Here is a 230,686-nt window from a genome sequence, read left to right as displayed (position 1 = left end):
AATTGTGAAAAGGTAGAAGCTAAGAAACTGGACCTTCCTTCATTATCAAATCATGAAAGTTTTTACCATATAAGCTACTCAGATAACGGTATTGGTTTTGAACCAGAATACAACGAAAAGATATTTGAAGTGTTCCAACGCCTGCACAGTAAAGACGACTATTCAGGAACTGGAATTGGGCTCGCCATTGTTAAAAAAATCATTGAAAATCATGAAGGAGCAATTATAGCGAGTGGGAATTTGAACCAAGGTGCCAGTTTTGATATGTATATCCCAGCTAAATAAATGGAGTTTAAAAACGGGTTTTAGAATAACATTCATGGCTTTTGAGATAAAAAAAATAGTGGTAAAACCTAAATAATAGTTAAATTGAACCGCCAGTATAACCTCCAAATATCGGTGCTTTTTAGTAGGATAGATGAGAGTTTACAATTTAAAAATAATGTTTACATTCGTAATCTATTTCGCACGTTATGAAAATCTTTATCAAGTTTGATTTTACCCGTATTTGTACCAAAGTCATTGATGAAAAGCTAGTGGCGCTTAATATCAAATACAGGATGTTGAATTTTGGAGAGATCGAATTTTTGGAGGACGTCCCCGCTGATAAAATGGAAGCCTTTGACACTATTTTGGAAGATTATGGGATTGAGAAAATAGAGAATCAAAAAGTGATTTTGGTACAGAAAATAAAAGACACCATCATTGATATGGTAATGAATGCCGACGATACAATGAATGTTAAGAGCTCAGTTTACCTGTCCGAAAAATTGGGGCACAGCTATGGATATTTAGCGAATGTATTTTCGGAAGTCACCTACACTTCCATTGAAAACTTCATTATTCTTCAACGCATTGAACACGCCAAGTCATTGATGATAAACACCGAGTTGTCCTTAACTGAAATTGCGTTTAGACTACAGTATTCAAGTGTAGCACACTTAAGCACCCAATTTAAGAATACGACAGGTATTACGCCAACCACATTTCAAAGAATTATTGCCAAAAGAAGAGAATTGAACACCAATAAAAGCTAATAAAATATGCGAGAAAATTATACTTACGTAGTATTGGCAGACGATGATGAAGATGATCGCTTATTTTTCACAGAAGCCTTTGAAGAGTTGAAAATGCAGACCAAAGTGGATCTTTATAAAGATGGTGTTGATCTGATGAACGCTTTAAACCAATCTGATTCCAAGCTACCGAATATCCTCTTTTTAGATTTGAATATGCCCATGAAATCAGGTATAGAATGTTTGAAGGAAATTAAAAGCAATCCGAGGTTTAAGGATATTGCCATCGCCATATATTCTACTTCTGCCTCAGAAGAAGATATAGAAGACACCTTTGTAAGTGGAGCCAATGTTTACATTAAAAAGCCCAATGACTTCAATATTCTCAAGAAAATCCTGTCAGATGTGGTCACTATGAACTGGCAATATCAAACTAGTGGATTGAACAGAGACAACTTTTTATTGCGCCTATAATTATGAAGTTCAAATCCATTTATAATTCTGAGCGCATCCTAAAGATCATTTTTGGTTTAAGTCTTTTCGTTGTTTTGGTTATGGGTGGCATGTCTTATCAACTCATAAAAAAACTTTCTAAATCCTTTGAAGATGTTCAGCACACCTACCAAATACATATTGAATTAGAGAAATTACTTTCCGCTCTCAAAGATGCCGAAAGCGGGAAAAGAGCGTTTATTATTTCTCAGGACTCGACGTTTTTGGAACCCTTATTATCAAGTCAATCTGAATTGGAAAGCAGTTTGGAACGGCTCAAGCTTTTAACTAAAAACAATCCGGCACAACAAAAGAATATTGCCGAATTAAAAATTAAAATCGATAAAAACTTAGAGATTTTTGAAAAAACACTGGGTCTTGCCCTAGCAAATAAAACAGACTCACCTGAATTTATTTCAAGTTTTAAGGAAGGAAGGCAAACCATGAACAGTGTTCGTTTCAAAATTATGGACATGACTACCCATGAAAGTGAAGAGCTTGGGATCAGAAAAGCAAAAAGTTCAAAAACGCTTTCAAATGCACCAATGCTCATTTACTATGCGCTCATTTTTTCACTGTTAATTCTTTTATTGACCTATTTGCAAATCAGTAAGAACCTAAGGATTCTCAAGGAAAAAAATGAACTGTTGGAAACCTTTAAAGAGTCAACCACCCAATCTGAAATCATAAGCAAACATGGGAATTGGATATGGTATATTGAGGATAACACTTTTGAGTATTCAGACAACCTCTATCGATTGCTAGGTGAAGAACCTCAATCTTTCCCCGCAACGCTTGAAAACTTTATGGGTTTTGTTCATCCAGACGATTTGGATAAACTGACGGAACAAGTCAATAAAATGATGGAGAATGAAGACCTGCCCTTTATCCATTACAGAATTATCCAGAAGAATGGCAGTATAAAGCATTTTAAGGCCTATGGTAAAGTTCTTATAGACTCAGATGGCCATAAAAAACTGTTGGGAACTACTGCGGACATCACAGATGAAATTGAGAATTACCGTTTAATTGAGGAAAGAAATCTTGAATTGGAACGAAACAATAAAGAGTTGGCTTCATTTAACTATGTTGCCAGCCACGATTTGCAGGAACCACTCCGAAAGATTCAAACCTTTATTTCAAGGTTGGAAGATAAAGAAAAAGCCAACCTTTCCGATAATGGGAAACTGTACATAACGCGTATAAAATCTTCATCAGCAAGGATGCGTTCTTTAATTGACGACCTACTTCAGTTTTCAAGGACCAATAAATCGGAGGAGGCCTTCGAAGATTCAAACATCAATATCTTGTTGGAGACCGCCAAACACGATCTAGCCGAAATTATATCGGATAAGAGAGCTCGAATCTCATCTGATTCCATTCCGTCAATGAAAGTCATCCCATTTCAGATCAAACAACTATTCCTTAATCTGATCAGCAATTCATTAAAATACAGTCGTGAAAACGTTGCGCCAGTGATCACTATTAGTTATTCTCAGACTCAGGCTAGCGATTTACCAAAAATAAAGTTCTCAAAGCATGATCTCTACCATACTATTAGCATAAAAGATAATGGCATTGGGTTTGATCAAGAGTATGCCGAAAAGATTTTTATTCTTTTTAATCGGCTGCACAATAAAAACGAATACTCAGGTACCGGCATCGGACTTTCCATTTGCAAGAAAATCGTCGAAAACCATAATGGCTATATTACTGCTGAAGGCAAATTAGACCAAGGTTCTGTTTTTACTATTTATCTTCCTATTACCACCTAACATCTCCCAATATTCATCTTTACACCCTCTATATGGCCCATATAGAGTGATTTTTCATGTCTTTATGGGAATTCTATAATCAATTCTGAAAATGCTGTAAGGAAGGAAGCCCTATGTTGGGTCATCTTTGTAAAGCAACCATTAAGAAGATTAAAAACGAAAATGAATTGACTATGAAGACGATTTTTTACACGGTATCTGTTCTCATGGTAGTTGCCTGGGCCGTAAGCTACTTTGTATATGCTTTAAATACTACGATTCATTTTTTGCTATTGACCGCTGCTCTTTTAGGCTTAGCAGGATTGATGGAAAAAAGATAAAATAATCAAACAAGAAGAAACCAAATAAAAAACAATCAAAACCCTATGAAAACCAATCCATCACAACCAGAAAAACAATACGCCAGGGTGGCGAGAGTTTTTCCAAAAACTGATCTCTCTTCTACCAATGCCCGAATTAAGGTATTAGGTATAAACAAGAATCAGAAGTAATAATTAACCACTTAATAAACCATAAAAATAACACGCCATGATAACAATTGAATCTAAAGTAAACGATCTATATTCCTTTTTCGATACACTTCAAAGCAAAGTTGGTGGTACGTTAGAAAAAGGTACAACTGAGTGTCAACTCAAAATAAAAAACAGCTTGGCAAATGGCAGTATTCGTTCAATTATATTGGAAGATGGTATAACCGTTCTCGAATTTGACATTATTGCCAATGAAAATATCGAGATCACCATTGATGCACTCCTCGCTGCTCATGTCAATTTCATGTATTGCTCCAAAGGAAAAATATCACATAATTTCGATAAAAACGGCACGACAAACAGTATTGATGCATTTCAGACCAGTATCGTCGCAAATATTAAATCAGATCAAAATATTATCCAAATAGAAAAGGATGTTGAAACGGTGGCCACATTAATTTCTGTCAACACACAAATTAGCCAAAATTCGCAATGGAGCTCGAGTTTAAAAGAAGCTTTTATTGCAGATAAAACTGACGACTACCTATATATTGGCTCTTACAACCTTAAAATAGCTGAAAGTATCAAACAGCTACAAAGTATCCATCAAGAAGGCTTGGTAAGAGAATTGTTGACCAAAGGCATTGTAAATGTCATCCTGGCACTTGAAATAGACCATCATAATAAGGATATCAAAAATTTGGAGATGGAGCCTACGTCCTTGACCAAAATGGAAATAAATTCAATTGCGACCCTGACCGAGTATATCAACGAGTTTCCAGATTTAGACCATAAGGTCGAAAATCTGAGTGACAGAGTTGGTCTGTCCGCAGCCAAATTGCAGGAAGGCTTTAAGTTTCAGCATGGATTGACGGTTTGCGAATACATCAGATCAGTGAGATTGACCAAGTCAGAAGATCTGATCGTCAATACCGACTTGAATATATCAGAAATTGTATACAGTGTTGGTTTTACCAGCCGAAGCTATTTCTCGAAAATATTCAAAGAACGTTATGATTGTACGCCAAGCGATTACAAGAAAAATAAGTTAGCTGTTTCAGCATAATATATATTTATTACGTACTTCAAGGGATTTTAGTACTTAATTCAAGAGAGCTCTGATTTCCATCAGGGCTTTCTTATTTATCGGACCTCCACTTTAATCTGTAAACAAAACTGATTCGGAAATCTTCATTTTTCAGTTTGACCACGGTGTATTGTTGTATCAACACCTTTGTTATTGACCCTTTTACAGACGGGACATCCTGCCTATAAAACGGGATGCAACGATGTATCCTTTATGCTGAATCTACCGTTAGTTATTCAAAAAAGTCCAATTCTGCTATGGCTGCCTGCTTTTTACCTCCAGCAATGGTTTTGGATTCTATACGCACAAATCGTGTATGCACAGCTTCTTTAAAATAGTGGGTCCTTGGGGTCGGGTCGTTTATTAGGTTGCCAAATTCAAAGCTTTCAACCTCCTTCCATGATTTTCCATCTTGACTTATCTTAACAACACCTTGCTCTATCATGCCTTCTGAAGTAACTGTTGGAGGCGTATAACCAAAAGCTTTGAATGTTTGGGCATCCCCAAGATCTATGTCGATAAAGTGGGGGGAAGTTTTAGCGTCAGATATCCAGAACGTCCTTGGGTCTTCATCTATTGCCAATTCTGCCTTATGGGATGGTGTCCAGCTATCTTCGTTTATTACCTTCCAATTAGTTTTAAGAATTCCCAAGGTTCTCGAAACCACACTGCCCTTTTGGTCATTTGTAAACGCAGCCGCTTTAATTTCTCCAGATGTTGCTATAAAAGGAGAATCATAGACTTCAGAATCTATTGTTGGCTCGCTACCATCTGTTGTAAACCGTATTTCTATTCCAGAATTGATATTGCCTGAACTATCTTCGCCATGGGGTTTCCAACCAAATTCGTGTTTTTTGGGCTGTATAGTCACCATACCATCTAAAGTTCTGGTTATCTCCAATTGTGGCGGACGTGTTTGGTAATAATGTGCACTTATATTTGAAATGGCAGGACTTAATCGCGACTCTAAAATACGTACTCTAAATTTATTGGAAGTTGTTTCAGGAAAACGCAGGATACGCTTATATCCAATATTGGTAGCAGAAACAATTTCTTTCCAGGCACCGTTGATCCAAACATCAAGCGCATGCTTCTCCACACGCTCACTATGGGTCGCAATTGCTTCCTGAATGACCAATCGGTTGATGGTGACCGGTTTTTCCGTTTCTATGAGGATTTCCTTTATGTCATCAGCCAACATTTCATAAGTATCAGGATTTGCGTCCAAAACCGCCTTATGCCCTGAAGCATCGGCAAATAAATTAGCGCCATAAGTGTCCCTGATCCGTTGCCCTACATCTTCTAAAACACGTACATCTTCCGGTGAAAATTCGCCCTCTTTATTTGGTGGAATATTCAATAAAAAGATTGTATTGCCACCAACTGAGCGCTCATAGATATCAAAGACATCATCGGCACTACGCACCTTTTGCTTGTCCTCATCCCTGTAAAACCAGCCCTCGCGGATTGACGTATTGATTTCTGCCGGCTGATAGTGCAAATATTTGGCGTCATAGAGTTTTTCCCTGCTCCCAATATCATCTCCGGTGATATCGGCAAAACTATTCATGTTGAGTGGGTTCCCTGAATATGGAATAACATTCCATTCCGTATCCCTTGTGGCGCCAGCTTCATTACCGCCCCAACGAATGTCCTGTTTTCCAAAAACAACAGCCTCTGGAGCCAATGTAGAGATCAGCTCTTTCCAAGCCAAGTAATTATACTCTTGTCCGCCCTTTCGTTTTGGGTGGGCACCATCAAACCACACTTCGTGGATGGGACCGTATTCCGTCAACAATTCAAACAATTGATTTAAAAAATAGGCATTATAATCATCAACATTAAAGGTGAATGTCGTTTTATTCTTAAAAGGACGTCCCTCAACCGGGCTTGGGATCACACGGTCTGAATACGTGCTTAAATTACCATATAATCCGTCTTTATGTTCAATTTGATACAAATCTGCCGGCGATAGATACACTCCTAATTTCAACCCGTATTTTTTACAGGATGCTGACAAATCCCGTAAAATATCGCCTTTGCCATCCTGAAACGGTGTCGACATAATACCGTGGTCGGTGTACCGGCTCTGCCAAAGTACAAATCCATCGTGATGTTTCACGGTAAGAATGACCATTTTCATTTGGGCATCCTTCATAGCCTTGCACCATTGGTCCGTATCCAAATGTTGAAGGTCAAAAATTTCAGGATCTTCCATGCCATTTCCCCATTCCATTCCCGTAAACGTATTGGGTCCGAAATGGATAAACGCGATAAACTCATTCTTTAGAGCGTCGTATTGATTTTGGGTTGGAACAACATGGGCTGCTTTAAATATAATTGAATCCTTAGTGTCATCGGAGTCTATTTCAATTGTTGAACTGGGCTTCAGTTTCTGTCCATTGACAGGAGAACACGATGCTATTGTTAAAGCAACAACAGTATAAAAAAATAGGTTTTTCATTGTGATCATAATTGTTTGTTCACTACTTACAGATAAATCGTTTGAACGTAGAAGGCCCACTTTTAAAGTTAGCCCATTATATACCTTGATGGTTTCAAAACCAAAAGTAATGAACGGTAAAGATATTGAAAAAATTGGGCCTTTGGCTAATGGTTTCAAAAGAACTGTAGGCCCAGCAAACCAAAAAACACAACCAGTTTTTACGATCTGTACATTTTTGTGAGATTAAAATAAAACCTATTGAAAAGAAGGCGATTACAATTGGATGCCTCAAAAATAATACCTCATGGAAATAAACACGACATTGAAAAGTTAAATTGGCATCAGTACTAAAACGAGACCCTTTGTAACTTCAGTACAGGACTTTCCGATGGAACCCAAACAGATGTTCTAGGTGAATTAATTTGAAAAAATCACAACCTCTAATTAATGTCCGATAAAGAACCAAGACCGCGTCGCTATAGGACTTAGAACATTAGAAGACTCTTTATTCTTTATTCTATCCACACAACACTCTAGCCTCTATATTCTATCCTCTACCTCCTCTCAGACCCGTCTTTTCGCAGTTGGGATAATCTGGTCAAACGCCAAGCCACTATGACCTTCTCCCCTACCAGTTTGTTTACGGGCCCCGAACCAATTCACCACCTTACCATCATACCAACGGGTTCTTTGGAAGGTTTGATAGGCTCGAATGCCTGCTCTCGGGATTTCTTCTTCATGAATGAAATAGGCTTCTACGGGATCTTTTTCAAGGCCTTCACGCACCAACTGTGTTCTTGGTTTTATTTTCTGGGCATTGCTTGGCGCGTCATTCTCAAGGATTCTTGGCATTGATGCTCTTTGCAGTTGTACTTCTCGTGAACTACCATCGACATGAACCGGAATAAACGGAATCCAATTTTCCGGAACCGTATTCATAATTTGATAACGGATATTTGCTTTAAATTCTATATCATCTGGAATGACGATACCGTCGCCAATTTCTTTGTTCAATATTTTTTGATAGAATTTATGTAGTTCAAAGGCCGCTTCGCCTCCGTGCTTGCCACTTCCGGTTGGCAATGGGATTTTCTTTTCGATGGCCCAGACCATATTGGCAACCTCATCGCGTATAAAAAGAACTTCTTCCAAAGGTTTTCCTTCGAGAATTTTTTCTACAGTCGGGAGAATCAATAGACTGTTGTCTGCAGGTTCTCGTTGATTGCCTTTGGTATTGAGTGCGTACATATTCCATCGTTTCCAGGCATCGTCCAATCCTTTCCCTGCAGGTTCTACCCAAGTCTTTTCACCAAACACATTAGTAACAGACAGACCTTTTACATTGGCTATACTTCCTGCAGGTAGCGTGAATGGCACCAAAAACCAATCGTTGGCATAAATAAGACCGAATTCTATAAAAAGTAGTTTGTTCAAATCGGTGGTGTCTGGATTGATGTCTCCAAAGTTGGTATTGGAATCCTCAAAACGCCACCATCGGGTATGGGGCATGCCGTCAAAAGAAATATTAACTGGAAAAAACGAGTTGGTTTTCCTGTTTTGTGGATCTGGAGGCAGCACAATATCAGGTTCAGTTTCCAAGGCTGTTGCTTGCGGATCGATGTCCAGATTATACCAATCTAAATGGCCGTGATAGTACTCATCGGCTACCATCACTTTTTCTCCACCTTCATCAGGTGCAGAAACTGCAAATTGATATTCCATCCTTGACGGCAACCATGCATTGTTATCATCGTCAATAGGTTGAAGAAAAAACTTCTCAAACCACTTTATAAACTTTTCTCCCAATGCATCCAAATCCACATCTCCAAGTTGCGACGTTCCTTCAGAAGCTGAATTTCCCTTTTTGAGATGTGCATAAAACATGTAGCCATCCATAGACCTTTCTGCCACGGCAGCAACTTGTTGCCAGGCTTCCCTATGTGCCACTATACTGGCAAAATTTTTGTCATCGGGATCAGGCAATAAAATTTTATAAAGTAAAATATATTCATCTCGTAACTCCGCAGGGAAATCGGTTTTAATCAACTTTAACCAATGCCGGCCCATCATCAAGCGGATGTCCAAAGACATATCCTGTGCACCCGATTTAAATGGGATCTTTTTCTGTTCAACCTTGGCTTCCAAAGGTACGTCTTCATCATAGGTTTGCACCTGCTTACTATCTGCCTGATATTTGGTCAACCGTGTTGTTGCCATCTGTATTTTTGCAAATGCGGGTGAACCAGCATCATCTCCCCGAAACTCGCCCAACTGCCATTGTTTGGTCAACATCCAAAGAGGATCGCGCACCTCAGCTTTCAAGGCCCGATCAAAATCATCTGTACGAGGTCGTGCCTCCAGTCGGTTCCATAGGGTGATGGAAGGCAATAGTTTTTGCTGAAGGACCTCAGTCATATTATTTATGGCTACATAGTTATTCATCATCAATTGGGTCTAAAAAATTATATACAACATTATTGAAAGCATAATTGAGCGATGCGGTGATAGGATGCACCGTTACCGCCGAAATGGTTGCCGGTAGAAATCGTGCATAAGCGGTCTTGTCTATCTGCTCTGGTTCCAAAGCTCTTTTTTTGGCAAGATCCAAGGTTTCGTTCACAATATCCATTAAATCATTCCATTGCCATTCTCCTGTAAACTTGGGAGTCATGGCCAATAACATCACTTGTGGTGGATCAGAGTTTGGTCGGTCATAATGAAAGGTTACCCCCACGTCTTCGGTTTTTGAAGGAATGACTTCGGTCCATTCATCCAATAAAAGTCCACACTGATTTTGAGTTTTATCATAAGGCACCGCATAATGGGCCGTGTACAGGATCTTGTCATTTAATATCTGATGGTCCTTAGGATAATTCAAGGCAAGCCAATGGTCATTCGCTTCATAGGGTAGCTGTACCGGATGAATTTCTAAGGTATCCACTGTAAATGCCTCCTTCAAAGCCACCATATTTTCCCAATGGTGCATTTTTTCCCGAACCCGAGCCACACCATATCGCCATTCATCCAAAGGAAAATCTACATGTTCAACAGTCTTTAGGTGATCCAATAACTGTCCGGTATCATTAAATGAATTTTCCCATTCGTCAGCTTGTTTTTGTGGCAGCTGAAATTCTGGCACCATTTTAAAGTCTTCTCCAAATAATTGTTTCCCGGCTTGCTGAAGAAGCTCCACTTTCTTTTTACTGGCCGTTAATGCGGTGGCCTGATCTACCAATTCTTGCGATTTTAAAATCCTTTTTGCTAAATCGGCGGTTATTAATTGGGCATAATTTCTCAGTTCCTCAGCAAACAGAAGTACTTGATCTTCTTGATCGGTTATAGTGAAAGGATCAACATCAAAATCACCAATGGGCAGTTCGGCGGAAACTGCAGTGAGCAAATTTGCCAGCTTAGGGTGATTGGCATTTATGATGTCGATAAAAGCATCCGTCTTAGCATCCAGCGCTGTACCTTTATTATTCAGTTTACCCCTAAATTCAAATGGGGTTGGCGATTGTGGGGATTCTGGAATGGTGGTCACCAAACGCTCCGCCCGGTATAATAATTCAAATCGCTTATCATCGGCCGTAGCCGGATCCAATGCATCGTACTCTGCCAAAGCGGTGGCAAAATCAACCAGCTTTTGCTCCCATTTGTTGATCACTACCTCTAACTTTTCAATAATAGCTTTGTACAGCACACGCCGTCTATCATAGGCAAATCCAATTCCGCTTTGCGGCAACCCATATAGCGACAGTCGATGGAGAATATCTGTGATTTCATTAATAAACGTATCAATATTCAGTAAAATCTGATTTCTATTGGCCACAGGATCATCCAAAAGTGAAAGTGTTCCAAGATAGGTCCCGATGTCCGTAATAATTGTTTCTATGTCCTGTTTAGCTATGGAAACTCTAGTGTCATCGAGGAAAAAGGATTCATTTTCGGCCGACTTTGATTCTGTGGGCAATGCCACATCCATAGGTTCCAATGGACGGGATTGTAATATTAAACTTCGAAGGCTATGCATTTGGGCCGCCAATTCAAAAAAGCTAATCTTCACGCCAATCCGCTTTGTATATTCAATTTTAATTTCTGAATCGGGACGGGGAGCGAAAGTATCATGGACATATTTTACAATATGGTCATCCAAAACCGTCATTGCCTGATCATTGTCGGTGTTGACCATATACAAAAGATCAAGCGGCTGCAAGGCCAAATGTTTTTGGGATACCGTCTCTTCTTGTTCCGCAGCCGTAGTATGGTTAAAAAATCTAACCGCTGCAACGACATTATCTTCATTTGGTAGTACCGAATTTAACCAACTATTCAATGCAGGTTCGGCTTTGGAACGCGGGGTAATGGCCATGGAATTGGGTGAAACTGTAGGATCAACCCCAGGCTTCAATTGAAGTCCAAATCGGTGTGTGATATTTACCCCGCTTCGAGGGGTCTGAACCACATCCGGGATGGGTGGAAAATTACCTTTGCTATAAGTATCCATCGTAGCTGCTGCCCTATCGTAATTACCCAAAACAACTTGGTGCACACTTTCAGCCATCGCCACATCGGCAATGGCATCATTTAAGTTCATAATATTCTGGACCTGTTCGTTGATTGCATTTTTTATGGCTTGTGACGGGGCATCCGGGCCTGTGTTTTTAAGTATGTTTTCTTTGTCAAAAGGATAAGTGGACGCACCTGTATCTTTAATATGATTGATAAGCGCCAAACCATCTACCACATTGCTCGCCTCAATGGCTTCGATAGCATCTGTATCATCAGTTTTGGTGTCTTTCATTTTATCTGAGCTAAAAGGAAAGGCTTTTCTCAGTTTGTGAATATGATAATCAACAAGTGTAAGGCTGGCGTTTTGATCGTGCAATTCCCGTTCTAAATAATACCCCAACAATGCCGATAAACTTTGGCCTGCCCTAACACCTTCAATTAGCGATAAGGCTTTACGAACGCGTTCTGAAGAGAGATTAATTTCAAAAGTTTCAGGGTGGTCATCACTCATATAGGCATTTCTCAAAATAGCTGCCGTTACCGCGTGATTGAGGGAAGGTGCAGTAATAAAGCCGCCATTGGTGACATCCGTCTGCAATTGAGGTTCATCGGGTTGATTAAAGTGCTTTTTCAGTTCTGGATCCTCCAGATTGACATCTTCGAATACTTTGTTTTCTGGACGGATATCTTCCAACCAGCCATAAGCACCAAGATAGGTTCCCTGCTGAAAATCGTTGTTGGGATCGTTTTCTTCCCTAAAACGCATGGCCGCCAATTGGTAATTCATCAATCCATTTTTCCAGGCATCGAGGCGGTAGGTGCAAAGGTCAATATGTTCTGTAAATGCCCGCTCCAGTCTTGCCGTAGGGGTATCAACAAGATGCTCCAGGGCTGTGAGTTGCTTTTTGAGATAAGCCGTAGCCAGTTCAGTATTCAATACTGTAGGGATATAATCGCCAAGCGTTAGATTTGGGCTTCCTGTAATGACCGTATCGGTTTGATATAAGTATTTCCAGCGACTTTCGGTTTGTTGCGCTCCTTGTTGTATATGCAGATACTTGGGATCTATTTTAGCCGATCGAAATTCAGTTGGAGAAATTGTATTTGCCCTTAAATTTAGGTCTAAGCTAATATTGATATAGCCCATATCAAGAGAGTGCTTCAGCATAAGATACAATAAAGCCGAAGGGATTTTATTATCGAGGAAGCCTTGTTGTTTCCTTAAGCTTTCATGTGAAGTATTTGCGGCATCTATAAGCCATTCGATATAATTTTTTGCATCTGTGGTATAGTTTCTTATCGGATCTGTTTCAGATAATTTCCTGTCATCAATAAGATCTTTACTGAGTTTGTTTTCACTTTTTAAAAATAATTTTTCAAGAATATCTGGGGTCTCATCGCCTTTGTAACCAAATTCCTTAAGCAGATCCATGCCACTTTTTACATAGCCCCCTGCTATAAAAATACCGATCAGCACCGCAAATCCTCCCGATAATTTTAATCGATTGATGAACGCTTCAAAACTTTCTGCATAGCGTTGGTGATATTCAACCGAATTAGGATTAAGTCCAACAATATCCAGTAAAAGTTGGTGGGCATCACCTGATTTTCCCACAAAGGCGACATCATTCATCAAGCCGGACCAATCGTCATCAACTTTGCGTAAATTGAAATATAATTTCCGAAGAAAACCATCTGTTCCTTTATCCCAAGGCACACCTTCTGGGCGAATGATCCTTCTCTCATTTAACCAGGCCAAGTTTGAAAACGTGGTTGTAGGAAGTATGCCATAGGGTTGATTCCCAATTTTAATGGCTGGAATTGGACCTCTCCCGCTCACAAAATGATTGAGATACCAGCGGGTTTTTTCCATGTCGTCATCAGAAAAAACATCCTGCATCATCGTTTCCATCATATATCCTATGGTCGCTGGAAACAAGGCTATATTCATCGCCTTCGCTTCACATTGGTCTGTGAGTGCGGCGTTGTAAGTTTTTTGGAAGGTACTATAGTCAACACCCAGCCATTCTGCCAACCATTGTCCATCTTTCTTCTTGAGCCAATCGCTTTCTATACTGAATTGCTCTTCCTGTTTTAAATGGTCAAAACTGACATCGGCATCATCCAAGAAATTATGTCCGGAGCCTTCTTCCTCGGTATTGTTGGTTGGTGTTCCCTGTGGAAGAATAGAAAATCCCTTTTTACTTTGTTCGTGATTTTTGAACAGTGTTTGCAATAATTCAGAGCCCTTGGTTTTGTCGGCACTTAGTTTTAGTCCTAATGCGACAATACGGTTGAAACCTCTGCTGGCCAAGGTGTCATTTAAATTGATTTTGAAACCAAGACCTTTGGAGATGGCGTCATCAAAATCGGTCATCCATTTTAAATCATCATTTACTTTTAGGTTCCCATCTTCCTGCTGAATTTGCTCATCCTCCTCCAAAGACGGGTCTGGCCCCATAATTAGTGGGTTTGGTATTTGATTACCAATCACCTGAAAAGCAATATCGCTGTCATTATTGGTATGGCTTCCGCCTTGATATCCCGTGACCACAAAGCGATCTGGCATCACATAGGTTTTTGGTGCTTGCGACCACGACTGCTGTTTGGTTTCAACATCTTCATCCTTCTTAAACTGTATAAAGATGACCGAAACATTTAGGCCTTCTTCAGCAATACGGGTCGTATCCTCGAAATTGATGGGTTTTTGATTTTCTAAAATATCTTTGGCCTTGTCTTCGCCAACTGCATCCACCAAATCTTGATAAGCCTGTTCCTTTTTATCACTATTGGTATGAGCGCTCCAATATGCCGTCCAAAAGCTCTTAAGGATGGATAACTCGGTGGCAGATGGTATTTCCGTCACGGCGATACTCAAGAAAAAATCTTTCTCATCGACATTATTTGGCTGATCCCCGGTATTGACAGGAAGGTATTGTTCTATGATATACCGAGCACGACCCGAGCCATAAGTTGCTACGAGTGCTCTCCAAGCAGCACGCTCCATAGCTTCCCTGCCTCCAGCTTGCCAGATGCCATGCCAATATTTTTGGGCACTTTTCACCTCAGTTTCTGAAAGGATCGCTTCAAAAGAGTCAATGGCACAATCGTCTGGATAAATACGTAACCATAATTGATTGACTTCCCTTTGATCATTGACCACTTTTTTAAACCGGGTTTCGATTCGCACAGGCATCAATAAAAAAGGAGAGTCGTCGCTAAGGCGGTTTATGAATTCTCTCGGGTCTGAAAATGGTTGGTATTGCGCAAAAATGTCATCTACCACTAAACGCTGCTGCTCCCAAGTATTTTGCCATTGTCTGGTTTCATCCTTAGCTATTTTCTCTCGGCGTTCCAACAGCTGCTTTGTCTCGACATCTTCAGGACGATCTGGGTTAAAAACCCGCTCGAACCTTTGCTTTTCCCTTTGGATCTTTTTTAATTTTTCCTTTTTAAGAAATAGCTGCTGTTTGGCCTCATCACGTGTTTTTTGTGTGGCATTTAAACGGTCTCGTATGTCGCTAAAATCAGGCATTTTGATAACTTTATTTGGTTATTTTGGTAGCATTTCAGAGGCATGCACTGCCACCATTACGGGCACTTGGTAAAGGATATAGGCCAGTTCTGCCGCATTCATATCCTTACTCCAAGTAATATTCTTGTCCTCTGGGTTTTGCTCCTCTTTTTCTTCTTCATTAGCTGGGTCAAAATCTCCAATGACAATGGTTTGGGTCTCTTCAGTAATTTCAAGGAAATTGCCCGAAGGCTGTACACGCTCCCAAGAAAGATCATTCCATACGTCAATGGGGTCGTCATCGGCAGGCTCAATATCCAATCCGAAGCGCGGTTCTCCAGGCCGCTCTTTAATCACAAAAAACCAACCTGCCTTATCTTCATCACCTGGATCATCGCCAGTACCTCCTTGCGCTTCTTCGGCTTTCAAATCGAAACCAAAAAAGGTAATGTCAGGATCTACCTTGGCTTCATATAAAGGTGTTTTTACAATATCCTTTGGCGGATTATCCAATTGACCAGGCTGGAGTTCTACCAATACTCTTTCTTTTCTTGAATCTATTTCGCCATCCTTCATTTGCCATGCCGCCTTGTGGGCATAGATAACTGCATTGGGGTATTTTTTCAGTAATTCACCACGAATCACCAATACCAATTCTTCTTCTTTATCACCACCTTGCTCCCTGTGATCATGGTCTCCCAATTCAGAAAATTTTGACCATCGGTGCAAGGGTGGAATATCACGCATTTTTTCTTTGAGCTCTTCTTCGGTCAGGCCGTTATCCTCAGGCATAAACCCTGAAACATCCCAAAATTGACGGAAATAACTTCCGCGTTGGTCGGTAAAATATTCACGCCAAAGCAACTCTCTTGCAAACTCATGATTTAGACCTACCATGTAGGCTTCTATAAATTTTTGATTGGTCTCCAAAAGCGAAATACTGTTTTGGGAAATAAAATTAATATTGGGCAGAAACAATTCGGCCGAAATATTCTTTAAAGGTTCGTACATAGGGATGTCAAACTCTGGATAGGCCAATGCCTCAACAAACTGCTCTACCATCTGTGCCCGGATCCGCGGCGGAATGAACACGGCACTATAGATCAGTTTAGGGATGGTCAATTCCGGATTGATGACGGTAAATGTGGTATTGACCAACATCGGTAAGTCCAAAGCAGGTTTAGGCGCCACTTCGGCTATCGTCCTACTGACGTCCAAAAGCATGAACGAATCTCGTAGAGCGGTTTTAAATTTCACTGCTTCTACGCTATCCGATCCTCCAAATGTTGGAGTAAACCCTGAGTCCATCGGTGTTATTTGGAAGTCTGGGCTATTTGGTAAATCATCTACCGCTTCCGGTTTTATATGTTCTTCTTTTAAGGACTCGGCATTATTGAGTTCTTTTTCCCATTTATTGAATTGATAATAGAGATAGGCACATACCAATACCGCCAAACTGCCAATGGACATGATCATTCCGCTAGGTGAAAACAGAAAAAGCAGCAATAGAATCAATAACGCCATAATAAGGAATACCCATTTTAACCAAGGGTATTTATTGATCCATTTCTCAGCAAATGGTGGAATGTTATTTGGTCTGGCATCTTCAGCGACATCTTCTATGGTTGGAAGTTCCGGTGGCGCCGATTTAGGAGGCGCGGGAAAGACCTCGCCTTTATTGATCCTATCTACAATATTAAACGGTTTTATGGTAGCATCAAAAGGAAGTAGCTTCATCAACCTGCTTCCTGGGCGCATCACACGGCGCATGGCGGTAGAAGTGACTACCAATGGCACTTTGCTCTGTTTTATCGTGTGATGTACGGTAATCCCTTTTGCAATCACTCTATTTTGAACCGGTCGGGTCATAAAGAATGCCTTTTCCGGATTGGCGGTTACCATAGGTCGCAAATGCTTATCATACCAAATCCAAGAGGTTTCTTTGGCTAGTTGTGCCAACCTGATTTTTCTATTCGCTTCAAGAACATCACCCAACTGTTTCCAGGCTGCGGTCATATAGTTCTCTTGGTTCTGCTGAATGACATAAGTACCAAAACCAGCTGCTACACGATATCTTGGATCTAAGTTGAGTTCGTGGACCCAATTTTCATTGGTAGCTATGTCACTGCCATCCCGTTCTTTTAACAGGCGCTGAACCAAGGCGTGCCAACGCCCATAAAGCGGTGCTGTGATCAATGGATCCTTATCATCGTCGTTAGTGTCCGGATCCAATCCCAAATCGGCATCTTTGTTCGCCTCTGCAGCGGATTTAGCATCATAATCGTCGGGTAGGTTGATAAAACTTGCGAGATCCTCTTGGAATTTATGCGGATAGGGCTGATCCCACTCTTCATATTTGGTAACCTCGGCTTTATCAGCATCACCTAAGATATCAAAAGGAATTTTTAAGGCACCTCCCAATTTTAGAACACCTTCCAGTTCCGGATTGTCTATCCCACTGACATTTACGCCCGGTTTCTGAACATCCATAGGACGTCTTCCCACGCGGCTATCCACAGGTTTAGGCTCCAAAAGCCTCACCAGATATTCAAAATCGCCTACAGATCCCGTTCTAAAATACCATCTGTAATAATACGGAAATAAGGTGGCATCCACCTTTCCTCCATAGTCTTCCCAAGCGATAGCTTCGACATTGGGGGTTTGTTGCGGATCCAAACCAAGTCCTGCCAAACGGCCACTTTCAAATGAAGGTACCAAAAAAGCATGGTATGCAGTATTGGGTTCCAGCTTTCGGGGGCAGACGATTCTGGAATATGCCAAATCCGGATTTTTGTTTAGTAATTTTTTTAATTCTGAGATGACACCATCTATTTCAGATTTTGAATCGGCTACAATATGGTCTTCACCATCAATTAAAGATTCATTGGCGTGCACATGAGCCCATGCCCAAAGTTGGTTTGAGGGAGGAAACGTTGCGGCAACATCAGAAGCTTCAATAAAATTCAAAGGGCGGTTCATCATATTCTTGCCATCCTTAAATTCATCTTCTTTGAGCACCACAAGGGCCATCCATGGGGTTAGCCTATCATGCTCCTGAACTACGGACGGACTATACCGCCAAGGAAAATCCTCATCATAAAACTCGACATAGGGCATATAATTGGATTCAAAATTGGTGATCCAATTTCGCGGTTCATTTCTAACAATCGCTTTTTTATCGATCCCAATTATATCTCCTGGACCGTATAATTCGACATTACGGACAATCTCATGCTCAAGATCTGCACCTTGCAAGGCCTTCCCGGTAAGTTTCAATTTTACTTGTACCGTTGCGCGCGATGCCGTTACATTGGCCGGGTCTATCTTGTTGGAGACCCCTTGCCGAAGCCAGGGTAAAAACGTATATGTTGCTATAGAATCGCTCATGCCGCTGTATTTATTTCGTGATTGGGAATAACATGCAATGCACCTTGCAATGCCGGATTGGCGGATATTTGATGGTTTGCAAATTCCATGGCCTGTGCTTGGCTTTTGAAAGTTTTATTTCCAAACTGGGAATTGTCGACCATACTTGCCACTGAAAAACCAGGTTCTTGAACTTTGATCTTGATATCAAAAGGTTGGACTTTCTTGAGGTTCGCATTTGATATTTCAGCTCTTGCCACAGCATTTCCTCTGAGGAAAATGTTGAATATTGAAGTAATGAAATTAAAAAACATGTTGAATCCTCTTTTGTAATTGGTATCTATAGTGATAAGTTCGTAGCGTATATGGCGTTTCACAGACTTCCCGGTGGCCAATTGCTCTCCTTCCACCGAAAGTTCCATTCCGCCTTCTATGGGTTGGTAGGAAGGACTTGATAATTTTTCGCCATCTTTTAGATCTTTATATTGAGCTATGGCAAATTTCTCATCAATGTCTTTGATCTTGGCAAGTTCATTATCTGCTGTTGTCAACGTAAAATGATTGGCATCATCTGGTTTTTGAGTGCCTACTTTATCCAATTTAAGTTCTAATGGGACGGCTCTTTGCGTCACTTCTAAAGAACCTACCGGATGTAAGACCAGTTCTGCCACATCATCGATTTCCCTTAAAGTGACAAAGAGAGTGTTGTTTGCAGGAACCAATGCTTTCCAGTTTTCTTGTTTCTCATATTCAGCAACCAATATTGGCATTACTGAAATTGGAGGCAATTCGGTATCTTTTTCTTCGCCCCAAGTAAAGTCGAAATCGACATCAATATCAAAGAATAACAATGAAATGGAGCCAGTACCGTTAGCATGCCATGGCGATGGCCCTTCCAAGGACATTTTTACTTTTACACTGAACAGACCAATTCCAAAAACTTTCACCGACAGGGATGCCGAAAGTGAAATGATCATATAGAATGGTGAGAATTGGAACAGGGCATCAAAACCAATATGGCCTTCAACATTCAATGCACTAAAACCGAAATACAGTTCTGCGCGTGCACCAAACTGCGCCGTGTTTGAAGTCACTGCAAAGTAGGCCATTACCCGTATTCTTCCCCAAGATTCGTTCAGGATATTTAGAGAGATGCGTACGGGATTTGGGAATGGCAAAGGTGGCGGATTGAAAGCGGGGTGGAAGCCTCCAACAGCCGATACAAAATTAGAATCGCTGCCCCAACCTACCAATAGTCCCATCTCTCCTTCGAGTGTAATAAACAGGACTCTTGAGTCGTACATGCTGGCAAAAAACCAGAGTCGATCCTTATCAAATTCTATCGCCCCTATAAAGTTGACCTGTAGCACGATCAGAGCAGCCTCTTCGGTAGGCAATGCTATTTTCAGAATTCCCAAAATGGCAATATTGCCAGGAATCTCGATAATAATTCCTAAGGAAATACTGATGAGTGTTGGCGTTCCCCAGCCCAATTTCGCCATGGGTCCAATGAGGAATTTACCTTCTTCAACCGGAAAGAAATTGCGAAGATCACTGATGATTTTTGGTGCATTTTCCACAACATTGGTGGGAAACATAATACTTTCGGTAGCGCCGGTACGAACACCTTCTGCCAAGGCATCCAAGCGCATGGTTCGGTTTAATCCCAACAAGCCACCAACACCCAATAAAGTAAAGCCGAAGCCTAATTGGATACCGGTACCAAACTCTGCAGTAATGATGATGATCATTGAAAATCCATCAGAACCATCAGGCATTTTTGTAGTGATAAGCCCTATGGCTTTAAGTGAGACAATTTCACTAAAGGTCAATTCGAGAGCGCCCGCATATTCGCCTTTATCAAAATCGAAAAACAAATACCCGCCACCTTTTACGACGCCGGCATCTATGGAAAGGCCTACGCCGCTAGGAGGTTTGAAGCCAACAGAAACATCAAATAAGCCATATTCAGCATCATCAGAAAAGGTGAATTTGGTTTCTGCACCCATTCTTTCCACTGTGGCAGATAGAACCCCCAAATTCGATTGAATTCCTGTAGAGGTCTCTAATTTAAAGGAACTATCATCATCTATGGTTAGTCCAATAAATAGGTTGATAAACTCCAAAACGCCCAGATCAACATGCATTGGAAGCATAATTTCTATACCTCCGCTCGCTTTTATTTTAAGTCCTTCTAATGCAGACCATTCCAATCCCAAATCAAAATTACCTTCGAGGCTCACACTTGATAGGATATCGGCAATAAAAGAATCAGATCCTTGTGTACCAATTTTAATGACCCCGCCTTCAATTTCTGTAAATAATAGCGGATTTGCCGTAGCAGTGCTGGTTACGGGATTCCAATCTGCAAACAAACCAACGCCTGCTGAAACGTTATTGGCAGCGAGTGTTATCAAACCATTGCCACCAATAATATCAAAAGGTCTAGCATCTGGATTTCTATCCAAGAAGGCTCTAAACTCGCCTGAAATCTCTCCAGAAACAGGCTCCAAAGAGATATTAAATGGCGGCGCAACGGTTAGTCCAGCAGCTCCACTAATTTTGATATCTGTTGCAAGGCCAATTCCCCAATCGCCACCCAAGTCCGTTCTTAAATCTTGTTCGTTGTTTAGGTCAACGATCAGTTCGATTTTTAGTCCAGGAGGATTTTGAGAAGAATCTCTACTTATTTTCAAAATCCCCTTTTGTAAAAAAGGGTCTCCACTGTCATCTCCAATTAATATATAATCCTCTTCATCCAAAAACTGTCTGTAAAGTTCAAAGAAATCGCTTGGATCAAAACCGTTACTGCCCCAGCCGATAGCATCTTCAAAATGTTTCTGTGGATCTTTGAAAAAATCTTTCAACCGCTCCAAATGAAGTTCCTTTTTAACAAATGTTCGGCTCAACGAATTGGCGGAATCTTCTTGGATGGATTTCCATTCCGCAAGACCAAAAACTTTAAGCACCAACATCAAGGTTGGAAGAGTGTTTTCAATTCCAGAAATAATGAAATAGTCTGTTAGTTTTTTAAGAAGCGCCTCCGCCAGTTCTTTAGCTATTGTTCTTTCAGTAGGATTTGCGATTGTTCCGGCTGTAATGGCGTTATTTAATGAATCTGACAGCCCCTTTAGATCAGAGAAAAAGCGTCCGAGAGCGGTTCCATAGGCAAGAAAAGCAAGAATCAAATCGGCTTCGTTCCCAGTTAAAACCGCAGTTTCCAAAGAAGTAGTTGCCGTTTGGAGATCTTCAGATGAGATTTTCACATTGGTGACCGATGTTTGCACTGCGGGATTTGTGACAATCACATCTGGCAACTGGAGCCCAAGTTGATCGACTGAAAAATCCTCGAAAATTGAAGATCCCTCGCCAATTATTTTGGCAAAGCTGACAGCCCACTGTATAATACTTACTTCACTCATACATTTTTATATAACTGGAGGGACATGGTTAAATGACGCCTCTGCGTTCAACTTTCCAGCTCCAAAACCATTTGGATTTGCCGGTACTACAGGTCTTTTGTTATTTTGTAATAAGGCCAATACAGCAGGTGTATCCAAGGTGCCATTCTTTTCAAGTAAGAGAGCGACCAATCCAGCAACATGCGGAGCAGCCATACTTGTGCCCTGCATTTCTTTATAACTCGAACCAAAAATATTTTTTAACCAAGGACCATTAACACTACCAAATTGGCTTTCTGCCGCTTTTATCGCAACTCCGGGTGCTGCTATATCAGGCTTTGCGCTTATGGGCCCAGCACCGGAATAATCCACAAGTGGGCCATTTGAAGAAAATGATGCGATATCTCCTGAAATATCATTGTAGGCAGCTACCGTAATAACATTGCTCGCAGATCCCGGACTCCCCACAGTATTCAAATCCGTTACCGCAACACCTGCAGGTAAAGGTGTAATAGGTTTAAAACCATGGTATGAGGCCCTTGAACACCAGGCATGAACAACAGTAGCTCTTGTAGTAGTTAGTTTTAGGGTATAGGTGCCGGTCTTATGCATATTACCATCAGGACCTATTTTTAGTTTTATATTATTTCGTGTTATAGTTGGCAATGGAACAGGTGTAGTAGATACTGGGCTGTGGGACAATCTGTAAGATTTGCCTCCATCAAATGTTCCCGACTGGTCGGCACCACTCAGTGCCAAAGCCGCAGAAAAAGTACCACCCGGTAATTTTAACTCTACTGTAAGTGTATCAGGATTAATATCTTTATACCATAAATCGAGATATAAAGTGCTCGTATTATCGGTATTTGTGCATTTATTGTAGTCAGTTTTCTTAACCCTGGTGTCGTATAACTCAAAAGGAATTTCAATAGATCCTACAGGCATTGTGATGACGCTGTGTTGCATTTTACTTGCGCCAGCAGAATTTCCTGCCGCTACCACACATATTTTACCAGCCTCGGTTCCAAATTGTCCTGACAACCAAAGTTCATCAATAGTCAAACCGTCATGAGGACCGAGTGAATTTCCACCGCTATAGTTAATCACCAAGGGGCGATTTCCATAGTCAAGTTCTACTACTTTCTTTATATAGGTTACAGCATCTTTAAACCTTTGCTGAAAATTAATCACAGCATTTGCAGGAGGAGGTGTTGTGGGATCATGTTCCAAACTGAATATTTTTACTGCAATGATATCTGCCTTTGGAGCGACGCCTACATAGTCGTAAGCTGTGGATGAGAAAAATGGGATCGCTCTCCCATCTCCCGCTGCAGTTGCGGCAACATGCGTCCCGTGGGTATTACAATCACGGTGCCTTATTGGGGTGGCCCCAGATACGTTTCGCAATACATCATTGATCTGGGCATTGGTATATTCAACACCATAGGTGTCAGTACTTAAAAGGCGACTGACATTGGGAGGATTTTCACCAGCTACTGCAATCAATCCCGGATCCCAAATTCGTAAAATCCGAGAAGTATCCGGGCCTGTACTTTTTAAGAACACTGGATGTGTAAAATCTATCCCCGAGTCTATTACTCCTATAATCACACCTTCGCCAGTCGATCCAGTAAAATTGCCGTTTGATTGATTAACGCTCCATATAAATGGTGGTGGCATAGGCGGCATACCGCGAGCCAAGATTTCTTTGACACTGGTATCTAAATTTATAGTGTCATCCATACCGTATTCCATTCTCAATATTTGATCGGAAGAAGCAAGTATTTCTAAATCCTTTACGTGCACATATCCATGGGCTAATGTTCCACCAGTCTCCCATTGAAGCTGAAAACCCTTATCCACCAAAACCGAAATATCACCTTGATAACTAATTTGAACAGAAATAACCAAACCGTTTTTTAAGGCTGGATTGATTCTGCGAACACCTTCCCTTCCTTTCTCTTTAATTTCGAGATAGTTATCATATATTTCCTTTAATGGAGAGTCAAATTTACTTTTAAAGCCCATGATGAAGATTATTAAATTCCTTAACCCGATTGCATATTCAATCGAATTAATTTCAAACAACATTATTAAGCGGAAGGGGAACTATAATCGTGGGAATGAGAAAAAATAAAAAATTGCCAAATAGAATGTCAGGGGATTCCGTAAAATTTTGGCTGTGGTAAATTAGAAATTTAATTGGCTCCATGCAATCCCTAAAAATAGGGATTTTAAAAAGTTTAAAAAGAAATGTGCAAAACGATAGATTTACAAATCCATTATTGAAGAGGCCCGTTTAATAAGTTGGGCGGTATTTTTCACCTTAAATTTCTCGATAAGATTCTTACGGTGTGAGGTCACCGTATGATTACTGATAAACAATCGGATGGCAATTTGCTTAGAAGAATAACCATCAGCAATCAGTTTTAAAACTTCCAGTTCCCGTTCCGAAATAAGATGTGTTCCATTTGGTGCTATATCTTCATTGCCATCACTGTCCTGGAGGCATTTTTCGATGAGCATTTTCTCAGAAACATCAAAAAGATAATTGATCAAAAAGGCGGTCCCGTTGTTTTTATGGAGGACCATCTCATGTCTGACACTGATATAACGCTCAGTACCACTAAGGAACTGGTATTGGAGCAGCAGGGACTTTTGATGGTCAGGCATCCTTAGAAACTCTGATATTTTTCCTCTAACCTTGAGATGGGCTTCAGGACAAATATTTTTAAACCAAAAGTCCCATCCCTGTTTTTGCAATAAGTCAATCTTATAGCCCAACATGTTTTCAAAAGAAGGATTGAAATAAATAAGTTGATTTAACTCCAAGTGAAAGATAGATACCATGAGAGTTTTATTTGTATCCAAGGTATCCAATAGATGAGAAATTCTCGACAGCAATGCATATCTCTCCATGGGTGTTTATTCAACAATTTAAGCTTAACAGTAAAAATGAGAGCCAAGTTCAAAGAGACCAAAATCGGTATGTATTCTTACTTCCAATGCCTCTAATGAGGACTAAATATAAAAAATATATTTCTTTTTATTCAACTTATCTCACTGAATATTAATACTCAACAATGAGAATTCTTCAGAAAACCCTTTCAAATAAATTAAAAAAAACCGACTGGTGATGAAGAAAACCAATTCAGAATGGCCGAGTTATTTTTATAACCTTGAACAAAAAGACTTTCCAAAGAAAGAACTGAAAAGAGGTCTATTTAACAATAAGGTTGATCATATTATGGTTGTTGTTGGTATAGAAAAACTGTTTTAAACGCGATTGGAAACGTTTAACTTTAAAATTTACCTAATATAAAAATGGTGTCATAGCAACCTACCTCATTTGTAGCTCCAAATAAATCCATCTAACTACTCCTTTTTCTACTAAACACTCCACTAACATCAATTTTAGAAATTCTTCTTTTTCGTAATGCTGCTACAACAGATGCAAATTCAGAAATAATAACATGGTTTAAGACAGTCATTGAGATTTGACAATTTTGACAATGCCTCCTTACCGCTTAGAAAAGTTGATTATTCTGGAAGGACCATTTTAGAAAGTCCTATTCGTGGCCGAATGAGAAATCGTTATAATAATAGGAAAGCCTTTATTTGGATGCGCTTTGAGCTGGTCGATTAAGACATTTAATTGATCATGATAAAATCTTGTCAAATAATCATAATACTCATTGGTTTGGCGACGCCTCTTTAGAATTTTAACTTAAAGGGGCTTTTGTCCTATTTAATGCCCATGGCTAACCAGTAAAGATTATGTTGTGTGAATTTCTTTGCCATATAATGTACATGATGGGGAGAAATGATTTTGTAATGAGCCTTCTTTCTTAGTCAATCAATTCACTAAACTAAACACTCATAATAACATAGTTTTTAGTAATTTAGAAGCATAAAGAGATTGCAATGGATTTTATAAGTTCATAATACTCCCACCTTGTTCGTTTTCATGATTCATGTCAACTATGAAGCAGAGCGTGACATTGGTTGTGTTTATTTCCAATTCCATTTTCATCTTTTGCATCAAATAGAACTACAAAAACTAACATATTATGAACAAAAAACATGTCCTATGCCTTGTTCTACTTTTTGTTTTCTCCTGCGCCACCTTTTCACAGGTAAAAAAAAAGACAACTATAGAAAAAGCTAAAAATGAACGCAGAGCTCCTCAAAAAAGTCTAAACAAAACGTATAAAGATAGTACTGACAGCAAAGAAGCCATCAATATGAGAAATCTCAAAACACCAGGCGTATATGCCGAAGAAACACCCAATTCTATCCCTTCAATTGTTCAGGTAAACACAGCTATTCCTGCCTTTATAGGATATACCGAAAAAGGTTCCAATAGCCCGACAAGGATCGGTTCTATGCAGGAATATAAAACTAAATTTGGTGGACCTTCCAGTGAAGATATACGAGAGTTTCAAATACACAGTGACGGAAGCATCACTTCCCCAAACATTTTGAGCACTCCAAAATACAGGATGTACTATATGCTTGAACTGTTTTTTGCCAATGGCGGCGGCGATTGTGTTATTACTTCGGTTGGTCGTTATGATAATTCAATAAGAAATAAAGACCTGTTGAATGGCCTTGCACTGCTTAAAAATGAAGACTTACCCACACTAATTCTTTTTCCAGATATTGCCAGCCCTGATAATACAGATGATCCGGCAGAAGTGTATAAGGCAGCTCTCGCCCAATGTGCCCTAAGAAAAGATCGTTTCTTGATCTGTGATGTCAAGGAATCCAATGGTAATATAACTGAATCAGTCGAAAAATTCCGATTCTCGATGGGAACCGAAAACCTTAAATATGGCGCTGCCTACTTTCCGTCCTTACAAACGACACTTCATTACCAGTATTCTGAAGACAAGATTAAAGTAAAGCTGATGCCTAATAATAAATCATGGGTATTGAGGCATCCTGAAGCGGCAATTAAAAGCGATCCAAATAAAATTGAGACCTCCCTATATCACGCTGAGGATGGAAACTATAGAGCACAATACCATGACATAAAACAGATGATAAATGCTAAGCATCTTGAATTACCACCCAGTGCCGCCATTGCAGGTGTGTACGCCAAGACAGATGCCACTAATGGTGTTTGGAAAGCACCAGCTAATGTATCCTTAAATAAGGTTACATCACCAACATTGGAAATTGACAATAATGCACAGACCCATCTTAATGTTGACAACTCAGGCAAATCCATTAATGCGATTCGAAGCTTCAAGGGGAAAGGGGTCATGGTATGGGGTGCCCGTACATTGGCAGGCAATGATAATGAATGGCGATATGTTCCGGTAACGCGACTGGGTATGACCATTGAAACCTCAGTAAAGAAGGCCTTGAAGCATTTTGAAAACGCTCCAAATGATTTCAATACGTGGCACAAGGTAAAAGCTATGACCACAAATTACCTCAACGGTCTTTGGCGATCGGGTGCCTTAAATGGCACGAAACCAGAAGAAGCCTACTATGTAAAGGTGGGCTTGGGAGAAACCATGACGGAACAAGATCTGAACTCAGGGAAAATGATCGTTGAAATAGGTATCGCTCCAATCAGACCTGCTGAATTCTCCTTAATAAGAATCACTCAAAAAACACATTGATTGAAGCACAATAGGTCAATATATCATAGGATTATGATTGCTTGTCATTATTAAGGATTGCTGATATTCTATCTCAAATAATTTTACAATTCCGTCTTGGATGATGTCAACGAGATGTTCGTAAGATTGAAATATGTCAAACTATAGGCTTGTACTATAAATTCAATAGTTATCTTTTTGAAATTTGAATTTATATTAAAAATAGGTATTCATAATCATTCAAGTACTTTATTAAACCGATTCGATTTTCATTCCAATTTCATGAGTTGTAGGTCCCTTTCGCCATTACCTTTTACGTTACAATGAACCCTAAAAAACGAGGTCTATAGTGACACATATGGTAAAAACAGATTGCTCTTTACAGAACACACGAATAAAATGGAAAATCAGATTGATTGTAATTTTACAAGTGACGTTATGATAAGTTTTTTGTTGGTGTGTTTTTAGATTTACCAATAAATGAACAAAGCTGTTGACTTAAAAATCCTCACAGATTTTGAGATCAATTACAGACCGGGCCAAATTCATTAAATGAAGATAAGGAAAAGCAAAAAGGCAAAAAACACAGTTCGGGATGCTTTGCAGATAAATGGTATGGTGAGTTCTGCAGAAATATGGCACAAATTGTAATAAAATATTGATTTCGTCTCGCTAAGCACATGACAATCACTGTAGAATAATGTCACTATCAATATTCAACTTGTGATGTAAAGCTTTGGCAACATTTAATGTGATTTCCCTTCTACCATTCAAGTATTCACTTACTCTTGATGCACTCGTGTTCAGAAGCGTTGCAAGATCTTTTCTTTTTAGACCCATTTCAAACATGCGCAATTCAATCATTTCCTTTAAGGTCGGCAGACCTATAGGAAAATGGGTTTCTTCATAGTGTTCAATAATATCACTGACTTCTACAAGTTCTATCATAGGAGGATCATCTTCAGGCGTTTCATTGCCAAGTTCTTTCAGAAGTAACTCCAAGCGGATATTAGCAGCAATATATTCTTTAAGTGTAACTGATTTCATAATTTTATAGTTTGTCAATATGCTTTATTTTGTCATAATCCTTGTGGCTGCCAACCCAACGTATATATACGCGCTTAATTTTAAATAAGACTATGGCTACAATCCTGTATTGATTTCCTTTGACATTAAAAATGTACCTATCATTCCCCACAGCATCAGCCGAATTAAATGTGTGTTTTATATCTGCAAAATTATTCCATTCAGCTTTCTTTGTTATTTTATACCAATCTCTCAACGCTGTTGTAGCATTGGTTTGCTTGGAAAAATAATCTCTTAACTTCTTGAATGAAATGAAATGATATGCATGTAAAAAAATAAGAAATTTAAAGTTACAAATTTAATTCAAATATTACATATTTGGTAATTTATTTACATTTACTGTAATTCCATTAATTGGTTAGGTAAATTAGATATGCTTTAAGTTTAATGTTTTGCTATGCTTCGCTATAACCACCCCAACAATTGAACAGAGAATCTGTTCTAAATCAAATCGTTTTCTTATCCATGAATAGAAATCTTTCTCAACATCTAATTTCAAGATGAATATCAGCATGTTGTGCGTAAAATCCTGGAATATGTGAAACGTTTTAGGAATAAAAAAAACCCCCGAAGAAAGGCGAGGGCATCCTTAAATGTTTTCACAACGGAATAATCCTTATTGTGAATTGCTTAAAATTTCTTGGGTCAATAGAATAACGCCCTTTTCAATACATTAATACATTAATACATTAATTAGGAAACAAATATATATTTTCTATATTTAGTAATATTTTAACATATAAATTCTGACATTAACTGAAAAATCCCACGGAATACGCAGGATTTAAGATTTTTCTTCGGCTTATAGCCTTATTGTGAATAGCTTTCAGAGTATAAATATAGGAAATAAAAAAACATATACCCTAATTAATAATTTTTTCGACAAACTTATGAATACAACTTTAGGATTAGATTTAGGCACCAACTCAATAGGCTGGGCAATACGTGACACTACTGAAAAGGGAAATCAAATAATTAAAAAAGGTGTTCTCACTTTTGACAAAGGTGTGGGTGAAGAAAAAGGAATTGAGTTTCCTAAAGTTAAGAAACGTACGGAAAGTCGGGGAAAGAGAAGAAATTATCAAGCTGAAAAATATAGGAAGTGGGAATTACTTGAGTTCCTCATAAAAAAAGATATGTGCCCTCTAACTTTAGTGGAGTTAGATCAATGGAGAAAATACAAGAAGGGACAGCCCCGTCAATACCCCAAGACCAAAGAATTTATTGAATGGTTACGCTTTGATTTCAATGGAGATGGCAAGCCCGATTTTCATTTATTTTCAAAAGATAAACACGAAAGCTACTATATATTCAGGACGATGGCGGTTTCAAATGACGAGAGCGCAAAAAAAGTGTTTGCTGACAATCCCCACATCTTGGGACGTGTGTTTTATCAATTGGTTCAACGTCGCGGTTTTAAAGGTCGTGATGAGGAGGAAGCCAAAACAATGCTTGAAGGCAGTAAGAAAACAGGAACCCCTGGTCGAAATGAAATTGAAGACTTCATCAAAGAATACAAATCTCTGGGAGCTGCTCTTTATCATTTTCAAAAGGAGACAGGCAATAGAATTCGCGAACGCTATAATTTGAGAAAAGATTATGAAAATGAACTCAAATTAATATGTAAAATTCAAGGACTCGATCAAAATTTCTATAATAAATTACAAAAAGCGATCATCTGGCAACGACCTCTTAGAACCCAAAAAGGTCTCATTGGCATTTGCACTTACGAGAAAAACAAAAAACGTGCGCCAGTTAGCCATCCACTGTATGAAGAGTATCGTACTTGGGTTTTTATAAACAACCTTAAAATAAAGCAACCTGAAGGTTGGGAGCTTGAAGATTATTTACAACAAAAAATTTATCCACTTTTCTATAAGGCCTCAAACGATTTTAAACTGAGCAGCATTATAAATCAAGTAAAAAAAGATGGGGCGAAGATGGAATCGAGGTTTAAGGAAAGACCTAAAACAAAGGTGCTTTCCGTTAAACTTTTGAATTCGTTTCAAGAACTTTTAGGACAAAACTGGAAAGATGATTACAACTGGAATTCTATCAATAAAAGACCTTCACAGCCTGCAAAAAAAGATGATAACAAATATTCCTTTGAAGATATTTGGCACATTCTATTCACTTTTGACAGTCAAGAGAAATTAGAAGAATTCGGTACGGTTAAGTTAAATCTGGGCGATGAAGAAGCGCTAAGATTTTCTAAAATCAAATTACAACAGGGTTACGCTACTTTGAGCCTTTCACAGGAAAAATCGTATTTTCACTAAAAACGTTTGAATAGAACTTACTATCTTCCTTAATAAAAAGACTGTAGTTTCCCGTTTCAAGTTCAATTTGAAAAAAACCATCGCTATCAGATGCAACTACGGTTACCAGTTTTGTGCGTATTCCCGTATAAAAAGAGGTGTAGTCAATTTGTTCAGCTTCACTACGTGTGGTCAATTCGTAGACATATACTTCCCGCTTTACCTGACAAATTTCGCCACGCGAAACTGGCATAAAATCGCCACTCCAAAACCAAACATCTCCCCAGACACCTTGCTTAATTGTGACTTTATCGCTATTTCTTGGTGGATCTGTTTCGGTATAGCATTTTAATTCAGATTCCGAATCTTTGCTACACGATAACGTAAGAAGAATTAAAAAAAAATGAGAAAAACTTATTCATAATAGTGTATAGTTAATTAATAGTTTTATTAAATGTCAGTAGTTTGGTTGCGCGTGATGCGTTGCAACTTAAATTAGCACTCTATTACTATGGAATTACTTATATCCTCTCCATCTAAAAATTGACTTTTGAAAACCTTAATCCTTTAATATTTGTGGGGATCACAAATAGTCTTAATCCACGCAGTACCTGATACATGCTTATATAATCGATTTGTAATTTTTATATAATTTAATATCGGCAACGTAATTCAATACGGTCCAATCGACTACATCAAAGCTTTCAAGCTTTTTTTCCCATAAGTAATATTGACCTTCCGAAACCTTAAACTGTACGATTCCATTATTCAATCATAGATTGTGTCTATCGTTCAGTTTTAATTGAACCATAGATACTCTATCGGCAATTAACATTCGTTCTACCACCAAATTTTCTAATACTTTAACTTTTTAAAACTAACAATACGACCTGTTTTAGATCTTTGGTCATCACAAGCCGTTCGCAGCGGAGATTAATATATGAATAATATGAGAAGATAAATATAGCAATTAATCAATCGTTTATAAAATTAGATTGATCTAAGAAATAAGGATCACTCCTTAATGACCACTATTGTTCAATTATTTTCTATATTAGCGTAACCCTCTTAAAATGATTATGTTTATTTATGACACAAGGATCATTTCTTATAAAAATAAATATAGGTTGAGGCTTTTTTTACGTAAAATATAGATTATGTTAACTACCTTATTAAAAATTGGCGAGTGGCAAAGTCACGGAAAAAGTGAATGGGATCGCTTTTTGGATTATCCCAGGCCTGATACAACAGATAGACATGGAAATCGCATAAAAAATTATAGCTTGTCGATTGTTTTTGATTTAGATAATCAAGATGTAGTTATTGATAGGAAGAATTTAATAGAGTATGATGAAGATAAAATTATACAATACTATCCATTAAAAATTAAAGGTGGAAACAACAAAGCTATCTACACCTCTGCTCCTGCTAAGAAAATAACGCAAATTTATAAGACCTTCTTTGGAAAAGAAGATAATAATAACGCAGAAACCGGTGAGCTGGAAGAAGCGATACTAAAATTTGATTCAAAATTACTTTCGGAAGATTTCAAATCTTTGTTGGATCATATATTTTTATTGAAAGAGAGTTTTTTGGAGCAAACGATTTCCGAAAATAAATCAGAGGTTGACATAAAAACCATAGAGAATCTATTCGAACTCAATCGGGATGAGAAGTTAATTTTTTTAGTGGTTTATATAAAAGGAGATGAGTTTGGATATGAGACACCAACTCCTTTTTCTAAAATCCCTGCATATATAGCATTTATTGAACAATCTTATTTTGGTAAGATGGAAAAACCCATGCCAGAAAATAAAGAAGTTACTAAACTATGTTATGCAAGTGGTGAAAATACGAAAAACGTAAGCGAATTATCTTTGGACAATAGATATAGTTTAAATAAAATGTTTGTTACTGAAACAAGAAATTATGCATCAGTTTTTGATAAAAATAAATTTGGTTTAAACTATCAGGTAAGTGCTGAAAATCAAGAATATTTAGATTATGCCTCCAATTATCTTTTGAATCAAGGTTATAAAGTGCGAATCGCCAATCTTGATCACGTTATTATTCCACAGTTCTTACAAAATTCCAATATAAATTTAGAAATGGCTTTGGAAGGCATTCAACGAAAATCTGATCTTTTATTTAATTTAAAAAAATTGGATACTTTCAATAAAAACATCCAGGACTGGTTAGACAAAGAGGATGAGGTTTTCTGGATTAATTTTATCGCCTTTGAATCTGACGGAAATTTCTTCAAATCTACCGAGATCATCAAAGATGTTAGCCGATTTCATATAGATAAATTGCTGATGTCATTTCATGAAATTAATAATAAATTTCAGCAAGCTAACTTTGTGAATTGGAACACTGTTATGACTGATTATGGAGAACCTAGGAATATCAATTTTAATTCACTCTACCAAATTATTCCTTTACGAAAGGATAAAGAAAAAAAGAACAAAGCATTAGACCTGTTCAAAACTATTTTAGAGAATCGAAAAGTAGATTCAGATATTCTCTATGAATACTTTACGGAATTAATACTATGCCATCATTACTCACGATACAGCAGTTACACAAATGTAAAAAATTACGGAAAAGATTTTTTCTATTTTGCTGTGCGTGACAGCGTTTTCAAATATTTAGCCTTTCTTGAATTATTAAAAACATTAAACCTTATAGATATGGAGGATATTAATACAATTACAGAAAATATCAATCAATATGATCAATTAGAGAATGAATTTTTCGAAAAAATGAAGTTTAATCAGGAACAACGCGCAATGTTTTTTCTTGGAAGAATGCTCAATAGTGTAGAATACTTACAACAAGGAAAAAATAAAACAGTCATCCAGAAAGTCAATTTTAATGGCATGGATAAAGACAGCATTCAACGTTTACGCATTGATCTGATAGAAAAAGCAAAACAGTACAACTCTATGAATAAAATTGTCTTTACTGATCAGAAATTCGGAAATGAATTCGACTTCAACAATTGGAAATTAAGTCCACAAGAAGCCATCTTCTTTATGCTGACAGGATATTCCTTTGGGGCAGGGAAGAAAAATGAAAACAACACCATAGACGAATAACTAACCTTTAAATACCGAAATAATGAGTGCAATTAAAAATTCATCCGATTTTCTATTTATTTATGAAGCCATCCAGTGCAATCCTAACGGAGATCCCGATCAGGAAAATAAGCCAAGAATGGATTACGATACCAAAACCAATTTAGTGACCGATACCCGAATAAAACGATTCATCCGAGATTATTTGACTGCAACAAATAAAGACGAGGTCGTATTTGTCAACATGGAAGGTAACAACAAAGTAAGTATAGACAGCAAACTAAATGCTGTTGTAAAAAGAACTATTGAAAATGAAGGAGAATTAGAAAAAGCTTTTTCAGAAAACCCAGAAGCTTTGAATATCTATAAAGATATCATAGCAAAAGAACAAGATCTGGAAAAAATATGGAAAACGATTACCGATAAAAAGTTTAAACACAAGGATGTGAATTATGAGCTACTTGCTTATTTGGTAAAACAAAAGTTTATTGATATCCGGATGTTTGGAAGTGCTTTTGCCGTCGGAGGTTTTACAAAGGCATATACTGGACCTATTCAACTTAATTGGGGGTATTCATTCAATAAAGTAGAATTAATGGATTCCAGCTCCATCGTAACCATTATGAATGATGACAGCAGTACGTTCGGAAAAGACTATCGTCTGCACTATAGTCTATTGGGTTTTAATGGAACTATCAATGCACCAGCTGCCAATTATACTGGTCTAACTGAGGAAGATGTAAAAATCTTCAGAAATGCCATTTGGGAAAGCATTCCCGCTAATCCCACCCGATCAAAATTGAATCAATATCCCAAATTATATGTTGAGGTGGTTTATAATGAAGGAGTTTCCAACGGACAATTCGGGGATTTGCGTAATTATGTAGAAACCAAACCTACAGAAGGAATCACCGATAAACAAATTCGAAAATTCAAGGAATTAGATTTGAATATGAGTGCCTTAAAAAATTTACTGAACGAAAATAAAAATAAAATAAAAGACGTCATTATTCGCACTTCTGCCGATTTCGAATTTTCGCTTTAACAGAATAGTTTCATTTAAAACAATTTTGTTATGGAAATACTGAGTTTTAAAATAGGCGGCAAGATGGCCCACTTCCGAAAGTATTATGCCAATAATACAGCCTTTAGTTTTACTATTCCACCAAGAACTACATTAATGGGAATTTTGGCTGCGGCAATGGGCTTACCCAAAGATTCTTATTATGAGGATTTGGCTTCCGAGAAAATCAACTTTGGAATCAGGGTATTATGTCCTTTAAAGAAAAGTTTTCATCGCCTGAATTTTTTGAGCGTCAAATCCATAGGTGACGTTTCTAAACATTGGTCATCGGATTTGCGAGGTGAAAACGGTCGGATTCAAACCCCTTTTGAAATAATAACAGGATGGGATATGGCTAAATGCCAAGTTGAGTATCAAATCTTTATTGCTGGAAGTGAGCTTGGCAAAGACAGTTTTGAGAAAATTAAAAGGCACTTTTTTAATAACGATCCCGTTTTCAATATTTCATTGGGAATTGCTAATTTCAATGCGAATATCTCTGAAATTCAACTATTTAATAAAAATGAAATAACTGAAATCGATGATAAAGATTTTATCTTCATGCATTCGGCCGTTCCTGTGAATATTGTAGAAGAATTAAAATTCAATCGTGAGGAATACGAATGCTATAACTTTATAGAAGAAGATATGCTTCCCGGAGATTTTGTGGGAAATCAAAATAGGGAAGTACGGAAAATGAATAAACTTCTATTTTCCATTACCCCTAATCCCATACGGGTAAAATTAAACGTTCCATACTATCAATTGGATACAGAATCAGGAAAATTGAATATTCAATTTATGGATATATGATATTTTATTCACATAGTAAAAAGGATGAAAAAGAACAAGTTTTTGGATCGAAAGAACTAAAAACCCATATTTTGGGTGTTAAGGAGAAAGCTCTATTTCATTTGGCTGATAATGTAGAGTTGGGATTTTCTGCGGAAGAAATAAAAGAACTGGTTAAAATAATAACCAATCTTCACGATTTGGGAAAATACACTTCCTACTTTCAAAATTATTTGCTCAAAGTAGAACCAATCAATCAGAGTTTAAAACAACATGCGCGTATCGGTGGATTTACTGCTTTTAATCTATTGGAAAACGAAGATAAAAAAGCCTTATTGGCCTTTTATCTAATCTTCCTTCACCATAGCCAATTGACAAATTTTTTCGAAGTGGTCACAAACTTAGGTATGGAGTTGAATGATATTATCAATAGCCAAAAAGAAAATCTAACACCCTATTTTAAGGATATCGAAAATGATATAGGCATTGATGGATTACGCGAAAATATATTTTATACAGATGAAAGAAAGATCAGAAGAGGTTTTAGAGTCTGGCAAAAGAAACAGGCGAACATACAGGATTATTTTTTAATTAATTACTTATTCTCCTTATTGATTGAAGGTGATAAATTAGATGCATCAGACACTTTCCCTTATACTTTACAATCCATTTTACCAGATGCCGTTGATAAGCGATTTGGAAGCGTTTCTGCAAAGAATTTAAATATTCAAGATTTGGATGATTCCGAACTTCGTAATTATTGCCGTGCAATCGTTACTTCTCATCTGGAAGATAACTTTATTTTGAACCAATTTATTTTCACCTTAACAGCTCCTACAGGTATAGGTAAAACGATGACGGCCTTGGATTTTTCCCTAAAGTTAAAAGACAAAATAAAAAAAGAGCATAATATTGAATCTCGAATTATCTATGCATTGCCATTTATCAATATTATAGAGCAGGCTTTAGTTGAGTATGAAAAGACTTTAGAAACAGAGAATATCAAAATCTTGGGTCATTATCAGTATGCTGATATTTTTGGACAAGACAAAGAAAATGGAAATGGTGAAATCTACGATTACAATCAGAAATTAATGGCATTAGATACTTGGCAAGCTGATATTGTAATTACTTCATTCGTACAGTTTTTTCAAACCCTAATTGGAAATCGCAACAAACTTTTAAAAAAGTTCAATCATTTTGCCAATTCTATCATCATATTAGATGAAGTGCAAACATTACGTTTAGACCAAATACCACTCTTGGGTGCTTCTTTGTACTATCTCTCTAAGTTTTTAAAAGCTAGGGTTATATTGATGACTGCAACAAGACCAAAAATTTTTGAATTAGCAGAGCAAGAAATATTAAGCAATCTCGGCGAAAAAGTCGATTCAAAAGAATTGCTCACTACTTACGAAGAAGTTTTTGCCCGTTTTAAAAGAACAGCAGTTTATCCACTATTGGAAGAAGTTTTTGATGAGCAGGAAGATACAATTGAAAACTTCATTTCAAACATTTTTGACAAAAAATGGGAAGCCAATAAATCTTGTCTCATAGTTTGCAATACAGTCAACTTATCAATTGAATTACACAGTGCAATAAGAAAACATTTAGGAGAAAACTCATTGGTAAATCCAATTCATTATTTATCAACTAACATCATCCCAGCGCATCGATTTAATCGAATTAAAAACATTAAAAAACAATTAGAAGCGGGACAATCACCTATTTTAATAGCCACTCAAGTAGTAGAAGCTGGTGTTGACCTAGACTTTGATATGGGGTTTCGGGATATAGGACCAATAGATTCAATCGTTCAAGTTGCTGGACGAATTAACCGTAATAACAATCCCAAGAAGAAACATGCTCCACTCTATATTGTAGATTTCGATTCAAAAAAGACCATTCGGATATATGGCCTTTTGGCATATTTACAGGCGAAGAAAGCATTGGAACAACAAGATTTTTTTAAGGAAGAAGAATATTTGAAATTAATTGAGACTTATTTCAGTAGTATTTCCGAAAAAAGTTCATTCAGAGATTCTAGGAAGTTTTTTGAATCGTTGCAAACGCTTAATTATGACAATGAAGATAAAACTACTTATCCTATTTCCGCTTTTAGAATTATTGAGGAATCCGATCAGTACACAAGTGTCTTTATTGAAGTAGATACAAAAGCTCGCGAGGTAAGAGATAAATACTTGCAAAAAATCCGTGGCGAACTCAGTATCGAAGAATTTAATAGGGATTGGAAATTACAATTTCAACAACACATTATTTCCGTACCTAAATATTTATGTCAAGATCTATATTTAATCAATGAATATGAAGAGAATATTTTAATCGTACCCCATGAAGAAATTGTTTCAAGATATATTACAGAAACAGGATATAACAGGGGAAAACAAAAAGATAACAGAAGTTTTGTCTTTTAAATTCCGTAAGTATTTTAAAATTCCCTAATAAAATCAATCATAAATGACCTTACCAACAACAACCCAAAACCTCAAAATATGCCGCATCAAATTCCCCGAAATCAAGCTACAGGCCCGTGATGCCCATAAACTACGCGGCTATTTTGGCAATCTTTTTAAGCAACACTCTCCTATTCTGCACAACCATTATGACGATGGCAAATTCCGATACAAATATCCAACTGTCCAATACAAAGTAATCAATAATATACCAACCCTTATTGGCATCAATGAAGGCGCGGAACTGTTGCCAAGTTTGTTCTTAAAAATTAAGGAGCTTGATATTAACGGACAAAACTATGATATCACAACGAAAAACATAGAGCTAAAAAATGAGGAAGTTGGCTATAGTCGAAACTTGCACAATTATGAATTTACGACCTTATGGATGGCCCTCAACCAAGCCAATTATGCAAAATACCAAAAATTGACCTGCGAGGCGAAGAAGCACGATATGCTAAATGCCATATTGGTGGGACATATCCTAAGTTTCTTCAGAAATACGTCTATAGAACTTACGCCTTATGAACGCTTAATGGCCAAGGTAACCGTTCAGCATAAAAATACCAATTTCAAGGAAAATAAGATGATCGCTTTTTCAGGTAATTTTGTGGTCAATGCCCAACTTCCCGACGAGATTGGACTTGGGAAATCAGTATCCAGAGGGTTTGGAACTATAAAAAAAAGTTAGATGCAGATCTTTATTAATACTTACGGTACTTATATACACGTAAAAGATGACATGTTTGCCATCAAAATCAGAGAAGAAAAGTCCAAGGCTGTAAAAGTAAATCATATTGCCGCCCATAAGATCACATCTTTTGTAATGAGTAAGGGTTCAGCGCTTAGCACTGATGCCATCGCTCTCGCACTAAAACACAATATTGATATTGTAATCGTAGAAAACAATGGTCATCCCATGGGCCGCTTTTGGCATAGTAAATTGGGAAGTACCACCAAAATCCGAAAGGAACAATTAAAGGCTTCGCTGGACGGCATTGGTGTTACATGGATAAAAGCCTGGTTGAGCCAAAAATTAGAGAATCAAGCTGATTTTCTGCAAGATCTAAAAAAACATAGGACCAAACAGCACGACTTTCTGGATCAAAAGATTGAATCCATCCTTACGTTAAGACAAAACATCTCGCAAAGCAATGCGGACAACATCAAGGAAGTGGACGAATCTTTCAGAGGTTGGGAAGGTTCAGCGGGACGGCATTATTTTGAGGCACTTTCCAAATGTATGCCAGATGCGTTTGCTTTTAAGGGACGTAGTTTTAGACCTGCACAAGATGAGTTTAATGCCATGCTCAATTATGGCTATGGAATTTTGTACAGTCGGATTGAGCGGGCCTTGATGCTGGCAGGACTCGATCCTTTTGTCGGGTTTATGCATCGGGATGATTATAATACAAAAAGTTTGGTTTTTGACTTTATAGAGCCTTATCGCATCTATGCTGATCGTTTTGTATTTCGATTGTTTACGGGAAAAAAAATCAATAAGTCCCATTTTAGCGAATTTACTGGTGGCTATTCTTTGAATGAAGAGGGTAAGGCGTTTTTTGTAGCGCCCTATTTGGAGTATTTGGACAGTGATAAGATTCGTTATAAAGGTAGGCTACAAACCCGGATGAATACCGTGCAATTGGAGGCTCATCGATTTGCAAATAGTTTGATTGAATAAAATAAAAAAAATATGATTATCTGGGTTTTATACGATATCAAAAACGATGCTGCTCGTAATTTCGTTTCCAAAGTTTGTTTAAAAGCAGGGTTATATCGCGTGCAATATTCCTGTTTTTTAGGGACATTAACCAACAATGAAAAGGACAGTTTGGAGCTACAAATAGAAAACGTAATCGATGAGGAGGCTGACAAGATCTATATTTTCCAAATGAACAAAGAGCAATTAAAAGGGTGCACCATGATGGGACAGGCATTTGATGAAAAGCTAGTGAAAGATGAAGTAAAATCATTATTTTTCTGATGCAGAGCTTTTATCCATCCCAAATAATCGAATACTTGTATTGTCCGCGTTATACTTATTTTGAGTATGTACTGCGTATCCCACAGTACGAGGAAAAATTTTATAAAGTAAATCGTGGCCGTGAGGTCCATGATCAAAAACAAGAACGAAACAAAGATTATCTTCGAAAAAAAATTGGGGCAGTTCACAAATGGACTGATCAATATTTGGGAATGGAAGGACTACGAGGCAAGGTGGATGAAGTACTCAAATTGGAAAATGGAACCTTCGCACCTTTAGACTATAAATTTGCCCATTGGAAAGATAAAATTTATGATACTTATAAACAACAATTATATTGTTATGCGGTTCTTATTGAGGACAATTTTGGCTCAAAAGTTGAAAAAGGTTATTTAGTTTATACCCGTAGCAAACACAAGTTGATTGAAATACCAATTCCAGCTGAGGCAAAATTGGAAATAAAAGATAGTATGCAAGCTATGCTTGACATTATAGAACAGAATAAATTTCCAAAAGCCACCAAGTTTAAAAAAAGATGTGTAAATTGTACCTATCGGAATATTTGTATCAAATAGATGCTTCCGCAAGGCAATTTATATATTCACAGTTAAAAAAACAGGCTTATGACAAGCATAGCGGTTACTACGCAATACGGAAGACCTATATTTTTGGATACTATGTCGTTCTTTGACATCTTGAAATTCGGGATTTTAAAAATTGAAGAAACCTTCTTAAGCATTATCATTACTGGTTTTGGGCGCACAATCGGATTCCCAACCATTCCATTTAGAAATTAGGATTGAAACCGATCGGTTTCAATGCTTCACCGTCTACAGTTAGAATTCCCAACCATTCCATTTAGAAATTAGGATTGAAACATATCAGCACTTATGAGCGAAAGTGTACTTAAAAGAATTCCCAACCATTCCATTTAGAAATTAGGATTGAAACTGAAAAGGATTTCCAGGACGTGAACCTCGAAGAGTTATTCCCAACCATTCCATTTAGAAATTAGGATTGAAACAATTGGGTTAAATAATTGGTATAGCGGTCAAAAAAAATTCCCAACCATTCCATTTAGAAATTAGGATTGAAACAAGCAATTGCGACCCGACCAAATGTTAAAAAACAAATTCCCAACCATTCCATTTAGAAATTAGGATTGAAACAACCACATACTTATGGCGCAAATTTGCCTGTACCTAATTCCCAACCATTCCATTTAGAAATTAGGATTGAAACTAAAATTGAGCTTGATAGGGCAATTAACGGAACGCTATTCCCAACCATTCCATTTAGAAATTAGGATTGAAACTGAAGAAGCCCAAAAGATTATGGGCAAATATAACCGATTCCCAACCATTCCATTTAGAAATTAGGATTGAAACCGAAGCCATCAGCAACACAGGCGTTGGCTTCATCATATTCCCAACCATTCCATTTAGAAATTAGGATTGAAACTTCTCTAAACTGTTGGTCAGATCAAGCCATTCTGTATTCCCAACCATTCCATTTAGAAATTAGGATTGAAACACTGCCGTTGCTATGTGGTACCACGACAGGATTGGGATTCCCAACCATTCCATTTAGAAATTAGGATTGAAACTTTTTCATAGTCATTATATGATGCAGGAGAGACAAAAAGAAATTCCCAACCATTCCATTTAGAAATTAGGATTGAAACGCCATTAAGCAATTCATCGAGCAAAGCGGATTGTTAAATTCCCAACCATTCCATTTAGAAATTAGGATTGAAACTGGCCGATTATCTGAATGAAAACTTTCAGGTGAGAAATTCCCAACCATTCCATTTAGAAATTAGGATTGAAACTCCACAGGCACGCCATGCCCTTCCTTTTCCAGCCACATTCCCAACCATTCCATTTAGAAATTAGGATTGAAACATGAATTCACAGTTGATGGGGTAACGTTTGTCAATATTCCCAACCATTCCATTTAGAAATTAGGATTGAAACAGGTTCGACCGATTGTCACAAGAGAAAAAAGACGCAATTCCCAACCATTCCATTTAGAAATTAGGATTGAAACAAAGATCACTGATGATTCCTGTAGTTGATTTTCTGATATTCCCAACCATTCCATTTAGAAATTAGGATTGAAACGACAGTATTCCTGAACCAGTAGTACAATATTAATCAATTCCCAACCATTCCATTTAGAAATTAGGATTGAAACCTTTCATTATGATTTGATTTATAGTTGTTTACTTGTATTCCCAACCATTCCATTTAGAAATTAGGATTGAAACCGTAAAACGTGAGGCGATAAAAACAGCCAACAGAAATTCCCAACCATTCCATTTAGAAATTAGGATTGAAACATTCTAAATATCTGAAAAGCATTTCTTGTGAAAACTTATTCCCAACCATTCCATTTAGAAATTAGGATTGAAACAAGCAGTCATTATTTTTTTTGCTTTTTCCATGTTTGATTCCCAACCATTCCATTTAGAACTTAGGATTGAAACTTTAACTGCTCGATCTCTTCATCGCTTCCCCATAATTATTCCCAACCATTCCATTTAGAAATTAGGATTGAAACCAATCAGCATTAAATGGTAAAGAAAATACATTTTCAATTCCCAACCATTCCATTTAGAAATTAGGATTGAAACCTGCCGATGAAACCCTTTTGCTGAGCTACATCCAAGATTCCCAACCATTCCATTTAGAAATTAGGATTGAAACTTAAAGAAAATAAAGACAATAAATATGCACCATACTATTCCAAACCATTCCATTTAGAAATTAGGATTGAAACCCATCAATAGCATCGTGACTGGAAAGAATTATACTATTCCCAACCATTCCATTTAGAAATTAGGATTGAAACCACATCAATGGCATATGCCGGTATTTATACCAGAAAATTCCCAACCATTCCATTTAGAAATTAGGATTGAAACAGCCTTTGGTCAGCTCCATGATGCCACTTGGTGGTGATTCCCAACCATTCCATTTAGAAATTAGGATTGAAACAAAAAACAAGATCATGAAATTTACAAGCAAATATATTCCCAACCATTCCATTTAGAAATTAGGATTGAAACTGATGAATTTGCTCAAGAAGTAGGCGGTGAGTTCAATTCCCAACCATTCCATTTAGAAATTAGGATTGAAACACTACAGTTCCAACATAAACAATCTTACAAATAATATATTCCCAACCATTCCATTTAGAAATTAGGATTGAAACTAATTTGATTTGTCGTTAACATTATTCAAATAGTTTATTCCCAACCATTCCATTTAGAAATTAGGATTGAAACCACTCATTGCCAGGATGGACAAAAAACCACCCTATATTCCCAACCATTCCATTTAGAAATTAGGATTGAAACAAAGCGTGGGCGTGGCAATGAGCAGTAATATGCTTTATTCCCAACCATTCCATTTAGAAATTAGGATTGAAACCCCGATGTGGCCAGACTTTGAAAATGAGTTCTTGTTTCATTCCCAACCATTCCATTTAGAAATTAGGATTGAAACAGTACAGCGTGAATTTTCAGAGTTTGCTGTATGATCTGATTCCCAACCATTCCATTTAGAAATTAGGATTGAAACACTTCTACACCTGAAATGTTGATCTCGCTTACAGCTATTGCAAAATACAATTCTGAAAGCAATTCACAACCTTAATTTTTTCATTTTGCTTTGATTTTAGCCTGTGAATAGTCAACTAAAATACAATTCTGAAAGCAATTCACAAAGCACAGTGTAAAAAAAAGGTATAGCGTATATACTCCCTGGATAATGTATGGAAAGAGTATGGATAATGTATGAAATGGATACATCAAAACAAGTTAAGGAAATAAAATACTTCTTTACAATTTCATATAGCTTGGCTAGATCCTTCTTCTTACGCTCGAGCAATCCCGAAAACTGGCAAACCCGTAAAAATCGTAATGAGTTATGATAAGATTAACGCATTAAGTTGACTCAATCAATAAGTCAAAACCCTCCAAAAACAAAAAAGCCGCTACTTACGTAACGGCTTTGTTTGCTCCTCTTCTTGGGCTCGAACCAAGGACCCTCTGATTAACAGTCAGATGCTCTAACCAACTGAGCTAAAGAGGAAGGTTAATTATATTTATTTAAGAACGTTTTTGTTTCCCGATGCTCTAACCTCCCGATAGCTATCACGATGAGCTAAAGTGGAAGGTTTAATACCTTATTTTGAGGATGCAAATATATTGCTATTTTTAACTTGAGCAAAACTATTTTGAAAAATTTTTATTCAGTCAATGCTTTAAAAATATCATTGCCATTGGCAAACAATACTAACATGATGAGAATCATGAATCCAATCACCTGAGCACGCTCTAAAAACTTTTCACTTGGTTTGCGTCCGGATACAATTTCGTACAATAAAAACATGACATGACCTCCATCCAATGCAGGAATTGGCAACAAATTCAGTACCGCCAACATAATGGAAAGGAAGGCGGTAATGCCCCAAAAATATTCCCAGCTCCAAACGCTCGGGAACACATCATATATAGCCTTAAACCCACCTACTTCTTTATAGGCGCCCGTACTTGGAGTAAAAATAGCTTTAAATTGTTTGATATAGGACAAAATCTTATCCTTGGTTTTGACTACGCCTACCGGAATAGCTTCCAAAAAACTGTATTTCTTGGTTTCAAAATCGTAATATCCTAAAGAACCCAAGGTTTCTGGCGTAGCTCCCGTAGCATAAACCAAACCTAATTTACCTTCATCACTAACCGTTAATGGGGTCTCAAAAGTGTTATTATCCCTCAAAATGGTGGCGGTAACTTTTTGCCCCTTATAATTATTTAAAGCTGGCAAGAGTTGGTCGGCATATTTGGTTTTGGTATCATCCAATGCGATGATAATATCTCCTTTTCTAAGTCCAGCCGATTTGTTAAAAGAGGTGTCCGGAACTTCATTGATAATAAAAGGCATTCTTAAGCTGACGAACTTCTTTTCTTTGGCATCACTAATTTGGGATAGAAAATCTTGTGGTAATTCTATGTTAGATTGCACGCCATCACGCTCAATAGTCACTTGCTTTCCAAAGAGAATATGTTCAAAAATTTGCATAAAATCCTCAATGACAAAATCGTCAACCGCAATAATTTTATCACCTGTTTTGATACCTAGATCGTTAAGCACCGTACTTTCAATAAGAACTCCATCCGGAATGTTTTCGTTGGGAAGGATCTTATCGCCATAATAATAGCTGGTTCCAATATAAATAAATACGGCCAAAATCACGTTGACGGTCACCCCTCCCAACATAATGATAAGCCGTTGCCAAGCCGGTTTAGAACGGAACTCCCATGGTTGCGGGGGCAATGCCATTTGTTCCTTATCCATACTTTCATCGATCATTCCCGCTATCTTGACATAGCCTCCAAGTGGCAACCAACCGATTCCATAGACGGTATCGCCTATTTTTTTCTTAAACAAACTATATTTGATATCAAAAAACAAATAGAATTTTTCTACGCGCGTCTTGAATAATCTTGCCGGTATAAAATGCCCCAGTTCGTGCAATACGATAAGCAGGGACAAACTCAATAAAAATTGAGAAATTTTAATTACAAACTCCATTGATTTCTTTTCAAAAAAAAATTATAAGGCACAAAAGTAGTCTTTTAACCGCATTTAGAAAACTAATACGATTCTAATAGCTAATTTTTTAACAGCGATTTATTAATCCTGCCCATGTTGGTTCGGAGTTCCACAAAAAACAGGCCAGAAGAAAGCATAGTGACATCAATGGTTGAATGTCCAACCGATGTGCTCATAAGTTGACCAAGGGCATTATAAATACGGACTTCATCAATCGACAGAACGTCAGGTTTTTTTATGGTCAACCGTTCCGAAACCGGATTGGGATAGAATACTATATCCATATTTAGAAAGGATTTGTCTGTACTCAGAACCGTCGTATTGTTTTTTGATATAATATCGTATTCTGGGTTGATCAGTACTTCTGCCACTTGGAAATTAACCGTTTTAATGAAAACTTCACCATTGAGGGTATGGTCCAAAATCAGATCGAGAATTTCACCCTCGGTACCTACCAGTCGTACGGGCAGGTCCACTTCAAAAAAAGATACGGACGCATGACTTTGGAGCTGCTCTAAGGTTAGTCTTATTTCGGTAGGCGTGGCCTGTGACCATTCTAAGTTAAAGCTTGGATATCCTTCGCCGTAGAGCCAATCATCGAAAAACCCAGATAGATCTACGCTACTTGTTTGTTCCATAATAGCCATAAAATCTTCCGATCTGGCGTACCCGAAAGCGTGATCCGGATGGTTTAAATAATTCTTCAAGCCTTGGAAAAAATGCGCATCACCCAATTTTTTTCTGAGCATATGCAACAGCATCGCCCCTTTATTATAAGACAGACGCTGATTGAAAATACGATTGACACTCAGGGTGTCAGTATCCTTCAGAAAGACTGCGCCATCAGGGGCAGAGGTAATTGAGTTGAGCATCTGCTGTTTCCAGTTCTTGAATGATGCATCGCCATCTAAGTTTTCAACGACGAGCCCGGACATATAGGTAGCAAATCCTTCATTGAGCCAAATATCTTTCCAACTGCCGCAGGTCACTTTATTTCCAAACCAATGATGACCCAGTTCGTGGGCGATTAAGTTACGTCCAAAACTTCCCATAAAGGATACGGTCGTATGCTCCATCCCACCACTCCATCCAAATTGGGCATGGCCATATTTTTCATCGGCATATGGGTATTCGCCAAAAAGCGTACTGTAAAGGTTCATGACGTCAACCGTGACCGGAGTTTGCGCTTGTACAGTTGCTAAGTTTTCCGGATAGACGTAATTGACAATTTCAAATGGCCTTCCATTATTTGAAACGGTATCAGAGTACACTGTATAATTGGTGACCGCCATGGCTACCAAATAGGCCGGAATAGGATAATTGTGCTTAAAGTGGGTGGTCTTACTGCCTGTATTGATTATTTGCGATTGCTCCAAACCATTTGAAACGGCCACATAGGTATCCCCATCAGGATTGGTCAAAGGCGTAGTAATATACACGTCAATACTATCAATTTTATCAATCAGATCTTGCTTACATGGCCACCATCCTTTGGCACCATAGGGTTCAGAAAGCGTCCATAGAACAGGTTTCCCGGCATGGGTATTGACTTCAAAGGAGCCAAAACCCGAACTTACGGGATTTCCTGAATAGCTAATGGTCAAGGAATCCAAGACACCAAGATTTTGTTCTTCTGAAAGCGCAATGACTACTTCATCATTGCTGTTCTGAGTAAAAACCAGCGGATTTCCACGTTGTAAAACCTGAGACACCGTCATATTGGCCGCCAAATCAAAAACAACTTGGTCTAAATTGGATTTCGCTTCAAAATAGGTGGTCACATCACCACTTATGAACGCCACTGACGGATCCACCTCAAGTTCCAATCGGTGATATTTTACATCGTAATTTCCTGTATTGGCATTGGGGCGGAATTGCATGCGATGTAATGCAGATTGGGCTTCTGCAACGCTTATATCGCTAATGTGGTAATCTTGAGCATTTAAAAAACTGGGAAAGAATAAAAAAAGAAGAAGGAGGTAGTGGTTGTTCATGAAACGTAATTTTAAGATTAAAAATACCCTTTTTGATTCTTATCTGTTGTATTTTTGCAAACATATCTCATACAACATTTTCAAAACCATTAAAAATGCTATCTTTCTTTAGAGAATATAAGTTTTTTGCCATCTTTATGTTCTTTTTATCCGCAATCATTGTCACAATTATGTACAATGTACTGACACCCAAAAAAGTGCTTCCTATTTACCAACCTACCATGGTGAATTTTGAAATGGTGGATAGCACTTTGCAATACCAAAGTAAATACCATAAAATTGCCGACTTCAGCCTGATCAATCAGAATGGTGACACCGTTACCCAGAAGGATTACGAAAACAAAATTTATGTGGCCGATTTCTTCTTTACGACCTGTCAAACCATTTGTCCGATCATGACCGATCATATGGCCCAAATCCAAAAAGCAACCTTAGCGGATGAGGAAATCATGCTACTCTCTTATTCGGTTACGCCAGAAATTGATGATGTGGATCAATTAAAGCGTTATGCTATTGAAAAAGGGGTCATCGACAAAAAATGGAATTTAGTCACAGGCGATAAAAAGCAGATTTATGAACTCGCAAGGAAAAGTTATTTGGCTGTCAAAACAGACGGTAACGGCGATGAATACGACATGATCCACACTGAAAACTTCATGCTCATTGACAAAAAGCGACAAATTCGTGGCTATTACGACGGCACCCAGCCTGACGATATCGAAAAATTATTGGACGATATTAAAATACTAAAGAACGAAGGGTAAAAGGATTGTTGATTTACGATTGTTGATTTACGATTGTTGATTTACGATTGTTGATCGGGGATTGTTGATTGGGGATTGTTGATTGGGGATTGTTGATTGGGGATTGTTGATTTTAGATTGGGATTTAAGCGAACGAAATTGAAGTTGAAGTTGAAACTTGCAACATGATGGTAGCAGTTCTGAATTTGAATGCGATGATCGAAAATGGCTGAACCTCAACACATATTACTTTGAATTTATTTCCCGCAGATGTCGCAGATTTTCGCAGAAGCCTTAAAACACACCGAATTTACTAGCTTGATTTACTTTTTTAGTACTCTCCTACCAATGAACTGATTGAATGTCCCTGATTAGAGTTGGCCGTTATGCAAAAATCAACACTCTTCAACCCCCCGTACCGAAATGGCACGTTCGGGCGGGTCGTTAATCGCTAATCTCAAAACCTACTCTAATCCCTAATCCCTAATCCCTCAAGATACCCACTACCCACTACCCACTACCCACTACCCACTACCCACTACCCACTACCCACTACCCACTACCCACTACCCACTACCCACTACCCACTACCCACTAATATCTCTCAACTTTCTTCCCCCAAATAACAAACAATAAATTTTTTTCGTTTACTTTTGCTTCTTTAAAATCAATCTAAATAAGCTTGCAAGCAACAGTCGCACATCTAAAAAAAGGGCAACGCGGTATTATTACTGATGTTTCATCCATTTATATCCCATTGAAACTATTGGAAATGGGCTGTTTACCGGGCAATTTTGTAGAGCTTGTTCAAGTGGCCTATTTTTCTGACCCCATGTATCTCAACATCAATGGCACCCATTTGGCCATCAGAAAAGAGACGGCACTTCACATATTAATAGATATTCTATAATGAGTAAACAGATCAATGTTGCATTAATAGGAAATCCAAACACAGGTAAAACTTCAGTATTTAATGCGCTTACCGGATTGAACCAAAAGGTTGGGAACTACCCCGGAATTACGGTTGAAAAAAAAGAAGGTATCTGCAAATTGTCCCGAGGTGTGAAAGCGCACATCATCGATTTGCCAGGAACTTATAGCTTGAATGCTTCTTCATTGGATGAAAACGTGGTCATCGAGTTGCTTCTCAACAAAAACGATAAGGATTTTCCAGATGTTGCCGTAGTTGTGAGCGATGTTGAGAACCTGAAAAGAAACCTACTCCTTTTTACACAAATCAAAGACTTGGAAATCCCGAGTATTCTGGTCATCAATATGGCGGATAGAATGCGTTATAAAGGTATTTCCTTGGATATTCCGTATTTAGAAAAGCAGTTGAACACTAAGATTGCCTTGGTAAGTACCAGAAAAAACTACGGCATTGACGAGTTAAAGGAATTGATTTCCAATTATAGAGAACTGTCAACTGTTCCGTGTATGAATGCTTCAGAAATAGACAAGGACTATTTTGACGGATTGCGCAAAGCTTTTCCAGATCAGTTATTATATAAACTTTGGTTAGTTATTACCCAAGATGTTAATTTTGGTAAGACAGACCGCAATGAAATTGATCCTGTTGCCGATTTTAAGACGAAATCGAAATCCGAACTCAAACGTCTTCAGCAAAAGGAAACCATCAAGCGTTATCAATTTATAAACGAAACGCTTAAAAAGGGCCAAATCATAGATTTAAGTACGGCTAAAGACCTTCGAATCAAACTCGATCGAATTTTAACCCATAAAGTCTGGGGCTATGTCATTTTCTTTTTCATTTTATTGACTATTTTTCAAGCCATTTATGACTGGTCCAGTGTGCCAATGGATTTTATCGATTCCACATTTGCATCATTGAGCGAATGGACCAAAAACGCACTTCCTGAAGGTACTTTTACTAATTTATTGGCAGAAGGTATTATTCCTGGACTGGGTGGGATTGTCATTTTCATACCTCAGATCGCCTTTTTATTCCTGTTTATTTCAATACTCGAAGAAACCGGCTACATGAGTCGCGTGGTCTTTTTAATGGATCGAGGCATGCGGCGCTTTGGATTGAGCGGAAAAAGTGTAGTCCCTTTAATTTCTGGGACGGCTTGTGCCATTCCGGCAATTATGGCCACCCGAAATATTGAAAGCTGGAAAGAGCGACTCATCACTATTTTAGTGACACCTTTTACCACCTGCTCGGCGAGATTGCCAGTGTATCTCATTATCATCTCCTTGGTTATTCCAGATAAACGATTCTTTGGTTTAGGCTATCAGGCCATGACCCTAATGTTGTTATATCTTATCGGATTTGGTGCGGCTTTGGGGTCAGCAATGATCCTAAACAAAATCCTTAAAATTAGAAGCAAGACCTTTTTTGTGGTTGAAATGCCAAATTACAAGTTGCCATTATTAAAGAACGTTGCATTGACAGTTGTTGAAAAAACCAAAGCTTTCGTTTTTGGTGCTGGAAAAATCATCTTGGCCATTTCCATCATTCTTTGGTTTTTGGCCTCTTATGGTCCGGGAGACGATTTCAATAACGCTGAAGAAATTGTCGCTACGGAATTTGCGAATCAAAACCTTAGCGAGGATGAAATAGAACATCATGTGGCTTCGCAGAAATTAGAACATTCCTTTCTTGGCATTACAGGGCACGCCATTGAACCTGCCATCAGACCTTTGGGATACGATTGGAAAATTGGTATTGCCCTGGTGAGTTCATTCGCTGCCCGTGAAGTTTTTGTAGGCACCTTAGCAACCATATATAGCGTTGGAAGTGATGACGAAGAAACCATCAAAAACAGGATGGCGGGAGAAGTCAATCCGATTTTGGGAGGGCCGCTTTTTAATTTTGCTTCAGGTATTTCATTGTTGTTGTTTTACGCCTTTGCCATGCAGTGCATGAGCACCTTGGCCATTGTGCAGCGAGAAACCAATTCGTGGAAATGGCCCATCTTACAGCTTGTAATAATGAGCACTTTTGCGTATATTATAGCATTGATTGCGTTTCAGGTTTTGAAGTAGGTGGAAAGACGGATGACAGAAGGATTAGGGATTAGGGATTAGAAATAACAAACCGGCAATAACGACTGAAAACTGCAACTGAAAACTAAAAAAATGAACGATACGATTCAAAACATATTAGCTTTTTTGGCCCTGGGACTTGCACTAAGTTTCTTGATCAAAAAATTCTTTTGGAAAAAATCCAAGAAGCAAAAGGCTTTTGGTGATGCTCATAATTGTGATAAGTGTCATTGAGCATGTTTACTGATATTAGTCTGCGTAAAATCATGGGATCTCAACGATCGCACTGAATTTTTTTTCCCGCAGATCTCACAGATACTCGCAGATTTTGTCTTAGTTCTATAGTCTTTATTCTTTCCTCCTGGCTGCTATCTTTTCACATTTCCTAACCAAAAAAGAAAGCATGCAGAATCAATCCTATTTATACTTCTCAAACCAAGCGAAAATATGCGCCACCTTGCTGATCAGATTACTCGGTCGTTGGGCGATATTATGATAGGCCTCTGGTATTTCGACCAAAACTGTTTCAACTTTTCTAAGTTTTAGGGCATGGTAGAGCTGTTTTGCCTCACTTGGCGGTGTTCTCAAATCATTCATCCCAACCATGACCATGGTTGGCGTTTCTATATTACCTACCAATGATATAGGCGAAAATTTCCAATAGGTTTCAAAATTCTCCCAAGGTTGTCCTTCGTAGCGCTTTTCGGCATAACCATAATAATTATCAGCCACCAAGGTTTTACTGATCCAATTGACCACAGGTTTTATTACTGCAGCCGCTTTAAAACGATGGTTCTTTCCAATCATCCAGGTCGTCATGATGCCGCCGGCACTGCCACCGGTCACGTACAATTTATCGTTATCTACAATACCTTTTTCAACCAGATAATCCACACCATCCATCACATCATTATAGTCCTGTCCCGGATAATTATTCTTTAATAAATTCCCGAATTCCTCACCGTAGCTCGTGCTTCCTCGCGGATTTGGATAAAATACGACATAGCCTGCAGCAGCGAACAATTGGATTTCAGCGGTAAATCGGTCGCCGTAATTCAAAATCGGACCGCCATGATTTTCCACTAACAGTGGATATTTTTTAGAGGCATCATAAAATGGCGGTTTAACGATCCAGCCTTGAATGTCCCTACCGTCAAAAGTCGATTTGTACCAAACTTCCTCTGTCCTGCCCAACTCACGGAAAGCAAGCACATCGGCATTCAAATTGGTAATCAATAATGGTCCTTTCTTGTTTTGGATGACTGCCAAGTCGGCTGGATATTCCGGACGGGTTTGTGTATATACCAAAGTCCCATTTTGGGACACAGAATAAGATCCAGAGGCATAAGGTCGTCCAATGGTTGTTCCGCCAACATGATCAGCCAACTTTGTAATTTTTCCTGAAGTTGTAATATATCCGATTTTGGAATTTCCTTTTTCGTCATACATAAAATACAAGCCCTTCCCGCTCGAGTCCCAGATAATATCAGAAATACTGTTATCAAAACTTGAAGAAATAGTGCGTTTATTGCTGCCATCGCTATTCATCAAATGTAACAAGGTGTTTTGATGGTCCTGCACACGATCTTCAAATCCCAGATAAGCCACCGTTTTCCCGTCAGGCGATACTTGTGGCGAATGATCCGGTCCGTCCTGAGAGGTCAAAGCGGTAATTTGCTTGGTATCCACATGCACTTTATAAACTTCGCTATTTCGGAACCTGTATTCCCAATCTTCAAATCGGTTTGAGGAAAAATATATCTCTTTCCCATCTGGAGAAAAGGATAGGTTGCCACGGTGACTGTAATTGTCGCTGGTCAGTTGTCTGGCGGTGCCACCTTCGGCAGGGATTATAAAAACATGGGTAAATCCGGGCTCCATATAGCCACTACCGTCAGCTTCGTGTTTGAGTCGGTCTGTAATTCGTGCCGATTCTGCCCATTTGGCACCTTTTGGTTTTTCTGGTAATTTGGCTACAACTGGTGGTTTTTCTGCAATGAACATCGTAAAAGCAATCCATTTTCCATCAGGCGACCAGGTTAAGGAACTTGGCGATTTTTCCAACTGCGAAATCTTGGCGATTTGTCCAGTTGCTGTCCAGTACATATATATTTCTGAGCCTTCATCTGTTGTACTTGAGAATACAATGCGATCTCCCGTTGGCGACCAACTTGCTTGTGATTCACTGACTTCTCTTGAGGTCAATTTACGATGGGATGTACCATCAGTATTGACAATCCACAGATTCCCGTTGGCATTGTCCTTCATGATGTCAAATCCATTTCTTTTGTAAACAATCTGCGTACCATCAGGGGAAATTTGCGGATCAGTGGCCCACTCCAATGCAAAAACATCCATGGGCTGAAAAGGTAGTTTTTGCGTTTGTGCAAGGGCAAATTGAAGACTGAAAAGACTAACTAGGAGACTAAAGAAACGGACCATACAAATAGAATTAAATTTGAAAAGCCCAAGTTACTGAATTTTAAAATTACAGGAATAAGAAAATGTAAGTTGTACTATTTTAACTGATAAAATATAAAAGAGGCTACGCTTCCTGTAAGAACAAGTTTTTAGCGACATTTTCTGAAACTACCAATTCAACGTCATTGAATTTGATTTTTACAGAATTATCAAAAGGTTCTTTATGGATGATTTCGATGGTAGTGCCAAGACTGATATGATTCGCATCCAAATACTTTAAGAAGTCGCTCGAGCTATCATGAACACCAATACATACGTAAGACTGACCTTCCTGGGCATCGGTGAGACTTGTTTTATCGATCTCTTCAAAATTGCCGTGCTTATCTGGAATGGGATCGCCATGTGGATCCACTTTCGGAAAATCCAAAAACTCATCAAGCTTATCGGTTAGTTTTTCTGATTTGATATGTTCCAATTGCTCGGCCACATCATGCACCTCATCCCACGAGAAATTAAGCTTTTCCAATAAAAAAACTTCCCAAAGTCGATGCTTTCTTACCACTTTAACCGCATGGGCCCGACCCGCCTTAGACAGCGTAACACCTTGATAAGGAATATAGGAAACCATGTTTTTTTCCGCCAATTTCTTGATCATATCGGTAACGGAAGAGGCCTTGGTTTGCATTTCTTCAGCTAAGGCATTAGTCGACACCTCATTGGACGATTGATTTTCCAAGTGATAAATAGCTTTAAGGTAATTTTCTTCAGCGAGCGTCATACAAAATATTATTATCTACAAATATATATTTTTTTTAGACAAAAAGATTATTTAGCTTTGTCTAAACTTTTAATTTGATTGATGTAAATTTATTATTAGTTACTATGAAAAACACTTTACTGCATTATATTATTATTGGTGCAACCCTTTCTTCGATCGTTTTATCGTGCGAGAGTCTCAATGACATCTATGCGCCGCGTGAACCAGAAGAAAACCAACTTCTGGATGGGCCCATTGAAGGCCTGACTACCCAAGAACAGATACAGTTTCTTCATGGCGATATCGCCTTTAACGATGAGGTGTTTACCGTAGAAAAAGGTTTAGGTCCCGTGTTTGTTGGCAACCGTTGTGCTGCTTGTCATGCGGGTGATGGCAAGGGGCACCCATTTAACGGATTCATCCGATTTGGTCAGAGCGACAGTTTAGGCAATCCGTATGCGACATTTGGCGATAAGCGGAACCAATTGCAAAACAAGGCCATCCCAGGGTATCAACCTCAAGTCTTGCCAGAAGGTGCGCCATTTAGTTTGTTCATTGGTCCTGCAGTAACTGGTTTGGGGTATCTTGATGCCGTGAGCGACGCCGATATTTTGGCGCTTGCCGACCCCGATGATCTGGACGGTGATGGGATTAGCGGACGCCCTCATTATGCATACCCTCCAGATTATGTGCAACTCCGCCCGAACAGCATTCCAAAAGATGGGAAATACATCTTCCGCTTTGGGAAAAAAGCATCCACCTACGATTTGCTCCACCAAACCGCCGATGCCTACAATCAGGATATGGGCATTGTGTCCATCTTCCAACCCAATGAACCTTATGATGGCTTGCCCAATGACCCGGAAGTTTCCAAACGCACTATCGGCGATGTGGTCTTCTATCTGAAAACCTTAAAAGCCCCACTTCCGAGAAACCAGGACGATCCTAAAGTCATGGCCGGAAAGGCCATCTTTAACAACATCCAATGTGCGGCCTGCCATGTACCTACCCTACGCACCAGCTACTCGCCCATTGAAGCGCTGTCTTATAAAGAATTCCACCCTTACACCGACCTCCTGCTCCATGACATGGGGCCCGGTCTTGATGACGGCTATACCGAAGGCTACGCACTGACTTCAGAATACCGCACGCCACCACTTTGGGGACTTGGGTTATCAGCAGATTCACAAGGAGGCCAAGTATATCTTATGCACGACGGTCGCGCTAGGAGTATTGAAGAGGCCATTCTTCTTCATGGCGGCGAAGCAGAAAACTCAAAAAACAACTATGTCAATCTTTCTGCTCTTGAGCAGGAACAATTATTGGCATTTTTAAATTCACTATAAGCAATGAAAAGAAAAGAATTTCTAAAAACATGTGGTTTTGGGCTCGTCGGTTTGCCATTTGCCGCGAGTCTCCTGCAATCTTGTGGCGGCATTCATTATGCGGCGGCCAATGAATATAACGGCGTAATTACGATTGCGAAATCACAATTTATAATCAACCCGCAAAAGCCTGAAAAATTACGGGAATTTGTGATGGTGCAATCCAATCGCTACAAATTCCCACTCTGTCTTTACCGAACCGACAGTGATAATTATGTGACTTCCTTAATGCGATGTACCCATAGAGGCTGCGAATTGAATGTTGGTGGTGGCATCTATAGCTGTCCGTGCCATGGCAGCGAATTTACAAACGACGGAACTGTGATGACAGGGCCAGCAGACGAAAATTTACAAACCTTTACAACAACCACTGATGCAGAAAATATCACCATCTACCTATCTTAAAACTTCCTTTTTTATAGCTACGTTTTTACTGATCCATTTCGGAGTTTCAGCACAGGATTTAAAATTCACAAAAACGCCTTCAGACACCACCAGTCAAAAGTTAAGTATGGATGCCAATTACAACCGACCCACTTTTAAAATTGGAAATACGGGTGTTGCCATAGGCGGTTACTTTGAGGCCAATTCCATATATTCGGTTGAGGATGGCATCACGGATGGTCTGTCTTTCCAAGCACGCCGAATGTCGCTATTGCTTTCTGGATCCATTTCCAAACGCATAAAATTTCTGTCAGAAATTGAATTTGAAGAAGGTGGCAAGGAAATAGAGATAGAGTATGCCGCCATTGATATTGCATTTGATCCTTTGGTGAATTTGAGAACGGGAATCATTGTCAACCCTATTGGTTCTTTCAACCAAAATCACGACGGCCCAAAATATGAATTTGTGGAGCGCCCCAATGAAGCCGTCGATTTATTGCCTGGTACGTTTTCCAACGTTGGTGTTGGTCTCTATGGTAAAACCTATAAAGGTAACTGGATTTTTGGCTATGAAGCCTATCTGTCTAACGGGTTTGATTCCTCCATTATTGATAACGAGAACGACCGAACGTCACTACCGGCAACCAAGGAAAATCCAGAGCGTTTTTCTGAAAACTTTAGTGGTCAACCTTTGGTCACGACGAAGCTTGCTATTGGTAATAAGAATTTTGGAGAAGTCGGTTTTTCGTACATGGGCGGTCGGTACAATAAACTTGAAGAGGATGGGCTCGAACTCGACACGAAAGCACGCCGTGTAGATGTGGTTGCATTTGATTTTAATACAGTCATTAACAAAACCGGTACGGCCATTATGGGCGAAGCCGCTTATATATGGGTCGATGTCCCAAAAACCTATACCCAACAGTTTGGAAACAAACAATGGGGCTGGTTTATGGACATTGTACAGCCTGTCCTCAAACGAAAAATATTGGACTGGGACGATGCCACCTTTAATTTCGCGACGCGATTGGATTACGTCGATTTTAATGAGGGCAGATTTATACAAACAGGAGAAAAAATTGGAGACCATCTGTTTGCTATCACGCCTGCAATTAGCTTTCGTCCAACAGCACAAACCGTTCTTCGGTTGAATTATCGTTATGAATGGAAAACTGATATCCTCAATAATCCTAACGTCCAAACGGCTACTTGGTACTTTGGAATCAGTTCCTATTTCTAATAACTTTTTAAGTGAGTATTTATTCAGCAACAGGTTGGGGTTATTAAGATTATCTCTTAAACTCCTGCCTGTTGTTCACTTAACTAAACCATTAGGCACTAAAGTTTAATATTTACCCGATGCCAATAGGCGAGCCAACCCCACAGTCGGCTCTGGCGGAGGTCTTAAAAATAGACTGAAATTCTGTTGCACGTGCCGCACGGCAGTCAGGTTCGTGAAATAGATAACAAAATATTTTTTCACATCTTTTCAGGAAGGAATCCGTGAAAATCCGTGTAACCCGCCCTAACTGGTCGGGCAAGTTAGTATCAAAATTTTTAGAAGCTTAAGCGAGATGCACTTAAGAACATAATTTTAAATTTATTTGAAACTAATAAAAGCTCATTAGTTTATCTTCAAGAATATAAACATCGATAGATGTCCAGCCTCCACCCCACATTTACGTGAGAAATCGTTAATAATCAGCATATCATCTTCATTTTTTTAGTAACTTCGTAACTTATATTTAGGCTCATGAAAAAAATAGTTTTCGTTTTATTAACTTTTATATACTTTTCAGGCTGCAAAGATGCCAAGCCAGACAACGGCAACCTCAACATCGTGACCACGACAACTTTAATTACCGACCTATTGAACCAAATTGGTGGCGACAAACTCAATGTGCAAGGTTTGATGGGAAGTGGTGTGGATCCACATTTATATAAAGCCAGTGCCGGGGATGTCACGAAACTATCCAACGCCGATTTGATTTTTTATGGTGGCTTGCATTTGGAAGGTAAGCTCGTAGATGTTTTTGAAAAAATGGAAAGTCAGAACATCACAACCATTGCCGTTTCAGATGCTTTGGACAAAAACACCTTGATTGGTTCAGAATATTTCGCTTCTAATTATGACCCTCATATTTGGTTTGATGTGCACAATTGGGAACTCATCTCCACATTTGTGGTTCAAAAACTATCAGAAGCCGATCCAGAAAACAAAGTGTACTTTGAAGAAAACGGCAAGAACTATCTTGAAAAATTAAAAGTTTTGGATGCGGAGATCAAATCCATAATTGAGACCCTTCCGAAAGAAAAGAGAATCTTGGTCACTGCTCATGATGCCTTTAATTATTTTGGGCAAGCCTACGGATTTGAAGTCGTTGGCCTACAAGGCTTATCAACAGCTACAGAAGCTGGTGTGCAGGATGTCCAAAATTTGTCTAACTTTATTATCGATAAAAAAATAAAAGCCATTTTTGTGGAGAGTTCAGTGCCAAGACGTACCATTGAAGCACTTCAGGCTGCTGTAAATTCAAAAAACCATCATGTCGAAATTGGGGGCACTTTATATTCTGATGCTTTAGGAAATGCAGGCACTGCGGAAGGAACTTATATCGGGATGTTTAAATACAATGTGAATACGATTGTGAATGCCTTGAAATAATTTGGCAGTTTACAGTCGCAGTCACCATGACCTTCAAGGTTTCAACCTGTCCGCCGAAGGAGGAAAACCTTGTAGGTCCGAATAAAATAAATAGCTTAATGCTCTTAAATATTTGAAGCTGCTCCTGCTTTTTGCAGTAACGTAAGGACTGCCAGATTTTGAAAATAAGCTTATCCATAAATTTATCGGCATTCTTTAAAACAGCACAAAGGTCAAATAAAATGAAATTAATGAACACTAAAAAAAACGCGCATTCTAAGGACGAGAACCGGAACTCGCTGTCTGCCGACATGGCAGACGCAGGAGCTATTGCTGTTAAGGTGGACGATTTAACAGTTGCTTACAATTATAAGCCTGTTCTTTGGGATATCGATCTTGAAATTCCTGAAGGCGTTCTCATGGCAATTGTAGGCCCAAATGGTGCTGGAAAATCCACTTTAATCAAAGCCATCTTGGGCATTCTTAAACCTATTGCGGGGAGTGTTACTATATATGGCAAACCTTATCATAAACAACGTTCGCATGTGGCCTATGTGCCACAAAAAGGCAGTGTGGATTGGGATTTCCCTACGGTGGCATTAGATGTTGTGATGATGGGCACTTACGGCAGCTTGGGATGGATCAAACGTCCGGGGGTTAAAGAAAAGAAAGCAGCGTTGGAAGCTTTAGAAAAAGTTGGGATGCTCCCCTTTAAGGACAGACAAATTAGTCAGCTTTCAGGCGGACAACAGCAACGGATCTTTTTGGCAAGAGCATTGGTACAGGACGCCTCCATCTACTTTATGGACGAGCCTTTTCAAGGGGTAGATGCCACCACAGAAATTGCCATTATCAATATTTTGAAAGAATTACGAAAAGCTGGAAAAACAGTGGTGGTCGTCCATCACGATTTACAAACGGTTCCAGAATACTTTGATTGGGTTACTTTTTTGAACGTTAAAAAAATTGCAACTGGTCCTGTAAAAGATATTTTTAATGATGATAATTTGACCAAGACTTATGGTATTAATTATAAGGTGAGTGTGCAGAAATAAATTTCCTGCGAATGCAGGAATCTTTCTGGTTCCATTTGGTTAATCTCATTAAAAGAAGTCTAATCATCAATAAAATCAGAGATTTAATCAACGCATGAATAGTAATGAAGAAAATAGGCGGGAGTTGACAGAAATCGAGTAGAACCTTTAAGGTTTTAAAAACCTGAAAGGTTTGAGAGAAATAAACTTATGAAAAATTGCAACGATTCAAAACTATAAAATAAAAAAGATTCCTGCCTCCGCAGGAATAGGATATGAATTTACAGGAATACTTCTCTTTAGTCTTCAGTGATTACACGCTTCGAACCATCACTTTGGGCACCGCCATTTTGGGTGCCGTTACGGGTATGCTCGGTAGTTTTGCAGTGTTGCGAAAACAAAGTTTGCTTGGTGATGCGATTTCGCACGCGGCCCTTCCCGGGATAGCCTTGGCATTTTTGATTACGGGTGCAAAAGACACCAACACCTTACTTATTGGAGCCTTGGTCAGTGGACTCATTGGCACTTTCTGGATCAGAGGCATCGTCACCAAAACACATTTGAAGTCGGATACCGCTTTAGGGCTCATTCTTTCTCTGTTCTTCGGATTTGGAATGTTGTTGCTCACGTTTATACAGAAACAGCCCAATGCCAATCAAGCCGGACTGGATAAATATTTATTCGGCCAAGCCGCCACTTTGGTTGAAAGTGATGTCTGGTTAATGGCGATCATTACAGGAATTTGTTTGTTGGTCATGTTACTATTCTGGAAGGAGTTCAAACTTTTGCTTTTTGACCCCGACTACACCAAAACCTTAGGGTTCAACACCAAATTCATTGATGTTCTTATCACCTCATTTATTGTTTTGGCCATTGTTTTAGGCTTGCAGACCGTAGGCGTTGTGCTTATGAGTGCCATGTTGTTGGCACCTGCGGCAGCGGCGCGTCAATGGACCAACAGTTTAGGTAAGATGGTTTTTTTAGCCTCAATTTTTGGTGCCTTTTCAGGAGTTTTTGGAACTGCCATCAGTGCTAGTCAGGATAACCTTTCTACAGGTCCAGTAATTGTTATTGTGGCATCTGTATTTGTTGTTTTCTCTTTCGTCTTTTCACCTGGCAGAGGTTTGTTGTTTCGGCAAATCCGATTTATAAAGAATAGAAGGGATTTAGAATTTCAAAAAACACTCGCTTTTATGTACCATATTGCAGAGACCCACGAAGATATTTCACATCCACATACTATAAAAATACTAAACAATTTTCAAGGTTTTACGCGCAAGACACTTCAAAAATTGGTCGATAAAAACTATGTGACTTTAGATGGCACGATGTGGAGTTTGACGGAAGAAGGGTTTGAAACCGCAGCCAATTTATACAATCAAAATATCAAAAAACATGAGTAGTGCCCAATTTGAAATACAGCTTATTGCAAGTTTGGTTGCTATCGCCTGTGCCATTCCAGGAACCTTTTTGGTGCTCCGTAAAATGGCAATGATCAGTGATGCCATTAGCCATTCCATTCTTCCAGGCCTCGTCGTTGGTTTTTTTATCACCCAAGACCTCAACTCGCCGCTGCTCATTTTGCTAGCTGCACTTACAGGCGTCATTACGGTGATTTTAGTAGAGCGAATCCAAAAAACAGGTTTGGTCAAAGAAGATACCGCCATCGGATTGGTATTCCCGGCCTTATTCAGTATAGGTGTAATCATGATTGCAAAAAACGCCAATGACATCCATTTGGATGTGGACGCCGTGCTATTAGGCGAATTGGCATTTGCGCCCTTTGATAGACTAACGGTTGGTGGCACAGATATCGGTCCGAAATCTTTATGGATTATTGGAATAATCTTATTGGTTACCATCGGACTACTTATTGCTTTTTTCAAGGAGTTAAAGCTGAGCACTTTTGATGCCGGCTTATCTGCGTCCTTGGGATTTTCACCTGTAATCATCCATTACGGTCTGATGACCATGGCATCTATTACCACAGTTGGTGCCTTTGATGCCGTTGGCGCTATTTTAGTGGTCACCCTGATGATTGCCCCGGCTGCCTGTGCTTATTTGCTGACTACAGATTTAAAAAAGATGCTCGGACTCGCCGTATTTTTTGGGATTTTTGGTGCTATTTCAGGATATTGGGTAGCCCACTGGCTTGATGCTTCCATAGCTGGCTCTATTGCAACCATGCTTGGCGTGGTGTTTTTTCTTGTTTATTTATTCGCCCCGAGCAAGGGATTAATTGCGGTAATGTACAGAGAAAAACGTCAACGCATTGAGGTCTTGTTGCTGACCTTTTTACTCCATCTTAAAAATCATAGTGAAGTGGAAGAACGTCATGTCAACCATCTTAACGAACATATCAACTGGCAAAAAGTAAAAAGCAAGACCGTGTTGGATTTGGCGCTTAAAAACAATATGATTCTCATTGACAATAAAATCGTATCGCTCACCGAAAAAGGTGATGAATTCACCTCGCAAGCCATTGATTATATCATTACCAATGAAGATGCACAAATTGAGGACATGAAAAAGCATTTCTTTTTATTTCGAGGATAATCATCTTCAACACACCTACTTTTCTTTGAACATTGATATTTCACCAATTAACTCGAATCAATAGGCTAAATTCATTGGCATTCTTTAAAAATTGTGACACGAATATATATGCTAAATACATGTGAAACTTCATAGATTGGTCAGGCAGGTTTTTGGCTTTAGATAATTACCGCGCTTGTCTGCTGGTTAAGTTTTTCAATTATCTTTGGTAACAAATAATTTCGCTAACTTTGATATTCACCTAACTTTTAATAATGAAATATTCCCTCCTTTGCATCAGTCTATTTTTGTTTTATTCTTGTGGCACTTCAAAACAAATAGTAGATAAACCGATTCTTTTTAATGAAGAGCGCATCCAACTCACCAAAGAATACCTATCTACACGTTATGGCTTAGAGCAAGATAATCCAACGATTGTACCTAAAATGATTGTGTTACATTGGACGGTGATTCCAACAATGGAAAAAACCTTTCAGGCGTTTTATGACCCTGAATTGCCAAGCAGACCAGATCTTGCCACGGCAAGCTCATTAAATGTATCCTCTCAATTTTTGGTGGATCAGGATGGCACGATATACCGCTTAATGCCAGAAACGACTATGGCAAGACATGTGATTGGATTAAACCACACTGCCATTGGGGTCGAAAATGTAGGAGGGACCAAGGATTTACCCCTGACCAAAAAGCAAATAAAATCAAATATTTGGTTAGTGAAATATTTGAGTGAAAAATACCCTATTGAATACCTTATTGGTCATTATGAGTATACTAATTTTGAAGGTCATGAGTTATGGTTGGAGGTAGATGAAGGCTATAGAACGATAAAGAACGATCCGGGTGAAGACTTCATGAATGCCGTCAGAAAACGCACCAAAAAACTCAATTTGAAATCGGCTCCAGTAAATAGCCCAAATTGATCGAGCAATGCCTTTAACAAATCTCAATAAATAAACTATTATTAAGTATCTCCATTGGATCTTTAAAATCATAAAAAATCAACAAATGAAATCCACCCTCACCTTATTGCTCGCCATTTTTTCATTCTCTATGATGGCACAGGATATCGATATGACCACAAGTCTGTACGATAGTTATTCAAAATACAAAGAACCGAGCTTGGACAACCGCCGAATCAAACATGCGGATATCCAACCCTTGATTCTCAAACTTAAAAACAACCCTGCATATACAGTTCAAAAAGTAGGTGAAAGTATCAAAGGAAAAAACATCAGTTTGATCAGCATTGGTTCTGGAGACATTAATGTCTTTTTGTGGTCGCAAATGCATGGGGACGAACCTACCGCAACCCAAGCTATTTTTGACATTTTCAACTTCTTGAATAGTGACGATTTTAAAACCGAAAAAGAAGAACTTTTAAGCAAATTGACCCTTCATTTTTTGCCGATGCTCAATCCGGATGGGGCCGAAGTCTTTTCAAGACGTAACGCCTTGGGGATTGACATCAATAGAGATGCACTCATGCTCCAATCGCCGGAGGGCCAGATTTTGAAACGCATTCGCGATAGTTTGGATGCCGATTTTGGTTTTAATCTCCACGACCAAAGTACGTATTACAATGCGGAACGTACGCCCAAACCGGCGACCATTTCATATTTGGCTCCAGCCTATAATTATGAAAAGGAGATCAATGACGTTCGTGGAAACGCCATGAAAGTCATTGTTTTTATGAACAGCATCATCCAAAAGTACGCACCAGGACAAGTAGGGCGTTACAACGACGATTTCGAACCACGTGCTTTTGGAGACAACATCCAAAAATGGGGAACAAGTGCCATCTTAATTGAGTCTGGTGGATTTAAAAATGATGTCGAAAAACAAGAAATCAGAAAACTCAATTTTGTATCTATTCTATCTGCTTGCTATACGATTGCCAATGGAAATTATAAAGACATTCCAGTAGAAGATTATGAGAAGATCCCACAAAACGACCGAAAATTATTCGATTTAAAAATTGAACGATTTACCCATGAACTTTTAGGAAAGGATTACATACTCGATATCGGAATCAATCATTTGGAAGTTCAGGACAAAAACTACGACACTTTTTATAATGTGGGCAGTATTGTTGAAAAAGGTGATCTCTCAACTTTTTATGGTTACGAAACTGTCGATGCAACCGGTTATCGATTGATTGAAGGGAAAGTATATCCAAAAATCGTCCAATCTATGAAGGATTTGGAAGCCATGGACATTTACGCACTTCTAAAATCAGGGTACACCTACGTTCGCTTGGCGCAATTTTCACAAAAGGATAAAGACGTCTCCGTTCCAATAAATATTTTGGACAAGGATCAAAAAGTTCCAGGTTTTTTCGTGAACATTGGTAACAATCCCAATTTTGTACTGCAAAAGGATGGCAGTGTGGACTTTGCGGTGGTCAACGGATTCTTGATCGACTTAAAAACCAAAGAAAGCAATTTTAGGAATGCCATTTATTATGGTAAATAAGCCGTTTCTTTAGTAATTATCTCTCAAATATTCCAGAATGGCCTGCATGTGTTCCCTGACCTTATCGGTAGTAGTAAGGTAGTTATTATTCATAAAACTAAAAATCAAAACATCACCAGAATTGGTCAGCAAATAACCACTTAATGTATGAGTGCTTGACAACGTACCCGTTTTGGCAAACACGTAAGGGCCATCCACTCCCGCATACCAATTTTTCAGAGTCCCACTTACACCGCCGGCAGGAAAGAAATTGAACAGGCGTTCTCTTGGAATGTCGACGTAAAGCTTTTCCAAAACCTGAACAAGAGATAAAGGCGTAAAGAGATTGTAATTGCTCAAACCGGAACCATCCCTCCATTTTGGTTTTTGCTTCAAATCTTTAAGTTGTTTTTCGAGAATCGATTTCCGAATGGGATCTGCATCCAAAGTATCAGAAACCGTTGAGGAAGCCAAAATCAAAATCTGTTCGGCCAAAAAATTATCACTTACATGCATCATGCGCTTGTATAAACTGTCGGCCGGAATACTATAGAGTATCTGATCTGTTTTAGCGCTGGTATATGGGATGAATTCTACTTTATCGGGAAGCAAGTCATTCCAAAGTGCTTTAACCATTGTGGTATCCAATACAAACGGCACCTCAGTGTTAGTCGTTCTGGTCAATTTATAATAGAAATTATTTGCATTAAAATCACGACGTTTATCCATCAAGGTATAAGTCGTTTGAGCTCTCAAAAACTTCGGATAGGTTTCCAAATCGTCAGTGTTTGAAATCGTCACCACATTGCCGTACAATGGAAATGCACTGCGCTCAGGGCTGAAATAGGTGTCGTAATCTTCCCAGGCCCAACCTGGGCCAAATTTTTCGTTAGTATAATTACCCGTCACCAATTTTATGGCTTTATAATTTCGCATAAACTCCAAGGCCGTGCTATCCTTAAAATACGGATGTAAAAAGCTGGGATCTCCAGTACCACGCACTATCAAGGTATCCCCATGAACCGTATATTTAAAGGCTGGAACTTTATCAGGCAAATATTGGAGACCTGTATATAAGGTAAATATTTTGGTATTGCTCGCCGGTGTAAAATAACGTTCGGCGTTATGATTGAAAACCGTGTCCTTTGTCCTTGGATTGTATACCATAAGCCCGGTAAACTGAGGCTCATAAAAATTTGCGCTCATTGATTTTTCCAAGTGTTTTGATATTTGGGCAGATTTACAATTAGAAAGCACCAAGGAAAGTATCACAATACAACTAAAACGACCTAAAGAATTGAGATTTTTCACATTTCTTGAGTTTTTGGAATTACCGGTTTTTTTCATGTCAAAAGGAACAACTTAAACATAAGGTTCCGAAAGTTAGCTGATAATTTCCAAATTTGTCCAAACAAAGAGAAAAAAATGCCATTGTTAAAAAACTAGGGATTATCTACTATTACTATAAAACATTGAAGAACACACTGTTTAAATTAATTTTCTTACATTTACTCTACTAGTCTAACGAAAACAACTCAAATTATGCAAAAAAAAACTACCCTCACCTTACTTGGTTTTTTTACTTCTGCTCTTTTAATGTTATTCGCTCAAACAATCACCGTGACCGGTGTGGTTACTGATGCGAATAATGTTCCTATGCCAGGAGTCAATATCCTTGTAAAAGGCACCACTAAGGGTGCAACAACAAATTTTGATGGTGACTATACCATCATTGCTTCTTCTGGAGATGTTCTGATTTTCTCCTATGTAGGTTTCAAAAAAGTGGAAAGAACCGTTTCTGAAGCCGTAATCAATGTGACACTTCAAGAAGATGCGAGTTCTCTGGATGAAGTCGTGGTGACGGCTTTTGGGATTAAAAGAGAAACACGAGAATTGGGTTATTCTGTAACCCAAGTAAAAACTGAAGATTTAGATCTCACCGGTCAAACTGATGCCCTTTCCGGATTGCAGGGTCGAGTTGCTGGTGTTCAGATCAGCCAAACCTCTGGGTCATCGGGTGGTGGTATTGATATTTTAATTAGAGGAATTACTTCTGTCAATCCAAATAGAAGCAACCAGCCTTTGATAATTATCGATGGTTTAGCCCTGGATAATGATACTTTTTCTGGAAGTGTCTTACCAAGTGCGGGCTCAAATTCTCCAAGTAGTTCAGAACAATTTTCATTTACCAACAGGGGCTCTGACATCAACCCAGAAGATATTGAAAGTTACAACGTACTAAAAGGAGCGGCCGCCACAGCGCTTTATGGTGTAAGAGCAGCAAATGGGGCTATCATTATTACCACCAAAAAAGGAAAGTTAGGAAAGGCTAAAGTAGGAATAACAGCTTCTACAACAATGCGTAATATCAATACTACCCCAGAATTACAAAAAATATACCGCGAGGGCTTTAGTGGCCTTCCAAGAACCCTATACACTCCCGAAACCGACACAGGATTTACAAGATTAGGCGGAACTTCCTTTTATTCATGGGGACCGGAATATAGCGCAGACAGTGCCGTGGTAAATGGGGAAACGATTGATCTTACAGGCGATCGTTTTTATAATCCTTATGATCTCTTTCAAACAGGTGTCAATACCCAAGTGGATTTCAATATCAGTGGGGCTGATGATAAGCTTGATTATTATTTCTCTGTTGGTAACGATAGTGAAAAGGGCGTTTTACCAAATACTGATTATGACAAAACAACCTTAAGATTTAAAGCAGGTTATAAGGTCACTGAAAAATTTAATATCAACACTTCCATAAATTATACTAATGCTGGTGGTAAACGAGGAAATGGTGGTGATAAATCAGTGTTTAGTTCCTTGGCCTATTATTCTGCAACATTCCCGATCAATGATTATATCAATGAAGATGGCACGCAACGCAACTACTCCTTTGGGGTTATTGATAACCCACGTTATCTATTGGAAACAAGCCCGCTCACAGACGATGTAAACAGATGGGTAGGTAACGCTACCTTTAATTGGGCACCTAAAGACTGGATCAACGTAACCTATGCGGCACAAGTTGATAATTATTCAGATCAAAGAAATCGATTTGTTGCACCAGACCTCGACGCTGGAGCAGCGGTGGGAGGATTTATTGTCAACCAAAATATAAATTTTTTAGGCTTGGAATCCAATCTATTGGTCACCTTGAATAAGAAATGGTCAGACGACTTTGGTACGACTCTCACCTTAGGAAATCAAATATCAGATTCTAAAAGAGATTATTCTATGATTAGGGGAGAAACATTAAATGTCCCTGGCATTAATGATATAGCCAACACCATTAATATTTTTGCTGATAAAAGCGTCACTCAAATTAGGAATGTGGGTGTATTTGGAGAACTTAAAGCCGATTATAAAAACCAATTATTTTTGACCGTTACCGGTAGAAATGACTGGACTTCTACCTTAGAAAAAAATAACCGCTCGTTTTTCTATCCGTCTGTGAGTTTAGCCTACGATTTTCATGAACTTATTGATAAAGACAACGAATTTTTCAACTTTGGAAAGTTAAGAGCGTCATGGGCCGAAGTAGGTAAAGGACCAGGTTTCGGAGAAACGGGAAGTTACTTTGTATCTGATGGCAATTTTCCATTTAGTGGTTCAGGAGGCTACAGAGCAAGCGCTATAGTTGGCGAGGAGTTTATTGTACCTGAAAAAAACAGATCTTTTGAAATTGGTACTGATCTCCGATTTTTCAAAAACCGAGTCCGCGTGGATTATGCTTACTACAAAACCCGTGTTAAAAATCAAATTTTCACAGTGGGCACCGCCTACTCATCAGGTATTTCAGGAATTGTTAGAAATGCCGGGGATTTTGAAACCTTCGGACATGAATTGTTAATTTCCTATGATGTCTTCAAAACAGAAGATTTCCACTGGGAAACAATGATCAACTGGTCCACTAACGAAGGTAAGGTATTGTCCTTACCAGAAGATATTGACGCACTCATTTTTGCCGATGCAGGGGCTGCGGCGGGTATCACATCTGAAATCAGAAATGGTGATAAGATGGGAGAGTTATATGGATATAAATGGCGTTATGAAAATGGTCAAAGATACATTGGACCTGATGGCTTACCAAGGGTTGATAGATCTGAACGTGTTAAGGTAGGAAATGCTTTTCCTGATTTTGTGGCGTCGTTCAATAACGTATTGCGCTATAAGAACTTCAGCTTTAACTTTCTATTGGAATGGAAAGAAGGAGGTGATCTTTATGATGCTGGACGAAGAAATTCCATCAGAAATGGGAATCCAAAGGTTACTGAATTTAGAGATGAGACCGTGGTCTTATCGGGGGTAATGGACGATGGCAGTGGTGGTTTTGTTACAAACACCATTCCAGGGGTTATTGATCAGAACTATTACAGAGATACTAATAGATACAATTCAGCTGCAGAGATCCTTATACAAGATGCTTCATGGGTTAAACTTCGTAATATAGGTTTATCTTATAATTTTGGAAAAAACATTCTCAGCACTTTAAACATTGATAATTTAAGCGTGTCAATTAGCGCCCATAATATTTTAATATGGACACCTTATGACGGTTATGATCCTGAAGGAAACCAATACAGTGCCGGTAGTAACGTTTACGGATTTACAGGCCTTGGAACCCCTTTGAGTGAAAGTTATTCTTTCGGAATTAAATTAGGATTTTAAAAAAATTGAAAATGAAAAACATAATAAAAACAACATTTATAACATTGCTAATTTTGGGCGCAAGCTCGTGCAGCGATGAATATTTTGACGTGAACACACCTTCTGGAACAGTCCAGGAAGATGCACTTAGAATGAAGGATTTATTGGCACCAGTTATATACAGAACTGTTCAAGGCCAATATTCTGCCGCAGAAACTTTCGGAAATTACACCCAATACTTTACGGGATGGGGTGGTTTAGCTTCAGGAGAAACTACGGCATCAGGATTATGGACTAATTTTTACCTCTATGGGTTACCAAACATCTTAACCATCAAAGAAAAAGCGGCAGCTCTAAACGCAACGCGATATACTGCCGTAGCCGATATTTTAACAGCCATCAACTTGGGCATCGTTACGGACACTTGGGACAATGTCCCATATTCTCAAGCGGCATTAGGTGTCGACAATCCATCACCTTCTTTTGATTCGCAACAAGAAATTTACAGCAGTATTTTCGGACTTCTGGATAATGCGATAGCTATATTGGAAACGCCAAATACTTCCATTTATGAATTATCAAATGATGATCTTATTTACCAAGGTAATATGGATAAGTGGCTAAGAGCTGCATATACGATTAAAGCACGTTATCAATTACATTTGGTCAGCGCTGGTACGGTTTCTCCCAACGATGTGTTAATTACCATTGAAAAGGGCTTTACATCCAATGATGACGATTTTCAAATGAATTATACAGATAGAAATATCAATCCGCGTTATGCACAAGAGGTTGTCGCAAGAGGACAAGGAAACTTTCATAACGATTTGGCAAGTCAATTGGTAAGTTCCATGAATGGAGATTATTATCCTTTCCAGACGACAGCCCTGACTGTTGATCCAAGATTGCCACTTTTTGGTGAACTCCCAGCAGGCAGCACGGAATGGAAAGGTTATGTAAGTGGTGGTGCAGGCGCAAGCCCAGACGGGACTCCTGCCAATGCCAGATTCTTAACAGACGGCTATTATACCTCCATTGATTCTCCAATTACCATTATCACGTATGGCGAGGCTCTTTTTATCAAAGCGGAAGCTGCATTTTTGGCTAATGGTGGTACAACAACAAGTACTGGCTCTACTGCAATTGCCTACAACGCCTATCTTGATGGCATTATGGCAAGTATGAATAAATTTGAAGCCAATGGAAGTGCATACTTAGCTGACCCCGCAATTGCCGTGGGAGAATCTGGGTTGATGCTGCACCATATCATGAAAGAAAAATACATTCATAACTTCCTCAATCCTGAAACCTTTGTAGATTACAGACGTTATGATTTTTCTGATGATGTATTTGTCGGTCTCACAATACGTGAAGAAGCAGATTCCAGCGGTGAATATGCCGGCGAATGGTTTAGACGTGCAAGCTACCCTTCTACGGAAGTCACGAGAAATAGAGTCGCAGTTGAAGCCAATAGGCAAACACCTGTAACACCTGTTTGGTGGGATGCACAAAATTAAATTCCAACTATTTTTTATCAAAAAACCCTTCATTAACTTTAGTGAAGGGTTTCTTTTTGGAATTGCATCAAGGCAGATTTGAGTTGCTCTAAATCCTGCTTGGTATGGTTGGCAGTAATGACAATACGATTCATCAAAGCCTCATAATTCGGATATTTAAAATTAGTAATGATGATACCCTTAGATTTCAAATAGTCAAAAATGACATTGCTATGGGAATAGATCACAGGGTAATCATGATCATAATAAAATTGTTGTGGCAAATCGTCGTTACCATATACAAACTGCAAATTCTCACGCAATTTTTTGAGTTGATTCTGTATAATCCCCTGCCCTTTGACAAAAGTTTGCAAAAAGATAGGATTCATTCCTGCAGCCGAGATAAACACTACAGCACTCCTTATGCTGTCAACAAGTTTTTTATTTCCAACAATAACGCCTCCAGAACAGCCATAAGCTTTGGTCAAAGAGCTGATCATTATTTTTTGAGAAATTCTTGGATGGGCAATCATTTTGAAAACACCTGAACCGTCTTTGCCGACAATGCCCAGGCTATGGGATTCATCAATTAATAGAGTGATGGTTTTACTTGAAGAAATACCGTCCAAGAAATCGAAATTCGTGGGTTGGACCGCTAAGGACAATAACGCATCTGCCGTGATCACAACGGCTTCATTTACCTCATCAGTCAATCCCGGATGCAAGGCTCCATTTATAAACACGGGTTGACTTGAGTGTTCAAGAATCGCGGGATGTGTTTTTGGATAATGATAAAAATGTCGGTGTGTTGTTGCCAAATAATCAATTACGAGTCTTCCGGCCAAAGTACCTGAGGAAACGGTAAGGGCGGCCTCAGCCCCACTGTTATTTGAAAATAAATCCTCCGCTTCTTGGTAAATTCTTAATTGAATATTGGAATTCCGCGAACTCCCATAAGATGTGCCCCAGGTTTTGATACTTTCAAAAAGCAGGTTTTGAAAATCAGGGTTGGTAGCCATCCCTAAATAAGAAGTTCCGCCAAAATAAAGATAGGTCTCTCCATCAACTAAAATGGTTCTATCCGGAAATTGATCAACAGTCATTGATTATTAGGTTAAGGTCACGCCAGTCCCGTTCAAATCACTATAAAAAATTTCGCCATTTTCTATACGCACTCCACTGGCAATATCCTCTGCCAGCAATAAAGCGCCATCCATATCCACATAATCCAAAAGTGGCAATAAATGGGCAATGGCAGAAATGCCCACGGTGGACTCGGTCATACAACCTACCATGGTTTTCATTCCTAATTTGCGCGCTTTAACCAACATACGCCGTGCTGGTGTGAGTCCTCCACATTTGGTCAATTTGACGTTGATCCCGTGAAAATTTTGGTAACATTTATCGACATCCGATTCAACTTGACAGCTTTCGTCAGCAATAATTGGCAATACCGACTGTTCAAAGACTTTTTTATGACCTTCCCAATCGTCGGCAGGCAAAGGTTGTTCTATAAACTCAACTCCCAATTCTTTTAACACCTTTGCATTGGCGATGGTTTCATCTGCCGTCCAACCACAATTGGCATCTACCCTGAAAATCGCGTCGGTATGTTTACGCAATTCAGTGACTATGTCGATATCACGATCCGATCCTAATTTGATCTTATAAATTGGCCAAGGCATTTCTTTCATCTTAGAGACCATTTTTTCAATGGTATCTATACCTATCGTGTAATTAGTTAACGGGTTATGACTGATATCATAATTCCACAGTTCATACAATTTCTTGCCTTTTATCCTGGCGTAAAGGTCATTATAGGCCAAATCCAAAGCGCATAGGGCAAACATATTATGAGACAATTGCGATTTCATTTTCTCCCAAAATTCTTCAGGAGGAATGCCAGATGAATCTGCGATGAGCGGCTCCAATTGCTGCAAATCATTCATCATCCCTTTGATGCTTACATTGTAATAGGGATTTGAGGTGGCTTCACCAAATCCAGATTCACCATCATCCTTTAATTCAACAATCAAGGAAGGTTGCTCATCTCGAGACTCTCTTGAAATGGTAAATGTATGCTTCAGTTTTAAAATATAAGGTCTTAATATCAATTGCATAATATAAAATTAAATCGGTTTTGTGAGTAATTGAAAAATCAATAAGATGTGTATAAATAAACAACTAAATTAATGAATTTATAATGGTCATTTAAGTATGAAAAAATAAATATCCTTTATGCCTCCATTTCAAGAGTTTTAATCAAAAACAATTTGAATGGTTAAATTTATTCAATAGGCATTAAATATCATCCAAAGTAAGACCATTTAAAATCTACGCTCCTTTTGTAGTTTTTCGTAGGCTTCCTGAACCTGTCGGAACTTTTCAACAGCACCTTTCTGATGAGCTTCTCCTAAATGTACCACACGATCAGGATGGTATTTCTTTGCCATTTTTCTATAAGCCGCCTTAATCTCGTCCACTGTGGCTTCTTTTGTGATTTCAAGAATCTTATAGGCATTGTCACTACTGTCATAAAACATGGCCTTAATGCTTTCAAAATCTCGAGAACTGATGCCCAAATACCCTGAAATGGTATGAATTTGGTTCACTTCTGGATCCGTCACCATTCCATCGGCTTTGGCAATTCCGAAGAGAAAATGCAATAATTGCAATCGTGAGGCATGATCCATCATCTGTTGGATTTGCATGCACACTTGACGCACTGGAATTTGCTGCTGATTGATGCCCTTGAACAATCGAAATGCTTTATTGGCACGCTCCTGCCCGTACATGTTCACAAATTGCTGGCGTACATAATCAAGTTCCCGTTGGTCTTGATGTCCATCGGCTTTGATTACCACAGAAGCCAAGATTAAAAGGCTCACTTCAAAATCGCCCGGTTGCGTTTGAGGTTGCGCTTGCCGTCTGTAAGTGGGTTGATTTTTTTGTTTGGTCTGCCAATCGCCCAAAAGTGGTGTTCCGCTATCCGACACCGAATCTATTATACTTCCCAAGACCAATCCAATAATGGCTCCAATTGGCCCGCCAAAAGACCATCCCAATCCTGCGCCTATCCATTTCGAAAAACTCATTTATCTATTTTATTTTTAGTAGTTCAAATATACTATAGTTAGTCTTTTTATGCTCTAAATTAAAATTTAAATTTCCATTGACGATTAAAATACCCGCATTCAAACTACCAACTCGGGACTAATTTAATAAGGCGAATTTTTCATATCTTTGCAGTCCCGAAGTTCGGGACGAATTATTAATTTTTAAAATTTTAAAATATATGTATCCAGCAGAATTAGTAAAACCAATGCGAGAAGACCTGACCAAGGTTGGTTTTGAAGAATTACATACCGCTCAAGATGTTGATGCCGCTTTAGCGAAAGAGGGCACAACCCTGTTAGTGGTAAATTCGGTTTGTGGCTGTGCGGCAGCTAATGCGCGCCCAGGTGCGCGAATGAGTTTGCAAAATGAAAAGCATCCTGACCATACCGTAACTGTATTTGCCGGTGTAGATAAAGAAGCTGTAGATAAGGCAAGACAGCATATGGTTCCATTTCCTCCAAGTTCACCATCTATCGCTTTGTTTAAAGACGGCGAATTGGTACACATGTTAGAGCGTCATCATATTGAAGGAAGACCTGCAGAAATAATTGCGGAAAACCTTGTGGATGCTTATAATCAATATTGCTAAAAAGTTTGAGGCTTGGAGCGCCCAGGTTGATGTCAAAGTATCGAAATTTTTAAAAGAACCATGGTAAACTTACTGTGGTTCTTTTAGTTGGTGCGCAACCTTTTAGAATAGAATGCATCTACCTTAAAAGGTATTATTATGAAAACGTTGATATTTGTTTTAAAATTTGCCGTACCATTCCTTTTATTGACGGCTTTTAAATGTGATGACCGGGATACCATGTCCTGTGAAGACTACGTTTCAAAATTAGCTCTAATGAAAGCCGAGATTAAAAATCTTGCTGACGCTTCCATTTGCAATGAAAATTTTGAATGCCGGTCAATTGCCCTTGGCAGTAAACCCTGTGGCGGACCTTGGAGCTACTTAGTTTATTCTACCTCCATAGACACTTTAGCGTTGCTTGACCTCGTGGAGGCGCATAACAAACTAGAACGAGTTTTTAATGTGGAATGCCAACAATATTCAGATTGCATGATGGTCGATCCGCCACTTCGTTTGGAATGTGAGGACAATAAATGCATTGCCATTTATTAATAGGTTTTTAGGTTGAGTTTTTCTTAATTTTGTAGCATGAGAAAAATATTGGCCTACCCTTTAACCGTTTTATATTTTATTTGTTTTGGAATCACGCTTGTGGTATTCCATCCCATTCAATGGATATGCTTTAATCTCTTTGGTTATCAAGCCCATAAAATCAGCGTCGATTGGCTTCAGTTTTTTTTGATGCGTTCCCTGAATGTTCTGGGTACCCGATTCACCTTTACCAATCCTTATGATATTGACACAGATCAACCCTTGATCATTGTCGCCAACCATCAAAGCATGTACGATATTTCTCCTATTATGTGGTACATGCGCAAGCACCATCCAAAGTTCATTTCAAAAATGGAATTGGGAAGAGGCATTCCGAGTGTCTCCTACAATTTGCGTCATGGCGGCTCGGTATTGATCGATCGGAAAAACCCGAGACAGTCCCTTCCTGCCATTATGAAATTTGGAGAATATATTGAAAAGAACAAACGGGCAGCCGTCATTTTTCCGGAAGGAACGAGAAGCAAAACAGGGGTTCCAAAACCTTTTCAGACCAAAGGGCTCGAAATGATGATGAAAAAAGTGCCATCAGCTACCATTGTCCCTATTAGCATCAACAATTCTTGGAAAATGCTGCGTTACGGAAAATTTCCCATGGGGATTGGAAATCATTTGAAATTCACGGTACATCAACCTATCAAAATCGCTACCTTTGTAGATAAGCAAGAATTAATCAAATCTGTTGAACAGACGATTACTTCAAATATTCATCCCTAAATTACAAGATTATGTCTTTAAAAAATGTGAGATTGGAAGTGATGCAACACCTGGAAAAAGACGTCGAATCACTTATAGAAAAATACTTAATACCCATTGATAAAATTTGGCAGCCCACTGATTTTCTACCAGATTCAGAAAGCGATAAGTTTTACGATGAAGTCAGAGAAATACGTGAATTATCAAAAGAATTGCCTTACGATTTTTGGGTAGTTTTAGTGGGTGATATGATCACGGAAGAAGCCTTGCCAACCTACGAATCGTGGTTGATGGATGTAGAGGGCGTGGATCAAGTTGGACGAAACTCTTGGGGAAAATGGGTACGCCATTGGACTGCTGAAGAGAACCGACACGGCGACGTGCTCAACAAATACCTATACTTGTCAGGCCGCGTCAACATGAAAGAAATTGAAAAGACAACACAGCATTTAATAGCCGACGGATTTGACATTGGCACCGATAGAGATCCTTATAAAAACTTTATTTATACCAGTTTTCAAGAGCTTGCCACCTACGTTTCCCACAATCGCGTGGCAAAAATTGCCAAAGAAAAAGGCAATAGGTCACTCTTTAAAATGTGTAATATTATTGCTGGCGATGAGATGCGTCATCATCATGCCTATTCTGAATTTGTAGAACGTATATTCACCGTAGATCCAAACCAAATGATGATTGCCTTTCAGACCATGATGAAACAAAAAATCACCATGCCTGCTCATTTCTTAAGAGAATCCGGTAATCAGATAGGAACCGCTTTTGAAGAATTCTCAAATACAGCACAACGAATAGGTGTTTATACCTCTGCCGATTATGTGGATATTTTGGAGAAATTAATCAAGCGTTGGGATATTGGCAACATCAAAAATCTTTCTGACGAAGCTGAAAAAGCAAGAGATTATCTCATGAAACTTCCGGACCGAATGAAACGCTTGGCAGATCGAATGCGGATTCCTGAAAACTCCTATCAATTTAAATGGGTGGAGCCGGCGAGGTTGAAGTAAGCTATTTCAAAGACACACTAATTCCTTTTAATATTTAAAAGGAATTTTTTATTAATAGATATGACCGAAGATCTAAAAATTGATAAAACCATCAATTTCGTAAAAAAACAATTAAAAAATGCCGAAGGCGGCCACGATTGGTTCCACATTGAGCGTGTTTATAAAAATGCCTTATTGATTGCGAAAAATGAAGACGTTGATCTTTTCGTCGTTCAGCTCGGCGCCCTGCTTCATGATATTGCTGACAGTAAATTTCATGATGGCGATGAAACCGTAGGCCCAAAAGTTGCTCATGAGTTTTTATCAGAAATCCATGTGGATACTTCAGTGATTGACCACGTCATCAACATCATTAAAAACATCTCCTTTGGTGGTGGAAATGAACTCCAAAAGTTCCATTCCCCAGAACTTGATGTCGTACAAGATGCCGACCGATTGGATGCCTTAGGCGCCATCGGGATTGCACGAACATTCAATTATGGGGGCTTTAAGAACAGACTACTTTATGATCCTTCAATTCCGCCAAATTTAGACATGTCCAAAGAAGAATATAAAGCTTCAAATGCGCCAACCATCAACCATTTTTATGAAAAATTATTGTTGCTAAAAGACATGATGAACACCGATACAGGACGTAAAATTGCTTTAGAGCGGCACCAATTTATGGAGCTGTTTCTTGAGCAATTTTATGCGGAGTGGGATGGTAAAAAATAAAAATTAAATATTTTAAGGTAATTATTGTGCCTTAATCCATCACTGGCGTCACCGTATAACCAGCCTTTCTCAATAAATTAATGACGCCTTGACCACCTGCCAAATGTGCGGCTCCCACCCCATAAAATGTGGAAAACTCTTTTGAAAATTTAGAAATTTCCGGAATCCAATTATTATTTCTTTCATCTAAAAAGCGCGCCATCATTTCCAAATCGCCATTCATATAGTCATCCATATAATCGTATAAAGAATCTATATCCTCGGAAATGTAGAGTTGGGCCATGGTGTTAAAAAGTTCTGTACTATCATCCAAATTTTTAATCATGTCAAGCAGATCGTCCAATTGCCTGTCATAAGGGGTCGCATCAAAAACACCAACTTGAGTTGCTATTGTTTCTAAACCCTTAATTTGTTTACCCGATTCTTTTGCCATTTGCATCAAAGTCATTTCAAAACTCGCCAATGGACCATCCACCGATGCCATTAAAACAACAGACATGAGCATAAAAGGTTTCATGGTGTTATACATTTGCATACCAATTCCCATTTTTTCCTTCAAAAAATTGTCCAGTAACTCATATTCGCTATCATCCATAAAGGATTTCAATTCCGTTCCTTGCTCCAAATAGGCTTGGGCCATCATATCTTTCATAAATTCAGGATGCGACATATCTAACTCCAGTACCACCAGCTCAGAAGAATCAAAAGCTGTTTTAACCTTGTCTTTCAAATTAAAATCCTTTTCAGGAATAAGATGCATGGTCCCGAATAGGTAGGAGGTTTTGATCTCATCTCCTTCAATTTTCCAAAGGTTTGTTTTATCGTTGTCTTGAGCAATTATTGTCAAGGGAAAGAAGCTCAAAACGGCGGTTATGATAATTTTTACAAAGCTGTTCATAGTTGGTATGGAAGTGTTTAAAATTCAAAAACTAAGTAAACGGATAATGATAATCCTCAGAAATCTGATAAGTGTAGCCAAATATAAGGATTAAAATAACTTTAGCTGCCCATCCTTGAACTGTTCGTGAAGCGACGTATTCAGTTTTGGCATCGATTTATTCTTAAAATATTTGAGCTTTGCCAGTTTGACCATATCGTTGATTTGCTTGGCAATCTCACCTTCACCGCGCATACGTGTTCCAATGCGCGAGTCGTTCAAATTCCCACCATGGCAACTTTCAATTTGATGCAGCACCTTGTCTGCCCGATCGGGCATGGTCTTTTTTATCCAATCTGTGAAGATCTCTCCAATAGCACCATTCAATCTCACAATGGTATGCCCCATGCTCAAAGCGCCCATTTCGGAGACTTTCTTTGCCAGTGCCAAGACCTCATGACTGTTAATTGAAGGAATAATGGGTGCCATCATGACGTTGACGGGAATGCCATGTTCTGATAAGTTTTTTACAGTTTCCAATCGCTTTTTGATGGTCGCCGTCCTGGGTTCCAAAACACGTCTCGTGTCCTCAGAAAGCGAGGTGATAGAAATATTAACGGCTACTAAATTGTCTTTAGCCAATGCTTTCAAAAGATCCAAATCGCGAAGGATCAAGGCATTTTTCGTAATAATGCCCACAGGGTGTCTGTATTTTAAGAAGACCTCCAAACATTTCCGAGTAATTTCATATCGCTTTTCCGCAGGTTGATAGCAATCTGTATTTCCGGACATCACAATAGGATGGGCTTCCCAACTTTTTCTTTTGATGAATTCTTCCAACAATAGTGGCGCTTCCTTTTTTACTAAAATCCGACGTTCAAAATCCAAGCCCGGGCTATACCCCCAAAATTCGTGGGTGTTTCTTGCATAGCAATAGATGCATCCATGTTCACAACCTTGGTACATGTTCATGGAGTAGCCCATGCCCACGTCTGGACTTGTAACTTTGTTGACAATAGTTTTTGGGAAAACCTCGAGGAAGAGTGTTTTATTTTTATCGGCTTCTTCACCTTCTTTGGCGCAGTACTCAAGAAAATCATCACGTATTTCGTGACTCAATCTAAAGAATCGATTGGATATATTAATTTGTGCTCCGCGACCTTTAATGGTAGAGTCTGGGTCCATTGGCATTTAATTATTGAAAGTTTCTGTAGGTTATGACAAGCGTATAAAGTTACATCCAAAACCAGCCATTTGATGGCTACAGAATGTAGAAACTTATGTTATCCACTCACTATAAGGGATATAGGCTGTTTAAGGAATGTTTTAAAAGCTAAAAAATAACAAGGTTTTAACAGTTCTCAATCCTTTAAACCATATAAAAATTCAATATTTTTGGCACTCACAAATAATTTAAGAACATGAAAAAAATATTGCTCTCCCTCACCATTTTTATGATGACCTTTTCATCCGCTCTAAAAGCAGATGAAGGCATGTGGTTTTTAATGCATATTGAACGTCTCAACCAAAGAGATATGCAAAAAATGGGACTTCAATTGACTGCTGAAGAAATATACAGCATCAACAACAGAAGTTTAAAAGATGCCATCGTACAGTTTAATGGTGGGTGTACTGCCAGTATTGTTTCTGATAGTGGTTTGGTATTGACCAACCACCACTGTGGATATGATGCGATTGCAGAATTATCTTCTGCCGATAGAAACCATCTTAGAGATGGCTATTGGGCAAAATCGCTCGATGCAGAATTAAAACCAGAAAGCTTATACGTCAGATTCTTTGTCAGAATGGATGATGTTTCAACACGTATCTTATCGCAAGTCAATGAGACAATGTCTGAAAAAGAGCGTGAAGCTGCTATCAATAAAGAGATTGCGAAAATTGAAAAAGAAAATAACGAGGGTGGGAAATATACTGTTTCTGTACGTTCCTTCTACCAAGGAAATGAGTTCTACTATTTTGTTTATGAAGACTTCACAGATGTACGTTTAGTAGGTACTCCTCCTGAAAGTGTGGGTAAATATGGTGGCGATACAGACAACTGGGAATGGCCAAGACATACTGGCGATTTCGCATTGTTCAGGGTATATGCTGACCACGACGGAAATCCAGCCGAATACTCTACTGACAACGTGCCTTTAAAATCAAAATACCATCTTCCTGTAAGCATTGACGGCGTTAAGGAGAATGATTTTGCCATGATCTTGGGTTATCCAGGAAGAACCAACCGATGGATGCCTGCACAAGGGGTTGAGCAAAACGTAAAATTTGCCTATCCTGCTTGGGTTGAAGGCTCAAAAGTGAGTATGGACGTCATGAAAAAATATATGGATAATGATGAAGCTATCAACTTGATGTATGCGTCTTCCTATGCAAGTATTGCCAACTATTGGAAAAACCGTGGCGGTATGATTGATGCCTTAACAGAGCATAAAACAGTAGCGACAAAAACTAAAGTTGAGGACGCTTTTAACAAATGGGCCAACAAAAAGAATAACAAAGCGAAATACGGCAATGTAATTTCAGATATCAATGCCTATTATAAATTGACCAATCAAAAAGCCCAACATGACAATTATTTAACTGGTATCTTACGTGGCAGTAAATTTGCCGTGCTGCCATACAGACTTGGTGGTGCCTTGGAACAATATACTACTGCAAATGAAGCTGCTCGTGAAAACATGCTTCCAAGATTACAGTCTTTTGTAGAAAGCTCTTATAAAGACTATCACTTGCCTTTGGAAAAAGAAATCCTTGCCAAGCAATTGAATTTATATGCGTCTAAAGCCAATTATCCACTTCCTGAATTGGTAAAAGAAGTTGGCGATAAAAACAACAACGACTTTACAGCCTTCATAGAATCTATTTTTGACGCAAGCATTTTCACTTCAAAAGAAAACGTGATGGCATTTTTACAAAACCCTGATGTGTCGAAATTAGAAAATGACCAATTGTATCAGTTATCTGGTCAGCTATTAACAAAATACAGAGAGCAACCTGAACACTTAGTGCAACCTGAAAACGATTTTCAAGCTGCTTTTAGAAAATTAGTGGCTGGATTACGTGAATCTGGATTGAGCAACATCCAATATCCTGATGCTAACTCTACTTTGCGATTAAGCTATGGAAAAGTGAGAGCTTTGCCTAAAAAAGAAGGTGAGCAAAATGATGCCGAGTTTAATAACTACACGACTTTAAAAGGGATGGTTGCAAAATACAAGCCGAATGATCCAGAATTTGACTTGCCTGCACATATGTTGGACATGTATGCGAAAAAGGATTATGGACGTTATGCCAACGAGAAAGGTGAACTTTCAGTTAACTTTTTATCAGATAATGATATTACCGGTGGGAATTCAGGATCTCCAGTAATCAATGGAAAAGGTGAATTGATTGGATTGGCTTTTGATGGAAACATCGAAGCGATGGCTGGTGATGTCATTTTCGATTCAGATTTACAGAGAACGATTAACGTTGATATCCGATACGTCCTTTGGTTGATCGACAAATATTCCAATGCCAAACATATTGTTGATGAATTGACGATTGTTGGCGGGAAGTCGTAGTTAGTGGTGACAGGGTAGAACGCTTCGCTTTTAGAGGGGAGTGGTGAGACTTGTGACCATGGACCGATGACCGATGACCGATGACCGATGACTTAGAAAAATTAAAAAATGCGAACCACATATTTAGTTCGCATTTTTTTATTGAATCATAATGGCTTTTTCTCAAATTAATTAATCATTTGAGATTTTTTGCTCCCTTTTAGGGCGGGGCAAACAAAAAATCAGCTTTGTATTTTCAGTTTTTAATTCTTATGACTAAAAGAGGATATGTAAAATCATTATTTGGATCGGTGAGGATCTATTCAATCTAATAGAACGCAGACCCACCTGCCGGCAGGGCAGGTGACGCTGATTTTTTATGATGAGCACTGATCTCGTCATCAATCTTTTATTTAATTTTCACAATCAAATCAGTAAAAATCCGCTCAATCTGTGTCGTCAGTGTTCTATTTTGAGATTCCTGCCTTCGCAGGAATTATGTCCCCGGAAATTCCGCCTTCCGCTTTTCCAAAAACGCTGTCGTACCTTCGGTAAAATCGTCAGTGCCAAAGCATTTTCCAAATTGCTTTATTTCTACTTTATATCCGTTAACTCCGTCTTTATAGTTGGCATTAATGGCTTTTATAGCGCCTTTAATCGCTACTGTAGAATTCCGCATGATTTTACCGGCTATCTTTTCACAAAAGCCCATAAGCTCATCTTGTGTGGTCACATGATTGACCAATCCGTAAGCTTTTGCTGTTTCGGCATCAATCATACCTGCGGTCATGACCATTTCCATGGCGCGACCTTTTCCTACCAATTGTGGCAAACGTTGCGTCCCACCATAACCAGGGATCACGCCTAATGATGTTTCAGGCAAACCCATTTTGGCATTGTCACTGGCAATTCTGAAGTGACAGGCCATCGCCAATTCGAGACCACCACCAAGGGCAAATCCGTTGACCGCCGCAATGACTGGAGTTGAAAGATTCTCAACATAATCAAATAACAACTCTTGACCTTTAGCCGCCAATTTCGCACCATCCTCTACATCGAAATGGGCAAATTCGCTAATATCCGCTCCGGCGACAAAGGCTTTCTCTCCACTTCCGGTAATAATGATCACCTTAGTGTGTTTATCCTTGTCAGCCACTTTAAAAGCTTGATTGAGTTCGTTAATTGTCGCTTTATTTAAAGCATTTAATTTATTGGGACGGTTGATGGTAATGGTTGTAATCCCGTCGTTTCTTTCTGATAAGATGTTTTCGTATGACATATAACTGTGTTTTTTATTTCCATGGTGGTCTCTTGGAAGTCAGGAAGTCGGAAATCTCTTCTTTATTGAACACCATTCAAACTCCCCTGTACAACTTGCTGAGATAGAAATTGAAAATTAAGCAATATTTTATGAGATCCCTGCATTTGAAGTGATTTTATTCCTTCGGAAATGTCACCGTAAACGTTGTTCCCTTTCCATTTTGGGAAGTAAAGGTAATTGTTCCTTTATAAGTTTCCACTATATTTTTAACCATTGCCAAGCCAAGTCCCATCCCGCTAGACTTCGTAGTAAATTTGGGTTGAAATATTCTTGCAATATTTTCCTCGGAAATACCCTTTCCATTGTCAGAGACCGAAATCCTAACCACATCATCCTCAGACATCACACTAACCACAATCTTAGGATCCTTCTCGTCTGCGACAGCTTGGGTTGCATTCTTGACTAAATTGGTGATCACGCGAATCAGTTGCGTTCGGTCCAATTGCGAAATGATTTCCTTCTCATCGGCCACAAAGACAATATAATCTTCACTAAAAATATCCAAGGCCAATTTCACAATTTGTACCACATTAAGGGTCTCATTTTGTTGTGCAGGCATTTTGGCGAAATTTGAAAAGGCCGATGCAATGGAACTCATGGTGTCAATTTGCTGAATGAGTGTTTTGCTGTATTCCTCCACTTTTTGATGAATTTCAGGATCTTCTGGATCAAATTTGCGCTGAAAACTTTGAACGCTTAAACGCATAGGCGTTAACGGATTTTTAATTTCGTGGGCGACTTGTTTTGCCATCTCCCGCCATGCCTGTTCACGTTCAGATGTAGCCAACTTTACGGCACTTTCCTGCAATTGATCAATCATACTGTTATAAGAATTCACCAAAGTGGCAATTTCCTCACTTGACGACTCAATTTCAATTCGCTGATTCTGTTTTCCCAATCGCGTTGCATTCATTTTATCACTGATCGTTTTAAGTGATTTGGTAATATATTTTGAAAGGAAATACGCCAGTAGAATGGCCAAAATTAGCATCACAAAATAGGCATATCCCAAACGCTCCAAAAACTCCTTCAGCTCCTTATTCAAAATATCATCATTCTGAATATAATAAAGGTTTAAAATCGCAATCGGTTTGAACTTTTTGTCAGTGATATAGGTATATGAAGATTGAAACGTTTGATCGTTGAGGACCATTTTTTCTACGTATCTATGTTTGGATGTATTGGAAAGGGCATTTAAAATATTGGCATTCAAACAACTTGAAAGTGTATCGCCCTCGATACTCGACTTTGAAGATTTTAACAACGAACCTTCAAGATCAAACAGATTAACCTGCAATTGATGGATATCGGCAATCTTATAAATCTCTTCCCTAAAAATCAACGGTATTCTATCCGTATTGATTTCCCAAGAAGTTTCGCGAATTACAAAATCAATATGGCGTTTTATATTGTCTTCTTTTCGCTCTAAACGGTTTCTATGATAGTCTTGTGCTTCTTCGTTGTATTGATAAATAGTGACTGCAGCAATCAAAATAGAAGCGATGAGCACTAACAGAATCATGGCAAAAAAGATGCGTACGCGTAAGGAAAGTCGTCTTGTTTTCATTTCATTAATGTAGCTTGATAAAGATAGCAATAATCACTCCAAAATTGGCTGCGTTGAAATTTTCAAGGGATTAACGATTGTTGATTTTTGATTGATGATTTTTGATTTGGAATTTTCGCCTACTTTTCAACTACCCTCTACGCACTACACGCTATGCACTACCCCCCTCCACTTTAAGAATCGGGATTTCTTTTTCTGATATTCTTATAGATCTTGAATCCCAACATCAATAAAACAGCCAAAACGACAATGCCAACAACACCAAAAATCCAGTTGATAGAGTTTTTCAAAATCACCAAAAACACTACTGAAAACAGGATAAATGTGGCACCTTCATTCCATAATCGCATAAAATTAGAAGATATTTTGACCTCATCACGTTGCAATTGTTTGTAATAGTGATGTGTTTTTAAATGATAGAAGATAAGCAAAATGACAAAGGCCAATTTCACATGCATCCAACCTTGGTGTAGCCAGGATGGTATCAAAATAAGCAGCCAAATTGCAAAAATAGTGGCCAAAATTGCCGAAGGCCAGGTAATGATATTCCACAAGCGTTTGGCCATCAATTTGAGTTGCTTTCCTAAAATTTCCTTCTCAGGTGAGGGTTTATGAAAGGCTTCAATTTGATATACAAACAACCTCGGAATATAGAACAATCCTGCAAACCAGGTAATAACAAAAATAAGGTGCAAGGCTTTTATATAATTGTAGTATTCCATCGTTCAAAAATAAATTAAACATCTTTAGGAATCAAATTCCTCTTGACTTCGCGGTTCAAGAAATAGGCTGTCACAATAGTTGCCAATACATCTGAAATTGGGAAAGACATCCATACTCCAAATTCGGCGTAAAACTGTGGTAAAATCAAAATGAGCGGAATAAAAAAGAGACCTTGCCTGGACAAAGTCAACAGTAACGCAGGTAGAGCCTTCCCGATAGCCTGAAAATAGGCGGCACCAATCAGCTGCCAGGCAATAATGGGCGTTGCGGCAAATACCCAGCGCATATCATTAGGTGCTTGGCGGACCACATCGGCATCTGTGGTGAAAATTCTGATGATATTTTCTGGAAATATCATCAATACAATAAAAACTAAGCTCGCCAAAACCGCAGCATACTTTATAGCCGTATTAAGTGATTCCCTAACTCTATGATAATTTTCAGCACCGTAATTAAAGCCAGCAATTGGTAGAAATCCTTGGGTAATTCCAAGAATAGGAAACATGGCAAACATTAGCATTCTCCCCGCAATAGCATAAGATGTCACAGAAGTTTCTCCTCCCAGATCGAAGAGAATATTATTCATAAACAAATAAGTGACGCTCACTACGGCTTGGCGCGACAGCGTAACAAATCCTAAAGAAGTGATTTCTTTGACAATTGGGAAGTTTAGCCCGAAGTGCGCAAAGTCAATTTTCAGTTCTGACTTTTCGGATATAAAAAACCAAAGGATAAATATCAAACAGATTAAATAAGAAAGTGTGGTTGCCCATGCAGCTCCAGTCATTCCAAAATCCATAAGATAAATGAACACATAATCCATCACCAAATTGGCGACCGATGGAATCATCATGGCATACATGGCAAACTTTGGTTTCCCTTCTGCACGAATGACCGTATTTGCCATCATACAAAGTGCTAATAGCGGCACACCATAAAGCACTATTTCATAATATATTTTTGCAGGCTCAAAAATGGCACCTTTCCCGCCAAAGGATTCGATAATGCCATCGGCAAAAAGTAATCCTACAGTGATCAAGGATAATGTCAGCACCAATGTCAAAGTGATTTGGTTGCCGAATGTTTTCAGTGCCTTTTCATAATTATTGGCGCCCAAGGCCCTTGAAATAATAGAAGAACCTCCTATCCCGATGGCCATTCCCAAAGCAGCAATAAAGAAAGACACTGGTAAGACAACATTAATTGCGGCAATAGCGGTAGCGCCAATCCAATTCCCGACAAAAATGGTATCCACCAAGATGTTAAGCGACATGACCAAAATCCCGATTGATGCGGGAACAGCTTGCTTTATTAAAAGTTTGCTAATGGGTTGTGTGCCTAAATCTCGAGAGGAATCTTTAGCCATTATACAGGTACGGCTTCTGAGGTTGCCCAATCATTGATCCAATTGGAGAGGATGGTCACAAATTCCTGGTCGTCATTTAAACAAGGTACCGTGATAAAGTTCTTACCTCCCACTTCGTGAAAGATTTCTGCGCCTTCCATGGCAATTTCTTCTAAGGTTTCTAAACAGTCACTTACAAAAGCAGGGGTTACTACGGCCAAGTTTTCAACACCCTTTTTGCCCATCCGCTCAATGGTCAAATCTGTTGGAGGTTGCAACCATGGATCAATCCCTAATCGCGATTGAAAAGATGAAGAATAAGTCCCATCTTTCAAATTTAGTTTTTCAGCCACTAATCGTGTGACTTCCAAGCATTGGTGGCGATAGCAATATTCGTGTGCAGGTGATGGCGTGATACAACAGCTTTTATCAATTTTGCAATGTGATTTTGTGATGTCACGTTTTCGAATATGCCGCTCTGGAACCCCATGATATGAGAACAACAAATGATCATAAGGTTTATCTTTCAGATGTCTATCTATTGAACTGGAAATGACATCAATATAATCCTCGCGATTATAAAACGCTTTCAAATCCGATATTTTAAGATTCGGAAAATATTCTTTTCTAATTTCTTCAGCCAAAACCAAAATAGTTTCCGTGGTCGCCATAGCAAATTGTGGGTAAAGCGGCATCAGAAACACATGTTCCACACCTTTATCCACCAATTCCTGAAGACCCTTTTTAATGGTCAAACTACCATAGCGCATAGCCAGAGCCACTGGAAGCTCAGTGTTTTTCTGTATTTTTTTCTGAAGTCGCTCAGAAATTACGATTAACGGCGAGCCTTCCTCCCACCATATTTTTTGGTACGCTTCCGCAGATGCTTTAGGACGTGTTTTTAAAATTATCCCCTTTACAATGAAAGTCCTTAACCAAAGAGGAACGTCAATGACACGTTCGTCCATTAAAAACTCGCTTAAATATGGTTTAACATCTTCTGGTGTCGGGCTGTCTGGCGACCCTAAATTGACAAGTAATACTCCTTTTTTCATAATATATTCCTGCGAAGGCAGGAATCTCTTTTTTAATTATATTCCTATTGATTTAGATCTTCAAGTCTATGAAGACTTCGGAATGAACATCTTTTAATTATTAATTTACGAAGATAATGACATTAAATATTTTTTGGGGGTCGTGCCATATTTCTTTTTGAATGCCACTATAAAGTGACTCGATGTACTATAGCCAACTTTCAAGCCTACCTCATTCACATTATAATCTGTAGACTCCAAGAGTTTCCTGGCAACTTCCATCTTATAATCGAATAGAAAACTATAAACTGTATCTCCATAAATCTGCTTAAAACCTTCTTTAAGTTTTTTGATGTTCAGTCCAATCTCTTCGGAAAGTTCATGCAATGTTGGAGGTTCTGCCATTCTGGAAATCACAATGTCCTTGGCTTTCCTAATTTTGATGACATTGCTATCATCCACCAAAAACGGACATTGCTCGATATTGGTATCCTCACTTCTATTAAAATACAAACTCAAGAGTTCATAGGCCTTTCCTTTGAAATAAAGATTTTTGATTGACGAATTCAAGTTATAATGAATCAATTGGGTCAAACCAATGGCCATAGAAGGTGAGATCTTGCCGTCCTTATAATATTTCTTATCCTTGTTGTCACTACTCAAAAATGTAATATAACCCGCCTCTTGTGAAAACAAACCATGAAACTTTTTTATGGAGATCACGATAGATACCAACCATGTGTTGGGGTCCATTTCCAAATGTATCGGCAAATCGCGTTGAGGATTATAGAGTAAAAGTGAATTCTCTCCCAATATGTCCAAAGCATACCGACCTTCGTTGAAAATAAACTTACTGGAGCCTTTCAAACAAAAGTGGAACTGAATGAAACTACTATCTATCTTACGCTCAATAGTTTCTACAGTATTGCTCTCGTTTTGATAGGTCATCACTAAAAAGCCCTCATCAATTTCAGTCTCTTCCATTGAACCTTTAACGACATTTTTTAAATCCATATTCTTTAAAACTTCTTTTTATTATTTAGATTCATTCTAAACAAAATGGTTACAAACCATTGCCATGACTGCAAAAGTATGGTATTTGACGCACTTATATTAAAAAATGGCCAAAAAACATTAAGCGATACTAATAGTCCTTCGAGCGTTGTTTTTATTCCATTGACATTTCTACTTTTGCCCTTATACTTCCATATCAAAATTCAATAACCAGTATTGTGCACAATCATATGTTGAAAACCACTTATTTTTACGCCATTGGATTAAGCTATAAAAAGGCTGATGCTGATATTAGAGGACGATTCAGTATGGACGATACATCTAAAAAAAACTTACTTCATCAAGCAAAAGAAGTAGGGATTGAAAGCCTCATCGTCACTTCAACCTGCAACAGAACCGAACTTTATGGTCATGCAGAACATCCCTATCAGCTTATCAAATTACTTTGTGAAAACACCAAAGGCACTATTGAAGAATTTCAACATGTTGCTTATATTTATAAAAATCAAGAGGCTGTTACGCATATGTTCCGTGTAGGGTCAGGACTCGATAGCCAAATCTTAGGCGACTTTGAAATCATCAGTCAACTCAGAACAAGCGCTAGAGCTTCCAAAAAGTTGGGACTGCTCAATGCATTTACCGAGCGTTTGTTAAATGCAGTGATTCAAGCCAGTAAACGCATTAAAAACGAAACGGAAATTTCCTCTGGGGCTACTTCTGTGTCTTTTGCATCGGTCCAATACATTTTAAATACCATAGACAACGTTTCTGATAAGAATATCCTACTTTTTGGAACGGGGAAAATCGGGCGAAATACCTGTGAGAATCTGGTGAAACACACTAAAAACGAGCATATCACCCTAATTAACAGAACAAAGACCAAGGCTCAAGAGGTGGCAGGCAAATTTAATTTATTGGTTAAAGATTATGCCAATCTCCAAGAAGAAATCAATGCTTCCGACATCTTGATTGTCGCCACAGGCGCTCTTAATCCAACGGTCGACAAAAATTGTATCCAATCTAAAAAACCATTGTTGATTTTGGATTTATCAATTCCGAAGAATGTCAACCCCAATGTCACGGAATTACCTAATGTATCCTTGATCCATCTCGACGATTTATCTCAAATGACGGACGATACTTTAGAGCGCAGAAAAGAATTTATTCCTTTGGCAGAAAAGATATTAGAGGACGTTAAACAGGATTTTAATAGTTGGCTAGAAACTAGAAAATTTGCACCAACCATTAACGCCTTAAAGCATAAGTTACTCGATTTCAAAAATGCCGAATTAGAAACCCAACGTAAAAAAAATGCCGATTTCAATGAAGCTCAAGCAGAGTTGATCAGTAATAATATCATCCAAAAAATCACGAATCACTTTGCGTATCATCTCAAAACAGATGACACCTCTACCGACGACAGTATTGAACTCATCAGAAGAGTGTTTCAGTTAGAATCTACTACACATGTCTAAAATAATAAGAATTGGCACCCGCGATAGCGAATTGGCGCTATGGCAAGCCAAAGCTGTGCAACAACAACTTGAAAGTTTAGGACATAGCACTCAATTAGTTCCAGTAAAATCAACGGGCGATATGGTCCTTGACAAACCCATTTACGAAATGGGAATTGTTGGTGTATTTACGCGCATTTTAGATGCAGCAATGCTCAACAATGACATTGATATCGCTGTTCATTCGCTAAAGGATGTGCCTACGCTGTTGCCTCAAGGTATAGTTCAGGCAGCAGTTTTAAAACGAGGGAACGTCAGAGATACTTTGGTCTTCAAAAAAAATGAAGAGTTTTTATCGCAAAGAGATGCGGTCATTGCCACCGGAAGCTTGAGGCGTAAGGCGCAATGGCTCAATCGTTATCCTACGCATACCATTGTTGGTCTAAGAGGCAATGTCAATACGCGGCTTCAGAAATTACATGATAATGAGGATTGGAATGCAGCCATTTTTGCCGCTGCTGGGATTGGCAGAATTGGTGTGCGCCCACAAGATGCCATCAATTTGGATTGGATGGTCCCCGCACCTGCACAAGGCGCCATCATGATCACGGCACGTGAAGAAGACGAGTACGTCCTTGCTATTTGCAAAGAAATTAATCACGAAGAAACCGAGATCTGCACAACCATTGAACGTAAGTTCTTGAATCTTTTAGAAGGTGGATGCTCTGCGCCAATTGGGGCTTTGGCATTTATCAAAAATGAGGAAGTCAATTTTCATGGCGTTTTGTTGAGTTTGGACGGTACTAAAAAGATTGAGGTCACACGAACAGAAAAACTGGGAAACCATCACAATATTGCCCAGTTTGCTGCCGATTATGTGTTGGAGCGCGGCGGAAACCGAGTGATGAACGAACTGAATGAATCAAATAGGGCCGTACAGGTATTTTCTACTCGAAATTTATCCGAATTACAACGTCAGCTTTTCAAAAATGTCACTGTACAAAGCACCGACTTCTTAAAAATAAGTTTGAATAGAATTGCAAAACCTATTTTAAAATCGCCCATTAAAAACGTCATTATCACAAGTCAAAACGCAGTTGAAGCAATTATTGCAAGTGTTCCAAAAGAAGAGTTGCAATTCAAGAATATTTACTGTGTTGGACGACGCACAAAGCGATTGATTGAAAAGAAAATTGGCAAAGTCAAACATTCTGAAAATTATGCAAAATCACTTGCTGCCTATTTGGTCGAATTTATTGATGGCACCGAAGTAACCCATTTTTGTAGTGATATCAGATTGGATGAATTATCTAAGACCCTCGAAAAAAACAATATTAAGGTGAATGAGGTAGAGGCTTATAAAACTATTTTGGATTCAGAAAAAATAGATCCGAACGTTGAAGGAGTCATGTTTTATAGCCCTTCAACCGTGGAAAGCTATATGATTAACAATGATGCCGAAGGTAAAATTGCTTATTGCATTGGAGATACTACAGCCGCTGAAGCTAAAAAACACTTTAAGGATGTGCGGGTTGCGAGAATTCCAACAGTTGAGAGTGTGATTGATTTGGTGAATGAGAATTATAATTAATGTTTTAAAATTGTGAGATTCCTGCCTTCGCAGGAATTTATAAGCAAGTTTGATTTGGCGAATATTCATTACGCGTAATAACACAGACACAACTTGTAAGTAGGTCCGAAATCAGAACTATTATTATAAAAAAGAAAAAGTTTAACTTAAAACAGTGAGATTCCTGCCTACGCAGGAATTGGGAAGATGATAAAAAACGATTTATACTTAAGAGCATTAAAGGGAGAAACTGTTGACCGTCCACCAGTATGGATGATGCGTCAAGCCGGACGTTACTTGCCGGAGTTTCAAGAAATAAAAGCCAAATACGACTTTTTTACACGTTGTCGAACTCCAGAGTTGGCGAGTGAAATTACCGTACAGCCCATCCGTCGTTACGGAATGGATGCGGCCATTTTATTCAGTGATATTTTGGTCATTCCACAAGCCATGAATATTGAAGTGCAAATGAAACCCGATTTTGGACCCTATTTGCCCAACCCGATACGCACACAAAAAGATGTGGACAATGTTATTGTTCCGGATATACATATTGAATTGGACTATGTCATGCAGGCCATTAAAATGACCAAAGACATGCTTGACAACGAGGTGCCATTAATTGGTTTTGCAGGATCACCTTGGACGATTTTATGTTATTGCGTGCAAGGGCAAGGCAGCAAAAATTTTGATAAAGCAAAACAGTTTTGCTTTACAAATCCTATTGCCGCACACCAATTATTGCAAAAAATAACCGACACTACCATTACTTATTTAAAGGCAAAAGTAGCTGCTGGATGTGATGCCGTACAAATCTTCGATTCTTGGGGTGGCATGTTAGCACCATCCGATTATCACGAGTTTTCATGGCAATATATCAATCAGATTATTGAAGCCCTGAAAGATCATGCACCGGTGATCGCTTTTGGCAAAGGTTGTTGGTTTGCCTTAGGCGACATGGCTAAATCAAATGCTACGGCTATTGGTGTTGATTGGACCTGTTCTCCAAGAAATGCGCGTTATTTGACGGGGGGAAATATTACGTTACAAGGTAATTTTGATCCTTCCAGATTGTTTTCACCACCTGCAGAAATCAAAAAAATGGTAAAACAGATGATCGACGAGTTTGGTAAAGATAAATATATCGTAAATTTAGGTCATGGCATTTTACCGAATATTCCTTTGGATAACGCCAAGGCATTTATTGATGCGGTAAAAGAATATAAGAGCCCAAACTAAATGATCAACAGACCTGACAGGTTTTATTATTCTGTCAGGTCTCATTTCAATCTATGATTGGCAACATTTTTAAAGGCATTAAAGCCTACGCAGGAACTTTTAAATTGATTTCCAAACTCGGACTTTGGAGGTTTTTCGGAATTCCTATGCTGATCAGTTTTTTGGTGGCATCGACGATTATAATTTCTGCCTATGCTTTTTCAGATAATTTCGCTTTTTATATTTCTAAACTTTGGGTTTGGGAATGGGGAAGTGAAACCTTTTTCCTTATCAGCGAAATTTTAAGCGGCATTTTAATTCTCGTATTGGGCTTTATCCTCTATAAGCACATTGTCATGGCTTTATCAGCGCCTTTTATGAGTCCGGTATCCGAAAAAATTGAAGCTCATTTGTTGGGAGTCGAACGACATCAACATAGAAACACCTCATTTTCTGAACAGTTATGGCGCGGGATCCGTATAAATGTCCGAAATTTATTGATGGAATTGTTATTGACTATCCCCATACTGCTGATCGGATTTATTCCAATAATTGGCATCATTTCTACCGTTTTGCTTTTCTTGGTTCAAGCTTATTATGCGGGCTTTGGCAATATGGACTATACCTTAGAACGGCATTTTAAATATGGTGAAAGCATTAAATTTGTAAAACAGCATCGCGGACTGGCCATTGGAAACGGAATTGTTTTTATGTTGTTTTTATTGATACCGGTTATCGGAATTATTTTTGTGCTGCCCCTTTCAGTTACGGCAGCATCAACAGAAACCGTGGCCCTACTTAAAGCACAAAACAGATTAAAATCAGATGATTTATAGTTCAGACGATATCAGTATTTCTTTATTACAGCCCAAGGATGCCCTACAGCTGAATAAATTACTGGTTTCCAATACTGAACGATTTATCCGGTTTCTTCCAAAAACCTTGGAAGAAAACACCACCTTAGATAGTACTCGGACCTATATCAAACGAAAAATTAAGTCTGCTAAACATCGAAAAGAATTTGTATTTATCATTCACGATAAGAACAGTAATGATATCATTGGAATGATCATTTTAAAGAATTTGGATTGGGAAATTAAACAAGGTGAATTCGCTTATTGCATTGGCAAACGCTTTAAAGGCAAAGCTTTGATGAGTAAAGCTATTAAGGCAACCTCCAACTATGCCATTGAAACCTTGGGATTGGAAACTTTTCAAATCCTTGCACACAAAACCAATTTGTCCAGCGTGAATACGGCTTTACGCTCGGGTTTTAAATGGCAAGGCACTTTAAAAGATGAGTTCAAACCTTTGAATGAAACACCTTTGGATATGGAACTTTTTGAATTTTCGAGACCTGTCAGGTCTGATAAGATCTAAAAACTAAAATGGAAACACTAAAAAAAGGACATTATTATCACATTTTTAATCGAGGTATAAACAGTGAGCTTCTTTTTAAAAATGAAGATAATATGCAATATTTCCTCAAATTAATTGACAAACATTTAGCGTCAAAAGTGGAGGTTCTTTGCTATTGCTTAATGAATAATCATTTTCATATGGCAGTTCAAATAATTTCAGATGAAAAGGAGGCTTCACAAGCTTTTTCAAACTTATTCAACGCCTATTCAAAAGCATTTAATAAGCAAAATTCAAGAACAGGAACTCTATTTGAAAGATCGTTCAAAAGAATGGCTATAAAAGATGAAGAGTATCTAAAAAGCCTCATATTATATATCCATAAAAACCCAGAAAATCATGGAGTGGTACAGAATTTTTGGGAGTATCCATTTTCATCCTTCAATCATTTCATTCAAGATGAAAAAAGCCTTATTTCAAACAAAAAAAACTACGTCATAAATTTATTCGCCGATTTAGAGAATTTTACTTTTGTGCATAATCATACAAAACTTCAAAGTTCAGACCTGTCAGGTTTTAAAAACCTGACAGGTCTTTCCATCAAAAACAAATTCTACAATTACATTCTCAATCTCCAAGACACCATCACTTCAAAACTTGAAGCTATAGATGGCATAGCCAAGTTTCAGGAAGACCTTTGGGAACGTCCGGAAGGTGGCGGCGGACGCACACGAGTGATTGAGAACGGTAAAGTTTTTGAAAAAGGAGGTGTCAATATTTCCGCCGTTCATGGCGAATTACCAGAAAGCATGCAGCAGTATTTTGGCGTTAAAGATGCCAATTTCTTTGCTTGTGGTTTGAGTTTGGTGCTCCATCCAACAAACCCAATGGTACCGACCGTCCATGCCAATTGGCGCTATTTTGAAATGTATGATCAACAGGGGAATATCGTCGATTCATGGTTTGGAGGCGGACAGGATTTGACGCCTTACTATTTGTTTGACGAAGATGCCATCCATTTTCATCAGATCTGTAGATTGGCATGCGATAAGCATCATCCTGATTTTTATGAGCTTTACAAAAAGAGATGCGACGAGTATTTTTGGAATTCACACCGCAATGAAGCCCGTGGCGTTGGTGGTTTGTTTTTTGACTATTGCAAATCCAATGAAGACATGTCTATGGACGATTGGTACAATTTTGTAACCGACGTTGGTGATAGTTTTCTGGAGGGTTATGTGCCCATTGTAGAAAAACGAAAGGACTTGACTTATACCGATGAGCATCGCAAGTGGCAAGAAATCCGCCGTGGCCGCTATGTCGAATTCAATTTGGTGCACGACAAAGGCACTTTATTTGGATTGAAAACCAACGGTCGCATTGAAAGTATCTTGATGAGTCTGCCACCGCATGTGCAATGGGTGTACGATCATCATCCCGAAAAGGGAAGCGAAGAAGACCGATTATTAGAAGTATTAAAACATCCTGTAGATTGGATGTCACAATAACAAAGAATATAATTAACAACTGCAGACCAAATTCTGCAAAATTAATAATAAATCTATGTACCCATTAAGAAGAAATAGAAGATTAAGAGCTAACGAAGCCATTCGTTCAATGGTAAGAGAGACGATCATTTCACCCAACGATTTTTTAGTGCCGCTTTTTGTCGTAGAAGGCAAGAATGTCAAAGAAGAAATCACTTCCATGCCAAATTACTTCCGCTATAGTTTGGATCTATTAGAAAAGGAAGTGAAAGAATTATGGAACATGGGCTTAAAATCGGTTTTGCTTTTTGTGAAAGTTCCTGATAATTTAAAGGACAATAAAGGCAAAGAAGCTATCAACGCTAACGGATTGATGCAACGCGCCATTAAAACAGTTAAAAATGCCTGTCCAGATATGTTGGTCATGACTGATGTTGCCTTTGATCCGTATTCCGCTTATGGACATGACGGCATCGTACAGAATGGCATGATCTTAAACGATGAATCTGTAGATCTCTTAGCTGAAATGAGCGTATCCCATGCTCAGGCTGGTGCCGATTTTGTAGCTCCAAGCGATATGATGGACGGTCGGATTTTAGCAATTCGCGAGGCTTTGGAAGATGAAGGTTTTACTGACACTGGTATTATGAGCTATTCGGCTAAATATGCCTCTGCATTTTACGGGCCTTTCCGAGATGCCTTGGATTCTGCGCCAGTGGATATGAAAAATATACCCAAAGACAAAGCTACCTATCAAATGGATTACGGTAACCGTATTGAAGCGCTCAGGGAAACTGAAATGGATATAGATGAAGGGGCGGATATGGTCATGATCAAACCTGGATTGTGCTATTTGGATATTGTACGCGAAATCAAAAACGCCGTAGATGTTCCGGTTGCAGTGTATCAAGTTTCTGGAGAATATGCCATGTTGAAAGCAGCAGCTGAAAAGGGTTGGTTAAACCATGACGCCGTGATGATGGAACAAATTACTGCCATAAAACGCGCTGGAGCCGACGTGATTGCCTCATACTTTGCGAAGGATGTCGTCCGACTTTTGAATAGATAAAAAAGACTGTTTTGTAACTATTTTATTTTTTATGACTTTTTGATTCCTTTTTATTGAATCGCATTAAAGAACACAGTTATATTATCAATCAAAAATATTTTTATATATTTAATTTCGATTAAACATATAATCACATTATTTTTTTTTGATTCAAATGGATAGTATAGATAAAAAAATCCTGCAAATGCTTCGCCGAAACGCTCGCGAATCGTTTGCCACTATTGGCAAAAAAGTGGAACTTTCTGCACCCGCTGTAGGTAAACGGGTGAAGCAATTGGAGGAAAAAGGAATTATTTTAGGATATTCACTAAAGCTCAATCATGAGAGACTTGGGGTGACCACCAAAGCTTATATCAATTTAAAAATCCACCAATCAAGTACTCTAAGAACAGCCTACAACCAAATTTTCCATCAAGAAGAGGTACAGCGTTGCGATCGGGTAACCGGAGAAGATAGTTTATGCATTCTTGGTTATTTTAAGAACAATCAAGATTTGATCACTTTTATTGAGCGCATTTCGCAATATGGAGTGCCTACCACCAGCATTATTTTAGAAAGTTAAGTGCTAGTTTTTAATTGTTTTCTTAAAAACTTAAATTTAGAAACTAAGAATATGCTTAAATTAGCAAGAAACACTCAAATCAATGACCTTATTACTCCTCTATGCATTTATTTCTATTTTCTTTTCCTTCCTCTGTTCTATATTAGAAGCGGTTTTATTAAGCGTAACTCCCACTTTCATAAATATAAAGAAGAAAGAAGGCAAGAAGTATGCAATTACTTTGGAGGCATTAAAGAAGGATGTCGATCAGCCACTCATAGCTATTTTAACACTTAACACGATAGCACATACTGTGGGAGCCATTCTAGTAGGTGTCCAGGCCGAAAAAGTATTTGGAAATGGCGACAACTCGATCATGATTGTGTCTGCACTTATGACCTTACTCATTTTAGTTCTCTCTGAAATCATTCCAAAAACCATTGGAGCTACTTATTGGAAAAACTTAGCAAATTTCACTTCCAAAGCCCTCAATGTTTTGATCTTTCCTTTAAAATACACAGGTATTTTATGGCTCTTGCAATTGACCACAAAATTGATTGGTGGAAAAAATGCCCATGTCAGTACTGTAAGTCGGGACAGCTTCTTAGCCATGGCAGACATTGCCCATGAGGAAGGAGTGTTTAAGGAGTCAGAAAGCAAAATCATTAAAAACCTCATCAACTTTAAAAAGATTCTAGCAAAGGACATCATGACACCACGGACCATGATGGTTTCCGAGGATGAAAAGACCTCTGTAAAAACCTTTTTTGATGAGAATCAAGAGCTTCGCGTTTCACGGATACCAATTTATTCTGAAAATCCGGATAATATCACAGGATTGGTGCTCAAAGATGAAATTTATAGAGAGATGGCCCTTGATAACGACGATAAAATTCTGGCGGACATCCGACGGGAAATCATCATTATTGAGCGTAATTTGCCTATCCCGATCCTATTCGAAAAATTAGTAGAAAGTAAAAACCACATGGCTTTGGTAGTGGATGAATACGGCACCGTAACTGGATTGGTTACTATGGAAGATGTCATTGAAACCTTATTGGGGCTTGAAATCATGGATGAAAGTGACAATGTTGCAGACCTTCAGAAACAGGCCAGAAAAAGCTGGGAAGCTCGTGCTAAACGCTTGGGAATAATTCAGGACAACTAAGAAGATGAGCCCAATTTTATAAATGACAACGCCAAAAATGATCATCAATGGAAACTTGCATCATCAAATCGCCTTTGGGATTCACCAAAATTAGTGGTGATGAAGACGGTATTAGCGCTATTTCCATTTTGAATTCCGAAGAAAAAGTGACGGATATTATTCCCATTGAACTTGAAGATTGCGTCCATCAACTCAATGAGTATTTTGAAGGCAAACGTACACAGTTCTATCTTGCTCTAAATCCTCAAGGTACAGACTTTCAGAAAAAGGTATGGGACGCACTTCAAACCATTCCCTACGGAAAAACCTGTTCTTATTTAGAACTAGCTCAGCAATTGGGAGATGTCAAAGCTATAAGAGCGGTCGCCAATGCCAACGGTAAAAATCCTTTATGGATTGTGGTGCCATGCCATCGCGTCATTGGAAGTGATGGAAGTTTGACCGGTTATGCCGGTGGATTGTACCGTAAAAAATGGCTCTTAGAACATGAAAGTCCTTTTAAGCAACAAAGTTTATTTTGAGAATTTATCTTTCCATTTTAATGAAACCCAACGAACTCAGATGATAACGTATTTTTAAAGCGATCACAGCTTTCTGTTTATCAACATAGAGATATTATATAATTTATTGCCAATTTTAAATATCCACTCTTCACATTATTTGTACATAGTCGCATTGTTAACCAATTTTAGTAAAATTGAATAAAACAGGATCATTAGAGGTTGTTTCAATTTTTTGGTTTAAAAGTTACCACCACTTTGGCATAGCCCCTTCTTTTTATTGCTCTAATTCTTGCAATAGTCTCTGGATTGGTAGTCTGAGAACTACCACAAATAAGAGCATATTCTCCATCTTCATCTAAATCCTTCGCTTCATTTCCTGGATACCAAGTTTTACTTAAACCTGTACAACGAGGAATAGGTTCTGGCCAATTTTCCATTATTGTTAATCTATAGTTTACAATTTCCTTATTTGCTGGAGGAGAAATAGGCTTAAATGCATAGGTGTTTTCCAAACTTAATCCATCACCATTAGACCAAGAATGTTCTTTAAGAATTACAGGCACATAGAATATTTTTTTGTTATCATCATTTTCGATGGTAATTGTAGCTTTAACTTCATCAAGAATACGGTATTTGCTGTCTGGTTCACCTTTCAACTTTGAATAAACACGAGCTGTAAATGATTCTGAACTTCTTTCTGTTACCCAGTTGGTACACTTGTAATTGACAGATGTTTGATTAACAGTGGTAATTGTGCTTCTTCCACTTTCACTAAAATATCCATTAGTTCCTGAAGTAGTCCATACTATCCTATAATCACTGTCAGAGTTTGCTCCCATAATATTACTTCCATCGTTATACCTAACGTACATTTTCAGGTTAGTATTACCGCTAATGGTTATTCCATCTGGCTTTAATCTTAAACCATGTGTTCTTACCTGAACAGTATCTTTGTCACTATTAATCTTTGTTAACGTTGGTCCTTTTTTTGTAAATACCTCGAGTAACAGACCATCATAGGATTCGTCGGTTATCTCATCATCAGACGCTGTAACTACATATTTCACTTTATCACGACTGGTTACAATAGTTTTGCCTTCTTTTCCATTATCATCTTTTAATATACCATATTTTCCGGTTGTTGACCAATGGTATTCAAAAGAAGTTCCTCCTGGCAATTCATAATTTTCTACTTTGGCCTCCATATTCGCACTGATACCACGGAGGGCAGTTTTATCAATAAGAGCTAAAGTCACATTACTTTTTGTGGTTTTTAGATTCCATTCTTCTAAATGGGAACTATTTTTTAAGGCATTGAACTGCCTAACCGTAACGTCATTTGCTAACATAATGCCATCAAATACTTTTAATATCGCTGCGGCCCTATCTGCAAAGTCAACTGCAGCAGGCGAATTGTTTACAAAATAGTCTGAACCCTGGGTCGCTGCAAATGCTGCCAATTCGCCATGTAGTACCTCTATTACATTTTGCATGCCTGAGGCCAGTGTATTATTATACAATGCCTTCATAAATTCATTAACTGCCAGTTTTAAATCACCTTGTTTAATTGCGTCTTCTACAGAAGGAATGGTTTCTAAAAATAAAGACAGGGCATCTTTATATTTACTTAACTTTTTTCCATCCAATTCGTCTATGATCTCAATATTACCAACGATTGCTAAAAAGATGGGTAATCCTACTTCAAATGTCAACGTTTCTAAAATCAATTCTCGATATTTAGTTATTTCTGCTTTAGTCATTCCAGAGATTCCAAAGAGCTGAAAAGCAGGACCTACTACCCTAAATTTATAATTTGTTTCCTTATCATTATCGGCAAGTTCTAAAGGTATATCATCTGTTACAGTTCTAAAGAAATCAGATCCCACATCTGCAACGGTACCAGTTACCGAAGTAAAGCCTTTGGTTGGAGTTATAGGAATATCTAGAGTTGCATTGACATTATCTTTAACAATATCGTTAATGAGTATATTTTTATTGTCATTTTTATCAACGGTTGATGTCTTATATAAGAAACCATGTGCCCTTCTGCGGTATTGATTTGCAACTGCAAAAGTAGTTCCTGATTTTTCTTCTAACTGGATACCACTACGGATATCTGCTCCATCCATTACTAACCTTTGTGAGTACACCTCAACCTTTTGCCCATTATTTATAATAGTATCTGTTTGCTTTTTAAGCATCTTCATAAATTCTGGAGATTCAAAAAAAGTAGTGTTCGATTTAAATAAGGTCTCCATTTCATTTTGAAAATTTTCGTGCAACGGAAGTTGATCAGTTTCATCTAAAAATTTCCTTTGAATAACATAAGGAGATAAAACTTTTCCTAGAGAAAGATATAGCGAAGCCTCAGCAGTAGATTTAATAGAAATTTCAGTGTTGTTATCTGAGATCATTCCCATCATTATAATCGAACTGTTTTTGTCCATTAAAACTGCTAAGCTATGCCCACCCTTATTTAAAATTACATTTGAATTTCCTTTACTATCAACCGTAAACTCTTCTAAATAAGAGATTAATCTGGTTTCGGATAAGTCCAAATTGACGCCATCAGGAACTATTACTTTTACATCTATAGTTGGAGCGTCAATGTTATTTTGCGGAATGTTTGGTTCGTCATCTCTATCACAGCTCGTCACAAATGTGATAAGAAAAATAATAATTGAAATGTGCCTAATTGTTTCCATAAGAATTAAAGTTTTAAAAATTGTTTAACTAAACGCTATATAAACATCCCTAAACTTTAAAAATGTCATCATTTTTATTTCAACCTACCATACAAAACACCCATAATGAAAGGTTACATAGAAGTTTCTAAATAAAAAAATAAGCACGCTCCACACTAATAACCTTATAACCACACTCTTGATTTTACTAAGTCAAGTAGTGAATAATATTCGATGATCATAATAAATAGATATTTAAATAAAAATGTAAAGACACAGTACAAGTTGCACTTGAACAAGAAAATTGCGGAAGTGCGAAGCTATATGATTATAGGAGGACATAATGAATTAAGCTTTTTTGTTAGATTATCAATTTAACGAAACGCCCTACCATTAAAGATTCTCATTATTTATATACCTGTGTGATAACATTCCAACCTTTTAAAATGATGAATCAATCGCACATCGAATTATCATAAACAAATTCCCTATATTTAGTCCTCTAAACACCAACTTATGAAATTTCTCAAAAAGTTCCTTAAATGGATCATCATCTTACTTGTGCTCATAGTAGCGATTTTGTACATCACTGACACTAATTACTTATTAAAAGCCGTGAGAACCATTTATCTCAAAGGTCATACGACGGCCTATTTAGAAGACTATAAAGAGTTTGATAATGAAGAAGTGGCAAATGGCACACCTCAACCCTGGCCAAATCATGCTGCATACAATTCTGTCAAAGAAACAGAAGCACTCCAAAAAATCAATACTAATTTGGGAACTATTGCTTACGTCATCATCAAAAACGATAGTATTTGGTTTGAAAATTATTATGGCGGCTTTGATGAAAACTCCAAGACCAACTCCTTTTCTATGGCCAAGAGTTACGTCTCGGGATTAATGCAAAAAGCCATTGAACAAGGTCACATAAAGAGCTTGGACCAACCGGTTGGCGATTTCTTTCCAGAATTTAGCGAAGGAAAAGCCGCAAAAATGACGGTTGGTGATCTATCTTCCATGAGTTCCGGAACCAATTGGGATGAAGCTTACTACTCGCCATTATCCATTACCACACGGGCATATTTTGATGACGATTTAGCCAAGGTGATTTTAGGATTGAAAATGGAGGATGAACCCGGACAAAAATTCAAATATGCCAGTGGTGATACTCAATTATTGGCCATGGTGATTGAAAAGGCAACAGGCAAAAAAATGTACGATTATTTATCTGAGTCTTTCTGGAAACCTTTGGGTTCAGAGAATTCAACCCTTTGGCAAGTGGACAGTGAAGCTCATGATTTGGTCAAAGCCTATTGCTGTATTACCAGCAATGCCAAGGATTTTGCACGCTATGGAAAACTATTCAAAGATCACGGAAGATGGAATGGCAAACAGATTTTAGATTCTGCCTTTGTTGCCAAATCCATCAAACCTCGTTTTTCAGATGGCCCAGAGTACGGTTACGGATGGTGGCTGATTCAAAATTATCATGGAAGAGACTTTTTTATGATGCGTGGTCATTTAGGTCAGTATGTCATCGTCCAGCCTGATGATAACGTAATTATCGTGCGTTTGGGGCATAGGTCTCTTAAGGTTGATTATGACGGCCCACCGTTTACGGACGATATTTATGCGTATATTGATGAGGCTTATGCGATGATGGACCAAGATTAGAGAGACACAACGAATATAAAAAGCATATTAATTAAAAAGATTCCCGCCTTCGCGGGAAGGGATGATGATCAGCAAACTCAATCTCGAAGACATCTTATTCCTGGATATTGAAACGGTTCCAGAAACCCGTCATTTCTCAGATTTAGACAAAATCAAACAAGACCTTTGGGAACTCAAATCCAAATACCAAAGAGCAGATATTTCTGCGGAAGATTTTTATGAACGTGCAGGCATTTGGGCCGAGTTTGGAAAAATTATATGTATTTCAGTAGGATATTTTAAATTTCAAGGCGATATCAGGACATTTAGAGTAACCTCATTTTATGGTGATGAGACCAAAATTCTCAAGGATTTTAAACATTTAGTCATTTCTCATTTTAGTCAAGCCAAACATTTATTGTGCGCCCATAATGGGAAGGAATTTGATTTTCCATATATCGCAAGGCGTATGATCATTCACAATATCGAATTGCCCTATAAATTGAATCTCTTTGGTAAAAAACCATGGGAAGTTCCGCATTTGGATACCATGGATTTATGGAAATTTGGCGATTATAAAAACTATACCTCATTAAAATTATTGACCAACGTGCTCGGGATTCCCTCACCTAAGGATGATATAGATGGAAGTGAAGTACGAAGAGTATATTATGAGGATAATGATATTGACCGAATCGTTGTCTATTGCGAAAAAGATACGATTGCAGTGGCACAAATCTTCTTAAGATTGCGTGGAGATTCAATTTTGGATAACAGTGAGATTAAACATATTTGAATAGTCTCCCGTAAAAGTGGCTCATTCTCGCAGAACCGTATTCTAATAATAATCGTCAATTGATGCTGTAATTCCTCTTGAGCATTTGCTCAAATTTTAAGATGCTAAAAAACTTTTCGTAGCAAACATTTAAAAAAGAATTTAAAGAGGATGTAGCAAATTTCTCTCGCAAAATTGTGGGGAAATATTCTGTCATCTCTTAATACCATGATCTGCGTGAGATCCACAAAATAACTTTGGAGCCTAAGGGTGTGAAATTCCTCACAAAAAATTCATGCTTTGCCCCTGGGGCTTGGGTTAAAGCATGAATATCTTTTTTGTGAGCATTAAAATACCTTTAAGTAATTTTAATGTTTTTTGAAAGGTCTCAAATAATTTGCTTTCAGATAATGTAGGTTTTGGTAGATTTGGAGCGGTATTCATAAGTCAAAAATTATGGTAGATTTGGGGCTAATCATAAGTTAGGTTTATGGTAAATTCGGTTAATTGGTTTGTTTTAATTAGGTTTTGTAAATATGTAACTTTTTTTGAATAAATCAGTTTAAAATCATAATTATTCGATGAAATACATTTTTATTTAACATTTAACCATAGTTACTAAGAATAATCTTACAAGTATTAATGTCCGTAAACTGATGATTCTTATGGTTGATCAATACATCTTTAAACCACACTACCCAGAGCACCCAAAAATTCCTTTTTTTATAAAATCTCTACCTAACTACTTGATCAAATGTCAATTATGAAAATAAAAAAAACCACTAGTACACAAGTTCCAATAATGATTGAATTCGTGTAGTCGTGGCTGAAAATCCTAAATGTAGTCTATCTTCTATAAGACCATCTCGGGAATCTCTCCTTCTACAATCAATTTGCCTTCGGTAGCCTTTTTGATATCTTCAACGGATATTCCCGGAGCGCGTTCCAACAGTTTAAATCCATCTTCAGTAACCTCCAAAACAGCCAAATTGGTCACGATCTTTTTTACACATCCCACACCCGTAAGTGGTAAGCTACATTTTTTCAATAATTTGGATTCCCCTGCTTTATTGGTATGCATCATGGCGACAATGATGTTTTTGGCACTGGCAACCAAATCCATGGCACCTCCCATGCCTTTCACCATTTTACCCGGAATCTTCCAATTGGCAATATCACCTTCTTCAGACACCTCCATAGCGCCTAATATCGTCAAATCCACATGTTGTCCCCTAATCATTGAGAAGCTCAATGAGGAGTCAAAAAAGCTGGCTCCAGGCAAGGTAGTGATGGTTTGTTTACCTGCGTTGATGAGATCTGCATCTTCTTCTCCTTCATAAGGGAAAGGCCCCATGCCTAAAACGCCATTTTCACTTTGGAATTCAACTTCTATATTGTCTCTTACATAATTGGCAACCAAAGTTGGGATGCCTATGCCTAAGTTGACATAATACCCATCTTGAACTTCTTGCGCTATGCGCTTTGCAATTCCTATTTTGTCTAACATTTTTTTAAAGTTATTTCATTCCCGCGATCCCGATAACTATCGGGAGGGAATCATGAATTTATTGCAATATTTCTTCGTTTTTCAATTCAAAGCTATATTTTATGAATGATAAAATCTTAACAATTTTACTTATACCCTCTTTCTAACCGTTAATTGTTCAATTCGCTTTTCATATTTTTCACCTTGAAAAATACGTTGGACAAATATTCCCGGAATATGGATTTGATTGGGATCCAAACTTCCAACAGGAACCAATTCTTCAACCTCAGCAACTGTGATTTTAGCGGAGCCACACATGGAGGGATTAAAATTTCTGGCGGTCCCTTTAAATATTAAATTGCCAGCGGCATCTCCTTTCCACGCTTTGACGAATGCAAAATCTGCCTCAAATGCTTTTTCTAAAACATACATTTTTCCGTTAAACTCGCGGATTTCCTTTCCTTCTGCTACCTCGGTTCCATATCCGGCAGGGGTAAAAAAGGCGGGGAAGCCAGATTGCGCCGCTCTACATCGCTCCACAAGTGTGCCTTGTGGCACCAACTCCACTTCTAGTTCTCCGCTGAGCATTTGCCGTTCAAACTCGTCGTTTTCGCCCACATAAGAAGAAATCATTTTTTTAATCTGGCGCTTATGCAATAACAAACCCAAACCAAAATCATCCACCCCAGCATTATTGGAAATACAAGTGAGTCCCTTCACATTCATTTTCACGAGGTTATTAATGGCATTTTCAGGAATTCCACAAAGCCCGAAACCACCCACCATAAGGGTCATACCGTCTTTAACCCCTTGCATGGCTTCCGTAACGTTTGCTACTTTTTTATTAATCATGAGTCTTATTTTTGTAGTTTTAAAATTACGAAATTAAATAGTCAATCTAAAATGATTTGAGAGGGTTCAAGGTGTGACTATTCAAAATCATTTACCTTTAGGGAATTGTCATTGATTTAGTAAGCCTTGTCTATTCTGACACATACAAAAAAAACGGCAAGAAAGACTTACCGTTTTTTATTTTGTAATATGATGACATGAAGGTTTTAAAAATCCAGACGATCATCAATGCCGTCAGCATCAGATGACGTGTCATCAGCCTTCTTACTGCAATCTACATTTATGGAAAGATTTTCAGGACGTTCAAATTCGCCCGTGGACACATCAAGATTTTTATCGGCATAACATTTTTTCATATAAAGCCCCCAAATCGGCAAGGCCATCGAGGCCCCTTGTCCGTAGGCAAGACTTCTAAAACGGGTGGCACGTTCCTCGCCTCCAACCCAAACGCCTGTGACCAAGTTGGGTACCATCCCAATAAACCATCCGTCACTTTGGTTTTGGGTGGTTCCAGTCTTTCCGGCAATAGGGTTTGTAAACGCATAAGGATAGCCTGTCATGATTTCTTTGTACACAGGGTTCCATTTCTCAGCACCTACTGTTCTTAAACGAGCTCCTGAGCCAGATTGGGTGACTCCTTCCAGAAGGTTAGTGGTCACATAAGCCACCTCTTCACTCAGCACATCTTTTGTTTCTGGAGTAAATTGGTAGAGGACGGTGCCATTTTTATCTTCTATACGCATCACCATCACCGGCTTAGTATAGACGCCCTTATTGGCAAATGTGGCATAAGCGGCTACCATTTCATAAACACTCAAATCTGGTGTTCCCAATCCAATGGCAGGAACTGGGGGGATTTCGGATTCAATTCCCAAGTTTTTTGCCATATCAATTACAGGTTGTGGACCCACCTTATCCATAAGTCGTGCGGTTATGGTATTGATTGAGTTAGCCAAGGCGTTTTTTAAAGTTCTGAATCCACCATACTTTCTATCAGAGTTATCAGGGCTCCATGGCAACGGATTGCCATATTTGCCGGCTTCAATAGTTATTTTTGTATTTGGAAACGTGTCACAAGGCGACAAATGCAATTGGTCAATGGCCGTAGCATAAACAAAAGGCTTAAAGGTAGATCCAACTTGACGTTTTCCTTGTTTTACATGATCATATTGAAAATGTCTGTAATTAATACCGCCCACCCAAGCTTTTACGTGACCGGTTTGGGGTTCCATGGACATCATACCAGCATGTAGGAATGATTTATAATAACGCATGGAATCTGCGGGTTTCATAATCGTATCGATCTCGCCTTTCCATGAGAACACGGTCATTGGTGTGGGCACATCAAATGATGCCAAAATTTCCTTTTCACTCTTGCCGTTAGCTTTCATTTTTCGCCAACGCTCAGATTGACGCATACTTCTGTTGAGAAGACTTGAGATTTCATCTGGTTTTAAATCTAAAAATGGTGCCGTTTTGTTTCGATCAGGAGTATTTTGATGAAAAAATTCGGCTTGTAAACGAGCCATATGTTCGTGGACAGCATCCTCTGCATATTGCTGCATACGGGAATCAATGGTGGTATAGATTTTCAGTCCGTCATCATACAAACTATAACGTCCGGTACCATCGGGCTTTGGATTGTTTTTGATCCAATCTTTCATAAACTCAGTAAGATAAGCCCTGAAATAGGTGGCCAAACCTTCACGATGCGATTCTGGCGAATAACGCAAGCTTAGATCTAACTTGCTTAGCGAATCTTTTGCGGTTTCATCGATAAAACCGTACTTCTCCATTTGATAAAGCACCACATTTCTACGATTCTTGGTACCTACAGGATTCCAAGCTGGCCTTGGATTATAAAGTGATGAGTTTTTAAACATCCCAACCAACATGGCCGATTCCTTAATATCCAAATTCACAGGCTCTTTCCCAAAATAAATTCTGGCCGCACTACGAATCCCGGCAGCATTATTTCCAAAATCATAGATATTGAAGTACATGGCAATTATTTCCTCTTTGGTGTATTGGCGTTCCAAACGGATGGCAATGATCCATTCCTTAACTTTTTGGGTAATTCTACCCAAAATGTCCTTTGAGCCTTCGCCATGAAATAATTGTTTTGCCAATTGCTGGGAAATCGTACTGGCACCACCGCCCTTTCCTAAGGTAAATATAGCCCTTAACGTGCCTCTAGCATCAATTCCGGAATGCTCTCTATATCTCACATCTTCAGTAGCAATTAACGCCTCGACCAAATGCTGGGGCAAGTCTGAGTATTCTACTGGAGTACGGTTATCATTATGATATATTTTTGCAATTAATTCGCCATCTGAAGAAATAATTTCAGTAGCCAAATTGGTCGTCGGATTTTCCAATCGCGTATGATCTGGCATTTCACCAAAAACACCCCATGAAGCCAATAAAAAAACAAAAACAACTAATAATACGCCTCCTACAATGGTCAACCAAAACCATCTGATATATTTGGAAAAATCTTGGGTGTCAGCTTTCTTTTTTGCCATAATCTAAATTAATTTGTCGCAGGTTCAATTCTGAAGCCCACATCTGTAATACCTTCTAAGTTATCAACGCCGTTAACCTCGCCATTATTACGCATGGCGTGCTGAATGGTTATGGTATATTCTCCAACCTCATCAAATTTAACGGCTTCCCTAAACCATAATTTATTTTCCTTAATGTCTGTAAATCCTGATCCCATAAGTGTTCCGTCAGGTTTTGCCATTTGATATTCCAAAGTATCCTTAATGGTTTTTCCATGTGGAAAATTTATTTCAGTAATCAAAAATAAATTACTGAATTTATAGTCGTTGGTATTTCTGATGTTGATGAATAAGTTGTAAAGCCTTGTCGAATCTGGAGGTGTCACCTGAAAGGAAATTAGGCTATCCTTGTTCCATTGATTGGGCACCGATTTATATTGGTCAAAAATTTGATTGGAATCACAACTGTACACCAAAAGTACGGCCGTTAAAAGTATCCAAGAAAATTTATTTGGCATCGTTCGGATTGGATTTATTAGGGTTTGGTTTTCTGCGTTTCTTCTGACCGGTTTTTTGAGTCGATTTATTTTGCGGTTTTTTGGCTTCGCCACCCTGCTTTTGCACTTCTGCCCTTTTAGGTTTTCTTTTCGGATTTCTGCGTTTACTCTTATTGCGTCTTGGTGCATCAAAGCGAGTCAAACTATCTTGTCCAACTACATTTCCAAAATCAGACTTTACGTCTTCAATCAATTCGGAAGCGTATTCTTCTAAGCTTGCTACTTTTTCTCTTTTCTTATTTAAGGCAATAATTTCGTTGGCCTGTTCGGTGGTCAATTTGTGCCAATTCATCCATTCGCCCTCATAAGCATACCACATGAACCCTCTAAAAATATCAGTTTTTTGGCAAATTGCAGTCCCTTTTTCAGTATAAAGTTTGACATCCATTTTAGGAAAGTCTTTTAGTGCATCCATATAGGAGTCCAGCTCATAGTTGAGACAACATTTCAATTTACCACATTGGCCTGCTAATTTTAACGGATTCAAGGACAATTGCTGATAACGTGCCGCTGAGGTGCTCACTGATCTAAAATCAGTCAACCATGTAGAACAACATAATTCGCGTCCGCACGACCCAATACCACCAAGACGTGCAGCTTCTTGACGGAAGCCCACCTGTTTCATTTCAATTCGGGTACGGAATTCTTTGGCAAACAACTTTATTAACTCCCTAAAATCTACACGTTCCTCAGCAGTATAATAAAACGTGGCTTTACTGGCATCTCCCTGATATTCAATATCAGAGATTTTCATCTGCAAATTCAAATCAATGGCAAATTGACGCGCTTTGACTTTCATAGGCTCTTCCTTATCGCGTGCATCAGACCATACATCAATATCCCGTTGGGATGCTTTTCGGTAGATTTTCAAAACCTTTTCTTCGTCGTCAATTTTAATGTTTTTCCGTTTCATTTGGATCCTTACCAATTCTCCGGTAAGAGTGACCATACCAATATCATGGCCAGATTGGGCCTGGGTGGCAACAACATCACCTATGCTTAAACTTAAATTTTCCGTATTCCTAAAATATTCTTTACGTCCATTTTTAAAACGCACTTCAACACCAATAAAAGGCTCTTGGCCTTCCGGGAGAGACATGTTGGCCAACCAATCAAAAACAGTTAATTTATTGCAGCTATCTGTGCCACAGGTACCATTGTTCTTGCATCCTTTTGGTTGTCCACCTTTTCCGGTTGAGCAACTGTTACAACTCATGTTATGTATATATATAATTCGTTTGGTAACGAATGAGGATTAATAAATTATGACTTTGGACACCAAAAAATCTTATTTTTATGAAATTGCCAAGCCATCGTATTTTAAAACGTAAAGATAAGATTATTTATTTCAGTTATGTAATTGAAGATCATGTTACTGATTGAAAACCATTAAAAAATTATAACCGTCTTTATAGCAATAGATTACAGATTGTTTTATACATTTATAAAACAAATATTAAAAATTCAACAATTTTTTTGCTCACATTTTAACATGAACCCGATGCTCTTTAAGATAACCAATAAACACTATCATTATGAAAATTAACTTTACCCAACTGATTTTATTTAGTTTTCTATTATGCTCAAGTCAATCCTTTTCCCAAGAGGTTTCTTTAAACGCGGTAGGAGGCGAATATAATTTTAACGAAAATAGAACGCAATGTTTGACTGATGAACAACGCGAAGAAGTCCTCAACGATATTAAATCAAATATCTCGCTATTAAAATCCCAAAACAGATTGATTCATAATGAGGCACAAAAACGAGCGCCTACAACCCTATTTAGTTGGCCAGTAAAAATGAAGGATGGCGCACCATACAATGATGTTTGGGCCATTTCAAACTATGTTGATCATAATCCTGAATTTCCAAACCAACTTCTTGACTATAATTGTGGAGCGAAAACTTACGACACTAATGATGGTTATAACCACATGGGCGTCGATATCTATACCTGGCCATTTTCTTGGAAAATGATGGATAATGATGAGGCGGAGATTGTAGCGGCCGCTCCTGGACAAATTATTGCGATAGGCAGAACACAATTTGATAGAAGCTGTACCTTCAATAGCAACACATGGAATGCCGTATATGTACAACATGCCGACGGAAGTGTGGCGCTTTACGGTCATATGAAAAAAGATTCCCCAACATCGAAGAATATAGGAGATACCGTAGAACGCGGTGAATATCTTGGCATCGTGGGGAGTTCTGGCAATTCAACAGGGCCACACTTACATTTCGAAGTCTATTCAGAGGTTGAATTGAATGGCGTAGGACAGGATGTTTTGGTAGATCCATATGCCGGTAATTGTAATAATATGAATACAGACTCTTGGTGGCAGAATCAAAAACCGTATGTAAACACAAATATTAATGCGGTATTAACGCATTCGGCACCTCCGGTATTTCCCACCTGTCCAGATCAGGAAACGACAAATGAAAAAAACGCTTTTGCACCTGGTGAAAAAGTCCATCTCGCTGTTTATTTAAGAGATCAACTTGCAGGAACCACGATTGATCTCGAAGTTTTAAGACCAAATGGAACTATATATAATGATTGGGATTATAACTTGGTTGACAATTACTCGAGTTCGTATTGGTATTGGATCATCACTGCTCCATCATTGCCTGGTGAATGGACTTGGCGGGCAACCTATCAAGGCCAAATTGTAGACCATAAATTTACAGTGGGTACATTGAGTGTTGAAGACTCTAATTTTGATAACGTTTCCATATATCCTAATCCATTTAATGATGTGGTCAATATTCAATCCAATAGTCATATCAAAAAAGTGTCCTTGGTGGATATCCTCGGTAAAACAGTAATGACCAAAACAAATGATATAGAAAGCATCAAAGAAATCAATCTGGAATCTTTATCAAAAGGTTTATACTTTTTACGATTGGAAGGCGTCAACAACGAGCAAAAAACCATTAAGTTGATCAAAGAATAGCACAGTGATCCATTCGAGTACAGTCGAGAAGTAACCCACAATTTCGACTGTACCCAAACGGATATCGTTCTATAATCACAAGAATAGTGTGCCGGTCTTTTTATAAAACAAATGCAGACCAATTTAATTTTTTAAAAATACTATTCATGTTGCAATGACCCCTTGGCAAAACATCTCTTGTTCAACATAAGATATTGTATTCAACTTTTCGCAGGCGCAGGAGTAATTGTTTTGATTTAATTAAACCACGCCTGCACAGATGTAATCTTTCGTACTAGATAGGTGTTTGAATTTTATCAGCGATCACTTAAATTGAAAAGTGACCCATACCAATACTCAAATGCAGCTGGCACCACAACCAATCTGCTATAAAATCTTAGTTACTAACTTTCACGCTAATAATTTTAACAGGACAGGCCTTAGCGGCGTTTTCACAAGCTTCAAGAATAGTATGGTCGTTAGATTTTAAGGTGTAAAATCCTTTCTTCTCATGTGCGTGGAGCAATACTGTTTTTCCATCTTTTTTTGACATTTGAAATTGGTTCGGTGCCAATTCGACACAATAATTACACCCAATACATTTGTTGCGCTGTAAAGTGACAATGACCATTACACTTCTACTTTATTTTCAACAATTTTGTACAACTTATCAGAAGGCCTAATTCTAAATTCCAATGGAATAGTCACTAAGTCATTTTTTGTTCCTGATCCAACCCTTACTGTGTTGACCATCATTTCATCAACCTGCATTTCTTTGGCTCCTGTAGATGGTCCTGTGATTAAAATGGTGTCGCCTACATTAAGATCATAAGCTTCAATTTTAAATTCTCCAATTTTTGCCTTCGGATAATAATGTACGCCTTTTCCAATATATACTTTCTTCTGAGTGGCATGTGACCCTGAGCCCTTACTCCATTCCCCAAGTTTTTGGCCCAAATAATAACCACTCCAAAAACCACGATTGTAAACTTTTTCAAGTTCCCGCATCCAGCCAACAACTTTGTCTTTGCTATATGTTCCATCAGCAACGCTATCAATAGCATCACGATAAGCCTTGATAACATGAGCTACATATTCCGGAGCGCGTCCTCTTCCTTCAATTTTCAAGACTTTAATGCCTGACTGAATAATTTCATCTAAAAAGTCAATCGTACACAAATCTTTGGGAGACATGATGTATTCGTTATCCAATTCCATCTCAAAACCTGTTTCCTGATCGATAACGGTATACTTCTTTCGGCAATTTTGCTTACAGGCTCCTCTATTCGCTGAAGAATTGTACGCGTGTAAACTCATATAGCACTTCCCTGAAACGGCCATGCACAAGGCTCCATGTCCAAAGATTTCAATTTCGACAAGACGCCCAGATGGCCCTGTAATGTTCTCTTTTTCAATTTGATCTGTAATATACTTGACTTGTCTTAAACTCAGCTCACGACTTAAAACCATAGTATCAGCAAACATGGCATAAAACTTCACAGTTTCGATATTGGTCACATTTAACTGAGTGGAAATATGAACCTCCATCTCCATAGCGCGTGCTGCGGCAATAACAGCTTGGTCCATAGCTATAACAGCTGTAATGTTTGCCGCTTTGGCCTCTTTCAATAAAGTTTTAACAATGGATAAATCGTGATCGTAAATGATTGTATTTAAGGTCAAATAAGTCCGTACATTGACCGCTTTACACCGTCTCGCTATTTCCGGTAAGTCATCTACCGTGAAATTGACTGTGGCTCGTGCTCGCATATTAAGCTGTTCCACTCCAAAATATACGGAATCAGTGCCGTTATCCAATGCCGCTTGTAGAGATTCAAAATTCCCTGCAGGAGCCATTAATTCTATAGATTGTATCATTCTATTTTAGGATTTGGGAGATTCAAAATGTTCAAATATATTTCTCAAGTCCTTTTTATAATACAAATGGTCTGCGCGTCCCTTTTTAAAGATATCGTTACTATTCCCTTGACCTTTTCTGAGTTCCTTTTGCTCCTCATAAGGCAAATGATGAACTTCCATGCAGGTTGTCGAGCAACAATTATCCATTTTTTCTTTGCACGCCTCACATTGTATAAAGAGCAGATGACAGGCATCGTTGGCACAGTTGGTATGCAAATCGGCCGGGGCTCCACATTGGTGGCAATGTGCAATCACATCGTCAGAAATTCGTTCTGCCCGACGCTGATCAAACACAAAATTCTTTCCAATAAATTTATTTTCAAGACCTTTTTCATTGATCTGTCTCACATAATTGATGATGCCACCTTCCAATTGAAACACATTTTTAAAACCTTTATGTTTGTAGTAAGCGCTTGCTTTTTCGCATCGGATACCCCCAGTGCAATACATCACCAAATTCTTATCTTCCTTATGGTCTTTTAAATCTTCTTCAATAATATCCAAAGACTCCCTAAACGTATCCACATCTGGTGTAACGGCATTTTTAAAATGGCCTATTTCACTTTCATAATGGTTTCTCATATCCACCAAAATAGTGTTCTCGTCTTCAATAAGCTCATTGAATCGTTCAGCATTTACATGAACGCCAATGTCAGTCACATCAAAAGTGTCGTCATTCAGTCCGTCCGCTACAATCTTATCCCGTACCTTGATTTTCAGTTTTAAAAACGCAAAATTATCATGCTCAATGGCGATATTGAGTCGCACATTAGCTAAGAACGAAATACTGTCTAGATGAGCTTTAAAAGCTTCAAAGTTATCCGCCGGAACAGATAATTGGGCATTAATGCCTTCATGGGCCACATAGATGCGTCCCAGGACATCAAGCTCGTTCCAAGTTAAAAACAGATGATTTCTAAAAGTTTCTGGATTGCCAATTTTGGCATAGGCATAGAAAGAGAGGGTCAAGCGGTCTTTTCCAGCTTGCGCAATGAGTTCTGCTCTTTCTTTAGCGCTTAAGTTATTGTACAGTTGCATGCTATACTAATTTTTTAAGGTTAAAGTTGGGCAAAGATAGGGAAAAAAGAGTTTAGAGTTATGAGTGGATAGTGAGTAGTGGAAAATTATTAGACGAATCCAAAATTTACTATTCGATTTTAAAGATGACAAGTATTCCTTTTAAGACTTCTGCGAAAACCTTTGCAATCTGGGAGAAATTCATTGAATTCTCGTCTCTTTTCATTCCACATCAAAACAAAAAAGCACCAAAGATTCCATCTCAGGTGCTTTTCGAGGACTAACTCGTTATTACTATTTTTTTAAATTTCCATTTATAAAATAGCTCACGAGCTAACCTCCATCGGCTTTACAATTACCATTCAGACAGATAGCAATTGAAACGCCCAATGCGCTGTTAAAAATAATTTTCTTAAAAAACTTCATCTGTTACATTTTAAAGCTTATTAAAAGTCAGATCAAAGTTGTCACTCATATAAAGTGACCCATTTCATAGCAAGATTTTCCAATCCTATTAGGTAGATGCGCAAACTATAAAAAGGTTGCGTCCTAAAAATTCCTAAGATGAAAAAAAGTCGTATTTTAGCTTCAATAAAAATTAGAAAAAGAACGACAAATGAGTAGTGAAAAAGACGCAAAATTAAAAGCCCTAAAACTGACTTTAGACAAGTTGGATAAAGCCTATGGCAAAGGGACAGTTATGAAAATGAGTGATCAGGCCGTGGTGGATGTTGAGGCTATCTCCTCAGGCTCACTAGGATTGGACATTGCATTGGGTGTGGGTGGTTATCCGCGCGGAAGGGTTATTGAAATATACGGACCAGAATCTTCAGGTAAAACAACCCTGACCTTGCATGCCATCGCCGAAGCTCAAAAGGCTGGTGGGATTGCAGCATTTATTGATGCTGAACATGCTTTTGACAGAACTTATGCCGAAAAATTGGGTGTAGACTTAGAAAACCTGATCATTTCCCAACCTGATAATGGAGAACAGGCATTAGAAATTACCGACAACCTAATCCGTTCAGGTGCCATTGATATTGTGGTGATAGATTCTGTTGCAGCATTGACGCCAAAAAGTGAAATTGAAGGCGAAATGGGCGACTCAAAAATGGGTCTACATGCACGATTGATGTCACAAGCCTTAAGAAAACTGACAGGTTCAATCAGTAAAACCAATTGTACAGTAATCTTCATTAACCAATTACGTGAAAAAATTGGAGTAATGTTTGGTAATCCTGAAACCACAACAGGTGGTAACGCCTTGAAATTCTATGCTTCTGTAAGATTGGATATCAGGCGCTCTACCCAAATTAAGGAAACAGACGGCAGTGTTGCAGGTAACAAAACGCGTGTTAAAGTGGTGAAAAATAAAGTGGCGCCACCATTTAAGATGGCTGAGTTTGATATTATGTATGGTGAAGGAATTTCTAAGGTGGGCGAGATTTTGGATATTGCCGTTGAAAATGAAATCATAAAGAAAAGTGGATCTTGGTTCAGTTATGGAGATACAAAGCTTGGTCAAGGTAGAGATGCCGTAAAAACTTTAATAAAAGACAATCCAGAACTCATGGATGAATTGGAAGCTAAGGTAAGGGTCATCGCCAAAGCAGCCACTTCTAGTGATGATTAAACCGAAGTGGTTGACTTGTTTTATTATTTAAATAAAAAATCCCTCGATAAAGGGATTTTTTTTATATCATGACGCAACCTTTAAGATTAATGCGCATCTATATAATGAAAAAGAAAATATATCCTAAATCAAAAATTTTATGAAAAAGTTAGTTTTATTATGTGTTGCAATATTGTCATTAACATCTTGTAGTATTGATGATTCCAATGATTTCTATAACGAAATACTCCCGATAGAAAGCGTTGTAATTCCAGAAGAATTTGTTCTTGGCGAAATTTACCCTATTACAGTAAAATATATCCGACCTGCCGGATGTTATGTCTTTTTTGATTTTTACTACACTCGCGAATTGAATCAACGCACCGTTGCGGTTGTCAATTCGGTGTATCCAAATCAAAATTGTGGTCTTGCCGAAGAAGCAGAAGTGGAAGCGACCTTCAATTTTAAGGTAACCAATAATGGGACCTATATCTTTAAATTTTGGCAAGGGAAGGATGATAGCGGAACAGATTTATATTATATTGTAGAAGTGCCTGTAGTAGAACCTGAAGCATAAATGAAACACTAATCTTAGAACTGTGAGTTTAGAACAACTCATTATCAATTGTAAAAAAAACGATGCTAAAGCTCAAAGCCAGATATACAAGCTCTTTTCGGGTAAAATATTTTCGCTTTGCCTTAAGTATTCCAAAAATTATGCAGAGGCACAAGATAATCTGCAGGACTCTTTTGTGACCATTTTTAAAAAGATTGATCAGTTTAGCCATAAAGGTTCTTTGGAAGGTTGGATGAAACGTATCACCATCAACACGGCGCTTCAGCGCTACAGAAGTGTAGGTGTTTTTGATATTGTCAATGAGGATCAGATAGAAGATGTCGCCGTTGAAATTGATGACGATGAAATAAGTCTTGATTTTCTTTTAGGCATCATACAGGAATTGCCCGACAGGTATAGACTGGTGTTTAACCTTTACGTCCTAGATGACTATTCACATCAGGAAATAGCCGATATGCTGGGTATTTCAACGGGAACTTCAAAATCAAACCTCTCAAGAGCGCGAATGATTTTAAAAGAGAAAATAGAACAATATAAAGTGCGAACCAACTCGCAAAGTTTATAAATGAATGATAAAAAACATATAGACCGCCTTTTTCAGGAGAAATTCAAAAATTTTGAAGCCACTCCTGATGATGCTGTATGGGAAAATATCCACAAGGCATTACATGAAGACAAGCGCAAACGTCGCGTGATTCCTTTATGGTGGTTTGCAGCTGGTGTTGCAGCCGTGTTGGTACTGATGTTAACCGTTGGCAATGTTTTTAATAGTGGTGAAGGATTTAACAATCCTGAAAACAAAGTAGTCGGTACAGACAACACGGGTGGTTCGGATGAATCTACCAGAACAATAGGTGTTGATGACACTAAAAATAATGCGAGTCAAAGTGATCCTTCCACTACGATAGCAAATACTGAGCAATCTGAAGGTGGCAATTTCGAAAATGACCTTCAGAAAAAGAAATTAAACGATCGCGATAAAACCGCTAATCAAATAGCTAACGAGAACTCTGGAAGAAGTACTACAAATTCTTCCAATTTTCAAGATGAAGTAACTGTCACTAAAAATAATAAGTCGCCTGTTTCAAACATCAAAGAAGAAACTGTCGCAAAAAACACCCCAAATCTACCTGATCTTAATCAAAACACTACAGAACTATATAATGAAAAGAACAAGGCTATCTTAAAAACTGAGAAAGATCAATCCCTGATTGCTAAGGTTACTGATCAAAACTTAGCAAAGGACACTGAAGCGATAAAAGAAAACAAAGATATCATCGCTTTAAACAATAAAGAAGAAAGTATTGAAGAGGCTATTGCCAAAGCCAATTCGACAAATGAAGAAGAAAAAAAAGAGCAACCAAACAGGTGGAACATTACCCCAAATGTGGCACCTGTTTATTTTAACAGTTTAGGTAAAGGCTCTACTATTTCCAGTCAATTTGTAAATAATAGCAAAAGCGGCGAAGTCAATATGAGTTATGGCATTAATGGCAGTTATGCTATCAATGATAAAATCAAAATTAGAGCCGGGGTTAACAAGGTGGCTTTGGGCTATAGTACCGATGGGGTCATAGCCTTTAGTGACATCAACAGTTTTAATGGAAACTATGGCAATAAGGAAATACAGAATATCGATTTTGCGAGTCAACGAAAAGCAGATGCATATATGAGTACTTCAAACATCAATTCAAACTCGGCACCACAGTTTATGGTCTCCAACGTTAACGGTGCATTGGAACAGCAGTTTGGTTATATTGAAGTCCCTTTAGAAGTAGAATACAGCATTATCAATAGCAAATTTGGACTGAACGTCATTGGAGGATTTAGTACACTTTTCCTTAATGACAATGAAGTTTATACTGTTTTAAATAATGAAAGATCGCTCTTGGGCGAAGCAAATAATATCAATAGCACGAGTTATAGTGCCAATTTCGGACTTGGATTTAACTATAACATATCACATACACTTAAGCTAAATCTTGAGCCGATGTTCAAGTATCAAATAAACACATTTACCAATACCTCTGGCGATTTTAGGCCTTATTTTATTGGAGTTTATACAGGATTTAGCTTTAAGTTTTAGATTTTTTAGTTGGTTAGGTAGTTATTGCAGAAGTGCAATAATGATGAAAAAGCTGCTCTGTGCCAAGAGCGGCTTTTTTAATTTTTATGAGCTTCTAACAATTGTTGAAGTATGATAGACCTTGCTTTATTATTCAACGCTTTTGCATCCTTTGACGTGAGACCTTCGGTACTCAAAAATTTGTGGATTTTAACGCGCATCTTCCCTGGACCACCACTAAAAAACACATACGAGAAGCGTTCTTTATTATCGATAAAAGTCATGGGTACAATCGGGATTTGATGGTTGATGGCCAATCTGAACGCCCCATCCTTGAACTCATCCAAAACCGTAGAGGTATCATCAGGCACACCGCCTTCAGGAAAGATGCAGATACTCAAACCTTGTTTCAGCCGCTTTTGAGCCCTTAAAAAAACGGCTCGTCTGCTTTTTTCAGAACCCCTATCTACCAAAATACAGGTGCGCTTATAGAAAAATCCAAAAATGGGGATTTTGGCCAATTCTGCCTTCCCTACAAATACAAAGGGATTCTTGGCACTGATCAACATCAACATGATGTCTGCCATTGAGGTGTGATTGGCAATAAACATATAACTTTTATAAGGGTCTATGGGTTCTTCTCTTTTAATGACCCATCTAAAACCCATACCTGCTAAGATGATTTTCGCCCAGAGCTGGGCCAATCGAAAAAAATACGGGTACCATGATTCCCTTAAGATAGAGAGCACTAAAAAAGGAAACAATAACAGAATTGGCAAGGTTACTAAAATGTAAAACCAAATACGGTAGAGGATCCAAAAAGGGTATTTCAACAATTTCATCGGCTCAAAACTAATTAATTTAATTGAGCTATTGCTTGAAAAAAATTACCTTTGCAACTCGTTGAACAATTAAAAAGATCCCTGCCTGCGCAGGGAATGTTATGGCAAGAATACTCACAGGCATACAAAGTACCGGCACACCACATTTAGGAAATATTTTAGGAGCGATCATGCCGGCAATCGACATGGCGAATGATACTAAAAATAATTCATTTCTATTTATTGCAGATATGCATTCCTTGACACAAATAAAGGACGCTGATACCCTACGCAATAATACCCACAGTGTTGCGGCAACTTGGTTGGCATTTGGTTTGGATATTGACAAAGTAGTCTTTTACCGTCAAAGTGATGTTCCTCAAACCACAGAACTCTCATGGTATTTAAGCTGCTTCTTTCCGTACCAACGCCTGACCCTGGCGCATAGTTTTAAGGATAAAGCTGACCGTCTTGAGGACGTGAATGCAGGTTTATTTACCTATCCTATGCTAATGGCTGCCGATATTTTATTGTATGATGCCGAAATTATTCCGGTAGGAAAAGACCAATTGCAGCATATTGAAATGACCCGTGATGTGGCGTCCCGCTTTCATGCTAAATTGGGCGAAACATTTGTGATGCCTGAAGGCAGAATTCAAGAAAACACCATGCTTGTTCCCGGAACTGATGGTACCAAAATGAGCAAAAGCAACAGCAATTTTATCAATATATTTTTACCTGAAAAACAGTTGCGGAAGCAAATTATGTCCATTGAAACGGATAGCACACCATTAGAAGACCCAAAAGATTGGAGCACCTGCAATTGTTTTGCAATTTATAGTTTATTGGCTTCTGACGAGGAAACTCAGACCATGAAGCAAAATTATGAGCAAGGTAATTATGGTTACGGGCATGCCAAACAGGCTTTATATGAATTGATTCTTACAAAATTTGAAACCCCACGTGAACGCTATCATTATTATATGACCCATTTAGAAGAGATAGATAAAGCGCTTGCGGTTGGTGCTGAAAAGGCCAAAATTGTCGCTGATGAGGTCTTGGCACGGGTTCGCAAAAAGTTGGGTTATTAGTTACTGAGACCTGTCAGGTTTTAAAAACCTGACAGGTCTAAATTGTTATGTTTTAAACATCAGGATTATCTTTAAAAATGAATTCAAAGTAGATACAAGTTGGAGATAGGCTTTGAAATTACTAAGATACCTGCCTGTGCAGGAATTTAAACTTCTCCTCCTTTCAAAGGAGGAGTGGCTTCTGCTTCAGAAAGGAAGCAGAAGTCGAGGTGGTTGTGCCCTCGTCAAAAATTATTCAGTCTTGCCAAAACCATCACTGAAGAACCTAAAATCAATCTGATCTCATCTTGACAAGCTCAACGGAAATCACAGGAATTAATTTAACCCTTCCGTCTTTGAGCTCTCTATGGAGCTCAAATCCACCTTCCCTTGAGAGGGAAGGAATTTAAAAAACAGTCGTCATATTCTGAGAAATAAAAAATCTAAAATTCTCCTCCTTTTAAAGGAGGATTGGGTTTAGAAATGGCGATTGTTTGAGTTGTAACTGATATGACTGAGACCTCTCAGGTTTTAAAAACCTGAGAGGTCTGTATTAGACTATCACCGATAAACCTAAAAGGTTTCCTATCCTGATTTTGAGCATCTTAATATTCATGATGTTATTATAACAAGAGATTCCTGCCTTCGCAGTTATAAAGCCCAGTCCCTGCGAAGGCAGGGACCTCATAATCCAGAAGACTATCTACATTAAAAATGAATTTAAAGTAGATACAAGTTGTAGATAGGCCTTGAAATTACTAAGATACCTGCCTGCGCAGGAATTTGTCAAATAACCTCAAACAATTTCCCAGGAAGCGGTCTGATGACCCCTTTTAGCTCCATATTCAACAGCACACTTGCCACTTTAAAAATAGGCATCTGACATTCTAAGGCAATAATATCCAATAGTTGTGGCTCGATAGGCTGTAGAAAATTATAGATGACTTTTTCATCCTCTTCCAATTCAACGAACAACTGTTTTTGAATGGCCGGTTTTTTGTCGTGTTCCAATTCCCAGTTTAAAATATAAGGCACGTCCATCGGGTTTGACAATAAGTGTGCTTTATTATATTTTATCAAATTATTGCATCCTGTGCTTTGGGAATCTGTTGTTCTCCCAGGAACGGCAAAAACATCCCGATTATAAGAATTGGCAATATCAGCAGTGACCAAACTCCCACCTCTTTCAGCAGATTCAATTACAATAGTCGCTTCACTAATTCCCGCAATAACACGATTTCGTTTTAAAAAGTTTTCTCGTTCGGGATTGGAGCTACTCCAGAACTCAGTCAAGAAACCACCGTTTTTTTCAATTTCAGCCACATACTTTTTATGCACTTTTGGATAGACTTGATTTAATCCATGAGCCAAGCAGCCTACTGTTTGCAAACTGTGCTTCAAGGCCGCCTTTTGGGCCGTGATATCCGTTCCGTAGGCAAATCCGGAAATAATTACCGGATTGAAAACCGCCAACTGTTCGATTAATTGCTCACAAAACGCTACCCCTGAAGAGGTAATCTTACGCGTTCCCACAATACTGATGAGTCGCTGTTTTTTTAGATCTACGTTACCAGATTGAAATAATAAGATTGGCCCATCAATACAATGCTTTAATTTTTCAGGGTAATTGTTATCCATAAAATACAAACAGGAAATAGCATTCTCCCTAATAAATTTCAATTCCTCTTCTGCAGCAAGCAAATGGTTTTTGTTATTAACATCTTGCAACATACTGTTACCAATTCCATCAATTTTGAGAAGAAGATTTCTCTTTTCCTTCAACACTGCTTCCGCAGATCCACAATGAGCAATCAGCTTTTTTGCAGTAATGTCGCCAATTTTTGGTACATTTTGCAGCGCAAGAATATAAATTAAGTCCTGATCTGACATCTATAAGATTGATTTAGAGGATAAACTGTCTAAACTTAAGCAATGTTAATAAATACTAGGTGTTTAATTTCCACCAAAATCAAAAATTCATAACTTTGTTTCAATGCATATAGAAACTTACATAAGCGATTTACTCTACCGTTACGACTGCGTAACGATTCCGGAATTTGGGGCTTTTTTGACCAAACGTGTCTCCGCAAAGATTGATGAGAGAAACCATACCTTTTTTCCGCCTAAAAAGGTCATTTCATTTAATGAGCAATTACAACATAATGACGGTCTATTGGCTAGTTATATAGCTGATTCAGAAAAGATTCCTTATGAAGTTGCGGTTCAGAAAATCAGCAAACAGGTGAAGTCGATCAAATCGTTCTTATCTGAAGGTGAAACACTTAGTTTTAGCAACATTGGCGATTTGGTTTTAAACAGCGATGGTAAGATCGTTTTTGAGCCTTCTCAGAACAGCAATTACTTAACAGAAGCTTTCGGACTTACAGAGTTTAAATCTTCCAACGTCAATCGTGAAGTTTATAAACAACAGGTAGAATCTTTGGAAGACGTGATTCCAATTTCCATAACTCCTGAAAGCCGGGCTAGCTCAAAAACAAGACCTTATCTTAAATATGCTGCGGTAGCACTTATTGCATTAACCGTTGGTGGTTTTGCAGCATCAAGCTTTTACAATAATCAGATAGAAGCCCATAATCAAATGGCTCAAGAAGAAGCCAATGAACAATTGGATGTCAAGGTTCAAGAAGCTACGTTTGTCATTGAAAATCCATTACCTGCCGCAACTTTAAAAGTTGATAAACAACAAGGCAAATATCATATTATTGCGGGTGCTTTTAGAATTGAGGAAAACTCTGATAAGAAAGTTGAACAACTCCAGGAACTCGGATTCAAAGCCCGAAAAATTGGCGTCAACAAATACGGTCTACATGAAGTAGTCTATTCCAGCTATGAAAATAGCAACGATGCTCTAGCGGCTCTACGAGATATTCGACAGAACTACAATAAGGAGGCTTGGTTGTTGGTTAGGGAAATTCAATAAATTTACGATTTTTAAATTTCGACAGGCTCAATCTAAAATTTACGGGTGACGATTGGGTGCTTTCAAAAGGAGGTTTTCGTAGCTTTAATTATCTTTTCTGAATATAGGCGGTGTTGTATCTAGCATATACAAACAACACTACAACCCTCAACGACTAAACTGACCAAACTACGACCTCATTATTCGTGCATTCGTGGCAAAAAATCACAAATCCAACCTATCTTTGCACTTTCAATTCAAAAACACTAACAATGCAAGCCAAACATCCGAATGATTCCGTCTGTATAATGACCGATTTGGTCCTTCCCAGTGAAACCAATCCCCTAAATAATTTATTTGGCGGAGAATTGTTGGCACGTATGGATCGAGCGGCAAGTATTGCGGCAAGACGTCACAGCAGACGCATTGTCGTGACTGCTTCCGTAAATCACGTCGCGTTCAATAGAGTGATTCCCTTAGGTAGTGTTGTTACCGTTGAAGCTAAGGTTTCGAGAGCATTTAAAACCTCTATGGAAGTATATATTGATGTCTGGATTGAAGACCGCGAATCTGGAGTAAGATCCTTGGCCAATGAGGCTATTTACACCTTTGTTGCTGTGGATGAAACTGGGCGTCCAACCCCAATCGATAAAATTGTTCCTGAAACCGACTTGGAAAAAGAACGTTTTGAAGCGGCGCTAAGACGTAAACAGCTGAGTTTGGTATTGGCCGGAAAAATGAAGCCAAACGAAGCTACCGAGCTGAAGGCTCTGTTTCAGTAGGTAAAGAGCTAAAGATTAATCTATTGATGGAAAAGGCCAACAAAGAGGTCATACATTAATAATGGCATAGGTGACTTCCCTCAAAACGTCTAAAGCTTGTTTCTTATTAGATTACCTCACTATCCAAGCCGAAGGATCCTGAAATTTGGAATCTTTATAAATATGGAACCATAATAAACATTCGCCATTGGACGGATCTGTAAACACCTCCCCAATATCTTGATTGGTGGTGACCCTATCCCCTTTTACCACATATACTTTTGATAGGTTTTTATAGACCGTGATATAATTACCATGTTGGATCAAGACCCACGGATTTCCGGTTTTAGTCCCCTGAACGGCCAAGACCTCCCCATTAAATACCGCTCTAACCTTCGCGTTTTTGTCGGTTGCAATCCTGATACCGCTACTGTTGATTTCAACCGTATTATCAATTGAGGAGCGTTGTTTTCCATAGCGAACCTTGATGACTCCTGTACGCACCGGCCATGGGAGTTTACCTTTATTGGATTCAAATTTGGCTTCCAATGCTTTGGCTTCTGGAGTCAATGCGAATCCTCTGGAAGCCCTTTCAGATTTGCCTGCTTTTTTATTGGATGCCGCAATGGCCTCTCTAATCAGCCTTTCAATTTCCCGATCAATTCTATCCGCTTCCTGTTGTTTGGCTTTGATTTGTGAGGCGTATGTACTCATGTTTTTTCGTACGGAGGCCATGAGCTTTTCGTATTCTTTCACATCGGCTTCCAATCTTTGCTTGGCCAATCGGTTTTCTTCCACCAATTTATCCTTATCTCTTTTCTGCTGGAGTAAAGTGGTATTCAATTCTTGCAGCTTCTCCGTTTTACGTCTTATTTCTTCTCCTTGCTCCTTTTGATAGTCTGTATATTGTCTAATGTACTGAAGCCGCTTGTAAGCCTGCTTAAAATTCTCTGAGGAGAGTAAAAACATGACTCGGCTTTGTTCTGACTTACTTTTATAGGATTTAACCACCATAGCGGCATAATCTTCCTTCAAATATTTTAATTGGTCGCGCAAACTGCTTATTTGTTTTTGATTGGCATTGATTTCACGTGTCAATAAATTTGCTTGGTCATTGGTGACCTTAATCAGGTTCTTACGTACATTCACCTTATAATTTAAATCTTCAACCGTCGTAATAATAGATCTTTCTTCCTTTTTTTGAGAAGCGATCAGATTGTTAATTTGTTGAATTTCCTTTAGGATAGTTTGACGTTTTGCCTCCAATTCCTGTTGCTTTTTACTTTGTGCATTCATGGCGAACGTGCACAAGCTAAAAAGTAAGATCAAACGGAATATGTTAGGATGGTTACGCATTATTCAAGTTCAATTTCTTTATATCCTGACGGAATGTTGAATGGGAAACGGATCTCGCCATTTAGTTGTATAGATTTAAAATCGAGATCGATGATAATTTCATCATTTTTTTCCACTGCAATGATACGAATGTTTTCAGGAAAAATTTGCTTGCTCACCTCTTGATATTTCTTATAGTCTATCTGCAGCATTCTTTTTTCCAATGGCTGATATAACTGTTGGGAATCCAGTTTAAAAAATCCTGGGTTGATCAAAAAGAACAATTCAAACAAAGCCCGTTGGTCTTTGGGATGCAGTACGTAGGATTCGTCGTTGGCAGCTGTCACATACGTGTCTGCTTTCAAATCAAAAATAGGTTCGCCAAGCAAGATGTTCTGGATTTTCTCAAAGTCAATATCGGTGCCCAAAAGTCGGGTCAGTAGTGAAAAATCGCCATTAAAATATTGATTGTTGAGTTTATCGTAAAACTTGACACTGTCTTGGGTTATCATTACACGTGCAACACCTAGCGGTGCACTCATCCAGATGGCTTTATCCTTTTCCATCCGCAAGGTAACCGTAGTTCCATTTCCTGTGCTGCCTTCGGTATAATCAATACGCACCTTGGCTTGCAAAGTTTTAAACCGAACCTCCTGTTTAGTAGTCTCCCTGATTATTTGCTTTGCGGTCATTCCTTTCTCAATTACCGCACTGGACGTTAGGGTTTTGGTAGATCTACACCCCACACTTAAACCTAATATAAGTAGTAATACACTTAATTTGTAAATTCTCATTAATTTTGATTTGTTAAAGCGGCTGCCTTTTTTGCAAACGATTGCGATTTGGAATTATTATTGTCGAGTTTGTAGGCCAGACTGAGTTGCGTGTAAAAATCAGCTTCCATCTTCGGATCTTCAATAACATAATCCAATCCAGCTTCTAAGCTTCTAATGGCTTTCTTGGCTTGTTTCAAATTATTATGGGCTACACCATTGATCAAATACAAAATAGGTTGCGCTGGGAATAATTCTAAGGCCCGCTGACTTTTGGCAATAGCTTTTTCTTCCTGGTTTAAGTCAATTTGAAGTAATAACGCATCTTTTATGACTGAAAAGTTATTTGGCTCCAATTTTAAGGCATCCTCAAAATACATCAATGCCTTTGGTCTGTCATCAAGAGTTAGATAGTATTGGGCCAATTCTACCAAAGTCTGAAAACTCTTATTTTCATCAATCAGGGCCGTTACATCGACAAGATCCTTTTCGTAATCGGGGTTCTTAGACACAAAGTTGACAAAATCGTTGAGCACTTTGGTTTTGGCATCGGCATTAATTTCTGGAGCCGTTAAAACGATTTTCATGGACGCAATGGCCTTTTCTGTTTCATTTTTATCCAAATAAAACTTGTACAAAGCTAAATGCACCAGCTTCGATTCTGGATGGACTTCCAAAAGTTTTTGTGCGATTTCATAAGCCTTTTCAGTTTCTCCAGTTTCACTGTATCTATAAATAAGTGCCAAATAATTGGTTTCGTTTTCAGGATTTTGGTTGAGACGTCCTTCAAGATTCTCAATCCGGGCCCCATCCCGTCCGGTAAGTGTATAGATTTGGTCTCTCAAATAATCTCTATCTGCACTTATACCAAACTCCTTATCCAATTCATCCAACAGTTTTAAAGCGTCCTTATAATCTTTGTTTTTTATATATAATGATGCCAGATCCTGTCTGTAGTCAGGATGATATTTGACCAATTGTTTGACGGTTCTTATGGCTTTTTTGGTGTCACCTTGTTGATTATAAACTTCATAAAGCTCATCCAAATACCATTCGTTGTCAGGTTCTTTGGACACTGCCCTTTTTAAGGCATCCTCGGCAGCTCCAAAGTTTTTGAGTTTATTGTAATTTTTGCCCAGTTGATAATAGACCACAGCTTTATCATCCAATTTTCGACATTTTAAAAGCTCATCAATGGCGCGCTGATAATTTTCAATCCCTTGTTGTTTCAGAGCTTCAAAAAAATGCTCTTGGAATTGGTCTTCAACATTCCCAAGATCGTCAGTTGGCCTTTGATTGAAATCGACTTGACCATAAGTGATTTTAGGAATGATAAATATTCCGAACAGGATCATTAATATGTGGAATTTGTGTTTCATTTTGTTTTCTACTTCGCGAAAATTATCGGGCGCACTAATGTTTGGTGGGATTGTTTTTGATACTAATATTTGCGTTTTAACCCGAGATTAACTACGTTGAACCTAAAGGTTTCCTACTTTCCTGTCTGCCGACAGGCAGGCGCAGGAATTAGGATAGATCAGAATAATCCCCAATACTAATCGTTTTAAAATGACCATCATAATGCACATGATTACCAATCATTGCTTCGTCTAAATTAGCATTTTTTATGATGCTGTTTGTTTGTATCAAGCTATTTTTTATGGTGGCATCCGTTATGGTGCAATTGTTTCCAATGGACACATTAGGACCTACAGTGGCATTTTTTAAGACGACATTTTCTCCAATAAAACAGGGCTTAATAATCTTTGAGTTTTCTAAGCTTACCGAACCTGCCACCATCTGTTCTTCACCATCAGCTTGCAAAAACCCTAACATTCTGGTGTTTGTTTCCACGGTAACGGCTTTATTGCCACAGTCCATCCATTCTTCAACTTCGCCGGTTTTAAACACTTTGCCTTTAGCCATCATGCCCTTGATCCCATCATTGATTTGATATTCACCACCATGGACAATATTATTATCCAAAACAACTTGCAGCTCCTGTTTAAGAACGTTCACATCCTTAAAGTAGTATATTCCAATAACAGCTAAATCACTTACAAAGTCCTTAGGCTTTTCAACAAGCTCTACAATTTCTTTTTTGTCATTCAATTTGACCACACCATAAGCTTCTGGTTCATCCACCTGCTTCACCCAAATCACGGCATCAGCTTCAGGGTCCAAGTTAAAATCAGCTCTAATCAAGGTGTCTGCATAGGCAATTACTGCAGGTCCTGAAAGCGATTCCTTGGCGCACATAATGGCGTGTCCTGTTCCCAAAGGTTGATCTTGTCGATAGATGGATGCCTTGGCACCCAGTTCTGTGGCCAATTCCGATAAACTTTTAACCACATCATTTCCAAAAAAGGCCGGATCACCAAGAATAAAGGCAATCTCATCAATAGGTTGATTTAAAACTTTGGCAATATCTTTCACTAAACGATGGACAATAGGTTGACCCGCTACCGGTATTAATGGTTTTGGAACTGTCAATGTGTGTGGGCGCAAACGTGAACCACGTCCTGCCATGGGAACTATTATTTTCATATGTAACTACCTGCGAAGGCAGGTATCTATTTTGGTTAAACTTATTTTCTAAATTTATTGTAATTCAAATTCCAATTATTACCTTTTATTGTTATCCGTATAAAAAGCTGCAATATCGATACCTCGTCTTCTTCAACATGAGATTAGCTACGCTGAACCTAAAGGTTTCCTGCGCCTTCCTGTCTGCCGACAGGCAGGCGCAGGAATTTAGGCTACGCCAGTACTCCCAAACCCACCTTCTCCTCTATCCGTTTCAGAAAGCGCTTCAACAGCAACCCATTCTGCGCGTTCGTGTTTGGCAATGACCAATTGTGCAATACGTTCGCCATTGACAATTTCAAAATCTTCATTGGAAAGGTTGATCAAGATCACCCCTATCTCACCTCTGTAATCGGCATCAATGGTTCCTGGTGCATTCAAAACGGTAATCCCTTTTTTTGCTGCAAGTCCGCTGCGAGGTCTTACCTGTGCTTCAACACCAATGGGAAGTTCAATAAACAAACCTGTGCCTACGATGCTTCTTTCTAACGGTTTTAAAATTCTTGATTCTGATAAATTAGCCCGTAAATCCATTCCTGCTGATGCTATGGTTTCATAGTTGGGCAAGGCGTGATTGGATTTGTTGATGATTTTTATTTTCATGTTTGATTTATTTTTTTTGCCACGTCCTGATAGCTATCGGGATCATGAGGTTTATTAATTTAATCCTGTCAGAATCGTATGGTGTTGTTTTTCTTTAAACTATTACTACAGTACATGTAATGGTTTAACACAAATTATCTGTTTTTTATAAGTTGTTTAATTTGATTCTTTTCGAGCATCACTACCAAAAACAGGAATAAGGTCAGTAAGCTGACTCCTATGACATAATTTTCTCGATACACATAAAACGAAATTACCGAAAATGCAGAGGATACCAAGAGGTAGAGTCCCATTTTTTTCAAATTATACGGGATTGGATAGTATTTTTGTCCGTAATAGTAAGACGCTGCCATCATACTTGCATAAGCTACCAGGGTAGCAATTGCTGAACCTCTGTATTCCATAATCGGGATCAACCAAAAGTTAAGTGCCAAGGTAATTACCGCTCCAAAAACAGAAATATAGGCTCCAAATTTCGTTCTGTCCGTCACTTTATACCATACCGAAAGATTGTGGTAAATGCCCAAACAAAGGTTGGCAATTAAAATTAAAGGTACAATCCACATAGCCTCCCAATAGTCCTCACTTCTTACGATATAGGGTTTTAAAATATCAGCGAATACAACTATAGAAAGTAACATTACGGATCCAAATGCAACAAAAAACTCTAAAATCTTTGCATAATTCTTTTGTGGATTCTCAGTGTTGGCATGACTGAAAAAATAAGGCTCTATACCCAAGCGATAAGCTGTGGCAAATAAGGTCATAAACACCGCTAATTTGTAACAGGCAGAGTACATCCCTATCTTGGTATCGGCAATATCTTCAGGCAATAAATAATCCAACAGGATACGGTCAAAGGTCTCATTAACCGAAAACGCAATCCCCGCAATCAATACTGGAATGGCGTACCGCATCATCTTTTTAAAGAGTCTAGAATCAAATCGGTATTTAATCTGAAAGTAAAAGCTGAACATCAATACCAAAGTGACCGCGCTGGCTACTAAATTGGAGATAAAAATATAGTTGATCTCAAAATCAGGAACGTACATCGATTTGAGCACTGCACTATGATCTGCCCATTTTTTTAAATAGAGCAGGAAGAAAATATTGAGCCCCAAATTGATGGCAACACTTACAATTCTCAAAATAGCAAACCGCATGGATTTGCCTTTGGCGCGTAACCAAGCAAATGGAATGACCACCAAGGCATCCAACAATAAAATCCAAATGACCAATGAAATGTATTCTTCTTTGATATCAGTCAGGACCGAAATATGCGATTTGAACAGATAGGCTAACACAAAAAAGCCCAGCGACGATACGATCAAAGAAATTGCCGAAGTCCCGACCACTTTATCCTGATCTTCTTCCTTATTGAAGTAGCGAAAAAAAGCCGTTTCCATGCCATAGGAAAGAATGACATTGAAAATTACAAACCATGAAAAGATAATGGAAACTTTTCCGTATTCACCAACAGATGAAAGCACCCCTTTTGTAGTATACAAAGGCACCAACAGAAAACTCAACATTCTCGGTAAAACAGTTGCTAAACCGTAGATAAAAGTCTGCTTAAAAAGGGTTTTAAATCCGCTCAAGGTGGTTTTTAATTTGAGGTCAAAAGTAGGGAATCCCTAAGAGTTAACCAATTCTGAGAGGAAGTGTCCCCTAAAATTTTGTCACTTGAAATACTCTAGGCTTCCGGCTTATGGCTTCAGACCATATCATTAAGATTTTTCCTTGATGTTTTCAATCTTGAAATACCTCGTATCACCCTTGAATTTATAACTCACGATACATTCAGTATCCTCAATTTTGAATGGAATTTTCTGTGGAACATTAGGCAGTTTATTCGCCATTTCAACCAACGGATTACTGCTCATGATAATATCGTCGTTTGATTTTTTAAAATTTTTAAACACGCCCACATATAGGATATTAGAGTCTTCAGATTTTCTATCCAATTTTACGATTTGATTTCTAAAATACACAGAGTCCAAAAGCATGTCTTTATTTTCTTGGGAATGCATAGGAATGTATAGATTGTACCCAGAATCGCCTGAGCCATCCTCCGATGTCCAGGATTCAACATAAGCTTCTCCAATAATTGAAGGTGCATTTTTATCCATTTTTTTTGCCTCTGAACATTTAGACGCGCTTATTGACATCATGATGATTGTTGAGAAAAGATATAAGGTTTTCATATAGCATAGTTATTAATTCAGAAAAGATTACAAAAAACATTCCACAAAATAAAATAGGCTCCATTTGAGTGATATTTTAAACCAGAAAGAATCTTTAGAATTGTAAATGTCGCTCATTTAAAACAAAATAGGTCCGCTTGATGCCAATAAAAAACCTTTAGATTTCCAAAACATCAATTTCTCCCCGCCGCTTGTTCTCTCTGTAATTGTTGCATGAGGGCAGCACTTTCAACCGTTTTTCCCTGTCCTTCATAAATTAGTGCCAATAAATAGCGGTACTCCGCGTTTTGAGGTTCAGTATTTAGGGCTGTCTTAATGGCTTTTTCTGCCTTGTTCCATTCCTTATTTTGGTAGTAAAAGGTTGCTATATTATAGCTGGCACGCGTATTTGTAGGGTCTAATGCTACTGCCTTATTTAAATCGGAGATGGCCAAAGCCTCTTTTTTCACTTCAAAATTGAGTAAGCCCCTTAGATAATATGCTCTACTCGAATTTGGGTCTTTTTTTATAAATGTATTCAAAGTATTAAAAGCTGCTTCTGTATCCCCGTTCATACTGTAGGCAGTGGCCAGATTTGGATAAATTGGCAGTAGTAAACTATCCATTTTTAAGCCCGCTTGATACTGTTTGATGGCACCTGCGATATCATTGTTTTGAATTAAATAATCGCCTAAACTCAATCTTCCTGTAGAGAAGTCTGCATTAGTGTAAAGCATGGTCCGCAATTCGTCCTGCGCTTTGCCCAGGGCATATTGATCCAGGTTTTGAAGTTGTTCCTTGGGAATGCCATTCAGCAATTGTGCTGCGGCGATACGCACCAACCGGGAAGTGTCCTTAATGTGTTCTGCGGCAATGGAAACGCGTTCCGCAGGATTTACCAAGTTAAACTTCATCAATGCATTATGACGTACCAAAGGAGAAGTGTCTTTCAAGGTGTTTAATATTGGCTCAAATTGCTCAATCCTTGTCATGTTCATGTTGTCAATTACCGTAGCGCGTGCAATAGCTGGATATTTTAGATTGGTAATATAATCGTCCAGCATTTTTCGCTCTACTGCAGTCATTCCTCTTTTGGTGCTTAGCAACAAACCATCAGAAAAATGTTCTCCTCTTTGGTTACCGTACCATTCTTCAACTTGCTTCGCTGCCCAAGCGTCGCTTTTGTCCATATGGCAGCCAATGCAGGCGTTTGGAGTGCCATAAACCACGCTTTGGTCTGGTCTTGGAACTCGGAAACTATGATCTCTTCTAAAGTCGATGCCCATATAGGTTTCTCCTGTCATATGACAACTTACACATTGTGAGCTTTCGGCACCAAGGGCATGGAAATGATGAGAGGGTTCATTATACCTTGGCTCATGGCACTGCATGCAGAGATTATTACCCTGTTTTTTAAGCTTTAAAGTATGTGGGTTGTGGCAATCGGTACATTTGACATCGTTATGGAACATCTTGCTTTGCACAAAGGAGCCGTACACATAAACTTCGTTTTTTATCTGTCCATCGCCATGGTAGTTGACAGTATCAAGTACTTGCAGCAGATATTGATCGTCAAAATACTCTCCAGGCACATAATTTTCAGTCAATTTAGTACGTCGAGAATGGCAGGTTGCACACATATTGAGTTGGTCAAATTGTAAGTTTCCCTTTAGAATATAAGCGTTTGCAATAGTTATCTTATCGGCGCTGTTATTTGCCCAAAAAATATGTTTCTCCGCAGGTCCATGACAGCTTTCACAGCTTACATTTATGGAAGAATAGGTAGTTTTGAACGAATCGTCCTGATGGTTATAATTCTTTTTTAAATTGGTAGAGTGGCACTCCGCACACATGGTATTCCAATTTTGGGAGCTTTCGGTCCAATGCAACCAATCGTGCGGATCCATTTTATTCCCAGCATATTGGTGGTACCATTTTTTATCGACTGCATCCCAAGTTACTCTAAGCACCTGTTTTTTACCGTTTTCAAAATCTACCAAATACTGCTGCAGCGGATGTATCCCAAAGGTATAACCAATAGTGTATTCCTTTTCAGAGCCATCAATTTCCTTTATCCGAACCGTAAAATCAGAGTTCTTTTTGGAGAAAAAATAAGAAACTCCATCAAGGGTGATTCGCACATCGTTAAAATTACCTAAAACGGTAGAATCATTTGCAATTTGCATGGCAAGGTCGTGGTCGGACCTTTTCCATTCTTGATAAGCTGTTTTGTGGCATTGAATACATTGTGGATCCCCCACATAACCATCGACATGTACCGATTTGAAATCTGCAATATCTGTGTAGGCATCTGTCCCGCTGTTATTCTTGCACGCAGAGAGGATGAGCATAAAAAAAAGGAAATAGAAATAGGTTCGCATATCCGGAACAATTGACTTTTACACCTCTAAGATAGAATTTAATTGTAATCCTGTAATGGCTACTGGCTATAATTCAAAAAAACTTAAAGCAGCACAATCGTTCAGTAAGGAAGAATTTTTGCATTGCAACACTTGTGCCTCAATAATTAAATAACTGGTTTGAAGGCTGTTCTTTAATCGATTTGGGAATAGAACTCAATGTGCCATCGCTTTCATCTCCTTATCTAAAATTTGAGCAACCGCCTGTTTGTATTTTATAGGATTGGTAGCTTTTTTAATGGCTTTGTATGCTTTTTGGGGATTTGAGGTGGACTGGGAAAAGTACTCCCAAAAACCTAACATCTTCAATTTTATGGGTGTTGGCCCAGACAAATAGGCGTCGTATTGCTGATAAATGGTATCGTGAAATTCTGAAAAAATAGCCCATCGGTTTTTGGGATATTCCGTCGTGTTATTTTTGATCATGCTGGGTAAAAAAGGATCGGCAATCAATCCACGCCCAATCATAAAATGATCGAGGGATGGAAAGCGTTCTTCAACAGCTTTAAAAGCAGAAATACTGGTGATATCGCCGTTATAGTACAAGGTGTGCTTGGTACTGCCGATGCATTTTTCGAAAGCACCCAAATCTACAGGGCCTTTGTAGAGTTGCTTTCCTATTCTGGCGTGAATAGCAATATTTTTAAGCGGATAGTTATCCAAAATAGGAAAAACCTCTAAAATTTCTTCAGCATTCTCGTAGCCCATTCTCATTTTCATGGACACCAAGATGTCAGTTTCGTTGTGGGCTCTATGTAAAATCTCATCAATTTTAGAAGGATTGCAGATCAATCCAGAACCCATCCCGGATTTAGCAACCATAGGATATGGGCAACCCAAATTCCAATTCAATTCTTTATAGCCCAAACTTTGCACGTATTTGGCCACATAGATGAACTCGTTGGCATCATTGGTAATGATTTGCGGAATGATCTCTAAGCTGGTGTTGTCTTCTGGTAAGATGTCGTTTTCATAGGACTGCTTGATCTTCAGTTTTCCATTCAGCCTGATGTATGGCGAATAGAAAGTATCAATCCCTCCAAAGAAATGATTGAAAGCATTGCGAAATCTGAAATCTGTAAAACCCTGTAAAGGGGATGAAAGGAGAGTGAGAGCCATCTTATTGTTTAGTACGGCAAAGATAGAACAATTGGAGGTGGGTTTTTCTCCCAAAACATACCTTTCGGCATTCAGGTGCACGAATTGTTTTTATACTCTATGCAATGATGAAAGACCTGACAGGTTTTAAAAACCTGTCAGGTCTGAAAAGTTCACAATGATAGATCCATGGACGAGACGCCAACACCTGCGGCGTTCAAATTTCAGGGTGCATACTTTTAATTAAGTGTATTCAATTAAACCCTGCTTTAATGCGTATTTTTGCCCCCTATCATATTTACAGGTAACTATGCAACATTATAAAGACACACCAAAAGACAAGAACAGATCACAGCCAAAAGTCACTATGGTACAGGCCTTCAAAACGATCATTTGGCCGCGGCGAAATTTAGTTTTTATTGGTTTAATCCTGATTGTTCTTCGAAGTTTGTCGGGTTTGGTTTTACCTTGGCAGAGCAAGGTGTTGCTTGATGAGGTGGTACCAAATAAGGATATGTCCCAACTCTATACTCTAATCGTCATCGTCATAAGTGCCATTACAATTCAGGCGACGACCTCTTTTTTGTTGACCAGAATATTAAGCGTACAAGCCCAATATTTAATCAGTGAATTGAGATCTCAAGTACAGAAAAAAGTGCTGTCATTACCGATCAGCTTTTTTGACAATTCCAAATCCGGCGCCTTGGTATCCAGAATCATGACGGATGTTGAAGGTGTTAGAAATTTGATAGGGACAGGCTTGGTGCAATTGGTAGGCGGTTCTTTTACAGCAATTGTCTCCTTAATCATTTTAATAAAATTAAATGCCTGGATGACACTTTTTGTGTTTGTTCCACTATCTATATTTGGTTTTATAGCCTTAAAAGCCTTTAAATATATTCGTCCAATTTTTAGAACCCGAGGTAAAATCAATGCGGAAGTTACTGGTCGTTTAACAGAAACATTGGCAGGCGTTCGAGTGATTAAAGCCTTTAATGCCGAGGAACAAGAAAATAGTGTTTTCGAAAAAGGAGTCGAGCGGTTATACCAAAATGTAAAGAAGAGCTTAACGGCAACCGCTCTAATGACGAGTTCTTCAACATTTTTGATTGGAGTAGCCACCACGGGCATTATGGGGATGGGTGGTTATTATATGATGATTGGTGAAATGACCACAGGGGACTTTTTGTTCTTCACTTTAATCCTTGGATTTATGATCGCTCCCATAGTTCAAATGAGCAATATCGGGAGTCAATTAACTGAGGCCTTGGCTGGTTTGGATAGAACTGAAGAACTCATGAATATGACGGCTGAAGAAGAAAACCAAAACAGAACTATCGCATTGAATACTCTAAAAGGCGACATTGAGTTCACTGATGTGTCATTCTCTTATGAAGAAGGCAAACAAATTTTGCACAACATTAACTTTAAAGCGCCAGCTGGTTCTGTAACTGCTTTGGTGGGCAGTTCAGGTTCTGGAAAATCGACTATTGCTGGGCTTTCGGCAACGTTTTTAACCCCGAAAATAGGGAAGGTTACTATTGATCATCAAGATTTATCGCAAGTCAAATTAAGCAGCTACCGTCAATATTTAGGCGTGGTGTTGCAAGATGAGTTTTTGTTTGAAGGGACTATTCGTGAAAACATCCTATTCCCAAGGCCAAATGCTACGGAAGAAGAATTACAGAATGCGGTTAACGCCGCTTATGTCAACGAATTTACCGACCGATTTGATGAAGGTTTGGATACTTTAATTGGAGAAAGAGGCGTGAAACTTTCTGGCGGACAACGCCAACGTTTAGCGATTGCCCGTGCTATTTTAGCCAACCCGAAAATCATCATTTTAGACGAAGCCACGTCAAGTTTAGACACTCAAAGTGAAGCGTTAATTCAGAAGAGTTTGGCTGAATTGATTAAAGACCGAACGACTATTGTTATTGCGCATCGCTTAAGTACGATTAGAAAAGCCGATCAAATCTTGGTCATTGAAGCTGGGCATATCGTAGAACGTGGTACCCACGATCAATTGATTTCCAAAGAAGGACGGTATTATGAATTATATACTTATCAGGCGAAAATTTAAGAGTGTAGAAGGTGTTTTTTAAAGAGGTCGCAAGGGGGATGCTCGCAAGCGAGGGATACCCCCGCTCCCGCGCAATTGCATCGCGTGGCACGCCAATTTCTTGACTCCGATGCCCAAACACCTATCTTTAACACATGAGCCGTAACTATAAATTCCATAATCCTGAAGGTTTATATTTTGTGAACTTCGCCGTTGTGGCATGGCTCCATGTTTTTACCCGAATTGAATACAAAGAAATTTTATTGCAAAGCCTTACATTTTGCCAGAAAGAGAAAGGGATGGAGATAATTGCGTGGTGCATTATGACCAATCATATGCACTTAGTTTTTAGAAGTATAAAAGGTCAGCATCCCGCACTACTTTTAGGAGATTTTAAACGCTTTACAAGTAAAGCACTAGTGAAGGCCATTCAGCAAAATTCAATAGAGAGTCGCAAGGAGTTTCTTTTGGCGCAATTTGAAAAAGCTGGGGCAAAAGCATCCAATGTGAAAAGGTTTCAATTTTGGAGACACGACAATAAGCCTATTGAGTTATGGAGCAATGCGGTTATTTGGGAAAAAATAAAGTATATACACCAGAATCCAGTGGTGGCCGGATTGGTCTATAGAGCTTAAGATTATGCTTATAGCAGTGCCGCAGATTATGCTGACGAAAAAGGATTATTGGACGATATTGTTGTTTTTCGTTATTATGGTTGACACTGGAAGGCGATACAATCGCGCACCAGCGAGGGATCATCATTTTAGACGAAGCCACGTCAAGTTTAGACACCCAAAGTGAAGCGTTAATTCAGAAAAGTTTAGCTGAATTGATTAAAGACCGAACGACTATTGTTATTGCGCATCGCTTAAGTACGATCAGAAAAGCCGATCAAATTTTGGTCATTGAAGCTGGGCATATCGTAGAACGTGGCACCCACGATCAATTGATTTCCAAAGAAGGACGGTATTATGAATTATATACTTATCAGGCGAAGATTTAAAGTATAAAAATGCTTGGGAAATCATGAAAAACCTAACAGTCCCGGTAGTTATCGGGATGAAAGCTGTTAGGTCTGATGGCTTCAATACTAATGATTCCCACTCGCGAGAGCGTCCCGATCGTGCTTTTACTAATCCACTATATTTAAAGTAAATTGCATCAAACACCATCATTGCAACGGCAATGCCTCCACTATTTTGGGACTCTTCTTTTAGTCTGTTTGGGAATTTTTAATTTGTTTCAAACTGCGCAACTCCTTTTGAATCTGTTTTCCTATAAAAAATATCATGATGATCAGAATAACTATTGCTGAGACTATAATATAGGTGTAAAACCCTTTTGACAAGCTTTCTTTGAAAGAAGGCAACAATATGATAAACCCTATTGCATAAAGCGTAAGAATAATGGGTGTGGCTATATAATGCGTGTTCAATCTTTTTTTATAGTAGCTGATCATATGGGTTCTAAAAGCTACGGCATTCTTTGTGAAATCCATACGCTTAAGATCTTTAATACTGAAATATTCAATCATTATCCTTACAATTAAAGAGCCAATCATTAAGGACAGTCCTAAGGTCACAATGAGGTTTGAATAGGCGTTGATATAAAAGAAAAAGCCTATCAACACCATGGTTGTGGTCAAAAGAACGCCATTGGTAATACGTTGTTTATTTTGAATAGCATTTATTTTTTGCATGATAATCTTAGAACCATCATGAGGTATTTTGGGTTGTGGTTGTTCTTCCCACTGCGATTTCAAATCTTCGAATGTTTTCATTTTTTAACACATTGAGTTAATTCATTTTTTATTCTGTGGACTCTTACTCTAATGGCTTCATGGCTTAGTCCCATTATCTCGGCAATCTCCTTTTGGGGCAAACCTTCCAATTCCAATAAAATAATGGTTTTATTGTGGGTATTCAATTTCCCGATACACTGATACAATTGCTGTAACTGGAATTCTTTTGAAACAGAAGCGCTGTCTTCAGATGCCTCCAAATGTTTTAGATGATCAGTAATTGGCACTGTTTTTTTCTTGCGTAATTCAAGAAGACAGGTATTTACTGCAATTTTGTATATCCATGTCGAGACCTTGGCATCATTTCGGAACGACTGCCTATTTTGCCAGCACTTGATAAAGATTTCCTGTGCCAAATCTTTTGACAATGCATCATCGCCATTGGTGTAACCTAAGCAAAGTCGGAACACCTTTGGATAATTGGTCCTGTAAATCTCTTCAAACGCTTTCTCTTGTGTTGTCATTGGTTATTGAAGTGCTTGAGAGATGTTCGTTAAAAGCCAGTCCGGTTGATCGTACATGATGAAATGGGCAGCATCAGCAGCATATTTAATGGTATAGCCTTTCAGGTTTTTGTACTGTTCTTCATAAATGGTCTTGACGGATGTCTCGCCATAAGGTTGGGTTGCTGCTAAAATGGTTACCGGAACCGTAATGTTTGCGACAGCTTCCCTTAGATCTAATTTAAGCAAATCAGTATATCCGTAAACATAGGTTTCACGATCGGTTTGCAAAATCCATTTTTTAATTTGTTCATGTTTGTTCTTATTCAATACCATTCCGGAGGCCATTTGGCTTGCCATAATCCCAAATTGGGCATCATCCATAGTTAGTAAATTTTGATTGAAGGGATTGTCATAAACCATGGTTTCACTATCAAAATTAGGGATCATTAATGCACCTGTCGAAGGTAATGCATCTACAACAATGATCTTTTTAAAATCAAAGAGGTCATCAGAAGCCAGCCAGAGGCCCAAGGTGCCGCCCAGACTATGACCCACAATGGTCGCATTTTGCAATTGGTTTTCTGAGATGTATTGGGAGATGCCTTCTTTAATCTTTGGCAACCATGGCCTTTCTATGGCTGGTACAGTTCCAAATCCAGCGAAGGTAAAGACATGACAGGTGTTGGATTTTGATAACTCAGCAACCACATCTTCCCAAACCTCTCCGGGGCATGTAAATCCAGGAAAGAATAGAATGGGATCACCTGTTCCAACAATACTGACTTCGAATGCTTTGTTTTGGCCAGATGCTGAGAAAATGACGAGACTGATAATCGCCAATACATAGTTTTTAATTGTTTTCATGACGTATATTTAATTGATTTTACCTTTAGACACAAAATCATTAAAATGTTACATGAAAAGTTTTTGGGCCGAAAAAAGGTTTTGATGTAGGTGAATTTGAGCTGAACGCTCAATTCTGTGGCGGTAATGGAAGAAAAAAAGCCTCACTTTTGGAAAGTAAGGCTTTTAAATTACGAGGTTCCTGCCTGCGCAGGAATCCGTGTGTTTAATTATTTAGCGCTTCCGCCCCACCAACAATTTCTAAAATTTCATTAGTAATGGCAGCTTGACGTGCTTTGTTATAAGTTAATTTCAATTGATCTCTCAATTCTGTGGCGTTATCTGTTGCTTTATGCATCGCAGTCATACGAGCGCCGTGTTCTGAAGCGAAAGAGTCTCTAAGAGCTTTATAAAGCTGTGTCTTTAAAGATTTTGGGATTAATTCCTTGACAATTTCTGCTTTTGAAGGCTCAAAAATATAATCGGTGTCCACTTCTTCAGCACCTTTCATCGGAACTATCGGCAAAAACTGCTCGCTCATGATCTCTTGAGTCGCCGCATTCTTAAACTTATTGTATACCAAAATTATTTTATCCGTTCTATGGGTCAAGAAATGATCCATCAGCAAATCGGCAATTTCAGCAACATTGTCAAAAGTTAAATCGTCATAAATATCGCTTTTGTTGGCAATTACTCGATTGCCTTTCTTGAAAGCATCACTGGTTTTTTTCCCTATTGCAAAAACAGAGACATTCTTACCTGCATACTCTTCTTTGATTAAACGATTGGTTTCCTTGATAATATTTGAATTGAATGCTCCGGCCAAACCTCTGTTGGACGTAATGGATACCAAAGTGACATTTTTGATCTCACGCTGTTCCGCAAATTCACTTCCCGAATCGGCATCTAAAGTTGCGCTTAAGGTTTGTAATAATTCCGTTAATTTATCAGAATACGGACGCATAGCAGTAATTGCATCTTGTGCTTTCTTCAGCTTAGCAGCAGATACCATTTTCATGGCACTAGTGATCTGCATAGTGGAAGACACCGATGTAATTCTGTTACGTATTTCTTTTAAGTTTGCCATTTTTTGTTAGTATTAAGTATTAAGATGTTAGTATTAAGACTAACAAAAAAATACTTTCTAATAGTTGACCTTATAAATGAGATCTAAAATTTTATCTCTCAATCTTCATACGCTGTACTTAATACTTGGTACTCTGTACTTAATACTTCGTTTTATTTACGAAACTTCGCCGATAATTCCTTAGCCACCGCTGCCAGTGTATCAGTAATCTCATCAGTTAGTTTTCCTGCCTTTAAAGCTGCCAATGTATCACTGTGCTTAGCTCTTAAGAACTCTAAATAATCGCGTTCAAATTCTCTTACTTTTTCAACAGGTACATCTCTCAATAAGTTTTTAGATCCTGCATAAATGATGGCAATCTGATCTTCAACTTTAAATGGATCGTTTTGAGCTTGTTTCAATATCTCAACGTTACGTCTACCTTTTTCAATCACATTTAAGGTCACTGCATCAAGATCAGAGCCAAACTTAGCGAACGCTTCCAATTCACGGAATTGCGCTTGATCTAATTTTAAGGTACCAGCTACTTTCTTCATAGACTTAATCTGGGCGTTACCACCAACACGAGATACCGAAATACCTACGTTAATTGCTGGACGAACACCAGAGTTAAACAAATCACCATCCAAGAAAATCTGTCCATCAGTAATTGAAATTACGTTGGTAGGAATATATGCCGATACGTCCCCTGCTTGTGTTTCAATAATTGGCAATGCCGTTAATGAACCACCACCTTTTACCATTGGTTTCAACACATCTGGCAAATCGTTCATTTCTTTAGCGATATCATCGTTGTCGATAATCTTAGCTGAACGCTCCAATAATCTTGAGTGAAGATAGAAAACGTCACCAGGATACGCCTCACGTCCCGGTGGACGACGTAACAATAATGAAATTTCACGGTAAGCTACTGCTTGCTTTGACAAATCATCAAAAACAATCAATGCTGGACGGCCAGTATCTCTAAAATACTCACCAATTGCAGCGCCAGCAAACGGTGCATACACTTGCATGGCAGCAGGATCGGATGCATTGGCCGCAACAATCGTTGTATACGCCATTGCTCCCTTTTCTTCTAAGGTTTTTGCAATCAAAGCAACTGTTGACGCTTTTTGTCCCACCGCTACATAGATACAATATACAGGTTGACCTGCATCATAAAATTCTTTCTGATTGATAATGGTGTCAATACAAACGGCTGTTTTACCGGTTTGACGGTCACCAATAACCAACTCACGTTGTCCTCTACCAACAGGAATCATGGCATCAATAGATTTGATACCCGTTTGTAATGGCTCAGTTACCGGTTCACGGTAAATAACCCCAGGAGCTTTGCGTTCTAATGGCATTTCATAAAGCGTTCCACCAATAGGACCTTTTCCATCAATCGGAGTTCCTAAAGTATCCACAACACGTCCAACGATTTCTTCACCCACTTTTAAGGAGGCAATGCGCTTTGTACGTTTTACGGTAGAACCTTCGCTGATACCTACTGCCGGTCCCAACAATACAACACCGACGTTATCTTCTTCAAGATTCAATACGATGCCTTCAAGACCATCTGCAAATTCAACCAATTCACCATATTGGACGTTTGCCAAGCCGTAAACACGGGCAATACCATCTCCAACAGTCAATACCGTTCCTACTTCGTCCAATGAAGCACTAGCTTCAAATCCTGACAATTGTTGCTTTAAGATTGCTGAAATTTCAGCTGGTTTTACTTCTGCCATTTTCTATTAGATATTAGAGGTTAGACGTTAGAGGGTAGCCCTCTATTTCCAACTCTTTAGTTTAATGTAAATTCTCTTTTTAACTTATTTAATTTGTTTGCAATACTTGCATCGTACTGAATATCTCCGACCCGTAAAATGAAACCTCCTAAAATGGATTCATCTACGATATTTACAATATCAGCTTCTTTGCCCGTAAGCTCTTTTACTTTGGCCAATACCTTCGCTTTAAGCGCATCAGTTAAGGCTACCGCCGAAGTCACTTTTGCAACTTGCTTGCCCTGACTTTCGTTATAAAGCTCTGTAAATTTTTGGGCAACCTCACCTAAGATGTCGATACGTTTATTTTCAATTAACGTATTAATCAACCCTGAACTTAACTTGTTTAGGTCTTTGAAAATTGCCAATAACGCCGACTTTTTTGTTGCTACAGGTATTACAGCACTTAAAAGCATGTCTTTTAATTCTGTACTGGCTTCTACAGCATTAGCAATGGATTTCATATCAGCATTGACAATCTCTGCCGACTTTTGGTCTTTAGCAAGATCTAAAACTGCTTTTGCATAACGAATTGCTGTTCTTGTTTGTGCCATATTACTCCCTGCGAAGGCAGGGATCTTATTTAATTATACTTAATCTCTTAATTCAATTTTGCATCACCTAACATGGACTCGACCAATTCCAATTGTCTGCCTTTGTTGGATAACTCTTCACGAACCACTTTTTCAGCAATCTCAATAGATAAACTTGCCACGTGATTTTTAAGCTCAGCCATAGCCGATCTTTTTTCGTTCTCAATAGCTTCTTGAGCCTGAGTGATCATTTTAGTCGCCTGTTCTTGGGCTTCTTCTTTGGCATCACTGACCATCTTATTTTTGATCTCACGTGCATCTTTCAACATAGCTTCACGCTCAGCACGTGCTTCATTAAGGATACGTTCGTTATCTGCCTTAAGATTTTCCATCTCCAATCGCGCCTTATCAGCGGCTTCCAATGCATTTTTAATGCCATTTTCACGTTCATCTATTGCTCCTAAAATTGGCTTCCATGCAAACTTTTTTAACACGATAAGAAGAAATAAAAAAGTGATGATCGACCAAAAAACAAGTCCTAACCCTGGTGTAATTAAATCCATCTATAAAATAGGTTTTAGTTTTAATAATTTAAATTTTAAAATACAGAGGCAACCAACCGTTACCTCTGTATCTTGTAATCCTAATTAAACGATTAACGACGCAACAACACCAAAAAGTGCTACTGCCTCTACGAAAGCTGCTAAGATAAGCGCTGAAGTCTGAAGTTTTCCTTGGATTTCCGGTTGACGAGCCATAGCGTTCATAGCTGACTCACCGATTTTTCCAATTCCCATTCCAGCTCCAATAACTGCGATACCAGCTCCGATTGCTGCAATTCCTGTAATAGTCATAATATAAAATTTAAATTAATTAATGATTGTCTTCTTCCGCTGTTGCCGATCCGATATAGAGAGCGGACAACACGGTAAATATATATGCTTGAATTGCAGTAACTACAATTTCTATGATTAAAATGAACAATGAAAACCCTACAGATACCGGTGCAATAAATACACTCTTAAATATAAAGATTAGGGACATCAAGGATAAGATGATGATATGCCCAGCCGTAATGTTCGCAAATAAACGAATTGTCAACGAGAACGGCTTTACAAACATCCCAATGATCTCAATTGGCGCTAGGAATATTTTCATAGGCACTGGAACTCCAGGCATCCAAAAAATATGTTTCCAATAGTTTTTGTTACCACTGAACATGGTAATGAAAAATGTAAACAATGCCAAAGACAATGTAAAGGCAATATTACCACTCACATTGGCACCGTTTAAAACAGGTATCAATCCGAAGATATTGTTGATCCAGATAAAGAAAAATACGCTCAATAAAAATGGCATGAACTTGCGGTATTTGTTTTCACCAATCATCGGAATGGCCACCTCATCTCTGATAAAAATCACAAGCGGCTCCATAAAGGAAGCAATGCCACTTGGCACGAATTTGTTCGCCTTTTTATATTTACGGGCCGAAGTGATAAATATGATAAACAACAACAGCATGGTTACCCACATCATAAATACGTTTCGGGTAATGGAGAAATCTAAAGGCAGGACGGCGTTTGTAGGATGGTCCTCCTCATCAAAAGTTAGAGTATCCACGCCAGCGTTCAATTGGTAAATCTTTTCATGGTATTTCACAAAGCGATCTCCGTTCTTCTCAACTATTTGCGTCCCTGAATCGTCGTGGTGAAACTCACTTGACATAAACGTCACCAGCCCGTTATCCGTATATAGGATGATTGGCAACGGAATACTTATGGGCTTATTATTCCATTCTACAATATGAAACTCATGGGCATCCTTAACGTGATGCATAATCATTTCCTTGGCATTGAACCCGTTGTCTTCACTATCGTTTTCTTGAACGGCAAAACCAGGATTGGCAATTGCTAAAGAAAAAACCAAAAACAATACGGCCCTTAAAGTGTTTAATGTCATTATGAATAGCTTAAAAATACCTTGCTGTAAATTCCGTGCAAATGTACGTACATTATGTTAAATGTCAAACACTTTTTTGTCAATATTAAACCCGAGGTTGTTATGAGGGTTTTTGAAGGAATTTTGTGATGGAATAAACCTCAAAGGCCAAGTAGATAAAATAAGGAATAAAAAAGTTGAAAATGTCGGGTTGTTTCTTCTCAAAATCCGATAGAATAATGGGTAAAAGAAACAAAATGGAAAGAAACATTTTTACGAATGTACTTCCCATAAAGAGTACGAAAATATCAGTTTTACCGGTTGAAAATTTATAATTTACTACCGTATACAGCAAGGTTGTGACTGAAAAATGGAACACATAAATCTGCCAGACTGGGAAAAACAGTTTTAGATCTGTTCCAAAATAAGTCAGCAAATAACTATGAATGCCATAGAGCACCAAGCTCATAACCGTGATAAGAAGTAAAAAATTAACTTGTCTTTTAAGAAAGGTTGGATTCATTAAATAAGGAAAAAAATTATTGGATATTATATTTAACTACAATCTTCCGCTCGCTTAACGGCTGATTGAAGTTAATTTTCGTCTTTTGAATTTGCAATAATACGTCTTATTACAAAAACCACCGCCACAATAGTGGAGGTTAAAGACAAAATAATGGTCCACAGATTATTTTCGTTACCATAATGGTCGTCAATCTTGACACCGATAAAGCTACCAATCCCGATAATAGCAAACATTTGTATGGCTATACTTGAATATTTGGCGTAGCTATTAAGCGGGTTGTCCTTTTTCGGCTGGTTTGGCATTGGGTTGTGGTGCTTTTTGATTGCTAGTATTGCCAAGTTCCTTAAGGGTTCCTTTCATGAGACAGGTGGCATTAAACGCAGCTCCAGGTTCAACGGCCAACTTGCTCACTTCCACTTCGCCCTCAACGATGGCGGAGGCTTTTAGCGACAAAGTATCTGAAAGGATAAGCTTGCCTGAAAATTTACCTTCTATGTCGGCATTGGCACCCTTAAGTGTACCGTTGATAATGCCAGTTCTTCCAATCACCACTTTTCCTGGGGTTTTAACGTTGCCCTGTATGGTGCCTTCAATTCGAAAATCACCATCACTAATGATATCTCCTGTAATAGTCGTGCCTTTTGCAATAGTGTTTTGTTGGTTAACCGCTTCTGAGGTTGTTTTTCCTTTTTTTGGTTTTTCTGTAAACATAATTCTGTTGGTTTATTGGTTTTCTAGGTAGTCTTTGAGGTTTTTATGTCTTTGCACAATTTCATAGTTAGGTGATGAAATGGCAATATAAGGTCGTGTGATATTGGCTTTCCGCTCTCTAAGCAAATCGGCAAATCCTCTAGCGCCGTTAATACTTTTTAAGCCATGCACCACTACAAAAGTAGTGTTATTGTTATAAATATCCTTGGAAACGCTAAGATCGAAATACCTAATTTGCGAGACCTCATCCTTCAAGGTCTTTATAAATGCGTCCACATCTTCAGCATTTGCGTTATCAAACTGATACAGGACATTAAATTTAGAGCCTATGGAGTCCGCTTTAAATTCCTTATCGGCTAAAGCAGGGATAACCTTTTTCATGATATCCTGAGCCCGCTTGCCTTCTTCAGAATTTGGATAATTCAAGGCAATATAATTGACACCCTCTTTATACGCCTCAAATCCGTGCAAACGTCCCATCGCCGATGCTTTTAAAATTTCAAACTTAGGCACAATGGGTTCGCCTTCAAATTCAAGAACGTACTTGTCACTCTGATCAATGACCTCTTGAAAGTTTTGTGCCTCATAACTGGCATAGGTACGCTCGTAAATACTTTCCGGACTGTTCTCGTCCTTGGACATTTCAGATTTTGGATTTAGAAGGATGGCGGCATACCTCGAATCTGGGTAATTCGTGATGATATCGCGCTTCATCTGTTCGGCAGCATTGGTTTCATCCAAACGACCGTATAGTTTGTATAAGTTGTATTTGGTAGGCAAAACCAGCCGATCTTCGGGCTCATTTGCCATTAATGTTTTGAGTTTATCTTTGGCAAGTCCGTATTCCTGAAACTTTTCCTTATAGATAACCCCCAATTGATAATAGGCGTAATTTCTATCTTTTATGATACTATCAATCACTTTCTGATCTGACGGAATTTTTGAAATATAAAACTCCGGATCGTAACGTTCTTCATCGGAAGCATCAACTATTAGATCATTTGTTTGAACGGTAAGTTCGTTGCTTCGTGTACTTGAAAGTCGCCAATTGTCCTGGAGGGATCGATCGCCCCAGATTTTTAGAAATTCATTTTTTCCGTAGGCTACAGTATTGGGATTATAAAAATAAAAGGTGGATTTTGCCCCTCCCGGTGGATTTGCGGCGCTGGTTGCAAAATTTCCAACACCTCTGTTGCTCGCCACATTATCTGCAGCAATGATGCCTGCATTGGCCTTGCGTTGGGCAAGTTCTTCCTGCTCTTTTAAAAGTTCAGCTTCCGCCTTCAATTTCTCGATATAGGTTTCAAAAACGGCAACTCTATCGGCATCAGATAAATTCACCAAATTCAAGATACTATCGTTTACTTGAGCTACACTTTCATAATAAATAACATCATCTAAATTCTCTCTTTTGCGCTTAATTGTTCGGTAAGGCTTGGAGTCAACCACCATATTGGTGAGTGTACTGTCATAATAAGCGCCAGCCGTTTTATATTCTGATTTGTCAAAGCTCATATCACCCAATGTAACGTAGTCAAGAGCTCGTAAGTGCTTATCGCCTGAAGACGCTCTCAACGATTTATTGTAGTATACCACTGCCAACGAATCCCGATCGGCCTGTTTATGGAATTCTGCAATACGGTAATAAATCTTGTCCAAAAAGGGTCTGTTCTCACGGTTTTCTTCGAGCTCGGTCAAATAGTCCTGAAATGCCAAAACATCGCCAGTTTCAAGGTCAAAGTTGGCCGCTTTTGCCAAATGTGCATTGATATAATAGGCTCGAGGTACTTTTCTGTGCAAATCAATCACCTTATCAAAAGCCATATTGGCACTGTCTTTATAGCCAAACTCATTATAAAGCTGACCTCTGATATAGTTGTAACGGGCCTTTTCCTTGTTTTTCTTGGTGTGGGCGGCAGCAATGGCCAATTGTGCCAAGGCGCTGTCCTTAGCTTCAATATTAATATAGGCTTGCGCCAAAGTAGCAGTGGCATCAGCTAAATCCTGATCCTCTAAATTTTCCAAGCGCAGCAAGCGTTTTAAGTTTTTGATGGCCAGCTCATTGTTTTCAAGACGCATATTGGTCTTTTCACGCCAAATTTTAGCTTCGTTAATTTTATCGCTGGCAGCGTATTTGTAAAGAATATAGTTAAAGGCTTCCACTGCAGGAATAAAACGTTGGTCGAAATAACGTGCTTTTCCAAGCAAGAGATAAGCTTCATCAATTTGAGGGTTCCGTTCTCTTCCTTTAATATTCATACCATGGGTCTGAACGGCCTTGATGGCTTTTTCTTCGGCGCGTTCAAAATCAGAGTTTTTGGATTGGCCCGGCAGCATAAAATCATCTGTGGTTTCCATACGTTCTACAGGAAGCAATTCCCAATAGTTATCCGTAAAAGCATCATCAACGGCCTCCCTTCCGTTTTCAAGGGCCATATTCCCATTGTAGAGAACGTTATATTTTGTGCCCATTGCATGAAAGTTTCTGTTAATGAAAGTATCCTTCTTGCGCGAGCAGCTTGAGACTATAAGTGCCGCGAAAAACAGAACCATTATGGATTTAAAAAGACTGTGCAACGTTGGTTGTATTTGGTTCATAAGATAACTAAAAACAGCTGCAAATATTATGCAATGCCGTAAAAATAAGCATCTTTTTGATTTATTGTGGAAAAATTAGTAGAGTTTTCGATATGCGTCGCTGGGGTGCTTCTCAGGTATTTCTCGCAGAGTCGCGGAATCGCAAAGGCTGAATATTATGTTGAGACCTGACAGGTTTTGAAAACCTCTCAGGTCTAAAAGCACCAAATTCCAATTTTACTCTTCGTGCCAAATAAATCAGTCAATATCAACTATAATCAACGCCATCTACGTTCTGTTTTTTACGATGTCACCCGCCTGAATAACAATGCAGGTCAGCGTTCTATTTCGCGTATAGGTGACGCTGATAAGACCTCAGGGGTTTTGGAAACCTGTGAGATCTTGTTTGTCCAAAGACAACCACTGCTATTCCCCCGCAAAATGCGCTTCCAATTCTTTCAACGTCGCGGCACTTGTGGCCAAATCTTTAATGATTTCTCCTTTTTCCAGAACGACAATACGGTCGCTTACCTCAGTAACATGCATGAGGTCATGACTTGATACCAATACTGTAACACCCTGTTGTCCTGCAAGATTTTTGATAATCTGTTTTAATCGGATTTGTGTTGTGGGGTCTAAATTTGCGAAAGGCTCATCAAGAATGATGACTTCCGGATTTCCGATCAAGGCGGCTATAATGCCTACCTTTTTCTGGTTGCCCTTACTCAAATCTCTCAGATATTTTTTTTGGTTCAATATTTCACCATGGAAAAAATCCTCAAACTGATTTAATAAAGCATCTACATCGGCTTTATTTTGACCACGTAATTCTCCAATAAAATAGAAATATTCTTCTGGAGTTAAATAGCCAATTAAAAATGTTTCGTCAATATAGGCCGAAGTAAAAGGCTTCCAATCTTCACTTTCATTGACTTGGATGTCCTTGCTTTTAATAAATCCGGTGGTAGGTTGGATCAGATCCAAAAGCAAGCTGAAAAACGTCGTTTTCCCTGCGCCATTATTACCTACCAATCCAAAGCTCTGACCTTTTGGAATGTCGAGGTTGTCAATGTTTAAAACCGGGCCTGCATTATATGTTTTTGATAGATTGGATACTGTTATCATAATTAGTTGTTTTGTTTGTAAGCGGCTAATGTTTTGTATTTTTCCGATTTATAGACCTTTTCTATAATGTTGAATACTTTATTCTTGAATAAAAATCCGGCTAATCCAGCAATGGCCACCAAAGCAAAACCGAAAGCTTCTCCAAGCGTAAAGTGTCCAACCGCATAAATGGCCATCGGCAATAACAATTTAGGAATGGTCAACAATAAGGTCTTCGCATTAAAGGCCTGTTTATCTCCAAAGGCTTTTTTACTTGTGGTCAGATCTATCGGGGTTTTGATATACGCACCGCCCCATAATACCAAATGGCTATTGACACCTATATTGTAAATGGCTCCAACCACAACCGCGGCATAAGCTTGCCATCCCCAGTACAGATAAAAAACTGAAATGACCGTTGAGACTATGGTGGCAATGACCATTAAATACCATTTTGAAGCGATATACTCTTTATAGCGAATGTTCTGACTCATCATCAAAGGGTAATAAGCACTGTCCCAACTTGGTACAAATTGTCCAAAAGTAAATAAGAACCCACCAGATATAAAAATCCCAGCAAAGACTCTCCAGAAGGGACCTTCATAGGCCTCAACAGAGCCAGTAAAAAAGAGCAGTCCATAAAATATAAACAGCACACTTATGAGCAAGGTCGTTTTTGAGCGCTTATTGCGTCTTAACAGTTTAATGTCATTTTTAAGGAACGTGGACATGCTTCCAAAACGATTCAACCATGTATAATCCTGAGTTTCTGCAATGTCATGCTTTATGGAAAGTCCAGCGTCCAAATACAGGTTGTTTTTAAAAAAAGTAAAGGCCATCCTATAAAACACCACTGCCAATACTACTGGAATAAAAGCCAAGTAGGGAATTGCGTAAAAGGAGTTAAAAATAGGATAGGTAAATTGGGTGATGTCAAAAATGCCGTAATACTGTAGCCCGATCATCGCTACAATTGAACCAATTACTGCGTAAAAAACCACATCTTTATTATTGACAAAGATATTGATGAAATTATTGCAATAAATCCACCCCAAAATTGCAAAACTCCAAGCCAACACCTGTAGAACAGGAAAACCTTCCATAATTAAGACAATCGAAAAAGGAATAAAGAAAAACGCATGCAGAATATTGAAAAACGAAATCATTGTCTTGCCAATTGCAAAATTGACAATCGCCTTTCTTTTAATAGGAAGATACATCAGGGGCTTGATGTTCATCACAGGCATTTTTTGAAGAAAATACCGAAACACCAAGTCAATTCCCATATAATAGATCAGTGCCTGGTTGACTACTTGGAAAGGTTCCATTTTAAATTGCTCCTCAATGATGAAATAAACCCCAAAGCCTAAGAGTAAAAATGAGGCAATCATCCATAGAGCGCCAAAAACCATCATTATTTTTAGGAAGAGATTGGTCTTAAAAGAAGCTGATCTTATAAAGGATTTCCACTCCAGACTAATAAAATATTTAATCATACTGTTCTAGTTGCGATTTAAACATTGGTAATATTAAAGCACTATTTGTTACAAACAAATTAAAAAAAGAAAAAAAAATCCGAAAATATTTATCTCCAAACCCACTCCACATCTCTTATTATTTTGTTAGAGAGGTGGCATTTATTATAAGCTTTCGTTACTTTTGAGGAAAATTTATGATATGTCACATTTTCACACCCTAACCATAAAAAATATTGAAAGGGTCACTTCCAAATCGGTAACCATCACCTTTGAAGTACCTCAAGACCTAAAAGAAGCTTACAAATTCAAAGCAGGCCAATATATTACCATAAAAGCGAACATTAATGGCACAGAAATAAGACGTGATTATTCCTTATGCTCTTCGCCCAAAAGCGGCGTTTTAAAAGTTGCGGTTAAAGAAGTTAAAGGTGGCACTTTTTCTGCATTCGTCAATAAGCAGTTGAAAGTTGGAGATCAGCTGGAAGTCGCTCCACCAAGAGGCCATTTTATTTTTGAACCCAATGACTCCAAAACCAAACACATTGCAGCCTTTGCAGCAGGAAGCGGTATTACCCCTATTTTAAGTATTGTTAAATGTGCTCTTGAAGAGGAAGTTTTGAGTAATGTGGTTTTGGTATATGGCAATAAGACTACGGATGATACTATGTTTTTAAGCGAACTATTGGAACTGCAACGTCAATACAGTGATCGTTTGGCCATCCAGTTCGTTTTTAGTCAAGCCCAAGAGGATGATTCTATTTTTGGACGCATCGAAAAAAGTACGGTCAACCTTATCTTGAAGCACAAACATAAAGACTTGAGTATTGATGCTTTTTATCTATGTGGCCCTGAAGCGATGATCCATACTGTAAAGGATGTCCTTGCTGAACATGACATACCGAAAGATCGTGTCTTTTTTGAGCTTTTTAAAGCTGCAAAACCTACGGAAAGAGATACTGTGACCCTTCCTGATGGACAGACCAAAATTTCCATAGTTCTGGACGATGACACGACAACATTTGAAATGTCACAAAAACAGACCATCCTTGAAGCCGCTCTTGATAACGATTTAGACGCACCATATTCATGCCAAGGCGGTATTTGCAGTAGTTGTTTGGCACGTGTCATTGAAGGTGAAGCGAAAATGCGCCAAAATAACATCTTGACTGATGGTGAAGTGGCCGAAGGCTTAATTTTAACCTGTCAGGCACATCCACTCACACCACATATCAAAATCGATTATGACGATATTTAAACAAACTCTTAATGCCAATAGCAAACAATACGGTTAACCCTTAAAAACAATTATTTCATCGAAAAAAACCAAGTAATTCTCTTAAAATTATGTTAAGAATTAGGAATGCTATATTTTTATTCTTGATTTGATTGTTATTATAAGGATTATCTATTAGCAAAAAATTAAATCTAATAACCCTGCTATCTAGTAGGGTTTTTTTATGAGGTTTTCAATCTTCTCTATGATATCCTTTGGATGGATAGTTCCCATGCAAGTTTCATATCCTTCAGGAAATTTATTGCCGTAAATGGAGGTGGGAATTTTAGGGAATTTTGAGCGATCGGCTAAAAGCGCATTATTTTCGTCCTGATGGAATGGGTAAAACCCCGCATACGGATGGGTGACGCCCCAAAGTGTCAAGACTTTTATGCCCATCATTGCAGCCATATGCGCATTGCCCGAGTCCATAGAAAGCATGATATCCAAATTTGAAATGACGTCCAACTCTTCATCAAGACTTAGCTTTCCAGCGATACTCGTGACATTTTCACCTTGAAGCGAATTCAAGTATTCAGCATCTTCCTTACCTCCAAACAGCAAGATTTTATAGTCTTTTGATAGCTCTTTAATTACTTCTTCCATCAATTGCAATGGATACATTTTGCTTTTATGGGCTGCAAATGGCGCAATTCCTATCCAACTTTTAGTATCCTTTCCTACAATTTCGAGTGTTTTGGAATTCAATTCGGCGCGATCAGGAAAAGTAGGTTCAGAGTCTTTAAGGGGAAATCCCAATTTTTCAAACACATCACAATAGCGTTGATGCGTGGTTTTGAGCTGTTCGAAAATCCTTCCATTAACTAAGGCCTTCTTTTCGGCCCTTCCTTTGTCTATTTGAACGGGCTTCAAATCTAACAAGAAGATTTTCAGAATATTGCTTCGGAGGACATTGTGCAAATCGGCTACGGCATCAATGCCTAAAATCCTCAATTCTTTAGAAAGTTCCAAAAGACCGAAAAACCCTTTATGTTTTCCTTTTAGATCTGGTTCAAATACCGATACATTTTCCAAATCACGAAAAAAGGGTTTAAAGAAGCCCCTAGTCAAGACGGTCAATTTAATTCCTGGATACTGTTCTGTGAATGCCCTTAAGACAGGAATGGTCATGGCAACATCTCCCATGGCAGAAAGACGGATGACGAGGATGTGTTTGGGTTTGGGTTTGGAATTAGACATTTTGCAAAAAATAAACCTGTCAGGTTTTAAAAACCTGACAGGTTATGTACGTTTTATTTTTGTCCGCGCAATACAGGATTTAATTCATCGTCATTGTACATTTTCATTTGCTTATACACTTTCATGTATTTATCACCATTTTTTATATCTGCAAGCAAATCGTCAATAGCCTTGCTCAAGTCCTTGCGCTGTTCCAAGAGCACATTAAGCTTAGTGGTGCAATTGAGCTTATGCGATGAAGAGGCATCAGGACGTTCAACTTCCTCATTCATGTGATATATTTTTAAGGCAAGAATGGACAACCTGTCGATAGCCCAAGCAGGACTTTCGGTATTGATCGTCGCATTTGGTTTAGGCTCAACATCATCATAAAGACTTAAAAAATAACTGTCAATATACTCCACCATATCCGTTCTGTCCTGATTGGACGCATCAATTTGACGTTTTAGTTTTAAGGCTTCCACAGGATCAATATTCGGATCTCTGATGATGTCTTCATAATGCCACTGTACGGTATCAATCCAACATTTTCTGTACAATAGGTGTTCTATCAAGTTCTTGTCCTCGTCATAAATATTTTTAAAGGTTTGGTCAACCGTATTCTTTATGTGGTAAGTATCGATGACTTTTTGAAAAATTTCATTGGCTTTTGCTGTAAACATAATCTGATGATTTTAAAACGTAAATATACTTCTAATTAATTAACTTTACCATTCAAATTAGAGTTTACGCCTTATGCATATTCACAACTTGACAGAGAAAAATTCCATTTTAAACACATTTATTTCAGAAATGAGGGATGTAAATATCCAAAAAGACCAGATGCGTTTCCGAAGAAATATTGAACGCATTGGAGAGGTTTTAGGTTACGAAATAAGCAAGGTGTTAAACTACAAACCCGCAGTAATTGAATCACCCTTAGGAACCTGCGAAATGAACATCATGGACAGTGATATTGTGCTTTGTTCCATTTTACGAGCCGGAGTGCCATTGCACAATGGGTTATTGAATTATTTTGACAATGCAGAAAACGCCTTTATCTCGGCGTACAGACACCACCACGAAAACCCGGATAGTTTTGAGATTGTTGTTGAGTATTCGGCATGTCCGAGCCTGGAAAACAAAACTCTTATTTTAGCCGATCCTATGTTAGCGACAGGCCAATCTCTCGTTGCCACTTTTGAAGCCTTAAAACCTTTTGGAAAACCCAAGGAAGTACATTTGGCGTGCGTTATCGGAGCGCAGGAGGGTATTGACTATATCAGCAATCATTTTAATAAAGACACGCATTTATGGATTGCAACCGTAGATCCTGATCTCAATGAAAAAGGCTATATCATTCCTGGGCTAGGCGATGCCGGCGATTTGGCATTTGGCCAGAAACTACAGAATTAGGTTCAATAATGAAGCAAATATCAAGACCATAATCAGGCCTTCCTTAAACCATCTTTCAGGGATAATTTCTAAATAATTAGACATGATAATTGACAATGGCGCCAATAAAAAGATAAATTCACTTCCATCTTTATAAGGCGACACCAAAATGATGATCAAGGCAATTAACGACGACATAATCACAATGACGAATGAGGGTCTATAGCTCTTTAGCTGCTGTTTTATACTTCTCATAAAATAAAAAGATGCCCAAGTGCCATAAGACAGAAGCAAGGTAGCAGCAATAATCATCCGTTTTGAGTTTAAGGATGTAAAATCAAAACTCACATCAAAAAAGCCATGGAGATAGGTCTCAATATCAATCCCCGTTACAATCATATAAGAGGCGGCTATTATTGCAACGCACAGAACACCAATGAGTGGAATAATCCAATTTTTGATATCAACAATAGAATGTAAAAGCAGAGCGACAAAAATCAAAATATAAAATAAGGACGCCCAGAAAAACAAGAGAGTTGCCAAACTGATCCAAAATGCCGCATCAAAAAGCTTTTTCTTGATTTCTTTTCTGGACCTTAAACTGATGATACGCCTCAATGCCAATAGGACGAACAAATTGGCGACAAGTAGTTTTGAGTTTCCTAAAGTTTCTGGTAAAACCGCAACAAACAGGCCAAACATCAAAATTTTATAACTGTTCCTTTTCGTAAGATTGTTTTTACTGACAAAGAAATCGAGAACAAAAAGTGATGCTAGGCACACCCCAAAAAGAAAAGCCTGTTTAAAAAAAACTTCAACAGAAAAAGTTTCGGTGAGTGTCGTCATTTTAGTTATAACAAAAACAACAAAAAGCATGGCGCTTACCACCAGAAGATGTATGGGTTTTGCTTTACTAAAAAAACTTGAAATCATTTAGAGCCGTGTTCTGTTTTTGTTACTAAGTCCTTACTCTCAAGGAAATAAAATTCATGGTCAATTTATTGAGTATTTCAAATAAAAATAACGTAATTTTGTGTTGTAAATATAATATTTATTATCATGACTGATTTTTGGAATGGCTTCGCAGCATTTTTTGACTTTTTACTAATTCCTTTCGAAGCTTTAAGAGAACTGGAGCTTAGCAATTGGTGGCTTGCAAACATTTTCTCTTGGATACTTATCCTCATTACGTTTGTGGCATTTGTGTACTGGATGCTCCAATTAAGAGAACATGACGCTAACAACGAAGAGGATAAGAGCATCTCATCCCATTCGTTTTTATAAATCGAAACCAATATCCCTACGGTAATACATCTTATCAAAATGTAGTTTTTCTATATTTTGATAAGATTTTTTTATGGCCTCTTGATACGTATCTCCAAAGGCGGTAATAGCCATAACACGACCTCCAGAAGTGATGACTTTATGATCCCTTAATATGGCTCCTGCGTGAAAAGGAATGACGTCTGTTAGATTTTCCAATCCAGTAATTTCTTTCCCTTTTTCATAACCCTCCGGATAGCCTCCAGAAACCAACATAACTGTTGTAGCCGCACGTGAATCAATTTCAAGTTCTATATTGTCCAAAGTTTGGTTGGCTATGGCTTGAAAAATTTCTACCAAATCATTTTTTAGTCTCGGCAAGACCACTTCAGTCTCCGGATCTCCCATCCGCACATTATATTCAATAACCTTTGGATCATCCCCCACTTTTATCAAACCGATAAAGATAAAGCCTTTATAGTGCAATCCATCCTTCTGAAGCCCTGAAACGGTGGGTTTAACAATGCGATCTTCTATCTTCTTCATAAAAGATGTTGTGGCAAAAGGGACTGGTGAAATTGCACCCATACCTCCAGTATTTAATCCTGTATCACCATCGCCAATGCGTTTATAATCTTTTGCTGTTGGCAAAATTTTGTAATTTTTGCCGTCGGTAAGGACAAAGCAACTCAGTTCAATCCCGTCCAAAAACTCTTCAATGACAACTTTGTTGCTCGCATTTCCAAATTTGGCATCCACCAACATACTCCTCAATTCTGCTTTGGCCTCATTGAGATCATTTAAGATCAACACACCTTTTCCTGCTGCCAAGCCATCCGCTTTTAGGACATAAGGCGGTTTCAACGTTTCCAAAAACTGATAGCCTGCTTCTAAAGAGGTGGCGTCAAAACTCTGATAAGCTGCGGTTGGAATATGATGACGGAATAAAAATTCTTTGGCAAACTCCTTACTGCCCTCCAATTGTGCAGCGGCTTTTTGTGGTCCAATAACGGCGACATGTTTCAAGTCTTCATCCTCCAAGAAGAAATCATGGATACCTTCTACCAAAGGATCTTCAGGTCCCACAACAACCATATCAATTTGATTTTCGAGAACCACTTTTTTTATGGCTTGAAAATCAGTGACTTTAAGATCAATGTTTTCAGCTATTTTAGCAGTACCAGAGTTACCTGGGGCAACGAATAGTTTTTGACATAATGGACTCTGTACAATTTTCCAAGCAAACGTATGTTCCCTTCCACCGGAACCGAGAATTAAAATGGTCATGTTAGTGTTGTTTGGTGCAAAAATATAGTTTATGCCCTGAAAACAATAATATTTTTGACGATAATCGAGAATATAAGTTAAAAGAATCAAGGCCACTTCACTATTAGAATCAACCTGCAAGCAGGGAATCAAAAGTTAAACCGATGAGTATTGAAAAATATAGATTTTGAGATTTAACCTCAGCCCGTATCATGATGTATTTCGAAACTTCCAAAAAATAAAAACGAAGGTTGCTATCCTCCTATGGTGCTCTTTATTCTGAAGATGCATTGCCTACAGACAATTTCTCAGAAGATATTTAAAACCCAAAAATTTTAATCGGAGAAAAACGGAATTAAATCTGGATCTTAAAGATTGATTTTAGATAAGAGTTTAATTAATTTCTTTACTTTACATTCTCATAAACAGTTATGCCATTGAATTTATTTGATCTTTCTTTAAAATTGAACGGATTTCCAATCAAGGAGGCTCGACCAGTGTTGAGAGCCATTCAAAACCTTGACGACGTTGGGTTTAAGAATTATATTGAAAATCAGAAAACACAGATTGTCAACCATCACCTCAACTTCAACCCCTTTTACCAATCGCTTTTTAATGACACCACCTTCTCAACCTGGGATACTGTTCCTATCATGACCAAAAGTGATTTGCAGCAACCTTTGGTCAATAGATTGTCGGACGGATTTTCATCAAAAACTGTATATATCAACAAAACCTCAGGATCTTCTGGTGACCCTTTTGTTTTTGCCAAGGATAAATTTTGTCACGCTCTCACTTGGGCGGTCATCCAGGATCGATTTGGATGGTTCAACCTCAATTTCAACAGCTCCAAACAGGCCCGGTTTTACGGAATTCCATTAGATAAAAAAGGCTACTATCAAGAGCGTTTTAAAGATACATTGAGCGGACGGTTTCGTTTTTCCGTTTATGACTTAAGTGATAATGCGCTTGAAAAGCATTTACAAAAGTTCAAAACCAGCAACTTCGATTATATCAACGGCTATACAAGTGCTATTGTCCAATTTGCAAAGTTTTTGGAGAAAAAAAACTTGATTCTAAAAACCGTTTGCCCTACTCTGAAAGCTTGTGTCGTAACTTCAGAAATGCTTTTTGAAGACGATAAACTGCTCATGGAAAAGCAATTTGGCATTCCAGTAGTGAATGAATATGGGGCCTCTGAATTGGATCTAATCGCTTTTCAAAACCCTAAGGATGAATGGATTGTTAACAGCGAGACGCTTTTTGTGGAAATTATAGACGACAATAATCAGGTTCTACCTTACGGCCAAGAAGGTCGTGTGGTCATCACCTCGTTATTCAATAAGGCCCATCCCTTTATTCGCTACGATATCGGCGATATTGGAATCCTCTCTAAAAATAGTACACTTAAAAAACCATTGCTCCAAAAATTAATTGGACGCACCAATGATATGGCCATCCTGCCAAGTGGGAAAAAAGCAGCTGGACTTACCTTCTACTATATCACTAAAAGTATTGTTGAAGATGATGGCAATGTCAAGGAGTTTATGATTGAACAACTGGATCTACAAACCTTCAAAATTATTTATGTCAGCGAGCAGGAATTGTCAGATAAACAAAAGAAAATTATAATTCAAGAAATAGAAAACTACCTTGAAAAAGGACTTAACATTATCTTTGAGCGTCAACCGTATTTAAAACGCTCTGAATCAGGTAAATTAAAACAATTTTCATCATTATTACATAACCTATGACCATAACCATTATAGCTGGAGCACGTCCAAATTTCATGAAAATAGCCCCTATTATTGAGGCTATCAAACAGAAACAATCAGAAGGTGTTCCGATTAATTATCAATTGATCCATACGGGTCAGCATTACGATAAAAACCTAAGTGATACCTTTTTTGAAGAACTGAATATTCCGTTTCCAGATATCAATTTGAATGTGCAAAGTGGCACACAAGCCGAACAGACCGGAGCGATTATGATTGGGTTCGAGAAGGTTTTGACAGAAAACCCAACAGATTTAGTCATGGTGGTTGGTGATGTCACCTCAACCATGGCCTGTACTATAGTCGCAAAAAAAGCAGGTATAAAAGTCGCACACGTGGAGGCAGGAATCCGTTCAGGCGATATGAATATGCCTGAAGAAATCAATAGAATTGTCACCGATAGCCTAACCGACTATTTTTTCACCACCACGCCTTTGGCTTCACAAACCCTCGAAGACCTTGGAGTGGATAAAAACCAAATTTATTTAGTAGGAAATGTGATGATTGATACCCTACGCAAAAATGAGAGCAGACTCCAACCACCTGAACTCTGGAAATTGTTGCAACTGCAGGAAAAAAAGTATATGGTCATGACTTTGCACAGGCCTAGCAACGTGGATGAGGAAGAACAACTCAAAGCCTTAATAACACAGTTGGCTCAATTAGCAAAGGACTATCCTATTATCTTTCCTGTTCATCCAAGAACCAAAAAGCTTTTGGAAGGTTTGAATCTAAATTTTGATAATCTGCATTATGTGGCCCCTTTGGGTTATTTGGAGTTCAATTATCTCGTTAAAAACGCTTTTGCCGTGCTTACGGATTCTGGAGGCATCACGGAAGAGACCACCGTCATGCATGTTCCCTGCATCACTTTAAGAGACAGCACTGAGCGACCGGAGACTTGCACTATAGGAACCAATGTATTGGTAGGAAATGACCCTGAAAAAATCACTCAGGCTTTCAAAAAATTATTTTCCGGGAATTGGAAAAAGGGTGAAATCCCAGAGTTATGGGATGGGTACGCTGCCCAACGCATCATCGATAATATCGTAGATATCTACAAATTGTGATGAAGGAGATTCTGATCATTACAAGTTATTTTCCTCCTGAAATTGGTGCTGCATCCAATCGGATCTTTCATTTGGCTGAAGGCCTGAACAATCGAAACTTTAAGGTTTCGGTCATCACACCATTGCCCAACTATCCGACAGGAAAAATTTTTAAATTCTACCGAGGTAAATTTACTCATAGCTCTGATGAAAAAGGGATTGCGATCCATCGCCTATGGATTTATGCCACCGTCTCAAAAAATAAGATTATCCGTTTATTTGCAATGGTATCCTACAGTTTTAGCCTCGTCTGGTATTTCCTTTTTCACAAAATTCCCAAAACTGTTATTGTTCAATCGCCGCCACTTTTGGTAGCATTTACATGCTGCACTTTTTTACGTTCAAAAAAACGACAATTGATTCTCAATGTCAGCGATTTGTGGCCCATTGCCGGACTAGAGTTAGGCGCTTTAAAAAAGAATTTCAGCTATCGGGTTTTAGAGCGGATTGAACGTTCTAATTATAAGAAGGCCAATTTAATTTTAGGTCAAAGCGAAGAAATACTGACTCATATAACAGACCTATTCCCAAAAAAGAAAACCTTGTTATATAGAAACTACCCTGATTTTGATTCTCCCGAGATCAGTACTTCGACCAAGAATGGATCTGATAAAATTAAAATGGTCTATGCTGGTTTATTGGGAATTGCCCAAGGAATTTTAAGGCTTTGTCAAGAACTCGACTATAAATATGTTGAATTCCATATTTATGGTTCCGGTGCAGAACAGGCCAGCATAGAAAACTACATCGAAGCCCACCCAGAGCTTCCCATTAGCTATCATGGGGAGGTTTCTCGAGAGGAGCTGCACAAATCACTTCTAAAATACGATTTAGGCATCATTCCATTGCTAAATCGGATTTATGGATCGGTACCCTCAAAAATATTTGAATACGCCAAATTAGGGCTTCCTATGCTGTATTTTGGTGGTGGTGAGGGTGAAGCTATCGTTACAGAACACCAACTTGGGTGGGTTGCAAAAGTTGGGGAGTATGACGATATAAATCGGACACTTTCTACGATCGAGAAAGCTAGTCTCAATGGGGCCTTTAAAGAAAGAATCAAATCCTCTGCGGCGCTGCATTTTGATTTTAAGAAACAGTTGGACAGTTTAGTGCTGCAACTTTAGTAAGCCTTCTCATCGCCTTTAATAGCGCTTATAAATGTTTTTATAATGATTCTAATATCTAATAATAAGGACCAGTTTTCAATGTAAAAAATATCATATTTAACGCGACCAATTATATCTTTATCGGTTTCAATTTCACCCCTGAACCCACTTATTTGTGCTAAGCCCGTAATCCCAGGTTTGACAAAGTGTCTTACCATAAATTTATCTATTCGCTCTGCGTACATACTTGTATGGCTTACCATATGCGGTCTTGGCCCCACCACGGACATATCGCCAAAAAGGACATTAAAGAATTGAGGCAGTTCATCAATACTAGTTTTTCTTAACAGCTTTCCCACTTTCGTTACACGTTGGTCATCTCTCGTGGCTTGATACAGATGGGCTTCGTTATTTGGCATCATCGACCTGAATTTATAGCAGTCAAACTCTTTATAATTGAATCCATTTCTAGACTGTTTAAAAAACACAGGACCTTTTGATTCCAACTTGATTAAAATGGCAATCAAAGGAGTGAGCCATGACAAGATGAAAACAATTACTAAACTTGAAAACAAAATATCGAAACCCCTTTTAATTATTTGATTTATGGAGTCTTCCAGGGGGATATTTCTTAAGGTGAGTATTGGGATATAATCATAATACTCATACTTTAGCTTTTTTGAATAAATATCCTTGTTGTCCGGTAAAAATTTCAATATTTTGAGGTTATTGTCGGCAAAATCAATAACATCCATGATTTGCCTATTTGTAAGTTCAGAAATAGAGCAATAGATCTCATCAATAGCATTTTCCTTGATATAATCAAAGCATAGTTTAAGATCGACATCTTTTTTGTCGCGGAAACTAAAGGTTTTTTTATGAATGTATCCATATTCAGGATTCGTATTAAAGAAGTTTTCTAAGGCCAAGGTTTTTTTATTGATACCCAATATGACCGTATTCCTGTAATTTCCGCCAAATGAAATTCGGTATTTTTGGAGTAAATAATACACCGCAAACTTAAAGATGGTGATCAAGATGAAAACAGCGAGCACATAATTAATTACCGTTTTAGGAGCAATATTGAATTCCTGGTGGTATCCGGAAAATGCAAAAATGATCAAGGTAAATAGAATCATCTGCCGCATTACCAAAGAAAAGATGGTTACCTCTCGTGTATATCTATACACTTCATAGAATTTTGAAGCTATGGAGAGAATTATCCAGGCCATAGACACCACCAATACGAAAAGGATCGGGTCAATATTTCTGAAAAAATAAAGAACCGCCAAACCATTGACCACACATAAATCAATTAAATATGAAATGGGCCTTAAGTATCCAGAATATCGACCTTGTTTAAAAGTACTCACATCATCGTTTTATATGGTTTGTAAAATCTTTATGTGCACTTTTATATAACTCCTCTTCCGAAAGACTTTTGAAATATTTATAGGTAATGGCCATACCTTCAGCTCTCCCAACTTTTGGCTCCCAGTCCAAAAGTTTTTTAGCTAAACTAATGTCTGGCTGGCGTTGCATCGGATCATCAATTGGTAGATCTTTATAAACCACCTTTTGGTTGGTATTGGTGAGTTTTATAATTTCTTCAGCGAAATCCTTAATCGAAATTTCATGAGGATTGCCAATATTTACAGGATATGCATAATCACTGAAAAGCAGTCTATATATACCTTCTATCTGATCATCAACATAACAAAATGATCGCGTTTGCGAACCGTCGCCAAAAATCGTTAAATCTTCCCCTCTTAGCGCTTGACCCATAAATGCAGGAATAACACGGCCGTCGTTAAGGCGCATTCGCGGCCCATAGGTGTTAAAAATCCGGACAATACGGGTCTCAAGGCCATGAAACCTGTGGTAGGCCATGGTAATGGACTCTTGAAAGCGTTTGGCTTCATCATAAACACCACGAGGACCAATGGTATTGACATTGCCATAGTAATCTTCTGATTGTGGATGCACCAATGGATCTCCATAAACCTCAGAAGTTGATGCAATGAGCAATCTGGCATTTTTTGCTTTCGCCAAACCCAACAAATTGTGGGTGCCTAAGGAGCCCACTTTTAAAGTTTGAATAGGAATTTTTAAGTAATCGATAGGACTAGCAGGGGATGCAAAGTGAAGAATATAATGGATGTCTTCCTTAATATCAATATGTTCCGTGACGTCGTGCTCTATAAACTTAAACTGTGGATGATGCTCTAAGTGTTTTAAATTGGATGGGCTACCAGTGATAAAGTTATCCATTCCAGTTACATGGAACCCCTCCTTAATAAAACGATCACATAAATGTGACCCCAAAAATCCTGCAGCTCCTGTAATTAATACCTTTTTTAACATTAAGTAATTTATTATATTAAAAATTAACAACAAGTCGTTGATTGCTTTATCTATAATTTTGATAAGAATAAGGCAAAAATACAATTTGTTGTTTTATAAGTTGTTTTAACTTATAAATAGTTGCTATTAAAAGTATTATTCCTGATTTAAAACGAAGGCTCGATATTTTTTATATTCTATGCTCACTTTATAAACACAGATAACGTTTAGGCCGCTAATATTGTTTTAACTCCACACAATATATTTCACTTCCTTATCTGCTGTTTATTATATTATTACTTTCTGAATTGGATTTCCTATTGAATTAATTTCCATTTTTTTATGGTTTTATCTATACTACTTGAATAAAACTCATTGTTTTTATAGTTTACTATTTTAAGAATACTTCTTTTATGATAATTTAATTGATCCAAAATGGACATAGTCTCAACATTGATCACTAAAATTTTTCCTTTAAAAGTTCCGCAGATGAGTTGGTCTTTTTGGTATTGGATGCTATTCAAAATAAAATCAGTGCTAAGGTCTAATTTTGAAATAAAACCATTCTCAAAAGAGAATTTTACAATTTCTCCTTCTTTGGTTGTAAAAACAATATACTTATCGAATATAGTAAAATCCGTAATCATTTTTTCATAAGCAAGCAGAATGGTATTTTCTTTGGTTGCAAAATTGTATTTAAAAATCTCACCTAAGTCGGTTGCATAATACAAATATCCATCTTTAAAGGCCATGCTTCTTGCAATAGAACTCAGTGTGATATTGTGTGAAATTTCGTAATCAGGTTTTTTTTCATAATTGACTACAATTATCTTTTTATCGCTCAAGCTTAAAATGGCATAATTTAAATCTGGGATTATTATAGCATCTAAACTTCGGCCTTCGGTGTAATAATACACATCTTTTACTTCCTTGAATGATTTATTATAAAATCGCAAGCTAGAAACAGGTCGCGAAAACTCATTTGAAACCGTAATTATTTGATTGTTTTTCGAATCATCATAAATCTCCAAACCATATCCCCCTATAAAATAAGTCTGTACAGTTCTATTTTTTTCTAGGTAGTTAAAATAGGATACATCTCTTTTTTCTATTAAGAAAATTGAATCCTTTTTTATGAAAAAATCCCGTACAGAAAAATTATTTCTTAATAATGTCTCTTGGGCTTGCGAACCCATAGATATTAAAATAAATAAAAATGCATGTTTAATTGGTTTCATTTTGAACAGCAACTAAGAAATAATTATAAAATACAGTAACGAATACAATTCCATGATGTCTATCCAATATATTTTCGATATAAAATATTGTTAATATAATGACACTAAACCCGAGAACACTTTTAACCGTTTCTTTAGGTGTGGTCGTATTAAACGCCATTATTAAGTTTAAAATATAAAGGGTTAATATTATAGAACCAATAATGCCATATTTGAGCAAAATCGACAAATATTGGTTATGACTATTTAAATCACTGTCCATTAAATCATACCTTCCATTCAAATAATGCTTCTCGTTTAAAAGATCCTTTTCCTGCATTTTTAAATTCCCAAATAAAAGATTTTCTTTTATAGAGTTTATTGATTGGCCCCATATCTCCAATCTAAAATCCATAGCATTTTTATAACTCGTATTTAGTTTTTGATTAAATAGAATAATACTTAGGGTCAAGGCTGAAACAATGAACAAATAAACGATAGCATTTTTCTTTGAAAAGGAAACCACAAGATATCCGCCCACTAAAAGTGCATAAATGACGATGGACACTTTGCTTTTCAAAATAAATATCAATAGAAAAACCAAGGAAAACACAACCAAATAAGATATGCTCTTTAGATAATGGTTTTTCTTGGTTTTGGTAAAAAAACGTTCAAGTAAAAAATTGACAAAAAACAAAAGATACATACACAAATAGGTGTGATGAATGTCTATGATATTTTGAAAGGCATCTCTATCAAAATTTATTCTTAAAATGAAGGACACCACCAATACATAGAGGCAAGCAACAATTAAGCCACTAAAAAATGCATAGCTTAGAATAATGTTTTGGTTTTTTTCCCTTAATATAAATGGCACCAAAATCAATAACACCCACGGAGAAAATTCATTTCCAAAAATAGCAATAAGGTAATGTAAATCGTTTTGTATTAGGCAGTTCAGTAAAACATATACTAAAAACAATGCCCCTATAGCACTAGAAACCCGTAACGACTTTGCTACAAAAAACTTTTGCTTTAAAAAGAGTACTTGAATTAGTTTAAGGGCTAGACCTACTATCAAAGCAAATGTGCTTAAATTGATAGAAAGTGGTAGAAAAAATAAACTTGTTGCAATTGCTAAAAAGGAAAAATCTTTTTCTAAATAAATGGACTTTAAAATAGAGATTTTAGGTGTTAAGTTAATCATTAGGTTGCTTCTTAAAATATTTCAACTTATAAACCTCAATTAAAAAGAGAGGTGTCGAATAAATATATCTTTTTGTTAATCTCCAAGCTGTAAAGCTTCTGTATAACCATTCCAGTTTTAAATTTATCACCCACTCCGGAGCCCGTTTCTTGGTTTCGGCAATAAAATCGAACACCGCCCCAATTGAACATATAATTTTGGAGTTTATTTGGTCTTTATGATTGTGAACCCATTTCTCCTGCTTTGGAGCAGTCATCCCCATAAATAAAATATCAGGAGCAAACTCATTTACCTTATTGAGCATATCTCGATTATCGGATTCTGAAAAAACATCCTTAAATGGCGGGGAATAGAAACCGAAAGTAATATTAGTATGATTCTTTGAAAGTTTGTTTTTAATCAGTTTTAAAGTAGATTCGCTTGCTCCAAGATAAAAGCATTTGAGTGTTTTATCATTAGCTACTTTTAGCAAATAGCTGTGTATATCTGCTCCTGCTATTTTTTTTATTTTTTTGCCCATCAGGGTACGTGCCATTAAGACAATGCCTTCTCCGTCGGGAAGTAGAATATCTGATTCTAAAAGGGCATTTTTAAATACATCATCAGATTTGGCGACTATATAAGAGTGGGCATTGATGGTATTAATGATTGTTTGCTCATTGTTAATGAAGATAGTATTAATATCATCGTTAAAGATATGGTAATTATTTAAACAGACTGTGTTCAAAACTTTAATGCATTAAATTAAACAATGATTAAATAAAGTCATTCTTGACTTCATTAAGAGCTTTTTCATAGATGTCCTCAAAAAATCCGAGTTGCTTATCTGGGGAATATAATTCTAAATAGGTCTGAAAGGCATTATTTCTCATTTTCTCCTTTTTTAAATCAGAATAATCAAACCAAATTTTTATCTGTCTTTTTAGGTCCTCAACATCACCTATTTTAAAATGAATTCCATTGATTCCATTAGTTACTATTTCTGATGGCCCTCCAATATTAGTTGTTATAACGGCACAATGGTTAGAAAATGATTCTATAATCGTCAAACCAAAGGTTTCTAAACAAATGGAAGGATTTATTAAAGCACTAGCGCTTCTTAATTCAAAAAAGATATCCTCTCTTGACATTGAGCTTATATAACTGATATTTTTATGTTCAAAAATATTCTTTTCAATCATTTCTCTCATTGGGCCATCCCCTATGATTTTTAAATTGTAGGGAAGATGTTTAAACGCTTGGACTAATAGGTGAATTCCTTTTTCTTCTGAAAGTCGGCCGACATAGATAAAATCATTTCCCTTTTCGATCATTTCATTGTTTTTGGAGGGAAACACAAAATGGGGTTTAATAAAAAAACGATCATGGGTTATGCCTAATTTAGAGCCTTTATAGAGTTTTGCCATTGAGGGGGTTAAACATATAAAACAATTAATTTTATCCCAAGTTTTAATTTTTTTATGACTCCAAACTATGAAAGCCAACCAAAAGGTAAGGATTCTTGAGTTTCTATAAACTTTATTATTAATAGCATTCCAAGGAAAGTTTTGTTCTAAGCTATTTAAAAATAAATTGTTTTTGTTTATTAAGGTTGCTGAAGGACATAACAATCTGTAATTATGTAGGGTACACACCAATGGGACACCCATTTTCTTTATGGTTCTGATTATTATAGGACCTGTTGAGAAATGCCAATTGTGTAAATGGACTATGTCGGGTTTAAATGCTTTAATTTTTGCTTTAACAATTTTTGCTTTTTTAATATTCCAAATAGAGGAAGCAAACAGAAGGGCCCCTTTAAAACCAACATGATTTTTAAATATCAATGAGTCAACAGTATATTTTTCATCAAGAATTTTAATCTCTTGGTCAACAACGCTATCCTCCCCTCCAAAATGATGATATCGTGTATGAATAATTAAGATTCTCATTTACTTGATAAATAAAGGTTTTGGAAACTTATCTCAAAATTTACATAAGTCCTTAAGGCAATGTTTTAATAAAATACAAATATAGAATTCACCTTATCAAAAGCGCACTTTATCCTACTATAAATTATTATCTAATAAATGGTAGTCTCATTTTTTTTTATGAGTCAAAAAAGTCTTCGTAAGAATCCTCAAAAAAAGAGCAAAAATGTTTTCAAAAACATTCAATCCTGCGTTGTTTCTTGCAATAAATCCCTGTTGTAATTCTTCTCTCAAACTTAATTGTCCACTGATTCCTCCTACTCGGAAATTAACTAAAGGCTTATCTATATGTACAAACTTATTATTGTTCATAAATACCATTAAAGAGAATTGATAATCAGCATATGATTTTAATGCAATATTATAGGAATATTGTTGATAGACTTCTCTCGTGACAAACATTGAAGGATGTGAAAAAGTCATACTTAAATATTTAAGTTTAAAAACCGAAGGGTTATAAGCGTATACTTTTCGAGTATTATCACTGTAGACATCGTATCTATTAGAGTGAATTACTTTAGCTTTAGGGTTCTTTAAATAGGCATCTACAACTAATCGTATAGCGTCCAATTCATACCAGTCATCACTATTTATCGTGCCTATCAAATCGCCACTTGCTATTTTCACCCCTTTGTTCATGGCATCATATAGACCTTTGTCAGGTTCACTTATCCAATGAGATATGTGATCTTGATTTTTCTTTATAATATTGATCGTATTATCTGTAGAACCTCCGTCAATAATGATGTACTCAATATTTTTATAGGTTTGGTTTTTTACACTATCAATAGTTTGTTGCAAATAGTCTTCACCATTAAAAACCACCGTAATAACAGACACCAATAGTTCTTCATCTCTATTCATCAAAATTTAATTAAGGCATTTATTTCTTCATCATCCATTAACCTATATTTCTTATTTAGCACAGTCCCAATGGCCATCCATAAAATAAAAAATATCGGGGTAAAAGTTGGTCTCAATTCAATTAAGTATAATATCATAAAAATTAAAATATAATACCCCAATCGTTTGATGAATTTATTTCTGGATTTAAAAATAGCGACATAACTAGAGCTAATAAGTATGATTAGGTTGAGCAGCATCATAATGAAACCCCCTTTTAAAATCATCTGTAAATAGCCAACCTCAATAGTTATTCTTGTTGAAGAATCTCCATACCAAGGCTTCTTTAAAACATCAACAACATACCACTTGGTATGCTCAAAATATTCACTATAATAAGTGCCCAAAGAACCTCTACCAAATATTTTCTCACTGAAATTAAGTTCAGACATTAATTCTCTGAACAAAAATGTCCTAGAGTCTTGAATGTCGGCAAACATTGTGACTATTCTCCAAACATACTCATAACCTAAGGTGAAAATTAAGGTTAGAACCAATAGAAAACCAGCAATTATATATTTTATAAAAGTTCTTCTAACCCGAAAGGACATGACTCTATCCATGATTAAGAATCCGAATACCATAATTAGCCATAGATATTCCATGCGTCTTTCTCCTATAGTAGAAACTACCATATACACGACAATAATAATGAGTATCTGTATTTTTTTAATAAGTGTAAATCGATTAAAACCTATAATTAAAACAAAAACCAATGGTCTTAATAGCCATATCCATTCGTCATTTATCGTTAAAACGGATAAAAATAGAAACGCACCAATCATTAATGTGAACATAAATGAAATGGATTTAAACATCACTGTCCAATTTTCAATTTTCAGACCCAATACGGTTATTGCCGGCATCAACCATGCAAAACCCATATATACATTTCCAAAGTTTGTAATCCAGTCTTGTGGATTTAAGGTAAAACTCTTAACAATAACAATAACTCCCCAAAAAAGCAATAGATAAATGACCCACCTATTTCCGGTTGATAGCTGGTTTAATTGCTGTCCATCCTTTACGCATAAGAAATAAATTGAAAAAACCGAAAATAAGAAGAACATCGAGATTACGACTTTTTGAAAACCAAAACCGTCAGGTTTCAATAAAAAAAACAACAGAATATATATGGCATTGCTATATAGTCCCCATTTTAATAATCTGCTTTTAGTAATATACATTATAACTTTTGATCTAGGCGTGTGAAGTTAAGTGTCTTGAATCTTTATACCAATGGTTATTGATAAGTACTTATTCTTTATCATAATTAGATTTTCGGTTTACAAATATCGTCATTAAAACATATTTACCTCCCCCGAGTATTTTATGTTTTGATCCTGGCAATAATATTCTCAAAACTAAGATGCACTAAGCAATCTTTTATAATAATTAAATCGGTTTTTGATAAAGGATCATTAATTAGATTTAAAACTTAAATTTCTACCTCCGAATTTTGGTAACTCTTATTATTGACTTTCATAATCTCTGATGCGATTTCGTCACCGCATGATGAACGCTCGATAAATTTACTTTCGCGTCCACAAAAATCAACATTGAATATCAAGTAAGGAGCCTATAATCAATTCCTCCAGCAACTTTTTGAGGTCAGCTCCTAAGGTTTTGGTCTGCTCCAGCTCTGACTTCAATCCAGAAACACTTTCAGAGTTATTTCATTCATTAATTTTTATATATTTTATTAACAATCCAACATAATATTTATTATTAGTTCTTTCACGGTTACAAACTATTTTAGATCTCAGGTTTCAAACTCAAACCTTTAGAGTCAAAAAGGGAATAGTGTGAGATATATAGAAATCTACCGTTTCTATGTAATTATTAAAAGTTTGAAACTTTAATATGAGCCTGTCGTCTTCTTTTCTATGTTTTTATTATAAAGTTCAATATACTTCTTTGCCACCAATTTGCTATCAAAATTTTTAAGCACTTTATCTCTTGCCATTTTAGAAATTTCCTTTGAATTTTCATTGTTTAATACCCATTCAATTCCATGTGCCAAATCGTCGGTTTCATAAGGTTCTGCCAGATATCCATTTATTTTATGCTCTATCATATCACTATTTCCACCAATCTTAAATCCCACGACAGGGGTCCCACAAGAAAGACTTTCCAAAATAACATTAGATAAGTTTTCCTGTAAACTGGGCACTATCATAACATCGGCAGCACTGTAGAGTTTTACTAAGCTTATATCGGTGTTGAGCTGGCCCAAATAGTGTGTTTTAAAATCAAACTCCTGAGGGTCCTTTGGTTGGTCACTTCCAAAAACAAGAAATTCTATATCCCTGGTCTGCAACTTTTTTAAGGCACTTTTCAGTTCTATAAAACCCTTTCGTGGGTTGCTGGTTGCAGACATAGCCCCAAAAAGGATGAGTTTCTTTTTTTTAGGCAATCCCAATAAAGATCTGGCTTCTTCTTTTGCGAATGGCTTAAATACAGAGGTGTCAATCGGGTTTGGTAGATTCACAACCTCCCTATTTTTAAAAAGGGTACTCGATTTTGCACATGTTTCCAACCATTTGCTCAATCCTACGATGGTCAAGTTATTAATTTCAAAGAAAATCTTTTGCTTTCTTTTAAATATGTCCCTACTTAAATCATTCTCTTTGATGGAGTTTAGAACAGGGCAGTTCCCACAATTAGCTGTATATGAAACGCACGTGTCGGCGTAGTGGCATCCTCCAGTAAACGCCCACATATCATGCAATGACCATACAATAGGTGCCTTTATTTTTTTTAAATCTTCGATCTTCAGAAACCCAGCATTTATCCAATGTAAGTGAACAAGGTCAGGATTTAGTTTGTTGATTTTTTCAACAATTTGGAAACTGGGGGAAAAAGATGCTGAGAATTCATCTTTACAATCGTAATGTTTTAGTGGAAAGGTATTTATTATTGATTGTAATTTAGCTGTGAACTTCCTAGCGATTGAGGTAGGTCCTATAACCGTGTCATCCTCACTTCGTTTTCTCAATACCAGCATCTGGCAATCAATATCTTCTTTTAAAAGAGAGGAATGCAGTCTATAGGCCGCTCTTGCTGCGCCTCCTTCCATATCACTAAAATTAACTATAAGTATTTTCACTTTTATATTCTATAACCAAAAATATTAATCAAGTTATCAAAACCATCTATTTCAATTCTTTCTATAAGTGGACTTTCGGGATTGATATAACCAGATTCTACAAAGTATTTAAAGCCATTACTTTTTAATATGTCGAGAATTTCACCTAGATTTTGGTCTTCATTGATTTTTGAGTGATATTCTAAAAATATGTTTTTAACTAAATGAAGCTGTTTATTTATATCTTTAATAACATCGAACTCTGCGCCCTCAATATCAATTTTCAAAAAGTCCACTTCTTTTGTCAAAAGCTTTTTTAAATCGAATGTTTCCACAGTTATCGTTTTATCACTCTCCTCTTTGGTAAGTTTTCCTCCTGCAGATCCTTCTTTAAAAAATGTCATTGTGGTTTCTTCAGTCCAAACTGCTTTTTGTAACAATTCAACATCAAAATATCCCGCGTTTTTAATGTTTTTATCGGCAATTTCTTTGATATTGGGATCAGGCTCAAAACCAATTATTTTTGCCTTTGGATACATATTCTTCAAGCTGATTACGCTTAAACCAATATTGACTCCGCAATCAATTATATATGGAGATTCTTTGGTGGTATTGAATTTATAGGTTTTTCGTCTGATCTGTTCATTATATTGCGCTATAAAAGATGGTGGATCCACCCCTTCAAATATGGAACCCAAAACCGTTGTCGTAAATTTCGTGTATCTAGGTAGTTTACTGATCTTATATAGTGTTCTGCTTTCTCTACTAAGCATTGTTTTTATTCCTTTCTTTACCAACTCTTTCATGATTTAATTTTATTAAAAACTATTTATTCCAAATTCCCCTTGCCCTGTTATTTATAATCTTGTTGTATTGTAAAGGCATTAATATCAGACCAGGTAGGTAGCTCAAAATAGTTGCGATAATTACCCCTTTTACACCCATATTCAAACTTTTGGCCATGAATATTGAAAGCGGTATATTAATAATAGCCATGAAAATACTCACTATCAATTGTACTTTTATTTTACCGGTTCCATTTATAAAAAACACAAAAATATTGTTGAACGTAAAACTCATTACAAACACAGCCATCGAGACTGAGAGCATAAAAGGAACCAAAACTTTATCTCCAACCCAGATATTATAGAACCAATCGGACAGCAATAACATTATAACCACAACTATGGGAATCAAGAGCCAAACTCTCATAATGTTGTTAACAGAAACCTTGATCCATTCATATTCCTTTTTTACGTAGGCTTCAGTAAATGAAGACCAATAAGGAGCAACCACGATAGAAAAAACAATGGTGAGAATGGAAAAGTACTTAAAAGCAATATTGTAAGGTACAACCTCTTCTGGGCTAAAAAGTTTACTAATTATAAAGTTGTCTGTTGAAAAAATCACAATTCCAGCTATTTGTATAATAAAAAAATCAAAACCAACGCCCATAATGTCTTTCAAATGACTTTTGCTCCATAGAGATAGAGACGGTTTCAATTCTTTAAATTTATTAGAAAACGCCAATAAATTTAAAGCTAAAAGTATGATTACTGGCAGGGCTGCAAATATAGCTCCAAATATTAATAGGGAACTATGGCTTGTTTCTGTCAATATCCAAATTGTAAACAATGAGACTACCTGTGTTGAGAAATGAATTTTTACTTGAATCGAATGGCTTTGGTCTGCCAAGTATATATTAGTAACAAGCCCTACCACTAATTGAATACAAAAAAAACCAAACACTAAAAGCATCAATAAGTTCAAGTCTGTATTAAAGGCTTCACTAGTATTAAAAACAGAAGCCCAGTCAATAAAATAATTAAAAAAAACAAAAACACAAAACAGGAAGAGGCTTACGCCCGCAATGGTATAATAGGCTGAACTTATATAACCTCGGGCTAGCTTTAGATCTCCATTTGTTTTGGCCTCTGTTAGTTTATTTCTTAAGCCGTTTCCTAATCCAATATCAAAAAAAGAGAACCACGCAATAAACGAGCTTATGATAAGCCAAACGCCATAATTTTCGGTATCTAAAAAATTGATGGTAAGTGGAACCAATAAAAAATTTGCTAAAACAGCGCCTGCCTTATAAAAAAAAGATATTGAAATATGTTTGACAATATTTTTTGTGCGAGCACTTTTAACACCAAGAGTGTTTAATATTTTAAGAATATGTTCTTTCATCAGCGTTTCTTTTATACCAATGATAAGCTCTCTTAACACCTTCTTTCAAGGTAATTGTAGGTCTCCAGCCTAAACTATTTAAATTAGAAAAATCATTTAGTTTTCTCATAGTTCCTTCTGGTTTTGAAGTATTAAAGACTATTTCTCTCTTAAATCCCATAATTGATTTAATAGCTAGTGTCAGTCCATTTATAGAAACACAATTTAGGGTACTCTTTTTACACTGCGCCTTTCTAATGTCTTTACTCCAGCGGTAGTGTCTTTAAAATCCTTATTCTCCATTATACTCAAAAGGATACCGTTTTAAACCACAAATCCTATTTCCTTTTTTATACAGGAACTCGTTTAAGTTGGCTCCGACTTACTGGGTAACATCAGTAATCAATATCATTCCCATTTTTATCTAAAATTAATTTTCTCTTTACTTAAAGGTTTAATTTCAACAGCGCTTTTCGTAAACTTTGTCTCCAATCAAGAATTTCAACATTAAGCATCTTTTTAATTTTAGATTTATCTAAAACACTATATCTAGGCCGTTTTGTCAATGTGGGATAATCTTTAGTTTCAATTGGTATTATATAGAGTTCTATATTACTTTCTTCGAAGATTGCTTTAGCAAATTCAAACCAACTTGTAATTCCCTCATTGCTATAATGATAAACACCATAATCCTGGGACCTTAATTTTATTATATTTAACACAACTCGAGCTAAGTCACCAGCATATGTCGGTGTTCCCAATTGATCATTAACCACGCTCAGCTCTTGTCTATCTTGAGCCAATCCCAACATTGTTTTCATGAAATTATTTCCATATTCGGAATATAACCAAGAAGTCCTAATTATAAAATGCTTATCTAAAATTTGTTTAATCTCATTTTCTCCCTTTAATTTTGATTCTCCGTACACATTGACCGGGTTGGTTTTATCCAGTTCAGTATAAGGTGTTGTTTTTAAACCGTCGAAAACAAAATCAGTGGAGATGTGAACCATTTTGACATCATTTTTTTGACAAGCTTGGGCCATGTTTTTGGCACCAATGGAGTTAACTTTATAGGCATTTTCCTGATCATTCTCTGCATTATCTACTGCGGTGTAACCGGCGCAATTAATGCACCAGTCAATAGCATTTGTTTCAAAAAAATCTAAAACATCGTTAGCAACCGTAATATCCAGTGTGTTTCTATCCGCAAAAAGGAAATCAAGAGATGGGAATTGGTGGGTTATATTTTGGATGCATTGTCCGAGTTGACCGTCAGCTCCAGTTACTAAAACGGTTGTCATAATTTAGCATTTTTAAATTCTGGAAGACATTTATCCTTTTCTGAAACCAAAACCGCTTCATTTGGCAACAACCAATCAATATTTAAGGTGGGATCATTGTAAATAATTCCCGCTTCTGATGATTTATTATAGAAATTATCGCATTTATAAGAAAATAAGGTTTGGTCTTCAAGAACAATAAATCCATGCGCAAATCCACGGGGTAAAAATACTTGCAACTTATTTTCTTCAGATAGTTCAATTGCCATATGTTCTCCAAAAGTTGGAGAATCTTTTCGTAAGTCAACCGCAATATCCAAAGCTTTACCTTTAATTACCCGCACCAATTTGGCCTGAGCATACGACCCTCTTTGATAATGTAATCCTCTTAACACACCTTTAGAGGACATAGACTCATTATCTTGAACAAAACTAATGGTTTCGCCAATTAATTCTTGGAAAGTTTTTTGATTAAAAGTTTCTTGAAAATACCCTCTGGCATCCTTGAAAATTTTTGGTTCAATAATAAAACATCCCTTAAGCTTTGTTTCCTTTACCGTCATTAATTGTTTTTGAGAAGTCCTAATAAATTTTTGCCATAACCACTTTTTAACAAAGGTTCTGCCAGCTCTCTGAATTGCTGTTCGTTGATGTATCCCATTTCGAAAGCAGCCGCTTCAATGGCACCAATTTTTAAACCTTGCCGCTCTTCGATCACTTCAACAAATTGTGAGGCTTGCATCAAAGATTGGAAGGTGCCGGTATCCAGCCACGCGGTTCCTCGGTCTAAAATACTAACATGCAATTTCCCTTGTTTCAAATATTCTTTGTTTATATCGGTTATTTCCAGTTCTCCACGCTGACTTGGTTGGATATTTCTTGCGATTTCAATCACGCTATTATCATAAAAATAAATCCCGGGAACAGCAAAATTTGATTTGGGCCTTTTGGGTTTTTCTTCAATCGAGACCGCTTGACCCTGGTCATTGAATTCGACCACACCATAGCGTTCAGGGTCATGAACTCTATAAGCATAGATGATTCCGCCATCTGGGTCACTATTTGCCTGCAACAATTTTGACAGCCCCGATCCATAAAAAATATTATCGCCTAAGATGAGCGCCACCTTATCTGATCCAATAAAATCTGCCCCAATGATAAATGCCTCTGCCAATCCATTTGGGGCATCTTGTACAGCGTATTCAAACCTACAACCATACTTTTTACCATCTCCCAATAAATCTCTAAATAAGGGAAGGTCTTTAGCGGTAGAAATAATCAAGATTTCTCTAATACCCGCAGACATCAAAGTTGACAACGGATAATAGATCATTGGTTTGTCATAAATAGGCATTAATTGCTTACTTACGGACAAGGTCAACGGATGCAATCTCGAACCAGAACCTCCAGCTAAAACTATTCCTTTCATTTCTTAATTATATTGCTTTTGATAATAGTTTTGATAGTCGCCACTCGTGACGTTATTTAACCATTCTTCATTATCCAGATACCATCGAATCGTCTTTTCTAAACCTTCTTCAAAAGTTAGAGAAGGTGTCCAACCCAATTCATTTTTAATTTTACTCGGGTCTATGGCATATCTTAAATCATGTCCTGGTCGGTCTTTAACAAAGGTGATCAATTTTTCAGAAGTGCCTTTTTCCCGCTGCAATTCAATATCCATTTGAGCGCATAACAATTTGACTAAGTCAATGTTTTTCCACTCATTAAAACCGCCAATATTATAAGTTTCACCTAGTTTTCCTTCGTGAAATGCAATGTCGATTGCACGTGCATGATCTATAACAAATAACCAATCTCTAGTATAGTTGCCATCACCATATACAGGAAGTGGTTTGTTATGGATGATATTATTGATAAACAATGGAATCAATTTTTCAGGAAACTGATTGGGCCCATAATTATTTGAACAGTTTGTTATAATATATGGCAATCCATAAGTTTCCCCATAGGCTCTTACAAAATGATCTGAGCCTGCTTTAGAGGCAGAGTAAGGCGAATTGGGGTCATAAGACGTGTCTTCCGTAAAAAAACCGCTATCACCTAAGCTACCATATACTTCATCTGTACTGATGTGGTAAAAAAGCTTGTCGGTATAATTGTCCAGCCAAAGCATTTTAAAAGCATTTAACAGAATCACTGTTCCCATAATATTCGTTTTCACAAAGGCCAACGGATCATTTATGGAACGATCTACATGAGATTCTGCTGCCAAATGAATGATCCTTTCAAATTTATGCTTTTCGAATAATCCATTTATAAAGCCTTCATTAGCAATATCGCCTTGGATAAACGTATAATTAGGTTGGTTTTCAATATCTTTTAAGTTTTCTAAATTACCGGCATAGGTGAGTAAGTCCAAATTATAAATATGATAATTTGGATAGTTTTTTACAAACAATCTCACGACGTGCGAACCTATAAAACCCGCACCGCCCGTAATTAATAAATTCATTTCTTTACTATTTTCTCCTATAATTTTTAAGATACTTATTTAATGAAAGTAATAATAATACTAGTGCAGTAACTATCAAGAATAGAACAGGTATTAGAAATTTATTGCTTTTTAAAATACCTGAATCACGTACTCCTTTTCTGGGAAAATCAGAAATCACGTTTAAAATGCTAGACTTATTTCCTCGTTCATTGTTTAGTTCCACAAGTCCTAATTTCAATTCATCCATTTTATTGATCAATGAAAGTTCTTTGTTATTCTGTTCTCCAGTTTCTCCAAGGCTAATGTTTGTTCCCTGAATGGCGCGCTCTGCCTCCTTTAGCAGGACCTTTTTATACAATGCCTGCAAAGAATCTATTTCAGCAATTTGTTTTTTATAAAGACTGTCTTGTAATTTTATATTGCTATCGCTAATGTTCTTTTGAAGATTAAAATAGCTGTTATTTGAAATAGAGGAGATAATGGCGGGCTGAATTTTTTTTGCCACGGTATTGTCACTTGCAGTAACGGAAATTGTATGAAATCGAGCATCAAAAGAATTAAAATTCTTAAGATACGCTTTCATATCTATCGCTTTTTTAGTTGTGCTATCCAAACTACGCACAAACCTATCAAATAATACAATCTTCTGATTTTCATCTGAGTAGGACTCGACACTAAAATTCTTTATGGATATAGCTTCCTTTGTAGTAATGTTTAGTGCTTCAGAAAGGGACAGAGAATCTTTGGCCTTTGCTAGTTCATTATAAAATCCAACATTGTTATAAAGCTGTTGAACACTATTAAAATTAGGCTCAATAACCATGGTTGAAATATATAAAGGTTGTTTCTTTAAATCTAAAATGGTTCCTAATATAACCCCTACAACAACTACAGCAACAAGTTTTACAAAATGCTTTTGAATGAAGAGCAAAAACAAAACGACAACTCCAAATATGCCTGTAAAAATACGGCCTATAAACCGGTATAACCGTGAAAACAGCCTCCCAATAGCATTAAATAATTGGCCCAAATCAACCTCCTCATTTGGGGGCTGATTATTTCTTAAATCTTCATTCATAACTTTATTAGTTAAATATTTGCTGTAATATTTTTCTAGTGATCAAATAGGTTGGTTTTACGCCCGTAGTTCCCAAGCCGCCCGACGCTAAAGTGCTTCCAGTTTCTAAGGGATTGTCACTGGCATAATAAGCATATCTGACCTTGACATTGGGATTGATACTGCCTCTCACTTTTGAGGCTGCCTGTATGGCTTTTTGATAATGTGCACCTTCCATTTCCAATCCAATGACATTCCAGGTGGAATTGAAAAAGAATTTTAAGATCTCTTTATTCTGAAGGGAAGTCCCTAAGACCGTAATCATCGTCCCTTCGTAGACATCAATGCCATGGCCTTCGAAATCCGATTTAGAGAGTTGATTGTCCAATGGATAATTATCCGCAGTTCCTTCAAAAATATGCGCCGATGGGATCATTATGTCGCCTTTTCCACCTTCCAGAATTCCTGCTTTCCCCATAATGGATATTGAATCAACATTTAAATGGATCTGCTTATCCTTTAATTTGATTGGTTTTAACAGCTCGTCAATGGTTTCATAGGCTTGTTCCCCAAAGGCATAATCCATAACAAAGAGGACCGGTTTTTCAGAATCCTCAAACATTTTGGAGACTTCTAAATCGGTTTTTTTAAAATCAATTTTGGCGGTATCAAAAATTTGCACATCAATATTGGTGCCTGAGGTATCTGGAATATAGATCATCCCTTTTGACAAGGCCTCTTTGGTGACTTTATTTCGCAGCTCTTGATTTTCCTTTTGACTTAAAGCCTCATAGACTTCAAACATGCTCTTTTTTGCCGCCAAGGTCTTTAAGGCTTGGGGAGCAAAGATGGAATTCATGACACTGTGCATATTTGCACTGATCACATGGATAGGTCGATCGATAAGTCCATTTTTCATTAAGGCTTCCTTAATGGTGTCTGACCAAATCTCACCGTGGATATGATGGCCCAATCGTTCTCTTAAGACAGGACTAAATGTTACCGTCCGTCCTTTGTTATTGACCACTTCCTCAATCGCCAGCTTACCTAACCAATAGATTAAATGAAGAAAACGTTCCGGTTGGTCCGGTAAAGCAAAAGAACTGTACATGTTGGTCAGTTCATTAAATGTCCTTCCCAAAATATTTGCTGTATGTGCAATAGCAATCTCACGCTCTTCCTGTGTCAACTCTTTGTTGGAAAGTACCGCTTTTTCGAGTTTTAACCAGTCGCGCGTGGTCGTGCCTTCCTCATCAATTAAGACCCGCTTGCTTATTTTATGAGATTCCACAAACATAAAGGTCAGGTGGGTCAAAATATCATAGATCTCTGAGCGACCACGTGTGATTTCAATATTCATTTGTTCGTGGTCAATACGGAAGCAATTCCGTCTTCTTTTAGGTGGAATGATTGCTTTAAAATGCGAATTGATATAGCCTTCATCGCTAGTTAAATTGATAAAGGTGCATTCTTCAATTCCATAAGGTAGCCTATCAACAACATAAAGCAGACCTTCCAACTCTGCCTTCTCATCTCCAATGGACCCATAAATTTCAGGTCTTAAAAGTAATAATGCTTCTCGGAGCGTTTCACCAGAAACGCCCATTGGTTTGTAAAATCCACGATTAAACAAATGGCGCATTGTAATATACATTCTTTCAATGGCATTTGAGCTTTCCTGAGCTCTCGTTCTGGCATGATGCTTTTTATTCATAGGTTAGTATTTAGCCTGTAAAGATAGGATTATTTAGTTAAATTTTGTTCGGTCATAGCGTCTGCTATTTTTCGGTCATTGGAAAGTCTGGGGAGTTTATTTTGACCTCCCAATTTCCCAATAGATTTCATATAGTCTTGAAAACCATTCTTTTTGACCTTCTTAATTTTTAAGGGTTGTAATACCTTGCCCTGAATCAGATCAAAGTAGTAACTGTTTTGTTTTTGAAGTGAATTCTCGATTTTATCTGCCAGTTCCGAAAGGTTATCAGGCTCATTTTCAAATTCAATAAACCATTCGTGATAGGGCAATCCACTAGACGGATTAATTTGTGGTGCCACGGTAAATTCTGAAACCTGAGTATCAGATCCCTTTATGGCTTCATGAAGCGCTTGTTCTACTTCCTTTCCGATGACGTGTTCCCCAAAGGCAGAAATAAAGTGCTTAATACGACCCGAGACAATAACCCGATATGGTTTTAAGGAGGTAAACTGAACTGTGTCTCCTAAATTATAGGCCCAAAGACCCGCCGTTGATGAAATGATCATCACATAATTGGTGTCCAATTCCACATCTTTGATGGTGATTCGTTTTGGATGCTCATCAAAAAATTCGTCTGCTTTGATAAACTCATAGAAAATACCGGAATTTAGTTGCAAAAGCATTCCTTTTTGATCCTGCCGATCTTGATAGGCAAAGAATCCTTCACTAGCTGGATAAAGCTCTATGCTATCCACCTTACGTCCAATTAAACTCTCAAATTTTGCCCGATAGGGTTCATAATTGACTCCTCCAAAAATAAACAAGTTGAAGTTTTTAAAAACCTCTCCCACTTTTTTACCTGTTTGTTGAGAGATTTTTTCAAAATACATTTGTACCCAGGATGGAATTCCCGAAATAACGGTCATGTTTTCTGGGAGTGTTTCAGCGACAATAGCCTCTACTTTTGTTTCCCAATCCTCTATACAATTGGTTTCCCAAGAAGGCATTCTGTTTTTTTGAAGATATTTTGGGACATAATGGGCAACAATACCTGATAAACGCCCAAGTTGAATTCCGTTTTGTTCTTTCAAAATTGGACTGCCCTGAAGAAAAATCATCTTCCCATTGACAAACTCTGAATTTCCAGTTTCGGCAATGTACATCAGGATGGCATTTCTGGCCGCTTCAACATGCGTTGGCATGCTTTCTTTGGTGAGGGGAATATATTTTGATCCCGAAGTTGTTCCGGAAGTTTTCGCAAAATAAAGTGGTTTGCCCTTCCATAAAATGTCCGATTCTCCTGCGACAACCCGTTCCACATAAGGCTTTAAATCTTCGTAATCCCGAACTGGAACACGTGAAACAAAGTCTGAGTGTGATATGATGGCATGAAAATCATGATCCCTTCCAAATTGTGTATCCTTGGCCTCTTGCATGAGGTTTTTGAAAACATTGTTTTGGGTTTCAATGGGATTGTTCGCCCATTTTAAAACCGACCTTCTAACAGAGAGCGCAAAGACTTTGGCAAGAGCCGATTTTATTGTGAACATTATTTAAAATCTATAAAATTGGTTGGATTGATGGGATATCCTTTGCTCCATAATTCAAAATGCAAATGGGGGCCTGTAGAATATTCTCCTGTGCTTCCGGCCAAGGCAATGACCTCGCCGGCTTTGACCACATCACCTTGTTCTTTGGTTAACGAGGCATTGTGCTTATATACTGAAATGAGTTCATAACTGTGTTCTATAATCACAACATAACCCGTTTCTGTTGTCCATTCGGCAAAAATAACGGTTCCATCGGCTGTAGCTTTAACCGGTGTGTTCTTGGCAACAATAATATCTACGGCATAATGCTTTTCCTTGACATTGTAACCCTCTGAGATATTTCCATTTACCGGCGGAAATAAAACAAAATTTGAAGCAGAGATGGCCGATTCAAAAAAGTTATATTTATCTTCCTTATCTACTTTTTCGCGTAATAAGGAATCCTGCCTGGTGGGCTTAACGGTTAAGGGCCCTACTTCTTCATTAAAAGCATTTAAAATAGAATCCTTATTGAACTCCACAGTTTTAACATCACCTGTAAGCACACGTTTAATGGACGCAAAATACTTTTCATTGACATCAATAACCTGTTTCAAAGAATCTGTTTTAAAACTGAGTTCTGTGGCCTGCTTTTTTAATTTGGCTGAAGAATACCCGGGTATATACTCCCTCAATGGCGTAAAGGCGATTAAAAAGATAGTTCCCGATACGAGGAGGATGCTGCTTAAAGAGACGATAACGAATACATTCAAGCGCGTCAATTTAATAGCAAAGCGCTCTTCAAAGGTATCTTCATTAAGCACCACCAAACGGTACTTATGAAGCAGTTTTTTTGTGAATTTCTTTTCTTTTTTTCTACTGGTCATGCTGAACAAAATTAAATAAAATTAAGCCAATCTAGATTGACTTTCATCTAAAGTTTGTTTTTAACGTATAATTTGAAGTTTAATTATTAAATTTGCAGTTCAAATCAAATGTTATGATAGCATCAAGTATTTTTTTAGCGGTTGGACCATGGCAGATAGTCGTCGTAGTCGTGTTGGTATTATTGCTTTTTGGAGGCAAGAAAATTCCAGAACTCATGAGAGGATTGGGAAGTGGCATTAAAGAGTTTAAAGATGCCAGTAAAGAAGATGGTGATGAAACAAAAGCATCCACTGATAAAAACAAGTAATTATCTCCTATAAAAACAAAAGAGCCAACTTAACCGTTGGCTCTTTTGTTTTTAAGTCATTATTCTATTTAATCTTAATGGATTTCATGATGGCCTCCAATTCAAAAATATTGTTTCGTTTTTCAACCGAGGGTGCAAAAACATAGCCTTCAATGACCACATATCTGTTATTCGCCTTGTCCTCAATAGCATAGTTTATAAACGGACCCGACATAAACGCATTTTTTACATCCCAAATACCTTTGGTTTCATAGGCAGGCTTTCCGTCAATGGTGGTTTCAGATAAATAAGGCGTATATGCAGCTTCGGTTATCATATAAGAACCTTCTACAGGACCAGGAATCTGTGCTTTTCCAATAGAATCTCTCATTCTCACAATATCAATGATGGTGCTATCTCCCTTCTTTATCGTGCTCAGAGGGACTTCATAAATCATGATATCCATTGTACCCGTAGGAATATCTTTCCTGATCCAGAAGAAATCCTTGTCCTGTTTAGCGATGCGATAGGCCGTTTGAAAATTCAATTTAACACCTAAACTTTCTTCAAGTGGTTTATCATCCATTAAGGAAATCCTAATGCGGCGTTGGTTTTCTTTCAATTCTTCCTTTTTAAAGGCAGCAATTATTTTATCGCCATTTTTCTCTAATTGATCTTTGATTTCCTGATCTGTTTTTCCTGAAATTACTGCAACTGTTTGGGGTCTTGCGTACACATCATTTTTTATGACCGTACCAGCTTCTCCACCTTTTTCTATTTTTAGGATGATCCGGTTCTTGGTTGCAAATCCATCAAATACCATAGGTGGCATCTGGTTTAGTGAAAACAAGGGTTCTTCCTGACTTAATGCTGGAACGGGAGCTGCAACAATGTCTCTAATCGTTTCACCTACACTGTCATCCCATAAAAGATTATCAACAACTACCAAAAGGTTATTTATGTTACCGTTGGAAGGAGGAATAATTCGTTGGTCTTTGCCATTATTACATGAAGTAAACAGGATCAAAGAAAAGACAATTGCATAAATGGTTCTCATGATGTGTGGTTTTTTAATTTAATAACACTTATTTCGAAATTTTAAGTGTTGTTCCTACTTTCAAATTATTACCACTAATATCGTTCCAATCTTTGATATTTTGAATGGAAACTCCAGGAAACTTTCTAGATATGCTCCATAGGGAATCTCCAGACCTTACTTTATAGGTCTTTATAGTGTTTGAATCACTACTCAGGACATTCGATTTAGTTGAGACGCTGGATACTGATTTTGAAGGAGAAGTGTTAGGCTGTGTTCTATAAACAGTAAGGCGCTGCCCTATTCTTATATTGTTGCTCCGCAGACCATTCCATTGTTTAAGTTGGGACACACGTACATTAAATTGTCGCGCAATTTTTCCTAAATTGTCACCTGACACCACCCTATATGTCGTTTTGGTTTCAGCATTAAACAATTGGGGCAATGGCGTTTCCCGCTTGTTCATTTCATTGGTCACAAACTCATATATACTTGCTTCATTGGTCACGAACTTTCCAACGGCATGTCGTGGTAATCTAAGCGTGTAATTTTTACCTTCAACATACGGAATGATATCCAGTTTGTAGGAAGGATTTAAAAACTGTAATTCCTCCATTGGCAATTCCAACAACTCGGAAACCTGATCCAGACTGATTGTTTGTTTCACGTGAATAGTATCTGTATCGATATATCTAAAATCTGGTCTGTGTTTTTTAAAGCCATGTTCCTCGGCATATTCAAAAATATACATGGTTGCCAGGAACGCCGGCAAATAACCTGCTGTCTCCCGAGGCAAATAAGGTCTGATATTCCAGTAATTTTCGTAACCCCCTGAACGGCGTATCGCTTTACTGACATTCCCCGGACCGCAATTGTATGAAGCCAAGGCTAAATCCCAATCACCAAAAATCTCATAAAGTCTGGCAAGATACTTACTAGCTGCTTCCGTTGATTTAAGAGGATCACTTCGCTCATCTACATAACTGCTCACATTTAAATTATACTGCTTCCCAGTAGCATACATAAATTGCCATAGTCCTGTGGCACCAACACGAGACTTTGCTCTTGGTTTTAATGCTGATTCTACAATGGCCAAATATTTGACTTCCAGCGGAATATTATAATTGTCCAACTCTCTTTCAAACATAGGAAAATAATAATCGCTCAAAGACATCAGACGCTCCAAAGAATTACGTCTGTGTTTTAAATAGGATTTGATGACACTTTCCAGCGACTCGTTATATTCAATATTAAATGGCGTTTTGGAGCTTAACTTATGAAGTCGGGCTTTTAACGTATCGGTGGGCAACTCAGGATAATCAACCGCGTCATATTTCAAATCTGTGACCGATGCATAGATGCTGTCAAACAATTCGTTGCTGTATAACTCATCTAACCACTTTTGATCAATTTCTGAGGCAAATTGCAAATCTTCAATGGTCATTGTAGACAAGGAATCGACTACAGGTTCTATTTCCTTTAAGTCCAAATTATTCCCATCACTAATGGAATCAATTCGAACTGAAACAGATTTATCAGATGCCGTCGTAGTGGTGACTTTCTCCTTAGTTTTTATTTGAGAAAAACTTAAGCCAAATACACATAAGGCACCAAAAGTCAGAAATACTCGTTTTTGGTTCATTAGTAAGGTGTTTTATAAATCAACGATAGGATGATAATTATCGTACAATAATATCTAAAATGATGATACAAAACAACAATTTAACACACTAAACTGTATTTCGTCGAGCAAATTGTCCTTTTGTCTATGCTTTTAATTAGATAGCGGTCTTCAACGAGCTTCTTATTTTAAGATTGCTGCAATTCCTGGTAAGGTTTTTCCCTCCAAACTTTCTAGCATGGCACCCCCGCCTGTACTGACGTAACTCATTTTATCTTCGAAGCCGAATTGTTTCACAGCAGCCACTGAATCGCCACCACCTACAAGTGAAAATGCGCCGTTCTTTGTGGATTCCGCAATTGACTTACCAAGTTCGATAGTGCCATTTGCAAAATTCTCCATTTCAAAAACACCTAACGGCCCATTCCATAGTATGGTTTTACATTGAAGTACGACCTCATGAAAATTTCTTATAGTTTGTGGACCAGCATCTAAACCTTGCCATCCATCAGGAATTTCGCTAACCTTTACAATTTGGGTGTTGGCATCATTGCTAAAAGAGTCAGCGGCAACTACATCAACAGGAAGATGGACTTTTACATTCTTAGCCTTGGCCTTTTCGAGGATTTCCAGAGCCAAATCCATTTTATCATCTTCACAAATGGAATCACCTATTTTTCCTCCTTGTGCCTTTACAAAGGTAAAAGTCATTCCACCTCCAATAATCAAGTGGTCAACTTTGTCCAAGATGTTTTCTATTATTGTGATTTTTGAAGACACTTTGGCTCCGCCAAGAATCGCCAATACAGGTTTTTCACCATTTTTCATTACTTTTTCAATACTTTCAATTTCCTGCTGCAATAAATAACCGAAGTATTTTCTTTCTGGGAAATAATCAGCAATTACCGCGGTTGAAGCGTGTGCTCTATGTGCTGTTCCAAAAGCATCATTGACATAAACATCTGCAAGCTTTGAAAGCTTTTCTGCAAACTCTTTATCTCCTGCCTCTTCCTCTTTATGGAAGCGTAAATTCTCTAAAAGTAATATTTCTCCAGGTTGCAGGTTATCTGCCGCGGCTTGAACTTCTCCACCAATACTGTTGGATACAAAAATAGTTTTGACTCCAATAATATCTTCAACTTTATCATGAATATGTTTTAATGAAAACTCCTGCTGTACGCCTTTTGGCCGTCCCAAATGCGACATTAAAATACAACTGCCCCCGTCTTCCAATATTTTCAATATCGTTGGTTTTGCCGCAGCTATTCTACTGTCATCGGTCACTTTAAAATTATCGTCCAAGGGAACATTAAAATCTACTCTGATGAGTGCTTTTTTATTTTTAAAATTGAAATCGTTCAAGGTTTTCATTAGTCTGTGTTTTTATAAAATAGAAACAAATGTAACCAATTCTAAAATGATAATAATTGCATTTTTTTAGGAATTGGATTCCCATAAATTTTTAATGAAAAAAAATACATAGTTTTGTGCCATGCAATTTAAAAGCGTTTTAGGACAGGAACATCTCAAAAACCATTTAACCCAAAGCGTGGACAATGGACGTATCCCCCATGCACAATTGTTTGTAGGTCCAGAAGGGTCTGGCACCTTGCCGATGGCCATAGCGTATGCACAATACATCCTTTGTGGAAATAAAGGTTCTGAAAACCAGGGAGGGAATGACAATTGTAATTTAAAATTCAAAAACTTTTCCCATCCAGATCTACATTTTGCTTTTCCTGTGGCAACTACTGATAAAATAAAAAGCCATCCGATTTCATCCAATTTCTTGGAAGATTGGCGACAGTTGCTTAAAGAACAGCCATATGGAAATCTTTTTGATTGGTACCGCATGTTGGGCGTTGACAATAAACAGGGACAAATAGGTGTGGATGAAGCATTGAATATTGTCAAAGCGCTCTCACTAAAATCCTATGAAGGTGGTTATAAAATAATGTTGATATGGATGGCAGAAAGGATGAATACCTCTGCCGCCAACAAACTCTTGAAATTAATTGAAGAACCACCGGCAAAAACGGTATTCATTCTTATTGCAGAAGATGAAGGCCAAATCATCAATACCATCAGATCGCGGTGCCAAGTATTGCATTTTCCTCCATTGGCCGAAGCGGTAATCACGGAAGCCCTCAAGAAAAACTACCAACTTGACGAGATCACGGCAACGAAAATTGCCAGACAATCAAACGGCAATTACAATAAGGCCTGCGATTTGGTATATCACGATTCTGAAGACCTTCAATTTGAAGAATGGTTTGTATTTTGGATAAGAAGCGCATTTAAAGCGAAGGGCAATAAAGCAGCTATTCACGATTTGATAAGTTGGAGTGAACAAGTTGCCAAAACAGGACGAGAAACCCAAAAGCAATTTTTATTGTTTTGCATTGACTTTTTCAGACAGGCTCTTTTAATGAATTATAATGCCAGCCAATTGGTGTTTATGGAACCAAAAACCAAAAACTTTAAGCTTGAAAATTTTGCTCCTTATGTCCATGAGGGCAATATCTTGGACATCAGCCAAGAACTTCAGGATGCCATTTATCATATTGAACGCAACGGAAATTCCAAAATAATCCTAACCGATCTCTCGATTAGATTGACACGGTTATTACACAAAAAAGCCAGTTAAAAACTGGCTCTTTTATAATATCTATAACTTTTCTATCGAATTAGTCCTTCTTTTTTTCAGCGTTAAGTGCTTCCAAAATATCTTTGGTTAAATCCTCACTTTCTTTTCCGTACATCACACTTCCAGCTTCATTGCTACCCAATATAAAAGAATAGCCATTTTTTTTGCCATAATCCTTTACAAATGATCTGATGTCTTGAATAAGTGTATCGATTTGAGATTGGCTCTTTCTCTGGATTTGCTGCTCTTCCATTTGAAACTGCTGTTGAAAACGTTGGTACTGTTGGGCCAAGGCTTGATATTGCTCTTGAGAACTCTTTTTTACCATTTGTGGGTCATTTGCCTGCATTTCTGCAGCCAAGGCCTGAAAAGATTGACCTATACTGTCAACTTTTCTATTAAACGCATCAATTTCAATTTGGAATTTAGCCTCAACGTCCTTTTTCTTCTGATAATCATTAATCAATTTGCTATTGTCAACAAATCCAATTTTTGTTTGCTCCTGACATGATGACAACATCACTAAAGCGACTAGAGCGATAAAACCTTTTTTCATTATTTATGTTTATTAAAATTTGTTGCAAATGTAATAAAGTCGATGTGATTTTTAAGAAAATTTATACTATAGTTTAAGTAAATCGTATTTTAGTTTACAATAGCTATAATCAATAAAAAACAACTTCATAGCATTAAATTTAAGCGTGGTTTCGAGAAAATCATAGGTTCAACATCATCTATAGCGAAAAGAGCCTCTAAAAACGCTCCTATTTCGTATTTTCATGTTTTAAGACATAAATCAGTGAAGAGTACTCCCCAGAGGTCTTTGCTTCAAGGTTTGAACGCCAACCGTTCCAAAATCCCTTGATATAATTCATTTGTCCGGTTTTATATTTTTCGGAAAGTAAACTGACATAAAAGGCATCAAATTTCATTGGTGCCGTTTTAATTATTTTCATATTTATCTTGTTAGCCAACTTGGTTATCGACTCCTGACTAAAATGCCAAAGGTGTCTAGGCACATCATAGGCTGCCCAATATTCCTTATATAATTTAGCATCGTAACTTTTATAATTGGGTACAGCTATAATAAGAACACCTTCAGGTTTTAATAATTTAGCAAAAACGGATAAATGTTCATTTAGTTCCGGTAAATGTTCCAACACATGCCAAAGTGTGATCACATCAAATTTTTGCTCTTCCAGTTTAAAAAGTTTCTCACTATTGAATACAGAATCGTTTGTTTTTTTGTTGGCGATCTTCCGAGCTTGTTCATTGGGTTCAATACCAGTTATCGCCCAACCAGATTTATAAGCGACCTGCAGAAAATCGCCAGTACCACATCCGACATCCAAAAGGAACTTTGAATTATTTGAAAAAGAATTGATGAGTTTCAATTTACGCTTTAGCGCGATACCTTTTACAAGATGGTACACTTTTTCAAAGACGTTCCTTTTGGCATCGGTATGCGAAATATAATCTTCGCTTTTATAATAGTCTGGTAATTTTTCTACAGAAGGTTGCGGGAAGGTTTCGAGCATTTCAAATTCGTCATCATACAACAAGTCAAAACTCTCTTTGGAAACAGAGTAATCTTTTACTTTGATATAACAGTTTTTCTGCAACGGATCTGACACGCTCAATGGATGATTTTAAAATGATTATACGGGAGCGAAATTAATGAATTGCTTGAATCTTTTAGAACAATCGGTCCATACTTTTTCAACATTCAATCTTATAAAAGGCTTTGACTCTTCTATCGATTTTTTAGTTAAATAATAGAACGCTGACGACACTGATCTATTCTGAACACACAGGTAGTTTTTCCCTACTAAACATTGTTGCAGCTAAAATCTATCAAACAAAAATGCAGTTAATTATACTTACACCACTAGGATCAAACACAATTCTAAGATAAAAACTGACAACAACCATTAAAAAACAGTCACACGTTCCACGTGGAACAATCTTAAAGCTTTAAAACCTATCTACCCATATAAACTAAAAGCACAGAAACATCACTTGGCGTTACACCACTAATTCGCGAGGCTTGCGAAATGGTACGTGGCTGAATTTTCTCTAGCTTTTGTCTCGCCTCAATACTCATTGATTTAAGTTTACTATAGTCGAATCCTGCCGGGATTTTCAAATCTTCCAAACGATTGAGCTTATCGGCATTATTCTTTTCTTTGTCGATATAGCCAGAATATTTGACTTGAATTTCGGCTTGTTCAATTGTTTCCTTATCCAAATTATGCTCTTGTATATACGATTCTACACTTTCCAGTTTTCTAACGTCATCCATAGAAATGTTTGGTCGTGCAAAAATTTTAAAAAGTTTACCAGATTGATTTACCAATGCAGAATCATTGTCACTTAAAATAGGATTGATGTCATCGGCCTGAACACTGGTCTGTTTAAAAAACTCAACAAAGGCATCCGATTTGGAATGTTTTTCTTCCATTCTCCTTAAACGTTTTTCACTAGCCAAACCAAGTTCATATCCTTTTGGAGTGAGCCTTAAATCGGCATTATCCTGTCTTAATAGTGTTCTATATTCAGCACGGGACGTAAACATACGATATGGCTCTTCAGTGCCTTTGGTAATCAAATCGTCAATTAAGACTCCAATATAGGCCTCATTTCGCTTCAAGGTAAACTCATCTCTCTCCTGAACTTGAAGTGCAGCATTGATTCCGGCCATTAAACCCTGTGAAGCCGCCTCTTCATAACCTGTAGTCCCATTGATCTGTCCAGCAAAATAAAGTCCATTAATTAATTTGGTTTCCAAGGTGTGCTTCAACTGAGTTGGTGGAAAATAATCATATTCGATGGCATATCCCGGTCTAAAGAATTTAACGTTCTCAAACCCTTCTACAGAACGCAAAGCTTTAAACTGTACATCTTCTGGCAGGGATGTCGAAAATCCATTCACATATACTTCAATGGTATTCCAGCCTTCTGGTTCTACAAAAATTTGATGTCTGTCTTTGCTTGCAAACCGATTGATTTTATCTTCAATAGATGGGCAATATCTTGGTCCTGTACTTTTAATTCGGCCATTGAACATTGGTGAACGGTCAAATCCTTCACGTAATAAATCGTGGACCAGCGGACTTGTATAACTCATGTGACAATCGCGTTGATGCGTTAAAGGCTTCGTAACATCCGAATAAGAAAACTTTTCCGGGATCTCATCTCCTGGCTGAACGACCATTTTAGAATAGTCCAAAGATCGGCCATCAACTCTTGGAGGCGTTCCTGTTTTCATTCTTCCAGATTCAAATCCCAAATCAACAAGTTGTTCGGTAATTCCAGTGGCGGCCTTTTCACCAGCACGACCCCCACCAAAACTTTTATCACCAATATGAATCAAGCCATTCAGAAAAGTGCCATTAGTAAGGACAACCGTTTTGGTTCGCACTTCCAATCCCAAGGAGGTTTTAACACCAACCACTTGTTCATTTTCTACTAAAAGCCCAGAAACCATATCCTGATAAAAATCGAGATTAGGGGTACGTTCCAACATCAATCGCCAATCCTCTGAAAAACGCATACGGTCACTTTGGACCCTCGGACTCCACATAGCAGGTCCTTTTGATTTATTTAGCATTTTAAATTGGATAGCCGAGGTATCGCTCACAATACCGCTATACCCACCCAAGGCATCAATCTCACGCAAAATCTGTCCTTTAGCGATACCGCCCATAGCAGGATTACAGGACATTTGTGCTATGTTTTGAAGATTCATTGTAATCAAAAGTGTAGCACTACCCATATTGGCCGCAGCCGCAGCCGCCTCACTACCGGCATGCCCGCCTCCAACAACAATTACATCATATACTTTATCAAACATTGTTTGTTAATTTTAAATTTTAATGTTCCACGTGGAACAATGTGCTTTTACTAAAATCAGGTTTTGAAGATCGTGGTCAGCAAATCCGCCCAAAATTTATATTTAAAAATAAAAGTTTGCAAATATACGGTGATTTCCTGATACTTAGGTTAATTTCGAAATGTAGTAGTTTTCCTTCGAACGCATCTCTGAGGTCTCCCTGTCCGTTTTGTCCTTATACCCACAATAATGAAGAATGCCATGGATCATGACTCTACTCAATTCGTTCTCAAATGAAACATTAAAATCTTTCGCGTTCTCTCTCACTCTATCTATGGATATATAAACATCACCACTAATGAGTTTACCCATGGTGTAATCAAAACTAATAATATCCGTTAAGGTGTCGTGATCCAAAAATTCCATATTGAGATTTAACAGATACGCGTCATCACAAAAAATATAATTGACGTCACCTTCCTTAAAACCTTCATCGGAGATGGTATTAGAAATCCATGAAGACAACTTATCTTCATTGTCCAATTCAAAATTCGTTTCGTAATTAAAGCTGATCATTCTCCTTTTTAAAATAGTCCTGTACCTTCCTTTTGTAAATTTGTTGCAAAGGTAAAGCTTGTCTATTTAATATTTCAGTAGTATTAAAATATTCTTTGGCCGTAGGAATTTGATCATTCGATATGTTTTCAAACTGCTTTCTATTCGTATTGGATTCACGCCTATTCTCTTCACCTTGCAAAAATGTTGCATTCTCAAGCTTTAAAAGTTGGTGCTGTAAATTCATCATCCGTTGTAACGTTTGATTGGTAAACCCCTTATTTATCAAATCAGATTCAATGTGTTCCATCTGTTTTAATAATTGCTGCCCATCTAAAGGCATCCCTAATTCTTTAAGCTTATTTTGTAAGGCTTCCCGCAATTGCTGCTGCTGTTGGTAGATCCGGTACAACTCACCATTCATTATTTCAGAAGACCCTTCTCCTTCCCCTTGCTGCTGACCTCCATCACCTTCTTTGCCATTTTTACCCGACTTACCTTTCCCTTTTTCGCCTTGTTTACCATCACCATCTTGTTCACCTTCACCATCGCTTTTCTTACCAAAATTACTTTTATTTAAACCTTCTTCCATCTGCTTATTAAGTTCTTCCTGGCTCATAATTATGTCTGGCAACTGCATTCCACCAGAACCACCACCCTGTCCCTGACCCTTACCAGAACCCTCTCCCAGTGCAGCATTCATGTCGGCTTCCATAGTATCCAAAACATCACTTAAAAAACTAGCCAACTCATTTGTTGCCGTCATCGTATATTGCTGGGTTGCGACACCTTGATACAACATGTTTTCAGAAAGCTGATCCATGGATTTGTCAATATTGAAATAGACATCAGTAATCTTAGAGTTTACATGTTCAGAAAGCTTTGGCTGACGTAAGGATAAAGCGAAAAGACTATCATCTATATGTTCAAAATGCTCACGTAAACTACTTTGTTTTCGAAGAAATTTGCCATATTGATTATGATTGATTTGTATGCTTTTAAATTGGTCCATCAAATCTTCCTGTTCAAAGGAGAACAATAAGAGATTTTTCAATATCTGTCGTAACATCGCCGCATCTTCCTGCATCTGATCCATTCCGCCCGACATCATGGACTGTGCCATTTTGGAACTCATCTGCTTCATTTTCTTTGAAGCATCTTTCTGCTTTTGTTGCGCATCCTTATGTTTCTGATCTGCGTTTTTTTTATCGTTCAATTCTTCAGCATCTTCTTTCTTTTGTAGTTCATCTGTGGCCTCCTGCTGATCCTTCTGAATCTCCTTTTCCAATCCTTTATCTTGCGGAACATCCAAAGGCTTCTTCAACGCTTGATTTTCCTTTTGTAGTTCTTCCAACTCTTTTTGAAAATCCTCAAACTCCTGATTTAATTTGTTCTGCTTTTCTTTGGTATTTGATTCCTTATCTTCCTTGGATAGTTGATCTTGTTCCTTAGCCAATTTCTCAAGTTCCTGTTGTAGCTTCTCCGCCTTTTTTGCCACATAATACCTTTTGGTCAGCTCTAATAATTGCTGAAGGCTTCTTTGTTTGTTTTTGTTCTGTTTAGCCAATTGATCGAGTCTTTCGGTTAATTCTTCCTTTTGGATTTTATCTTGAAGCTTCTCCAACTCCTTCAGCAATTTTTCATCACTTTGTAATTGTTCCTCATTATCCTTTAAGCGCTCTTTAAGATCTTCCTTAAAAGGATCATTTTCGATATTCTCTCTCTGAAAATCTTCAAGGTTATCCTTAAGCCGCTTGTTGAAATTTTGCATCATTTCTTCCTGCTGCTTCTGGCGCTTTATAAAATTTTCGAGTTTCTTTCTGTCACTAAAATTAAGTTGTTCCTTCTCCTTTTGGGTTTTCGACAGTTCTTCCAATTGCTTTTCCTGAAGTTTCATTTTTTCAAATGAATGGTCAAGCTGCTTGATCGTTTCGCTCTGTTCTTTCAATTGCTTTAACTCTTCTTCATCCTGAGTGAGCTTTCTGTACGTAAATACTGAACTTTTTACACTTTTAAAATTATGGATCACATCATTATCAAATACCTGAAAATATAATTCATAGGTAACTCCCTCCTTTAGTTTCAAATTATTTGGGAATGCACTCACGAATTCCTCAAAATTGGAAAACGAAATTGGTATCGTTTCTATTTTTTTATCCTCCTCATTATCAATAGGATAGTAAACCAATTGTAATTTACTCAATCCGTAATCATCACTTGCTTGACCATAGAAATAAAGCGATTGGTTATCAAGGGTATCTCGTTCTACCTTAATATTGAGCTCAGGATAAGTATCCTTTGTCACCTGTATACTGAAGGCCAAGTTCTCATAATTGCGTAATGATTGGTTACTCGTTGCAATATTGTAATCCCATCTGGAAAACAACCGTTTGGAGATTTCAAAACTATCATTGTTTTTTAATTCAAACTGCAAGGTATCATTTGCGTACATGACCACTTCATCAGTAGCTCGCGTTTTAATTTTCCATGTGACCGTAGTGCCTTCTGGTATTGTTGTATTCCCGGTACTTTTTAAAACCTCATCGGATCTATTGATATATGAAGGATAATCCAACACCATTTCAAAATTGACCAAAGTTGGCACATTGACGACGTCTAATTGGTAGGTTTTTGAGAGAACCTGATTTGCCGAAAGTGTGAATGAAACAGCACTTTTCAATTGTGGAAAAACATATTCAAAAGATCCTGGATCAGTTTGCCGTAAGTAATAGGTTTCGCCCGAATAATGAATTTGTGCATTCTCTGGAATGATCTTCCCAGCTGTTTTGACCACCAGTTTAAAATCTTTATTTTCTATGGCCTGAAGATCCTCATTGACCACGAAAAACTGAAAAGGAGCAGGTGGTTCATATGCCGTTTTATAATTTACCACGCGATCATAGCTATCACTAAACCAACTGAAATTCCCCGTAATAAAAGTCAATAATAAAATCAAGACCGGGATGGCAGCATATTTTAAGTACTTAATATTCTTATTAAAATTGATCGCCAATTTAAAAGGAACAGGCTTTAATTCGGCTGACTTTTGTTCAATACTTGCCAATAAAAGTTCAGATTGCACAGAATTTCTTTGTAATTGAAGCACGTTCAATAATTTATCACTGACCTCAGGAAAATGTTTACCAATAATATTGGAGGCCTCATCATAATCGATACCTTTCTGAAGTTTAAATAATTTTAATAATGGCCACACAATAAACCTGATAAACAGACCCAGCTCCACGCTGACAAATACCCAAAACAATATAGCCCTTGCCGATGGACCCAACCACAATATGTATTCAATAAATAAAGTAAATAAAAGATACAGTAATCCAATGGCAAAAAACAGAATGGCGCCCTTTAACAAGTCGTTCGTATAATAACGCCTGATAAACTGTTCTAATTTGGATTGTATGACTTTAAAGTTGCCTAACACAGATTTAGTGATTTTTTTAAAGATTAAGGTTTACGTTAAATTAACCATAAATATATAACCTACTAAACTACAATTTTATTTTATTCTGTAATACTCTAAATATGATAAGCTTGTGTTAATTAAGAAGTGAAGCACCTCTTGAAATTAAAGTTGACACTTCGACTGCGCTCAGTGTATCAATTTAAATGTTTCGTATATAAAGTGCAAGAAATTGAAAATCCCATATGGGAAAACCTTGAATCCAAAACACTGAATGCTTTAGTCATAACTTTGAACCCAAAACCTTGAACCTTGCTTGGTAAAAATCTATCTTTGTAATTATAAATCAATGAAAAAATGACTGATCAAGTTCGTGTGCGCTTTGCACCAAGTCCAACAGGACCTTTACATATTGGTGGTGTTCGTACTGCCCTTTTCAACTATTTATTTGCCAAAAAGCACAACGGGACTTTTATTCTCAGAATAGAAGATACCGATCAAAACCGTTATGTGGAAGGTGCTGAACAGTATATTATTGACGCCCTAAACTGGTGTCATATCCCATTTGATGAAGGACCCAACCACAACGAAAAATTTGGTCCATACAGACAAAGTGAACGTAAACATTTATATCGTGAATATGCTGAAAAGCTTCTATCTTCAGGTGATGCCTATTATGCCTTTGACACCCCTGAAAGCTTAGATCACCATAGAAAAAATCATGAGTCCAAAGGAAAGACGTTTATTTACAACTGGCATAATAGAAAGCTCTTACTCAATTCACTGGCTCTTTCTAAGGAAGAAACACAAGCTAAATTGGATGCTGGAGAGGATTATGTCATCCGTTTTAAATCGCCCAAGGATCAAACCCTTCATTTAACGGATATTGTAAGAGGAGACATCACTATTGATACCAATATTTTAGATGATAAAGTCTTGTTTAAAAGTGATGGCATGCCCACTTACCATTTGGCAAATATAGTCGACGATCATTTAATGGAAATCACCCACGTCATCCGAGGTGAGGAATGGCTACCTTCCTTAGCCTTGCACTACCAATTATACGATGCTTTTGGGTGGGAAAAACCGCAATTTGCACATTTACCTTTACTGCTCAAGCCAACCGGTAAAGGAAAATTGAGCAAGCGGGATGGCGATAAACTGGGTTTCCCTGTATTTCCTTTGGAATGGAAAGATCCACAGACTGGCGAGATTTCTCGTGGCTATAAAGAAGACGGCTATTTTGCAGATGCCCTGATCAACTTCTTAGCATTTTTAGGATGGAATCCAGGCACAGAGCAAGAACAATTTACTTTGGAAGAACTAGTTGATGCGTTTGAATTGGAACGCGTCCACAAATCTGGCGCTCGTTTTGATCCTGATAAAATCAAATGGTTCAATCATCAATATATGCAATATCAACATGATAATGAATTGGCTGAAATTTTTCAAGAGAGTCAACCGCAATTAAAAGATATAGATGTAAATTATATTGCCATTGTCATAGGACTCATCAAAGAACGTGCAACTTTCGTTTCAGATTTTTGGAACCTATCCTCCTACTTTTTTGAGGCCCCACAATCTTATGACGAGAAATCTTTCGCAAAAATAATGAACAATGATGCTCGTGAATTGATGAGCGAACTGGAGCAAATTATTACTCATATTTCTGATTTTACCGTTGCTAATCTTCAAACCGATGTAAAAGCTTGGATTGGTGAAAAAGGCGTAGGTTTCGGTAAAGTGATGCAACCCTTGCGTTTGGCCTTAGTTGGTGCGATGCAAGGTCCTGATCTTTTTGAAATCATGTTTATGATTGGTAAAGCTGAGACTGTTCAGCGCATTGACAAATTGGTTCAAACCTTATAGCATTAGACTGATTTTTAACATAAAACAGTAAATACAGAGTAAATATAGCTTAAATTAGTATTTTATATTTCTAACCTTTAAACAAAACCATGCTATGCTTCCCTTTGCTATCCCCCTTATTATTATCGGACTTGTTATATTGTTTTCTTCATTTTTTACTGTAAAGCAACAATCAGCCGCTATTGTTGAGCGCTTTGGAAAATTTCAGAGCATTCGGCATTCCGGACTTTAGATGAAAATTCCGATAATTGACCGGATTGCAGGCAGAATGAGCCTTAAGATCCAACAGTTGGATGTCATTGTAGAAACAAAGACTTTGGATGACGTGTTTGTGCGTTTAAAAATCTCTGTTCAGTTTATGGTGATCTCTAAAAAAGTTTATGACGCTTTTTATAAATTGGATTACGCACATGACCAGATCACCAGTTACGTTTTTGATGTGGTACGTGCCGAAGTGCCCAAAATGAAATTGGATGATGTTTTCGTTAAAAAAGACGACATCGCTATTGCCGTAAAAACCGAATTGAATGATGCCATGTTAGATTATGGCTATGACATCATTAAAACCCTTGTAACGGACATTGATCCGGATGCCCAGGTAAAAGCTGCGATGAACAGGATTAATGCCTCCGAACGTGAAAAGATAGCAGCCCAATTTGAAGGTGATGCTGCCCGTATTTTAATTGTTGAACGCGCCAAAGCAGAAGCAGAAAGCAAGCGCTTGCAAGGTCAGGGTATTGCAGACCAACGCCGTGAAATTGCGCGAGGCTTGGAAGAATCCGTTGATGTCTTAAACCGTGTTGGGATCAACTCACAAGAAGCCTCCGCATTGATTGTAGTGACACAGCATTATGATACGCTTCAATCAATTGGAGAACATGTCAATAGTAATTTGATATTATTACCAAACTCACCTCAAGCAGGAAGTGATATGCTAAACAATATGGTGGCCAGTTTTACCGCGAGCAATCAGATTGGTGAAGCCATGAAAGAAGCGAAGCTGAAGAAGAAAAACGAAGAAAAGAAACCGTAAATTCTATATAAAGGATGTCTTAATAATCAATCAAATCCTTGAATAATTAAAATATTTGAGTGATGATATTTGATCGAAGACAAAAGTAAATCAAAAAAAAGGACTCGTTCTCAACCCATGAAACAGTCCTTTTTTAATGCCTATTCTTTTTGTATTTCCTAACCATCGACTTTAAGCTACTCAAATATTTCTGTAAAGCTTCATTGTCGACCTTAAATGTAGGATCATTTTCGTCAGGGAGGGTCAATGGCCGTTCATCCAAGTATTTCTCCAACTCTGGATAGTTCCCTTCAATATCTCTGGTGATTTGCATGATCTCAGACAATATACTTTGTGATAACTTCATTTATCGATATGTTAATTAATCATATAAGTTACTCAATTTACCAAAGACGACAAAACATTTAGTTTAAAATTAAACTTGCTTAAAATTCTTAAAAAGATGGGCTAATTCCTTTTTTGTTCTGTATGGTTCAACTTGAAAAAGATTTAAACATCACCTTCAAAATGGGATAGTATATTTCAAATAAATTGTCTTCACCCTTAACCCTTCATTTATGGTAAATTTTAAACAGTTGAAGCTTGGAATTCGTTCTCTGTCAGTCAAGGCATCCATTCAATGACCATGCCCCACTTCTTTTGGAAATAACCAAAAAAACTCAATCATATATATGCCATTATTTCGGCCTGGGCAAAAGATCATTTCAGTAGTGAATGAAGCCTTATACCAAATAGTCTGCCGTGCAACCAATTGGATATAGGCTTGCACGGCAGATCTTAAAAAACATTATTATTGAAAATCTTTAAAGGCCTTTTGCTACGGTTACCAAAGCCTCATTCTTATCCTCCAATCCTGAAGCAATAAAGGCATCAACATCCTCATTTCTGTCCAACCCTTGCTCCAGTAATACGCCAAGTGTGATCATCGTAGCGATACGGGTTCCCACTTTTTTGGCTGCTGTATTAAACCATGGCTTCAATTCATCATAGGTAACGTTCTTAGCTAATTCTTGAATTTCAGCTTTGGTCGTCAATTGTTTTTCTTCAGGCAGATTGGTATATTTTTTACCTAATTGCTGAATAATATCAATGGCTTTCCGTTGTGGCTGGTTATGTTTTTGTTTGGCCTGATTTTCTGGTTTTTTTGACGTCGCACTCTTACTTCGAGATTCCTTTGCCCATGAATCACGTAAGCCCACTGTTTTATTGAACACCAATTGTTCAGAAGTTGAATCTTTATCAACGCTAAAATAACCTAAACGCTGAAATTGGAATCTATCATTAACCTTGGCATCCTGCAAACTTGGCTCTACATAGGCGTCAATAATTTTCAAGGATTCTGGATTTAAAAACTCCATAAAATCCTTTTCCGGATGGGTATCTGGTGATTCATGCATAAACAACCGATCGTATTCCCTAACTTCAGCTTTTACAGCGTGCCTTACGGAGACCCAATGAATCGTGCTTTTCACTTTTATAGTAGGGTCTTCAGAATAAGTACCGTGGATTTCCACGATATGTCCCGCATCATCCTTAACAACACTTTCAGCTTTCACTATATAAGCGTTCTTTAAACGCACTTCCTGATCTAAGGTCAATCGGAAAAATTTACTACCTGCTTGTTCTTTAAAATCATCTCTTTCAATATATAATTCTCTTGAAAAAGGAACTTTTCTAAAACCGGCACTTTCATCCTCCTGATTGTTTTCTGCGTCAAGCCACTCCTCCTTTCCTTCCGGATAGTTGGTAATGATCAATTTAATAGGATCCAAAACTGCCATAACACGTGGTGCGGTTTTGTTCAAATCTTCACGGATGCAAAATTCTAAAAGTGCCACATCAATGACGTTATCGCGTTTGGCAACACCTACTGTTTCAATAAACTTTTTAATGGCATTTGGCGTATAGCCGCGACGGCGCAGACCGGAAATAGTAGGCATCCTAGGATCATCCCATCCAGAAACGATGTTTTCCTCAACCAATCTGAGTAACTTTCGTTTGCTCATTATGGTATAGCTAAGGTTTAAACGTGCAAATTCTCGTTGCTTAGGGCGCAATTTATCAGGTTCGACAACTTGGTCCAAGAACCAGTCGTAAAGCTCTCTATGGGGCTTAAATTCAAGAGAACATAAACTGTGCGATATGCTTTCGATATAATCACTTTCCCCATGGGTCCAATCATACATTGGATAAATGCACCAATCGTAACCAGTCCTGTGATGGTGTTTCTTTAAAATACGGTACATTATCGGATCTCGCATGAGCATATTGGTATGTCCCATGTCAATCTTAGCACGCAAAACGTGGGTACCTTCATCAAATTCTCCATTCTTCATTCTTTCGAACAGATCAAGATTTTCTTCCACGCTCCTATTTCTAAAAGGACTATCCACTCCTGGTTGGGTTGGAGTCCCTTTTTGTTCCGCCATAGCTTCAGAAGATTGAGAATCTACATAGGCCTTTCCTTCTTTAATCAATTGTACAGCCCAATCATATAACTGCTGAAAATAATCAGAAGAATAGACTTCATTTTCCCATGTATAGCCTAACCACGCCACGTCTTCCTTAATGGCATCCACATATTCCTGTTCTTCTTTTATGGGATTGGTGTCATCAAACCGTAAATTGACGGGTGCATTATATTTTTCACCCAAACCAAAGCTGATGCCAATGGCCTTGGTATGGCCAATATGTAAATATCCATTAGGCTCAGGTGGAAACCTGAAACGAAGGTCCTTTTTAGACATGCCTTTGGCTAAATCTTCTTCTATAATGTGCTCTATAAAATTGAGTGATCTTGTTTCTTCTGACATACTGCTATCCATTATTTCCTATTATTTATTCATATGAATTACACAATAGGAATTCCTGTGCAAAATTAAGGATTTTTTTAGTTCTATAAATGCCTTATTTTTGCGATAATAAAAGGAATTATGGGGACTATAAAAGTTGAAAATATCCGAGTGTTTGCACACCATGGATGTCTGAAGGAAGAAACTACCATTGGCAGCGACTATCGTGTAGATCTAAAAGTAAAAGCAGATTTAAAAACTTCTGCAACCTCAGACAAATTAAGTGATACTGTAGATTATGTTTTGCTTAACCGAATTATTAAAGAAGAAATGCAAATACCTTCCTATTTGCTTGAAACCGTTGCGCAACGTATTTTGGACCGAATATTTAGTGAAGACCAGAAGGTCAAGAAAGCGACAGTTTGTGTAAGTAAGTTAAATCCTCCTATTGGTGGTGATGTGGAAAAAGTGACCATAAAAATAACAGCACACCGAAATAAATAAAACTATATAGTTTACCAAGTTTATTTTTTTTACCTTTGCACTTCGCAAAAACTGGCATCATGGCCGAGTGGCTAGGCAGAGGTCTGCAAAACCTTCTACAGCGGTTCGAATCCGCTTGATGCCTCAAAAAAACCTTCAACGAACGTTGGGGGTTTTTTTATTTCAAATTTTTAAAATAGAACGATGATGACGTAGATTGAGCAGATAGTCACTGATAAATGCTTAAAATCAACAATTATCATTAGAAATTTTTGTCATCTAAGTTCTATTTACGGATCGCTGACCTGCCCGTCAGTTCAGGCGGGTGAAGCAAATTGAGCAGATGGACACTGATTTAGAATGAAAAAACCTGTCAGGTTTTGAAAACCTGACAGGTTTGAGTCGGTCAAAATAATATGAAAAATCAGTGAAAATCATAAAAATCCCACGTCATCTGCGTTCTATCTATGTAACACCAAAGTATCCTAAAAAGGTGTAATCTGTTCCAATCGGTCCTTAAGCAATTCTTTTTCTTTAGGGAAGAATGCCTGCGATAACAATAGAATTCCAAAGGCTAAAATTACCAAGGCAATGATTTTTTTGGTTTTGAAGATACGCCTTGGGGTCAATTTATTCTTTAATTTTTTGGCAATCAAAATTTTAAAGAGATCAATGATAAAATAAGTGATAAGAATGGTACTCAGAAAAACAATAACCCCACTTTTAGTCTCCGTAAAGGAATTGGCAATAATAATAAAGCCTAACCATCCCACCAAGACTCCGATATTGATAAAATTCAACAAAAATCCTTTTAAAAACAACTTTCCATAATTCTTCTGTATTTCCACCTTATGATATTCTCTGACGATTGAGCGAAATGATTTCGAAGTTTTGGTAAAGGTAATAATCCCGTAAACTATTAAAATAACACCTCCAAAGACCAAGAAATTTGGATCATCCTTAATTTTATCGAGCAGTTTATTGGTACTTAGAAAAGCGACGGCAATAAACAAAATATCTGCCAACATGACACCCAAATCAAAAATAAGGGCGCTTTTAAAACCTTTGGTAGCACTGGTTTCCAAGAGCACAAAAAACACCGGACCAATTGTGAATGCCAATATGATACCAAAAGGAATTGCTGATAGAATTTCGTCAAACATTTAACTAGTGTTTCAACAAAGCTACATAATTTTTTATCTTTTTAACGCTTTGAAATCTTCAAAACAGTATATATGACTGGGATAAATTGATCTATAACCATCGTTTAAAGTGTTCGATGAAATTCTAATCCATGCGTTTAATACGACCACCAAAAATTTTATCTTCATTTACCGTTTCAGGATTGCCATAAATATAGACATCACCTCCTGCTCTAATTTTAATATCCGCCAATCGGGAGGCTCTTATATGTGCTTCGCCAGCAGCTCTTATAGCCACATAGCTAGACTCTGATTCCAAGGATTGTCCAAGAAAAATTCCACCTGTATTAATGGAAATATCTTGTCTATCGGCTTTACCAGAAACTTCAATTTGACCTCCTGTAACCGCTTTCAAATGAAGATCGGTAACTTCCAACTGCAATTTTATTACAGCGCCTTCCTGAACTCTTAATTCCATTTTATAACGTTGGAATATATCGTCAGAAGACACATAAGCACCTTCATTAACATCAATAGTAGATATATTCTTATAATACAACCTGACCACCGTTTTATTGCCCACAAAACTTTCTCCAAGCCGCATCTTTATTTTTAAGATACCGTTCTTATTGATCAATTCAACATCACTTTTATTATCGCCGGTAATGATGGCCCTGTTTTCATCTGATTTCACCAATTCTACATTGATCAAATCATACACTTTGATTTCATCAAAATCACCAATATTTTTCTCAATATCCTGTTGTGCAATGGCAAGGACACTCAAAAAAAGTGATGCTATTGTTATAACTAATTTCATTTTTAATATTTTACGGTTCTATATGGATTTTCTTAAATTAAATTTAAATTATTATCCCGGATTCAAATGTTTACTAATGATAAATAAAACATAAATTTTTTAGGCCACAGAAACCGCAGTGCCAGTGACTGCAACAGTAACATAATTACTTGTGGTCAATTCGATATCCACTTTAATCCCTACAATGGCATTGGCATTTAATTTTACAGCATTATCCTTCAGTTGCTGAAATGCCTGTTCTTTAACCAGGCCCATACTTTCAGCAATGGCTTGATAATATTTTTCCATATTGAAAGTCATTTTCATTTTCTGGACATTTACTGAAATTCCAGAAACAATGCCTTTATATTCCATTATTTTAAACCCTTCTATAGAGTTGGTAGTTGTGAGGATCATAACATTTAAATTATATGAGGAGTACTTACTTTTGGATGCTTACAATTGAATAATTTGAGGTTTCCCAATCAAGGTAAAATCGAGATGCTTTTTGACCAAATCTGTACTTTTAACCTTTACAACAACTTCTTCACCAAGTTGATAACTTACACCAGATTTTCTTCCAATCAAGGCATATTCAGTCTCGTCAAATTCGTAATGATCGTCGTTCATATCTCTTACAGACACCATACCTTCACATTTATTGGAGATGATTTCCACATAAATCCCCCAGTCGGTCACTCCTGAAATAACTCCAACAAACTCTTCATTTTTATGGTTTTCCATAAACTTGATCTGCATGTATTTTATAGAATCGCGCTCTGCCTTTGTAGACAGATTTTCCATATTACTGGAATGGTTACATTTTTCTTCATAGATGGCTTCATTAGCTGATTTTCCACCATCAAGATAATGTTGTAATAAACGATGTACCATAACGTCCGGGTAACGACGAATCGGCGAGGTAAAATGTGTATAGTAATCAAATGCTAAACCGTAATGTCCGATGTTATCCGTGGTATATTCTGCTTTACTCATCGTTCTGATGGTCAAGGTATCGACTAAATTCTGTTCTTTTTTACCTTGGACATCACGTAATAAGCCGTTTAAGGATGAGGCAATGCTATTGCGATCTTTAAAATTAAGTTTGTATCCAAATTTAGAAACCACACCTTGTAAGGTTGCCAATTTAGTAGCATCTGGCTCATCATGGACCCGGTATACAAATGTCTTTTTAGGCGATTGTTTTCCAATAAATTCGGCCACTTTTTTATTGGCCAGCAGCATAAATTCTTCAATCAGTTTGTTGGCGTCCTGGCTGGTTTTAAAAAACACACCAATCGGATTGGCCTGTTCATCCAATTCAAACTTTACTTCTACTTTATCAAATGAAATAGCGCCTTCTTTCATCCTTTTTCCACGCATGATCTTGGCCATCTCGTCCATTTTTAAAACGGCGTATCCAACTTTTTTATCCGCATGGTATTCCTTTTCTTCAATGGCAATGTCTTCGGGAATTAACGTATCTATTGAGGAAATATCTTTATGAGAAGGCACTTTTGTATTATTTTCAATAATAACTTGCGCTTCTTCATAAGAAAAACGTGCATCACTGTAAGTCACCGTTCTCCCAAACCATTGCTTCTTAATTTCTGCCATATCATTCATATGAAACACTGCAGAAAAGGTATATTTTTCTTCATTGGGTCTTAAAGAACACGCATTGTTTGAAAGTACTTCTGGAAGCATGGGTACTACTCTATCTACTAAATAAACCGATGTGGCACGCTCGTAGGCCTCATCATCCAAAATGGTATTTTCTTGTACATAATGCGATACATCCGCAATATGGATTCCTATTTCATACAATCCATTATCCAAAACTTCAAAAGACAACGCATCATCAAAATCTTTGGCATCCTTTGGATCTATGGTAAATGTGAGTGCCTTCCGCATATCACGTCGTTTGGCTATTTCTTTCTCATTTATGGAGGTATCTAAATTATTGGCATAGTCTTCAACTTCCTGAGGAAATTCATAAGGCAAACCGTATTCCGCCAGAATAGCATGGATTTCAGTATTGTGTTCTCCAGGTTTTCCTAAAACTTTTAATACGGCTCCTTTTGGTGAATCTTCTTTTGGATCCCAGCTTTCAAGAGATACAAGAACAACATCTCCATCTTCAGCTTTATTGATTTTATTGATTGGTACGAAAATATCAGTGTACATCTTGTTTCCATTCACCACTACAAAAGCATAATTTGAGTGTATTTGTATCACACCCACATACTCACTTTTGGCACGTTTGATAATATTTGTAATTTCACCCTCAAACTTTCCTTTCTTACGACGTTTATAGACGTAGAATTCAACCTCATCACCATTTAAGGCTTTGTTGATATTGTTTGATGCGATATAGACATCCTCATCAAAGTCTGGACTAATGATGTATCCTGAACCTTTGGAGGCCATGTCAAGAATCCCAGTGTGGTATTCTGTAGTAACAATAGCTTTAAATTTACCCCGTTCTGTTTCTTCAATTTCCTTTTTGGCAAGGAGCTCTTGAAGTTTTTTTATTATTTGATTTCTGCTGGAAGCGTCATCCACTCCAAGTTTAGCAGCAATTTGTTTGTAATTAAAGGATTGATTTCTATCTTTTTTTAAAATACTTAGAATTGTATTTGTTAGGTTAGAGATCTTATTTGATGATCCCTTTCTTCTTTTTTTTGTCATTTATTTTATAATGTAATCTTATTGAATTTCTAAAGTTAGCGAAATTCAGTTATTCGAAACTTAATTAAAGGAGAAGATTGGTAATTAAGATTTTACAAAACTACGGTTTTAATGTGAAACCATTATAAAATTATGGTTAAGTTAACGTAAAAAGGTCAAAAAAATAACCTGTACCTTTATAAATCACATACTTTTAATAAGTTACTCTATCACAAATTTCTTGTTAATCTTACCTTGAATAGTCTCTATTTCTACAAAATTCAGACCTTTTGAATAGTTGGAAACACTGATTTTATTATTCTTTTTTCTGAAACCAAATGACCCAAATTGTTAAAAATTCTTGCTTTTTTAAGTATTGAAACTCCGTTCTATTAAGACTACTTAGGAGCGTTATACTGGCTAAACTTTCACAAAAAGCAGCCTTTCTAATATTGATAAGACCCTCAGGCAAAAACACATTGGGTAATAAAATATTATGTCAGCATGATAAATGAAATAAAAAAGCTTTTTCTTAACCAGTACTATTTTAGTAACTATAATTACCGCTGTTCTATTAAACCCTGAAAAGGATAAGATGTCAATTTCTTCCATAACTTGACTTCAATTTTCAACCTAAAAAACAGTTATTCACATTTATATTTATAATAATCAGTTTTTATTAAAATTTTAAAAAAATATTGGTGATTATGATAGTCTGTTAATAACGGGTATAACTTTGTTGGTTTTTATTTTGCAATGTAGATATTGACAATCCATCAAGCCGTAGTTAACAGGATATATCATTTGAATGGTCTGATTATAAAGCATATTCATATAGTTATTAACAACTGTCCATAACTGAGTTTAACATCGTTTTCCCAATAAGATTATTTAAATTTTATGTTGATAGAGCATTTATTTTTGGTGATAAGTGAACAGTAAAAAAAGAGTTAAATTTTAGGCCATATGGTTTCTATACTTGCTTGTAAAAATAAATGATATTTGGAAATATTTATGTTAGAAATTAATGACAAGATATCAACATGTAATGAAAAGAACTCAGCCAATTGTTAACAAGGCTAATTGATGGAGATATAGATGTATAAATAGCTCTATTATTAATGTGCATTTAGTAACTTTATGGGCTAAATAAAATTTTATAAAAATGAAAATCTCAATTGGTAATGATCACGCCGGAACTGAGTATAAGTTAGCTGTTGTAAAGCACTTGGAAAACAAAGGATTTATGGTCAAAAATTATGGAACCAACAGTAATGACAGTGTGGACTATCCCGATTTTGTACATCCCGTTGCAAAAGATGTCGAAGATAAAGTTGTAGACTACGGCATTATTATCTGCGGAAGTGGTAATGGTGCCAATATGACGGCAAATAAGCATCAAGGGGTACGATCTGCCTTGTGTTGGACGAAGGAAATTGTAGCCTTGGCCAGGCAACATAACAATGCTAATATATTGAGTATTCCCGCAAGATTTACCGCATTACCTCAAGTTATTGAAATGGTAGATACTTTTTTAGATACGGCATTTGCAGGTGGCCGACATGAAGACCGAGTCAAAAAGATTCCGGTACAACAGTAACCGAAGGCTCAGAGATATTTACATTCTATATGAGGACAACTAAATGATGATTCCTATCTTGATGAAATATCCTTATTTGGCTTACTCCTTTTCTTATAGGAGTGGCAATTTAGACCCGCAAAAAATAGATTCATAATGCTAAACATCATAGTAAAAACTTTTAAAGAACTTACCCTTGAGGAGCTATATGCCATCTTACAATTACGAAGTGAAATTTTTGTGGTCGAGCAAAATTGTGTCTATCAAGATATCGATTATAAAGACCAAAATGCCCTACATATTATAGGTTATAAAAATGATGGAATAGTGGCTTATACACGTGTTTTTAAGCCCGATGAAAATTTTGACCACGCTGGAATTGGAAGAGTTTTGGTTAAATTTGGAGAGCGTCATTTAAAATATGGATATGCTATTATGGAAGCTTCCATAAGGGTAATTGAGGATACCTATCACGAAACTAAAATTAGAATTTCGGCACAGGCCCATTTGAAACGTTTTTATAATAATTTAGGATTTGTAGAGATTGGTGAGCAGTATTTGGAAGACGGCATTCCCCATATTGGCATGGAAAAGGTTTAATTGACTTCATTGACATAGGTCACTAAAATTTCCACGCGTCGATCATATTTTGCTTCGCCTCCAAGTGGAAATTTACGTCGCATGCCAACATACTTCATACGTCTGGGATTGATTCCTTTTTTAGCCAGATAATCATAAATGTATTTAGCTCGAGCTAAGGATAAATTACGTTTTTTTGTCTTTCTATCAATAGCATCCCGACTGTTCTGGGTACAACATACATGACCTTGAATGGTAAAATAGATATCTTCACGTTGTAGAAGTACTTTTGAAATTTCTTCCAAGGTTTTTTTGGATTCTGGTAGTAAGTAACTGTAACCCGTTTTAAAGAGGATATTTTCTAAGAGAATATAATCCCCAATTTTTATATCACCTGCCAAGGTTTCACTAGCTGTTTTTGTTTTAGTGATGACTTCTGGTCGTGGAGGAAAATATGGAGAGACTATAATTTCTACTTTTCTGTTCAAACTTCTTATTTTGCTAACGTCCTCCTCTTTAACAAGTTTTAGTAAAATTTTTCCCTTCCCATCCACGTTGGTGATAATGGATTCATCAAATTCATTATTAGAAAAAATGGCTTTGATACTATTGGCTCTATTTTGTGATAGAACCAGGTTATATTCGGCACTTCCTCTATCGTCCGTAAATCCGTAAATGGAAATTTTTTCTATATCTAAGGATTCAATTTCTGATAAAAAAAGTAAGAGTTTGCTATGTTCTGTATCTGATACATCATAGGCATCTGTTTTAAAAAATACCTCGTGCTTCAATTCCTCTTGCGCCCAAATTATTTGGGTGAAAAGAAAACCTATGAAGAAGATTTTTTTCATAATATATTCACTTGAAAGATTAAATATAATTAATTTTTCAAGAATCACATTTTCTTATCGATGTATGGAATTTATTGAAGATAACTGAGATAAGTTGAAGGATTTTTAAGGATTTCTGTGCCTTTTTTGATTTCCGTATTGTGGTCAATATAGTAAGAATACATGCCTTCTCTATAAAAATACCGTTTGACTATTTCTTCCGCCAATAATCCCATTAGTTGTGTTTTATTGGCGTTAATTGCTTCTGTTTTATAGGTGTTCAAAGCATTCATTAATGTGGTGTATTGCCCATCAATCACCTTCTTTAAACCTTCTTCATCGGCCACCAATAGGGCATCATCAAATGCTTTTTCGGTTTTGGTTGAAAAGGTAAAGTTATTCACTTTCAAAAAGTTTTTAAATTCGTTGAAATCCGCATCAGTCAATTTAAAGCTCTTTAAATCTGTTACTTGATGTGAGTAATAATATTCTGTAGCGAAGTCAAAAATTAGGTTTTCGTTGACAATGGCTGTGGTTATGGGACTTAATTTGGAAATGCCAAGTTCTACATCCGGTTGGATACCGCCACCATCGTAAACCGTTCTTCCGCGTTTGGTTTTGAATGCTGTATAATTCTCTTTTTTGACACGCGTGGCCTTACCCAATTCATCTCTATTCCAATAGTCTAATGACTGGATACAACGTCCTGAAGGTGTATAATAGCGTGAGATGGTAATTTTTAATTGCGTTCCGTAAACCAATGATTTTGGACGTTGTACCAAACCTTTTCCAAAACTTCTTGCCCCTACTATCACTGCTCTATCCAAATCTTGTAAAGCGCCGGCAACAATTTCACTGGCGGATGCGCTTTTGCCGTCAATAAGTACTACTACTGGAATTTCTGTGTCTATAGGTTCCTTTTGGGTATAATAGGTTTTATTGTATTTGTCAACTTTTGATTTTGTCGTAACCACCAGTTGATTTTGAGGTACAAAAATATTGGTCACGTTTACCGCTTCGTTCAATAGACCACCCAGATTTCCTCTAAGGTCCAGAACAAGCTGTTTGGCCCCTTGACTTTTTAAGGTCCTAATGGCATTGATGGTTTCTGAAGAGGCTTTTTCATTGAACTTACGCAGTACGACATAGCCCGTTTTATCATCAATCATGGAATAATGTGGTACAGCGTGAATTTCTACGGCCTCACGTTTAATCGTTGCCGTTTGTGTTTTTCCCTGACGAACATAGGTAACGTTTACTGTTGTTCCTGCAGCACCTTGCAGTAAATTGCCGGCATCATCACTAAAATCGGCAACTACGGTATTATCTACCTTGATAATCTCGTCGCCCGCTTTTAAACCAGCTTTATCTGCCGGAAAACCTTTGTAAGGTTCTATGATGACCAATTTATCCTTTAAGGTCAATACGCTGGCTCCAATACCGGTATAATCGCCAGTATTATTAATTCTGGAGGCTTCTACATCTTGTTCATTATAAAAATTGGTGTAGGGGTCCAAATCCTGGAGCATGCTTTTTATAGCTGTATCCATTAAATCTGCAGGATTTGTTTCGTCAACATAATTCATGTTGACTTCTTTAAAAAGCGTTGTAAAAATTTCTATTTGTTTGGCAATTTCAAAGAAATCGTTTTTAAATGCGGATCCAGTGATAAATAGCACGCCTATAAAAACAGGAAGCACTATTTTTTTGGTCAATAACTTTTTCATAATCTTCGTCTCAAAAATTTAAGTTTTAAGGAGGGATTGTTGTTTTAAAAAGGCGTCCATTAGGGTTTTCATTTTTCTCGAAACAGTTTCGAAATCTGTTTGGGTCTTACCAATGTACAAAATCATAAACGCATATTGATCAGGAATGTTGTTAAAATATTCCGATTTATTAAGTCGATAAGCCTCTCTCATCAAGCGCTTTATTCTATTTCTATCAACGGCTTTTTTAAAATTCCGTTTGCTTACTGAAACGCCCGTCTTTATTTTTACAGGATCGTCAAAATTGGTCTTTAAATATACCAATCGCAATGGATAAGCAGCTACAGACTGGCCTTCAGAAAAGAGTTTTTCAATAAGCTTCTGGCCTTTAAGTTTTTCGATTTTTCTAAATGACTGATCCATAGGGCAGCAAAGGTAATACTTTGCAGAATAAAAAAACCGCTTGTAAGAAGCGGTTTTAAAATAGTAATTTTGAATTTAATTGACGTTTAATACATTGTTTTCTCTGTTGACATCTGCCATATATCCTCTTGGGTCAATGGTAATGGACTTAATATCATTTTTTGGTTTTCCAATATCAAATGTATAGGTTGGGTATGCCCAAGCCCAATTCGATAAAACTGTTGTGGTATGAGCAGTTGGTTTTACACCTCTCATCATTCTCAATGGAATATAAAACACTGATTTTGAACCATCAACATAAGTAATTTCAAGATCCAAAGGCATTGGCATTAATCCTATACGTTCTAAGGTTACCGTGGTTTTATTATTTTCAGAATCTACATTTTTAATCGCATAGTCAATGGTATTGGTAGTCTGGGTCCAATCGGTTAAGTACCAATCCAATTCAAGTCCGGAAACTTTTTCGGCAATGCGAATGAAATCCATTGGTTTTGGGTGTTTAAAGGCCCATTCTTTATAATACTGTTTGAGCGTTTTATCAAGATTTTCTTCTCCCATAATATATCCCAACTGCGATAAAAATAAGGCGCCTTTGCTATAGGATGCAACTGAAAATGCCCGATTGTAAGCAAAACGGTCAGCGTGTGTAGATAGTGGTTGTTCTCTATCAGAATTGGCGATTGAAATATAGGAGCGATACGATCCTGCAAAAGGATTGTCACTATTGGTGCCGGTAATGGCATCTAGTGCTCTATCTTGGATATAACTGGTAAATCCTTCATCTACCCAAGAATGTTTACTCTCATTACTGGCCAATACAAATTGGAACCAACTATGGGCCAATTCATGGGCCGTAACACTGATTAAACCACTAATGCTGCCCTCGCCCACTATAAGTGTGCACATACCATATTCCATACCACCATCACCACCTTGTATCACTGAATATTGATCGTAGGGATAATCGCCAATATGGGTGCTAAAATAATCCATTAACTGCTCAGTAATTGGTTGTAACTTTTTCCAGTTTTCGAGATTAACCTCTGGCATCGTCTTTTTATATAAAAAATGCAACATAGGTCCGTTTTCAATCTGTCTTTTGTCATGGATATAATCTGGATCTGCAGCCCAAGTGAAATCGTGAACGTTTGGCGCTTTAAAATGCCAAGTCAAGGTTTTACCTCTTTGTTTCTTGACTTCGCCAGTTTCATAGCCATGGCCAATTTCGTTGGGATTTTGAAGGTAGCCTGTTCCACCTAATATATAATTTTTATCGATGGTTATTTTGACATCAAAATCTCCCCAAACCCCATAAAATTCTCTTGCGATATAAGGATTTGCGTGCCAACCTTCATCATCATATTCTGCCAATTTCGGATACCATTGCGACATGGACAATGCAACTCCTTCTTTGTTGTTTCTTCCTGAACGACGAATTTGTACTGGTACCTGGGCATCAAAGACCATATCGAAAGTTGTTTTTCCTCCTGGTTGGATAGGTTTATCCAAAGTAACGATCAAAATAGTGCCCTGAGTTTCATGTTGCACCTTTTTGCCGTCTTGAGTCAATGAGCTGACATTGATATAGCCTATTTCATCTGGTCCCAACTTGCTAATTCTACTCTCGTAAATAGGATCTGCCTTAGTGCCCAAATTATTGACCATTCGCCCATCCGGATCTGGAATGCTTTTCAATCTTGCATCCATTTCACTATCTGGTTGAAAGGCATTGGGATATAAATGATAATAAACCCTATTTAAAACATCTGGCGAATTGTTGGTGTACACCAATTTTTGGGTACCGGTATATTTGTAGGTTTTAACGTCCATATCAATTTCCATGGTATAGTCCACATGTTGTTGCCAATAGTGTGGATTGGAAGATGGCAGTGTCTCATTTTGGGAATGCCCTTTGGTAAGTGGCATGAGCAAAATTATACTAAGACTTAAAGCAAAAGTGATTTTCATTTTAAATATAATTTAATTAAAGGTTTCTTGCCGTTTGTTCTGCTAATATCAGTGCGTTATACGCATTGGCAATGCGTTGCGATTTTGAAAGATCGCTGAATGGTTTTACGTTTGATGGATCGCCGCCAATCATAACTTTGGTGGTTAGGGCCAAGCCAGAATCCATTATGATTTTCTTGACTTGTGGGGCTGTCAATTTTGGATAATACGAACGAATCAATGCCGCAATACCTGCAACGGCCGGAGAGGCCATAGAGGTTCCACCAATTGATTTATAGGTATTTTCAGGGTAGGTTGAATAAATTTCTCCTCCAGGAGCAAAAATATCAACGTTTATCTTACCGTAATTTGAAAAGCTTGAAATCATTCCAGAACCATATTTTGGATCCAAAGATCCCACACTAATAAAATTATCTGAAACTTCGGGCCCCGTGCCAATGGCATCGTTAGGATAGACATCTTTGGTATCCAAATCTGCGGCTTCATTGCCTGCGGCATTTACAATCAACACATCTTTGGAAGCTGCATAAACAATAGCATCTCTTACCCAATCACTATGTGGTGAGTAGTATTTTCCGAAACTGGTGTTGATAATTTGTGCACCATTGTCTGCGGCATATCTAATAGCTAATGCCACGTCCTTGTCATATTCATCACCATTTGGAACCGCTCTAATGCTCATTATTTTGACATTGTTTGCAACACCATTTGCCCCTTTCCCATTATTTCTTCCCGCAGCAATAATACCAGCAACGTGGGTACCATGGCTTTCCGATGGTTTGATAGGTTTAACGTTGTTGTTGCCATAAAATTTCTCCACCATATCATCAGGGTTGTCTCCTGTTTTACGACCTCTGAAATCGACATTAAGGTTATAGTTAAGACGGTCAGTAATATCTTCCAAGCCTTCACTTATATCTTTTATTGCATCTTTAAGGCTATCAAAGTCCATGCTGTACACGTATTTTGCAATAGCAATGTATTGCTTTAAGGTCTGATTGTTTGTGCTAATGGCGTCCACATCTTCCTTTGTATAGTTTTCTTTTTTTGTTTCTTTTTGCAAGGCATCGTCGGCGTTGGTGATTTGTTGCAAAAACTGCTCATAATTGGTTTTGATGCCTAGGTATTTGGTGTATTCCGATTCGCGTTCAGCCTTAGCCTCTGCATATCGCGGATGTGATGTATCACCACTTGCCAATAAGCGTACATATTCCAGTTGCTCATTATAGCCATCGCCAAGAAAGTTCCACCCGTGGATATCATCAACATAACCGTTGTTGTCATCATCTATTCCATTGCCTGGAATTTCCTTTGTATTGGTCCAAATGGAACCCTGTAGATCTTCGTGGTCAATATCAATTCCTGAATCAATAACTGCGACAATAACGGTGCTACCTTTCTTGTTTTTTATAATTTCATCGTAAGCTCTATCAACACTCATCCCAGGAATGGTATCTCTTTTCAAATCCAAATGTCCCCAATGTTGCTTTTCAGCTTCGGTCAATTCAGAAACTTTTAGTGGTAATGTGTCAATATTTTCTATTGGTGTTGAAATAACACCACTAGAGGAACCACAATTAAAGAGGAAACTTGCTGCAAACGCAACAATTGCGAATGATTTAAATAATTTCATATTATCTATCTATTAATTTGTAAATATATCTTTTGTAGTATAGGTCCTATCCAGACGGACCCCTTTGTCTGTGTGTTTTACCGTGATGATTTGGTTATGGGCATCATGTTCCAAAAATAAGTAATAATTCTCATCGGCTGCTTTATTGAGAAACTCTTCTTTTTCATCTAAAGTCAAGAGAGGTCTCGTGTCATATCCCATCACAAATGGCAGTGGCAAATGGCCAGCAGTTGGCAGTAAATCGGCCATAAAAGCGATGGTCTTATCTTTATAGGTGATAAGTGGAATCATTTGTTTATCGGTATGGCCATCCGCAAAAAAGATATCAAAACCCAATTCAGAATTCTTTAAAAGTCGATTTTCCGGAAGAGAGGTAAATTTAAGTTGTCCGCTTTCTTCCATTGGAAGGATATTTTCTTTTAAAAAAGAAGCTTTTTCACGTCTATTTGGCTGGGTAGCCCATTGCCAATGTTTGGAATTACTCCAGTAATGTGCATTTTTAAATGCAGGTTCATAACCGGTTTTGTCTTTGTTCCATTGGATGCTGCCACCACAATGATCAAAATGTAGGTGGGTCATGAACACGTCAGTGATGTCATCCCGATGAAATCCGTAGTTTTTTAAAGAATTGTCAATAGAGTCATTTCCCCATAGAAAATAATAGCCAAAAAACTTATCACTTTGTTTGTTGCCCATTCCAGTATCAATCAGAATGAGTCGGTCGCCATCTTCAATCAATAAGCAACGTGCCGCAATATCAATCATATTGTTGGCATCGGCAGGGTTGGTACGTTGCCAAAGTGATTTTGGAACTACGCCAAACATTGCCCCACCATCGAGTTTGAAATTACCAGATTCAATAGGATATAATTGCATAATTGTTACTTTAAACCATCGTTAAACTCGCAAATTACTAAAACACTTAAAATTTGAAGGATTTGAACATTGATATTGGCTGTTTTTTAACATATTGAAGCTAACTTACGACTCTGATAATTTGAAAGCACTGAAAATTATTATAATTTTATAAAAAAGAGTTATGAAAAGAATTGTTCCGGCTCCTTTGAGGCTAAGTAAAATGAAACTTTTGAGGTTTGGACGTGATTTTAAACCCGACCAAGAGGTTATTTTAAGAGATTATTTAGCGATAGAACGTACTCGATTGGCAAATGAACGAACCTTATTATCCTATATCAGATCGTCCCTGTATTTATTGCTTGGTGGAATTGCCTTTTTTCAGTTGAAAAATTTTCCAGATTTCAAATATTTGGCGGTGCTATCCTTAGTTTTTAGCGCCATTTTCCTTATCATTGGCATCTATCGTTTTATGGTGCTCAAAAAAAGCTTAAAAACTTTATACTACAATTCAGAATCTAAAAAACAGACCAAGTAGAGATATTTTATGTTCCATAAACGAATTTCCGTGCGGTTTTAGTCCTTCATTTTTAATTTTATGATATTATTAGGGCTGTTTGGTTCAAAAAAAATAACTTTACAATCTTTCCGCAGAAAATAAGATAAATTAATTTTATGGTTGAACTATCAGGAATTGTCATATTAGGTATTTTGGCGCAGTGGGTCGCTTGGAAGTTGAAAATTCCAGCTATTCTTCCACTAATTTTGATTGGGCTATTGGTAGGCCCATTTGCCGCAGAATATCTTTCAAGTGACGGAACCAAATGGATTCAGCCAATATACAATGGGGAAAAGGGGCTTTTCCCCGGTGAAAGTCTTTTTTATTTTGTCTCCTTGGCCATCAGTATTATTCTCTTTGAAGGCGGATTGACTCTACGCGTAAGAGAGATCAAAAATATTGGACCAGTTATTACAAAGCTGATAACTATTGGATCGACAGTTACATTTTTTGGAGGCGCAGTGGCAGCGCATTATATCTTTTATCTCAGTTGGGAAATGTCTTTTCTCTTTTCGGCATTGATTGTGGTGACCGGACCCACCGTTATTACACCTATTTTACGACATATACCCCTAAAACAGGATGTTTCAGCAGTTTTGAGATGGGAAGGCATACTTATAGATCCCATAGGCGCACTAGTGGCTGTATTGGTGTTTGAATTTATCAGTGTGGATGTTGGTGGCGCTTTTACCAAAACGGCATTTATTGAGTTTGGAAAGATTGTGTTGTTTGGAAGCACCTTCGGGTTTGCCTTTGCACACGGCCTGAATTTTATCATGAACAAACGCTTGATTCCGCATTATTTGCTCAATGTGTTCGCACTGGCGAGTGTTTTGGGCGTGTTCGTTTTGGCTGATGAATTTGCGCATGAATCTGGTTTATTGGCTGTTGTGGTTATGGGGATGGTTTTGGGTAATTCCAATTCACCTTATTTAAAGGAATTATTGTATTTCAAGGAATCCTTGAGCATTCTATTAGTTTCTATCCTATTCATATTGCTTGCTGCGAATATTGATATGGAAGATTTAAGACTAGTGCTAAATTGGAATATGGTCGCCCTATTTGCCGTTGTAGTTTTTGTGTTGAGGCCGATTGGCGTTCTCTGGAGTACTTATAAGTCCACATTAAAATTCAATGAAAAGATTTTTATAAGTTGGGTTGGACCACGAGGGATTGTTGCTGCAGGTATTGCTTCTTTATTTGGTTTGAAATTGGCAAGAAATGGCGTTCAAGATGCCGAATATATTACACCTCTCGTGTTTATGATTGTGTTGGGGACTGTTATACTGAACGCTACGACCGCTCGATATATCGCAAAACTATTGGGAGTGTTTCTCAAAAAAGCAAACGGTATTTTAATTGTGGGTGCCTCAAAATCTTCCCGACTTATCGGCAATTATTTACAGAAAAATGGAAGGCGCGTGGTACTTCTTGATAACAATCAAATCAATATCTCCAAAGCAAAGGAATTAGGCTTGGAGGGCATTGTTTCCAATGTATATGAAGCCTCTTTGGAGGATAATATCGAACTGAATGATATAGGTTATATCATTGCGTTAACGGGAAATTCGGATATAAATCAATTTGCTATTAATAGATTCGGCAAAGAATTTGGGCAAAATGGTGTTTTTAGGCTGATTACGGCAGACGAACTAAGTGATCCTAATTACGTGCCAAAGGAGCATATTTTTATACAAACAGACGATTTTATATCCTTAACTGAAACGACGAGAAAACATCCTGCCATTCATGAAATAGACATTCAAGATAAAAAACATTATGAAAGCTTGATCGATCTAAGTGAAAAAGATGAGAATATCATCCCGATGTTCTTGAAGGATGAATTGGATGTATTGCACATCATTTCAGATGTTGATATTGAGAACGAAAAATTTACGGAGGGTTGGAAGTTGGTGTATTTAGGAAAACCTTATGATGTGGAGAAAATACAGAAGGAAAAGACCTTATCTCAAGAAAAAGAAAAAGCCCCAAACGATAATAGTTGAGGCCTGTGTAATATTTGAATTATTTTTGAGAGTTTAAATCACTGTCCCATGAGGAATTGTAGCACCTTTCTTGATGACTATAATTCCTTCTTTTATGACATAGCTGTCCGTTTCTTTATCTTTTGTATTCGCGTCCACATTGATTCTCACATCATTTCCGATACAGCAATTTTTATCAATAATGGCATTCTTAATAAAACAACGCTTTCCAATTCCCATTGGGATTTTAGATGAAGAGGTCACTTCGTTAAGAGTTTGATAAATATCACTACCCATCATATAGGTATTGATAATAGTGGAATCGTGCCCTATTCTTGCCCGTATTCCGATGACGGAATGCTCTATTTTTGCAGCATTAATGATACAACCTTCTGCAATGACCGCTCTATTTAGCGTTGTACCACTTATTTTTGTGGTTGGCAGCATTCGCGCTCTTGTGTAAATTCGTTTTTTATTATTGAAAAGATCAAATTCTGGTATTTCATCAGTAAGACCCAGATTGGCTTCAAAAAATGAATCAACATTTCCAATATCCGTCCAATAGCCTTCAAATGGATAACTTAAAGTTTTATGCTTGTCAATAGATTGCGGAATGATTTCTTTTCCAAAATCATTGGTATCCGGATTGTTCATAAGATCGATGAGAAGTTGTCTATTAAAGATGTAAATACCCATGGATGCGAGATGGTTCCGCCCTTGAGCTTTCATTTCATCGCTAACTTCAGAGGTCCAATCGGGAAGCAGGCTGGCGTCTGGTTTTTCTATAAAGGAAGTAATGATACTGTTCTCATCTGTTTTTAATATACCAAAAGAAGTAGCCTCTCTTTCTACCACAGGTAAGGTGGCGATGGTTATTTCGGCATTACTCGCTACGTGTGCATCCAACATCTTATTAAAATCCATTTGATATAATTGATCACCAGATAATATCAAAGCATATTCAAAGTCATGATTTAAAAAATGGTGCATATTCTGGCGTACAGCATCGGCAGTACCCTGAAACCAATTGCTGCTGGTCATGGTTTGTTCGGCCGCTAAAACGTCTACAAACGCCTGACTAAAGAAACTGAAATGATATGTGTTTTTGATGTGTTTGTTCAAGGATGCCGAATTAAATTGTGTTAAGACGAACATGCGTTTAATTTCCGAATTGATACAGTTGGAAATTGGAATATCCACCAATCTGTACTTTCCAGCAATTGGAACAGCTGGTTTTGAACGTGTTGCGGTTAACGGATAAAGTCGCGTGCCTTGTCCACCACCTAAAATGATAGAAATTACTGAGTCGTGGTACATAGTTATAGAATTAAAGAATTATAAAGATTTATATAAGCCTGGGCCGAAGAATCCCAAGAATGGTCGATTTTCATGATTAAGTTACGATTTTTTTTGAATCTATCGGTATCGTTGTAAAAATTAATGGCTCTGAAAATGGCAAAGCTGCCTTCGTGTACAGTAGCACCATCGTGTAAAATCCCAAAGCCGTTATCGTCAAAATCCCTTACCGTATCCTTTAATCCTCCAACTTTGTTAACAATTGGAACGGTGCCGTAACGTAGGGCATACATTTGATTGAGTCCGCAAGGCTCTACACGTGAGGGCATTACCAAGAAATCGGCCGCGGCGTAAACAATATGAGCCAAACGTTCGTTATATCCAATATAGTTATTGTAATAACCTGGATGCTGGTATTTTAGTTGATCCAACTGATGTTCTACCGAAGAATCTCCGGAACCTAACATGATAATGGATAGATTTTTATGAACCAATGAATTATTGAAAATTTCAGGTAGCAAATCAGCACCTTTTTCACCTACCAAACGTCCAATAAATGCAAAAAGTGGAAGTTCTGGATTGAGATTGAATTCTTTACATAGCCATTGTTTATTGGCCTTTTTACCAGAGGCAGATGTTTTTATCGAATAATTTTGAATTAAATTATCGTCCGTAGCTGGATCCCAAATCTTATCGTCAATGCCATTCAAAATTCCCACACACTTGCCACTTTCGTAACGTAGCAAATCTTCCAGGCCATTGGCCGCATATTTGAGTTCCTCCATATAATTTGGAGATACTGTAGTTACTTTCCATGCGCATTTTATGGCTGAAGCCAACGGATTTATGAGATGTTTCCAATCCAATAAACCGGCTTTAGAAAAATCGAATGGAGGGATGAGGTGTATTTTATTGTGACTGAACCAGCCTTGGTATTGCCCGTTATGAATGGTCACAACCGTTGGGGTCGTTCTTAATTTATGGTAGGCATAAGATTGTGACATCATAAAAGGAATCAATCCTGTATGATGGTCATGGCAATGTACAATATTTGGTTGCTCTTTCAGTTGGACCAACCAATCCAAAGTAGCGATCTGAAATCCTAAAAAACGCTCTGTATCATTGGAAGAATAAACATATTCAGTATATAGCAAATCTGGAATATGAACAAGATAAAGATCATAACCCAAAGTGTTATCCTCAAGTGTGAGGATGTCAAAACCAAAGGGTCTTCCTAAATTAAAGCGGCCACTAAAGACTCTTTTGAAGGTATGGGATTGGGTAAACTTATTATTATAAAAGGGCATGATGACACTACTGGTCTCACCTAATTTATTCTGATATTTTGGAAGTGCGCCGACCACATCCCCCAAACCACCGACCTTGGCAATAGGATAGCATTCCGCACTGATATGAAATATGTTCATTGGTTAGTTTTATTAGTTCTTTAAAGCTACAAAATATTTGAGCATATCACATACTTATAAAAAAAATAAATTTTAAGACTTTATAAAATCAGTAAAATTTGATGTATTAATGAGATTTACTTTGGTTTGGTATCAAGTTTCGAATGCGGAAGAACCGCTGACCAAGAGTTGGACGGCTTTAAATTGATCGGTGATGAGCTTTAAGGTTAATCCAATATTTTCAATTCGCTGAGCTTCATGAACGAACACTCATTTATGACTGCCTATAATCGTTTTTAACCGTTCTGTGTTGGTATTTTGAAGTAGATTCCTAACTGTTGGATCTCGTCATTAAGAAATAAATGTGTTTTATCTTTTAGGATTGAATTCAATAATGTGGTCTTGCATACTTGCCGTGGACCGATAAGCACAATGGCTTTTCCTTTACCAATTTTATTGATAATAGATGATTTTATGACGCGCTCAAACATGAAAAACGATTTCAATTCACCAAATAACATGATAATTGGTGAATGTATTCACCAATATTGATGTATTAGAGCAGAAATTACCCAGTTTTATTGAACAAATGCATACATTCCTGCGAAAGCAGGAATCTTTAGTTTCAACGTGGTTAATCTTGATGTTTTATTCGACAAAAGGGGTTGGTTTGAGCGGTACAAAACAAGCACTGGCTCTTCATCATGAGGTTCTTGCCTCTGCCACATTCCTGCGAAGGTAGGAATCTTTAGTTTCAACGTAGATAATCTTATTGTTTTAAAAAAGAAATGAAGTTGATTTGTGCTGTACAAGTCAAGTATCCTCTATCCGTTATAAGGTTCAACGAAGTTAATCTTAGTCTTTTAATTAAAGGAATGAAGTTAATTTGAGCCTATCAAAACAAGTACTTGCTCTCCATCATGAGGTTCCTGCCTCTGCCACATTCCTGCGAAGGCAGGAATCTATAGTTTCAACGTGGTTAATTTTGATGTTTTATTCGACAAAAGGGGTTGGTTTGAGCGGTACAAAACAAGCACTTGCTCTCCATCATGAGGTTCCTGCCTTCGCCACATTCCTGCGAAGGCAGGAATCTTTAGTTTCAACGTGGTTAATCTTGATGTTTTATTCGACAAAAGGGGTTGGTTTGAGCGGTACAAAACAAGCACTGGCTCTTCATCATGAGGTTCCTGCCTCTGCCACATTCCTGCGAAGGCAGGAATCTATAGTTTCAACGTAGATAATCTTATTGTTTTAAAAAAGAAATGAAGTTGATTTGTGCTGTACAAGTCAAGTATTCTCTATCCGTTATAAGGTTCAACGAAGTTAATCTTAGTCTTTTAATAAAAAGAATGAAGTTAATTTGAGCCTATCAAAACAAGTACTTGCTCTCCATCATGAGGTTCCTGCCTCCGCAGGAACTTTGGAGGTTAATCGTTCAACTTCAAAACAGCCATAAACGCCTGTTGTGGAATTTCAACGTTCCCTACCAATCTCATGCGTTTTTTGCCCTTTTTTTGCTTTTCAAGTAGTTTACGTTTACGCGAAATATCACCGCCATAACATTTTGCAGTTACATCTTTACGAAGTGCCTTGATGGTTTCTCTCGAAATAATTTTGGCACCAACAGCAGCCTGAATCGGGATATCAAACTGTTGGCGTGGAATCAATTCTCTTAATTTTTCGCACATTTTCTTACCTATACTTTGGGCATTATCAAAGTGGATCAACGCTGAAAGTGCATCTACTGGCTGACCGTTTAGTAAAATGTCTAAACGTACCAATTTGGAAATTTTCATTCCGATAGGATGGTAATCAAATGAAGCGTAGCCTTTTGAAACGGTTTTCAATCGGTCGTAAAAATCAAAAACGATTTCCGCCAAAGGCATTTCGAAAGTGAGTTCCACCCGTTCTGGGGTCAAATACGTTTGATTGACTACAATCCCTCTTTTTTCAATACAAAGCGACATGACGTTGCCCACAAAGTCCGATTTTGTAATGATGGTTGCTTTAATATAAGGCTCCTCAACTCTGTTAATCGTTGATGGATCAGGTAAGTCAGACGGATTGTTGACGATTAATGGGACATCTGGGTTTTTATTGGTATAAGCGTTGTAAGATACGTTAGGCACTGTAGTGATGACCGTCATATCAAATTCGCGTTCCAATCGTTCCTGGATAATTTCCATATGAAGCATTCCCAAGAATCCACAACGGAATCCAAAACCTAATGCCGCTGAACTTTCTGGAAGAAAAACCAAGGAAGCATCGTTGAGCTGTAGTTTTTCCATCGAATTTCTGAGCTCTTCAAAATCATCGGTATCTACTGGATAAATTCCGGCAAAAACCATTGGTTTTACATCTTCAAAGCCCTCCACGATATTGGTGGTAGGCCTGACAAAATCAGTAATGGTGTCACCTACCTTAACTTCTTTTGCGGTTTTGATCCCCGTTATCAGATAACCAACATCCCCAGCCTTAACGCTTTGTTTGGGAATTTGAGTGAGTTTTAAGGTACCTACTTCATCAGCAATGTATTCTTTATCTGTAGCGACGAATTTAATTCTTTGTCCTTTTTTGATTTCACCATTAAATACTCTAAAATAGGTTTCAATTCCTCTAAACGTGTTATAAACGGAATCAAAGATCAGGGCTTGCAGTGGAGCATCAACATCACCTTTTGGGGCAGGAATGCGTTCAATTACTGCAGCGAGGATATTGTCCACCCCAAAACCGGTTTTTCCACTAGCATGAATGACATCTTCCGGTTTACAACCCAATAACTCGACAATGTCATCTGTGACCTCTTCTGGATTGGCACTTGGTAAATCGACTTTGTTCAATATCGGAATGATTTCCAAATCATTCTCTAAAGCCAAATACAAGTTAGAAATAGTTTGAGCCTGAATACTTTGCGCCGCATCAACAATCAATAAGGCACCTTCACATGCCGCGATTGAACGGGAAACTTCATAGGAGAAATCGACGTGACCGGGCGTATCAATGAGGTTGAGAACATATTTTTCGCCTTTATAGATATAATCCATTTGTATGGCGTGAGATTTTATGGTAATACCACGCTCACGTTCTAAGTCCATACTGTCCAGAAGCTGATTTTGTTTTTCACGTTCGGTTACTGAACCGGTAAAATCCAACAATCGATCTGCAAGTGTACTTTTACCGTGATCAATATGTGCTATAATACAAAAATTTCTAATGTTCTTCATAAAAAAAGGGCTAACTATTGTGCAAATATAACTGATTTATTACGCTTTTAGATGATTTTTATTTATCTAAAAACATTGAAAACTACGGGAATACCGTAATTCTATTTGTGAAACAATTTATATCTTGCATATTTAAACCAAATTTACTTTGAAACACCTTTTGAAGACCTTCCTATTTTTGACTATTTTTCTAGTGGCCGCTCTAGGTTTTTCACAGAATTATGGTATTTCTGGATTCGTAGATGACATCGACGGAAGACCTGTCGCGTTTGCGAATATCATTTTAATGAAAGCTGCCGATTCTGCTGTTGTTAAGGGAGCATCATCCAATGATAAAGGTTTTTTTATTTTCGATAAATTATCATCAGACTCGTATTTGATAAGATTTAGCTTTATTGGATTTACCGATGTTTACAAAACTGTTTTCGTAGATCAAGAGATAGATTTAGGAACAACTGTGTTATATGAATCCTCGGAGGAATTGGATGAAATAAATATTATCGTCAAAAAACCAACGCTTATAAAAGAAGCTGACCGATTGGTGTTTAATATTGAAAACACGGCTTTAATTGAGGGAAATATGTTTGATGTTCTGAAAAGCACTCCCGGTATTTTGGTGCTGGACAATAATATTCAGGTAAAAAACACCACCCCTACGGTCTATATTAATGACAAAAAAGTGCATTTGAGTAGTGAAGAGCTGGTTCAGTTGCTTGAGACTTCATCGGCAAATTCTATAAAATCAGTTGAAGTCATTACCAATCCATCGGCGAAATATGATGCCGAAAGCGGTGCTGTGATTAATATCGTGATGAGTAAAAATTTGGTCACCGGATACCGGGGCAATGTTTTTGCGAATTTCACCCAGGGCGTTTTTCCAAGATACGATGGAGGCATGAGCCACTTTTTCAAGAATGAAAAGATTGACTTTTTTGCCAACTACACCTATTCACATGATAAAATCAATAGAGGCCAGGATGATGTCGTCAATTACTTGGATGGATCCAATACTATTGACCAAACCTTTATGTCCAATACCAATAGAAACACCTGGTCAAAGACCCATAATTTCAACTTCAATTTTGATTATAGCCTCAACGAAAAAAACACCCTAAGCTTATCTTCAAACATGTTGGTTCTACCTTATTTTGAATATAAAATCATAAATAACACAGAAGTTTTTGATGCCAACCAAAATTTAGACTATTATTTTGACGCCACTAATTTTTCGAATGATGATAAATACAATTTAGGCTTTGATCTGGATTTTGTACATCAATTTAAAAAAGCAGGAGAGAAGCTTTCGGCAAACGCACATTTCACGACTTATAATTACAATCGGGATCAGAACGTAAAAAGTAATTACTTTGATAGGAATAATAGCTTTTTAGCAAGTACTGCCTACAGAACCGATAACCATCAGGATACTAAAATCTATACTGCAAAAGCCGATTATACCCTACCTATCGATGAAGCTTCAATTTTAGAAATGGGGGCTAAGGGCTCAAAGATTCAAAGTGCAAGTGACATCACACAATTTGATAGTGTCAACGGAACAGAAACCATTGACCCTAATAATACCAACGCTTTTGACTATGATGAATCCATTTATGCGGGTTATGCCAATTTTTCAAAAGATTGGGAAAAGCTAAGTTTGACGACGGGATTAAGGGTAGAAAAAACATTGGTAGAAGGTCATTCAGCTATAGATAATGTCACCAACACACAAGATTATTTGGAATGGTTTCCAACAGCGAGTTTAAATTATGCCTTTTCAGATAATTTTTCGCTTTATACCAATTACAAAAGAAGCATCGGAAGACCCGATTATCAAAGTTTGAATCCCTTCCAATTTTATTTAAACGATGTGACCATCGTTACCGGAAATCCAAACTTGCAGCCCGTTATAATCAATAATGTGGTATTGGGGACTTCTTTAGGTCAAGGAGTTTACACAATTGAGGCCTATTATAAAACATATCACAATAACATTTTTGAGTTGCCACTTCAGGACAATGTCAACAATATTGTGACCTATACACCTTTAAATCTTGATAAAACGGTTGAGTACGGCCTTGA

The 230,686-nt window shown here is 37.7% G+C and carries 182 protein-coding genes, 2 tRNA genes, 4 pseudogenes and 1 CRISPR repeat array (2 of these 189 only partly in view); of the genes and pseudogenes, 78 read left to right on the top strand and 110 right to left on the bottom strand.

The genetic code is table 11. From position 1 onward, the window contains the following. The 6 genes from G6N06_RS06610 to G6N06_RS06585 form a co-directional block, all read left to right on the top strand. Positions 1–285: the end of a PAS domain-containing sensor histidine kinase gene (locus tag G6N06_RS06610; protein WP_163515267.1), read on the top strand. The gene continues 3,303 nt to the left of window position 1, outside the view; the window shows 285 of its 3,588 coding nt (coding positions 3,304–3,588); its start codon lies beyond the left edge, outside the window; its stop codon occupies positions 283–285. Positions 286–473: 188 nt separating this feature from the next. After that, complete coding sequence (locus G6N06_RS06605; RefSeq protein WP_163515266.1) at positions 474–1,037, top strand: helix-turn-helix domain-containing protein; 564 nt, start codon at positions 474–476, stop codon at positions 1,035–1,037. Positions 1,038–1,043: 6 nt separating this feature from the next. Continuing rightward, on the top strand, positions 1,044–1,490 hold the full coding sequence (locus tag G6N06_RS06600; RefSeq protein ID WP_163515265.1) for a response regulator: 447 nt from the start codon (positions 1,044–1,046) through the stop codon (positions 1,488–1,490). 2 nt (positions 1,491–1,492) lie between these two features. Then, the gene (locus tag G6N06_RS06595) at positions 1,493–3,283 is read left to right on the top strand and encodes a CHASE3 domain-containing protein (protein ID WP_163515264.1); all 1,791 of its coding nucleotides are present in this window, start codon (positions 1,493–1,495) and stop codon (positions 3,281–3,283) included. 173 nt (positions 3,284–3,456) lie between these two features. Further along, positions 3,457–3,603, top strand: a complete 147-nt coding sequence (locus tag G6N06_RS06590) for a DUF5670 family protein (RefSeq protein ID WP_163515263.1) — start codon at positions 3,457–3,459, stop codon at positions 3,601–3,603. Between the two features lie 208 nt (positions 3,604–3,811). Then, positions 3,812–4,819, top strand: coding sequence for an AraC family transcriptional regulator (locus G6N06_RS06585; RefSeq protein ID WP_163515262.1), 1,008 nt, complete (start codon positions 3,812–3,814; stop codon positions 4,817–4,819). Between the two features lie 253 nt (positions 4,820–5,072). Here G6N06_RS06585 and G6N06_RS06580 read toward each other — a convergent pair whose 3' ends face one another. The 7 genes from G6N06_RS06580 to G6N06_RS06550 all read right to left on the bottom strand — a co-directional run bounded on the left by G6N06_RS06580 (position 5,073) and on the right by G6N06_RS06550 (position 24,926). Next, positions 5,073–7,304: an alpha-L-fucosidase gene (locus tag G6N06_RS06580; RefSeq protein ID WP_163515261.1), complete on the bottom strand. Its 2,232-nt coding sequence runs from the start codon at positions 7,302–7,304 to the stop codon at positions 5,073–5,075. 546 nt (positions 7,305–7,850) lie between these two features. After that, positions 7,851–9,731, bottom strand: coding sequence for a hypothetical protein (locus G6N06_RS06575; protein WP_205334733.1), 1,881 nt, complete (start codon positions 9,729–9,731; stop codon positions 7,851–7,853). Continuing rightward, on the bottom strand, positions 9,721–15,330 hold the full coding sequence (locus tag G6N06_RS06570; protein ID WP_163515260.1) for a hypothetical protein: 5,610 nt from the start codon (positions 15,328–15,330) through the stop codon (positions 9,721–9,723). Before G6N06_RS06570 ends, G6N06_RS06575 begins: the two co-directional genes overlap by 11 nt. An 18-nt stretch (positions 15,331–15,348) precedes the next feature. Then, complete coding sequence (locus tag G6N06_RS06565; RefSeq protein ID WP_163515259.1) at positions 15,349–18,696, bottom strand: hypothetical protein; 3,348 nt, start codon at positions 18,694–18,696, stop codon at positions 15,349–15,351. Continuing rightward, a complete protein-coding gene (locus tag G6N06_RS06560; RefSeq protein WP_163515258.1) occupies positions 18,693–22,097 on the bottom strand; it encodes a DUF6603 domain-containing protein in 3,405 nt (1,134 codons plus the stop codon). Before G6N06_RS06560 ends, G6N06_RS06565 begins: the two co-directional genes overlap by 4 nt. 6 nt (positions 22,098–22,103) lie before the next feature. Then, positions 22,104–24,104, bottom strand: a complete 2,001-nt coding sequence (locus G6N06_RS06555; protein ID WP_163515257.1) for a S8 family serine peptidase — start codon at positions 24,102–24,104, stop codon at positions 22,104–22,106. 243 nt (positions 24,105–24,347) lie between these two features. Beyond that, positions 24,348–24,926: a PAS and helix-turn-helix domain-containing protein gene (locus G6N06_RS06550; protein WP_205334732.1), complete on the bottom strand. Its 579-nt coding sequence runs from the start codon at positions 24,924–24,926 to the stop codon at positions 24,348–24,350. 286 nt (positions 24,927–25,212) lie between these two features. Between G6N06_RS06550 and G6N06_RS06545 the strand changes: the two genes are divergently transcribed. Then, positions 25,213–25,356 (top strand): hypothetical protein, encoded by a 144-nt coding sequence (locus G6N06_RS06545; RefSeq protein ID WP_163515255.1) that lies wholly within the window; start codon positions 25,213–25,215, stop codon positions 25,354–25,356. A 790-nt stretch (positions 25,357–26,146) separates the two neighbouring features. Then, on the top strand, positions 26,147–27,709 hold the full coding sequence (locus G6N06_RS06540) for a phage tail sheath family protein (RefSeq protein ID WP_205334731.1): 1,563 nt from the start codon (positions 26,147–26,149) through the stop codon (positions 27,707–27,709). Positions 27,710–28,375: 666 nt separating this feature from the next. On the opposite strand, the gene G6N06_RS06535 is transcribed toward G6N06_RS06540, so the two are convergent. Next, entirely contained in the window at positions 28,376–28,735 is a 360-nt protein-coding gene (locus tag G6N06_RS06535) for a helix-turn-helix domain-containing protein (protein ID WP_240337993.1), read from the bottom strand. 4 nt (positions 28,736–28,739) lie between these two features. Beyond that, positions 28,740–28,970: a type II toxin-antitoxin system HigB family toxin gene (locus G6N06_RS06530; RefSeq protein ID WP_240337992.1), complete on the bottom strand. Its 231-nt coding sequence runs from the start codon at positions 28,968–28,970 to the stop codon at positions 28,740–28,742. A gap of 694 nt (positions 28,971–29,664) precedes the next feature. Between G6N06_RS06530 and cas9 the strand changes: the two genes are divergently transcribed. Then, positions 29,665–31,053 (top strand): type II CRISPR RNA-guided endonuclease Cas9, encoded by a 1,389-nt coding sequence (gene cas9 / locus G6N06_RS06525; RefSeq protein WP_163515254.1) that lies wholly within the window; start codon positions 29,665–29,667, stop codon positions 31,051–31,053. Here cas9 and G6N06_RS06520 read toward each other — a convergent pair. Then, on the bottom strand, positions 31,013–31,285 hold the full coding sequence (locus G6N06_RS06520; protein ID WP_163515253.1) for a hypothetical protein: 273 nt from the start codon (positions 31,283–31,285) through the stop codon (positions 31,013–31,015). The two genes, cas9 and G6N06_RS06520, sit on opposite strands and share 41 nt — an antisense overlap. Positions 31,286–32,189: 904 nt before the next feature. Between G6N06_RS06520 and G6N06_RS06515 the strand changes: the two genes are divergently transcribed. Genes G6N06_RS06515 through cas4 form a run of 8 tightly spaced genes read left to right on the top strand, consistent with a single transcriptional unit; the run spans position 32,190 to position 41,000 of the window. Further along, complete coding sequence (locus tag G6N06_RS06515; protein WP_163515252.1) at positions 32,190–34,130, top strand: TM1802 family CRISPR-associated protein; 1,941 nt, start codon at positions 32,190–32,192, stop codon at positions 34,128–34,130. A 22-nt stretch (positions 34,131–34,152) separates the two neighbouring features. Further along, positions 34,153–35,154 carry a type I-B CRISPR-associated protein Cas7/Csh2 gene (gene cas7b, locus G6N06_RS06510; RefSeq protein WP_240337991.1) on the top strand — a complete coding sequence of 334 codons (1,002 nt, stop codon included), beginning with the start codon at positions 34,153–34,155 and terminating at the stop codon, positions 35,152–35,154. Between the two features lie 30 nt (positions 35,155–35,184). Next, positions 35,185–35,985, top strand: a complete 801-nt coding sequence (gene cas5, locus G6N06_RS06505) for a CRISPR-associated protein Cas5 (RefSeq protein ID WP_163515251.1) — start codon at positions 35,185–35,187, stop codon at positions 35,983–35,985. Continuing rightward, positions 35,982–38,399: a CRISPR-associated helicase Cas3' gene (gene cas3, locus G6N06_RS06500; RefSeq protein WP_163515250.1), complete on the top strand. Its 2,418-nt coding sequence runs from the start codon at positions 35,982–35,984 to the stop codon at positions 38,397–38,399. The genes cas5 and cas3 overlap by 4 nt, the downstream gene beginning before the upstream one ends. 43 nt (positions 38,400–38,442) lie before the next feature. Further along, positions 38,443–39,129 (top strand): CRISPR-associated endonuclease Cas6, encoded by a 687-nt coding sequence (locus tag G6N06_RS06495; protein WP_163515249.1) that lies wholly within the window; start codon positions 38,443–38,445, stop codon positions 39,127–39,129. Continuing rightward, a complete protein-coding gene (gene cas1, locus G6N06_RS06490; RefSeq protein ID WP_163515248.1) occupies positions 39,130–40,122 on the top strand; it encodes a CRISPR-associated endonuclease Cas1 in 993 nt (330 codons plus the stop codon). Positions 40,123–40,134: 12 nt separating this feature from the next. Beyond that, the gene (gene cas2, locus G6N06_RS06485; RefSeq protein ID WP_163515247.1) at positions 40,135–40,425 is read left to right on the top strand and encodes a CRISPR-associated endonuclease Cas2; all 291 of its coding nucleotides are present in this window, start codon (positions 40,135–40,137) and stop codon (positions 40,423–40,425) included. After that, positions 40,425–41,000, top strand: coding sequence for a CRISPR-associated protein Cas4 (gene cas4, locus G6N06_RS06480; protein ID WP_163515246.1), 576 nt, complete (start codon positions 40,425–40,427; stop codon positions 40,998–41,000). The genes cas2 and cas4 overlap by 1 nt, the downstream gene beginning before the upstream one ends. 194 nt (positions 41,001–41,194) lie before the next feature. Then, a CRISPR array of direct repeats spans positions 41,195–44,009; the repeat unit is 37 nt; unit sequence ATTCCCAACCATTCCATTTAGAAATTAGGATTGAAAC. 439 nt (positions 44,010–44,448) lie between these two features. Here cas4 and G6N06_RS06475 read toward each other — a convergent pair. The 3 genes from G6N06_RS06475 to G6N06_RS06465 all read right to left on the bottom strand — a co-directional run bounded on the left by G6N06_RS06475 (position 44,449) and on the right by G6N06_RS06465 (position 48,040). Then, positions 44,449–44,522: transfer RNA gene (locus G6N06_RS06475), tRNA-Asn, on the bottom strand. Positions 44,523–44,678: 156 nt separating this feature from the next. Continuing rightward, complete coding sequence (rseP, locus tag G6N06_RS06470) at positions 44,679–46,025, bottom strand: RIP metalloprotease RseP (protein WP_163515245.1); 1,347 nt, start codon at positions 46,023–46,025, stop codon at positions 44,679–44,681. An 80-nt stretch (positions 46,026–46,105) separates the two neighbouring features. Next, positions 46,106–48,040 (bottom strand): M1 family metallopeptidase, encoded by a 1,935-nt coding sequence (locus tag G6N06_RS06465; RefSeq protein WP_163515244.1) that lies wholly within the window; start codon positions 48,038–48,040, stop codon positions 46,106–46,108. Positions 48,041–48,135: 95 nt separating this feature from the next. Between G6N06_RS06465 and G6N06_RS06460 the strand changes: the two genes are divergently transcribed. The 3 genes from G6N06_RS06460 (at position 48,136) to feoB (ending at position 51,792) form a co-directional block, all read left to right on the top strand. Beyond that, entirely contained in the window at positions 48,136–48,804 is a 669-nt protein-coding gene (locus G6N06_RS06460) for an SCO family protein (RefSeq protein ID WP_163515243.1), read from the top strand. A 661-nt stretch (positions 48,805–49,465) separates the two neighbouring features. Further along, positions 49,466–49,693, top strand: a complete 228-nt coding sequence (locus G6N06_RS06455) for a FeoA family protein (protein ID WP_129015733.1) — start codon at positions 49,466–49,468, stop codon at positions 49,691–49,693. After that, positions 49,693–51,792 (top strand): ferrous iron transport protein B, encoded by a 2,100-nt coding sequence (feoB, locus tag G6N06_RS06450; RefSeq protein WP_163515242.1) that lies wholly within the window; start codon positions 49,693–49,695, stop codon positions 51,790–51,792. The genes G6N06_RS06455 and feoB overlap by 1 nt, the downstream gene beginning before the upstream one ends. Positions 51,793–52,209: 417 nt before the next feature. Here feoB and G6N06_RS06445 read toward each other — a convergent pair whose 3' ends face one another. Next, positions 52,210–54,234 carry a S9 family peptidase gene (locus tag G6N06_RS06445; RefSeq protein WP_163515241.1) on the bottom strand — a complete coding sequence of 675 codons (2,025 nt, stop codon included), beginning with the start codon at positions 54,232–54,234 and terminating at the stop codon, positions 52,210–52,212. 103 nt (positions 54,235–54,337) lie between these two features. Beyond that, entirely contained in the window at positions 54,338–54,991 is a 654-nt protein-coding gene (locus tag G6N06_RS06440; RefSeq protein ID WP_163515240.1) for a metal-dependent transcriptional regulator, read from the bottom strand. A gap of 104 nt (positions 54,992–55,095) precedes the next feature. On the opposite strand from G6N06_RS06440, the gene G6N06_RS06435 reads away from it, so the two are divergent. From G6N06_RS06435 to G6N06_RS06395, 9 genes are all read left to right on the top strand, one after another. Continuing rightward, positions 55,096–56,316: a di-heme oxidoredictase family protein gene (locus G6N06_RS06435; RefSeq protein WP_163515239.1), complete on the top strand. Its 1,221-nt coding sequence runs from the start codon at positions 55,096–55,098 to the stop codon at positions 56,314–56,316. A gap of 3 nt (positions 56,317–56,319) precedes the next feature. Beyond that, positions 56,320–56,760 (top strand): QcrA and Rieske domain-containing protein, encoded by a 441-nt coding sequence (locus tag G6N06_RS06430; RefSeq protein WP_163515238.1) that lies wholly within the window; start codon positions 56,320–56,322, stop codon positions 56,758–56,760. After that, positions 56,729–57,979, top strand: a complete 1,251-nt coding sequence (locus G6N06_RS06425; RefSeq protein WP_163515237.1) for a porin — start codon at positions 56,729–56,731, stop codon at positions 57,977–57,979. Before G6N06_RS06430 ends, G6N06_RS06425 begins: the two co-directional genes overlap by 32 nt. A gap of 513 nt (positions 57,980–58,492) precedes the next feature. After that, on the top strand, positions 58,493–59,404 hold the full coding sequence (locus G6N06_RS06420) for a metal ABC transporter solute-binding protein, Zn/Mn family (RefSeq protein WP_163515236.1): 912 nt from the start codon (positions 58,493–58,495) through the stop codon (positions 59,402–59,404). A gap of 290 nt (positions 59,405–59,694) precedes the next feature. Continuing rightward, complete coding sequence (locus G6N06_RS06415; protein ID WP_163515286.1) at positions 59,695–60,438, top strand: metal ABC transporter ATP-binding protein; 744 nt, start codon at positions 59,695–59,697, stop codon at positions 60,436–60,438. Between the two features lie 254 nt (positions 60,439–60,692). Then, positions 60,693–61,820, top strand: a complete 1,128-nt coding sequence (locus G6N06_RS06410) for a metal ABC transporter permease (protein ID WP_163515235.1) — start codon at positions 60,693–60,695, stop codon at positions 61,818–61,820. Then, positions 61,813–62,973, top strand: a complete 1,161-nt coding sequence (locus G6N06_RS06405; protein WP_163515234.1) for a metal ABC transporter permease — start codon at positions 61,813–61,815, stop codon at positions 62,971–62,973. Before G6N06_RS06410 ends, G6N06_RS06405 begins: the two co-directional genes overlap by 8 nt. Before the next feature lie 254 nt (positions 62,974–63,227). After that, a complete protein-coding gene (locus G6N06_RS06400; protein WP_163515233.1) occupies positions 63,228–63,890 on the top strand; it encodes a peptidoglycan recognition protein family protein in 663 nt (220 codons plus the stop codon). Positions 63,891–63,975: 85 nt separating this feature from the next. Next, the gene (locus G6N06_RS06395) at positions 63,976–65,442 is read left to right on the top strand and encodes a M14 family zinc carboxypeptidase (protein ID WP_163515232.1); all 1,467 of its coding nucleotides are present in this window, start codon (positions 63,976–63,978) and stop codon (positions 65,440–65,442) included. A gap of 9 nt (positions 65,443–65,451) precedes the next feature. Here G6N06_RS06395 and G6N06_RS06390 read toward each other — a convergent pair whose 3' ends face one another. Then, positions 65,452–66,627 (bottom strand): D-alanyl-D-alanine carboxypeptidase, encoded by a 1,176-nt coding sequence (locus tag G6N06_RS06390; RefSeq protein WP_163515231.1) that lies wholly within the window; start codon positions 66,625–66,627, stop codon positions 65,452–65,454. 336 nt (positions 66,628–66,963) lie between these two features. Here G6N06_RS06390 and G6N06_RS06385 point away from each other — a divergent pair, with 336 nt between their 5' ends. Next, a complete protein-coding gene (locus tag G6N06_RS06385) occupies positions 66,964–70,098 on the top strand; it encodes a SusC/RagA family TonB-linked outer membrane protein (protein ID WP_240337988.1) in 3,135 nt (1,044 codons plus the stop codon). A gap of 11 nt (positions 70,099–70,109) precedes the next feature. Beyond that, positions 70,110–71,594 (top strand): SusD/RagB family nutrient-binding outer membrane lipoprotein, encoded by a 1,485-nt coding sequence (locus tag G6N06_RS06380; RefSeq protein WP_163515230.1) that lies wholly within the window; start codon positions 70,110–70,112, stop codon positions 71,592–71,594. 38 nt (positions 71,595–71,632) lie between these two features. On the opposite strand, the gene G6N06_RS06375 is transcribed toward G6N06_RS06380, so the two are convergent. The 3 genes from G6N06_RS06375 to G6N06_RS06365 all read right to left on the bottom strand — a co-directional run bounded on the left by G6N06_RS06375 (position 71,633) and on the right by G6N06_RS06365 (position 74,668). Then, positions 71,633–72,676, bottom strand: a complete 1,044-nt coding sequence (locus G6N06_RS06375; protein ID WP_163515229.1) for an aminotransferase class I/II-fold pyridoxal phosphate-dependent enzyme — start codon at positions 72,674–72,676, stop codon at positions 71,633–71,635. Between the two features lie 6 nt (positions 72,677–72,682). Then, entirely contained in the window at positions 72,683–73,693 is a 1,011-nt protein-coding gene (locus G6N06_RS06370; protein WP_163515228.1) for a dipeptide epimerase, read from the bottom strand. A gap of 207 nt (positions 73,694–73,900) precedes the next feature. Further along, entirely contained in the window at positions 73,901–74,668 is a 768-nt protein-coding gene (locus G6N06_RS06365) for a TerB family tellurite resistance protein (protein ID WP_163515227.1), read from the bottom strand. Between the two features lie 200 nt (positions 74,669–74,868). Here G6N06_RS06365 and G6N06_RS06360 point away from each other — a divergent pair, with 200 nt between their 5' ends. The 5 genes from G6N06_RS06360 to G6N06_RS06340 all read left to right on the top strand — a co-directional run bounded on the left by G6N06_RS06360 (position 74,869) and on the right by G6N06_RS06340 (position 78,302). After that, positions 74,869–75,279 carry a BrxA/BrxB family bacilliredoxin gene (locus tag G6N06_RS06360; RefSeq protein ID WP_163515226.1) on the top strand — a complete coding sequence of 137 codons (411 nt, stop codon included), beginning with the start codon at positions 74,869–74,871 and terminating at the stop codon, positions 75,277–75,279. Positions 75,280–75,417: 138 nt separating this feature from the next. Further along, positions 75,418–75,813, top strand: coding sequence for a hypothetical protein (locus G6N06_RS06355; RefSeq protein WP_163515225.1), 396 nt, complete (start codon positions 75,418–75,420; stop codon positions 75,811–75,813). A gap of 36 nt (positions 75,814–75,849) precedes the next feature. Then, positions 75,850–76,587 (top strand): lysophospholipid acyltransferase family protein, encoded by a 738-nt coding sequence (locus G6N06_RS06350; protein ID WP_163515224.1) that lies wholly within the window; start codon positions 75,850–75,852, stop codon positions 76,585–76,587. Positions 76,588–76,598: 11 nt separating this feature from the next. After that, positions 76,599–77,588 (top strand): acyl-ACP desaturase, encoded by a 990-nt coding sequence (locus tag G6N06_RS06345; protein ID WP_163515223.1) that lies wholly within the window; start codon positions 76,599–76,601, stop codon positions 77,586–77,588. Between the two features lie 60 nt (positions 77,589–77,648). Further along, the gene (locus tag G6N06_RS06340; RefSeq protein ID WP_163515222.1) at positions 77,649–78,302 is read left to right on the top strand and encodes an HD domain-containing protein; all 654 of its coding nucleotides are present in this window, start codon (positions 77,649–77,651) and stop codon (positions 78,300–78,302) included. A 31-nt stretch (positions 78,303–78,333) separates the two neighbouring features. On the opposite strand, the gene G6N06_RS06335 is transcribed toward G6N06_RS06340, so the two are convergent. After that, a complete protein-coding gene (locus G6N06_RS06335) occupies positions 78,334–79,200 on the bottom strand; it encodes a TraB/GumN family protein (protein ID WP_163515221.1) in 867 nt (288 codons plus the stop codon). 90 nt (positions 79,201–79,290) lie between these two features. After that, on the bottom strand, positions 79,291–80,364 hold the full coding sequence (locus G6N06_RS06330) for a PA0069 family radical SAM protein (protein ID WP_163515220.1): 1,074 nt from the start codon (positions 80,362–80,364) through the stop codon (positions 79,291–79,293). Positions 80,365–80,600: 236 nt separating this feature from the next. Here G6N06_RS06330 and G6N06_RS06325 point away from each other — a divergent pair, with 236 nt between their 5' ends. Beyond that, positions 80,601–82,763, top strand: a complete 2,163-nt coding sequence (locus tag G6N06_RS06325; protein WP_163515219.1) for a S46 family peptidase — start codon at positions 80,601–80,603, stop codon at positions 82,761–82,763. Between the two features lie 475 nt (positions 82,764–83,238). Here the strand turns inward: G6N06_RS06325 and G6N06_RS06320 are convergent, their stop codons facing one another. From G6N06_RS06320 to G6N06_RS06295, 6 genes are all read right to left on the bottom strand, one after another. After that, positions 83,239–84,021 carry an enoyl-CoA hydratase/isomerase family protein gene (locus tag G6N06_RS06320; protein ID WP_163515218.1) on the bottom strand — a complete coding sequence of 261 codons (783 nt, stop codon included), beginning with the start codon at positions 84,019–84,021 and terminating at the stop codon, positions 83,239–83,241. A gap of 157 nt (positions 84,022–84,178) precedes the next feature. After that, positions 84,179–85,630, bottom strand: coding sequence for a sensor histidine kinase (locus tag G6N06_RS06315; protein ID WP_163515217.1), 1,452 nt, complete (start codon positions 85,628–85,630; stop codon positions 84,179–84,181). Between the two features lie 173 nt (positions 85,631–85,803). Continuing rightward, positions 85,804–86,352: a CopD family protein gene (locus G6N06_RS06310; protein ID WP_163515216.1), complete on the bottom strand. Its 549-nt coding sequence runs from the start codon at positions 86,350–86,352 to the stop codon at positions 85,804–85,806. A 14-nt stretch (positions 86,353–86,366) separates the two neighbouring features. Then, complete coding sequence (locus G6N06_RS06305; protein ID WP_163515215.1) at positions 86,367–87,719, bottom strand: MATE family efflux transporter; 1,353 nt, start codon at positions 87,717–87,719, stop codon at positions 86,367–86,369. Continuing rightward, the gene (hemH, locus tag G6N06_RS06300; RefSeq protein ID WP_163515214.1) at positions 87,719–88,753 is read right to left on the bottom strand and encodes a ferrochelatase; all 1,035 of its coding nucleotides are present in this window, start codon (positions 88,751–88,753) and stop codon (positions 87,719–87,721) included. Before hemH ends, G6N06_RS06305 begins: the two co-directional genes overlap by 1 nt. A gap of 105 nt (positions 88,754–88,858) precedes the next feature. Further along, positions 88,859–89,746 carry a helix-turn-helix transcriptional regulator gene (locus tag G6N06_RS06295; RefSeq protein WP_163515213.1) on the bottom strand — a complete coding sequence of 296 codons (888 nt, stop codon included), beginning with the start codon at positions 89,744–89,746 and terminating at the stop codon, positions 88,859–88,861. A 230-nt stretch (positions 89,747–89,976) separates the two neighbouring features. Here G6N06_RS06295 and hemA point away from each other — a divergent pair, with 230 nt between their 5' ends. The 11 genes and pseudogenes from hemA (at position 89,977) to G6N06_RS06245 (ending at position 100,133) form a co-directional block, all read left to right on the top strand. Then, a complete protein-coding gene (hemA, locus tag G6N06_RS06290; RefSeq protein WP_371865815.1) occupies positions 89,977–91,221 on the top strand; it encodes a glutamyl-tRNA reductase in 1,245 nt (414 codons plus the stop codon). Next, on the top strand, positions 91,214–92,791 hold the full coding sequence (gene hemC / locus G6N06_RS06285; RefSeq protein ID WP_163515212.1) for a hydroxymethylbilane synthase: 1,578 nt from the start codon (positions 91,214–91,216) through the stop codon (positions 92,789–92,791). Before hemA ends, hemC begins: the two co-directional genes overlap by 8 nt. A gap of 186 nt (positions 92,792–92,977) precedes the next feature. Continuing rightward, entirely contained in the window at positions 92,978–94,009 is a 1,032-nt protein-coding gene (hemE, locus tag G6N06_RS06280; protein ID WP_163515211.1) for a uroporphyrinogen decarboxylase, read from the top strand. Positions 94,010–94,062: 53 nt separating this feature from the next. Further along, positions 94,063–94,824 (top strand): EI24 domain-containing protein, encoded by a 762-nt coding sequence (locus tag G6N06_RS06275; protein ID WP_163515210.1) that lies wholly within the window; start codon positions 94,063–94,065, stop codon positions 94,822–94,824. Beyond that, positions 94,814–95,368, top strand: coding sequence for a GNAT family N-acetyltransferase (locus G6N06_RS06270; RefSeq protein WP_163515209.1), 555 nt, complete (start codon positions 94,814–94,816; stop codon positions 95,366–95,368). The genes G6N06_RS06275 and G6N06_RS06270 overlap by 11 nt, the downstream gene beginning before the upstream one ends. An 8-nt stretch (positions 95,369–95,376) precedes the next feature. Further along, positions 95,377–95,724 (top strand): annotated as a pseudogene (locus tag G6N06_RS20110) (transposase); the annotation flags it as partial. A gap of 222 nt (positions 95,725–95,946) precedes the next feature. Continuing rightward, the gene (gene hemF / locus G6N06_RS19835; RefSeq protein ID WP_240337995.1) at positions 95,947–96,855 is read left to right on the top strand and encodes an oxygen-dependent coproporphyrinogen oxidase; all 909 of its coding nucleotides are present in this window, start codon (positions 95,947–95,949) and stop codon (positions 96,853–96,855) included. A gap of 55 nt (positions 96,856–96,910) precedes the next feature. After that, entirely contained in the window at positions 96,911–97,903 is a 993-nt protein-coding gene (gene hemB / locus G6N06_RS06260) for a porphobilinogen synthase (RefSeq protein WP_163515207.1), read from the top strand. Between the two features lie 154 nt (positions 97,904–98,057). Beyond that, complete coding sequence (locus tag G6N06_RS06255) at positions 98,058–98,465, top strand: Lrp/AsnC family transcriptional regulator (protein WP_262890102.1); 408 nt, start codon at positions 98,058–98,060, stop codon at positions 98,463–98,465. Between the two features lie 82 nt (positions 98,466–98,547). Continuing rightward, positions 98,548–99,612, top strand: coding sequence for a CNNM domain-containing protein (locus tag G6N06_RS06250; protein WP_163515206.1), 1,065 nt, complete (start codon positions 98,548–98,550; stop codon positions 99,610–99,612). A 47-nt stretch (positions 99,613–99,659) separates the two neighbouring features. Further along, entirely contained in the window at positions 99,660–100,133 is a 474-nt protein-coding gene (locus tag G6N06_RS06245; RefSeq protein ID WP_163515205.1) for a methylated-DNA--[protein]-cysteine S-methyltransferase, read from the top strand. Positions 100,134–100,339: 206 nt separating this feature from the next. Here the strand turns inward: G6N06_RS06245 and G6N06_RS06240 are convergent, their stop codons facing one another. Further along, positions 100,340–102,820, bottom strand: coding sequence for a hypothetical protein (locus tag G6N06_RS06240; RefSeq protein ID WP_163515204.1), 2,481 nt, complete (start codon positions 102,818–102,820; stop codon positions 100,340–100,342). Positions 102,821–103,315: 495 nt separating this feature from the next. Between G6N06_RS06240 and G6N06_RS06235 the strand changes: the two genes are divergently transcribed. After that, the gene (locus tag G6N06_RS06235) at positions 103,316–104,476 is read left to right on the top strand and encodes a serine hydrolase domain-containing protein (RefSeq protein WP_163515203.1); all 1,161 of its coding nucleotides are present in this window, start codon (positions 103,316–103,318) and stop codon (positions 104,474–104,476) included. A 64-nt stretch (positions 104,477–104,540) separates the two neighbouring features. Further along, a complete protein-coding gene (locus tag G6N06_RS06230; RefSeq protein ID WP_163515282.1) occupies positions 104,541–105,251 on the top strand; it encodes a 3'-5' exonuclease in 711 nt (236 codons plus the stop codon). 832 nt (positions 105,252–106,083) lie between these two features. Here G6N06_RS06230 and G6N06_RS06225 read toward each other — a convergent pair. From G6N06_RS06225 to G6N06_RS06205, 5 genes are all read right to left on the bottom strand, one after another. Further along, positions 106,084–106,737 (bottom strand): 3-oxoacid CoA-transferase subunit B, encoded by a 654-nt coding sequence (locus G6N06_RS06225; protein WP_163515202.1) that lies wholly within the window; start codon positions 106,735–106,737, stop codon positions 106,084–106,086. 129 nt (positions 106,738–106,866) lie between these two features. After that, complete coding sequence (locus tag G6N06_RS06220) at positions 106,867–107,568, bottom strand: CoA transferase subunit A (protein WP_163515201.1); 702 nt, start codon at positions 107,566–107,568, stop codon at positions 106,867–106,869. A 206-nt stretch (positions 107,569–107,774) separates the two neighbouring features. Continuing rightward, positions 107,775–110,093, bottom strand: coding sequence for a penicillin-binding protein 1A (locus G6N06_RS06215; protein WP_163515200.1), 2,319 nt, complete (start codon positions 110,091–110,093; stop codon positions 107,775–107,777). An 8-nt stretch (positions 110,094–110,101) separates the two neighbouring features. After that, positions 110,102–110,590 carry a gliding motility lipoprotein GldH gene (locus tag G6N06_RS06210; RefSeq protein WP_163515199.1) on the bottom strand — a complete coding sequence of 163 codons (489 nt, stop codon included), beginning with the start codon at positions 110,588–110,590 and terminating at the stop codon, positions 110,102–110,104. Next, entirely contained in the window at positions 110,580–111,845 is a 1,266-nt protein-coding gene (locus G6N06_RS06205) for a PSP1 domain-containing protein (RefSeq protein ID WP_163515198.1), read from the bottom strand. Before G6N06_RS06205 ends, G6N06_RS06210 begins: the two co-directional genes overlap by 11 nt. Positions 111,846–112,164: 319 nt before the next feature. Between G6N06_RS06205 and G6N06_RS06200 the strand changes: the two genes are divergently transcribed. Further along, positions 112,165–113,586: a T9SS type A sorting domain-containing protein gene (locus G6N06_RS06200; protein WP_163515197.1), complete on the top strand. Its 1,422-nt coding sequence runs from the start codon at positions 112,165–112,167 to the stop codon at positions 113,584–113,586. 376 nt (positions 113,587–113,962) lie between these two features. On the opposite strand, the gene G6N06_RS06195 is transcribed toward G6N06_RS06200, so the two are convergent. Genes G6N06_RS06195 through trhO form a run of 3 tightly spaced genes read right to left on the bottom strand, consistent with a single transcriptional unit; the run spans position 113,963 to position 116,523 of the window. Next, entirely contained in the window at positions 113,963–114,196 is a 234-nt protein-coding gene (locus tag G6N06_RS06195) for a ferredoxin (protein ID WP_163515196.1), read from the bottom strand. Further along, the gene (locus tag G6N06_RS06190) at positions 114,196–115,443 is read right to left on the bottom strand and encodes a peptidase U32 family protein (protein ID WP_163515195.1); all 1,248 of its coding nucleotides are present in this window, start codon (positions 115,441–115,443) and stop codon (positions 114,196–114,198) included. Before G6N06_RS06190 ends, G6N06_RS06195 begins: the two co-directional genes overlap by 1 nt. Positions 115,444–115,449: 6 nt before the next feature. Next, on the bottom strand, positions 115,450–116,523 hold the full coding sequence (gene trhO, locus G6N06_RS06185; RefSeq protein WP_163515194.1) for an oxygen-dependent tRNA uridine(34) hydroxylase TrhO: 1,074 nt from the start codon (positions 116,521–116,523) through the stop codon (positions 115,450–115,452). A 595-nt stretch (positions 116,524–117,118) separates the two neighbouring features. Here trhO and recA point away from each other — a divergent pair. From recA to G6N06_RS06165, 4 genes are all read left to right on the top strand, one after another. After that, entirely contained in the window at positions 117,119–118,135 is a 1,017-nt protein-coding gene (recA, locus tag G6N06_RS06180) for a recombinase RecA (protein ID WP_163515193.1), read from the top strand. 139 nt (positions 118,136–118,274) lie between these two features. Beyond that, on the top strand, positions 118,275–118,691 hold the full coding sequence (locus G6N06_RS06175) for a hypothetical protein (RefSeq protein WP_163515192.1): 417 nt from the start codon (positions 118,275–118,277) through the stop codon (positions 118,689–118,691). Positions 118,692–118,713: 22 nt separating this feature from the next. After that, positions 118,714–119,256 carry an RNA polymerase sigma factor gene (locus tag G6N06_RS06170; RefSeq protein ID WP_163515191.1) on the top strand — a complete coding sequence of 181 codons (543 nt, stop codon included), beginning with the start codon at positions 118,714–118,716 and terminating at the stop codon, positions 119,254–119,256. Further along, complete coding sequence (locus G6N06_RS06165; protein WP_163515190.1) at positions 119,257–120,777, top strand: hypothetical protein; 1,521 nt, start codon at positions 119,257–119,259, stop codon at positions 120,775–120,777. A gap of 77 nt (positions 120,778–120,854) precedes the next feature. On the opposite strand, the gene G6N06_RS06160 is transcribed toward G6N06_RS06165, so the two are convergent. After that, positions 120,855–121,598, bottom strand: coding sequence for a lysophospholipid acyltransferase family protein (locus G6N06_RS06160; RefSeq protein WP_163515189.1), 744 nt, complete (start codon positions 121,596–121,598; stop codon positions 120,855–120,857). Positions 121,599–121,699: 101 nt separating this feature from the next. Between G6N06_RS06160 and trpS the strand changes: the two genes are divergently transcribed. Further along, entirely contained in the window at positions 121,700–122,668 is a 969-nt protein-coding gene (trpS, locus tag G6N06_RS06155; RefSeq protein ID WP_163515188.1) for a tryptophan--tRNA ligase, read from the top strand. A 765-nt stretch (positions 122,669–123,433) separates the two neighbouring features. Here the strand turns inward: trpS and dprA are convergent. Then, on the bottom strand, positions 123,434–124,537 hold the full coding sequence (dprA, locus tag G6N06_RS06150; protein ID WP_163515187.1) for a DNA-processing protein DprA: 1,104 nt from the start codon (positions 124,535–124,537) through the stop codon (positions 123,434–123,436). Positions 124,538–124,640: 103 nt separating this feature from the next. Between dprA and G6N06_RS06145 the strand changes: the two genes are divergently transcribed. After that, positions 124,641–125,588, top strand: coding sequence for an HU domain-containing protein (locus tag G6N06_RS06145; RefSeq protein WP_163515186.1), 948 nt, complete (start codon positions 124,641–124,643; stop codon positions 125,586–125,588). A gap of 251 nt (positions 125,589–125,839) precedes the next feature. Beyond that, positions 125,840–126,349: an acyl-CoA thioesterase gene (locus G6N06_RS06140; RefSeq protein WP_163515185.1), complete on the top strand. Its 510-nt coding sequence runs from the start codon at positions 125,840–125,842 to the stop codon at positions 126,347–126,349. Between the two features lie 111 nt (positions 126,350–126,460). Here G6N06_RS06140 and G6N06_RS06135 read toward each other — a convergent pair whose 3' ends face one another. From G6N06_RS06135 to G6N06_RS06095, 9 genes are all read right to left on the bottom strand, one after another. Further along, positions 126,461–127,684: a murein hydrolase activator EnvC family protein gene (locus G6N06_RS06135; protein WP_163515184.1), complete on the bottom strand. Its 1,224-nt coding sequence runs from the start codon at positions 127,682–127,684 to the stop codon at positions 126,461–126,463. Further along, positions 127,684–128,457, bottom strand: coding sequence for a lipoprotein insertase outer membrane protein LolB1 (lolB1, locus tag G6N06_RS06130; RefSeq protein ID WP_163515183.1), 774 nt, complete (start codon positions 128,455–128,457; stop codon positions 127,684–127,686). Before lolB1 ends, G6N06_RS06135 begins: the two co-directional genes overlap by 1 nt. Further along, positions 128,457–129,815, bottom strand: coding sequence for a tetratricopeptide repeat protein (locus G6N06_RS06125; protein WP_163515182.1), 1,359 nt, complete (start codon positions 129,813–129,815; stop codon positions 128,457–128,459). The genes lolB1 and G6N06_RS06125 overlap by 1 nt, the downstream gene beginning before the upstream one ends. A gap of 148 nt (positions 129,816–129,963) precedes the next feature. Continuing rightward, a complete protein-coding gene (locus G6N06_RS06120) occupies positions 129,964–130,983 on the bottom strand; it encodes a sugar phosphate nucleotidyltransferase (RefSeq protein ID WP_163515181.1) in 1,020 nt (339 codons plus the stop codon). A 207-nt stretch (positions 130,984–131,190) separates the two neighbouring features. Next, positions 131,191–131,625, bottom strand: a complete 435-nt coding sequence (gene dut / locus G6N06_RS06115) for a dUTP diphosphatase (RefSeq protein WP_163515180.1) — start codon at positions 131,623–131,625, stop codon at positions 131,191–131,193. A 134-nt stretch (positions 131,626–131,759) separates the two neighbouring features. Beyond that, positions 131,760–133,223: a lipopolysaccharide biosynthesis protein gene (locus G6N06_RS06110; protein ID WP_163515179.1), complete on the bottom strand. Its 1,464-nt coding sequence runs from the start codon at positions 133,221–133,223 to the stop codon at positions 131,760–131,762. 129 nt (positions 133,224–133,352) lie between these two features. After that, on the bottom strand, positions 133,353–133,829 hold the full coding sequence (locus G6N06_RS06105; RefSeq protein WP_163515178.1) for a hypothetical protein: 477 nt from the start codon (positions 133,827–133,829) through the stop codon (positions 133,353–133,355). Positions 133,830–134,002: 173 nt separating this feature from the next. Then, on the bottom strand, positions 134,003–136,189 hold the full coding sequence (locus tag G6N06_RS06100) for a tetratricopeptide repeat protein (protein ID WP_163515177.1): 2,187 nt from the start codon (positions 136,187–136,189) through the stop codon (positions 134,003–134,005). A 195-nt stretch (positions 136,190–136,384) separates the two neighbouring features. After that, positions 136,385–137,347 (bottom strand): tRNA dihydrouridine synthase, encoded by a 963-nt coding sequence (locus G6N06_RS06095; RefSeq protein WP_163515176.1) that lies wholly within the window; start codon positions 137,345–137,347, stop codon positions 136,385–136,387. A 289-nt stretch (positions 137,348–137,636) separates the two neighbouring features. On the opposite strand from G6N06_RS06095, the gene G6N06_RS06090 reads away from it, so the two are divergent. The 3 genes and pseudogenes from G6N06_RS06090 to G6N06_RS06080 all read left to right on the top strand — a co-directional run. Beyond that, entirely contained in the window at positions 137,637–139,409 is a 1,773-nt protein-coding gene (locus G6N06_RS06090) for an ABC transporter ATP-binding protein (RefSeq protein ID WP_163515175.1), read from the top strand. Between the two features lie 134 nt (positions 139,410–139,543). Then, the gene (locus tag G6N06_RS06085; RefSeq protein WP_308469745.1) at positions 139,544–140,023 is read left to right on the top strand and encodes a transposase; all 480 of its coding nucleotides are present in this window, start codon (positions 139,544–139,546) and stop codon (positions 140,021–140,023) included. A gap of 119 nt (positions 140,024–140,142) precedes the next feature. Further along, positions 140,143–140,391 (top strand): annotated as a pseudogene (locus G6N06_RS06080) (ABC transporter ATP-binding protein); the annotation flags it as partial. Between the two features lie 210 nt (positions 140,392–140,601). On the opposite strand, the gene G6N06_RS06075 reads toward G6N06_RS06080, so the two are convergent. The 15 genes from G6N06_RS06075 to G6N06_RS06005 form a co-directional block, all read right to left on the bottom strand. Continuing rightward, complete coding sequence (locus G6N06_RS06075) at positions 140,602–141,168, bottom strand: hypothetical protein (protein ID WP_163515174.1); 567 nt, start codon at positions 141,166–141,168, stop codon at positions 140,602–140,604. Then, entirely contained in the window at positions 141,165–141,653 is a 489-nt protein-coding gene (locus G6N06_RS06070) for an RNA polymerase sigma factor (protein WP_163515173.1), read from the bottom strand. The genes G6N06_RS06075 and G6N06_RS06070 overlap by 4 nt, the downstream gene beginning before the upstream one ends. Before the next feature lie 3 nt (positions 141,654–141,656). Then, positions 141,657–142,499 (bottom strand): alpha/beta fold hydrolase, encoded by an 843-nt coding sequence (locus G6N06_RS06065; RefSeq protein ID WP_163515172.1) that lies wholly within the window; start codon positions 142,497–142,499, stop codon positions 141,657–141,659. Between the two features lie 205 nt (positions 142,500–142,704). Further along, positions 142,705–143,565 carry an ATP synthase F1 subunit gamma gene (atpG, locus tag G6N06_RS06060; protein ID WP_163515171.1) on the bottom strand — a complete coding sequence of 287 codons (861 nt, stop codon included), beginning with the start codon at positions 143,563–143,565 and terminating at the stop codon, positions 142,705–142,707. A 152-nt stretch (positions 143,566–143,717) separates the two neighbouring features. Then, entirely contained in the window at positions 143,718–145,298 is a 1,581-nt protein-coding gene (atpA, locus tag G6N06_RS06055) for a F0F1 ATP synthase subunit alpha (RefSeq protein ID WP_163515170.1), read from the bottom strand. 56 nt (positions 145,299–145,354) lie between these two features. Further along, complete coding sequence (gene atpH / locus G6N06_RS06050; protein WP_163515169.1) at positions 145,355–145,891, bottom strand: ATP synthase F1 subunit delta; 537 nt, start codon at positions 145,889–145,891, stop codon at positions 145,355–145,357. A gap of 47 nt (positions 145,892–145,938) precedes the next feature. Continuing rightward, entirely contained in the window at positions 145,939–146,433 is a 495-nt protein-coding gene (locus tag G6N06_RS06045) for a F0F1 ATP synthase subunit B (RefSeq protein WP_163515168.1), read from the bottom strand. Between the two features lie 84 nt (positions 146,434–146,517). After that, on the bottom strand, positions 146,518–146,724 hold the full coding sequence (gene atpE / locus G6N06_RS06040; protein ID WP_027126213.1) for an ATP synthase F0 subunit C: 207 nt from the start codon (positions 146,722–146,724) through the stop codon (positions 146,518–146,520). A 19-nt stretch (positions 146,725–146,743) separates the two neighbouring features. Beyond that, positions 146,744–147,829: a F0F1 ATP synthase subunit A gene (gene atpB, locus G6N06_RS06035; RefSeq protein ID WP_163515167.1), complete on the bottom strand. Its 1,086-nt coding sequence runs from the start codon at positions 147,827–147,829 to the stop codon at positions 146,744–146,746. Between the two features lie 100 nt (positions 147,830–147,929). Beyond that, positions 147,930–148,331: a hypothetical protein gene (locus G6N06_RS06030; protein WP_163515166.1), complete on the bottom strand. Its 402-nt coding sequence runs from the start codon at positions 148,329–148,331 to the stop codon at positions 147,930–147,932. A 71-nt stretch (positions 148,332–148,402) separates the two neighbouring features. Then, on the bottom strand, positions 148,403–148,636 hold the full coding sequence (locus G6N06_RS06025) for an AtpZ/AtpI family protein (RefSeq protein ID WP_163515165.1): 234 nt from the start codon (positions 148,634–148,636) through the stop codon (positions 148,403–148,405). Continuing rightward, positions 148,602–149,045 (bottom strand): bactofilin family protein, encoded by a 444-nt coding sequence (locus tag G6N06_RS06020; RefSeq protein ID WP_163515164.1) that lies wholly within the window; start codon positions 149,043–149,045, stop codon positions 148,602–148,604. Before G6N06_RS06020 ends, G6N06_RS06025 begins: the two co-directional genes overlap by 35 nt. 12 nt (positions 149,046–149,057) lie before the next feature. After that, positions 149,058–151,598, bottom strand: a complete 2,541-nt coding sequence (gene porW, locus G6N06_RS06015) for a type IX secretion system periplasmic lipoprotein PorW/SprE (protein ID WP_163515281.1) — start codon at positions 151,596–151,598, stop codon at positions 149,058–149,060. Between the two features lie 450 nt (positions 151,599–152,048). Then, positions 152,049–152,747, bottom strand: coding sequence for an ABC transporter ATP-binding protein (locus tag G6N06_RS06010; RefSeq protein ID WP_163515163.1), 699 nt, complete (start codon positions 152,745–152,747; stop codon positions 152,049–152,051). Between the two features lie 2 nt (positions 152,748–152,749). Beyond that, entirely contained in the window at positions 152,750–154,222 is a 1,473-nt protein-coding gene (locus G6N06_RS06005) for a DUF5687 family protein (protein WP_163515162.1), read from the bottom strand. 181 nt (positions 154,223–154,403) lie between these two features. Between G6N06_RS06005 and G6N06_RS06000 the strand changes: the two genes are divergently transcribed. Then, complete coding sequence (locus G6N06_RS06000; RefSeq protein WP_163515161.1) at positions 154,404–155,459, top strand: ferredoxin--NADP reductase; 1,056 nt, start codon at positions 154,404–154,406, stop codon at positions 155,457–155,459. 186 nt (positions 155,460–155,645) lie between these two features. On the opposite strand, the gene G6N06_RS05995 is transcribed toward G6N06_RS06000, so the two are convergent. Further along, the gene (locus G6N06_RS05995; RefSeq protein WP_240337986.1) at positions 155,646–156,677 is read right to left on the bottom strand and encodes a glycosyltransferase family 9 protein; all 1,032 of its coding nucleotides are present in this window, start codon (positions 156,675–156,677) and stop codon (positions 155,646–155,648) included. A 53-nt stretch (positions 156,678–156,730) separates the two neighbouring features. Next, positions 156,731–157,339 (bottom strand): DUF4254 domain-containing protein, encoded by a 609-nt coding sequence (locus G6N06_RS05990; RefSeq protein WP_163515160.1) that lies wholly within the window; start codon positions 157,337–157,339, stop codon positions 156,731–156,733. 73 nt (positions 157,340–157,412) lie between these two features. Here G6N06_RS05990 and upp point away from each other — a divergent pair, with 73 nt between their 5' ends. After that, on the top strand, positions 157,413–158,072 hold the full coding sequence (upp, locus tag G6N06_RS05985) for a uracil phosphoribosyltransferase (protein ID WP_163515159.1): 660 nt from the start codon (positions 157,413–157,415) through the stop codon (positions 158,070–158,072). Here the strand turns inward: upp and G6N06_RS05980 are convergent. Beyond that, complete coding sequence (locus G6N06_RS05980; protein ID WP_163515158.1) at positions 158,061–158,984, bottom strand: DUF6427 family protein; 924 nt, start codon at positions 158,982–158,984, stop codon at positions 158,061–158,063. The genes upp and G6N06_RS05980 overlap by 12 nt on opposite strands. Positions 158,985–159,110: 126 nt before the next feature. Here G6N06_RS05980 and G6N06_RS05975 point away from each other — a divergent pair, with 126 nt between their 5' ends. Next, positions 159,111–159,335 carry a DUF6341 family protein gene (locus G6N06_RS05975; protein ID WP_163515157.1) on the top strand — a complete coding sequence of 75 codons (225 nt, stop codon included), beginning with the start codon at positions 159,111–159,113 and terminating at the stop codon, positions 159,333–159,335. On the opposite strand, the gene purD is transcribed toward G6N06_RS05975, so the two are convergent. Continuing rightward, on the bottom strand, positions 159,330–160,601 hold the full coding sequence (gene purD, locus G6N06_RS05970) for a phosphoribosylamine--glycine ligase (RefSeq protein ID WP_163515156.1): 1,272 nt from the start codon (positions 160,599–160,601) through the stop codon (positions 159,330–159,332). The genes G6N06_RS05975 and purD overlap by 6 nt on opposite strands. 416 nt (positions 160,602–161,017) lie before the next feature. On the opposite strand from purD, the gene G6N06_RS05965 reads away from it, so the two are divergent. From G6N06_RS05965 to G6N06_RS05955, 3 genes are read left to right on the top strand one after another with little or no spacing between them, the layout of a single operon-like run. Next, positions 161,018–162,334 carry a phenylacetate--CoA ligase family protein gene (locus G6N06_RS05965; protein ID WP_163515279.1) on the top strand — a complete coding sequence of 439 codons (1,317 nt, stop codon included), beginning with the start codon at positions 161,018–161,020 and terminating at the stop codon, positions 162,332–162,334. Next, positions 162,331–163,425 carry a non-hydrolyzing UDP-N-acetylglucosamine 2-epimerase gene (wecB, locus tag G6N06_RS05960; protein WP_163515155.1) on the top strand — a complete coding sequence of 365 codons (1,095 nt, stop codon included), beginning with the start codon at positions 162,331–162,333 and terminating at the stop codon, positions 163,423–163,425. The genes G6N06_RS05965 and wecB overlap by 4 nt, the downstream gene beginning before the upstream one ends. Continuing rightward, positions 163,425–164,591 carry a glycosyltransferase family 4 protein gene (locus G6N06_RS05955; RefSeq protein WP_163515278.1) on the top strand — a complete coding sequence of 389 codons (1,167 nt, stop codon included), beginning with the start codon at positions 163,425–163,427 and terminating at the stop codon, positions 164,589–164,591. Before wecB ends, G6N06_RS05955 begins: the two co-directional genes overlap by 1 nt. Here G6N06_RS05955 and G6N06_RS05950 read toward each other — a convergent pair. From G6N06_RS05950 to G6N06_RS05855, 20 genes are all read right to left on the bottom strand, one after another. After that, a complete protein-coding gene (locus G6N06_RS05950; protein WP_163515154.1) occupies positions 164,588–165,946 on the bottom strand; it encodes an exopolysaccharide biosynthesis polyprenyl glycosylphosphotransferase in 1,359 nt (452 codons plus the stop codon). The genes G6N06_RS05955 and G6N06_RS05950 overlap by 4 nt on opposite strands. Before the next feature lies 1 nt (position 165,947). Further along, on the bottom strand, positions 165,948–166,937 hold the full coding sequence (locus tag G6N06_RS05945; protein ID WP_163515153.1) for a UDP-glucuronic acid decarboxylase family protein: 990 nt from the start codon (positions 166,935–166,937) through the stop codon (positions 165,948–165,950). 296 nt (positions 166,938–167,233) lie between these two features. Continuing rightward, positions 167,234–168,154 carry a WD40 repeat domain-containing protein gene (locus tag G6N06_RS05940; protein ID WP_163515152.1) on the bottom strand — a complete coding sequence of 307 codons (921 nt, stop codon included), beginning with the start codon at positions 168,152–168,154 and terminating at the stop codon, positions 167,234–167,236. Further along, complete coding sequence (locus G6N06_RS05935) at positions 168,141–169,340, bottom strand: O-antigen ligase family protein (RefSeq protein WP_163515151.1); 1,200 nt, start codon at positions 169,338–169,340, stop codon at positions 168,141–168,143. The genes G6N06_RS05940 and G6N06_RS05935 overlap by 14 nt, the downstream gene beginning before the upstream one ends. Further along, on the bottom strand, positions 169,333–170,067 hold the full coding sequence (locus tag G6N06_RS05930) for a WecB/TagA/CpsF family glycosyltransferase (protein WP_240337985.1): 735 nt from the start codon (positions 170,065–170,067) through the stop codon (positions 169,333–169,335). The genes G6N06_RS05935 and G6N06_RS05930 overlap by 8 nt, the downstream gene beginning before the upstream one ends. Before the next feature lie 28 nt (positions 170,068–170,095). Then, positions 170,096–171,271, bottom strand: a complete 1,176-nt coding sequence (locus tag G6N06_RS05925) for a glycosyltransferase family 4 protein (RefSeq protein WP_163515150.1) — start codon at positions 171,269–171,271, stop codon at positions 170,096–170,098. Between the two features lie 147 nt (positions 171,272–171,418). Then, entirely contained in the window at positions 171,419–172,174 is a 756-nt protein-coding gene (locus G6N06_RS05920; protein ID WP_163515149.1) for a glycosyltransferase family 2 protein, read from the bottom strand. Beyond that, positions 172,174–173,400, bottom strand: coding sequence for a hypothetical protein (locus tag G6N06_RS05915; RefSeq protein ID WP_163515148.1), 1,227 nt, complete (start codon positions 173,398–173,400; stop codon positions 172,174–172,176). The genes G6N06_RS05920 and G6N06_RS05915 overlap by 1 nt, the downstream gene beginning before the upstream one ends. Positions 173,401–174,071: 671 nt before the next feature. After that, the gene (locus tag G6N06_RS05910; RefSeq protein WP_163515147.1) at positions 174,072–175,322 is read right to left on the bottom strand and encodes a glycosyltransferase family 4 protein; all 1,251 of its coding nucleotides are present in this window, start codon (positions 175,320–175,322) and stop codon (positions 174,072–174,074) included. Between the two features lie 2 nt (positions 175,323–175,324). Then, on the bottom strand, positions 175,325–176,107 hold the full coding sequence (locus G6N06_RS05905; RefSeq protein WP_163515146.1) for an FkbM family methyltransferase: 783 nt from the start codon (positions 176,105–176,107) through the stop codon (positions 175,325–175,327). 19 nt (positions 176,108–176,126) lie between these two features. Continuing rightward, on the bottom strand, positions 176,127–177,491 hold the full coding sequence (locus G6N06_RS05900) for a lipopolysaccharide biosynthesis protein (RefSeq protein ID WP_163515145.1): 1,365 nt from the start codon (positions 177,489–177,491) through the stop codon (positions 176,127–176,129). Next, positions 177,472–177,651 (bottom strand): hypothetical protein, encoded by a 180-nt coding sequence (locus G6N06_RS05895; RefSeq protein ID WP_163515144.1) that lies wholly within the window; start codon positions 177,649–177,651, stop codon positions 177,472–177,474. The genes G6N06_RS05900 and G6N06_RS05895 overlap by 20 nt, the downstream gene beginning before the upstream one ends. A 265-nt stretch (positions 177,652–177,916) precedes the next feature. Beyond that, positions 177,917–178,774 carry a dTDP-4-dehydrorhamnose reductase gene (rfbD, locus tag G6N06_RS05890; protein ID WP_163515143.1) on the bottom strand — a complete coding sequence of 286 codons (858 nt, stop codon included), beginning with the start codon at positions 178,772–178,774 and terminating at the stop codon, positions 177,917–177,919. Beyond that, complete coding sequence (rfbC, locus tag G6N06_RS05885) at positions 178,771–179,316, bottom strand: dTDP-4-dehydrorhamnose 3,5-epimerase (protein ID WP_163515142.1); 546 nt, start codon at positions 179,314–179,316, stop codon at positions 178,771–178,773. Before rfbC ends, rfbD begins: the two co-directional genes overlap by 4 nt. Continuing rightward, positions 179,316–180,182, bottom strand: a complete 867-nt coding sequence (gene rfbA / locus G6N06_RS05880) for a glucose-1-phosphate thymidylyltransferase RfbA (protein WP_163515141.1) — start codon at positions 180,180–180,182, stop codon at positions 179,316–179,318. Before rfbA ends, rfbC begins: the two co-directional genes overlap by 1 nt. Positions 180,183–180,185: 3 nt before the next feature. Next, positions 180,186–181,229, bottom strand: coding sequence for a dTDP-glucose 4,6-dehydratase (gene rfbB / locus G6N06_RS05875; RefSeq protein WP_163515140.1), 1,044 nt, complete (start codon positions 181,227–181,229; stop codon positions 180,186–180,188). Between the two features lie 7 nt (positions 181,230–181,236). Beyond that, positions 181,237–182,289 carry a hypothetical protein gene (locus G6N06_RS05870; RefSeq protein WP_163515139.1) on the bottom strand — a complete coding sequence of 351 codons (1,053 nt, stop codon included), beginning with the start codon at positions 182,287–182,289 and terminating at the stop codon, positions 181,237–181,239. Positions 182,290–182,296: 7 nt separating this feature from the next. Next, complete coding sequence (locus G6N06_RS05865; protein ID WP_163515138.1) at positions 182,297–183,982, bottom strand: DUF6909 family protein; 1,686 nt, start codon at positions 183,980–183,982, stop codon at positions 182,297–182,299. A gap of 29 nt (positions 183,983–184,011) precedes the next feature. After that, positions 184,012–185,514: a GH3 auxin-responsive promoter family protein gene (locus tag G6N06_RS05860; RefSeq protein ID WP_163515137.1), complete on the bottom strand. Its 1,503-nt coding sequence runs from the start codon at positions 185,512–185,514 to the stop codon at positions 184,012–184,014. Beyond that, positions 185,514–186,380, bottom strand: a complete 867-nt coding sequence (locus G6N06_RS05855) for a M23 family metallopeptidase (protein ID WP_163515136.1) — start codon at positions 186,378–186,380, stop codon at positions 185,514–185,516. Before G6N06_RS05855 ends, G6N06_RS05860 begins: the two co-directional genes overlap by 1 nt. Before the next feature lie 113 nt (positions 186,381–186,493). On the opposite strand from G6N06_RS05855, the gene G6N06_RS05850 reads away from it, so the two are divergent. After that, positions 186,494–186,688, top strand: a complete 195-nt coding sequence (locus tag G6N06_RS05850) for a twin-arginine translocase TatA/TatE family subunit (protein ID WP_163515135.1) — start codon at positions 186,494–186,496, stop codon at positions 186,686–186,688. Between the two features lie 64 nt (positions 186,689–186,752). Here the strand turns inward: G6N06_RS05850 and G6N06_RS05845 are convergent, their stop codons facing one another. The 3 genes from G6N06_RS05845 to G6N06_RS05835 all read right to left on the bottom strand — a co-directional run bounded on the left by G6N06_RS05845 (position 186,753) and on the right by G6N06_RS05835 (position 190,695). Then, positions 186,753–187,724 (bottom strand): DUF4837 family protein, encoded by a 972-nt coding sequence (locus tag G6N06_RS05845; RefSeq protein ID WP_163515134.1) that lies wholly within the window; start codon positions 187,722–187,724, stop codon positions 186,753–186,755. A 28-nt stretch (positions 187,725–187,752) separates the two neighbouring features. Then, on the bottom strand, positions 187,753–189,345 hold the full coding sequence (locus tag G6N06_RS05840; RefSeq protein ID WP_163515133.1) for a lytic transglycosylase domain-containing protein: 1,593 nt from the start codon (positions 189,343–189,345) through the stop codon (positions 187,753–187,755). Between the two features lie 162 nt (positions 189,346–189,507). Continuing rightward, a complete protein-coding gene (locus G6N06_RS05835; RefSeq protein ID WP_163515132.1) occupies positions 189,508–190,695 on the bottom strand; it encodes a phosphoglycerate kinase in 1,188 nt (395 codons plus the stop codon). A 121-nt stretch (positions 190,696–190,816) separates the two neighbouring features. Between G6N06_RS05835 and G6N06_RS05830 the strand changes: the two genes are divergently transcribed. Beyond that, the gene (locus G6N06_RS05830) at positions 190,817–191,971 is read left to right on the top strand and encodes a DNA polymerase III subunit (RefSeq protein WP_163515131.1); all 1,155 of its coding nucleotides are present in this window, start codon (positions 190,817–190,819) and stop codon (positions 191,969–191,971) included. A 40-nt stretch (positions 191,972–192,011) separates the two neighbouring features. Here the strand turns inward: G6N06_RS05830 and G6N06_RS05825 are convergent, their stop codons facing one another. The 5 genes from G6N06_RS05825 to G6N06_RS05805 form a co-directional block, all read right to left on the bottom strand. Beyond that, positions 192,012–192,527: an OmpH/Skp family outer membrane protein gene (locus G6N06_RS05825; protein ID WP_163515130.1), complete on the bottom strand. Its 516-nt coding sequence runs from the start codon at positions 192,525–192,527 to the stop codon at positions 192,012–192,014. Between the two features lie 208 nt (positions 192,528–192,735). Then, complete coding sequence (locus tag G6N06_RS05820; RefSeq protein ID WP_308469746.1) at positions 192,736–193,605, bottom strand: class I SAM-dependent methyltransferase; 870 nt, start codon at positions 193,603–193,605, stop codon at positions 192,736–192,738. A gap of 347 nt (positions 193,606–193,952) precedes the next feature. Continuing rightward, complete coding sequence (gene mnmG, locus G6N06_RS05815) at positions 193,953–195,824, bottom strand: tRNA uridine-5-carboxymethylaminomethyl(34) synthesis enzyme MnmG (protein WP_163515129.1); 1,872 nt, start codon at positions 195,822–195,824, stop codon at positions 193,953–193,955. A 144-nt stretch (positions 195,825–195,968) separates the two neighbouring features. Continuing rightward, positions 195,969–196,379: an rRNA maturation RNase YbeY gene (gene ybeY, locus G6N06_RS05810; RefSeq protein ID WP_163515128.1), complete on the bottom strand. Its 411-nt coding sequence runs from the start codon at positions 196,377–196,379 to the stop codon at positions 195,969–195,971. Further along, entirely contained in the window at positions 196,366–199,797 is a 3,432-nt protein-coding gene (locus G6N06_RS05805) for a coiled-coil domain-containing protein (protein WP_163515127.1), read from the bottom strand. Before G6N06_RS05805 ends, ybeY begins: the two co-directional genes overlap by 14 nt. Before the next feature lie 336 nt (positions 199,798–200,133). On the opposite strand from G6N06_RS05805, the gene gltX reads away from it, so the two are divergent. Further along, positions 200,134–201,645: a glutamate--tRNA ligase gene (gltX, locus tag G6N06_RS05800; protein ID WP_163515126.1), complete on the top strand. Its 1,512-nt coding sequence runs from the start codon at positions 200,134–200,136 to the stop codon at positions 201,643–201,645. Positions 201,646–201,739: 94 nt separating this feature from the next. Then, a pseudogene (locus tag G6N06_RS05795) lies at positions 201,740–202,678 on the top strand (SPFH domain-containing protein). Between the two features lie 133 nt (positions 202,679–202,811). Here G6N06_RS05795 and G6N06_RS05790 read toward each other — a convergent pair. Together G6N06_RS05790 and G6N06_RS05785 are read right to left on the bottom strand one after the other, a co-directional pair. After that, positions 202,812–203,024 carry a hypothetical protein gene (locus G6N06_RS05790; protein WP_163515125.1) on the bottom strand — a complete coding sequence of 71 codons (213 nt, stop codon included), beginning with the start codon at positions 203,022–203,024 and terminating at the stop codon, positions 202,812–202,814. A gap of 457 nt (positions 203,025–203,481) precedes the next feature. Beyond that, positions 203,482–205,491, bottom strand: coding sequence for a glutamine--tRNA ligase/YqeY domain fusion protein (locus tag G6N06_RS05785; protein WP_163515124.1), 2,010 nt, complete (start codon positions 205,489–205,491; stop codon positions 203,482–203,484). Positions 205,492–205,611: 120 nt separating this feature from the next. Here G6N06_RS05785 and folB point away from each other — a divergent pair, with 120 nt between their 5' ends. Continuing rightward, positions 205,612–205,974, top strand: a complete 363-nt coding sequence (gene folB / locus G6N06_RS05780) for a dihydroneopterin aldolase (RefSeq protein ID WP_163515123.1) — start codon at positions 205,612–205,614, stop codon at positions 205,972–205,974. A 53-nt stretch (positions 205,975–206,027) separates the two neighbouring features. Then, positions 206,028–206,098, top strand: a tRNA-Cys gene (locus tag G6N06_RS05775). 340 nt (positions 206,099–206,438) lie between these two features. Here G6N06_RS05775 and G6N06_RS05770 read toward each other — a convergent pair. From G6N06_RS05770 to G6N06_RS20190, 5 genes and pseudogenes are all read right to left on the bottom strand, one after another. After that, positions 206,439–207,116, bottom strand: coding sequence for a LysE family translocator (locus tag G6N06_RS05770; protein ID WP_163515122.1), 678 nt, complete (start codon positions 207,114–207,116; stop codon positions 206,439–206,441). Between the two features lie 124 nt (positions 207,117–207,240). Further along, complete coding sequence (locus tag G6N06_RS05765; RefSeq protein ID WP_163515121.1) at positions 207,241–207,915, bottom strand: head GIN domain-containing protein; 675 nt, start codon at positions 207,913–207,915, stop codon at positions 207,241–207,243. Between the two features lie 99 nt (positions 207,916–208,014). Beyond that, positions 208,015–208,311: a heavy metal-binding domain-containing protein gene (locus G6N06_RS05760; protein ID WP_163515120.1), complete on the bottom strand. Its 297-nt coding sequence runs from the start codon at positions 208,309–208,311 to the stop codon at positions 208,015–208,017. Between the two features lie 39 nt (positions 208,312–208,350). After that, the gene (rnr, locus tag G6N06_RS05755) at positions 208,351–210,585 is read right to left on the bottom strand and encodes a ribonuclease R (protein ID WP_163515119.1); all 2,235 of its coding nucleotides are present in this window, start codon (positions 210,583–210,585) and stop codon (positions 208,351–208,353) included. A gap of 201 nt (positions 210,586–210,786) precedes the next feature. After that, positions 210,787–210,879 (bottom strand): annotated as a pseudogene (locus G6N06_RS20190) (T9SS type A sorting domain-containing protein); the annotation flags it as partial. A gap of 850 nt (positions 210,880–211,729) precedes the next feature. Here G6N06_RS20190 and G6N06_RS05750 point away from each other — a divergent pair. Together G6N06_RS05750 and G6N06_RS05745 are read left to right on the top strand one after the other, a co-directional pair. After that, on the top strand, positions 211,730–212,164 hold the full coding sequence (locus G6N06_RS05750) for an RpiB/LacA/LacB family sugar-phosphate isomerase (protein WP_163515118.1): 435 nt from the start codon (positions 211,730–211,732) through the stop codon (positions 212,162–212,164). A 135-nt stretch (positions 212,165–212,299) separates the two neighbouring features. Next, positions 212,300–212,743, top strand: coding sequence for a GNAT family N-acetyltransferase (locus tag G6N06_RS05745; RefSeq protein ID WP_163515117.1), 444 nt, complete (start codon positions 212,300–212,302; stop codon positions 212,741–212,743). On the opposite strand, the gene G6N06_RS05740 is transcribed toward G6N06_RS05745, so the two are convergent. The 6 genes from G6N06_RS05740 to G6N06_RS05715 all read right to left on the bottom strand — a co-directional run bounded on the left by G6N06_RS05740 (position 212,740) and on the right by G6N06_RS05715 (position 220,158). Then, on the bottom strand, positions 212,740–213,573 hold the full coding sequence (locus tag G6N06_RS05740) for an OmpA family protein (protein ID WP_163515116.1): 834 nt from the start codon (positions 213,571–213,573) through the stop codon (positions 212,740–212,742). The genes G6N06_RS05745 and G6N06_RS05740 overlap by 4 nt on opposite strands. Before the next feature lie 71 nt (positions 213,574–213,644). Next, entirely contained in the window at positions 213,645–215,279 is a 1,635-nt protein-coding gene (locus tag G6N06_RS05735) for a S41 family peptidase (protein WP_163515115.1), read from the bottom strand. An 18-nt stretch (positions 215,280–215,297) separates the two neighbouring features. Next, positions 215,298–215,681 carry a ribonuclease P protein component gene (rnpA, locus tag G6N06_RS05730; RefSeq protein WP_163515114.1) on the bottom strand — a complete coding sequence of 128 codons (384 nt, stop codon included), beginning with the start codon at positions 215,679–215,681 and terminating at the stop codon, positions 215,298–215,300. Positions 215,682–215,756: 75 nt separating this feature from the next. Beyond that, on the bottom strand, positions 215,757–217,649 hold the full coding sequence (locus G6N06_RS05725) for a M1 family metallopeptidase (protein WP_163515113.1): 1,893 nt from the start codon (positions 217,647–217,649) through the stop codon (positions 215,757–215,759). Between the two features lie 16 nt (positions 217,650–217,665). After that, positions 217,666–219,282, bottom strand: coding sequence for a S8 family peptidase (locus tag G6N06_RS05720; RefSeq protein WP_163515112.1), 1,617 nt, complete (start codon positions 219,280–219,282; stop codon positions 217,666–217,668). Positions 219,283–219,294: 12 nt separating this feature from the next. Continuing rightward, positions 219,295–220,158: an MBL fold metallo-hydrolase gene (locus G6N06_RS05715; protein ID WP_163515111.1), complete on the bottom strand. Its 864-nt coding sequence runs from the start codon at positions 220,156–220,158 to the stop codon at positions 219,295–219,297. Positions 220,159–220,321: 163 nt separating this feature from the next. On the opposite strand from G6N06_RS05715, the gene G6N06_RS05710 reads away from it, so the two are divergent. After that, a complete protein-coding gene (locus G6N06_RS05710; RefSeq protein ID WP_308469744.1) occupies positions 220,322–220,675 on the top strand; it encodes a DUF202 domain-containing protein in 354 nt (117 codons plus the stop codon). Between the two features lie 137 nt (positions 220,676–220,812). Continuing rightward, complete coding sequence (locus G6N06_RS05705; RefSeq protein WP_163515110.1) at positions 220,813–222,702, top strand: cation:proton antiporter; 1,890 nt, start codon at positions 220,813–220,815, stop codon at positions 222,700–222,702. 33 nt (positions 222,703–222,735) lie between these two features. Here G6N06_RS05705 and G6N06_RS05700 read toward each other — a convergent pair whose 3' ends face one another. From G6N06_RS05700 to lepA, 3 genes are all read right to left on the bottom strand, one after another. Beyond that, positions 222,736–223,998 carry a glucose-1-phosphate adenylyltransferase gene (locus G6N06_RS05700; protein ID WP_163515109.1) on the bottom strand — a complete coding sequence of 421 codons (1,263 nt, stop codon included), beginning with the start codon at positions 223,996–223,998 and terminating at the stop codon, positions 222,736–222,738. Between the two features lie 2 nt (positions 223,999–224,000). Then, positions 224,001–225,404 (bottom strand): glycogen synthase, encoded by a 1,404-nt coding sequence (locus G6N06_RS05695; protein ID WP_163515108.1) that lies wholly within the window; start codon positions 225,402–225,404, stop codon positions 224,001–224,003. Positions 225,405–226,810: 1,406 nt separating this feature from the next. After that, entirely contained in the window at positions 226,811–228,607 is a 1,797-nt protein-coding gene (gene lepA / locus G6N06_RS05690) for a translation elongation factor 4 (protein WP_163515107.1), read from the bottom strand. A 148-nt stretch (positions 228,608–228,755) separates the two neighbouring features. On the opposite strand from lepA, the gene G6N06_RS05685 reads away from it, so the two are divergent. Then, on the top strand, positions 228,756–230,686 hold the 5' portion of the coding sequence (locus tag G6N06_RS05685; protein ID WP_163515106.1) for an outer membrane beta-barrel family protein. 496 nt of this gene lie beyond the right edge of the window; only the first 1,931 of its 2,427 coding nucleotides appear in the window; the start codon lies at positions 228,756–228,758; its stop codon lies beyond the right edge, outside the window.

Source organism: Gelidibacter japonicus (assembly GCF_010725055.1).
Taxonomy (GTDB): domain Bacteria; phylum Bacteroidota; class Bacteroidia; order Flavobacteriales; family Flavobacteriaceae; genus Gelidibacter; species Gelidibacter japonicus.
Note: the sequence above shows the minus strand (reverse complement) of the source record. Positions and strands in the feature narration are given on the sequence as shown.

Excerpts from the sequence above, each read along its gene's own strand:
- rnr (WP_163515119.1), bottom strand. The coding sequence starts at position 210,585 with ATGACAAAAAAAAGAAGAAAGGGATCATCAAATAAGATCTCTAACCTA.
- G6N06_RS05825 (WP_163515130.1), bottom strand. The coding sequence starts at position 192,527 with ATGAAAAAAGGTTTTATCGCTCTAGTCGCTTTAGTGATGTTGTCATCA.
- G6N06_RS05700 (WP_163515109.1), bottom strand. The coding sequence starts at position 223,998 with ATGTACCACGACTCAGTAATTTCTATCATTTTAGGTGGTGGACAAGGC.
- hemC (WP_163515212.1), top strand. The coding sequence starts at position 91,214 with ATGTCTAAAATAATAAGAATTGGCACCCGCGATAGCGAATTGGCGCTA.
- cas7b (WP_240337991.1), top strand. The coding sequence starts at position 34,153 with ATGAGTGCAATTAAAAATTCATCCGATTTTCTATTTATTTATGAAGCC.
- G6N06_RS06275 (WP_163515210.1), top strand. The coding sequence starts at position 94,063 with ATGATTGGCAACATTTTTAAAGGCATTAAAGCCTACGCAGGAACTTTT.
- G6N06_RS05940 (WP_163515152.1), bottom strand. The coding sequence starts at position 168,154 with ATGAAACCAATTAAACATGCATTTTTATTTATTTTAATATCTATGGGT.
- G6N06_RS06295 (WP_163515213.1), bottom strand. The coding sequence starts at position 89,746 with ATGGATTTAAAAAATGTCGTTAAAGGTTCAATGGAAGAGACTGAAATT.
- G6N06_RS05750 (WP_163515118.1), top strand. The coding sequence starts at position 211,730 with ATGAAAATCTCAATTGGTAATGATCACGCCGGAACTGAGTATAAGTTA.
- atpE (WP_027126213.1), bottom strand. The coding sequence starts at position 146,724 with ATGACTATTACAGGAATTGCAGCAATCGGAGCTGGTATCGCAGTTATT.
- atpH (WP_163515169.1), bottom strand. The coding sequence starts at position 145,891 with ATGGCACAAACAAGAACAGCAATTCGTTATGCAAAAGCAGTTTTAGAT.
- G6N06_RS06540 (WP_205334731.1), top strand. The coding sequence starts at position 26,147 with ATGAACAAAAAACATGTCCTATGCCTTGTTCTACTTTTTGTTTTCTCC.
- G6N06_RS06570 (WP_163515260.1), bottom strand. The coding sequence starts at position 15,330 with ATGCCTGATTTTAGCGACATACGAGACCGTTTAAATGCCACACAAAAA.
- G6N06_RS06515 (WP_163515252.1), top strand. The coding sequence starts at position 32,190 with ATGTTAACTACCTTATTAAAAATTGGCGAGTGGCAAAGTCACGGAAAA.
- ybeY (WP_163515128.1), bottom strand. The coding sequence starts at position 196,379 with ATGATCAGCTTTAATTACGAAACGAATTTTGAATTGGACAATGAAGAT.
- G6N06_RS06425 (WP_163515237.1), top strand. The coding sequence starts at position 56,729 with ATGCAGAAAATATCACCATCTACCTATCTTAAAACTTCCTTTTTTATA.
- G6N06_RS06445 (WP_163515241.1), bottom strand. The coding sequence starts at position 54,234 with ATGGTCCGTTTCTTTAGTCTCCTAGTTAGTCTTTTCAGTCTTCAATTT.
- G6N06_RS06240 (WP_163515204.1), bottom strand. The coding sequence starts at position 102,820 with ATGGAAACAATTAGGCACATTTCAATTATTATTTTTCTTATCACATTT.
- hemB (WP_163515207.1), top strand. The coding sequence starts at position 96,911 with ATGTACCCATTAAGAAGAAATAGAAGATTAAGAGCTAACGAAGCCATT.
- rfbB (WP_163515140.1), bottom strand. The coding sequence starts at position 181,229 with ATGAATTTATTAATTACGGGCGGTGCGGGTTTTATAGGTTCGCACGTC.
- G6N06_RS05925 (WP_163515150.1), bottom strand. The coding sequence starts at position 171,271 with ATGAGAATCTTAATTATTCATACACGATATCATCATTTTGGAGGGGAG.
- G6N06_RS06400 (WP_163515233.1), top strand. The coding sequence starts at position 63,228 with ATGAAATATTCCCTCCTTTGCATCAGTCTATTTTTGTTTTATTCTTGT.
- G6N06_RS05850 (WP_163515135.1), top strand. The coding sequence starts at position 186,494 with ATGATAGCATCAAGTATTTTTTTAGCGGTTGGACCATGGCAGATAGTC.
- G6N06_RS06075 (WP_163515174.1), bottom strand. The coding sequence starts at position 141,168 with ATGAAAACATTCGAAGATTTGAAATCGCAGTGGGAAGAACAACCACAA.
- G6N06_RS06225 (WP_163515202.1), bottom strand. The coding sequence starts at position 106,737 with ATGTTAGACAAAATAGGAATTGCAAAGCGCATAGCGCAAGAAGTTCAA.
- G6N06_RS06245 (WP_163515205.1), top strand. The coding sequence starts at position 99,660 with ATGGAAACTTGCATCATCAAATCGCCTTTGGGATTCACCAAAATTAGT.
- atpG (WP_163515171.1), bottom strand. The coding sequence starts at position 143,565 with ATGGCAAACTTAAAAGAAATACGTAACAGAATTACATCGGTGTCTTCC.
- G6N06_RS05990 (WP_163515160.1), bottom strand. The coding sequence starts at position 157,339 with ATGTTTACAGCAAAAGCCAATGAAATTTTTCAAAAAGTCATCGATACT.
- G6N06_RS05980 (WP_163515158.1), bottom strand. The coding sequence starts at position 158,984 with ATGATTTCAAGTTTTTTTAGTAAAGCAAAACCCATACATCTTCTGGTG.
- G6N06_RS06520 (WP_163515253.1), bottom strand. The coding sequence starts at position 31,285 with ATGCCAGTTTCGCGTGGCGAAATTTGTCAGGTAAAGCGGGAAGTATAT.
- G6N06_RS06010 (WP_163515163.1), bottom strand. The coding sequence starts at position 152,747 with ATGATAACAGTATCCAATCTATCAAAAACATATAATGCAGGCCCGGTT.
- hemH (WP_163515214.1), bottom strand. The coding sequence starts at position 88,753 with ATGAAAAAAGGAGTATTACTTGTCAATTTAGGGTCGCCAGACAGCCCG.
- G6N06_RS06315 (WP_163515217.1), bottom strand. The coding sequence starts at position 85,630 with ATGAAAACAAGACGACTTTCCTTACGCGTACGCATCTTTTTTGCCATG.
- G6N06_RS06000 (WP_163515161.1), top strand. The coding sequence starts at position 154,404 with ATGTCACATTTTCACACCCTAACCATAAAAAATATTGAAAGGGTCACT.
- cas1 (WP_163515248.1), top strand. The coding sequence starts at position 39,130 with ATGCAGATCTTTATTAATACTTACGGTACTTATATACACGTAAAAGAT.
- G6N06_RS06575 (WP_205334733.1), bottom strand. The coding sequence starts at position 9,731 with ATGATGAATAACTATGTAGCCATAAATAATATGACTGAGGTCCTTCAG.
- G6N06_RS06335 (WP_163515221.1), bottom strand. The coding sequence starts at position 79,200 with ATGAACAGCTTTGTAAAAATTATCATAACCGCCGTTTTGAGCTTCTTT.
- G6N06_RS05945 (WP_163515153.1), bottom strand. The coding sequence starts at position 166,937 with ATGTTAAAAAAGGTATTAATTACAGGAGCTGCAGGATTTTTGGGGTCA.
- G6N06_RS06135 (WP_163515184.1), bottom strand. The coding sequence starts at position 127,684 with ATGCGTAACCATCCTAACATATTCCGTTTGATCTTACTTTTTAGCTTG.
- G6N06_RS05735 (WP_163515115.1), bottom strand. The coding sequence starts at position 215,279 with ATGAAAAAGTTATTGACCAAAAAAATAGTGCTTCCTGTTTTTATAGGC.
- G6N06_RS05720 (WP_163515112.1), bottom strand. The coding sequence starts at position 219,282 with ATGAAATTATTTAAATCATTCGCAATTGTTGCGTTTGCAGCAAGTTTC.
- G6N06_RS06365 (WP_163515227.1), bottom strand. The coding sequence starts at position 74,668 with ATGAGTTTTTCGAAATGGATAGGCGCAGGATTGGGATGGTCTTTTGGC.
- rfbC (WP_163515142.1), bottom strand. The coding sequence starts at position 179,316 with ATGACGGTAAAGGAAACAAAGCTTAAGGGATGTTTTATTATTGAACCA.
- G6N06_RS06305 (WP_163515215.1), bottom strand. The coding sequence starts at position 87,719 with ATGGCTAAAGATTCCTCTCGAGATTTAGGCACACAACCCATTAGCAAA.
- G6N06_RS06355 (WP_163515225.1), top strand. The coding sequence starts at position 75,418 with ATGAAAACGTTGATATTTGTTTTAAAATTTGCCGTACCATTCCTTTTA.
- G6N06_RS06085 (WP_308469745.1), top strand. The coding sequence starts at position 139,544 with ATGAGCCGTAACTATAAATTCCATAATCCTGAAGGTTTATATTTTGTG.
- G6N06_RS06465 (WP_163515244.1), bottom strand. The coding sequence starts at position 48,040 with ATGAACAACCACTACCTCCTTCTTCTTTTTTTATTCTTTCCCAGTTTT.
- trhO (WP_163515194.1), bottom strand. The coding sequence starts at position 116,523 with ATGCAACTGTACAATAACTTAAGCGCTAAAGAAAGAGCAGAACTCATT.
- gltX (WP_163515126.1), top strand. The coding sequence starts at position 200,134 with ATGACTGATCAAGTTCGTGTGCGCTTTGCACCAAGTCCAACAGGACCT.
- lepA (WP_163515107.1), bottom strand. The coding sequence starts at position 228,607 with ATGAAGAACATTAGAAATTTTTGTATTATAGCACATATTGATCACGGT.
- G6N06_RS06175 (WP_163515192.1), top strand. The coding sequence starts at position 118,275 with ATGAAAAAGTTAGTTTTATTATGTGTTGCAATATTGTCATTAACATCT.
- folB (WP_163515123.1), top strand. The coding sequence starts at position 205,612 with ATGGGGACTATAAAAGTTGAAAATATCCGAGTGTTTGCACACCATGGA.
- G6N06_RS06560 (WP_163515258.1), bottom strand. The coding sequence starts at position 22,097 with ATGAGTGAAGTAAGTATTATACAGTGGGCTGTCAGCTTTGCCAAAATA.
- dut (WP_163515180.1), bottom strand. The coding sequence starts at position 131,625 with ATGAAAATAAAAATCATCAACAAATCCAATCACGCCTTGCCCAACTAT.
- G6N06_RS06395 (WP_163515232.1), top strand. The coding sequence starts at position 63,976 with ATGAAATCCACCCTCACCTTATTGCTCGCCATTTTTTCATTCTCTATG.
- G6N06_RS06030 (WP_163515166.1), bottom strand. The coding sequence starts at position 148,331 with ATGAATCCAACCTTTCTTAAAAGACAAGTTAATTTTTTACTTCTTATC.
- G6N06_RS06105 (WP_163515178.1), bottom strand. The coding sequence starts at position 133,829 with ATGAAAACCTTATATCTTTTCTCAACAATCATCATGATGTCAATAAGC.
- G6N06_RS06595 (WP_163515264.1), top strand. The coding sequence starts at position 1,493 with ATGAAGTTCAAATCCATTTATAATTCTGAGCGCATCCTAAAGATCATT.
- G6N06_RS06210 (WP_163515199.1), bottom strand. The coding sequence starts at position 110,590 with ATGCCAAATAAATTTTCTTGGATACTTTTAACGGCCGTACTTTTGGTG.
- cas2 (WP_163515247.1), top strand. The coding sequence starts at position 40,135 with ATGATTATCTGGGTTTTATACGATATCAAAAACGATGCTGCTCGTAAT.
- G6N06_RS05955 (WP_163515278.1), top strand. The coding sequence starts at position 163,425 with ATGAAGGAGATTCTGATCATTACAAGTTATTTTCCTCCTGAAATTGGT.
- G6N06_RS06160 (WP_163515189.1), bottom strand. The coding sequence starts at position 121,598 with ATGAAATTGTTGAAATACCCTTTTTGGATCCTCTACCGTATTTGGTTT.
- G6N06_RS06255 (WP_262890102.1), top strand. The coding sequence starts at position 98,058 with ATGGATAGTATAGATAAAAAAATCCTGCAAATGCTTCGCCGAAACGCT.
- G6N06_RS05915 (WP_163515148.1), bottom strand. The coding sequence starts at position 173,400 with ATGTATATTACTAAAAGCAGATTATTAAAATGGGGACTATATAGCAAT.
- G6N06_RS05715 (WP_163515111.1), bottom strand. The coding sequence starts at position 220,158 with ATGCAATTATATCCTATTGAATCTGGTAATTTCAAACTCGATGGTGGG.
- G6N06_RS05830 (WP_163515131.1), top strand. The coding sequence starts at position 190,817 with ATGCAATTTAAAAGCGTTTTAGGACAGGAACATCTCAAAAACCATTTA.
- lolB1 (WP_163515183.1), bottom strand. The coding sequence starts at position 128,457 with ATGAGAATTTACAAATTAAGTGTATTACTACTTATATTAGGTTTAAGT.
- G6N06_RS06495 (WP_163515249.1), top strand. The coding sequence starts at position 38,443 with ATGACCTTACCAACAACAACCCAAAACCTCAAAATATGCCGCATCAAA.
- G6N06_RS06200 (WP_163515197.1), top strand. The coding sequence starts at position 112,165 with ATGAAAATTAACTTTACCCAACTGATTTTATTTAGTTTTCTATTATGC.
- G6N06_RS06125 (WP_163515182.1), bottom strand. The coding sequence starts at position 129,815 with ATGAAACACAAATTCCACATATTAATGATCCTGTTCGGAATATTTATC.
- G6N06_RS05845 (WP_163515134.1), bottom strand. The coding sequence starts at position 187,724 with ATGAGAACCATTTATGCAATTGTCTTTTCTTTGATCCTGTTTACTTCA.
- G6N06_RS06550 (WP_205334732.1), bottom strand. The coding sequence starts at position 24,926 with ATGGTATCTATCTTTCACTTGGAGTTAAATCAACTTATTTATTTCAAT.
- G6N06_RS06090 (WP_163515175.1), top strand. The coding sequence starts at position 137,637 with ATGCAACATTATAAAGACACACCAAAAGACAAGAACAGATCACAGCCA.
- G6N06_RS06120 (WP_163515181.1), bottom strand. The coding sequence starts at position 130,983 with ATGAAAATAATAGTTCCCATGGCAGGACGTGGTTCACGTTTGCGCCCA.
- atpB (WP_163515167.1), bottom strand. The coding sequence starts at position 147,829 with ATGACATTAAACACTTTAAGGGCCGTATTGTTTTTGGTTTTTTCTTTA.
- G6N06_RS06345 (WP_163515223.1), top strand. The coding sequence starts at position 76,599 with ATGTCTTTAAAAAATGTGAGATTGGAAGTGATGCAACACCTGGAAAAA.
- G6N06_RS05870 (WP_163515139.1), bottom strand. The coding sequence starts at position 182,289 with ATGAATGAAGATTTAAGAAATAATCAGCCCCCAAATGAGGAGGTTGAT.
- G6N06_RS06070 (WP_163515173.1), bottom strand. The coding sequence starts at position 141,653 with ATGACAACACAAGAGAAAGCGTTTGAAGAGATTTACAGGACCAATTAT.
- G6N06_RS06535 (WP_240337993.1), bottom strand. The coding sequence starts at position 28,735 with ATGAAATCAGTTACACTTAAAGAATATATTGCTGCTAATATCCGCTTG.
- cas9 (WP_163515254.1), top strand. The coding sequence starts at position 29,665 with ATGAATACAACTTTAGGATTAGATTTAGGCACCAACTCAATAGGCTGG.
- G6N06_RS06415 (WP_163515286.1), top strand. The coding sequence starts at position 59,695 with ATGGCAGACGCAGGAGCTATTGCTGTTAAGGTGGACGATTTAACAGTT.
- G6N06_RS05920 (WP_163515149.1), bottom strand. The coding sequence starts at position 172,174 with ATGAATAGAGATGAAGAACTATTGGTGTCTGTTATTACGGTGGTTTTT.
- G6N06_RS06330 (WP_163515220.1), bottom strand. The coding sequence starts at position 80,364 with ATGGACCCAGACTCTACCATTAAAGGTCGCGGAGCACAAATTAATATA.
- G6N06_RS06005 (WP_163515162.1), bottom strand. The coding sequence starts at position 154,222 with ATGATTAAATATTTTATTAGTCTGGAGTGGAAATCCTTTATAAGATCA.
- G6N06_RS06220 (WP_163515201.1), bottom strand. The coding sequence starts at position 107,568 with ATGATTAATAAAAAAGTAGCAAACGTTACGGAAGCCATGCAAGGGGTT.
- G6N06_RS06230 (WP_163515282.1), top strand. The coding sequence starts at position 104,541 with ATGATCAGCAAACTCAATCTCGAAGACATCTTATTCCTGGATATTGAA.
- rfbD (WP_163515143.1), bottom strand. The coding sequence starts at position 178,774 with ATGACAACCGTTTTAGTAACTGGAGCTGACGGTCAACTCGGACAATGC.
- porW (WP_163515281.1), bottom strand. The coding sequence starts at position 151,598 with ATGGTTCTGTTTTTCGCGGCACTTATAGTCTCAAGCTGCTCGCGCAAG.
- cas4 (WP_163515246.1), top strand. The coding sequence starts at position 40,425 with ATGCAGAGCTTTTATCCATCCCAAATAATCGAATACTTGTATTGTCCG.
- hemE (WP_163515211.1), top strand. The coding sequence starts at position 92,978 with ATGATAAAAAACGATTTATACTTAAGAGCATTAAAGGGAGAAACTGTT.
- G6N06_RS06250 (WP_163515206.1), top strand. The coding sequence starts at position 98,548 with ATGACCTTATTACTCCTCTATGCATTTATTTCTATTTTCTTTTCCTTC.
- trpS (WP_163515188.1), top strand. The coding sequence starts at position 121,700 with ATGGCAAGAATACTCACAGGCATACAAAGTACCGGCACACCACATTTA.
- G6N06_RS05710 (WP_308469744.1), top strand. The coding sequence starts at position 220,322 with ATGAAAAGAATTGTTCCGGCTCCTTTGAGGCTAAGTAAAATGAAACTT.
- rfbA (WP_163515141.1), bottom strand. The coding sequence starts at position 180,182 with ATGAAAGGAATAGTTTTAGCTGGAGGTTCTGGTTCGAGATTGCATCCG.
- G6N06_RS06555 (WP_163515257.1), bottom strand. The coding sequence starts at position 24,104 with ATGGGCTTTAAAAGTAAATTTGACTCTCCATTAAAGGAAATATATGAT.
- G6N06_RS05840 (WP_163515133.1), bottom strand. The coding sequence starts at position 189,345 with ATGAACCAAAAACGAGTATTTCTGACTTTTGGTGCCTTATGTGTATTT.
- wecB (WP_163515155.1), top strand. The coding sequence starts at position 162,331 with ATGACCATAACCATTATAGCTGGAGCACGTCCAAATTTCATGAAAATA.
- G6N06_RS06430 (WP_163515238.1), top strand. The coding sequence starts at position 56,320 with ATGAAAAGAAAAGAATTTCTAAAAACATGTGGTTTTGGGCTCGTCGGT.
- G6N06_RS06025 (WP_163515165.1), bottom strand. The coding sequence starts at position 148,636 with ATGCCAAACCAGCCGAAAAAGGACAACCCGCTTAATAGCTACGCCAAA.
- G6N06_RS05765 (WP_163515121.1), bottom strand. The coding sequence starts at position 207,915 with ATGAAATTAGTTATAACAATAGCATCACTTTTTTTGAGTGTCCTTGCC.
- G6N06_RS05760 (WP_163515120.1), bottom strand. The coding sequence starts at position 208,311 with ATGATCCTCACAACTACCAACTCTATAGAAGGGTTTAAAATAATGGAA.
- G6N06_RS05975 (WP_163515157.1), top strand. The coding sequence starts at position 159,111 with ATGACTGATTTTTGGAATGGCTTCGCAGCATTTTTTGACTTTTTACTA.
- G6N06_RS05740 (WP_163515116.1), bottom strand. The coding sequence starts at position 213,573 with ATGAAAAAAATCTTCTTCATAGGTTTTCTTTTCACCCAAATAATTTGG.
- G6N06_RS06580 (WP_163515261.1), bottom strand. The coding sequence starts at position 7,304 with ATGAAAAACCTATTTTTTTATACTGTTGTTGCTTTAACAATAGCATCG.
- G6N06_RS06600 (WP_163515265.1), top strand. The coding sequence starts at position 1,044 with ATGCGAGAAAATTATACTTACGTAGTATTGGCAGACGATGATGAAGAT.
- G6N06_RS05865 (WP_163515138.1), bottom strand. The coding sequence starts at position 183,982 with ATGAATAAAAAGCATCATGCCAGAACGAGAGCTCAGGAAAGCTCAAAT.
- G6N06_RS06270 (WP_163515209.1), top strand. The coding sequence starts at position 94,814 with ATGATTTATAGTTCAGACGATATCAGTATTTCTTTATTACAGCCCAAG.
- G6N06_RS06350 (WP_163515224.1), top strand. The coding sequence starts at position 75,850 with ATGAGAAAAATATTGGCCTACCCTTTAACCGTTTTATATTTTATTTGT.
- G6N06_RS06360 (WP_163515226.1), top strand. The coding sequence starts at position 74,869 with ATGTATCCAGCAGAATTAGTAAAACCAATGCGAGAAGACCTGACCAAG.
- hemA (WP_371865815.1), top strand. The coding sequence starts at position 89,977 with ATGTTGAAAACCACTTATTTTTACGCCATTGGATTAAGCTATAAAAAG.
- G6N06_RS05790 (WP_163515125.1), bottom strand. The coding sequence starts at position 203,024 with ATGAAGTTATCACAAAGTATATTGTCTGAGATCATGCAAATCACCAGA.
- upp (WP_163515159.1), top strand. The coding sequence starts at position 157,413 with ATGCATATTCACAACTTGACAGAGAAAAATTCCATTTTAAACACATTT.
- G6N06_RS06375 (WP_163515229.1), bottom strand. The coding sequence starts at position 72,676 with ATGACTGTTGATCAATTTCCGGATAGAACCATTTTAGTTGATGGAGAG.
- G6N06_RS05835 (WP_163515132.1), bottom strand. The coding sequence starts at position 190,695 with ATGAAAACCTTGAACGATTTCAATTTTAAAAATAAAAAAGCACTCATC.
- G6N06_RS06380 (WP_163515230.1), top strand. The coding sequence starts at position 70,110 with ATGAAAAACATAATAAAAACAACATTTATAACATTGCTAATTTTGGGC.
- G6N06_RS06215 (WP_163515200.1), bottom strand. The coding sequence starts at position 110,093 with ATGGCAAAAAAGAAAGCTGACACCCAAGATTTTTCCAAATATATCAGA.
- G6N06_RS06190 (WP_163515195.1), bottom strand. The coding sequence starts at position 115,443 with ATGATACAATCTATAGAATTAATGGCTCCTGCAGGGAATTTTGAATCT.
- G6N06_RS06340 (WP_163515222.1), top strand. The coding sequence starts at position 77,649 with ATGACCGAAGATCTAAAAATTGATAAAACCATCAATTTCGTAAAAAAA.
- purD (WP_163515156.1), bottom strand. The coding sequence starts at position 160,601 with ATGACCATTTTAATTCTCGGTTCCGGTGGAAGGGAACATACGTTTGCT.
- G6N06_RS06165 (WP_163515190.1), top strand. The coding sequence starts at position 119,257 with ATGAATGATAAAAAACATATAGACCGCCTTTTTCAGGAGAAATTCAAA.
- rnpA (WP_163515114.1), bottom strand. The coding sequence starts at position 215,681 with ATGGATCAGTCATTTAGAAAAATCGAAAAACTTAAAGGCCAGAAGCTT.
- G6N06_RS06100 (WP_163515177.1), bottom strand. The coding sequence starts at position 136,189 with ATGCGAACCTATTTCTATTTCCTTTTTTTTATGCTCATCCTCTCTGCG.
- G6N06_RS06440 (WP_163515240.1), bottom strand. The coding sequence starts at position 54,991 with ATGACGCTCGCTGAAGAAAATTACCTTAAAGCTATTTATCACTTGGAA.
- G6N06_RS05855 (WP_163515136.1), bottom strand. The coding sequence starts at position 186,380 with ATGACCAGTAGAAAAAAAGAAAAGAAATTCACAAAAAAACTGCTTCAT.
- G6N06_RS06310 (WP_163515216.1), bottom strand. The coding sequence starts at position 86,352 with ATGGAATACTACAATTATATAAAAGCCTTGCACCTTATTTTTGTTATT.
- G6N06_RS06195 (WP_163515196.1), bottom strand. The coding sequence starts at position 114,196 with ATGGTCATTGTCACTTTACAGCGCAACAAATGTATTGGGTGTAATTAT.
- mnmG (WP_163515129.1), bottom strand. The coding sequence starts at position 195,824 with ATGTTTGATAAAGTATATGATGTAATTGTTGTTGGAGGCGGGCATGCC.
- G6N06_RS06590 (WP_163515263.1), top strand. The coding sequence starts at position 3,457 with ATGAAGACGATTTTTTACACGGTATCTGTTCTCATGGTAGTTGCCTGG.
- G6N06_RS05935 (WP_163515151.1), bottom strand. The coding sequence starts at position 169,340 with ATGATTAACTTAACACCTAAAATCTCTATTTTAAAGTCCATTTATTTA.
- G6N06_RS06420 (WP_163515236.1), top strand. The coding sequence starts at position 58,493 with ATGAAAAAAATAGTTTTCGTTTTATTAACTTTTATATACTTTTCAGGC.
- G6N06_RS06325 (WP_163515219.1), top strand. The coding sequence starts at position 80,601 with ATGAAAAAAATATTGCTCTCCCTCACCATTTTTATGATGACCTTTTCA.
- recA (WP_163515193.1), top strand. The coding sequence starts at position 117,119 with ATGAGTAGTGAAAAAGACGCAAAATTAAAAGCCCTAAAACTGACTTTA.
- G6N06_RS05770 (WP_163515122.1), bottom strand. The coding sequence starts at position 207,116 with ATGTTTGACGAAATTCTATCAGCAATTCCTTTTGGTATCATATTGGCA.
- G6N06_RS06065 (WP_163515172.1), bottom strand. The coding sequence starts at position 142,499 with ATGAAAACAATTAAAAACTATGTATTGGCGATTATCAGTCTCGTCATT.
- cas3 (WP_163515250.1), top strand. The coding sequence starts at position 35,982 with ATGATATTTTATTCACATAGTAAAAAGGATGAAAAAGAACAAGTTTTT.
- G6N06_RS05995 (WP_240337986.1), bottom strand. The coding sequence starts at position 156,677 with ATGTCTAATTCCAAACCCAAACCCAAACACATCCTCGTCATCCGTCTT.
- feoB (WP_163515242.1), top strand. The coding sequence starts at position 49,693 with ATGAGTAAACAGATCAATGTTGCATTAATAGGAAATCCAAACACAGGT.
- G6N06_RS05905 (WP_163515146.1), bottom strand. The coding sequence starts at position 176,107 with ATGAAAGAGTTGGTAAAGAAAGGAATAAAAACAATGCTTAGTAGAGAA.
- G6N06_RS06235 (WP_163515203.1), top strand. The coding sequence starts at position 103,316 with ATGAAATTTCTCAAAAAGTTCCTTAAATGGATCATCATCTTACTTGTG.
- G6N06_RS05895 (WP_163515144.1), bottom strand. The coding sequence starts at position 177,651 with ATGGGATTTAAGAGAGAAATAGTCTTTAATACTTCAAAACCAGAAGGA.
- dprA (WP_163515187.1), bottom strand. The coding sequence starts at position 124,537 with ATGTCAGATCAGGACTTAATTTATATTCTTGCGCTGCAAAATGTACCA.
- G6N06_RS05860 (WP_163515137.1), bottom strand. The coding sequence starts at position 185,514 with ATGTTCACAATAAAATCGGCTCTTGCCAAAGTCTTTGCGCTCTCTGTT.
- G6N06_RS06320 (WP_163515218.1), bottom strand. The coding sequence starts at position 84,021 with ATGTCATACGAAAACATCTTATCAGAAAGAAACGACGGGATTACAACC.
- G6N06_RS05705 (WP_163515110.1), top strand. The coding sequence starts at position 220,813 with ATGGTTGAACTATCAGGAATTGTCATATTAGGTATTTTGGCGCAGTGG.
- G6N06_RS05785 (WP_163515124.1), bottom strand. The coding sequence starts at position 205,491 with ATGTCAGAAGAAACAAGATCACTCAATTTTATAGAGCACATTATAGAA.
- atpA (WP_163515170.1), bottom strand. The coding sequence starts at position 145,298 with ATGGCAGAAGTAAAACCAGCTGAAATTTCAGCAATCTTAAAGCAACAA.
- G6N06_RS06435 (WP_163515239.1), top strand. The coding sequence starts at position 55,096 with ATGAAAAACACTTTACTGCATTATATTATTATTGGTGCAACCCTTTCT.
- G6N06_RS06045 (WP_163515168.1), bottom strand. The coding sequence starts at position 146,433 with ATGGATTTAATTACACCAGGGTTAGGACTTGTTTTTTGGTCGATCATC.
- cas5 (WP_163515251.1), top strand. The coding sequence starts at position 35,185 with ATGGAAATACTGAGTTTTAAAATAGGCGGCAAGATGGCCCACTTCCGA.
- G6N06_RS05725 (WP_163515113.1), bottom strand. The coding sequence starts at position 217,649 with ATGAAAATCACTTTTGCTTTAAGTCTTAGTATAATTTTGCTCATGCCA.
- G6N06_RS06460 (WP_163515243.1), top strand. The coding sequence starts at position 48,136 with ATGCTATCTTTCTTTAGAGAATATAAGTTTTTTGCCATCTTTATGTTC.
- G6N06_RS06545 (WP_163515255.1), top strand. The coding sequence starts at position 25,213 with ATGAAGAAAACCAATTCAGAATGGCCGAGTTATTTTTATAACCTTGAA.
- G6N06_RS06390 (WP_163515231.1), bottom strand. The coding sequence starts at position 66,627 with ATGAGCGCAAATTTTTATGAGCCTCAGTTTACCGGGCTTATGGTATAC.
- G6N06_RS06205 (WP_163515198.1), bottom strand. The coding sequence starts at position 111,845 with ATGAGTTGTAACAGTTGCTCAACCGGAAAAGGTGGACAACCAAAAGGA.
- G6N06_RS05695 (WP_163515108.1), bottom strand. The coding sequence starts at position 225,404 with ATGAACATATTTCATATCAGTGCGGAATGCTATCCTATTGCCAAGGTC.
- G6N06_RS06140 (WP_163515185.1), top strand. The coding sequence starts at position 125,840 with ATGCAAGCCAAACATCCGAATGATTCCGTCTGTATAATGACCGATTTG.
- G6N06_RS05745 (WP_163515117.1), top strand. The coding sequence starts at position 212,300 with ATGCTAAACATCATAGTAAAAACTTTTAAAGAACTTACCCTTGAGGAG.
- G6N06_RS06410 (WP_163515235.1), top strand. The coding sequence starts at position 60,693 with ATGAATTTACAGGAATACTTCTCTTTAGTCTTCAGTGATTACACGCTT.
- rseP (WP_163515245.1), bottom strand. The coding sequence starts at position 46,025 with ATGGAGTTTGTAATTAAAATTTCTCAATTTTTATTGAGTTTGTCCCTG.
- G6N06_RS06385 (WP_240337988.1), top strand. The coding sequence starts at position 66,964 with ATGCAAAAAAAAACTACCCTCACCTTACTTGGTTTTTTTACTTCTGCT.
- G6N06_RS06565 (WP_163515259.1), bottom strand. The coding sequence starts at position 18,696 with ATGAGCGATTCTATAGCAACATATACGTTTTTACCCTGGCTTCGGCAA.
- G6N06_RS06145 (WP_163515186.1), top strand. The coding sequence starts at position 124,641 with ATGCATATAGAAACTTACATAAGCGATTTACTCTACCGTTACGACTGC.
- G6N06_RS06405 (WP_163515234.1), top strand. The coding sequence starts at position 61,813 with ATGAGTAGTGCCCAATTTGAAATACAGCTTATTGCAAGTTTGGTTGCT.
- G6N06_RS06370 (WP_163515228.1), bottom strand. The coding sequence starts at position 73,693 with ATGCAATTGATATTAAGACCTTATATTTTAAAACTGAAGCATACATTT.
- G6N06_RS05900 (WP_163515145.1), bottom strand. The coding sequence starts at position 177,491 with ATGAAAGAACATATTCTTAAAATATTAAACACTCTTGGTGTTAAAAGT.
- G6N06_RS06605 (WP_163515266.1), top strand. The coding sequence starts at position 474 with ATGAAAATCTTTATCAAGTTTGATTTTACCCGTATTTGTACCAAAGTC.
- G6N06_RS06020 (WP_163515164.1), bottom strand. The coding sequence starts at position 149,045 with ATGTTTACAGAAAAACCAAAAAAAGGAAAAACAACCTCAGAAGCGGTT.
- G6N06_RS06095 (WP_163515176.1), bottom strand. The coding sequence starts at position 137,347 with ATGGCTCTCACTCTCCTTTCATCCCCTTTACAGGGTTTTACAGATTTC.
- G6N06_RS06585 (WP_163515262.1), top strand. The coding sequence starts at position 3,812 with ATGATAACAATTGAATCTAAAGTAAACGATCTATATTCCTTTTTCGAT.